The organism is Stutzerimonas sp. KH-1, assembly GCF_054483855.1.
Window position 1 is genome coordinate 2,382,719 of sequence record NZ_CM137011.1, and the last position, 223,914, is coordinate 2,606,632.

The 223,914-nt window shown below is 63.0% G+C and carries 223 protein-coding genes, 1 other RNA gene and 1 riboswitch (1 of these 225 running past the window's edge); of the genes, 104 read left to right on the top strand and 120 right to left on the bottom strand.

The features are described from left to right. Positions 1-131 precede the first annotated feature (131 nt). Complete coding sequence (locus ACX1DW_RS11505) at positions 132-686, top strand: NUDIX hydrolase (RefSeq protein WP_125868348.1); 555 nt, start codon at positions 132-134, stop codon at positions 684-686. A gap of 59 nt (positions 687-745) precedes the next feature. Then, on the top strand, positions 746-1,249 hold the full coding sequence (locus ACX1DW_RS11510; RefSeq protein ID WP_200600024.1) for a L,D-transpeptidase family protein: 504 nt from the start codon (positions 746-748) through the stop codon (positions 1,247-1,249). Between the two features lie 45 nt (positions 1,250-1,294). On the opposite strand, the gene ACX1DW_RS11515 is transcribed toward ACX1DW_RS11510, so the two are convergent. The 7 genes from ACX1DW_RS11515 to ACX1DW_RS11545 form a co-directional block, all read right to left on the bottom strand. Further along, positions 1,295-1,612, bottom strand: a complete 318-nt coding sequence (locus tag ACX1DW_RS11515; RefSeq protein WP_102840667.1) for a YqfO family protein — start codon at positions 1,610-1,612, stop codon at positions 1,295-1,297. 197 nt (positions 1,613-1,809) lie between these two features. Further along, positions 1,810-5,706 (bottom strand): phosphoribosylformylglycinamidine synthase, encoded by a 3,897-nt coding sequence (purL, locus tag ACX1DW_RS11520; RefSeq protein WP_200600026.1) that lies wholly within the window; start codon positions 5,704-5,706, stop codon positions 1,810-1,812. Positions 5,707-5,908: 202 nt separating this feature from the next. Next, positions 5,909-7,243, bottom strand: coding sequence for a cytochrome D1 domain-containing protein (locus tag ACX1DW_RS11525; protein WP_200600028.1), 1,335 nt, complete (start codon positions 7,241-7,243; stop codon positions 5,909-5,911). A gap of 132 nt (positions 7,244-7,375) precedes the next feature. Continuing rightward, the gene (locus ACX1DW_RS11530; RefSeq protein ID WP_102840664.1) at positions 7,376-8,143 is read right to left on the bottom strand and encodes an amino acid ABC transporter ATP-binding protein; all 768 of its coding nucleotides are present in this window, start codon (positions 8,141-8,143) and stop codon (positions 7,376-7,378) included. A gap of 9 nt (positions 8,144-8,152) precedes the next feature. Further along, positions 8,153-9,250 carry an amino acid ABC transporter permease gene (locus ACX1DW_RS11535; RefSeq protein ID WP_200600030.1) on the bottom strand — a complete coding sequence of 366 codons (1,098 nt, stop codon included), beginning with the start codon at positions 9,248-9,250 and terminating at the stop codon, positions 8,153-8,155. A 4-nt stretch (positions 9,251-9,254) separates the two neighbouring features. Then, positions 9,255-10,439 carry an amino acid ABC transporter permease gene (locus tag ACX1DW_RS11540; protein WP_200600032.1) on the bottom strand — a complete coding sequence of 395 codons (1,185 nt, stop codon included), beginning with the start codon at positions 10,437-10,439 and terminating at the stop codon, positions 9,255-9,257. A 92-nt stretch (positions 10,440-10,531) separates the two neighbouring features. Then, positions 10,532-11,560 carry an amino acid ABC transporter substrate-binding protein gene (locus tag ACX1DW_RS11545; RefSeq protein WP_102840661.1) on the bottom strand — a complete coding sequence of 343 codons (1,029 nt, stop codon included), beginning with the start codon at positions 11,558-11,560 and terminating at the stop codon, positions 10,532-10,534. A gap of 338 nt (positions 11,561-11,898) precedes the next feature. Here ACX1DW_RS11545 and ACX1DW_RS11550 point away from each other — a divergent pair, with 338 nt between their 5' ends. From ACX1DW_RS11550 to ACX1DW_RS11560, 3 genes are all read left to right on the top strand, one after another. Next, positions 11,899-12,555 (top strand): alpha/beta hydrolase, encoded by a 657-nt coding sequence (locus ACX1DW_RS11550; protein ID WP_200600034.1) that lies wholly within the window; start codon positions 11,899-11,901, stop codon positions 12,553-12,555. A 178-nt stretch (positions 12,556-12,733) separates the two neighbouring features. After that, positions 12,734-14,164: an ATP-dependent RNA helicase RhlB gene (gene rhlB / locus ACX1DW_RS11555; protein WP_200600036.1), complete on the top strand. Its 1,431-nt coding sequence runs from the start codon at positions 12,734-12,736 to the stop codon at positions 14,162-14,164. 123 nt (positions 14,165-14,287) lie between these two features. Further along, positions 14,288-14,452, top strand: coding sequence for a hypothetical protein (locus ACX1DW_RS11560; RefSeq protein ID WP_013982033.1), 165 nt, complete (start codon positions 14,288-14,290; stop codon positions 14,450-14,452). Positions 14,453-14,456: 4 nt separating this feature from the next. Here ACX1DW_RS11560 and moaE read toward each other — a convergent pair whose 3' ends face one another. From moaE to dmeF, 5 genes are all read right to left on the bottom strand, one after another. Then, positions 14,457-14,915, bottom strand: coding sequence for a molybdopterin synthase catalytic subunit MoaE (gene moaE / locus ACX1DW_RS11565; protein WP_200600038.1), 459 nt, complete (start codon positions 14,913-14,915; stop codon positions 14,457-14,459). A gap of 2 nt (positions 14,916-14,917) precedes the next feature. Then, positions 14,918-15,166, bottom strand: coding sequence for a MoaD/ThiS family protein (locus tag ACX1DW_RS11570; RefSeq protein WP_102840657.1), 249 nt, complete (start codon positions 15,164-15,166; stop codon positions 14,918-14,920). Then, positions 15,163-15,633 (bottom strand): cyclic pyranopterin monophosphate synthase MoaC, encoded by a 471-nt coding sequence (gene moaC / locus ACX1DW_RS11575; protein WP_125868340.1) that lies wholly within the window; start codon positions 15,631-15,633, stop codon positions 15,163-15,165. Before moaC ends, ACX1DW_RS11570 begins: the two co-directional genes overlap by 4 nt. A 97-nt stretch (positions 15,634-15,730) precedes the next feature. Continuing rightward, positions 15,731-17,119, bottom strand: a complete 1,389-nt coding sequence (locus tag ACX1DW_RS11580; RefSeq protein ID WP_125912171.1) for a PhoH family protein — start codon at positions 17,117-17,119, stop codon at positions 15,731-15,733. A gap of 258 nt (positions 17,120-17,377) precedes the next feature. Continuing rightward, complete coding sequence (gene dmeF, locus ACX1DW_RS11585) at positions 17,378-18,352, bottom strand: CDF family Co(II)/Ni(II) efflux transporter DmeF (RefSeq protein ID WP_200600048.1); 975 nt, start codon at positions 18,350-18,352, stop codon at positions 17,378-17,380. Between the two features lie 133 nt (positions 18,353-18,485). Here dmeF and yaaA point away from each other — a divergent pair, with 133 nt between their 5' ends. From yaaA to ACX1DW_RS11600, 3 genes are all read left to right on the top strand, one after another. Next, complete coding sequence (yaaA, locus tag ACX1DW_RS11590) at positions 18,486-19,265, top strand: peroxide stress protein YaaA (RefSeq protein WP_200600050.1); 780 nt, start codon at positions 18,486-18,488, stop codon at positions 19,263-19,265. Between the two features lie 756 nt (positions 19,266-20,021). Beyond that, entirely contained in the window at positions 20,022-21,467 is a 1,446-nt protein-coding gene (locus ACX1DW_RS11595) for a mannose-1-phosphate guanylyltransferase/mannose-6-phosphate isomerase (protein ID WP_133456094.1), read from the top strand. 322 nt (positions 21,468-21,789) lie between these two features. Then, positions 21,790-22,011, top strand: coding sequence for a hypothetical protein (locus tag ACX1DW_RS11600; protein WP_110777896.1), 222 nt, complete (start codon positions 21,790-21,792; stop codon positions 22,009-22,011). A gap of 79 nt (positions 22,012-22,090) precedes the next feature. Here the strand turns inward: ACX1DW_RS11600 and ACX1DW_RS11605 are convergent, their stop codons facing one another. From ACX1DW_RS11605 to purU, 3 genes are read right to left on the bottom strand one after another with little or no spacing between them, the layout of a single operon-like run. Further along, complete coding sequence (locus tag ACX1DW_RS11605; protein WP_200600052.1) at positions 22,091-23,557, bottom strand: helicase HerA-like domain-containing protein; 1,467 nt, start codon at positions 23,555-23,557, stop codon at positions 22,091-22,093. Positions 23,558-23,599: 42 nt separating this feature from the next. Further along, on the bottom strand, positions 23,600-23,773 hold the full coding sequence (locus ACX1DW_RS11610; protein ID WP_166082497.1) for a hypothetical protein: 174 nt from the start codon (positions 23,771-23,773) through the stop codon (positions 23,600-23,602). 12 nt (positions 23,774-23,785) lie between these two features. After that, the gene (purU, locus tag ACX1DW_RS11615; RefSeq protein WP_063544647.1) at positions 23,786-24,637 is read right to left on the bottom strand and encodes a formyltetrahydrofolate deformylase; all 852 of its coding nucleotides are present in this window, start codon (positions 24,635-24,637) and stop codon (positions 23,786-23,788) included. A gap of 339 nt (positions 24,638-24,976) precedes the next feature. On the opposite strand from purU, the gene mvaT reads away from it, so the two are divergent. Next, a complete protein-coding gene (gene mvaT, locus ACX1DW_RS11620; RefSeq protein ID WP_063544645.1) occupies positions 24,977-25,357 on the top strand; it encodes a histone-like nucleoid-structuring protein MvaT in 381 nt (126 codons plus the stop codon). 119 nt (positions 25,358-25,476) lie between these two features. Here mvaT and sbcB read toward each other — a convergent pair whose 3' ends face one another. After that, a complete protein-coding gene (gene sbcB / locus ACX1DW_RS11625) occupies positions 25,477-26,913 on the bottom strand; it encodes an exodeoxyribonuclease I (RefSeq protein ID WP_200600054.1) in 1,437 nt (478 codons plus the stop codon). A 277-nt stretch (positions 26,914-27,190) separates the two neighbouring features. Between sbcB and ACX1DW_RS11630 the strand changes: the two genes are divergently transcribed. The 6 genes from ACX1DW_RS11630 to ACX1DW_RS11655 are packed head-to-tail and all read left to right on the top strand — an operon-like array spanning position 27,191 to position 33,880. Continuing rightward, a complete protein-coding gene (locus ACX1DW_RS11630; protein ID WP_325166774.1) occupies positions 27,191-27,850 on the top strand; it encodes an RDD family protein in 660 nt (219 codons plus the stop codon). Further along, on the top strand, positions 27,847-28,830 hold the full coding sequence (locus ACX1DW_RS11635; RefSeq protein ID WP_458991610.1) for a stage II sporulation protein M: 984 nt from the start codon (positions 27,847-27,849) through the stop codon (positions 28,828-28,830). Before ACX1DW_RS11630 ends, ACX1DW_RS11635 begins: the two co-directional genes overlap by 4 nt. Further along, positions 28,817-30,370 (top strand): DUF4129 domain-containing protein, encoded by a 1,554-nt coding sequence (locus tag ACX1DW_RS11640; protein WP_458991611.1) that lies wholly within the window; start codon positions 28,817-28,819, stop codon positions 30,368-30,370. The genes ACX1DW_RS11635 and ACX1DW_RS11640 overlap by 14 nt, the downstream gene beginning before the upstream one ends. Continuing rightward, positions 30,367-31,542 (top strand): DUF4350 domain-containing protein, encoded by a 1,176-nt coding sequence (locus ACX1DW_RS11645; RefSeq protein WP_458991612.1) that lies wholly within the window; start codon positions 30,367-30,369, stop codon positions 31,540-31,542. The genes ACX1DW_RS11640 and ACX1DW_RS11645 overlap by 4 nt, the downstream gene beginning before the upstream one ends. Then, positions 31,539-32,552, top strand: a complete 1,014-nt coding sequence (locus tag ACX1DW_RS11650; protein WP_458991613.1) for an AAA family ATPase — start codon at positions 31,539-31,541, stop codon at positions 32,550-32,552. Before ACX1DW_RS11645 ends, ACX1DW_RS11650 begins: the two co-directional genes overlap by 4 nt. Next, positions 32,549-33,880 carry a DUF58 domain-containing protein gene (locus ACX1DW_RS11655; protein ID WP_458991614.1) on the top strand — a complete coding sequence of 444 codons (1,332 nt, stop codon included), beginning with the start codon at positions 32,549-32,551 and terminating at the stop codon, positions 33,878-33,880. Before ACX1DW_RS11650 ends, ACX1DW_RS11655 begins: the two co-directional genes overlap by 4 nt. Positions 33,881-33,885: 5 nt before the next feature. Here the strand turns inward: ACX1DW_RS11655 and ACX1DW_RS11660 are convergent, their stop codons facing one another. Genes ACX1DW_RS11660 through ACX1DW_RS11670 form a run of 3 tightly spaced genes read right to left on the bottom strand, consistent with a single transcriptional unit; the run spans position 33,886 to position 35,189 of the window. Then, entirely contained in the window at positions 33,886-34,314 is a 429-nt protein-coding gene (locus ACX1DW_RS11660; RefSeq protein WP_063544773.1) for a PilZ domain-containing protein, read from the bottom strand. A gap of 44 nt (positions 34,315-34,358) precedes the next feature. Beyond that, entirely contained in the window at positions 34,359-34,781 is a 423-nt protein-coding gene (locus ACX1DW_RS11665) for a DUF4124 domain-containing protein (RefSeq protein ID WP_102840645.1), read from the bottom strand. 30 nt (positions 34,782-34,811) lie between these two features. After that, complete coding sequence (locus ACX1DW_RS11670) at positions 34,812-35,189, bottom strand: tetratricopeptide repeat protein (RefSeq protein ID WP_063544627.1); 378 nt, start codon at positions 35,187-35,189, stop codon at positions 34,812-34,814. Between the two features lie 151 nt (positions 35,190-35,340). On the opposite strand from ACX1DW_RS11670, the gene pyk reads away from it, so the two are divergent. Then, complete coding sequence (gene pyk, locus ACX1DW_RS11675) at positions 35,341-36,789, top strand: pyruvate kinase (protein WP_156244396.1); 1,449 nt, start codon at positions 35,341-35,343, stop codon at positions 36,787-36,789. Positions 36,790-36,840: 51 nt separating this feature from the next. Here pyk and ACX1DW_RS11680 read toward each other — a convergent pair whose 3' ends face one another. Together ACX1DW_RS11680 and ACX1DW_RS11685 are read right to left on the bottom strand one after the other, a co-directional pair. Beyond that, a complete protein-coding gene (locus ACX1DW_RS11680) occupies positions 36,841-37,788 on the bottom strand; it encodes an iron-sulfur-binding ferredoxin reductase (protein ID WP_458993404.1) in 948 nt (315 codons plus the stop codon). Continuing rightward, positions 37,781-38,911: a GGDEF domain-containing protein gene (locus ACX1DW_RS11685; protein ID WP_200600061.1), complete on the bottom strand. Its 1,131-nt coding sequence runs from the start codon at positions 38,909-38,911 to the stop codon at positions 37,781-37,783. The genes ACX1DW_RS11680 and ACX1DW_RS11685 overlap by 8 nt, the downstream gene beginning before the upstream one ends. 195 nt (positions 38,912-39,106) lie before the next feature. On the opposite strand from ACX1DW_RS11685, the gene ACX1DW_RS11690 reads away from it, so the two are divergent. Further along, positions 39,107-40,630: a fumarate hydratase gene (locus ACX1DW_RS11690; protein WP_133456106.1), complete on the top strand. Its 1,524-nt coding sequence runs from the start codon at positions 39,107-39,109 to the stop codon at positions 40,628-40,630. A gap of 71 nt (positions 40,631-40,701) precedes the next feature. Here the strand turns inward: ACX1DW_RS11690 and ACX1DW_RS11695 are convergent, their stop codons facing one another. The 4 genes from ACX1DW_RS11695 to ACX1DW_RS11710 all read right to left on the bottom strand — a co-directional run bounded on the left by ACX1DW_RS11695 (position 40,702) and on the right by ACX1DW_RS11710 (position 43,953). Next, positions 40,702-40,923 carry a VF530 family protein gene (locus tag ACX1DW_RS11695; RefSeq protein WP_048328676.1) on the bottom strand — a complete coding sequence of 74 codons (222 nt, stop codon included), beginning with the start codon at positions 40,921-40,923 and terminating at the stop codon, positions 40,702-40,704. An 83-nt stretch (positions 40,924-41,006) separates the two neighbouring features. After that, positions 41,007-41,588 carry a DJ-1/PfpI family protein gene (locus ACX1DW_RS11700; RefSeq protein WP_014596005.1) on the bottom strand — a complete coding sequence of 194 codons (582 nt, stop codon included), beginning with the start codon at positions 41,586-41,588 and terminating at the stop codon, positions 41,007-41,009. A 53-nt stretch (positions 41,589-41,641) separates the two neighbouring features. After that, a complete protein-coding gene (locus tag ACX1DW_RS11705; protein ID WP_041755405.1) occupies positions 41,642-42,799 on the bottom strand; it encodes a phospholipase D-like domain-containing protein in 1,158 nt (385 codons plus the stop codon). A gap of 260 nt (positions 42,800-43,059) precedes the next feature. Further along, positions 43,060-43,953: an acyl-CoA dehydrogenase middle domain-containing protein gene (locus tag ACX1DW_RS11710; RefSeq protein ID WP_200600063.1), complete on the bottom strand. Its 894-nt coding sequence runs from the start codon at positions 43,951-43,953 to the stop codon at positions 43,060-43,062. A gap of 166 nt (positions 43,954-44,119) precedes the next feature. On the opposite strand from ACX1DW_RS11710, the gene olsB reads away from it, so the two are divergent. The 3 genes from olsB to ACX1DW_RS11725 are packed head-to-tail and all read left to right on the top strand — an operon-like array spanning position 44,120 to position 46,247. Continuing rightward, complete coding sequence (gene olsB / locus ACX1DW_RS11715; protein ID WP_048328673.1) at positions 44,120-44,863, top strand: L-ornithine N(alpha)-acyltransferase; 744 nt, start codon at positions 44,120-44,122, stop codon at positions 44,861-44,863. A gap of 1 nt (position 44,864) precedes the next feature. Further along, positions 44,865-45,638: a lysophospholipid acyltransferase family protein gene (locus ACX1DW_RS11720; protein WP_200600065.1), complete on the top strand. Its 774-nt coding sequence runs from the start codon at positions 44,865-44,867 to the stop codon at positions 45,636-45,638. Positions 45,639-45,677: 39 nt separating this feature from the next. Continuing rightward, complete coding sequence (locus tag ACX1DW_RS11725; RefSeq protein ID WP_200600067.1) at positions 45,678-46,247, top strand: acyl carrier protein phosphodiesterase; 570 nt, start codon at positions 45,678-45,680, stop codon at positions 46,245-46,247. A 12-nt stretch (positions 46,248-46,259) separates the two neighbouring features. Here ACX1DW_RS11725 and ACX1DW_RS11730 read toward each other — a convergent pair whose 3' ends face one another. Next, entirely contained in the window at positions 46,260-47,036 is a 777-nt protein-coding gene (locus ACX1DW_RS11730) for a class II aldolase/adducin family protein (protein ID WP_110777915.1), read from the bottom strand. A 105-nt stretch (positions 47,037-47,141) separates the two neighbouring features. Next, the gene (locus ACX1DW_RS11735; protein ID WP_102840636.1) at positions 47,142-47,594 is read right to left on the bottom strand and encodes a flavodoxin; all 453 of its coding nucleotides are present in this window, start codon (positions 47,592-47,594) and stop codon (positions 47,142-47,144) included. A 205-nt stretch (positions 47,595-47,799) separates the two neighbouring features. Between ACX1DW_RS11735 and ACX1DW_RS11740 the strand changes: the two genes are divergently transcribed. The 6 genes from ACX1DW_RS11740 to cysZ all read left to right on the top strand — a co-directional run bounded on the left by ACX1DW_RS11740 (position 47,800) and on the right by cysZ (position 51,264). After that, positions 47,800-48,426 carry a hypothetical protein gene (locus ACX1DW_RS11740; RefSeq protein ID WP_063544601.1) on the top strand — a complete coding sequence of 209 codons (627 nt, stop codon included), beginning with the start codon at positions 47,800-47,802 and terminating at the stop codon, positions 48,424-48,426. Between the two features lie 67 nt (positions 48,427-48,493). Next, complete coding sequence (gene folM / locus ACX1DW_RS11745) at positions 48,494-49,198, top strand: dihydromonapterin reductase (RefSeq protein ID WP_458991615.1); 705 nt, start codon at positions 48,494-48,496, stop codon at positions 49,196-49,198. 17 nt (positions 49,199-49,215) lie between these two features. After that, positions 49,216-49,590, top strand: coding sequence for a dihydroneopterin triphosphate 2'-epimerase (gene folX / locus ACX1DW_RS11750; protein WP_003285881.1), 375 nt, complete (start codon positions 49,216-49,218; stop codon positions 49,588-49,590). A gap of 76 nt (positions 49,591-49,666) precedes the next feature. Further along, a complete protein-coding gene (locus ACX1DW_RS11755; protein ID WP_063544771.1) occupies positions 49,667-49,960 on the top strand; it encodes a DUF1244 domain-containing protein in 294 nt (97 codons plus the stop codon). Next, complete coding sequence (locus ACX1DW_RS11760; protein WP_458991616.1) at positions 49,957-50,295, top strand: HopJ type III effector protein; 339 nt, start codon at positions 49,957-49,959, stop codon at positions 50,293-50,295. Before ACX1DW_RS11755 ends, ACX1DW_RS11760 begins: the two co-directional genes overlap by 4 nt. A 213-nt stretch (positions 50,296-50,508) precedes the next feature. Beyond that, positions 50,509-51,264, top strand: coding sequence for a sulfate transporter CysZ (cysZ, locus tag ACX1DW_RS11765; RefSeq protein WP_063544595.1), 756 nt, complete (start codon positions 50,509-50,511; stop codon positions 51,262-51,264). 174 nt (positions 51,265-51,438) lie between these two features. On the opposite strand, the gene ACX1DW_RS11770 is transcribed toward cysZ, so the two are convergent. The 4 genes from ACX1DW_RS11770 to ACX1DW_RS11785 all read right to left on the bottom strand — a co-directional run bounded on the left by ACX1DW_RS11770 (position 51,439) and on the right by ACX1DW_RS11785 (position 54,434). Further along, positions 51,439-52,548 (bottom strand): NADH:flavin oxidoreductase, encoded by a 1,110-nt coding sequence (locus ACX1DW_RS11770; protein WP_458991617.1) that lies wholly within the window; start codon positions 52,546-52,548, stop codon positions 51,439-51,441. Positions 52,549-52,563: 15 nt separating this feature from the next. Further along, a complete protein-coding gene (locus tag ACX1DW_RS11775; protein WP_270052576.1) occupies positions 52,564-53,208 on the bottom strand; it encodes a TetR/AcrR family transcriptional regulator in 645 nt (214 codons plus the stop codon). 143 nt (positions 53,209-53,351) lie between these two features. Then, positions 53,352-53,834 carry a glutathione peroxidase gene (locus tag ACX1DW_RS11780; RefSeq protein WP_063544589.1) on the bottom strand — a complete coding sequence of 161 codons (483 nt, stop codon included), beginning with the start codon at positions 53,832-53,834 and terminating at the stop codon, positions 53,352-53,354. Between the two features lie 114 nt (positions 53,835-53,948). Further along, complete coding sequence (locus ACX1DW_RS11785) at positions 53,949-54,434, bottom strand: FKBP-type peptidyl-prolyl cis-trans isomerase (RefSeq protein ID WP_063544587.1); 486 nt, start codon at positions 54,432-54,434, stop codon at positions 53,949-53,951. A gap of 239 nt (positions 54,435-54,673) precedes the next feature. Here ACX1DW_RS11785 and ACX1DW_RS11790 point away from each other — a divergent pair, with 239 nt between their 5' ends. The 3 genes from ACX1DW_RS11790 (at position 54,674) to ACX1DW_RS11800 (ending at position 59,161) form a co-directional block, all read left to right on the top strand. Next, on the top strand, positions 54,674-55,861 hold the full coding sequence (locus ACX1DW_RS11790) for an acetate kinase (protein WP_458991618.1): 1,188 nt from the start codon (positions 54,674-54,676) through the stop codon (positions 55,859-55,861). 163 nt (positions 55,862-56,024) lie between these two features. Further along, on the top strand, positions 56,025-58,121 hold the full coding sequence (gene pta / locus ACX1DW_RS11795; protein WP_458991619.1) for a phosphate acetyltransferase: 2,097 nt from the start codon (positions 56,025-56,027) through the stop codon (positions 58,119-58,121). A 131-nt stretch (positions 58,122-58,252) separates the two neighbouring features. Then, positions 58,253-59,161 carry an acyltransferase gene (locus ACX1DW_RS11800; RefSeq protein ID WP_458991620.1) on the top strand — a complete coding sequence of 303 codons (909 nt, stop codon included), beginning with the start codon at positions 58,253-58,255 and terminating at the stop codon, positions 59,159-59,161. 7 nt (positions 59,162-59,168) lie between these two features. Here ACX1DW_RS11800 and ACX1DW_RS11805 read toward each other — a convergent pair whose 3' ends face one another. The 4 genes from ACX1DW_RS11805 to ACX1DW_RS11820 all read right to left on the bottom strand — a co-directional run bounded on the left by ACX1DW_RS11805 (position 59,169) and on the right by ACX1DW_RS11820 (position 66,793). After that, on the bottom strand, positions 59,169-61,298 hold the full coding sequence (locus ACX1DW_RS11805) for a two-component system response regulator (RefSeq protein ID WP_063544579.1): 2,130 nt from the start codon (positions 61,296-61,298) through the stop codon (positions 59,169-59,171). 125 nt (positions 61,299-61,423) lie between these two features. After that, on the bottom strand, positions 61,424-65,140 hold the full coding sequence (locus ACX1DW_RS11810; protein WP_458991621.1) for a CHASE domain-containing protein: 3,717 nt from the start codon (positions 65,138-65,140) through the stop codon (positions 61,424-61,426). Between the two features lie 214 nt (positions 65,141-65,354). Beyond that, a complete protein-coding gene (locus ACX1DW_RS11815; protein ID WP_063544575.1) occupies positions 65,355-66,008 on the bottom strand; it encodes an OmpA family protein in 654 nt (217 codons plus the stop codon). Positions 66,009-66,148: 140 nt separating this feature from the next. Next, on the bottom strand, positions 66,149-66,793 hold the full coding sequence (locus ACX1DW_RS11820) for an MBL fold metallo-hydrolase (RefSeq protein ID WP_200600089.1): 645 nt from the start codon (positions 66,791-66,793) through the stop codon (positions 66,149-66,151). A 179-nt stretch (positions 66,794-66,972) separates the two neighbouring features. Here ACX1DW_RS11820 and ACX1DW_RS11825 point away from each other — a divergent pair, with 179 nt between their 5' ends. Continuing rightward, complete coding sequence (locus tag ACX1DW_RS11825) at positions 66,973-67,425, top strand: PAS domain-containing protein (protein ID WP_458991622.1); 453 nt, start codon at positions 66,973-66,975, stop codon at positions 67,423-67,425. Further along, positions 67,371-69,008: an ATP-binding protein gene (locus tag ACX1DW_RS11830; protein WP_458991623.1), complete on the top strand. Its 1,638-nt coding sequence runs from the start codon at positions 67,371-67,373 to the stop codon at positions 69,006-69,008. The genes ACX1DW_RS11825 and ACX1DW_RS11830 overlap by 55 nt, the downstream gene beginning before the upstream one ends. Before the next feature lie 24 nt (positions 69,009-69,032). Here the strand turns inward: ACX1DW_RS11830 and ACX1DW_RS11835 are convergent, their stop codons facing one another. Further along, positions 69,033-70,697 carry a fatty acid--CoA ligase gene (locus ACX1DW_RS11835; RefSeq protein ID WP_200600092.1) on the bottom strand — a complete coding sequence of 555 codons (1,665 nt, stop codon included), beginning with the start codon at positions 70,695-70,697 and terminating at the stop codon, positions 69,033-69,035. Positions 70,698-70,802: 105 nt separating this feature from the next. Continuing rightward, positions 70,803-71,432, bottom strand: a complete 630-nt coding sequence (locus ACX1DW_RS11840) for a LysE family translocator (RefSeq protein WP_079328469.1) — start codon at positions 71,430-71,432, stop codon at positions 70,803-70,805. Positions 71,433-71,503: 71 nt separating this feature from the next. Between ACX1DW_RS11840 and ACX1DW_RS11845 the strand changes: the two genes are divergently transcribed. The 4 genes from ACX1DW_RS11845 to ACX1DW_RS11860 all read left to right on the top strand — a co-directional run bounded on the left by ACX1DW_RS11845 (position 71,504) and on the right by ACX1DW_RS11860 (position 74,910). After that, entirely contained in the window at positions 71,504-72,463 is a 960-nt protein-coding gene (locus ACX1DW_RS11845) for a 2-hydroxyacid dehydrogenase (RefSeq protein WP_458991624.1), read from the top strand. Positions 72,464-72,534: 71 nt separating this feature from the next. Further along, positions 72,535-73,533, top strand: coding sequence for a methyltransferase (locus ACX1DW_RS11850; RefSeq protein ID WP_458991625.1), 999 nt, complete (start codon positions 72,535-72,537; stop codon positions 73,531-73,533). A gap of 54 nt (positions 73,534-73,587) precedes the next feature. Further along, positions 73,588-73,705, top strand: a riboswitch (yybP-ykoY riboswitch). A gap of 89 nt (positions 73,706-73,794) precedes the next feature. Further along, positions 73,795-74,382 carry a TMEM165/GDT1 family protein gene (locus ACX1DW_RS11855; protein WP_458991626.1) on the top strand — a complete coding sequence of 196 codons (588 nt, stop codon included), beginning with the start codon at positions 73,795-73,797 and terminating at the stop codon, positions 74,380-74,382. A gap of 84 nt (positions 74,383-74,466) precedes the next feature. Next, positions 74,467-74,910, top strand: coding sequence for an ester cyclase (locus ACX1DW_RS11860; protein ID WP_102840618.1), 444 nt, complete (start codon positions 74,467-74,469; stop codon positions 74,908-74,910). A gap of 26 nt (positions 74,911-74,936) precedes the next feature. On the opposite strand, the gene ACX1DW_RS11865 is transcribed toward ACX1DW_RS11860, so the two are convergent. Continuing rightward, positions 74,937-75,755 (bottom strand): M48 family metallopeptidase, encoded by an 819-nt coding sequence (locus tag ACX1DW_RS11865; protein ID WP_063544559.1) that lies wholly within the window; start codon positions 75,753-75,755, stop codon positions 74,937-74,939. A 131-nt stretch (positions 75,756-75,886) separates the two neighbouring features. Between ACX1DW_RS11865 and ACX1DW_RS11870 the strand changes: the two genes are divergently transcribed. Continuing rightward, positions 75,887-78,016, top strand: a complete 2,130-nt coding sequence (locus ACX1DW_RS11870; RefSeq protein ID WP_458991627.1) for a methyl-accepting chemotaxis protein — start codon at positions 75,887-75,889, stop codon at positions 78,014-78,016. Positions 78,017-78,055: 39 nt separating this feature from the next. On the opposite strand, the gene ACX1DW_RS11875 is transcribed toward ACX1DW_RS11870, so the two are convergent. Genes ACX1DW_RS11875 through ACX1DW_RS11885 form a run of 3 tightly spaced genes read right to left on the bottom strand, consistent with a single transcriptional unit; the run spans position 78,056 to position 79,127 of the window. Continuing rightward, positions 78,056-78,673 carry an SOS response-associated peptidase gene (locus tag ACX1DW_RS11875; RefSeq protein ID WP_102840616.1) on the bottom strand — a complete coding sequence of 206 codons (618 nt, stop codon included), beginning with the start codon at positions 78,671-78,673 and terminating at the stop codon, positions 78,056-78,058. Between the two features lie 11 nt (positions 78,674-78,684). Next, positions 78,685-78,945, bottom strand: a complete 261-nt coding sequence (locus ACX1DW_RS11880; RefSeq protein WP_125870885.1) for a putative signal transducing protein — start codon at positions 78,943-78,945, stop codon at positions 78,685-78,687. Further along, positions 78,945-79,127 (bottom strand): CPXCG motif-containing cysteine-rich protein, encoded by a 183-nt coding sequence (locus ACX1DW_RS11885; RefSeq protein ID WP_458991628.1) that lies wholly within the window; start codon positions 79,125-79,127, stop codon positions 78,945-78,947. The genes ACX1DW_RS11880 and ACX1DW_RS11885 overlap by 1 nt, the downstream gene beginning before the upstream one ends. A gap of 239 nt (positions 79,128-79,366) precedes the next feature. Between ACX1DW_RS11885 and ACX1DW_RS11890 the strand changes: the two genes are divergently transcribed. Then, positions 79,367-80,533, top strand: coding sequence for a 1-acyl-sn-glycerol-3-phosphate acyltransferase (locus tag ACX1DW_RS11890; protein WP_133456127.1), 1,167 nt, complete (start codon positions 79,367-79,369; stop codon positions 80,531-80,533). 54 nt (positions 80,534-80,587) lie between these two features. Here the strand turns inward: ACX1DW_RS11890 and ACX1DW_RS11895 are convergent, their stop codons facing one another. Continuing rightward, on the bottom strand, positions 80,588-80,863 hold the full coding sequence (locus tag ACX1DW_RS11895) for a hypothetical protein (RefSeq protein ID WP_200600104.1): 276 nt from the start codon (positions 80,861-80,863) through the stop codon (positions 80,588-80,590). A 355-nt stretch (positions 80,864-81,218) separates the two neighbouring features. On the opposite strand from ACX1DW_RS11895, the gene ACX1DW_RS11900 reads away from it, so the two are divergent. Continuing rightward, on the top strand, positions 81,219-82,568 hold the full coding sequence (locus tag ACX1DW_RS11900) for a DUF1329 domain-containing protein (RefSeq protein WP_125868301.1): 1,350 nt from the start codon (positions 81,219-81,221) through the stop codon (positions 82,566-82,568). Between the two features lie 126 nt (positions 82,569-82,694). Here the strand turns inward: ACX1DW_RS11900 and ACX1DW_RS11905 are convergent, their stop codons facing one another. Continuing rightward, positions 82,695-83,279 carry a YajG family lipoprotein gene (locus ACX1DW_RS11905; protein ID WP_063544543.1) on the bottom strand — a complete coding sequence of 195 codons (585 nt, stop codon included), beginning with the start codon at positions 83,277-83,279 and terminating at the stop codon, positions 82,695-82,697. Positions 83,280-83,453: 174 nt separating this feature from the next. On the opposite strand from ACX1DW_RS11905, the gene ACX1DW_RS11910 reads away from it, so the two are divergent. Next, positions 83,454-83,645 (top strand): hypothetical protein, encoded by a 192-nt coding sequence (locus ACX1DW_RS11910; RefSeq protein WP_044316279.1) that lies wholly within the window; start codon positions 83,454-83,456, stop codon positions 83,643-83,645. Between the two features lie 75 nt (positions 83,646-83,720). On the opposite strand, the gene mqo is transcribed toward ACX1DW_RS11910, so the two are convergent. Both mqo and ACX1DW_RS11920 read right to left on the bottom strand, forming a co-directional pair. After that, complete coding sequence (gene mqo / locus ACX1DW_RS11915) at positions 83,721-85,211, bottom strand: malate dehydrogenase (quinone) (RefSeq protein WP_458991629.1); 1,491 nt, start codon at positions 85,209-85,211, stop codon at positions 83,721-83,723. Positions 85,212-85,558: 347 nt separating this feature from the next. Continuing rightward, positions 85,559-85,846 carry a PA4642 family protein gene (locus ACX1DW_RS11920; protein WP_044316277.1) on the bottom strand — a complete coding sequence of 96 codons (288 nt, stop codon included), beginning with the start codon at positions 85,844-85,846 and terminating at the stop codon, positions 85,559-85,561. Positions 85,847-86,039: 193 nt separating this feature from the next. Between ACX1DW_RS11920 and dauA the strand changes: the two genes are divergently transcribed. Then, positions 86,040-87,770, top strand: a complete 1,731-nt coding sequence (dauA, locus tag ACX1DW_RS11925) for a C4-dicarboxylic acid transporter DauA (RefSeq protein WP_102840612.1) — start codon at positions 86,040-86,042, stop codon at positions 87,768-87,770. Positions 87,771-87,811: 41 nt separating this feature from the next. Here the strand turns inward: dauA and ACX1DW_RS11930 are convergent, their stop codons facing one another. Then, positions 87,812-88,723, bottom strand: coding sequence for an SDR family oxidoreductase (locus tag ACX1DW_RS11930; RefSeq protein WP_102840611.1), 912 nt, complete (start codon positions 88,721-88,723; stop codon positions 87,812-87,814). Between the two features lie 728 nt (positions 88,724-89,451). Here ACX1DW_RS11930 and ACX1DW_RS11935 point away from each other — a divergent pair. The 10 genes from ACX1DW_RS11935 (at position 89,452) to ACX1DW_RS11980 (ending at position 96,211) form a co-directional block, all read left to right on the top strand. Continuing rightward, entirely contained in the window at positions 89,452-90,039 is a 588-nt protein-coding gene (locus ACX1DW_RS11935; protein ID WP_102840610.1) for an LOG family protein, read from the top strand. Between the two features lie 381 nt (positions 90,040-90,420). After that, entirely contained in the window at positions 90,421-90,891 is a 471-nt protein-coding gene (locus tag ACX1DW_RS11940; RefSeq protein ID WP_110777944.1) for a DUF2726 domain-containing protein, read from the top strand. 121 nt (positions 90,892-91,012) lie between these two features. Next, the gene (locus ACX1DW_RS11945) at positions 91,013-91,498 is read left to right on the top strand and encodes an SgcJ/EcaC family oxidoreductase (protein ID WP_458991630.1); all 486 of its coding nucleotides are present in this window, start codon (positions 91,013-91,015) and stop codon (positions 91,496-91,498) included. Positions 91,499-91,634: 136 nt separating this feature from the next. Beyond that, on the top strand, positions 91,635-92,657 hold the full coding sequence (locus tag ACX1DW_RS11950; protein ID WP_200600108.1) for a DUF5924 family protein: 1,023 nt from the start codon (positions 91,635-91,637) through the stop codon (positions 92,655-92,657). A gap of 58 nt (positions 92,658-92,715) precedes the next feature. After that, entirely contained in the window at positions 92,716-93,234 is a 519-nt protein-coding gene (locus ACX1DW_RS11955; protein ID WP_110779018.1) for an MgtC/SapB family protein, read from the top strand. Between the two features lie 29 nt (positions 93,235-93,263). Beyond that, the gene (locus ACX1DW_RS11960; RefSeq protein WP_200600111.1) at positions 93,264-94,604 is read left to right on the top strand and encodes a PQQ-dependent sugar dehydrogenase; all 1,341 of its coding nucleotides are present in this window, start codon (positions 93,264-93,266) and stop codon (positions 94,602-94,604) included. Positions 94,605-94,661: 57 nt separating this feature from the next. Further along, positions 94,662-95,003 (top strand): osmotically-inducible lipoprotein OsmE, encoded by a 342-nt coding sequence (gene osmE / locus ACX1DW_RS11965; protein ID WP_014595977.1) that lies wholly within the window; start codon positions 94,662-94,664, stop codon positions 95,001-95,003. Positions 95,004-95,054: 51 nt separating this feature from the next. After that, the gene (locus ACX1DW_RS11970) at positions 95,055-95,453 is read left to right on the top strand and encodes a Rho termination factor N-terminal domain-containing protein (RefSeq protein WP_013981970.1); all 399 of its coding nucleotides are present in this window, start codon (positions 95,055-95,057) and stop codon (positions 95,451-95,453) included. Continuing rightward, positions 95,453-95,602 (top strand): hypothetical protein, encoded by a 150-nt coding sequence (locus tag ACX1DW_RS11975; protein WP_013981969.1) that lies wholly within the window; start codon positions 95,453-95,455, stop codon positions 95,600-95,602. The genes ACX1DW_RS11970 and ACX1DW_RS11975 overlap by 1 nt, the downstream gene beginning before the upstream one ends. A 75-nt stretch (positions 95,603-95,677) precedes the next feature. Then, complete coding sequence (locus ACX1DW_RS11980) at positions 95,678-96,211, top strand: ferritin-like domain-containing protein (protein WP_011912275.1); 534 nt, start codon at positions 95,678-95,680, stop codon at positions 96,209-96,211. Between the two features lie 91 nt (positions 96,212-96,302). On the opposite strand, the gene lpxC is transcribed toward ACX1DW_RS11980, so the two are convergent. From lpxC to rsmI, 18 genes are all read right to left on the bottom strand, one after another. After that, positions 96,303-97,214, bottom strand: coding sequence for a UDP-3-O-acyl-N-acetylglucosamine deacetylase (lpxC, locus tag ACX1DW_RS11985; RefSeq protein ID WP_013981967.1), 912 nt, complete (start codon positions 97,212-97,214; stop codon positions 96,303-96,305). 115 nt (positions 97,215-97,329) lie between these two features. Continuing rightward, the gene (gene ftsZ, locus ACX1DW_RS11990; protein WP_063544521.1) at positions 97,330-98,511 is read right to left on the bottom strand and encodes a cell division protein FtsZ; all 1,182 of its coding nucleotides are present in this window, start codon (positions 98,509-98,511) and stop codon (positions 97,330-97,332) included. Between the two features lie 48 nt (positions 98,512-98,559). Further along, positions 98,560-99,807, bottom strand: a complete 1,248-nt coding sequence (gene ftsA, locus ACX1DW_RS11995; RefSeq protein ID WP_063544519.1) for a cell division protein FtsA — start codon at positions 99,805-99,807, stop codon at positions 98,560-98,562. A 12-nt stretch (positions 99,808-99,819) separates the two neighbouring features. Continuing rightward, complete coding sequence (locus tag ACX1DW_RS12000; RefSeq protein WP_102840602.1) at positions 99,820-100,677, bottom strand: cell division protein FtsQ/DivIB; 858 nt, start codon at positions 100,675-100,677, stop codon at positions 99,820-99,822. Between the two features lie 3 nt (positions 100,678-100,680). Then, positions 100,681-101,625, bottom strand: a complete 945-nt coding sequence (locus tag ACX1DW_RS12005) for a D-alanine--D-alanine ligase (protein ID WP_458991631.1) — start codon at positions 101,623-101,625, stop codon at positions 100,681-100,683. Continuing rightward, on the bottom strand, positions 101,622-103,079 hold the full coding sequence (murC, locus tag ACX1DW_RS12010; protein WP_253747555.1) for a UDP-N-acetylmuramate--L-alanine ligase: 1,458 nt from the start codon (positions 103,077-103,079) through the stop codon (positions 101,622-101,624). The genes ACX1DW_RS12005 and murC overlap by 4 nt, the downstream gene beginning before the upstream one ends. After that, positions 103,072-104,142, bottom strand: coding sequence for an undecaprenyldiphospho-muramoylpentapeptide beta-N-acetylglucosaminyltransferase (murG, locus tag ACX1DW_RS12015; RefSeq protein ID WP_267932289.1), 1,071 nt, complete (start codon positions 104,140-104,142; stop codon positions 103,072-103,074). The genes murC and murG overlap by 8 nt, the downstream gene beginning before the upstream one ends. Continuing rightward, on the bottom strand, positions 104,132-105,355 hold the full coding sequence (gene ftsW, locus ACX1DW_RS12020; RefSeq protein ID WP_063544509.1) for a putative lipid II flippase FtsW: 1,224 nt from the start codon (positions 105,353-105,355) through the stop codon (positions 104,132-104,134). Before ftsW ends, murG begins: the two co-directional genes overlap by 11 nt. Next, entirely contained in the window at positions 105,355-106,698 is a 1,344-nt protein-coding gene (gene murD, locus ACX1DW_RS12025; protein WP_458991632.1) for a UDP-N-acetylmuramoyl-L-alanine--D-glutamate ligase, read from the bottom strand. The genes ftsW and murD overlap by 1 nt, the downstream gene beginning before the upstream one ends. A 6-nt stretch (positions 106,699-106,704) precedes the next feature. Beyond that, positions 106,705-107,787, bottom strand: coding sequence for a phospho-N-acetylmuramoyl-pentapeptide-transferase (mraY, locus tag ACX1DW_RS12030; protein WP_063544505.1), 1,083 nt, complete (start codon positions 107,785-107,787; stop codon positions 106,705-106,707). Position 107,788: 1 nt separating this feature from the next. Beyond that, positions 107,789-109,165 (bottom strand): UDP-N-acetylmuramoyl-tripeptide--D-alanyl-D-alanine ligase, encoded by a 1,377-nt coding sequence (locus tag ACX1DW_RS12035; protein ID WP_458991633.1) that lies wholly within the window; start codon positions 109,163-109,165, stop codon positions 107,789-107,791. Beyond that, positions 109,158-110,621, bottom strand: coding sequence for a UDP-N-acetylmuramoyl-L-alanyl-D-glutamate--2,6-diaminopimelate ligase (locus ACX1DW_RS12040; protein ID WP_458991634.1), 1,464 nt, complete (start codon positions 110,619-110,621; stop codon positions 109,158-109,160). Before ACX1DW_RS12040 ends, ACX1DW_RS12035 begins: the two co-directional genes overlap by 8 nt. Further along, entirely contained in the window at positions 110,621-112,348 is a 1,728-nt protein-coding gene (locus ACX1DW_RS12045) for a peptidoglycan D,D-transpeptidase FtsI family protein (RefSeq protein ID WP_458993405.1), read from the bottom strand. The genes ACX1DW_RS12040 and ACX1DW_RS12045 overlap by 1 nt, the downstream gene beginning before the upstream one ends. Continuing rightward, entirely contained in the window at positions 112,348-112,629 is a 282-nt protein-coding gene (gene ftsL / locus ACX1DW_RS12050) for a cell division protein FtsL (protein ID WP_202634168.1), read from the bottom strand. Before ftsL ends, ACX1DW_RS12045 begins: the two co-directional genes overlap by 1 nt. A 5-nt stretch (positions 112,630-112,634) precedes the next feature. Then, entirely contained in the window at positions 112,635-113,582 is a 948-nt protein-coding gene (gene rsmH / locus ACX1DW_RS12055) for a 16S rRNA (cytosine(1402)-N(4))-methyltransferase RsmH (RefSeq protein WP_458991635.1), read from the bottom strand. Continuing rightward, positions 113,579-114,034, bottom strand: coding sequence for a division/cell wall cluster transcriptional repressor MraZ (gene mraZ / locus ACX1DW_RS12060; RefSeq protein ID WP_063544493.1), 456 nt, complete (start codon positions 114,032-114,034; stop codon positions 113,579-113,581). The genes rsmH and mraZ overlap by 4 nt, the downstream gene beginning before the upstream one ends. Positions 114,035-114,334: 300 nt before the next feature. Then, positions 114,335-114,694: RNase P RNA component class A (rnpB, locus tag ACX1DW_RS12065), an RNA gene on the bottom strand. Positions 114,695-114,767: 73 nt separating this feature from the next. Continuing rightward, complete coding sequence (gene rsmI / locus ACX1DW_RS12070; protein ID WP_110777967.1) at positions 114,768-115,631, bottom strand: 16S rRNA (cytidine(1402)-2'-O)-methyltransferase; 864 nt, start codon at positions 115,629-115,631, stop codon at positions 114,768-114,770. A 123-nt stretch (positions 115,632-115,754) separates the two neighbouring features. Here rsmI and ACX1DW_RS12075 point away from each other — a divergent pair, with 123 nt between their 5' ends. From ACX1DW_RS12075 to ACX1DW_RS12090, 4 genes are all read left to right on the top strand, one after another. Further along, entirely contained in the window at positions 115,755-117,566 is a 1,812-nt protein-coding gene (locus tag ACX1DW_RS12075; protein ID WP_458991636.1) for a penicillin-binding protein activator, read from the top strand. Then, positions 117,563-117,925 carry a YraN family protein gene (locus tag ACX1DW_RS12080; protein WP_063544487.1) on the top strand — a complete coding sequence of 121 codons (363 nt, stop codon included), beginning with the start codon at positions 117,563-117,565 and terminating at the stop codon, positions 117,923-117,925. The genes ACX1DW_RS12075 and ACX1DW_RS12080 overlap by 4 nt, the downstream gene beginning before the upstream one ends. 101 nt (positions 117,926-118,026) lie before the next feature. Further along, positions 118,027-118,620, top strand: a complete 594-nt coding sequence (locus ACX1DW_RS12085; RefSeq protein WP_063544485.1) for a phosphoheptose isomerase — start codon at positions 118,027-118,029, stop codon at positions 118,618-118,620. Further along, positions 118,617-119,195, top strand: coding sequence for a BON domain-containing protein (locus tag ACX1DW_RS12090; protein WP_156244360.1), 579 nt, complete (start codon positions 118,617-118,619; stop codon positions 119,193-119,195). Before ACX1DW_RS12085 ends, ACX1DW_RS12090 begins: the two co-directional genes overlap by 4 nt. Before the next feature lie 47 nt (positions 119,196-119,242). Here the strand turns inward: ACX1DW_RS12090 and ACX1DW_RS12095 are convergent, their stop codons facing one another. The 7 genes from ACX1DW_RS12095 to rplM form a co-directional block, all read right to left on the bottom strand. Then, positions 119,243-119,647 carry a ClpXP protease specificity-enhancing factor gene (locus ACX1DW_RS12095; RefSeq protein WP_458991637.1) on the bottom strand — a complete coding sequence of 135 codons (405 nt, stop codon included), beginning with the start codon at positions 119,645-119,647 and terminating at the stop codon, positions 119,243-119,245. A 14-nt stretch (positions 119,648-119,661) separates the two neighbouring features. Continuing rightward, positions 119,662-120,279 (bottom strand): glutathione S-transferase N-terminal domain-containing protein, encoded by a 618-nt coding sequence (locus ACX1DW_RS12100; RefSeq protein WP_152480906.1) that lies wholly within the window; start codon positions 120,277-120,279, stop codon positions 119,662-119,664. A gap of 88 nt (positions 120,280-120,367) precedes the next feature. Continuing rightward, positions 120,368-121,147: a cytochrome c1 gene (locus ACX1DW_RS12105; RefSeq protein ID WP_102840591.1), complete on the bottom strand. Its 780-nt coding sequence runs from the start codon at positions 121,145-121,147 to the stop codon at positions 120,368-120,370. After that, a complete protein-coding gene (locus tag ACX1DW_RS12110; RefSeq protein ID WP_200594676.1) occupies positions 121,147-122,358 on the bottom strand; it encodes a cytochrome b in 1,212 nt (403 codons plus the stop codon). Before ACX1DW_RS12110 ends, ACX1DW_RS12105 begins: the two co-directional genes overlap by 1 nt. After that, the gene (gene petA, locus ACX1DW_RS12115; protein ID WP_063544473.1) at positions 122,358-122,951 is read right to left on the bottom strand and encodes a ubiquinol-cytochrome c reductase iron-sulfur subunit; all 594 of its coding nucleotides are present in this window, start codon (positions 122,949-122,951) and stop codon (positions 122,358-122,360) included. The genes ACX1DW_RS12110 and petA overlap by 1 nt, the downstream gene beginning before the upstream one ends. A gap of 255 nt (positions 122,952-123,206) precedes the next feature. After that, on the bottom strand, positions 123,207-123,599 hold the full coding sequence (gene rpsI, locus ACX1DW_RS12120; RefSeq protein ID WP_458991638.1) for a 30S ribosomal protein S9: 393 nt from the start codon (positions 123,597-123,599) through the stop codon (positions 123,207-123,209). Positions 123,600-123,613: 14 nt separating this feature from the next. Continuing rightward, positions 123,614-124,042 (bottom strand): 50S ribosomal protein L13, encoded by a 429-nt coding sequence (rplM, locus tag ACX1DW_RS12125; RefSeq protein WP_063544471.1) that lies wholly within the window; start codon positions 124,040-124,042, stop codon positions 123,614-123,616. Positions 124,043-124,484: 442 nt separating this feature from the next. Between rplM and ACX1DW_RS12130 the strand changes: the two genes are divergently transcribed. Beyond that, positions 124,485-125,522, top strand: coding sequence for an NADP(H)-dependent aldo-keto reductase (locus ACX1DW_RS12130; protein ID WP_458991639.1), 1,038 nt, complete (start codon positions 124,485-124,487; stop codon positions 125,520-125,522). Positions 125,523-125,560: 38 nt separating this feature from the next. After that, a complete protein-coding gene (locus tag ACX1DW_RS12135; RefSeq protein WP_102840589.1) occupies positions 125,561-126,241 on the top strand; it encodes an energy-coupling factor ABC transporter permease in 681 nt (226 codons plus the stop codon). Between the two features lie 22 nt (positions 126,242-126,263). Here ACX1DW_RS12135 and yacG read toward each other — a convergent pair whose 3' ends face one another. The 5 genes from yacG to pilB form a co-directional block, all read right to left on the bottom strand. Next, entirely contained in the window at positions 126,264-126,461 is a 198-nt protein-coding gene (gene yacG / locus ACX1DW_RS12140; protein WP_102840588.1) for a DNA gyrase inhibitor YacG, read from the bottom strand. Continuing rightward, a complete protein-coding gene (coaE, locus tag ACX1DW_RS12145) occupies positions 126,458-127,066 on the bottom strand; it encodes a dephospho-CoA kinase (protein ID WP_253747536.1) in 609 nt (202 codons plus the stop codon). The genes yacG and coaE overlap by 4 nt, the downstream gene beginning before the upstream one ends. Positions 127,067-127,198: 132 nt before the next feature. Continuing rightward, on the bottom strand, positions 127,199-128,068 hold the full coding sequence (locus ACX1DW_RS12150; RefSeq protein ID WP_458991640.1) for a prepilin peptidase: 870 nt from the start codon (positions 128,066-128,068) through the stop codon (positions 127,199-127,201). A gap of 2 nt (positions 128,069-128,070) precedes the next feature. After that, complete coding sequence (locus ACX1DW_RS12155; protein ID WP_458991641.1) at positions 128,071-129,288, bottom strand: type II secretion system F family protein; 1,218 nt, start codon at positions 129,286-129,288, stop codon at positions 128,071-128,073. Position 129,289: 1 nt separating this feature from the next. Beyond that, complete coding sequence (pilB, locus tag ACX1DW_RS12160) at positions 129,290-130,993, bottom strand: type IV-A pilus assembly ATPase PilB (protein WP_458991642.1); 1,704 nt, start codon at positions 130,991-130,993, stop codon at positions 129,290-129,292. Positions 130,994-131,324: 331 nt separating this feature from the next. Between pilB and ACX1DW_RS12165 the strand changes: the two genes are divergently transcribed. The 4 genes from ACX1DW_RS12165 to tfpZ all read left to right on the top strand — a co-directional run bounded on the left by ACX1DW_RS12165 (position 131,325) and on the right by tfpZ (position 134,399). After that, positions 131,325-131,741: a pilin gene (locus tag ACX1DW_RS12165; protein ID WP_458993406.1), complete on the top strand. Its 417-nt coding sequence runs from the start codon at positions 131,325-131,327 to the stop codon at positions 131,739-131,741. Between the two features lie 68 nt (positions 131,742-131,809). Continuing rightward, on the top strand, positions 131,810-132,235 hold the full coding sequence (locus tag ACX1DW_RS12170; RefSeq protein ID WP_458991643.1) for a pilin: 426 nt from the start codon (positions 131,810-131,812) through the stop codon (positions 132,233-132,235). Positions 132,236-132,260: 25 nt separating this feature from the next. After that, complete coding sequence (locus tag ACX1DW_RS12175) at positions 132,261-133,652, top strand: O-antigen ligase family protein (RefSeq protein WP_458991644.1); 1,392 nt, start codon at positions 132,261-132,263, stop codon at positions 133,650-133,652. A gap of 9 nt (positions 133,653-133,661) precedes the next feature. Further along, positions 133,662-134,399 carry a TfpX/TfpZ family type IV pilin accessory protein gene (gene tfpZ / locus ACX1DW_RS12180; RefSeq protein ID WP_200594695.1) on the top strand — a complete coding sequence of 246 codons (738 nt, stop codon included), beginning with the start codon at positions 133,662-133,664 and terminating at the stop codon, positions 134,397-134,399. A 124-nt stretch (positions 134,400-134,523) separates the two neighbouring features. Here the strand turns inward: tfpZ and cysN are convergent, their stop codons facing one another. From cysN to ACX1DW_RS12195, 3 genes are all read right to left on the bottom strand, one after another. Beyond that, positions 134,524-136,422, bottom strand: a complete 1,899-nt coding sequence (cysN, locus tag ACX1DW_RS12185; protein ID WP_458991645.1) for a sulfate adenylyltransferase subunit CysN — start codon at positions 136,420-136,422, stop codon at positions 134,524-134,526. Positions 136,423-136,434: 12 nt separating this feature from the next. After that, positions 136,435-137,352, bottom strand: a complete 918-nt coding sequence (gene cysD / locus ACX1DW_RS12190) for a sulfate adenylyltransferase subunit CysD (RefSeq protein WP_102840580.1) — start codon at positions 137,350-137,352, stop codon at positions 136,435-136,437. A 192-nt stretch (positions 137,353-137,544) separates the two neighbouring features. Continuing rightward, on the bottom strand, positions 137,545-138,303 hold the full coding sequence (locus ACX1DW_RS12195; RefSeq protein ID WP_458991646.1) for a Nif3-like dinuclear metal center hexameric protein: 759 nt from the start codon (positions 138,301-138,303) through the stop codon (positions 137,545-137,547). Positions 138,304-138,458: 155 nt separating this feature from the next. On the opposite strand from ACX1DW_RS12195, the gene algW reads away from it, so the two are divergent. Then, positions 138,459-139,616 (top strand): Do family serine endopeptidase AlgW, encoded by a 1,158-nt coding sequence (gene algW, locus ACX1DW_RS12200; RefSeq protein WP_063544441.1) that lies wholly within the window; start codon positions 138,459-138,461, stop codon positions 139,614-139,616. Between the two features lie 58 nt (positions 139,617-139,674). Here the strand turns inward: algW and hisC are convergent, their stop codons facing one another. The 11 genes from hisC to ACX1DW_RS12255 all read right to left on the bottom strand — a co-directional run bounded on the left by hisC (position 139,675) and on the right by ACX1DW_RS12255 (position 148,299). Further along, positions 139,675-140,721: a histidinol-phosphate transaminase gene (gene hisC, locus ACX1DW_RS12205; protein WP_200600145.1), complete on the bottom strand. Its 1,047-nt coding sequence runs from the start codon at positions 140,719-140,721 to the stop codon at positions 139,675-139,677. A 147-nt stretch (positions 140,722-140,868) separates the two neighbouring features. Next, positions 140,869-142,179 (bottom strand): histidinol dehydrogenase, encoded by a 1,311-nt coding sequence (hisD, locus tag ACX1DW_RS12210; RefSeq protein ID WP_102840577.1) that lies wholly within the window; start codon positions 142,177-142,179, stop codon positions 140,869-140,871. Positions 142,180-142,348: 169 nt separating this feature from the next. Beyond that, on the bottom strand, positions 142,349-142,981 hold the full coding sequence (gene hisG, locus ACX1DW_RS12215) for an ATP phosphoribosyltransferase (protein WP_079328445.1): 633 nt from the start codon (positions 142,979-142,981) through the stop codon (positions 142,349-142,351). Between the two features lie 81 nt (positions 142,982-143,062). Further along, positions 143,063-144,328: a UDP-N-acetylglucosamine 1-carboxyvinyltransferase gene (murA, locus tag ACX1DW_RS12220; RefSeq protein WP_063544432.1), complete on the bottom strand. Its 1,266-nt coding sequence runs from the start codon at positions 144,326-144,328 to the stop codon at positions 143,063-143,065. Between the two features lie 103 nt (positions 144,329-144,431). Next, complete coding sequence (locus tag ACX1DW_RS12225) at positions 144,432-144,671, bottom strand: BolA family protein (RefSeq protein WP_011912231.1); 240 nt, start codon at positions 144,669-144,671, stop codon at positions 144,432-144,434. Between the two features lie 91 nt (positions 144,672-144,762). After that, positions 144,763-145,254, bottom strand: coding sequence for a phosphate-starvation-inducible protein PsiE (locus tag ACX1DW_RS12230; RefSeq protein WP_102840576.1), 492 nt, complete (start codon positions 145,252-145,254; stop codon positions 144,763-144,765). A 15-nt stretch (positions 145,255-145,269) separates the two neighbouring features. Further along, positions 145,270-145,584, bottom strand: a complete 315-nt coding sequence (locus ACX1DW_RS12235; RefSeq protein ID WP_102840575.1) for an STAS domain-containing protein — start codon at positions 145,582-145,584, stop codon at positions 145,270-145,272. Next, on the bottom strand, positions 145,577-146,224 hold the full coding sequence (locus tag ACX1DW_RS12240) for an MlaC/ttg2D family ABC transporter substrate-binding protein (protein ID WP_200600147.1): 648 nt from the start codon (positions 146,222-146,224) through the stop codon (positions 145,577-145,579). Before ACX1DW_RS12240 ends, ACX1DW_RS12235 begins: the two co-directional genes overlap by 8 nt. Positions 146,225-146,235: 11 nt before the next feature. Beyond that, entirely contained in the window at positions 146,236-146,694 is a 459-nt protein-coding gene (mlaD, locus tag ACX1DW_RS12245; RefSeq protein WP_063544424.1) for an outer membrane lipid asymmetry maintenance protein MlaD, read from the bottom strand. Continuing rightward, positions 146,694-147,491 (bottom strand): lipid asymmetry maintenance ABC transporter permease subunit MlaE, encoded by a 798-nt coding sequence (gene mlaE, locus ACX1DW_RS12250; protein WP_102840572.1) that lies wholly within the window; start codon positions 147,489-147,491, stop codon positions 146,694-146,696. The genes mlaD and mlaE overlap by 1 nt, the downstream gene beginning before the upstream one ends. After that, a complete protein-coding gene (locus tag ACX1DW_RS12255) occupies positions 147,484-148,299 on the bottom strand; it encodes an ATP-binding cassette domain-containing protein (RefSeq protein ID WP_063544419.1) in 816 nt (271 codons plus the stop codon). The genes mlaE and ACX1DW_RS12255 overlap by 8 nt, the downstream gene beginning before the upstream one ends. A gap of 279 nt (positions 148,300-148,578) precedes the next feature. Between ACX1DW_RS12255 and ACX1DW_RS12260 the strand changes: the two genes are divergently transcribed. The 10 genes from ACX1DW_RS12260 to ACX1DW_RS12305 all read left to right on the top strand — a co-directional run bounded on the left by ACX1DW_RS12260 (position 148,579) and on the right by ACX1DW_RS12305 (position 155,586). After that, positions 148,579-149,553, top strand: coding sequence for a KpsF/GutQ family sugar-phosphate isomerase (locus ACX1DW_RS12260; RefSeq protein WP_063544417.1), 975 nt, complete (start codon positions 148,579-148,581; stop codon positions 149,551-149,553). Further along, the gene (locus ACX1DW_RS12265) at positions 149,553-150,077 is read left to right on the top strand and encodes a KdsC family phosphatase (RefSeq protein WP_063544415.1); all 525 of its coding nucleotides are present in this window, start codon (positions 149,553-149,555) and stop codon (positions 150,075-150,077) included. The genes ACX1DW_RS12260 and ACX1DW_RS12265 overlap by 1 nt, the downstream gene beginning before the upstream one ends. A gap of 8 nt (positions 150,078-150,085) precedes the next feature. Continuing rightward, positions 150,086-150,658 (top strand): LPS export ABC transporter periplasmic protein LptC, encoded by a 573-nt coding sequence (gene lptC / locus ACX1DW_RS12270; protein WP_063544413.1) that lies wholly within the window; start codon positions 150,086-150,088, stop codon positions 150,656-150,658. Beyond that, positions 150,645-151,190 carry a lipopolysaccharide transport periplasmic protein LptA gene (gene lptA / locus ACX1DW_RS12275; RefSeq protein WP_063544412.1) on the top strand — a complete coding sequence of 182 codons (546 nt, stop codon included), beginning with the start codon at positions 150,645-150,647 and terminating at the stop codon, positions 151,188-151,190. Before lptC ends, lptA begins: the two co-directional genes overlap by 14 nt. Then, entirely contained in the window at positions 151,190-151,915 is a 726-nt protein-coding gene (gene lptB / locus ACX1DW_RS12280) for an LPS export ABC transporter ATP-binding protein (RefSeq protein ID WP_063544410.1), read from the top strand. The genes lptA and lptB overlap by 1 nt, the downstream gene beginning before the upstream one ends. A 147-nt stretch (positions 151,916-152,062) precedes the next feature. Beyond that, positions 152,063-153,571 carry an RNA polymerase factor sigma-54 gene (locus tag ACX1DW_RS12285; RefSeq protein ID WP_200600148.1) on the top strand — a complete coding sequence of 503 codons (1,509 nt, stop codon included), beginning with the start codon at positions 152,063-152,065 and terminating at the stop codon, positions 153,569-153,571. A gap of 73 nt (positions 153,572-153,644) precedes the next feature. After that, on the top strand, positions 153,645-153,953 hold the full coding sequence (gene hpf, locus ACX1DW_RS12290; RefSeq protein ID WP_063544406.1) for a ribosome hibernation-promoting factor, HPF/YfiA family: 309 nt from the start codon (positions 153,645-153,647) through the stop codon (positions 153,951-153,953). A 9-nt stretch (positions 153,954-153,962) separates the two neighbouring features. Beyond that, entirely contained in the window at positions 153,963-154,427 is a 465-nt protein-coding gene (gene ptsN / locus ACX1DW_RS12295; protein ID WP_063544404.1) for a PTS IIA-like nitrogen regulatory protein PtsN, read from the top strand. A gap of 15 nt (positions 154,428-154,442) precedes the next feature. Beyond that, positions 154,443-155,300 carry an RNase adapter RapZ gene (gene rapZ / locus ACX1DW_RS12300; RefSeq protein WP_200600149.1) on the top strand — a complete coding sequence of 286 codons (858 nt, stop codon included), beginning with the start codon at positions 154,443-154,445 and terminating at the stop codon, positions 155,298-155,300. Between the two features lie 13 nt (positions 155,301-155,313). Continuing rightward, positions 155,314-155,586: an HPr family phosphocarrier protein gene (locus ACX1DW_RS12305; protein ID WP_063544400.1), complete on the top strand. Its 273-nt coding sequence runs from the start codon at positions 155,314-155,316 to the stop codon at positions 155,584-155,586. Between the two features lie 47 nt (positions 155,587-155,633). Here ACX1DW_RS12305 and pmbA read toward each other — a convergent pair whose 3' ends face one another. After that, positions 155,634-156,980, bottom strand: coding sequence for a metalloprotease PmbA (gene pmbA, locus ACX1DW_RS12310; RefSeq protein WP_161611496.1), 1,347 nt, complete (start codon positions 156,978-156,980; stop codon positions 155,634-155,636). A 113-nt stretch (positions 156,981-157,093) separates the two neighbouring features. On the opposite strand from pmbA, the gene yjgA reads away from it, so the two are divergent. Beyond that, the gene (gene yjgA, locus ACX1DW_RS12315) at positions 157,094-157,615 is read left to right on the top strand and encodes a ribosome biogenesis factor YjgA (RefSeq protein ID WP_125868261.1); all 522 of its coding nucleotides are present in this window, start codon (positions 157,094-157,096) and stop codon (positions 157,613-157,615) included. A gap of 42 nt (positions 157,616-157,657) precedes the next feature. On the opposite strand, the gene tldD is transcribed toward yjgA, so the two are convergent. From tldD to mreB, 9 genes are all read right to left on the bottom strand, one after another. Then, positions 157,658-159,100, bottom strand: coding sequence for a metalloprotease TldD (gene tldD, locus ACX1DW_RS12320; protein ID WP_200600150.1), 1,443 nt, complete (start codon positions 159,098-159,100; stop codon positions 157,658-157,660). A 2-nt stretch (positions 159,101-159,102) separates the two neighbouring features. Further along, the gene (locus tag ACX1DW_RS12325; protein WP_200600151.1) at positions 159,103-159,948 is read right to left on the bottom strand and encodes a carbon-nitrogen hydrolase family protein; all 846 of its coding nucleotides are present in this window, start codon (positions 159,946-159,948) and stop codon (positions 159,103-159,105) included. Between the two features lie 43 nt (positions 159,949-159,991). Next, a complete protein-coding gene (locus tag ACX1DW_RS12330) occupies positions 159,992-163,798 on the bottom strand; it encodes a YhdP family protein (RefSeq protein ID WP_200600152.1) in 3,807 nt (1,268 codons plus the stop codon). A 49-nt stretch (positions 163,799-163,847) separates the two neighbouring features. Then, on the bottom strand, positions 163,848-165,305 hold the full coding sequence (rng, locus tag ACX1DW_RS12335; RefSeq protein WP_063544389.1) for a ribonuclease G: 1,458 nt from the start codon (positions 165,303-165,305) through the stop codon (positions 163,848-163,850). Positions 165,306-165,391: 86 nt separating this feature from the next. Then, positions 165,392-165,982: a Maf family protein gene (locus ACX1DW_RS12340; RefSeq protein WP_102840564.1), complete on the bottom strand. Its 591-nt coding sequence runs from the start codon at positions 165,980-165,982 to the stop codon at positions 165,392-165,394. A 94-nt stretch (positions 165,983-166,076) separates the two neighbouring features. Next, positions 166,077-167,213: a PEGA domain-containing protein gene (locus ACX1DW_RS12345; protein WP_200601095.1), complete on the bottom strand. Its 1,137-nt coding sequence runs from the start codon at positions 167,211-167,213 to the stop codon at positions 166,077-166,079. Between the two features lie 191 nt (positions 167,214-167,404). After that, entirely contained in the window at positions 167,405-167,893 is a 489-nt protein-coding gene (mreD, locus tag ACX1DW_RS12350) for a rod shape-determining protein MreD (RefSeq protein WP_063544382.1), read from the bottom strand. Next, the gene (mreC, locus tag ACX1DW_RS12355) at positions 167,890-168,873 is read right to left on the bottom strand and encodes a rod shape-determining protein MreC (RefSeq protein ID WP_234464384.1); all 984 of its coding nucleotides are present in this window, start codon (positions 168,871-168,873) and stop codon (positions 167,890-167,892) included. The genes mreD and mreC overlap by 4 nt, the downstream gene beginning before the upstream one ends. Positions 168,874-168,997: 124 nt before the next feature. Beyond that, positions 168,998-170,035, bottom strand: coding sequence for a rod shape-determining protein MreB (mreB, locus tag ACX1DW_RS12360; RefSeq protein ID WP_003292433.1), 1,038 nt, complete (start codon positions 170,033-170,035; stop codon positions 168,998-169,000). Positions 170,036-170,353: 318 nt separating this feature from the next. On the opposite strand from mreB, the gene gatC reads away from it, so the two are divergent. From gatC to ACX1DW_RS12390, 6 genes are all read left to right on the top strand, one after another. Further along, positions 170,354-170,641, top strand: coding sequence for an Asp-tRNA(Asn)/Glu-tRNA(Gln) amidotransferase subunit GatC (gene gatC, locus ACX1DW_RS12365; protein ID WP_063544381.1), 288 nt, complete (start codon positions 170,354-170,356; stop codon positions 170,639-170,641). Positions 170,642-170,655: 14 nt separating this feature from the next. Beyond that, entirely contained in the window at positions 170,656-172,107 is a 1,452-nt protein-coding gene (gatA, locus tag ACX1DW_RS12370) for an Asp-tRNA(Asn)/Glu-tRNA(Gln) amidotransferase subunit GatA (protein ID WP_200600153.1), read from the top strand. Positions 172,108-172,118: 11 nt separating this feature from the next. Then, on the top strand, positions 172,119-173,564 hold the full coding sequence (gatB, locus tag ACX1DW_RS12375) for an Asp-tRNA(Asn)/Glu-tRNA(Gln) amidotransferase subunit GatB (protein WP_125868257.1): 1,446 nt from the start codon (positions 172,119-172,121) through the stop codon (positions 173,562-173,564). A gap of 123 nt (positions 173,565-173,687) precedes the next feature. Further along, a complete protein-coding gene (locus tag ACX1DW_RS12380; protein ID WP_200600157.1) occupies positions 173,688-174,089 on the top strand; it encodes a septal ring lytic transglycosylase RlpA family protein in 402 nt (133 codons plus the stop codon). A gap of 63 nt (positions 174,090-174,152) precedes the next feature. Beyond that, entirely contained in the window at positions 174,153-175,238 is a 1,086-nt protein-coding gene (locus tag ACX1DW_RS12385) for a calcium/sodium antiporter (RefSeq protein WP_200600159.1), read from the top strand. Positions 175,239-175,275: 37 nt separating this feature from the next. Then, entirely contained in the window at positions 175,276-176,361 is a 1,086-nt protein-coding gene (locus ACX1DW_RS12390; RefSeq protein WP_133456171.1) for a calcium/sodium antiporter, read from the top strand. Between the two features lie 43 nt (positions 176,362-176,404). Here ACX1DW_RS12390 and ACX1DW_RS12395 read toward each other — a convergent pair whose 3' ends face one another. From ACX1DW_RS12395 to ACX1DW_RS12420, 6 genes are all read right to left on the bottom strand, one after another. Beyond that, positions 176,405-176,830: a bactofilin family protein gene (locus tag ACX1DW_RS12395; protein ID WP_200600161.1), complete on the bottom strand. Its 426-nt coding sequence runs from the start codon at positions 176,828-176,830 to the stop codon at positions 176,405-176,407. Between the two features lie 16 nt (positions 176,831-176,846). After that, on the bottom strand, positions 176,847-177,203 hold the full coding sequence (locus ACX1DW_RS12400) for a hypothetical protein (protein WP_200600163.1): 357 nt from the start codon (positions 177,201-177,203) through the stop codon (positions 176,847-176,849). Next, positions 177,184-178,167: a M23 family metallopeptidase gene (locus ACX1DW_RS12405; RefSeq protein ID WP_458991647.1), complete on the bottom strand. Its 984-nt coding sequence runs from the start codon at positions 178,165-178,167 to the stop codon at positions 177,184-177,186. The genes ACX1DW_RS12400 and ACX1DW_RS12405 overlap by 20 nt, the downstream gene beginning before the upstream one ends. Before the next feature lie 197 nt (positions 178,168-178,364). Continuing rightward, positions 178,365-179,306, bottom strand: a complete 942-nt coding sequence (locus tag ACX1DW_RS12410) for an AEC family transporter (RefSeq protein WP_063544359.1) — start codon at positions 179,304-179,306, stop codon at positions 178,365-178,367. A 128-nt stretch (positions 179,307-179,434) separates the two neighbouring features. Next, on the bottom strand, positions 179,435-179,995 hold the full coding sequence (locus ACX1DW_RS12415) for a response regulator transcription factor (RefSeq protein ID WP_014821408.1): 561 nt from the start codon (positions 179,993-179,995) through the stop codon (positions 179,435-179,437). 33 nt (positions 179,996-180,028) lie between these two features. After that, positions 180,029-181,282 carry an ATP-binding protein gene (locus ACX1DW_RS12420; RefSeq protein ID WP_110778015.1) on the bottom strand — a complete coding sequence of 418 codons (1,254 nt, stop codon included), beginning with the start codon at positions 181,280-181,282 and terminating at the stop codon, positions 180,029-180,031. 150 nt (positions 181,283-181,432) lie between these two features. Between ACX1DW_RS12420 and ACX1DW_RS12425 the strand changes: the two genes are divergently transcribed. From ACX1DW_RS12425 to ACX1DW_RS12450, 6 genes are all read left to right on the top strand, one after another. After that, positions 181,433-182,137 carry an SIMPL domain-containing protein gene (locus ACX1DW_RS12425; RefSeq protein ID WP_161611484.1) on the top strand — a complete coding sequence of 235 codons (705 nt, stop codon included), beginning with the start codon at positions 181,433-181,435 and terminating at the stop codon, positions 182,135-182,137. 178 nt (positions 182,138-182,315) lie between these two features. Continuing rightward, the gene (locus ACX1DW_RS12430) at positions 182,316-184,520 is read left to right on the top strand and encodes a TonB-dependent receptor domain-containing protein (protein WP_458991648.1); all 2,205 of its coding nucleotides are present in this window, start codon (positions 182,316-182,318) and stop codon (positions 184,518-184,520) included. A 157-nt stretch (positions 184,521-184,677) separates the two neighbouring features. Further along, positions 184,678-185,271, top strand: a complete 594-nt coding sequence (locus tag ACX1DW_RS12435) for a PepSY-associated TM helix domain-containing protein (RefSeq protein WP_458991649.1) — start codon at positions 184,678-184,680, stop codon at positions 185,269-185,271. A 9-nt stretch (positions 185,272-185,280) separates the two neighbouring features. Further along, a complete protein-coding gene (locus ACX1DW_RS12440) occupies positions 185,281-185,790 on the top strand; it encodes a DUF2271 domain-containing protein (protein ID WP_110778019.1) in 510 nt (169 codons plus the stop codon). Positions 185,791-185,804: 14 nt separating this feature from the next. After that, positions 185,805-186,677: a DUF4198 domain-containing protein gene (locus ACX1DW_RS12445; RefSeq protein WP_458991650.1), complete on the top strand. Its 873-nt coding sequence runs from the start codon at positions 185,805-185,807 to the stop codon at positions 186,675-186,677. A 69-nt stretch (positions 186,678-186,746) separates the two neighbouring features. Then, on the top strand, positions 186,747-188,300 hold the full coding sequence (locus ACX1DW_RS12450) for a sulfite reductase subunit alpha (protein WP_458991651.1): 1,554 nt from the start codon (positions 186,747-186,749) through the stop codon (positions 188,298-188,300). Positions 188,301-188,358: 58 nt separating this feature from the next. Here the strand turns inward: ACX1DW_RS12450 and ACX1DW_RS12455 are convergent, their stop codons facing one another. Beyond that, complete coding sequence (locus tag ACX1DW_RS12455) at positions 188,359-190,620, bottom strand: TonB-dependent receptor (protein WP_458991652.1); 2,262 nt, start codon at positions 190,618-190,620, stop codon at positions 188,359-188,361. 139 nt (positions 190,621-190,759) lie between these two features. Between ACX1DW_RS12455 and ACX1DW_RS12460 the strand changes: the two genes are divergently transcribed. Beyond that, positions 190,760-191,440 (top strand): Fe2+-dependent dioxygenase, encoded by a 681-nt coding sequence (locus tag ACX1DW_RS12460; RefSeq protein ID WP_156244324.1) that lies wholly within the window; start codon positions 190,760-190,762, stop codon positions 191,438-191,440. Beyond that, a complete protein-coding gene (locus tag ACX1DW_RS12465; protein ID WP_208217573.1) occupies positions 191,440-192,198 on the top strand; it encodes a tetratricopeptide repeat protein in 759 nt (252 codons plus the stop codon). Before ACX1DW_RS12460 ends, ACX1DW_RS12465 begins: the two co-directional genes overlap by 1 nt. A gap of 59 nt (positions 192,199-192,257) precedes the next feature. Here ACX1DW_RS12465 and ACX1DW_RS12470 read toward each other — a convergent pair whose 3' ends face one another. Then, a complete protein-coding gene (locus ACX1DW_RS12470; RefSeq protein ID WP_102840544.1) occupies positions 192,258-193,421 on the bottom strand; it encodes a type III PLP-dependent enzyme in 1,164 nt (387 codons plus the stop codon). A gap of 406 nt (positions 193,422-193,827) precedes the next feature. Here ACX1DW_RS12470 and ACX1DW_RS12475 point away from each other — a divergent pair, with 406 nt between their 5' ends. Together ACX1DW_RS12475 and ACX1DW_RS12480 are read left to right on the top strand one after the other, a co-directional pair. Continuing rightward, positions 193,828-195,411 (top strand): peptide chain release factor 3, encoded by a 1,584-nt coding sequence (locus ACX1DW_RS12475; protein WP_063544343.1) that lies wholly within the window; start codon positions 193,828-193,830, stop codon positions 195,409-195,411. A gap of 67 nt (positions 195,412-195,478) precedes the next feature. Next, positions 195,479-195,787, top strand: coding sequence for a hypothetical protein (locus ACX1DW_RS12480; RefSeq protein ID WP_156244320.1), 309 nt, complete (start codon positions 195,479-195,481; stop codon positions 195,785-195,787). On the opposite strand, the gene ACX1DW_RS12485 is transcribed toward ACX1DW_RS12480, so the two are convergent. The 4 genes from ACX1DW_RS12485 to ptsP all read right to left on the bottom strand — a co-directional run bounded on the left by ACX1DW_RS12485 (position 195,769) and on the right by ptsP (position 201,759). Continuing rightward, a complete protein-coding gene (locus ACX1DW_RS12485; RefSeq protein WP_208217572.1) occupies positions 195,769-196,104 on the bottom strand; it encodes a TraR/DksA family transcriptional regulator in 336 nt (111 codons plus the stop codon). The genes ACX1DW_RS12480 and ACX1DW_RS12485 overlap by 19 nt on opposite strands. 80 nt (positions 196,105-196,184) lie before the next feature. Continuing rightward, positions 196,185-197,924 carry a PTS fructose-like transporter subunit IIB gene (locus tag ACX1DW_RS12490; protein WP_458991653.1) on the bottom strand — a complete coding sequence of 580 codons (1,740 nt, stop codon included), beginning with the start codon at positions 197,922-197,924 and terminating at the stop codon, positions 196,185-196,187. A gap of 17 nt (positions 197,925-197,941) precedes the next feature. Next, positions 197,942-198,877, bottom strand: a complete 936-nt coding sequence (gene pfkB / locus ACX1DW_RS12495; RefSeq protein WP_200600168.1) for a 1-phosphofructokinase — start codon at positions 198,875-198,877, stop codon at positions 197,942-197,944. Beyond that, positions 198,877-201,759 (bottom strand): phosphoenolpyruvate--protein phosphotransferase, encoded by a 2,883-nt coding sequence (gene ptsP, locus ACX1DW_RS12500; protein ID WP_458991654.1) that lies wholly within the window; start codon positions 201,757-201,759, stop codon positions 198,877-198,879. The genes pfkB and ptsP overlap by 1 nt, the downstream gene beginning before the upstream one ends. A 179-nt stretch (positions 201,760-201,938) precedes the next feature. On the opposite strand from ptsP, the gene cra reads away from it, so the two are divergent. From cra to ACX1DW_RS12530, 6 genes are all read left to right on the top strand, one after another. Next, on the top strand, positions 201,939-202,928 hold the full coding sequence (gene cra / locus ACX1DW_RS12505) for a catabolite repressor/activator (RefSeq protein ID WP_181091297.1): 990 nt from the start codon (positions 201,939-201,941) through the stop codon (positions 202,926-202,928). Positions 202,929-202,994: 66 nt separating this feature from the next. Continuing rightward, positions 202,995-203,300, top strand: coding sequence for a nucleotide pyrophosphohydrolase (locus ACX1DW_RS12510; RefSeq protein ID WP_013981886.1), 306 nt, complete (start codon positions 202,995-202,997; stop codon positions 203,298-203,300). Continuing rightward, entirely contained in the window at positions 203,297-204,046 is a 750-nt protein-coding gene (locus ACX1DW_RS12515) for a methyltransferase domain-containing protein (protein WP_181091295.1), read from the top strand. The genes ACX1DW_RS12510 and ACX1DW_RS12515 overlap by 4 nt, the downstream gene beginning before the upstream one ends. Before the next feature lie 18 nt (positions 204,047-204,064). Continuing rightward, on the top strand, positions 204,065-204,673 hold the full coding sequence (locus ACX1DW_RS12520; RefSeq protein ID WP_095460645.1) for a DUF4136 domain-containing protein: 609 nt from the start codon (positions 204,065-204,067) through the stop codon (positions 204,671-204,673). A gap of 73 nt (positions 204,674-204,746) precedes the next feature. Further along, a complete protein-coding gene (locus ACX1DW_RS12525) occupies positions 204,747-205,304 on the top strand; it encodes a DUF4136 domain-containing protein (protein ID WP_011912172.1) in 558 nt (185 codons plus the stop codon). Between the two features lie 85 nt (positions 205,305-205,389). Continuing rightward, a complete protein-coding gene (locus ACX1DW_RS12530; protein ID WP_458991655.1) occupies positions 205,390-205,839 on the top strand; it encodes a DMT family transporter in 450 nt (149 codons plus the stop codon). An 18-nt stretch (positions 205,840-205,857) separates the two neighbouring features. On the opposite strand, the gene ACX1DW_RS12535 is transcribed toward ACX1DW_RS12530, so the two are convergent. Then, positions 205,858-206,790 carry an SdiA-regulated domain-containing protein gene (locus tag ACX1DW_RS12535; RefSeq protein ID WP_458991656.1) on the bottom strand — a complete coding sequence of 311 codons (933 nt, stop codon included), beginning with the start codon at positions 206,788-206,790 and terminating at the stop codon, positions 205,858-205,860. 230 nt (positions 206,791-207,020) lie between these two features. On the opposite strand from ACX1DW_RS12535, the gene ACX1DW_RS12540 reads away from it, so the two are divergent. The 3 genes from ACX1DW_RS12540 to ACX1DW_RS12550 all read left to right on the top strand — a co-directional run bounded on the left by ACX1DW_RS12540 (position 207,021) and on the right by ACX1DW_RS12550 (position 209,224). Next, complete coding sequence (locus tag ACX1DW_RS12540) at positions 207,021-207,314, top strand: hypothetical protein (RefSeq protein WP_125919653.1); 294 nt, start codon at positions 207,021-207,023, stop codon at positions 207,312-207,314. Positions 207,315-207,389: 75 nt separating this feature from the next. After that, the gene (locus ACX1DW_RS12545; protein ID WP_200600173.1) at positions 207,390-208,763 is read left to right on the top strand and encodes an MATE family efflux transporter; all 1,374 of its coding nucleotides are present in this window, start codon (positions 207,390-207,392) and stop codon (positions 208,761-208,763) included. A gap of 2 nt (positions 208,764-208,765) precedes the next feature. Beyond that, positions 208,766-209,224 carry a DUF2214 family protein gene (locus ACX1DW_RS12550; RefSeq protein ID WP_125856270.1) on the top strand — a complete coding sequence of 153 codons (459 nt, stop codon included), beginning with the start codon at positions 208,766-208,768 and terminating at the stop codon, positions 209,222-209,224. A gap of 13 nt (positions 209,225-209,237) precedes the next feature. On the opposite strand, the gene speA is transcribed toward ACX1DW_RS12550, so the two are convergent. The 3 genes from speA to thiO form a co-directional block, all read right to left on the bottom strand. Next, positions 209,238-211,151, bottom strand: a complete 1,914-nt coding sequence (gene speA / locus ACX1DW_RS12555) for an arginine decarboxylase (protein ID WP_458991657.1) — start codon at positions 211,149-211,151, stop codon at positions 209,238-209,240. 122 nt (positions 211,152-211,273) lie between these two features. Continuing rightward, a complete protein-coding gene (locus ACX1DW_RS12560) occupies positions 211,274-211,645 on the bottom strand; it encodes a translation initiation factor Sui1 (protein WP_200600177.1) in 372 nt (123 codons plus the stop codon). A 148-nt stretch (positions 211,646-211,793) separates the two neighbouring features. Beyond that, a complete protein-coding gene (gene thiO, locus ACX1DW_RS12565; RefSeq protein WP_200600179.1) occupies positions 211,794-212,891 on the bottom strand; it encodes a glycine oxidase ThiO in 1,098 nt (365 codons plus the stop codon). Between the two features lie 152 nt (positions 212,892-213,043). On the opposite strand from thiO, the gene ACX1DW_RS12570 reads away from it, so the two are divergent. From ACX1DW_RS12570 to ACX1DW_RS12600, 7 genes are all read left to right on the top strand, one after another. Further along, positions 213,044-213,541, top strand: a complete 498-nt coding sequence (locus ACX1DW_RS12570) for a GspH/FimT family pseudopilin (RefSeq protein ID WP_200600186.1) — start codon at positions 213,044-213,046, stop codon at positions 213,539-213,541. 153 nt (positions 213,542-213,694) lie between these two features. Next, positions 213,695-214,186, top strand: coding sequence for a GspH/FimT family pseudopilin (locus ACX1DW_RS12575; RefSeq protein ID WP_458991658.1), 492 nt, complete (start codon positions 213,695-213,697; stop codon positions 214,184-214,186). Positions 214,187-214,194: 8 nt separating this feature from the next. Next, positions 214,195-214,746 carry a type IV pilus modification protein PilV gene (pilV, locus tag ACX1DW_RS12580; RefSeq protein ID WP_200600190.1) on the top strand — a complete coding sequence of 184 codons (552 nt, stop codon included), beginning with the start codon at positions 214,195-214,197 and terminating at the stop codon, positions 214,744-214,746. Continuing rightward, positions 214,743-215,594, top strand: coding sequence for a PilW family protein (locus ACX1DW_RS12585; protein WP_200600192.1), 852 nt, complete (start codon positions 214,743-214,745; stop codon positions 215,592-215,594). Before pilV ends, ACX1DW_RS12585 begins: the two co-directional genes overlap by 4 nt. Next, positions 215,591-216,196, top strand: coding sequence for a PilX N-terminal domain-containing pilus assembly protein (locus tag ACX1DW_RS12590; RefSeq protein WP_200600194.1), 606 nt, complete (start codon positions 215,591-215,593; stop codon positions 216,194-216,196). Before ACX1DW_RS12585 ends, ACX1DW_RS12590 begins: the two co-directional genes overlap by 4 nt. 11 nt (positions 216,197-216,207) lie before the next feature. Next, a complete protein-coding gene (locus tag ACX1DW_RS12595) occupies positions 216,208-219,909 on the top strand; it encodes a pilus assembly protein (protein ID WP_234464347.1) in 3,702 nt (1,233 codons plus the stop codon). Between the two features lie 31 nt (positions 219,910-219,940). After that, the gene (locus tag ACX1DW_RS12600; protein WP_200600196.1) at positions 219,941-220,357 is read left to right on the top strand and encodes a type IV pilin protein; all 417 of its coding nucleotides are present in this window, start codon (positions 219,941-219,943) and stop codon (positions 220,355-220,357) included. Positions 220,358-220,524: 167 nt separating this feature from the next. On the opposite strand, the gene ispH is transcribed toward ACX1DW_RS12600, so the two are convergent. The 4 genes from ispH to ileS form a co-directional block, all read right to left on the bottom strand. Beyond that, positions 220,525-221,469 carry a 4-hydroxy-3-methylbut-2-enyl diphosphate reductase gene (gene ispH, locus ACX1DW_RS12605; protein ID WP_200600198.1) on the bottom strand — a complete coding sequence of 315 codons (945 nt, stop codon included), beginning with the start codon at positions 221,467-221,469 and terminating at the stop codon, positions 220,525-220,527. A gap of 118 nt (positions 221,470-221,587) precedes the next feature. After that, on the bottom strand, positions 221,588-222,025 hold the full coding sequence (locus ACX1DW_RS12610; RefSeq protein ID WP_458991659.1) for an FKBP-type peptidyl-prolyl cis-trans isomerase: 438 nt from the start codon (positions 222,023-222,025) through the stop codon (positions 221,588-221,590). Further along, positions 222,018-222,521, bottom strand: coding sequence for a signal peptidase II (gene lspA, locus ACX1DW_RS12615; RefSeq protein WP_014595905.1), 504 nt, complete (start codon positions 222,519-222,521; stop codon positions 222,018-222,020). The genes ACX1DW_RS12610 and lspA overlap by 8 nt, the downstream gene beginning before the upstream one ends. Before the next feature lie 111 nt (positions 222,522-222,632). Next, positions 222,633-223,914, bottom strand: the 3' portion of a protein-coding gene (ileS, locus tag ACX1DW_RS12620) for an isoleucine--tRNA ligase (RefSeq protein WP_200600203.1). Its footprint extends 1,550 nt past the window's final position; only the last 1,282 of its 2,832 coding nucleotides appear in the window; its start codon lies off the right edge, out of view; the stop codon is at positions 222,633-222,635.

The following is a 223,914-nucleotide window of genomic DNA, read 5'->3' on the forward strand; positions in this document are numbered from 1 at the left end:
GCGCAACGGCCCAAGACCTCGGAAAAGCCATGGTGCCGGACGAACAGGCTCATGGGTCACGGAGGTTCGTGGTTCCTTGCCGAATTACCGCGGACGGCCCAAGATTTGCCGTAATCGACAGGAATTCGTCCATGAAGTACTGCAACCAGTGTGGCAACCCGGTCCTGATCCGCGTCCCGGACGGTGACAACCGACCGCGCTTCGTCTGCGATAGTTGTCAGACCGTGCACTACCAGAATCCACGTATCGTTGCCGGTTGCGTGCCGATCTGGGACGACCAGGTGCTGCTCTGCCGGCGCGCGATCGAACCGAGACGCGGCTACTGGACACTGCCGGCTGGCTTCATGGAAAACGGCGAAACGATGCAGCAGGCTGCTGCGCGCGAAACGCTCGAGGAAGCCTGCGCAAGAGTCAGGGACCTGCAGCTGTACACCCTGTTCGATCTGCCACATATCAATCAGGTCTACATGTTCTTTCGCGCGCAGCTGGTCGATCTGGACTTCTGTGCCGGGGACGAGAGTCTCGAGGTGAAACTCTTTCATCAGCAGGACATCCCTTGGTCCGAGCTGGCTTTTCCGACCATTGGCCGTACCCTAGAATGCTTCTTCACCGACCGGGTGCAGCAGACCTTCCCGGTACGTAACGAAGCCGTCTCCGGCCTCAGGCAGCGCGACCGGGCAAGTTGATGTTCGGTACGGCATGACGGCAATACAGGTCTGATGCAGTTTTCCATGGGAAAGTTTCGATGCGCTGGCTGTTCACCCTGCTCTGCCTAGCCTTCACCGCGATGTCCTACGCCACCACGACACCCGGCCTGGGCGGCTCGTCCATTGACAAGGTGCTGGTGGTCAAATCGGAACGCCAACTTCATCTGGTCAGCGCCGGCCAGACGCTCAAGAGCTATCGCGTCTCGCTGGGCAAGCAGCCACGCGGCGCGAAGCTGCGTGAAGGCGACATGCGTACGCCCGAGGGTTTCTACTGGATCGACTGGCGCAAGACCAGCGACAAATACAACCTGTCGATGCACATCTCCTACCCCAACGCCCGCGACCTGGCACGTGCGCAGGAGGAAGGGGTGCCGCCGGGCAGCATGATCATGCTGCATGGCACGCCACTCGACGAAGAGTATCCCGAGTGGTTCTTCCATACCCTCGACTGGACCGAAGGCTGTATCGCCCTGAGCAACAGCGACATGCGAGAAATCTGGTCGCTGGTCAAGGACGGCACGCTGATCGAGATACGGCCCTGACCGCCCAGGCACCATCCAATAACGGCGGGGGCGCTCACCCCCTGATCAGAACTGCATATCGGATAGACGCCACACATCGAACGCTGGCGTTTCGTAGGGGTGAGCCTTCTTCATCGCCTTGACGCTGTCGTGAATCAGCTCGTCGGCGACCACCATCTCGACCTTCCATTCGGCCACGTGCTGCACTTGTCCGGTCTGGCCCAGAAAAGGCTGGCTACCCTCCAGCGGCCGATACTGCCCCTGCCCCAGCGTTTGCCAGCAGCAGCTGTCATAACTACCGATTCGACCGCCACCTACTGTGAACACTGCTTTCTTGACCGCTTCCAGATGGCTTTCCGGAACATAGAAACACAGCTTGTACATCGACCTCTCCGTGCGCATGAAGCCTGGCGCGTGGCCAGACGAGATAGATGGCAGTTTGCCAGCCACGCACCGCACAAAAGGTGCTGCGCGTCATAGCTCAGACGCCGAGCAGCACCCACGGTTCATAGACATTGGTCCAAATGAAAAGCCCGCTGATCGCGATCAGCGGGCTTGCAGGGCTCGGGTCGAAAGCGTGATCAGTCAACCCAGACACGCGCATTGCGGAACATGCGCATCCAGCCGCCGTCCTCCTGCCATTCGTCCGGACGCCAGGAGTTGGTTACGGCGCGGAACACCCGCTCGGGGTGCGGCATCATGATGGTTACACGACCATCACGACTGCTCAGACCCGTTATGCCCCGCGGCGAGCCGCTCGGGTTGGCAGGATAGCGCTCGGTGACCTTGCCATGGTTGTCGACGTAGCGCAGCGCCACGGTACCGGAGAGATCAGCCTGCAACATGGCCTCCTCGCTTTCGAACTCCGCATGGCCTTCGCCATGAGCGATGGCGATCGGCAGGCGGGAGCCGGCCATGCCCTGCAGGAAGATCGACGGCGAGTCCTGAATCTGGACCATTGCCACGCGCGCTTCGAATTGCTCCGAGCGGTTGCGCACGAAGTGCGGCCAGTACTCGGTTCCCGGGATCAGCTCGTGCAGGTTGCTCATCATCTGGCAGCCGTTGCACACACCCAGGGCGAAGCTGTCCTTGCGTTCGAAGAAGGCTTGGAAGCCGTCGCGCGCGCGCGCATTGAACAGGACCGACTTGGCCCAGCCCTCGCCGGCACCCAGCACGTCGCCGTAGGAGAAACCGCCGCAGGCGACCAGGCCCTTGAACGCCTCGAGGCTGACGCGACCGGAGAGAACATCACTCATGTGCACGTCGACCGCGGCAAACCCGGCCCGGTCGAACGCCGCTGCCATCTCTACCTGACCGTTGACGCCCTGCTCGCGCAGCACCGCCACCTGCGGGCGCACACCACGCTTGATGTAGGGCGCGGCGATGTCCTGGTTGACGTCGAAGCCGAGCTTGACGCTGAGGCCGGGATTGTCCTCCTCCAACAGCGCGTCGAACTCCTGGTCGGCGCACTCGGCGTTGTCCCGCAGGCGCTGGATCTGGTAGCTGGTCTCGGCCCACTGGCGCTGCAGCAGGCGACGGTCGCCGCTGAACACCTCGTTGCCGGCCAGCCTGATGGAGACATAGCCATTGTTGGCGGGCTGCCCGATGACCGCGACGCAGTCGCCGAGGCCGGCTGCGCTGAACTGCGAGAGCACGATCTCGGTGTCATCCTGGCGTACCTGAATGACCGCACCCAGCTCTTCGTTGAAGAGCACGGCTGGCACGTCGTCGGCATCATCCAGCAGACCATCGAGATTCAGATTCAGACCACAGTGACCGGCGAACGCCATTTCCAGCATGGTAGTCAGCAGGCCTCCGTCGGAGCGGTCATGATAGGCCTGCAGCAGCCCATCGGCATTGAGCCCCTGAATGACGGCAAAGAATGCGCGCAGGTCTTCGGCATCGTCGAGATCCGGCACCTGCCGCCCGAGCTTGCCGTAGACCTGGGCGAGAATCGATCCACCCAGACGGTTCTGCCCGCGACCGAGGTCGATCAGGATCAGGTCGGTGGCCCCCTTGTCCAGGCGCAGCTGTGGCGTCAACGTACGGCGGACGTCGCTGACCGGAGCAAAGCCAGACACGATGAGGGAAAGCGGCGAGGTCACGCTCTTCTCGGCGCCATCATCCGACCAGCGCGTCTTCATCGACATCGAGTCCTTGCCCACCGGAATGGTAATACCCAGCTGCGGGCAGAGTTCCATACCAACGGCACGCACGGTGTCGTACAGGCGTGCATCCTCCCCCGGATGCCCGGCTGCGGCCATCCAGTTGGCCGACAGCTTGATGTCGGAGATCTTCTCGATGGAAGCGGCAGCCAGGTTGGTCAGCGTCTCACCGATGGCCATGCGCCCGGAGGCCGGAGCGTCGAGCAGTGCCAGCGGGGTGCGCTCGCCCATTGCCATCGCCTCGCCGCAATTGACGTCGAAGCTGGCGGCGGTTACCGCACAGTCCGCCACGGGCACCTGCCATGGACCGACCATCTGGTCGCGGACCACCTGGCCGGTGATGCTGCGGTCACCGATGGTGATCAGAAAGCTCTTGCTGGCCACCGCAGGATGGCGCAGCACGCGGCCCACGGCTTCGTCCAGATAGACCGCCGCGGCATTGAAGTCATCGCCCAGTTCGGCTTCGCGGCTGGCGCTGCGGTGCATGCGTGGCGCCTTGCCGAGCAGCACGTTGAGCGGCATGTCCACCGGCTTGTTGCCGAAATGGCTGTCGGCGACGGTCAGATGCGCTTCCTCGGTGGCCTCGCCGACCACCGCGAACGGGCAACGCTCGCGCTCGCAGATGGCCTTGAAACGTTCGAAATCGGCCGCATCGACCGAAAGCACGTAGCGCTCCTGGGATTCGTTGCACCAGATTTCCAGCGGCGCCATGCCCGGCTCGTCGTTGGGAATGTTGCGCAGCTCGAAACGGCCGCCACGACCGCCATCGTTGACCAGCTCGGGGAAGGCGTTGGACAGACCGCCGGCGCCCACGTCGTGAATGAACTTGATCGGGTTCTGCTCGCCCATCTGCCAGCAGCGATCGATGACTTCCTGGCAGCGACGCTCCATTTCCGGGTTGTCGCGCTGTACCGAGGCGAAGTCCAGATCAGCCGAGCTGGTACCGGTGGCCATCGACGATGCCGCGCCGCCACCCAGGCCGATCAGCATGGCCGGGCCGCCGAGGACGATCAGCTTGGCGCCGACCGAAATCTCGCCCTTCTGCACATGCTCTTCGCGAATGTTGCCCATGCCACCGGCAAGCATGATCGGCTTGTGGTAGCCGCGCACTTCCTCGCCATGCGGGGTGCTGATTGCCTGCTCGAAGGTACGGAAATAGCCGGTCAGCGCCGGCCGACCGAATTCGTTGTTGAACGCGGCGCCGCCCAGCGGACCCTCGATCATGATGTCCAGCGGGGTGACGATGCGCTCGGGCTTGCCGTAGGGCTTTTCCCAGGGCTGCTCAAAACCTGGGATGTTCAGGTTGGATACGGTGAAACCGGTAAGGCCGGCCTTCGGCTTGGCGCCGCGGCCAGTGGCACCCTCGTCGCGAATCTCGCCGCCCGAGCCGGTGGAAGCCCCGGGGAACGGCGCGATGGCGGTCGGGTGGTTGTGGGTTTCCACCTTCATCAGGATATGCACCGGCTCCTGGCTGGCCGCGTACTCGCGCGTCTCAGGATTCGGATAGAAGCGCCCGGCGACGTTGCCGACGATGACCGCGGCGTTGTCCTTGTACGCCGACAGCACGCCCTCGTTGTGCAGCTGGTAGGTGTTCTTGATCATGCCGAACAGGGACTTTTCCTGGCTCTCGCCATCGATGTCCCAACTGGCATTGAAGATCTTGTGCCGGCAGTGCTCGGAGTTCGCCTGGGCGAACATCATCAGCTCGATATCGTGCGGGTTGCGTCCCAGTCCGGTGAAGGCCTGCACCAGATAGTCGATTTCGTCCTCGGCCAGGGCCAGGCCCAGTTCGACGTTGGCCTTCTCCAGCGCGGCGCGGCCGCCGCCGAGTACATCCACCGCCGTCAGCGGCTTCGGCTCGGCATGGCTGAACAGGTTGGCGGCCTCCTCGAAGCGGCCCAGCACCAGCTGGGTCATGCGGTCGTGCAGCGCGGCAGCGACAAGCTTGGCGTCGCCGTCGGAGATTTCACCCTGCACGTAGTAGGCGATCCCCCGCTCCAGCCGCTGGATCTTCTCCAAGCCGCAATTGTGGGCGATGTCGCTGGCCTTGCTCGACCAGGGCGAGATGGTGCCGAAACGCGGCACCACCAGGAACAGCCGACCGGCGGGCTCCTGTACCGGCACGCTGGGTCCGTACTTCAGCAGGCGGGTCAGTACGTGCTGCTCATCCGCATCAAGCGTGCCGGAAACCTCGGCGAAATGGGCGAACTCGGCGTACAACCCGCTGACGGCAGGGACCTTCTCGGTCAGTTGTGCCAGGAGCTTGCCATGACGGAAGGCGGAAAGAGCGGGAGCGCCGCGCAGGATCAACATCGTCGGAACAGCCTCGGAGGGGGAGCAGTCGGGGCGCGTATTCTAGCTCATGACGATGGGCAAGGGGCAGCGACCCGCTGCAAGTCCGGAGCCTTGCTGACAGCTGGCCCCGACGACCAGCGCAAGGCCGCAACCTGCCCCGCGAGCCCATACCCGGCCCGCCAGGACCGATTGACGGAATCGACCGAGAGCCGGCCGCTGGCTAGCGCGCGCCACCCTGAAGCCCGGCCCTCCTCCAGACGCCGTATTGGCCGACCGGCTGTTTCATCGGCAGGCGTTTCACCTCGGCCAGGGTGTGGCTATCGAGCGCGATCAGCGCTCCCTCGTCGCGCTGCAGGCTGACCAGGACATGGCGGCCATCTCGTGAGAATTCGACATGAGCCAGTGTCGCCTCCGGCTCGGCCAGGAATTCTCGCGCCACTTCCAGCGTCTCCCGGTCGATCGCCTGCAGCACCTGCCGAGAGTCGGCCGGCATCGTCGAAACGACCAACAGATACCGGCTGTTCTCGTGAGCCGTGAGCAAGCGCCCAGGCCCCTTCAGAGCGATACGTCGTACCAGCGCGCGTTGCTCCGGATCGATCACCGCCATTTCGGGCGACACCTGACCGGTGCTGGACATCAGCAACCTGCCGTCGCGCCGCCAGGCGACACTCGACGCCATGTCTGGGTGCCCTTGCATGGGCAACCGGCCGATCCGCCGACGCGCATCCAGATGAACGACCTCCACCTCGCCCTGGGACGACACGCCGAACAGCTCGGCCTGCTCCGGGTTGAAGAAGAAGTCATCCAACGGCCCATCCAGCTCGATCCGCCGGGGGTTGAGATAACCGGAAACGAACGTCCCCTCCCGGTACTGGAAGTCATGCACCAGACCGATCGCCATGTCCTCGGCGCCAGGGTCATAGCTGACCTCCCACAGCTCGGCGATGTCCTTCATCGCAACGATGAACGACCGACGCGCCGGCAGACCGTAGACCGCCGACACCCGCGAGCTGCGCTCGCCCTTGTGGTCGAGGGTCGGCAGGACCCTGAGCAGGTTGAGTTCTCCATCGAGCAGCACCAACGCATGGGGCCGCAGATTAGCCACGGCAATGTGGTCGCCGGCAGGCGAAATGGCGATATTGCTGCTGTCCAGACCCGCACGCACTTCGGCGACGACCGTCAGCGTCCACAGATCGTACTTGGTCACCCAGCCATCGCGGGATACGAAAAACACAAAGCGCCCGTCGCGAGTGAAACAGGGGCTGCCATGCACTCCCCGCGTGACAAAGCGGTGGATGGTCTCGAGCTTTTCGCCATCGAGGATAGTGACATGCGAGCCGCCGGCCTCGACCACGAGGATCAGCCCCAATGGATCGGCTTCATAAGCGGGCGAATCAGTTGCCTCGGCCTCAGGCGGCACATGACGGGAAAGCGCGATGTCCGCCGGTGTCCAGAGCGCCTCTGCCTGTGCCGAGGCGACCAGCGCGCACGCCAGCAGCCAGGCGACTGCTAGCTGTAGCGAACGAATGACACCACAGGTTCTGCGCTTCGACATGCCGACGCCCCCGAAGCGATGGGATGCGACGATTACAGGCTATCGCCGGACGTCCGCCCATGACCGATGTCAACCGGAGATCAGGCGGGATGCCGAAACAGGGCGACTGTTTCGCTCGGAGGCCTGCAGTTCTCAATGCAGTATCTGACTGAGGAACAGCTTGGTCCTGTCGTTCACCGGGTTGGTGAAGAACACCTCCGGCTCGGCCTGTTCGACGATTTCGCCCTTGTCCATGAAGATCACCCGGTCGGCCACGGTGCGGGCGAAGCCCATTTCATGCGTCACGCAGAGCATGGTCATGCCGCTTTCGGCGAGACCGATCATAGTGTCCAGCACTTCCTTGACCATCTCCGGGTCGAGCGCCGAAGTCGGCTCGTCGAACAGCATGATCTTCGGCTTCATGCACAGCGCCCGGGCGATCGCCACCCGCTGCTGCTGGCCGCCGGAGAGCTGACCGGGAAACTTGTTGGCCTGCTCGGGAATGCGCACGCGCTCGAGATAATGCATGGCGATCTCCTCGGCCTGCCGGCGCGGCAGCTTGCGCACCCACATCGGCGCCAAGGTGCAGTTCTGCAGCACGGTCAGGTGCGGAAACAGATTGAAGTGCTGGAAGACCATACCGACTTCACTGCGAATCGCCTCGATCTGCTTGAGATCGCTGGTCAGCTCCACACCATTGATGACGATGCGCCCCTGCTGATGCTCCTCCAGGCGGTTCAGACAGCGGATGGTGGTGGACTTGCCCGACCCGGACGGCCCGCACAACACGATGCGCTCGCCCTGCCGCACGGACAGGTTGATGTCCTTGAGCACATGGAACTGCCCGAACCACTTGTGCACGCCCTGCATGCGGATGACCGGCTCGCTTGCCTGCCCGGCCTGCGCGATTGAATCATTCATATCTCACTCCTAACGCTTGTGGCCGGTGTCCAGCTTGCGCTCCAGGCGCATGGAATAGCGGGACATGCCGAAACAGAACATCCAGTACACCAGCGCGGCGAACACGTAGCCTTCGGTGGACATACCCAGCCAGGCCGGGTCCGCCGTAGCGCGCTTGATGCTGTTGAGGAAGTCGAACAGGCCGATGATGATCACCAGGCTGGTGTCCTTGAACAGGGCGATAAAGGTATTGACGATGCCCGGAATCACCAGCTTCAGCGCCTGCGGCAGAATCACCAGCAGCGTGCTGCGCCAGTAGCCCAGACCCATGGCGGCCGCCGCCTCGTACTGCCCTTTGGGGATCGCCTGCAGGCCGCCGCGTACCACTTCGGCGATGTAGGCGGCCTCGAAGAACACCACCATCAGCATCGCCCGCAACAGCTTGTCGAGGTTCATGCCTTCGGGAAGGAACAGCGGCAGCATCACCGACGACATGAACAGCACGGTGATCAGCGGTACGCCGCGCCAGAACTCGATGAAGGTCACGCAGAGCACCCGGATGGCCGGCATGTCCGAGCGTCGCCCGAGCGCCAGCAGGATGCCCAAAGGCAAGGCGCCGGCAATGCCTACCGCGGCGATCACCACGGTCAGCATCAGCCCACCCCACTGACTGGTCGGCACCGTCTGCAACCCGAGGAATCCGCCATGCAGCAGCCAGTAGGCCAGCAGCGGATAGACCAGCAGGTAACCGATGCCGTAGCGCAGCTTGTGCGGCATCTGCCGCAGAAACAGTGGCGCCGCGCCGATGACCGCCAACCATGCCGCCGCATCGACCCGCCAGCGCAGCTCCGTGGGGTAGAAGCCGTACATGAACTGACCGAAGCGGACCTGCACGAACACCCAGCAGGCACCTTCGCGGCTGCAATCGGCGCGCGTGTCGCCGGTCCAGTCAGCCTTGAAAATCGCCCATTCGAGCACCGGCGGCACGATCAGCCACAGCAGATACAGACCGACCAGCGTCAGCAATGTGTTGAGCCAGCTGGAGAACAGATTGGCCCGCAACCAGCCGAACGCACCGATGCTGATGGTCGGTGGCGGCAGGTCGGGCTTGAAGGTATGAATGGTCATGCGCTCACCGCTCGATCAGCGCAATGCGCTTGTTGTACCAGTTCATCAGCAGCGAAATGCTGATGCTGATGGCCAGATAGACGCTCATGGTGATGGCCATGGTTTCGATGGCCTGCCCGGTCTGGTTGAGCACCGTGCCGGCGAACAGCGAGACCATGTCCGGATAGCCGATTGCCGCTGCGAGCGATGAGTTCTTCGCCAGGTTCAGGTACTGACTGGTCAAGGGCGGCACGATGACCCGCAGCGCCTGCGGCACGATGACCAGCCGCAGCACCTGTCCCGGACGCAGGCCGAGGGACGCGGCGGCCTCGGTCTGGCCATGGCTGACCGATTGGATACCCGCGCGCACGGTCTCGCCGATGAATGCAGCGGTATAGACCGAAAGCGCCACCACGATCGACACCAGCTCCGGTATCACCACCCAACCACCACGGATATTGAAGCGCTGCAGCTCCGGCACTTCCCAGCTGAACGGTGCCCCGGCAACGAGCGTCACCAACCAGGGTATGGCGATGAACAGCCCGAGGCTGGTCCAGAACACCGGAAACATGCGGCCCGTGGCATGGCGTCGGGCGCGGGCCCAACGGCTGAGCATGACCACCGAGGCCAACGCCACCAACAGCGCCAGCCAGAACGCCCAGAAACCCTCGGCGGCGCTGGGTGCCGGCATCTGCACGCCACGATTGTTGACGAACACCGCATCCCACAGGCTCAGGCTGTTGCGCGGCCCCGGCAGCGGGCTGATTACGGCGAAATAGACGAAGAAGATCAGCAGCAGCGGCGGGATATTGCGAAAGATCTCGATGTAAAGCGTCGCCAGCTGGCGGATCAGCCAGTTGCTGGAGAGCCGCCCCACGCCGAGGATGAAGCCCATGATCGTGGCCAGGACGATCCCGATCACGCTGACCAGCAGGGTGTTGAGCAGCCCGACCCAGAATACGCGACCGTAGCTGTCGCTCTCGCTGTAGTCGATCAGGTGCTGGGAAATGCCGAAGCCGGCAGCGTTGTCGAGAAAGCCGAAGCCGGAGGTGATGCCGCGATGGGCGAGATTGGTCTGGGTATTATGGAAAAGGTACCAACCGAATGCCACCACGGCGATGACGGCCAGAATCTGAAATAGCCAGGCCCGCGCTCGCGGATCATGCAGAAGCGATCCGCCCGCCGGGCGGGGATTGTCGATGGTTCGCATCGAATGTCCTCATACCGCATCACCGGCGCGTTGTGCGCACCGGTGATACTTCTCCCTCTGGTAACGGAGCCGGTATAGCCGGCCCCGCTCGCTCAACGTACCGGCGGGGCGTACTGCACGCCGCCGTTGTTCCACAGGGCATTGAGGCCGCGTTCGATCTTCAGCTCGCTGCCGGCACCGACGTTGCGATCGAAGATCTCGCCATAGTTACCGACCTGCTTGATGATCTGTACCGCCCAGTCCTTCGGAAGCTTCAGGTCCTTGCCATATTCACCTTCGGCACCCAGCAGGCGGGCAACGTCCGGATTCTTGGTGCTTTTGGCCTTCTCCTCGACGTTTGCCGAGGTGACACCCAGTTCCTCGGCATTGAGCATGGCGAACAGCGTCCAGCGCACGATATCGAACCACTCCTCATCGCCCTGGCGAACCGCCGGGCCAAGGGGCTCCTTGGATATCACCTCAGGCAATACGACATAGTCATCAGGCTTCGCCAGCTTGATGCGCTGGGCATAGAGCTGGGACTGGTCAGAGGTGAGCACGTCGCAGCGCCCGGACTCCAGCGACTTGGCGCTTTCATCGGAGGTGTCGTAGGTGATGGGGGTGTAGTTGTGGCCGTTGGCGCGGAAATAGTCGGAGAGATTCAGCTCCGTGGTGGTGCCGGCCTGAATGCAGACAGTCGCGCCATCAAGCTCCTTGGCACTCTTGACGCCGAGTTCCTTGTTTACCAGGAAGCCCTGCCCGTCGTAGTAGGTCACGCCAGTAAAATTCAACCCCATCGCTGCATCGCGCGAGCTCGTCCAGGTGGTGTTGCGCGACAGCATGTCCACCTCGCCCGACTGCAGCGCGGTGAAGCGCTCCTTGGCGGTCAGTGGGCTGTACTTGACCTTGCTCGCGTCGCCGAACACCGCGGCGGCGACTGCTCGACAGACATCAACATCGAGCCCCTGGTACTGGCCCTTGGCGTCGGCGAACGAAAACCCTGGCAGGCCATCGCTGATGCCGCACTGCACGAATCCCTTCTTCTGCACCGCATCGAGGGTCGCCCCTGCCTGCGCCAACCCGCTCATACCCAGCAGTGACGCAGCGCCCAGCGCAGCCAGTGTGGATTTCACCCTAATCATCGAAACCTCCAGTTTGCTTTCTTATTCTCGGGTTCGGGCCATGAACCACTTCGATGTACCGACGGGCCAAACGAAGCGGTGCCAGCCTGACCTGAGTCTAGTCGCCCATGGATGAACGGCAACGTTGTTTGTCATTGCCTCGACTCGCCCCTGCAGGCCGATCCCTTAAGAGCAGGCAGCACAAAGCAAGCGGCGTACCAGATCGCCGGGAACGCGCGCCGACGTACCACCTCGGGTTCTAACGTCACGCCGTAGCGGGTAACCTCGCGCTATTTCCTCACTGGCGGCGGACAGAGCGCCCCAAGAAGAGGCAACCGTACCCAGACCGGAGCCGATCCATGACTACCCCGCTGATTCTCGAGCCGTCCAACAGCGCCGACGCCTGTGTCATCTGGCTGCACGGCCTGGGCGCCGACCGTTACGACTTCCTGCCGGTTGCCGAAGCCCTGCAACAACGGCTGCTTAGCACGCGCTTCGTCCTGCCACAGGCGCCGACGCGTCCGGTGACCATCAACGGTGGTTGGAGCATGCCAAGCTGGTACGACATCCTTGCCATGAGCCCGGCCCGCGCGATCAACCGTGACCAGCTGGAAGCTTCAGCACAACAGGTCATCTCGTTGCTCGAGGCGCAACGCGATGCCGGGATCGATCCGGCACGCATCTTCCTGGCCGGCTTCTCCCAGGGCGGTGCGGTCGTCCTGCACACAGCGTTTCTACGCTGGCAGGGACCGCTGGGCGGCGTCATCGCGCTTTCGACCTACGCGCCCACCTTTACCGAGCCGTCGGCATTCGCCCCTGCCGCACTGCAGTATCCGGTACTGTGCCTGCACGGCAGCCGCGACGATGTCGTGCCTATGGCGATGGGCCGCGCCGCCTTTCAGACCCTGCAGGACGCAGGCGTCACCGCGGCGTGGCACGACTATCCGATGGGCCATGAAGTGCTGCCGGAGGAAATTCGCGACATCGGCGCCTGGCTCGCTGAACGTCTTGGCTGACCAGGCGCATCAGAGGAAGCTGGACGTGCGACTATCCGTGGCAGCGCGCCGCTTCACACCTGCCATCGTCCGACCGCCTACCACGTCGGCCGCCCGTGCCAGGCGGGAGGCTTCGCCACATTTGCGTCTTGCATTACACTGACGCGCGATTCTTTCCCATTTCGACGACGAGAAGACCGTGCTCAAAGCACTCAAGAAAATCTTTGGCAAGGCCCCGGACGAGCGGGCCGCCACAACGACTGGTGCCGCATCTGCCAGCCACGAACGGCAAACCGACCCCGTGACCCAGCAGGTCGCGACGAACGAAGCCCAACCCAAGCCGCAGGCCACCCAGCGCACCGCTGAAAAGCCACGCCGCCAGCGCAGCAGCAAACCGCCCAAACCCGCCGCCCCGGCCTGGAAGCTGGAAGACTTCGTGGTCGAACCGGCCGAAGGCAAGACCCGCTTCCATGACTTCAAGCTCGCACCAGAGCTGATGCACGCCATTCACGACCTGGGCTTCCCTTATTGCACGCCGATCCAGGCTCAGGTGCTCGGCTACACACTCGCAGGAAGGGACGCCATCGGTCGCGCCCAGACCGGCACGGGCAAGACCGCCGCATTTCTGATTTCCACCATTACCCAGTTGCTCGAGACGCCGCCACCGAAAGACCGCTACATGGGCGAGCCACGCGCACTGATCATCGCTCCGACTCGCGAACTGGTGGTGCAGATCGCCAACGATGCGCTGGACCTGACCAAGTACACCGACCTCAACGTGATGAGCTTTGTCGGCGGCATGGATTTCGACAAGCAGCTCAAACAGCTGGAATCGCGTTACTGCGACATCCTCGTTGCCACCCCCGGCCGCCTACTGGATTTCAACCAGCGCGGTGAGGTGCACCTGGACATGGTCGAGGTGATGGTCCTCGACGAGGCCGACCGCATGCTCGACATGGGCTTCATCCCGCAGGTCCGCCAGATCATCCGGCAGACCCCGCCCAAGAGCGAACGTCAGACCCTGCTGTTCTCCGCCACCTTCACCGATGACGTGATGAACCTGGCACAGCAATGGACCACCAACCCCGCCGTGGTCGAGATCGAACCGGAGAACGTCGCCAGCGATACCGTCGAGCAGCACGTCTACGCCGTAGCCGGCAGCGACAAGTACAAGCTGCTGTACAACCTGATTACCCAGAACGACTGGACGCGGGTGATGGTATTCGCCAACCGCAAGGACGAAGTGCGACGCATCGAGGAACGCCTGACCAAGGATGGCATCAGTGCAGCGCAGATGTCCGGCGACGTCCCGCAGCACAAGCGCATCCGCACGCTGGAGGGCTTTCGCGAGGGCAAGATTCGCGTGCTGGTGGCCACCGACGTCGCCGGTCGCGGCATTCACGTCGATGGCATCAGCCATGTGATCAACTTCACCCTGCCGGAAGACCCGGACGATTACGTGCACCGCATCGGTCGGACCGGCCGCGCCGGCACCAGCGGCACCTCCATCAGCTTCGCTGGCGAGGACGACGCCTTCGCTCTGCCGCCCATCGAAGCACTGATCGGCCGCAAGATCCAGTGCGAGATGCCGCCGGCGGAACTGCTTGCGCCCGTCCCCCGCTCGCGCTGAACACCTTGCTGCCCGGAGCCTGCCCAGGCGGGCCGGTCGACTGGTACCGATGACCTGGGTCAGGCCGCTTCTGACTCGAAGCGACTAAAGTAGTACCCAGGTATCGAATCAGGAGGATCACCGATGGACAGCATGCACTGGTTATTGACCCTCATCGTCGTCGGTTTTGTCCTGCTCTGCGTGGGCTTCAACTACCGGGACAAACAATGGGGCGTCGGACTGCTGAGCCTCGGCATCCTCACCATGTTCTCGACGCTGGCCTTCAAGATGTACATCACCTTCTACTGAAGGCTCAGCTCTTCTCGTTCCAGCGCTCGGCCGCCAACTGATCGCTGGCACGGCCCTCTACCCAGCGTGGCCCGGCCGCGGTGCTTTCCTTCTTCCAGAATGGCGCCCGGGTTTTCAGGTAGTCCATGACGAAACGACAGGCGTCGAAGGCAGCGTCGCGATGGGCACTGGCCGCACCGACGAACACGATCGGCTCGCCAGGCTCCAGCGATCCAACGCGGTGCAGCACATCCAGGCGCAGCAACGGCCAGCGCTGTTCGGCCTCCTGCACGATCTTTTCCAGCGCTTTTTCCGTCATGCCGGGCGCATGCTCGAGAAACATGCCGGCCACATCCTGCCCGTCATTGAAGTCCCGCACGTAGCCGACGAAGCCGGCGACCGCGCCGATTCCCAGATTGGCGGCATGCAGCGCGTTCAGCTCCGCGCCGGGATCGAACGAGCCCTGTTGAACACGAACCGCCACGCTCAACCTCCGGTCACGGTAGGAAAGAAGGCCACCTCGTCGCCATCGACAACGGCCTCCTCTAGGCCACACAGCTCCTGATTGCGCGCGCACATCAGGTTCTGCTCGCCGAGCACTTCCCAGACGCCGCCGCGCGCCAACAAATGTCGGCGGACGTCATCCACGCTGCCGAGCGACTCATCCCATTGGATGCGCTCGCCATCGCTGCCGAGGGTTTCCCGATATCGGGCGAAGAACTGAATCGAAATCATGCCTGCACCTGCCAATGTCCGCTCTTGCCGCCGAGTTTTTCCAACAACCGCACCCCTTCGATCACCATGCCGCGGTCCACGGCCTTGCACATGTCATAGATGGTCAATGCGGCAACGCTGGCAGCGGTCAGCGCCTCCATCTCCACGCCCGTCTGGCCCGCCAGTTTGCAGGCCGCGCGGATCAGCACGCTGTCCTCGCCATCGGCCTGCAGTTCGACCTTGATGCTGGTCAGCAGCAGCGGGTGACAGAGCGGAATCAGTTCATGGGTTTTCTTCGCCGCCTGGATGCCGGCGATACGTGCCACAGCGAACACGTCGCCCTTGGGATGGCCACCCTGCTGAATCATCTGCAGGGTCTGCGGCAGCATGCGCACGCGTGCCTCCGCTACGGCCTCGCGCGCCGTCACGGCCTTGTCGGTGACGTCGACCATGCTAGCGCGGCCTTGCGAATCGAGATGGGTGAGCATTTGGCGCTCCTGAGCTGAAAATCAGGAGTCTACCCCAGCCGCCGGCGATGGACCCGCCTCGTAAGAGGTACTCCGGGCATCGCCAGCCTCGAGCCCTCTACATGTGCGCTTCGGCGTATTCGGCCAGCACCGAGCGCGGCACGCCCTGCAAGGTGATATGCACGCCGTGGGAGAAGTCCTTGAAGCGTTCGGTGAGGTAAGTCAACCCGGAACTGGTAGCGGACAGATAGGGCGTATCGATCTGCGCCAGGTTGCCCAGACACACCACCTTCGAACCGTTGCCGGCACGGGTGATGATGGTCTTCATCTGGTGGGGCGTCAGATTCTGGCACTCGTCGATCAGGATCAGGCTTTGCTGGAAGCTGCGCCCGCGGATGTAGTTCAGCGATTTGAACTGCAGCGGCACCTTCTGCAGGATGTAATCGATGCTGCCGTGGGTGTTCTCGTCATCCATGTGGAGCGCCTCGAGGTTGTCGGTGATCGCCCCCAACCAGGGTTCCATCTTCTCGGCCTCGGTGCCGGGCAAGAAGCCGATGTCCTCGTCCAACCCCTGTACGCTACGGGTGGCGATGATGCGCCGGTAGCGCTTGCTGACCACGGTCTGCTCGATGGCTGCAGCCAAGGCCAGAATGGTCTTGCCCGAGCCGGCGGCACCGGACAGGTTGACCAGATGAATATCCGGATCGAGCAGCGCGAACAATGCCAGCGCCTGATGAATGTCACGCGGGCGTAGGCCCCAGGCTTCCTGATGCAGCAGCGGCTCCTGGTGCAGGTCGAGCAGCAGCAGCTCATCGGCCTTGATGCCCTTGATCCAACCCACGAAGCCCTGTTCGTCGATGATGAACTCGTTGATATGGACGGCCGGTAGATTGTCGGTCAGCTGCACCCGATGCCAGGTACGTCCGTGCCCCTGATGGGTTTCCACCTTGCTCACGCGATCCCAGAACGAGCCGGTAACGCTGTGATAGCCCGGCGAAAGCTGTCCGACATCGTCGACCAGCTGGTCGGTATGGTAATCCTCCGCCGCCACGCCGCAGGCCCGCGCCTTCAGGCGCATGTTGATATCCTTCGTGACGAGTACCACCGGCACCCCGGGCCGCTGTTTGCTCAGCTCGACCACCTGATTGATGATCTTGTTGTCGTTCAGGTCCTCTGGCAGCGCGCTGGATTCACCGCGCTTGCTCATCAGAATCGAAAGGCTGCCGCACGGCCCGCTTTTGCCACGCTGGATCGGCACACCGAGTTCGACTTCCTCGGGCGTGGCATCGCCCAACAGCCTGTCGATCAGACGAATCGCCTGGCGGCACTCGGCGGCCACGCTGTGCTTACCGGTCTTGAGCTGATCGAGCTCCTCCAGCACGGTCATGGGTATCGCGACCTGGTGCTCCTGGAAATTCAGCAAGGCATTGGGATCGTGGATCAGAACGTTCGTGTCAAGGACGTAGAGCGTGGGCTGGGTCGCGCGGGATCTGCCGTAGTCATCCATACCGATCACCTTCTTCTAGGATCAGAAGCGAAGCGGATACGCGCTCCGCCGCAGAGTGACCGCCGTGCGACTGAGGTGAGCGGACGAGGGAAGCCAGTGGATTCGGGGCTACCCAGGAGCCGCCACCTGTGTTGCAGGGTTCGGCGGTCTGGATTCGGTAATACCGTAAAACTTATGACAGACAAAAGACTTTTCCGTTGAATGTCGGTTTTTTTCACGAATCGACCGCAGGTGCTTGGCTCACTCCGTTTCCACGCGTTAATGTCGACGATCAAGGTGCGCGCTTTCGCCGCAGCGATTCACCTCGGCGGTGATGTGCACCAGCTGGGTAAAGGGCTGCAGCGCGGCCTTGTAGCGATCGGCGGTATGTCCCTGATGCGTGACCACGCTGAGGATGCAGCTGTACTGCGAACGCCCTACACGCCACAGGTGCAGGTCGGTCACTTCGGTATCGGGCACCCGTTCCAACGCTTCGCGAACCTGCTCGACGAGTGGGTCATCCATCTCCCGATCCAGCAACGCCATCGCCGTATCCCGCAACAAACCACGCGCCCATACGAGAATCACCACGGCACCGACGATGCCCATGGCCGGATCGAGCCAGCCCCAGCCAAACAACTTACCCCCCAGCAAGGCGACGATGGCCGCCACCGACGTCAGGGCATCGGTTAGCACATGGATGAAGGCGGCATGACGGTTGAGGTCCTTGCCTGACGCTCGATGTGCATGCGCATGGCCCTGCTCGTTATGGCTATGGCCGTGACCGTGATCGTGATCGTGCTGATCACGCAACAGCCAGGCCGATAGCAGATTCACCAACAGGCCGATCACCGCAACCAGCAACGCCTCATCGAAGCCGATCGCCGCGGGCGACCAGAATCGCTGCAGCGACTCGCCGATCATGAACAGCGCCACGACTACCAGCAGAAGCGCACTGGCGAAGCCGGCCAGCACCTCGATCTTCCAGGTGCCAAAAGCGAAGCGCTGGTCCGTCGCGTAGCGTCGCGCCAGTAGATAGGCAAGCGCAGACAGACCGATCGCGACCATGTGCGAAGCCATGTGCCAGCCGTCCGCCAGCAATGCCATCGAGTTGAACCAGTAACCGGCGACTATCTCCACCACCATGGTCAGCCCGGTAAGCAGCACCACGCCCCAGGTCTGACGCTCCGCGCGGCGTTCCAGAGGACGGTAGTCGTGTGGCGGCTGCCATTGCGCGTGATTGCAATCAGTCATACGAATTCCCGAATCGATGGCCACAGCTTGCACCTTGTCATGCAGGCAAGGTCAACAGCGCGTCTATGGCATCCATAGCTGGAGCCGCTCCGGTCACCACCCTACAATCGCGCCATCAGAAAGGAGACCGTACATGCTGATGGTGATTTCCCCAGCCAAGACACTCGATTACGAAACACCACCGATAACCAAACGTTTCACCCTACCGCAGCACCTCGACCATTCGCAGCAACTGATCGAATTGCTTCGAGACTATTCGCCAGCGCAGATCAGCGAACTCATGCACCTCTCGGACAAGCTCGCTGCGCTCAATGTGGCCCGTTACGGCAGCTGGACCGCCGAGTTCACGCCGGACAACGCTAAACAGGCCTTGCTGGCCTTCAAGGGCGACGTCTACACCGGGCTCAATGTCGACGATTTCACTGACGACGATCTGCTGTTCGCCCAGCAGCATCTACGCATGCTTTCGGGGCTCTACGGGCTGCTGCGTCCACTCGACCTGATGCAGCCCTATCGACTGGAAATGGGCACCAAGCTCGTCAACCCGCGCGGCAAGGACCTATACGCGTTCTGGGGAGAGCGAATCAGCGACTGGCTGAACGAAGCCCTTCGCGAACAGGGCGACGATGTTCTACTCAACCTGGCGTCCAATGAGTATTTCAGTTCAGTCAAGCGCAAGGCGCTGAATGCGCGAGTCATCGATGTCGATTTCAAGGACATGAAGAATGGCCAGTACAAGATCATCTCGTTCTATGCCAAGAAGGCGCGCGGCCTGATGGCACGCTGGGTGATCAAGGAACGCATTGCCAAGCCCGAACAGCTCTCGGCGTTCGATTACGAGGGCTATCGCTTCAGCGCGGACGATTCCTCGGCCAACCATCTGGTATTCCTGCGCGATACCGACCAGCAGTAACCGTAGCCGCGGCGCCAACCCGCCGGTTGGCGCCGCACGGGCAGCACGAACTCATCCCGCCGCGCCTGACAGCGCACCGAAGCCCGCCGTGGTCTCACCCTTAAGCAGCCATCGTCCGCTGAAACCGTTCGAAAAATCTCACCGATCAACGGCAGTCCACGCGGGAACTATCGCGCATGGCCGGCAATCATAAGCGCGTACCGACAATTCCAGGTGGAAAGGGACGTCGCACATGAACGTGCATTGGGTCACCAATCATGCAATTCGCTCCGCTTCCGGTCGCATGACGGCTGCGACAGGAGCGAAACCTCGGGCAGCCAGACTGCCGGACATCAGGCCAACGGCCGAGGCGTCGACCAGTGCCAACGCGGCATTCGGACAGACATACGCCGAGCAAGGCACGAACAGAGGGTTACGGCCATGCAACAGCACCGCTCCTTGCCGACCAGCAGACATCACGCATCGCTCACGACGATGGCGCTCTTTGTCGTGCCGTCGGCCATCGGAGATTCGCCGTGCCGACATTTCTGACCGGCAATCAACCACAGCGCCATCGGGCCTGAGCGGTCCTGGCGCAACCAACGCCGGCCATTGAGACCTGACAGCAGATTCCACTCCCGAGGCAGTGCTTCGGGACCGAGCGGCTATCGCTCCGAGCGATCGGCGATTCCCTCGATGAACAACCCGGGCGCAGCCAGATGGCCGGCGTCGACGAACAAGTAGAACGACCTTCGAAACGATTCAGGAGAGAGCACTATGATCCCGGTTATTCTTTCAGGTGGCAGCGGTTCCCGACTGTGGCCCCTTTCCCGCAAGTCGTTCCCCAAGCAGTTCCTGGCCCTGACCGGTGAACAGACATTGTTTCAGCAAACCGTCGAGCGCCTGGCCTTCGACGGCATGCAGCAGCCTCTGCTGGTGTGCAACAAGGACCATCGCTTCATCGTCAAGGAGCAGCTGGCGGCGCGCAAACTGGGCGTCCAGGGCCTTCTGCTCGAGCCGTTCGGCCGCAACACGGCGCCGGCCATCGGCATCGCCGCGATGAAGCTGATCGAGGAAGGCCGCGACGAGCTGCTGCTGGTCCTGCCGGCCGATCATGTGATCGAAGACCAGAAGGCTTTCCAGCGCTCCCTGGCACTGGCGACCAACGCCGCCGAGAACGGTGAGATGGTGCTCTTCGGCGTTCCACCGACCCGTCCCGAAACGGGCTATGGCTACATCCGTGGCAGCCAGGACGCCAATGCGGGCCTGCCAGAAGGCATCAAGCGCGTCGCCCAGTTCGTCGAGAAGCCCGATGAGGCACGTGCCCAGAGCTATCTGGAATCCGGCGACTACTACTGGAACAGCGGCATGTTCCTGTTTCGCGCCAGCGTCTTCCTGGATGAATTGAAAAAGCACGACCCGGACATCTACGACACCTGCTGGGTAGCGCTCGAGCGCAGCGTGAAGAACGGCGATGAAGTGCTGATCGACCCAGCGACCTTCGCCTGCTGCCCGGACAACTCCATTGACTATGCCGTGATGGAAAAGACTCAACTGGCCTGCGTGGTACCGATGTCTGCGGGCTGGAGCGATGTCGGCTCCTGGTCCTCGATCTGGGACGTGCATGAGAAGGACGAGAACGGCAATGTGCTCAAAGGCGATGTGATCGCCGAAGACACGCGCAATTGCCTGGTTCACGGCAACGGCAAACTGGTCACCGTGCTGGGTCTGGAAGATGTCGTCGTGGTGGAAACCAAGGACGCCATGATGGTCGCTCACAAGGACAAGGTGCAGGACGTCAAGAAACTGGTGAGCAAGCTCGATGCCCAGGACCGCAGCGAAACCAAGAATCACTGTGCTGTCTACCGGCCGTGGGGCTGGTACGACTCGGTGGATATGGGCGGTCGCTTCCAGGTCAAGCGTATCTGCGTTAATCCCGGCGCCAGCTTGTCACTGCAGATGCATCACCACCGGGCAGAGCACTGGATCGTGGTTTCCGGTACAGCGCAGGTTACATGTAACGAGAAGACCTTCCTGCTCACCGAAAACCAGTCGACTTATATTCCGATCACCTCGGTACATCGCCTGGCCAACCCTGGCAAGATTCCGCTGGAGATCATCGAAGTCCAGTCCGGCAGCTATCTGGGTGAAGACGACATCGAGCGTTTCGATGATGTTTATGGTCGCGCGGAGCAGAGCAACGAAGCCAAAGTGGCCCGTTGAGCACTTCAACCGATAGTGAAAAGCCCGCGCACATCGCGGGCTTTTCTTTTTCCATGCCCCCTGGCCCGCCTTGCTCGAAAGCAGGCATACTTTCACTCGCTTGGCGCGGATGCTGATTTCCGTACGGACAGCGATGTACGTTCACGCCTATTTTTTCTGAGCTACGCCTCGCTTCTCCGGCTTGCGCCCATTCTGCGCAAACCTTTTCAATTGAACCACGTCATAACAATCACGGTTACCGGGAAAACTCCGGCAAACTTCAGTTACAACTAGGCAATTCCAGGCAACTTACAAGCAATCGCTTCAATACAGGATCTCTTACGTGACGAAAGACGAACTGCGCGCCGAACTCGAACGCCAGGCACAGCGCTTTACGAAAGTCTACGGAGGCGAGATTACGACCTATGCCGCCGAACGCGAGCCTGAGCGTAAACCCTGGCGGAAAAAACCTTCGCTTAGAGATCAGGTGTTTCAACAGGAACTCGAGAAGCTCGAACAGGAAAAACGTGCCGGATTCGAGAGTTCGGCTGCACCACAAGCCTGAACGCTAACCAAACGACAGTCGAAGCACCGCGCACCGCAATAAGGATGCTGCATCGATAGCTCAGCAGTAATTCTTTAATTCAGCGCTTACCGCCCAGTAGCGAGCCCAGCAGCCCCCTGGCCAGTTGTCGGCCCAGTTGGCCAGCCGCCTGACTCAGGGCACTTTTCACGACTCGCCCGGCCAGCTCACCCAGATCGATGTCGTCACGCCCCCTGCCCTGCTTCGGCTTTTGCGCCTGCGGCTCGCTGGCCTGCCTGGCGCGAGCACCCAATATTTCGTATGCGGATATCCGATCGACAGGCTTGTCGTAATGACCTCGCAGGGCAGAGCCGGCGATCAGCGCCGCACGCTCCGCATCACTCAATGGCCCGATGCGTGATTGCGGCGGCGCGATCGCCACTCGCTGCACCATGGCCGGCATACCCTTTTCCTCCAGCCCACCGACCAGCGCCTCGCCAATCCCCAACTCCGTCAAGACCTCCAGCGTCTCGAAATCCGGATTGGCGCGAAAACCGTCAGCCACTGAGCGCAACGCCTTCTGCTCTCTGACGGTGAAAGCGCGGAGCCCGTGCTGGATGCGCAGCCCCAGCTGCGCCAGCACCTGATCAGGGAGATCGCTCGGCGATTGCGTTACGAAATACACGCCAACCCCCTTGGAGCGGATCAGCCGGACCACCTGGACCAGACGTTCCTGCAGTGCCTTCGGCGTATCGCCGAAGAGCAGGTGCGCCTCATCGAAGAACAGCGCAAGCAGCGGCCGGTCGGCATCACCGCGCTCCGGTAGCTGTTCGAACAGTTCGGCCAGCAGCCAGAGCAGAAAGGTCGCATACACCTTTGGCGCCTCATGCACCAGCACACTGGCATCGAGCAAATGGATGGGGCCACGCCCATCAGCGGCAGGCCGCAGCAGATCCTCAAGCTGCAGCGCGGGCTCGCCGAACAGCGCCTCGGCGCCCTGCTGCTCCAGCGTCGCCAAACGCCGTAGCAACGCCTGGGAAGATGCTCCGGTGAACAACGCACTGTCTTCGCCGAGCAGCTCGGGTTCTGCCTTGAGATGGGCGAGCAGCGCCTTGAGGTCTTTCAAATCCAGCAGCAGCAAGCCTTGCTGATCCGCCACCTTGAACGCCGCATACAGCGCCGACTGTTGACTGTCTGTCAGCTGCAGGAGATTACCGAGCAGCAGCGGGCCCATTTCGCTCAGAGTCGTTCTCAGCGGATGGCCGCTGCGACCATGCACATCCCACAGGGTGACGGGATAGGCCCGCGGCTGGTGCTGCAGCCACGGCATGCTGGCGATGCGTTCGGCGATCTTGCCCTGCGGCGCGCCTGCAGCACCGAGACCGCAGAGGTCGCCCTTGATGTCAGGGGCAAAAACCGCAACGCCGGCATCGCTGAATTGCTCGGCCAGGCGCTGCAGGGTTACGGTCTTGCCAGTGCCGGTCGCGCCAGCGATCAGGCCATGCCGATTGGCCAGTCGCAGGGACTGAGTGCTGGGCTCGCCGGTTACCTCGGCGCCGAGTACCAACCGATCGTTCGAAGCCTTCATCAACCCTCTCCTTCTCGTTCCCCGCACACTGCCACAGCCGCATCAATGCTCGTCGACGGGCTCCCGATCGGCTTGCAGCTCGGCCCAGAGCGCCTCGGCTTCCGGAAAGTCGGTGCCCAGCTCGGACGACAGCGCCTCGGGATCGTATCGCTGGGTACAGCCACCACCAATGATAGGCGGTGCCTTGGCAGCGGCGCGCTCGAACGGATCGGCCATCGTCATCCCCTGTCAGTTGAATACCAACGTCTTGTTGCTGTGCACCAGCACGCGATCCTCAAGGTGATAGCGCAGGCCGCGCGACAGCACCATCTTCTCCACGTCCTTGCCGAGCCGAACCATGTCCTCGATGCTGTCGCGATGACTGACCCGCACCACGTCCTGCTCGATGATCGGGCCGGCGTCCAGCTCCTCCGTGACATAGTGACAGGTGGCGCCTATCAGTTTCACGCCGCGCAAGGATGCCTGGTGATAAGGCTTCGCACCGACGAAAGACGGCAGGAAGCTGTGATGGATATTGATGACCCGCTGGGCGAACTCGTCGCACAGCTCTGCCGGCAGGATCTGCATGTAGCGCGCCAGCACGATCGCGTCGGCACGCTGCTCGCGCACCAGTCTGGTCACCTCGGCGAACGCCTCCTGCTTGTTCATCGGATCGACCGGAACATGGAAATACGGAATGCCATGCCACTCGACCATGCTGCGCAGGTCATCGTGGTTCGAAATCACGCAGGGAATATCGCAATCGAGTTCGCCGCTGTGCCAGCGATGCAGCAGATCCGCCAGACAATGGGACTCGCGGCTCGCCATCAACACGACCCGCTTGCGCTGCTCGGAGTCGGTGATGCGCCACTCCATGGAAAACTCACGGGCAATCGGTGCAAAGGCGTGACGAAATCCGTCCAGGTCGAAGGGTAGCGAGTCCGCGCGGATCTCGTGGCGCATGAAAAACCAGCCACTCTGATGATCGGAGTGATGGTTGGCCTCGGTGATCCAGCCGTTGTAGGTAGCGAGAAAGTTGCTGACCTTGGCGACAATGCCAACGCCATCTGGACAGGCAATGACCAGCCTGAAAGTGCGCATTAACGGTTACTCCGGCTCAAAGGAAACGCGGCATTCTAGCCCAGCTGACAAAAGCACAGCCATCGCATTAACGGCAACGTTTCCGTCAACTAGCAGCATCGAGCGCGGAGGTGCATCGCCCGGAAGATTGGCATCCGGCAGTACCCCGCCTGAAAACACCAAGAAAGTTGTCCATTTAAACAGGCATACATTCATTAACCCGTTGTTTCGACGCATGTCCGTACGTGAAATATCCCTTCAAATAGTAATCCCGCTTTTTTAACCGGCTATATTTACTTGCGCATACGGCAGGACTATGATTGCCAACACTTGCGTTCAAGCCTATCTCAAGGAAGCCACATGTCACTGATCAACGAGTATCGCGCCACTGAAGAGGCTATCAAGGAACTTCAGGAGCGACTGAAGTCCCTTTCCGAAGATGACAAGCTGAAAAAGGAACTGGAGTTCGAGGGTAAGCTGCGCGAACTCATGGGCGAATATCAGAAGTCACTGCGAGACATCATCGCCCTGCTCGATCCGGATGCCTCGCGCAGCAGCAAGAGTCCGCGCGCTGCAAAGACGCCTACCACCAGCAAGCGCGCTCGCCGCGTGAAGCAGTACAAGAATCCGCATAGCGGCGAAGTAATTGAAACCAAAGGCGGCAACCACAAGACGCTGAAAGAATGGAAAGCCCAGTGGGGTTCCGACACCGTTGAAAGCTGGGCCACTCTTCTGGGCTAAGCAATAACGGTTAATAGAAACGCCGTTTCTCGATGCGCTTATCGAGGAACGGCGTTTTTCATTTCAGGCCTTGCCAGTACTGCGTTGCAGCAGGACAGTCGGAACGACATCTGACGACGTCAGAGGCGCAATCCATAACGCTCGCCCAGCCCTCGGCCATACTCGAGCCATTGTTGCAGCAGTTGTTGCTGCGCCACGGTGATAGTGGGCATCAGCCGCGCAATTTCAGTTTCAAACTGCGCCAGGGTATTCGGCCCGCCATGTGCCGCATCGCTCAGTCGCTGCTGACAGAACGACCTCCACTGCGATTGCTCCTGCACGGATAATCCTTCGGGAAAGTTGCGTGCGCGATAGCGAAACAGCAACGCCTCCAACCGCACATCTTCGAAGCGGCACGGGTGCCTGGCCAATTCGGCTGGCCTGAGCCCACGTATCTGCTCGCACAGGCGCCGGTCTCGCTCGCCGAGAAAGCCGTCATACAGCTGCTGCTCCGGATCGTCGCTGCCACCAAAGCCTTCCTCGGCATAGATCTCGGCCAGCTTATCGACCCAGACGTGCCGTCGCTCGCGCAACAGCGCCGCCCGCTCATGACACAGCGACAGGTCCAGAGCCAGACGCCGGACATCCTCGTCGCGCAGCACCTTGAGTGGCGCCAGCACCGGACACTTGTTGATGTGCACCAGTTTCAACGGCACCGGCAGCTCACCCTCGCCAAGCTGCTCGCGACGCGTGTAGAGGCGCTGCCGCAACGTCTGTGCACTTTCCTGCCAGAGCGGCTCCACTTCGGCCTGCAGATCGCAGACGATCAGCGCATTGCGATTGCGCGGATGCCAGGCCAACGGCAGAACTATCGACAGGAAGTGGCGGCCTGCGGCGAAGCGCCCCGAGACATGCACAAGCGGCTCGAGCAGGGTGATCTGATCCAGCACTGCCTGTTTGCGGCGCAAATTGAAAAGGTACTCATACAGACGTGGCTGGCGCTGGCGAATGAGCCTGGCCAGCGCGATGGTCGCGCGCACATCGGACAGCGCGTCATGGGCGTTCAGATGTTCCAGCCCGTTGGCAACGCTCAAGCGCTCGAGCTTGAGCGTCACTCGCCCTTCTTCCTCCGGCCACACCAGCCCTTCGGGACGTAGCGCATAAGCCGTGCGCACCAGATCGATCAGGTCCCAGCGGCTATTGCCGCCCTGCCATTCACGCGCGTAAGGATCATAGAAGTTTCGATAGAGGCTGTAGCGTGTGACCTCGTCATCGAAGCGCAGGCTGTTGTAGCCAGCGACACAGGTACCCGGGGTAGCCAGCTCCTCATGCAGACGGCGAACGAACTCCGCTTCGCTTAGCCCTTGCTGCTGCAATGTTGCCGGCGTGATTCCGGTGACCAGGCACGCCGCCGGATGGGGCAGGATGTCGTCACTGAGACGGCAATAAAGATTCAGCGGCTCGCCAACTTCCTCGAGTGCTTCGTTGGTGCGAATACCCGCCACCTGCATCGGTCGGTCGCGGCTGGGCGATATCCCTGTGGTTTCGAAGTCGTACCAGAAAATGCTTGGAGTCACGGGAGGGTCCTTCTCGATCGGCGCGCAGCAGTCTAACAGCCCTCACGCCTGCAACGCGCCAGCGGCCGCTGGCGCAGCGACGACACCCGCGACGACAACTCTGCGAACGACATCCGACATCGACGCAGGCATTTGGCCATAATCGCGCCTCACGCACCGTCTCGTAGATTGCCGCCGGCACGCTTGGCGCATAGCATCGCCCTAGCCTGCACCTGGACGACCTTATCTCTTGCTCCCGACTCTCGCTCGATCACCGCTGCTGGACAATCGCGTGCGCGTGGAAACGCCAGAAGGCGTTGACCTGCTGTTGCGGCCCGCAGGTCTCGTTCCTCGCGCGCTGGCCTTCGCCGTGGATCTGGCGATTCGCGGCGCGATACTGCTCGCGCTGTTTATCAGCCTGGGCCTGCTGGGCAAGTTCGGGATGGGGCTCGGCGCGCTGCTGCTATTTCTGGTGCAGTGGTGGTACATGGTGCTCTTCGAGGTGCTGAACCAGGGGCGCACACCCGGCAAGCACTGGCTGGGCCTGCGCGTCGTGCACGACGACGGCACGCCGGTGGGCTGGGCCTCTTCGCTGACGCGCAATCTGTTGCGTTTCGTCGACCTGCTGCCGTTCGGCTATTTCCTCGGGGCTCTCAGCTGCCTCGGACATCCGGCATTCAAGCGCCTTGGTGATATCGCAGCCGGCACGTTGGTCGTCTATCAGGAAAAGCCTGCCGAACGTCCTGCGCTTGCGCCGGCCGAACCGGTGGCGCCACCGGTCGTCCTCAGCCTTGACGAGCAACGTGCACTCATTTCCTTCGCCGAACGCCAGGCCAGCCTGTCCCCGGACCGTCGCCGCGAACTCGCCGCGATCCTCGCCGAGCCGCTCGCAACGACGCCTGAGGACGCCGAGCGAACTATCCAGGGAATTGCCCGCGCGCTGATGGGGGCAACGTGAAACAGGCCGAATTCGAACGTCAGCATCAGCAGCTTTGGCTGGCATTGACCACGCAGCTCGATCTGCTCGAACGGGGCCGGCCGCTGGACGAGCCTTCGCTGGACGCGTTCCCTTCCGCCTACCGTCAGCTTTGCCAGCATCTGGCGTTGGCCGAATCGCGTGGCTACAGCGGCCAGCTGATCGATCAGCTGCATCAGCTGGCCCTGCGTGGTCACCAGCAGCTCTACCGGCACCACAGTACCCTGCTTGGCCGGCTGCTGGGCTTCATCACTGGCGGCTTCGCCCGGTCGGTCCGCGAACAATGGCGTTACCTGCTGGCGGCCAGCCTGCTGTTCTACGGCAGCCTGCTCGCCATGGCTGCACTGGTCTACGCCTTCCCTGATCTCGTCTACAGCATCCTGCCACCCGACCAGGTCGCGCAGATGGAGCAGATGTACGATCCGGACGCCAGCCGCTTAGGGCGCTTTGCCGAACGAGGTGCCGGCGACGATTGGCTGATGTTCGGCTACTACGTGATGAACAACATCGGCATCGCCTTCCAGACCTTCGCCAGTGGCCTGCTGTTCGGCCTTGGCACGCTGTTCTTCCTGCTGTTCAACGGCCTGACCATCGGCGCCGTGGCAGGCCACCTGAGCGGTATCGGCTATCACCTGCCGTTCTGGTCCTTCGTTATCGGCCACGGTGCATTCGAACTGACCGCCATCACCCTCGCTGGCGCGGCGGGCCTGCGACTGGGCGTGGCGCTGCTGGCGCCGGGTCGAATGACACGCGGCGATGCCCTGCGCCAGTCGGCCCGGCAGGCTATTCGCCTGGTCGCTGGAGCTATCGTGCTCTTGCTGATCGCTGCCTTCGTCGAGGCGTACTGGTCGTCCATGACGCTGAGTTCACCGACGATCAAGTTCATCGTCGGCGCATTGCTCTGGCTGTTCGTCGCCGCTTATTTCTCCTTCGCCGGACGCAGCCGTCATGCAGCTGACTGAAGCCAACGTCGCGATCCGCCCTCGCACCCCATGGGAAGCGATCGACCTCGGCACGCAGCTCGCCAGGCGCCATGCGCCTCTGTTGATGGCGAGCTGGGCCGCCGTCACGCTGCCTGTCTTCGCCGTGCTCAGCCTGCTGCTGTGGCAGCACCCGAGCCTGGCACTGCTGCTGTTCTGGTGGCTGAAGCCGCTGTACGAACGACTGCCGCTGTTCATCCTTTCCAGGGCGCTGTTCGGCGAAACACCCAGCCTCGGAGAGAGCCTGAAAGCGGTCCCCGGGTTGTGGCGCCCACAATGGTTCAGCAGCCTCACCTGGCGTCGGTTGAGCATGACGCGAAGCTTCGACCTGCCGGTTCAGCAACTCGAAGGGCTCGACGGCAGTGCCCGCAGACAGCGACTGGTGACGCTCGGTCGACGCGGCGGGCGCGCCGCAAGCTGGCTGACCGTGGTCGGAGTGCACTTGGAGGGCGCCCTCTGGCTCGGCCTGCTGGGCCTGCTCTACCTCATGCTGCCCGCCCAGCTGGTGCAGAGCTGGAACTGGGAGGATCTGCTCGGACTCAGCGCGCAATGGCTCTGGCTGGAGCATCTATCCAACCTGCTCTATGCGCTGCTGTTGATCATCTGGGAACCGGTCTACGTTGCCTGCGGATTCACCCTCTACCTCAATCGCCGCACCCATCTGGAGGCGTGGGACATCGAGCTGACTTTTCGCAAGCTGCGCCAGCGCCTGCTCGGTACTCTGCCCCTGCTTGCGCTCGCCTGCAGTCTTTTGCTCGTCCCGGCCGAGCGCACCGCCTGGGCAGCCGCCGAAACCGCTACGGACAGCGCTTCGCCCGGCCCGGGCAGCGGCAGGCTGCTCAATCAACCTCTGACCAGCGAGGCCTCGCGCCAGCGCATCGGCGAGCTGTTGGATCAGCCGCCCTTCCAGCACCGCGAAACGGTTACCCGCTGGCGTCTGGGCGATGCCGACCAGGCGGAAGAAACCGGCACGCTGGCACGCCTGATCGAAAACCTGCTGAAAGGCGGCTCCTTCTGGCGCAGCCTCGAACATCTGGCGCAGGTGCTGGAGGTGCTGCTGTGGAGCGCGCTGGTGATTCTGATCGCGCTGCTGTGCTGGCGCTATCGCGACTGGCTGCGCACCTTCGCAGGCCGGAGTCGAATGCCGACCCGAGCGCACAACCCGAGCCCAACGCAGATGTTCGGCCTGGGCGTCGCCCCGGAAAGCCTGCCGAGCGATGTCGCTGGCGAGGCTGAGCGACTCTGGAGCGAAAACCCCAGAGCCGCGCTCGCACTACTCTACCGCGGCCTGCTCAGCATCCTGCTGCATGAGTTCCGGCTGCCGCTCAAGACTGCGCACACGGAAGGCGAAGTATTGGCCGCCGTGCACCGACTGGCTCAGCCGCAGCTGGTGCGGTTCGCCGAGTGCGTCACCCAGCACTGGCAGCGCCAGGCCTATGGACATCAGGATGCGGACGAGACCGTACGCGACAGACTCTGCGCCGAGTGGCGTGCCCTGTTTTCGACGGCGAGGCCGACATGAGCCGGCTTGGTTCGCGCCTGCTGATCGGGGCCTTCGTAGTGCTCGTCGCGCTCGCGGCCAGCTGGCTGTTTGCCAAGCTGCAGCCCTATGAGGAGGTGGTCGAACACGGCCCGTCTCCTGAAGCACAGCGCAATACCTATCTCGCCGCCGAACTGTTCCTGCGCTCTCTCGACCTGCAGGTGACTCAGCTCGAGAGTTCGGCGGGCCTCGAGACCCTGCCGAGCAGTGGTCAGACCCTGCTGTTACTCGGCGACCGGCGCAACCTGACGCCGCGACAAACCGATCGCTTGCTGGAGTGGGCCGCAGCTGGCGGTCACCTGGTCGTGGTCGCCGAGCGAATCTGGGATGAGCAGGCGGGCAAGAGCGGCGATCTGCTGCTCGACCGCCTGAACATCCAGCAGTACCAGGCCGAGGATCTGGACGACGAAAGCGCACGCGCTTCCGTCCAGGGTACGGCCGACGATCATCCTCAGCTGACCAAGCTCTATCTGGAAAACGAGACTGCGCCGGCCTACCTGGCCTTCGATACCGACTTCCACCTGTACGACGCCGACAATCGCGCCCACGCCTGGGCCAACAGCGCCGGCGCTACCCACATGCTGCAGCTGCAGCATGGCGATGGGCTGATCACCGCACTGACCGACAGCTGGCTCTGGCAGAACCGCAACATCGGCAAGTACGACCATGCCTGGCTGCTCTGGTACCTGACCCAGGACAGCACAGTGACACTGGTGCACCGCAGCGAGCATGACGGATTGTTCACGCAGTTGCGCCGCTACTTCCCGGAGCTGCTGGTCATTCTCGGCCTGCTCATCCTGCTCGGGGCCTGGCACGTCGGCCAGCGCTTCGGCCCGCTGCAACCGCCGGCCAATAACGCCCGCCGCCAGCTGCAGGAGCACCTGCGCGGTACCGCAGAATTCCTGCTTCGTCACGGTCGCCAACATGGCCTGCTGCAGCGCCTGCAGCACGACATCCGGCGCAGAGCCAATCTTCACCATCCCGGCTTTGACCGGCTTACCGAGCCTGCACAGCGCTCCGTGCTCGCGCGCCTCAGCAACATGCCGGTCGCCAGCATCGAGGCGGCCATGCAACCACGGCCGGCGCAACGGATGTCAGCGGTTGAATTCACCCGGCAGGTGACCCACCTGCAAACCCTCAGGAATGCGCTATGAGCGAATACACCCCCGAATCCAGCAGTCCCGCCCTGAACAGCAATCCAAGCAGTCAGCGCATACGAGCCAGTCAGCTGGCCCAGGCCCTGCGCGACGAGCTGCACAAGGCGGTGATCGGCCAGGACGAGGTCATCGACGGTGTGCTGACCGCCTTGATCGCTGGTGGTCATGTACTGATCGAGGGCGTGCCCGGTTTGGGCAAGACGCTGTTGGTACGCGCTCTGGCGCACTGCTTCGGTGGCGGATTCTCGCGCATTCAGTTCACGCCAGACCTGATGCCCAGCGACATCACTGGCCACGCCGTGTACGACCTGCAGAGCGAGCAGTTCAAGCTGCGCAAGGGGCCGGTGTTCGCCCATCTGCTGCTGGCAGACGAAATCAACCGCGCGCCCGCCAAGACCCAGGCAGCATTGCTCGAGGTGATGCAGGAGCGTCAGGTGACTCTCGAAGGCAAGGCGCTGGCCGTACCCCAACCCTTCCTGGTCATGGCCACGGAGAACCCCATCGAGCAGGAAGGCACCTACCCGTTGCCCGAAGCCGAACTCGACCGCTTCATGCTGATGTTGCGCATGGACTATCCGCAGGCCGAGGAAGAACTGGAGCTGGTGCGTCAGGTCACCCGTTCGGCACGTGCCGACATGCTTGATGTCAGCGCCCTGCGCCAGCTGGTACAGCCGCGCGATGTGCTGGCACTGCAGAAAATCGCCAGTGAGCTGCCACTGGACGATCAGGTACTGGACTATGCCGTACGCCTGGTGCGCAGTACCCGCAGCTGGCCAGGACTGACGCTGGGGGCCGGGCCGCGCGCATCGATCGCACTGGTTCGCGGCGCACGCGCACGGGCGCTGCTGCGCGGCGGCGAGTTCGTGACGCCGGACGACGTCAAGGCCTGTGCAACGGCCGTGCTGCGCCATCGCGTACGACTCTCCGCCGAGCTGGACATCGAGGGAGTCGCCGTCGATCAGGTTCTGCAGCAGCTGCTCGACCAGGTGGCGGCACCGCGCGCATGACACCGTCTCGCCGTCTCCTCGCTGCGCTGGGCGCATTGGCACTGCTGGCTTTGCCGCTTGGCGTCTGCGCCGCGCTCGATGTAGCGCTGGCCGACAGCTGGCACAGCGCATGGTGGGGGGCGTTGCTGGCTCTCTTCGGGTTTGCTTTGTTCGATGCCCTCGCCCTGCGGCGTTTGCCCGTTCCGGCCGTACAACGGCAGCTGGCGGGCAATCTGCCGCTCGGACACTGGAGCGACGTGCAGCTGGTGGTTCGCAACCACCACACCCGCGCGCTGCAGATCGAGCTGTTCGATCATGTCCCGAATGGCATGCGTTTCGAACAGCTGCCACAAGGACTGCGCCTGCCACCTGGGCAGCACTGCCTGCTTCACTACCGCCTTCGCCCGCTTCAACGCGGCCATTTTCAGTTCGAGCGCTACGATATCCGGCTGACCAGCCCTTTGTGTCTTTGGCGCCGCCGCCATCGCGTGGAGCGGGTCGACGAGACGCGGGTCTACCCTGACTTCGCCCAGCTGCAGGGCGCCGGCATGCAGGCCATCGACCTCTGGCTGAACCGCCTTGGTGTACGCCCGCAACCCCGCCGCGGCCTGGGGCTGGAGTTTCACCAATTGCGCGAGTTTCGCGAGGGCGACACGCTGCGCCAGATCGACTGGAAGGCCACTGCCCGCACCCGGACGCCGATCGCCCGCGAATACCAGGACGAACGCGACCAGCAGATCATGCTGATGCTCGACTGCGGTCGCCGGATGCGCAGCCAGGATGACGAGCTGACCCATTTCGACCACGCGCTCAATGCCAGCCTGCTGCTGGCCTATGCCGCCCTGCGTCAGGGCGATGCCGTCGGGCTCTGCACCTTTGCCAGCGACAGCCCCCGGCACATCGCGCCAGCCAAGGGCCAGCAGCAGCTGCGGGTGCTGCTCAACGCGGTCTACGATCTGCAGGCCACTCAGCGCCCCGCCGACTACAGCGAGGCGGTAGAACGGCTGCTTGCCCGCCAGCAGCGGCGGGCGCTAGTCATCGTGCTGAGCAATCTGCGTGATGAGGATGACGCCGGCCTGCACGCAGCGCTGACACGCCTATCGCGCCGACATCAGGTACTGATGGTGAGCCTCAGGGAGGAGATATTGGACCGGCTTCGCCTGCGCCCGGTACAGACCCTTGAAGATGCCCTGGACTACTGCGGCGCGCAGGACTACCTGTGTATCCGCGAGAATCTGCACAAGCGTCTGCATGTCCGGGGAGTGCCTGTACTCGATGCACGCCCCGGCGATCTGGGGCCGGAGCTGGTCGGGCGCTACCTGGCCTGGAAGAAAGCCGGATCGCTGTGACCGCGCTACAAGCCGTGACAGCAATCCTTGTCCGTAAAGCGGTTGGACGACGGGCTCGGATGATGCGCCATGGGTACGTGCGGCATCGGCTGAAAACTGAAGTAATGGTGCAAGGCCAGGATCATGTCGCGGATTTCTATCGGTGGCTCAATCAGCGAAAAGCCGGTGTCGTAGCTGCCCGGCGTGACATCCTCGTGGCTCCAGAGACTGAGCGCACTGAAATCCACATGACGCAGCTGCCCGGCCTTCCCGGGAATCTTCAGGCGCATTTCGAAACGCACGCCGAGCATCATCGGATAGGGGCTGATCAGCATGAGGCCGCCTTCGGACAGGTTGCCGATGAAACCCAAGGGCCTGTCGGTGAAACGGTTGAATACGTTGAGGTAGTACGGCAACTGTTGCCGCTGAATACGACGCTGGTTCGCCATGTTCATGTCGTCGAAGCCTTCTACCTTAGCCTTGTGCGAGTCCTTTCGGCTCAGCTGCATACCTGGCTGATTCGCGCCGCCAGGTGCTGTCGAGCCGCCTCTAGTTCACTGTCACTGTAGTAGACGCGCTCTCCGGCTGCATCGTTACGGAAAAAGCGTCCGCCGAGCTGCAACTGCGATAAACGGTTGCGCAAGCTCTGACATTCCTGCTCCTGCGCCGCCCGGGTCTGGCTGGCCTGCTCTCGTGCCGCCTGCTGTTCCTGCCGGCGCGCATCAAAGAAGCGCTCGCTGCGCGCTTCGCGCTCACGGGTCTGATCGTCGCGCTCGACAACCTGTGGCCGCACCTCGATCTGCTCGGCTCCGGCAGCAGGTCGCTGGCCGAAGTGGACACGCCCCTCGGCGTCCGTCCAACGGTAGATCTGCGCTGATGCAAGGGTCGGCAACAGCAGGGTAATCAGCAATAGAGTTCGCATGGTCCCTCACATGAACAGTTCGCTACGGCATCAAGGTTTCGCCGGGTGAATTGCCGGCTGCGCCTCGGCATCATAGTGGCCAAGCTGTCGCAGCGTCTCCAGTCGGGCGCGGGCACGATAGGCATATTCGCTCGCAGGGAAGCGCTCGATGATGAAGCGGTAGGTTTGCGCGGCATCGACGAACAGGCTCTGGCGCTCCAGGCATTGGCCGCGCAACAGCGAAATCTCCGGCTGCACCTGGCTACGCGGCTTGCTGCTACGCTCGGCCTGCGACAGCGACTGCATCACCCGCTCGCAATTGTCCGCTTCGTAATGCCGGTATGCCTCATCCAGATGGCGATCAGACGCATGACGGGCGCTGCAGCCAACGGTGAGCAGGGTCAGGAAAAGGATCATCAGGGTGCGCATGGGGTTCCTCCGTTTTGCCGCTGTATCGACCGCGCCGGAAAAACCTGCAGACAGCCCGTCAAATGCGCCGAAAGAGTAGTGGCTGACGAGCGATGACTACAACGGACGAGCATAGTAGCCTCGCTGCCAGCCAGAAAAAGGAGCCATTTGAATGATTCAGCGTCGCACCAAGATCGTCGCCACCCTGGGCCCGGCCAGCAGCTCACCGGAAGTGCTGGAGAAGATGATCATCGCCGGGCTGGATGTCGCCCGTCTGAACTTCTCACACGGCAGCCCCGACGAGCACCGTGCCCGGGCCGAACTGGTCCGCGAGATCGCCGCCCGTCATGGCCGCTTTGTCGCACTGCTGGGCGACTTGCAGGGCCCGAAGATCCGCATCGCCAAGTTCACCGACAAACGCATCGAGCTGAAGGAAGGCGACCAGTTCCGCTTCTCCGTCACCCACCCGCGCGACGCCGGCACCCAGGAAGTGGTCGGCATCGACTACCCGGACCTGGTCAAGGATTGCGGCGTCGGTGACGAACTGCTGCTGGACGACGGGCGCGTGGTGATGCGCGTGGACAACGCCACGGCCGATGAACTGCACTGCACCGTGCTGATCGGCGGCCCGCTGTCGGACAACAAGGGGATCAACCGTCGTGGCGGCGGTCTGACCGCGCCGGCGCTGACCGCCAAGGACAAGGCCGACATCAAACTGGCCGCCGACCTCAAGCTGGACTACCTGGCGGTTTCCTTCCCGCGCGATGCCGCCGACATGGACCTGGCGCGCCGCCTGCGCGACGAAGCCGGCTCCAGCGCCTGGCTGATCGCCAAGATCGAACGAGCCGAAGCCGTGGCCGATGACGAGGCGCTGGACGGCCTGATCCGCGCCAGCGACGGTGTAATGGTGGCGCGCGGCGACCTCGGCGTGGAAATCGGCGATGCCGAGCTGGTGGGTATCCAGAAAAAGATCATTCTGCACGCGCGCCGTCACAACAAGGTGGTGATCACCGCGACCCAGATGATGGAGTCGATGATTCACAGCCCGATGCCGACCCGCGCCGAGGTATCCGATGTAGCCAACGCAGTACTCGACTACACCGACGCGGTGATGCTCTCGGCGGAAAGCGCCGCTGGCGAATACCCGATCGAAGCGATCAAGGCCATGGCGCGCGTCTGCTGCGGTGCGGAAAAGCACCCGACCAGCACCAAGTCCGGTCACCGCCTCGGCCAGCAGTTCGAGCGCTGCGACGAAAGCGCGGCGCTGGCGGCGATGTACACCGCCAACCACTTCCCCGGCGTCAAGGCGATCATTGCGCTGACCGAAAGTGGCTACACGCCGTTGATCATGTCGCGCATCCGCTCCTCGGTGCCGATCTTCGCCTTCTCGCCGCATCGCGAGACCCAAGCGCGCGTCGCCCTGTTCCGCGGCGTGCAGACCGTGCCGTTCGACCCGGCCGCGCTGCCGGCAGACAAGGTCAGCCAGATGGCCGTGGAGGAACTGCTCAAGCGCAACATCGTGCAGCCGGGCGACTGGGTGATCCTGACCAAGGGCGACAGCTACCACGACAGCACCGGCGGCACCAACACCATGAAGATCCTGCGCGTCGGCGATCAGTAATCGCTCCAGCGCAGCAGTAGAAAGGCCGGCATTTGCCGGCCTTTCTGTTTTTCAGGGAACGTCGCCCCGATTGGCCCTGATGAAGGCATCGCCGAATATCTGTCCGCGCGGCAGGCCGGCGAGGTACAGGCGCCTGGCACAGGCCTCGACGAACGACGGACTGCCACAGACCAGCGCGACATCCCGGCGCGAAGTGGGCCGCAGCGTATCCAACATACGGTCTCGCCCATCCGCCCCAATCCATTCCAGCTGCAGGTTGTCATGCGTCTGCGCGAGCGCCTGCAGCGGCTCCTTCAGGTAATGCCCGTCGCGACAGGTATGCAGCAACCTGATCGGGCCCCGGTGGCCTTGGCGCAGGCTCTCGCGCAGCAGGCCCCAGAGAGGTCCGAGGCCGGTTCCGGCCGCCAGCAGCAGCAACGGCCGCTCGGCCCACTCCCGTTCGTAGTGCAGAGCGCCCCCGTGCAATTCACCCAGCCGCAGCAGGTCGCCGGGACGCAGCTGCCGCGCGAAGTCAGAGAAAGCGCCGGGCCGGCTGCAGTCGATATGAAACTCCAGCCACGGGTCATCGTCGGGAAGACTGGCCAGCGAATACGGCCGAGCCACGCCCGTAGCCGTCCATAGCAGCAGGTGCTGACCGGCTCGATAGCGCAGCGGCCGCTCCGGCAGCACACGCAGGCGCAGCACACTGCTACCCAGCCATTCAAGGCTTTCCACGCGCGCCGCCAACCCATCGCGGTGGGGATCGAAGACCTCCAGGCTCAGATCGCCTTCGACCCGGCACTGGCATGCGAGCCGCCAGTCGGCATGACGTTGCTCGGGACGCAACAGGTCCGGCTGCAGGTCATGCGGCTCGCCCTCAAGACAGCGCACCAGGCAGGCGTGACAGCTTCCGGCCCGGCAACCGGAGGGTACCGGCACGCCGCCCTGGATCAGGGCATCGAGCAGATTGCTTGCAGCTGCCACCTGCCAACGCCTCCCGGCACAGCAGAGTTCAGGCATTGCAGACATCCCACGCCGCCTCGCAGCGGTTACGCCCGGCGCGCTTGGCGCGGTAGAGCGCCTCGTCGGCACGTTGCAGCGCGGCATCCAGGTTATCCCCGGCATTCAGCAGGGTCAGCCCGATGGACAGGCTGAGGTGCCCCGACGCGATGTCGGCATCCTCCGGCTCGGCATTGGCGAACGCTTCGCGCAAGCGCTCGCAGCAGGCGCGGAACTGCTCGGCGTCGGTTTCCGGCAGCAACAGCACGAACTCCTCGCCGCCATAACGGGCCAGCACGTCGTCATCACGCAGACAGGTCCGCGCCACCTTGGCGAACGTCTGCAGCACGCGATCACCTGTGGCGTGGCCGTGGATGTCGTTGATTCGTTTGAAGTGGTCAAGGTCGATCAAGGCCAGCCCGGACTGGTGTCCCCTGCGCAGGCGGCTCAGGTCGCCCTCGGCAATCCGCAGGAAGCGGCGACGGTTGTAGAGGCCGGTCAGCTCGTCGGTGGAGGCCAGATCCTCCAGTTGCCGCATCATGCCGCGCAGGGTGTCCTGATGCGCCTGCAGGGCGAATCGCCTTTGCCGCATGCGCTGCCGCAGGCGGTACACATGCCCCGTGAGCAGGCACATCCAGATCAGCGTGACCAGCAGCACGCAGGCCTGCAACAGAAACACCGTGGCATCCACCGTCCGCTGCAGGTAGTAGTCCATTGCGGCAAGCCCGATGAAGCTGAGAAAAGCCAACGTCGCGTAGCGAACGAAAACCTTCGGCGGCAGGAACACGGCGAACATCAGGACCAGCAGATACAGCACCAGGAGCGAACCGCGGGCGCTGCCCAGGTTGAACAGGAAGTAAGTCAGCCACACCAGCGCAACCAGCACCTGGGGCTCGGTCAGGCTGGGGTCCTTGAAGCGCAGATTGATGCCGCGATAAAAAACCCAGAAGAAGGCCAGTTGACTCAGCACGATCAGCGCCGAATGCACGACCGCACTGGAAATGGTCGCCTGGTAGAAGCCGCCCGCCACCGCGACCCATGTCAGCAGCAGCGCAAGTCCATAAGTCACCGAAGCCATCGCGAATCGCCGCGTCACCAACTGCTGCAGCGTCCGCTCATCGGTCTCGTCACGTACCGGGCTCATAGGGATCCATCCCGCTGTGGCAATTTGCCGCACTCTACGCCTACCGAAAACAAAAACCTAGCCGGCATTCCCATCGCTCCTGGTCCGTCCGTGTACCGCGCAGCCCGACGCGTTATACTGCCGCGCATTTTTTCGCGGCGCGTCGACTGCCACTCCCGACGCGCCTCTTACCGCCCCGCCATGAGGACGCGCTGCATGACCGTGATCAAGCAAGACGACCTGATTCAAAGCGTCGCCGACGCTTTGCAGTTCATTTCTTACTACCATCCCGTGGATTTCATTCAGGCAATGCACGAAGCCTACCTGCGTGAAGAATCCCCGGCCGCGCGCGACGCCATGGCGCAGATCCTGATCAACTCGCGCATGTGCGCCACCGGCCATCGTCCGATTTGCCAGGACACCGGCATCGTCACCGTCTTCATCCGCGTCGGCATGGACGTGCGCTGGGACGGCGCCACCATGAGCGTCGACGACATGATCAACGAGGGCGTACGCCGCGCCTACAACCTGCCGGAAAACGTCCTGCGTGCTTCGATCCTGGCCGACCCGGCAGGTTCCCGCAAGAACACCAAGGACAATACCCCGGCCGTCATCCATTACTCCATCGTCCCGGGTGACAAAGTCGAGGTGGATGTGGCCGCCAAGGGCGGTGGCTCGGAGAACAAGTCGAAGATGGCCATGCTCAACCCGTCCGACTCCATCGTCGACTGGGTGCTGAAGACCGTTCCGACCATGGGCGCCGGCTGGTGCCCGCCGGGCATGCTCGGCATCGGCATCGGCGGCACCGCGGAGAAGGCCGCGGTGATGGCCAAGGAAGTGCTGATGGAATCCATCGACATCCATGAGCTGAAAGCCCGTGGCCCGCAGAACCGCATCGAAGAGCTGCGTCTGGAGCTGTTCGAGAAGGTCAACCAGCTGGGCATCGGCGCCCAGGGCCTGGGCGGCCTGACCACCGTGCTCGACGTCAAGATCATGGATTACCCGACCCATGCCGCATCCTTGCCGGTATGCATGATCCCCAACTGCGCCGCCACCCGTCATGCGCACTTCGTACTCGACGGCTCCGGCCCGGCCAGCCTGGAAGCGCCGTCGCTGGACGCCTACCCGGAAATCGTCTGGGAAGCCGGCCCGAGCGCACGCCGCGTCAACCTCGACACCATCACCCCGGAAGAGGTGCAGAGCTGGAAGCCGGGCGAGACTATCCTGCTCAACGGCAAGATGCTCACCGGTCGCGACGCCGCGCACAAGCGCATGGTCGACATGCTGAACAAGGGCGAAGAGCTGCCGGTAGACCTCAAGGGCCGCTTCATCTACTACGTCGGCCCGGTCGATCCGGTCGGTGACGAAGTGGTTGGCCCGGCTGGCCCGACTACCGCGACGCGCATGGACAAGTTCACCCGTCAGATTCTCGAGAGCACTGGCCTCTTGGGCATGATCGGCAAGTCCGAGCGCGGCCCGATCGCCATCGAGGCGATCAAGGACAACAAGGCCGTCTACCTGATGGCCGTTGGCGGCGCCGCCTATCTGGTGGCGCAGGCGATCAAGAAGTCCAAGGTGCTGGCGTTCGCCGAACTGGGCATGGAAGCGATCTACGAGTTCGAAGTGAAGGACATGCCGGTCACCGTTGCGGTCGACACCAACGGCGAGTCCGTGCACATCACCGGTCCGGCGATCTGGCAGAAGAAGATCGCCGACAGCCTGGCGGTCGAAGTGCAGTAATCGCCTCAGCGAAAAACAAAAGCCCGGCCTCAGTGCCGGGCTTTTTCGTTGTCAGCGTCAGACCGGATCGATCAACCCCGGCGGCGCAACTGGACGAACAGCGCTTCCACCTTCTGCCGCGCCCAGGGCGTCTTGCGCAGGAATTTCAGGCTCGACTTGATGCTCGGCTCGCTCTTGAAGCAGCGGATGTCGACGCGCTGGGCCAAGCCGTCCCAGCCGTAGTGGGCGTGCAGCTCGGTGAGTATGGCTTCCAGGGTGACGCCATGAAGGGGATCGTTGGGAGTTGCAGACACGGATGGCGCTCTTGCTGAAGCGGCACGAGCCGCGGGGTGGTCATGCGTGCCGCCGGCAAATGCGGGACGGCACGCAGGGCATCCTACAGCTTTATCTCGGTGCCGAGCAGCTTGAGAAAGCCGGCCAGCCAGGCCGGATGCGCCGGCCAGGCCGGGGCGCTGACCAGATTGCCTTCGGTGTGCGCCTGGTCCACCGGGATATCGACGTAGTCGCCGCCGGCCAGCTTCACCTCCGGTGCGCAGGCTGGGTAGGCGCTGCACGCGCGGCCCTTCAACACACCGGCAGCGGCCAGCAGCTGTGCGCCATGACAGACGGCGGCGATCGGCTTGCCGGCTTCGTCGAAGGCCCGCACCAGCGCCAGCACCTGCTCGTTCAGGCGCAGATACTCCGGCGCACGGCCGCCGGGGATCACCAGGGCGTCGTAGTCCTCGGCACGCACCGCGGTGAAATCGAAGTTCAGCGCAAAGTTGTGGCCCGGCTTCTCACTGTAGGTCTGGTCGCCCTCGAAATCATGGATCGCGGTGCGTACGGTATCCCCGGCCTTCTTGTCCGGGCACACCGCATGCACGCGATGGCCGACCATCTGCAGTGCCTGGAACGGCACCATGGTTTCGTAATCCTCGGCGTAATCACCCACCAGCATCAAAATGTTCTTTGCTGCCATTGCATCGTCCTCTTTCGCGCGGGTTTGGAGCATCGCTCCGGTACGCAACGGCCTCAGCCATTGCGGTTGAAAATGTTCACCAGCAGGCGGTCCATTGCGCCCCACATGCGCTGATAGAGCCGCACGTGCAGCGGCCTGGCGTACCAGCCGGCCAGGTCGATCTCCCTGCTGTGCTGGAAGTCACGCTCGAAACTCTGCTGGACCTGCGCACTGAAGGCGGCATCGATGGCTTCGAGATTGGCCTCCAGATTCCAGCGCAGATTCCAGTAGTCGAAGTTGCACGAGCCGACGCTGACCCAGTCATCGACCAGCACCATTTTCAGGTGCGAGAAGTGTGGCTGATATTCGTAGATCCGCACGCCGGCACGCAGCAGACGCGGGTAGAAGCGCTGGCCGGCATAGCGAACCGGCGGGTGGTCGGTGTTGCGACTGGTGAGCAGCAGACGCACGTCGACGCCACGGCGTGCCGCGCGGATCAGCGCACGGCGTACCTTACCGGTGGGCAGGAAATAGGGCGTCGCCAGCCAGATACGATTCTGCGCGCGGCGCAGGTTGCGCAGCAGGCTGAGCAGGATATCGCGGTGTTGACGCGCCGCGGCATAGGCGACGCGGCCCAGGCCCAGCCCTTCAGGCACATGCGGGATGCGCGGTGCCCGGCTCGGCAGCGGCAATTGCCAGATCCGTCGCTTCAGGCAGTGCACCCATTGGCTGTCGAACAGCGCCTGCCAGTCCTGCAACAGCGGGCCGAACATCTCGACCATCACCTCGTGCCAGTGCACCGCAGGCTTGCGCGGGTTCCAGAAATCATCGGTGATGCCGGTGCCGCCGACGAAGCCGACGCAGCCGTCCACCAGCAACAGCTTGCGATGATCGCGGTGCAGATTGCGCAGCTTCAGGCGCAGCGACAGCGGGTTGTACAGCCGCAGCTCGACTCCGGCCGCGGTCATCCTATCGCGATTGGCCTGGCTCATCTTCAGGCAACCGAAGCCGTCGAACAGGCAGCGCACACGTACGCCCCGCTCCGCCGCGCGCAGCAGCGGCTCGAGCATGCGCTCCAGACAATAGCCGTCCTCCACCAGATAGAGCTCGAGATCTATGCGCCGCTCGGCGCGCTCGATCGCTTCGATCATGGCGGGAAAGAACTGCGGCCCGTCGACCAGCAGACGGAAGCGGTTGTCGCTGCGCCAGGGGAATACCGCACCAGCCAGCATCACCTGGGAACACCCGGGCTGAACGCGCCAGCAGTCCAGCGAAACGACTTGGCAGACCAACAACGATACGACATGAAATCCCTTTTTCCGGCGGGCATCCCGAAGCAAAACGGAAGTGCTACATCGATCCGCGCAAGACGGACGCAGCGCGGTAGCTTACCCGCCCGTCTCGGCAAGGCAATGGCCGGCATGACCGACGCCGGCGCAATGCGGTGACTCCTATAGGCTCGCACCGAGCGGGCAGAGTTCCCGAACTGGACCTACCCCAGCCCGAGCGCGCTACAGGCTTGTTCCAGGCGTCGTGCCTGGGCACCGCGTGCAAGCGTCAGGACAGCTCGATCGCGTTGCCACAGCGCGGCCCAATGCCCTCCCGCATGCGCCATGACCGAATCCAAATCGGGTTGCAGCGCAGCGAACTGCTCGAGCTGTGCAGCCAGCAACAGATGCGTGGCGGGCTCTTTAGCCGGCAAGCGGACCACTTCCGCTGCGCCGCCGAGAATCGCTAACAGGCGAAGCTGCAGGCCGAGCGGCCACTGCTCGCGCAGCGCTACGCCATAAAGCCAGGCACTCAGCGCTGCCAGCACGTGCAAATCCTCATGGGTGCGGAAGGGTTTGACGTAGTCGCTCCAGCCATCACCGGCCAGCCGCGTCGCCGGCGCACCGTCGAGCTGCAGGCGGGCGTGCGGGATGTCGGGAACGATCGGCAGGCTCGGCCCTGGCTTCAGCACCACGCCCGCAGCGACTGGTTCGACCAAGAACAGACCGAGGCACGGTGCCTCGTCGACGCGCTCCTCGCGGGCCGACACCAGCAACCACTGCACCGCATCGCCGGCCGTGACGAAGTCCTTGCTGCCGCTCAGCTGCACGCCGTCCCAGCGCGTGGACATGTCCGCCGGCCGCAATGTGCGTCGCTCCGTGGCGCACAGCGCTCCCAGCCCTGCCGGCGCCTCGGGCCACAGCGCCCGCAGCGCTGCCTGATAGCCAGCAAGAAAGGCCAGCCCCGGCGTCGCCGCCAGGCGCCCGCCGAGTACCGCCAGCCCCAGCGAATCTGCGTCGCCAGCCGCGCCGCACAGCGCTTCATACCAGCCACGTAGCCCGGCGCTTGCCGCGACGGGCTGCAGCGGCCCGATCAATCCTGCCCAAGACATGCTCATCTCCAAGGTTTCACGCCGTCATCCAACCATCATCCGTTCGTCACAGCGGCGACATGCCTGGTCCCTAGCCTGATCCAGCCAGACCAGGCGAGCCCAACGATAACAACCAGACGCTCGCGATGCATCGCCAACCCGCCACTGCCACGGCGGACAAGGAGACAGAGCAATGAATGCCATCGTCGACCGCAGCACACGCCAGCTTCAAGCCGAACGCCTGCAAGGCGCAGAGGCCCTGCGCGAAGCCCAGGCCCTGCGCTACCGCGTATTCAGCAGCGAGTTCGAAGCTCGGCTGCAGGGCGCCGAACTGGGCCTGGACATGGACGATTTCGATAGCCACTGCCGGCATATCGGCGTGCGTGACCTGGCCAGCGGCGAACTGGTCGCCACCACCCGCCTGCTGGATCACCTTACCGCTCGCCAGCTGGGCCGCTTCTACAGCGAAGGCGAGTTCGCCCTGCATGGCCTGGCCCAGCTGGACGAGCCGGTACTGGAGATCGGCCGCACCTGCGTGGCGCCGGCCTATCGCAACGGCGCGACCATCGCCGTGCTCTGGAGCGAGCTGGCCGAGGAGCTCAATCGGGGCGGTTACCGCTACCTGATGGGCTGCGCCAGCATCCCTATGCGCGACGGCGGCATCCAGGCCCACGCCATCATGCAGCGACTGCGCGACAGCCACCTCAGCACCGAGCTGCTGCATGCCGAGCCGCGTACACCCCTGCCCGCGCAAGAGCTGCCGGACAACGTTACCGCCCAGCTGCCGCCGCTGCTCAAGGCTTACATGCGCCTGGGCGCGAAGATCTGCGGCGAGCCCTGCTGGGATCAGGAGTTCCAGGTGGCCGACGTGTTCATCCTGCTCAAGCGCGAGGAGCTCTGCCCGCGCTATGCGCGCCATTTCAAGGCAGCGGTGTAGGATGGCGCGGCTGCGCCGGTACTGGCGCCTGCTGCGGGTCGCCGGGGTGGTGCTGAGCGGTCTGATCGTGGCCGGTGCACTGGGTATTGCCGAACGCTGCGCGATACCCGTCTCGGCCCTGCGCAAGCAGCGGCTGACCCAGTGGTTCCTCACCCGGCTGGCGGCCGCCCTGCCCTTTCGCCTACGCGTCACGGGCGAGCTACCAACTCAGCCGATGCTGTGGGTCGCCAATCATGTCTCCTGGTGCGATATCCCGCTGCTGGGCATGCTCGCACCGCTATCCTTTCTGGCCAAAGCCGAGGTCCGTGCCTGGCCGGCCCTCGGCTGGCTCGCTCAGGCCGCCGGCACGCTGTTCATCCGCCGCGGCGGCGGCGACGCGGCGCTGGTCAATCGGCAACTGGCCACGCAGCTGGTACAAGGGCGCCATCTACTGATTTTCCCCGAAGGCACCTCGACCGATGGAACCGACGTGCGAACCTTCCACCCCAGGCTGTTCGCCTGCGCGCTCGAGGCCGGCTGTGCCGTCCAGCCGGTCGCCATTCGCTATTGGCGCAACGGCAAGCCCGACACCGTCGCCCCCTTCGTCGGCGACGACGAATTGCCCGCCCATCTGCGCCGCTTGCTGACGAGCGATATCTGCGACGTGGAAATCCAGCTGTTGCCGCCGATCGATGTGATGGCGCTCGATCGCAAGGCCGTTGCGATGAACGCGCAGCAAGCGATCGCCAACGCGCTGCTAGTCGAGCCCCGCGCGCAGATCAGCAAGGCCGCCTGAGGCGTACGGAAAAACAGGTGGCTGCGCTAAGCTTCGCCCATGAACTATCTTGCACACCTTCACCTCGGTGGCCCGCGGCCGGGCGACCTGCTCGGCAGCCTCTACGGCGACTTCGTCAAGGGGCCGCTACAGGGTCGCTGGCCGGCCGAGATCGAAGCCGGCATCCGCCTGCATCGCCAGATCGACGCCTTCACCGACAGTCATCCGCTGGTGCTGCAGGCCAAAAGCCGCTTTCCCAGCGAACGGCGCCGCTACGCCGGCATCCTGGTCGATCTGTTTTTCGATCATTGCCTGGCGGCCAACTGGGCGGACTACTCCACAGAACCGCTGGAACGCTTTACCCAGCGCGTCTACGGCGTGCTGGCCGCCGAACCCGAACTGCCAGGCAAGCTCGCGGTGATCGCGCCGCACATGGCGGCGCACGACTGGCTGGGCAGTTATCGCGAATTCGGTGTACTGGAACGGGTGCTGGCGAACATGAGCCGGCGCCTGAGTCGACCGGATGGCCTCGCCGGCGGGCTGATCGAGCTGGAGCAGCTATACGAGCCGCTGCTCCAGGACTTCCGTGACTTCTATCCAGCCCTTCAGCATTTCGCCCGAACGGCCTGAGCCACTGCTGCCTCAGGCACCGTAGCCGGGGCTTTGCATATCCAGCTTGCGCAACAGGGCCGGCCAGGCCAGCGCACCGCCCATGCCCGAGCGGGAACGGGTCACCCCGGCTGCCATGGCCTTGGCGCCGGCCAGGATCTGCTCCGGAATGGCGATCAGTTCGCTGCCACCAGATTGCGCCATGACCTGAATTTCGCAGGCGCGCTGGAAGATGAACATCATCAGAAAGGTGTCGGCGATGCTGCCACCGCAGGTCATCAGGCCGTGGTTGTGCAACAGCATGAAGCCGGTCTCGCCCAGATCGGCCTGCAGCCGCGCCTTTTCGTCGTGGTTCAGCGCAACGCCCTCGTAGCCATGCGTCGACAGGCTGGCCAGTACGAACAGCGATTGCTGGCTGATGGGCAGCAGGCCCTGGCGCTGTGCCGACACCGCGACCCCGGCGGAGGTATGGGTATGCATCACGCAGGCGACGTCGTGGCGTACCTCATGCACCGCACTGTGGATGGTGTAGCCGGCGGGATTGATCTCGTACGGACTGTCCATCACCTTGTTGCCGGCCAGGTCGACCTTGACCAGGCTCGAAGCGGTGATTTCGTGGAACATCAACCCGTACGGGTTGATCAGGAAGTGCTCGGTGTCGGGAATCTTCGCCGAGATATGGGTAAAGATCAGGTCATCCCAGCCGTGCAGCGCCACCAGGCGGTAGCAGGCGGCGAGATCGACCCGCGCCTGCCATTCGGCGGGGCTGACCTGGGACTGAAGCGAAGGCAGGCTGTGCAGCGCAGTCATCGATGGCACCTCTTGTTATTGTCATGAAGGTGCCATCGATTCTAGCCAGCCGCCGACAGCGCGGCAGTTGCCTTTGCAGCCAGGCCGCTGACCCGGCGAGCCAGGTCAGCCACGCAGGGCAGCGGCGAACGCCTCCAGCCAGGGCTCGGCATCGCTTTCCGGGGTGACCGTCTCGCTGGCATCGAGACGCAGCATCTCCACCACCTCCCGCACGCCCAGCTCGGCGTACAGCTCGCGAATCAATTCGCCACCGCCACAAAAGGTATCGCCGTAGCTGGCATCACCCAGCGCAATGACACCACCGGGCAGGCCGCTCCAGGCAGGAAACTGATCCCGAATGGCTGAATACAACGGAATGAAGCTGTCCGGCAGTTCACCCATGCCAGTGGTCGAGGTTACGACCAGCAAGGCATCGGGCGCGAAGTCGATGATCTGCTGCAGCTGGGCACGAGGGTCGTGCCAGGTTTCGAAGCCAGCGGCCTTGAGCTGGTGTTCGGCGTGGCGAGCGACATCTTCGGCAGTGCCGTAGACGCTCGCGGAAAGGATGGCGACTTTCATGTGCAGCTCCGAGACGAATCGAGCCGCGCATTATGCCGCATTCGCCATGCGCGAGCGGCGCTGGCACGAGCGGCATGCCCATCGCTGAAGTTGAACTAAAATGAAAAACGCCAGTCATAGCGCCGATTGCCACAATGCAGCCAGCTGCTGCACCCGCATGCAGCGACGCTGGACGGGAGAGGCATTGCCCTCCGAGGTTATCCGCATGGCGGAACAGACGATTCTCAGCAAAGACGAACTGACCTTCATCCGCAAGTTGATGCAACGCAATGGCGAGGCCAGTGGCGAACGCCCGACAGGCTTCCGGATCGACGGTGGTACGCACTCCAACGAGCTGCTCATGCAACTGGCGGCCCGCGCCAACCTGTCGTTGCAAGCCGAGTTCGAAGATTTCTGCATGTCGTTTCCCGTGCAGCTCGAGGAGGACGAACTTCACAGCCTCAATCTGCAGCTGGCGCCTCCGGTGATCTACGAACGCGGCCCGACGACGCGCGCCTGGCGTCTGCACCTGGACGAACCGCTACCTTTGCTGGAGAACGACGGTGGCAAAAGCTCGCTCAGCGTACATGAGCTTTCTCCCCACGGCCTGCTGGTGGAGTCCGGCAAACATCGTAGGCCACCCAAGCATTTTCACCTGCGCCTGGCCCTGCCGGACGACGCACCGTTGGAGATCGATGCCCATCGCGTACGCGAGCTGACCGGAGGACTGGCCGCCTACGAGGTGGAATTCCCACAGGAACGGGACGCTGAGCGCATCCGCTCGTTCCTCTATCGTCAGCACCAGCGGCTACACCCCCGCCTGCAGCCTGAGCCGCCGACCGATCTGGTGTAAGCTGCCACGCCTGTAGCGGCCGCTGGCAAAGACCAGCGGCCCATTCATGATCCGGCAGTGGACTCTCATGCATCAGGCACCGATTCTAATCACCGGAGCCAGCCAGCGAATCGGCCTGCATTGCGCCGAGCGGCTGCTGGATGACGGCTTCCCGATCATCGTCACCTATCGTCGCGAGCGCGACAGCATCACTCGTCTGCGTGCCCGCGGTGCGCTGGCGCTGCAGGCGGACTTCAGCACCGAAGCCGGCATCCAAGACTTCATCGCAGCCATCCGGCAACAGATCTCCAGCCTGCGGGCCATCATCCACAACGCCTCCGAGTGGCGCGCGGATACCCCTGGGCAGGAAGCCGAGGCGTTTCGCCAGCTGTTCCAGGTGCATATGCTCGCGCCTTACCTGATCAACCTGCACTGCGCCGAGCTGCTGCGCCATGGCGGCCCAGCGGATATCGTGCACATCGGTGATGACGTCACCCGCAAGGGCAGCAAGAAGCACATCGCCTACGCTGCGAGCAAGGCCGGCCTGGACAACCTGACGCTATCCTTCGCCGCCAGCCTGGCGCCGCAGATCAAGGTCAACGGCATTGCACCGGCGCTGATCCAGTTCAATCCGGACGACGACGAGGACTATCGCCGCAAGGCGCTGGCCAAGTCCGCACTGGGCATCGAGCCCGGCGCCGAGGTGATCTACCAGAGCCTGCGCTATCTGCTCGACAACCCCTACGTCACCGGCACCACACTGACCGTCAATGGCGGTCGCCATCTGATCTGACACGACAAGGAGACGACATGCCCAGACTGGAACCCGCGATGGCGCGCATCCGCGTCAAGGACCTGCGGCTGCGCACCTACATCGGCATCAAGGAAGAAGAAATCCTCAATCGCCAGGACGTGCTGATCAACCTGACCATGCTCTACCCTGCCGCCGAAGCGGTACGCGAGAACGATATCGAGCAGGCACTGAACTACCGCACCATCACCAAGGCGATCATCCAGCACGTCGAGGACAACCGATTCGCCCTGTTGGAGCGGCTGACTCAGGAGATCCTCGATCTGGTGATGCGTTATCCGCAGGTCCGTTACGCCGAAGTCGAGGTCGACAAACCCCACGCGCTGCGCTTCGCCGAGTCGGTATCGATCACCCTGGCAGCCCATCGGGATTGACCCTGCGCAAGGCTGGTTCGCTCAACGACGCGAGGTTATGATCCGGCCGACCTCAGCCAACGCCGAGACCCGAGAGATGAACGAGCAAGAACGCACCGAACTGGAAGCTGCCGCTTTCCGCCGCCTGGTCCAGCACCTGCGCACCCGCCCCGACGTCCAGAACATCGAACTGATGAACCTGGCTGGTTTCTGCCGCAACTGCCTGTCGAAGTGGTACAAGGCCGCCGCGGACGACCTGGAAGTCGAAGTGAGCATCGACCAGGCCCGCGAAGAGGTATACGGCATGCCTTACAGTGAATGGAAAAAACGTTATCAGAAGGAAGCGAGCGCCGAGCAGCAGGCCGCTTTCGACAAGGCACAGAAACCATGAACGACCTCAAGGACTTCCGCGCCAGCCTGCGCAATCGCAACCACGCGTTCAGTGAAACGCTCGCCTTTATCGAGGCCGCCTACGACTACCAGCCCACTCGTTTCGTCAACGGAGCCATCGAGAACGCTGCTGGCGAGAACGAAGGTTCCTGCAAGACACTTGGTCTGGCGGTACTGGAAGGTTTCAGCACCGAAGAGGCCTTGCTCGCATTCGGCGAACACTACCAGGCGGTGCTGGCCAACCCGAACGGCAGCGACCACCGCAACATTCGCGCTCTGATGGAAACCGGGTTGCCAGGCGCGCGCTTCGACAGCGTGCCGCTCAAGCGCAAGTAGACGCCGTGCGTTGCGAGCCGGTTCGCCCGACTCGACTGAAATAAAAAGGGTCATCCAAGCACTTGGGGAAGGCTTAAGGAGCGGATGACCCGAAAAGCGATGGGCGCCACCTTACCCATTACGCAGCGCTGCGGATAATTCAGTTTTCGCATCTCGCCCATAGTCATGGGCTATCCCGCCTTCCCGTCGCGACAACGCCTCACAGGAGATGCCATGCCCGTATCCGCTCTTTCCGGCCCGCAGTACCTGCGCGAAGGCCTGCGGCTGGTGCTCAGCCCGGGGCTGCGGCTGTTCGTGATCCTGCCGCTGACGGTCAACGTGCTGCTGTTCTTCGGCCTGATCTGGCTGGCCGTGGGCCAGTTCAGCGGCTGGGTCGACACCTTCATGCCGAGTCTGCCGAGCTGGTTGGCGTTTCTCGAATATCTGCTCTGGCCGCTGTTCGTTGCACTGGTGGTGCTGATGGTGTTCTTCACCTTCACCATGCTGGCCAACATCATCGCCGCGCCGTTCAACGGCTTTCTCGCTGAAAAGGTCGAGGTGGTGGTACGCGGGGAAGATGCCGCCCCGCCGTTCAGCTGGACCGAGCTGCTCGCCATGCTACCGCGCACCATCGGCCGTGAACTGCGCAAACTGGCCTACTTCGCACCGCGTGCGCTGGCCCTGCTGGTGCTCTCGTTCATCCCGGTGCTGAACCTCGCAGCCGCACCGTTATGGCTGCTGTTCGGTGTGTGGATGATGGCGGTGCAGTACATCGACTATCCGGCGGACAACAACAAGCTGAGCTGGGCGGACATGATGACCTGGCTGCGCCAGCGCCGCTGGCAGAGCCTGAGTTTTGGCGCGGTGACCTATGCGGCCTTGCTGGTGCCGGTGCTGAACCTGCTGATCATGCCCGCGGCGGTGGCGGGGGCGACGCTGTTCTGGGTGCGGGAAGGCGGGCCGAATAGACAGTTGGACCGACCCGCATAGACGTCAGGCGTCGCGCTCGGCGGTAACGGTTCCAGCGCCGCAAGGTGTGAGAGTTCGAGTCTCTCCGTCCGCACCACGTCACCATGCTGACAGCTCAGCACGAAGGCCTGGCTAGACCGGATGCTGCCGGGTAAGGGGGATCGGCAGCCAGATCACCCTGGCTGCCGCCCTCACTCACGCCAGCGTCTTCAACGCTTCCCGACTGAACGGCAGAATCTCCCCCATCCGCCCTTCACGCACCTTTACCGCCCATTCCGGATCGCAGATCAGGGCACGTCCTACAGCGACCAGATCGAACTCGGCCTTGTTCAGCCGCTCCAGCAATCCCTCGATGTTGGCCGGCTGCGCCACCTTGTCGGTCTTGACCATGAACTGCAGGAATTCGCCATCCAGGCCGACGCTACCCACGGTGATGGTCGGCTTGCCGGTCAGCTGGCGGGTCCAGCCGGCCAAGTTGAGCTCGGAGCCTTCGAACTCCGGCTCCCAGAAACGCCGCGTCGAGCAATGGAAGATGTCCACGCCGGCCGCCGACAAAGGTGCCAGGAACTCGCCGAGTTCGTCGGGCGACTGCACCAGGCGTGCCGTGTAGTCCTGCTGCTTCCACTGCGAGAAGCGGAAGATGATCGGGAAATCGGGGCCGACCGCTGCACGTACGGCCTGCACCAGCTCGATGGCGAAGCGCGAGCGGTTGGCCAGGCTGCCGCCGTACTCATCGGAACGCTGGTTGCTGCCTTCCCAGAAGAACTGGTCGATCAGATAGCCGTGAGCGCCGTGAATCTCGACGCCGTCCATGCCGATCGCCTGCGCATCGCGGGCAGCCTTGGCGAAGGCCTCGATCACATCCTGAATGTCCTGCTTGGTCATGCCATGCACGACGACCTGCCCGTCCTTCTGCTTTTCCATCGGCCCATAACCCGGCACTTCCGGCTCCGGCTCGGTGCCCTTGCGGCGCACGTTGCCTACGTGCCAGAGCTGCGGGACGATCTTGCCGCCAGCGGCATGCACCGCTTCGACCACAGCCTTCCAGCCAGCCAGAGCATCCTCACCGTAGAAGCGCGGCACATGGGGATAGCCGTTCGCCGCGGCATGACCGACTGTGGTGCCTTCGGTGATGATCAGCCCGACCCCGGAGGCGGCACGCCGGCGGTAGTACTCCACCACGTCGGCAGTGGGCACGCCGTTGGGTGAGAACGAACGGGTCATCGGCGCCATGACCACACGGGTCGGCAAACGAAGGGCGCCCAATTCGAAGGGCTCAAACAGGGCTTGTACGCTAGCGGTCATCGATACGACTCCTTTTTATTCATCTGGGCAAGGCAACCGGGCGCTCGCGCCCGGTGAATGAGGTGCGACCGGCGCCAGCAGGCGCTCGAGCTGCTGGAGGAAAACCTGCAGCGGTGCGACGCTGTTGCTCACTTTCATGCGTAGCAGCGCGCCTTCCCAGGCGTTGCTGATGAACTCGGCAACGACCTGGCTATTGCTGTCCGGCGCAAGCGCGCCCGTGCTGCGCGCCTGCTCCAGGCAGTGCGCGAGCAGCTCGACGGAGCGCGTCAGGATCTCGCTGAGCCGGGTGGCGATAGGCGGACAGAGTTCGGCCATCTCGAAGCTCAGGCTACCGATGAAGCAGTGATATTCGGGCTTTTCCTGGCGGGCGAAATGCGCAACGAGGTCGGCGTAGTAATCGAGGATGCGCTGCGCGGGCGGCAATACGGCGTTGCTCAGCGCCAGCCGATAGCGCTCCAGCCGCGGAGCATAGATGTACTCCAGCGCCTGCAGGGCGAAGTCTTCCTTGCTGGCGAAGTAATGGTAGAACGAGCCCTTGGGAATCCCCGCGGCCTGGACGATTTCCTGGACCCCGGTACCGTGGTAGCCGCGGCGGGTCATCACCTGGGCGCCCTTGGAGAGGATAAGGTCGCGCTTGTCGTTGCGTGCTGGATTGCTCATGCGCCGAGAATATGACCGGTCGTCTCGCCGGCACAGCATCATCCATGGCGCTTATTCAGCCGCAACCATGGCAGCGATGGCATAACACGCAGAGCGGGAAGAAAGATGCGCGACCGCAATCGCGGCCGCGCGATCTGGCGGGATCAGCTCAGGGCGCTTTCGATTGCCTGGATCAGGGCAGGATCGTCCGGCGTGGTGCGCGGCGAGAAGCGCGCCAGTACTCGGCCATCCTTGCCGACGAGGAACTTCTCGAAGTTCCAGCTGATGTCCCCGGGAAAATCGGCGCCCTCACCTGCCAGCAGCCGATACAGCGGATGACGCTGCGGTCCGTTGACTTCGAGCTTGCCGCTCAGGGGGAAGCTGACGCCGTAGTTCAGCGTGCAGAACGAGCGGATCTCATCGTCGCTACCTGGCTCCTGCGCAGCGAACTGATTGCACGGCACGCCCAGCACACTGAAGCCGCGCGCGGCGTACTGCTGCTGCAACCGCTCGAGGCCGGCGTATTGCGGCGTCAGGCCACACTGCGAGGCGACATTGACCACCAACGTGATCCGATCGCCGAATTGCGCCAGCGGCAATTCCTCGCCACCCAGGCCTGGCAACACCAATTGATGGAATGCGCTCATGACATTTCTCCTGACAAAAAAACGCCCCGGCACACGACCGGAGCGCTCTCTTTTTCGATCGGCACGGCAGCCATTCCTGCCGCCGTGCGTGCGGTCGCCGTTAGGGCAGCCGGATCAGTGGTGGTGACCACCCTCGCCATGGATGTGACCGTGGGCCACTTCTTCCTCGCTGGCGTCACGCACGCTGACGACCTTGACGTCGAAGTTCAGGCGCTGGCCGGCCAGTGGGTGGTTGCCGTCGACGATCACGTCGTCGCCTTCGACGTCGCGAATGGTGACGATCTGCATGCCGCCATCGGGACCCGAGGCGTGGAACTGCATACCGACTTCGAGTTCGTCGACGCCTTCGAACATGGCGCGATTCAGCGTAGCGACCAGCTCCGGGCTGTACTCGCCGTAAGCGTCCTGCGGCTCGATGGCGACCTGAATCTGGTCACCGCCCTGCTTGCCCTCAAGCGCCTTTTCCAGGCCGGGGATGATGTTGCCTGCGCCGTGCAGGTAGACCAGCGGCGCGCCGCCGGCCGAGCTGTCGATCACCTCACCGGCGTCGTTGGTGAGTGTGTAGTCGATGGAGACAGCCTTGTTAGCGGCAATCAGCATGGGGCAGAACCTTTGCTTTAGAGAATGGATGTCGAAGTTTAACCATCCACCACGCCGATTGCGAACCGGCCTTGGATGAACGGACCAATCGCCACTCGTCGCAAGCGGTCACGATGTAGTCCCATCGAACGTGGGACTACAACCTTTGGATGGCATCGCTTTCATGGCCGATGTGCAAGAATCCGTGAAAAGTATCTTTGGCACCCATTTCAATAACATTAGAGATCCAAGGAGCACCGATGTCGGCTCGTAACATCCTGGTGATTAACTGTGGCAGCTCGTCGATCAAGTTCGCCCTGGTCAACGAAGCGCAAGCGACCTTCCCACTACAAGGCCTGGCCGAATGCATCGGCAGCCCGGAGGCCGTCATCCACTTCGAGAGCGCCGCTGGCAAGGAAAGCGTCAAGGTGCCCAATGCCGATCATCAGGCTGCTCTGGCCCAGATCCTGCCGCGCGTGGAAGACGCCGCCGGTGGCCACCTGGACGGCATCGGCCACCGTGTCGTGCACGGCGGCGAGAAGTTCTTCGCCTCGTCGCTGCTCACCGATGAAACCCTCGCCGGCATCGAAGCCAACATCCAGCTGGCACCGCTGCACAACCCGGCCAACCTGAGCGGTATCCACGCCGCCATCAATCTTTTCCCCGAACTGCCACAGGTCGGCGTGTTCGACACCGCCTTCCACCAGACCATGCCCGAGCACGCCTACCGTTATGCCGTGCCGGATGTGCTCTACAAGGAGCACGGCGTACGCCGCTACGGCTTCCACGGCACCAGCCATCGCTACGTCAGCAAGCGCGCCGCGGAGCTCGCCGGCCTGCCGGTCGAGAACAGCAGCTGGCTGGTCGCTCACCTGGGCAACGGCTGCTCGACCTGCGCCGTGGTCAATGGCGAAAGCCGCGACACCAGCATGGGCCTGACCCCGCTCGAAGGCCTGGTGATGGGCACCCGCAGCGGCGACGTCGATCCGAGCCTGCACAACTTCCTGAACAAGACTCTGGGCTGGGATCTGGCCAAGATCGACAACATGCTCAACAAGGAGAGCGGCCTGAAGGGACTGTCCGGCCTGTCCAACGACATGCGCACCCTGGCCGAAGCGCGCCAGGCCGGCCATCCGGGCGCCGTGCTGGCCTTCGAGGTGTTCTGCTATCGCCTGGCCAAGTCGCTGGCCGCCATGTCCTGCGCCCTGCCGCAGCTGGACGGTCTGGTCTTCACCGGCGGCATCGGCGAGAACTCCTCGGCCGTACGCGAGCGCACCCTGGAGCACCTCAAGCTGTTCGGCTTCAAGCTCGATGCCGAAGCCAACGCCCGCTGCACTCGCGGTGTCGCCGGCGAAATCCAGGCTCAGGGCAGCCCGCGCGTCATGGTCGTGCCGACCAACGAGGAGCGCCAGATCGCCCTCGATACGCTGGCCCTGCTGGACGCCTGAGCGCAGCAGGCGAGCAGCGATAGCGAAACCCGACAGGCCATGCCGTCGGGTTTCCGCTCTTGAGCGCCGCGGCAATCCGGCAGTTTCCGCCCCCGGGCGAGTCGCCTAGCCTAGCCGCCGCCCGGCACCCGTTACCCGAGCACCCTGTCTACTAGGAGATGCCATGCACACACTCTTCCTTGCCCCTACCGGTTTCGGCGGCGGCCTCAACTCCATCAGCCTCGGCCTGATCCGCGCGCTGGAAAGCGCCGGGCTGAAGGTCGGTTTCTTCAAGCCGATCGCCCAACCCTTCCCGGTCGACCAGGGCCGCGAGCGCTCCTGCATCCTCGTCGAGCGCACGCTGAACCTGACCTCTCCCGAACCGCTGCCGCTGGAACAGGTGGAGCGCCAGCTCGCCGATGGCGAGATCGACCTGTTGCTCGAGGACGTGGTCAGCCGCTTCCAGCAAGTCGCTGTGGGCAAGGACGTGGTCATCGTCGAAGGCATGGTGCCGACCCGCGAGTCCAACTACACCCAGCGCATCAACACCCAGCTGGCCAAGAGCCTGGACGCCGAGGTCATCCTCATCGCGGCCCAGGGCAGCGACAGCCTCAAGCGTCTGGCCGAGCGCATCGAGATCCAGGCCCAGCTGTACGGCGGCGCCAAGGATCCCAAGGTGCTCGGCGTGATCCTCAACAAGGTCAAGACCGAGGAAGGCCTGCCGGCTTTCGTCGACAGCCTCAAGCAGCACCTGCCGCTGCTGGGCAGCGCCGAGTTCCAGCTGCTCGGCGCCATCCCGTTCTCCGAGGAACTCAACGCCCTGCGCACCCGTGACATCGCCGAACTGCTCGGCGCCCAGGTGCTCAACGCCGGCGAGGCCGACCAGCGCCGCGTGAACAAGATCGTGCTCTGCGCCCGCGCCGTGCCCAACACCGTGCAACTGCTGCGCTCCGGCGTGCTGGTGGTGACCCCGGGCGACCGCGACGACATCATCCTCGCCGCCAGCCTGGCCTCGCTCAATGGCGAGAAGCTCGCCGGACTGCTGCTGTGCAGCGACTTCGCGCCGGACCCGCGCATCCTCGAGCTGTGCAAGGCCGCGCTGGACGGCGGCCTGCCGGTGATGACCGTCGAGACCAACTCCTACGACACGGCGAACAACCTGTTCGGCCTGAACAAGGAAACCCCGGCGGACGACATCGAACGCGCCACCCGCGTGACCGACTTCATCGCCAAGCACCTGCACCCGGAATTTCTCCACACCCGCTGCAGCGTGCCGCGTGGTGAGCTGCGCATGTCGCCGGCGGCGTTCCGCTATCAGCTGGTCAAGCGCGCGCAGGATGCCAACAAGCGCATCGTTCTGCCGGAAGGCAACGAGCCGCGCACCATCCGCGCCGCCGCCATCTGCCAGGAGCGCGGCATTGCCCGCTGCGTGCTGCTGGCCAAGCCGGAGGAAGTCCAGCAGGTCGCCCGCGAGCAGGGCATCACCTTGCCGGCCAGCCTGGAAATCCTCGATCCGGACAGCATCGCCAACCGCTACGTCGAGCCGATGTGCGAGATGCGCAAGGCCAAGGGCCTGACGCCCGACGATGCCCGCGAGCAGCTGAAGGACACCGTGGTTCTCGGCACCATGATGCTGGCGCTGGACGAAGTGGACGGCCTGGTTTCCGGTGCCGTGCATACCACCGCCAACACCATCCGCCCGGCCCTGCAGCTGATCAAGACCGCACCGGGCTACAGCCTGGTGTCCTCGGTGTTCTTCATGCTGCTGCCGGACCAGGTACTGGTCTACGGCGACTGCGCGGTGAATCCGAACCCGAGCGCTACCGAGCTGGCCGAGATCGCCCTGCAGAGCGCCGAATCCGCCGTGGCGCTGGGCGTCAACCCGCGTGTGGCGATGATCAGCTACTCCACCGGCAGCTCCGGCAGCGGTGCGGAAGTCGAGAAGGTCGCCGAAGCCACCCGCATCGCCCAGGAGCGCGCACCGGAGCTGCCGATCGACGGCCCGCTGCAGTACGACGCCGCCTCCGTGCTCAGCGTCGGCCGGCAGAAGGCACCGAACAGCAAGGTGGCCGGCCAGGCCACGGTGTTCATCTTCCCCGACCTGAACACCGGCAACACCACCTACAAGGCCGTTCAGCGCAACGCCAACTGCCTCAGCGTCGGCCCGATGCTGCAGGGCCTGGCCAAGCCGGTGAATGACCTGTCGCGCGGCGCCCTGGTGGACGACATCGTCTTCACCATCGCCCTGACCGCACTGCAGGCCGCCAACCAGAAGGCCTGATCGGCCTCGACGATCGCTGTCGCCGCGCCCTGGGGCCGGCGGCAGCAATCGCTTTTCGCTCTCGATAGTTGCAGTTCAGCGCATAATCGCTACTCTTGGCGCCTCGAATCAGCCGTATCGATGAGAATTCCATGCTGAATTTCCTCCCCGCGCCACTGCGAGGCGCCCTCGCCGCGCTGTTGCTGGCGCTCAATACCCTGTTCTGGTGCTGGCCGCTGTTCGCCCTGTCACTGCTCAAGTTGGCGCTTCCCATTCCAGCGGTACAACGCACACTGCGCTTCGGCATGCACTGGATCGCCGAGTCCTGGATCGCGATGAACAGCTTCTGGATGGACCTGGTCCGTCCAATCCGCTGGGACGTGCAGGGGCTGGATCAGGTCGATATGCATCACTCCTACCTGGTGACCAGCAATCACCAGAGCTGGGCGGACATCCTGGTGCTGCAGTACCAGCTCAACCGGCGCATGCCGTTCCTCAAGTTCTTCCTCAAGCAGGAGCTGATCTGGGTGCCAGTGATCGGCCTGTGCTGGTGGGCGCTGGAGTTTCCGTTCATGAAGCGCTTCAGCAAGGAATACCTGGCCAAGCACCCGGAAAAGCGCGGCGAGGACCTGGCCACCACGCGGCGGGCCTGCGAGCGCTACCGGACCAACCCGGTGTCGGTGTTCAACTTTCTCGAAGGCACGCGCTTTACCGATGACAAACACGGCGAGCAGGCGTCCCCTTACCGCCACCTGCTCAAGCCCCGGGCCGGCGGCATCGCCTTCGTCATCGACGCCATGGGCGAGCAACTGACGGCTCTGATCAACGTCACCATCCACTACCCGCACGGTCGACCGAGCTTCTGGGATCTGCTCGCCGGCAACATTCCCGAGGTGGTCCTGCGGCTCAAGGCGCAGCCGATCCCTGGCGAGTTCCTGCGCAGAAACTATGATCAGGACGAGGCCTATCGACTGAGCTTCCAGCAGTGGGTCAACGAACTATGGAGCGAAAAGGACGCCGAGCTGGCGCAACTGCACGAGCAGTTTGCGCCGCGCCGCTGAGGCAGCTCTAGCGGCTCGGCGGCTGCCAGACGGGCTGCGCCGCAAAGGCGCGCGCCTGCTCAGCGGTAACCGCAGGGGACACGAGGAAGCCCTGCATGACATCGCAGCCGTTTTCCACCAGCCAATCGCGCTGAGCGAGCGTTTCCACGCCCTCCGCCACCACTTCCAGCCCCAGGTTGCGACCCAGGTCGATGATAGTGCTGACGACCGCCGCATCGCGCGGCGAGTCCAGCATATTGGCGATGAACAGCCGATCGATCTTCAGCGTGTCCAGTTCGAAATGCCGCAGATAGGCCAGTGACGAATAACCGGTACCGAAATCGTCGATTGCCACGCGCACCCCGAGCTTGCGCAGCTGCCGCAGCTTTTCGCAGCTTTGCTCGAGATCCTGCATCAACGTGCCTTCGGTGACTTCCAGCTCCAGCTGAGCCGGGTTCAGCTGGTATTCATCAAGCAGCCGTCGCAGTGAATCGAACAGCCCGGCCCGGCTGAACTGCACCGGACTGACGTTCAGGCTGAGGATCAGGTCGGTGCCGAGGGCTGGCAGCCAGCGCACGTACTCGTTCATCCCTTCGCGCAGCACCCAGTCGCCTACCCGCTCGATCAGCCGGGTTTCTTCCAGCAATGGGATGAACACGCCGGGCTGGTTCTCGCCGGCCTCGCCCTGCGGCCAGCGCAACAGGCCTTCGAAACCGCGCAGGGCTCCGCTGTCGAGCATCACCTGCGGCTGGTAGAGCAGCTCGAAATCGTTGCGGTCGGTGGCGCTGCGCAGGTTCTCCTCCATCATCAGCCGCGCATGCGCCCGCTCGTTCATATCGCTGGAGAAAAAGCGATACTGCCGCCGACCGGCGCGTTTGGCCTCGTACATCGCCATATCGGCCGAGCGCAGCAATTGGTCGACACTGACTCCGCAGTCGGGAAAGTGCGCGATGCCGATGCTGGCGCCCAGGGTTACCTCGGTGCCATCGATCTTGTGCCGCACCGAGATCAGTTCGATGAGTTTTTCCGCGACCCGCGCGGCGTCCTCCGGCTGGTCTAGGGAATCGAGCAGCGCGGTGAACTCGTCGCCCCCCATGCGCGCGATGATGTCGTACGGGCGCATGCAGGTTTCCAGCAGGCGCGCCACCTTGCAGAGGATTTCATCACCGGCGTCGTGGCCGAGCGAATCGTTGATGCGCTTGAAGCCGTCCAGATCGATGTAGAGGATTGCCATGCGCTTGCCGTTGCGATCGACCCGCGCCAGCGACGATTCCAGCGCCTGATGGAACCCGCGGCGATTGAGCAGTCCGGTGAGCGAGTCGGTGACCGCCTGGGTTTCCAGCTGCGTGTGCAGGTTGCGCACCACTGACATATCCAGGGCGATCACCACCATCGAGCGCTGCTGGCGCGGCAGCGGCGAGCTCGATAGCGCCACCGGCAGCGGCGTTCCGTTGGCGGTATGCAGCTGCGCTTCGTGCAGGCGGAAGGTCGAGCCACTGCGCCAGTAACGATAGAAGTCCGACTCGTGCCAGTCCGCGGGCATATCCGGTGCGGCCAGGTGTGACAGCAAGGGTGTGCCCTGCAGGTCTTCGACGCGGGTGTGCAGCATGCCGGCGATCGCCGGGTTGGCAAAGCTGATGATGCCGTCCTCGGCAACCACCAGAATGCCTTCGGCGGCGTTGCTCAGCACCGACGCGTTGAACGCGCGGGCACTGTCGAGTTGCTGGGTGAGCAACTGCAGATCGCGCCGGTTGTGCTCGTGGGCCAACAGCGTGTTGATCTTGTGCTTGAGCACCTGCGGGTCAAACGGTTTGAGGATGAAATCCACCGCGCCGGTGGCATAGCCGCGCAACACCGAATCACGGGTATGCGCGATGGCCGAGACGAAGATGATCGGCGTATAGCGGGTATGCGGACTGCCGCGCATCAAGCGGGCAACCTCGAAGCCATCCATGCCAGGCATCTGCACATCCAGCAGGACCAGCTCCACGTCGAGTTCCAACAAGGCCTTGAGCGCCGCCTCGCCGGAGTTGACCGTATGCACCTGCCAGTCACCGTCGCCCAGCAGCGCCTCCATCGCCACCAGATTGGCCTCGCGATCATCCACCACCAGCAGCGTACGGCTGCGCGGTCTGGCCTTGAGCTGCGCCTGACTCATCGCCAACCTCCGGGCCGACACTGCAGGACCGTCAGCGGTGAACACCCGCCGACGGGAGCATGCACCACGTATACCGATGACTGCGCCACCAGCTTGAAATCACGTTGTTCAGCCTGTCCCACTCGCTACTCCTTCTCCGCATCGGTCGCGCCCTGCTCCAGGCCCAGCCTCCGCCGCACCAATTCCAGCAACGCCGTATCCTCGACCGGTTTGGCCAGCACATCATCCACACCCGCCAGAAGAACAGAGTCCTTCGTCCGCGCCGCCTCGGGGCCGGTCAGCGCCACGATCGGCACTTGGCAATCGAGCTCATGCTTGAGTCGTCGAGCCACTTCCGGACCTTCCACCCCCGGCTGATCCATGTCCAGCAGTACCAGATCGAAGGCATCCTCCTGGAAACGCGCAATGGCCTCTTTGGCGCTGGTTGCCGGGACTACCTGCAGCCCCAGCGCGTCGAGCTGGGCCGTCAGCGAATAGATCAGACGCACGTCTTCATCCATCAACAGCACCCTTCGCCCAGGCGCCGCCAACTGCAGCGCAACCACCGGGCTCGGTGCTGCAGAATCGGATTGTGGGCGCAGCACCTGACCCATGCTCTCGAGCGCTTCGGTCTTGGACAACGCGGTCGCCGAATACCGATGCAGCCGCTTGAGGTCGGCGTCAGAAAGCGGCTCGCGACTGTTCAGCAGCACGGTCACGCCACGCAACGAGCGCACCTGGTCGAGCGCGTCCAGCAAATCCAGACCATTGCCGTCGGCCAGTTCGTTGTCGACCACCAGCACCGGGAAGACCTGCTCGGCATAGGCCAACCTTGCCCCGCCGGCAGTAACGGCGAGCGTGACGCGGTAGCCGAGCCGCTCGAAGTAGTTGCGAATCAGCTCGCGGCGCTGCGAATCGGCCTCCACCAGCAACAGCCGTAACGGGTTGTGCTCATGCCGCGCCAGCTCGGAGAAGATGCGTTCGAGTTCAGCCTGCGCGACCGGCTTAACCAGGTAGCGAGTCCCATCGTCACGCCAGTCGTTGGGCTGCGGCACACAGGAAATGATCAGCACCGGCAACCCCTGGTGTCGCTCGTCGTTGCGTAGCTCGCGATGGACCTGCCAACCGCTCATGTCCGGCAGCAGGATATCCAGAATCACTGCGGCGAAATGCTCTCGCTGCAGAGCCTCCAGGCCCTGCTGCCCGGTATTGCAGATCAGACTGGTGAAACCATGACTCTGCCCCACCTCGGCCACGACGGATGCGAAGTCGGCGTCGTCCTCGATGATCAAAAGCCCCGGACCACGTCCACGACGCTGCGGCTGGCGCGGTAGCTCGGCCTGCGCCGGTGCAGCCGACGCACCAATCGGCAAGCGCACGGTGAAGATGGCTCCGTGGCCCAGTTCGCTCTGCACGCTGACTTCGCCGCCCAGCACCTCCACCAGCTGGCGGGTGATCGCCAAGCCCAGGCCAGTGCCGCCGTAGTGGCGGCTGATCGAGCCATCGATCTGCTGGAACGCCTGGAAAATGCGCTCCTGCTGATCCGCGGCGATGCCGATGCCGGTGTCGAGGACCTCGATCTGCAGTTGCCGATCGGCCTCATGAGCGACACTCGGGCAGCTCACCCGCAGCTCTACCTCGCCCTGCTCGGTGAACTTGAGCGCATTGGTCAGCAGGTTGTGCAACACCTGCCGCAGCCGCGCCCGGTCGGAGCTCAGGCTGGACGGCACGTCGGGATCGACGCTGACCTTGAACAGCAGGCCGTTCTGCTCGGCCATCGGCCGCAGTGCCGACTCCAGTTCACTCAGCAGCTCGCGCAGATTGAACGGCTCCAGCTTGAGCTGCATGCGTCCAGACTCGATCTTGGCCAGATCCAGCACATCGTTGATCAGCTGCAGCAGTTCATGACCGGCACGGTGAATGATGTCGGCATGGCGCACCTGTTTGTCGTTGAGATTGCCCGAGCCGTTCTGCCGCAGCTGGTCGCTGAGAATGAGGATGCTGTTGAGCGGGGTACGCAGCTCATGGGACATATTGGCGAGGAACTCGGACTTGTAGCGATTGGCCACTGCCAGCTGGTCCGCCTGCTCGCGTAGCCGGCGCTCGGCGGCCTTGCGATGGCTGATGTCGATGATCACCGCCTGCACCAGCTGCTCGTCGCCGCTGCGCAGCGGTGACAAACCGATCTCCACCGGCAACGCACTGCCATCGCGATGGCGTCCGAACAGCTCGCGATTGCCGCCCATGCGCCGCGGCTCCGGATGCTCGGCGTAACCCTGGCGCAAGCCTCGATGGGCTTCGCGAAGGACTTCCGGCAGCAGCAGCTCGACCGGTTGCCCGAGCAGCTCCTGGCGGGTGTAGCCGAACAACAGCTCCGTCTGGCGATTGACCATGACGATTTCGCCGTGCTCATCGACCAGCACGAACGCGTTGGGCGATGCCTCTACAACGTTACGAAAACGTTCTTCATCACGCTTGCGCGCCTGCAGGTCGAGCAGGTTGAGTACGTAGTACAGGGTCTCGTCGTGACTGAAGCTGGTCAGGCTGACCGCCAACGGGATCGGCCGACCATCGTCGCGCTGACCCTGCAACTCGAGCTGACTCGTTTCGCGCAACTGTCGCAGGATCTGCTCGCCGAGCACGCCCGGCACGTAGCGACTCACCCGTTCGCCGGCCAACAGTTCGGCCGTGCTGCCGAGCAGCAGCCCGGCACTCTGATTGGCCAGCTCGATGCGCCCACTGGCATTGCACAGCAGCGTCGCGACGGGAAGCTGCTCGATGAGCTGGCGAAAGCGCGCTTCCCGTTCCTGCAGCTGCAGACTGAGCGCCTGGCTGCTGCGCAACGCACGTTCGCGCAGATACAAGTAACCGCCGACCAGCAACGAGAACAGAGCCGCCGCGGTGAGGGCCGCCGCCAGGCTGAAGGCCCGGTTGTTGTCGCGCAATACCGCCTCGTACTCCGGCGTGCTGGCGACCTGCAATTGCCAGCTGCGGCCATACATGTAGATGTTGCGCACCCGCTGGAAGGCCGCATCGTTGCTGACCGGGGCTCGGCCAGCCAGCAACGGCTCGTCCGGATTAGCGGCGTCGAACAGTTGCAGCTGCAGCATTCGGCTGCGCGAACCGAGGATGCCTTCCATCAGATCGGTGAGGCGAAACGCACCGTGCAAGGTCCCAACGAAGGCTCGCTGGCGCTCCTCTTCCGTAGTTACCGGAGCGGCCGCAGCGTAGAGCGGAAGGAACAGCAGGACGCCGACCTGGATGTTCTGCTCGGTTTCCTGCTTCAAGCGCAACGGTCCGGTAAGCACCGGGTTACCACTGTTGCGCGTATTGATGATGGCTTCCCTACGGGTGGCCTCGCTGAACAGATCGAAGCCCAGCACCCGTCGGTTTCGCCAGTCGGTGGGATGGATGTAGTCGACGACCACGTACTCGGCTCGCTCACCGGTCGGGTACATGCGGAAGCGTTCACGCCCGCTGGCGCGAATCTGCTCGATCATGTCGTTGATGGTTTCCGGCGTGGCATGCCGGGCCAGCGCCACCGCCTGAATGCCGGGATAGAAGTCCTGCAACTGCAGCTGATCGGCAGCCCGCGCCCAGTCGTCCACCGTCACCAGATCGCTGCCCGCGACGACGCCGGCCAGGCCGCGCAGCACCATCTCGTAAGCGCGCATGCGCTCGCGCAGCGTGTGCTCGATGTCATCGACCGCGAAAGTGAAGCGCTGCTCCTGCTCGACCTTGCTGCGTTGCTCCTGGACATGCCACTGCCAGCCAATCCATCCACCCAGCCCCGCCATCAGGGTCAGAGCGACCAGTAATGGCAGCCAGGACCTGCGGGAATGGAGAGCGGGACGATCATCCATTCGACCTCCTCTGTGCCACTACTGGCGCGCTATCGAATGTCAGATTCGCATAGCGCAGAGAGGTTCCATGGTTGCGAGCACGAACGGATTGATGGCGTCTGAATAACGACGGCATCGGCACCATTGCGATGCCGATGCCTATGAGGCGTTCCGTAAGCAGGCCCTGCAAACTCCGGCTGACGGGGACTCAACCAACCGGCCGCCGGGACGGCGATTACAGCGGACGGAGATTGATCTCGACGCGGCGATTCTGCGCGCGACCAGCAGCAGTGTCGTTGCTCGCGATCGGCTGGCTCGGGCCGGCGCCGTAGGACGAAATGCGCGCAGGGGCGACGCCATTGGCGATCAGGTAGGACGCGACGCTCTGCGCGCGGCGGTTGGACAGGTCCTGGTTCAGCTGCAGCGAGCCGGTGCTGTCGGTATGGCCGACGATATCGACACCGTTCTTGTTGAACTCCTTGAAGACCTGCACCAGGGAGTTCAGGGTGGGGTAGAAGCTGCTGGAAATGTCCGCGGAGTTGCTGGCAAAGGTGATATTGCCCGGCATGATGAGGGTCAGGTTGTCGCCGTTGCGCTGCACCTGAACACCGGTGCCCTGCAGCGTCTGGCGCAGCTTGGCTTCCTGGGTATCGACGTAGTAACCGTAGCCACCGCCCGCCGCACCACCCACCGCGGCGCCGATCAGCGCGCCCTTGGTACGGTCCTTCTTGCTCGAAGTCGCCGCGCCGATGACCGCACCGCTGACCGCACCGATGCCGCCGTAGATGCCTGCCTTACCTGCCTGCTGCTCGCCGGTATAGGGATTGGTGGTGCAACCAGCCAGCAGGACGACACCCGCTGCGAGAGCGGTGATGTTCAGCTTTTTCATAGGTACTTCCTTCTCTCGACAGTTACCAGGGCGATCCCGTGCTCTTGCGAGCCCAGCCCTGAGTGCGGCGCTAGATTAACACCGACCATGACCAGCGATTGGAACCGTGCAGCAGAACCCGCGCAACGCCCCCTGCCTGCTCAGCCACGGACGAAAGGATTTTCGCGCATCTCGTCGCCCAGCCGGGTGTCCGGACCGTGGCCCGTCACCACCGTGGCCTCCTCATCAAGCGTGTAGAGCCGCTGCCTGATGGAGCGCTCGATCGCAGCGTAGTCGCCGCCCCACAGATCGGTCCGCCCGATACCGCGGCGGAACAGGGTGTCACCGGCAATCAGCAGCTTGGCGTCGGCGAACCAAAAGCTCATCGAGCCCGGCGTATGCCCGGGTGTATGCAACGCCACGCCGCAACCGCAGGCCAGCTCCTCGTCATCGGCCAGCCACCGATCGGGCGCCGGCACCGGCGTATAGGGCACGCCGAACAGGCGGCACTGCATCTCCAGGTTGTCCCAGAGAAACTGATCGGCCTTGTGCAGATGCAGCGTGGCGCCGGTGCGCTCCTTCATCTTGCCGGATGCAAGAAAGTGATCCAGATGCGCATGGGTGTGGATGATGCTGACCACCTTCAGACCATGGGCCTCCAGCCGCGTCATGATGAGTTCTGGGTCGCCACCCGGGTCGACCACGATGGCTTTCTTGCTCAGCGGGTCGCCGATGATGGTGCAGTTGCACTGCAAGGGACCGACGGGAAAGGTTTCGCGGATCAGCGTTGTTTGGGTGGCCGCCATGACGTCCTCGATTGGGCTGTTTCACTGCGCCGACGGCGCGGGACGAACAGATTGCCGCCTGCGCGGGTGGCAGGCAATCCTACGCGCCGCCCACGATGGCCGGGCAATTTTCCGGCCCCGATGGAGTCATTAAAAAGGCATGCGCATTAGGCGCACCCCAACCGAGGGAACTGATCGTTATGCATGACCTGCAGGCAATCATCGACGGCCTGCCCGGCATTTATCTGATCGTGGCGGCGGATGCCGAATACACCATGGTTGCCAGCAGTGACGAGCGCTTGCGCGTCACCATGACTCGCCGGGAAGACGTGATCGGCAAGCCGCTGTTCGAGGTATTCAGCGACCATGAGCCGGAGAAGCCGAGCTCCGGCGCAGCGACGCTGCGCCGCTCCCTGGAGGACGTCATCGCCACCGGCCAGACCCAGCGCCTGAGCCAGGTGCGTTATGCCATCCGACGCCCCGAAGCCAGTGGCGGCGGGTTCGAGGAGCGCTTCTGGAACGTGGTCAACGCGCCGGTGAAGGACGACCGCGGGCGGGTGCGTTATGTCATCCATCGGGTCGAGGACGTACCGCCCAGTTGCATGCCCAGGAGCTGGCTCGTGCACAACTGCAGGAAAGCGACGAACGCCTGAATGCCGCATTGCTGGTATCAGGCACCGGAACCTTCTACTGGCAACTCGCGAGCCAGCGAATCGACATGGATGCCGCCATGCTGCGGCTGGTGGGTATGGAAGGCTTCGGCGAGATCTACCTGAGCGACCTGCTCGAGCGCGTGCATCACCAGGATCGCGAACGCTTGGTGCTGCTGGGCGAACGCTGCGCCAGGAGTGGTGAGGATTTCGAAATGCACTTCCGCGTGCTGCTGGGCCAGGGCGAGCGCTGGCTGTTCGGGCGGGCGATGAACGTGCGTGACCAGGCCGGGCGGCCATCCTACCTGGTCGGCGCATGCATCGATGTCACCGAGCACAAGCGCACCGAACTGGCCCTGCAGCGCCTGAACGACACGCTGGAAAGCCGAGTCGATGAGGCCATTGCGGCCCGCGCAGCCGCCGAATCGGCACTGCACCAGGCGCAGAAGATGGAGGCGGTAGGCCAGCTCACCAGCGGCCTCGCCCATGACTTCAACAACCTGCTGGGTGGCATCGTCGGCGCGCTCGGCCTGCTCGGCCGACGCCTGGATCAGGGCCGCCACGATGACCTGCACCGCCATCTCGCCAGTGCGCTGAGCTCTGCCGACCGCGCGGCGGCGCTGACCCACCGATTGCTGGCATTCTCCCGGCGCCAGCCGTTGCATCTTCGCCCGACCGATGCCAACTCGCTGGTCGATGACATGCGCGAATTGCTGCAGCGAACCATCGGCCCGCTGGTGACCTTCGACCTGGCATTGGCGCACGACCTCTGGCTGACCCAGTGCGACGCCAATCAGTTGGAGAATGTACTGTTGAACTTGACGCTCAATGCGCGTGATGCCATGCCCGACGGCGGCCGCCTGGGCATAAGGACCGCTAACCAGACACTCGATGGATCAGCTGCCGCGCGCCTGGGCATGACTGCAGGCGACTACGTGGTGTTGAGCGTGGAAGACACGGGCAGCGGTATCGCCCCGGAAAAGCTGCCCTACGTTTTCGACCCCTTCTTCACCACCAAGCCGCTGGGCGCCGGTACCGGGCTCGGCCTATCGATGGTCTACGGTTTCGCCCGCCAATCGGGTGGCAGCGCTCAGATCGACAGTACACCCGGACAGGGCACCTCGGTCTGCCTGTATCTGCCGCGCTACAGTGGCGCGCTGAGCGAGCAGACGGAGCAGACGGCTCCGCGGCAGCTGCCGAGCGGCATAGCCGGCCGGCGGGTGCTGGTGGTGGATGACGAGGACAATATCCGCACGCTGGTCTGCGAGGTGCTGGAGGAAATGGGTCACCGGACGTTGCAGGCGGCCAATGGCGTCACCGCCCTCGACCTGCTGGCGGAGACCGGTTCGATAGACCTGCTGATTACCGATATCGGTCTGCCTGGCGGCTTGAACGGCCACCAGTTCGCCGAGCAGGCGCGCCGGCAGCTACCCGACCTGAAGGTGCTGATGATCACTGGTTACGCCGAGCAGGCGCAGTTCGCGGAGCAACCCTCGGCGCCAGCGCAGGAGGTGCTTGGCAAACCCTTCACGCTGGATGCCTTGCAGACGCGGGTGCAGACGCTGCTGGAGTCCACCCCCGCCTAGCCGAACGCCTCAGCGCGAGGCCTGTTACGCACTCTCCTCCTGCCAGCGGGCGATTTCGCTGCGGATGCGCTTCTTGTCCAGCTTGCCGACGCTGGTCTTGGGAATCTCGCTCACCACGGCGATCTGCTGGGGAATCGCCCACTTGTTGATATGGCCTTCGGTGACCGCCGGTTCGAGGAAGGCGCGCAGCTGCTCGGCATTCAACTCGCGGCCTTCGGCCAGCACCACCAGCGCAAACGGCCGTTCGCCCCAGCGCTCGTCCGGCACACCGACCACAGCCACGTCACGCACCGCCTCGTGGCGGCTGATCAACCCCTCGAGCGTCAGTGAAGACAACCACTCCCCGCCAGTCTTGATCACGTCCTTGATGCGGTCGCGGATCTCGATATTGGCCATCTCGTCGATCACCGCGACGTCACCGGTATGCAGCCAGCCGCCGGCCCAGAGCTCCTCGCTCTTCTCCGGCTCGTTGTAGTAGCCCTGGGTCAGCCACGGCGCCCGCAGTACCAGCTCGCCCTGAGAGGCGCCATCCGCCGGCAGGAAACTGCCATCGGCGGCCTGGATCGCCGCATCGACCAGCACCACCGGCACGCCGGCCTTGAGGTGGAAGGTGCTGCGCGTGTCCTCGTCGGCCTCGAGCAACTCGTCGTTGATGTGCGCTCCTGAGATCAGCGGGCAGGTCTCGGACATGCCGTAGGCCGCGATCAGGTTCATGCCGCGGGCCTTGGCCTGGTCGTACAGGCCCCGGGTCAGCGCGCTGCCGCCGATAGTGATCTTCCAGCCCTTGAAGTCGGTGCCCTGGGCCGCCTTGGCGTTGAGCAGCATCTGCACGATGGTCGGCACGCAATGGGAAAAGGTCACCTGCTCGCGATGCCAGAGATCGATCAGGTACTCGGGGTCGTAGCGGCCCGGATAGACCTGTTTGAGGCCGAGCATGGTGGCAACGTAGGGCAGCCCCCAGGCATGCACGTGGAACATCGGTGTGATCGGCATGTAGACGTCGTCCGAGCCCATCAGCCGCGGATTTTCCCGACAGCCGACGGTCACCGCCGCGGCCAGGGTGTGCAGCACCAACTGGCGATGGGTGAAGTACACGCCCTTGGGGTTACCGGTGGTGCCGGTGGTGTAGAAGGTCGTGGCGACCGAGTCCTCGTCGAAGTCGGGGAATTCGTAGCTCGGCGCGGCGGCGGCCAGCAGGCTTTCGTATTCGCCGACGCAGTCTGGCAGGCCAACGTCGTGCGCGTCGCCATCGGTGAGCAGCAGTGTCTTCTGCACGGTGGTCAGCTGCCCGGCGATCGCCTGGTACAGCGGCACGAACTCGCTGTTGACCAGCACGAAGCGGTCGTCGGCGTGGTTCATGGTGTAGAGGATCTGATCCGGTGACAGCCGCACGTTGATGGTGTGCACCACCGCGCCGATCATCGGGATGGCGAACATGCATTCGAGGTAGCGATGGCTGTCCCAGTCCATCACCGCCACCGTATCGCCCGGCTTGACCCCGGCCGCAGTCAGCACGTTGGCCAGCCGCGCGACCCGTTCGTTGAGGGTGCGGTAGTCGTAACGCAGCTGGTCGCGGTAGACGATTTCCCGGCTGCGCTCGTAGCGCACGCCGGACAGCAGCAGGCGCTTGATCAGCAGGGGGTACTGGTAGGCGTTCGCCGCGGGCTTGATGACACGGGTCTGCAGCATGGGGGCATCCTGTTCTTGTTGGACTTGTACGCTGCACTCTAGAGCGTCGCCCCCCAGGCAAAATCAGTCCAAAGGATTATTTTCCCCACACCTCGTTTCAGCGTGTTAACCGATTTCGCTCAGGGCCAGGCGAGCGCCAAGGCCAATCAGCACTGCCCCCGTCAGCCGATCGAACCAGTGCCCCATGCGCGCAAAGCCAGCACGCACGCGGCCTCGGCTGAACAGCCAGGCCACCAGCAGAAACCACAGCGCAGTCGCACCGGCGAGGTAGAGACCGTAGCCGGCCTGCACCAGCAGCGGTGTATCGGGGCTGATCACGACGGTGAATAGCGAGAGGAAGAACAGCGTGGCCTTGGGGTTCAGGCCATTGGTGACGAAGCCGATCACGAACGCCCGCCACGCGCTTCGCGCCACCGGTGCGTTCGCCCCGTCGATCGCCTCCAGGCTCATCGGCCGAGCCCGCAGCGCTCGCCAGCCGAGGTACACCAGATAAGCGGCCGCCAGCCACTTGAAGAGGTTGAACAGCACAATCGACTGCGAGACGATCAGGCCGATGCCGAGCAGGGAGTAGGCGACATGGACGAATATTCCGCAGCCGACTCCCAGCGCCGTCCAGCTACCCGCACGCCGGCCCTGCGCCACGCTTTCGCGCACCACCACCGCGAAATCCGGGCCGGGGCTCGCCACCGCGAGCAGATGCACCAGCGCCACGGTCATAAACTCCATCCAGTACACAATCCGCTCTCCACGCTTAAGCCGGGCTAGACATTGTCGTCCAGCCCCGGCGACTTCGAAAGGTACAGTTGATGCCCATTCGCGCCGTTTTCCTCGACCTCTCCCCGCTCGATCAGGGCGATCTCGATCTCGTCCCGCTGCGCAGCGCCTTCGACGAGCTGGTCTGCCATGAACTGAGTTCGCCGGAACAGATCGTCGAGCGTCTGCGCGGCGCCCAGGTGGCCATCGTCAACAAGGTGGCGCTTGATGCAGAGACGCTCGCCGCCTGCCCGGAACTCAAGCTGATCCTCGTCTCGGCCACCGGCGTCAACAACATCGACCTGCAGGCCGCCCGCGAACGCGGCATCGTCGTCAGCAATTGCCAGGCCTACGGCACCCCAACCGTCGCCCAGCACACCCTGATGCTGCTGCTGGCCCTGGCCACGCGGCTGCCCGACTACCAGGCCGCCGTCGCCCGCGGACGCTGGCAGGAAAGCGGACAGTTCTGCCTGCTCGACTTCCCGATCGTCGAGCTGGACGGCAAGACCCTCGGCCTGCTCGGGCATGGCGAGCTGGGCAGTGCCGTGGCGAAGCTGGCCGAAGCTCTGGGCATGCGCGTGCTGGTCGGCAACCTGCCGGGACGGCCGAAGCGCCCGGATCGCCTCGACCTGGACGAGCTGCTGCCACAGGTCGATGCACTGACCCTGCACTGCCCGCTGACCGAACAGACGCGCAATCTCATCGGTGCCCGCGAGCTGCAGCTGATGAAGCCGACCGCCTTCCTGATCAACGCCGCCCGTGGCGGCCTGGTGGACGAACAGGCACTGGCCGATGCGCTGCGCCGCGGCCACCTGGGTGGCGCCGCCACCGACGTGCTGACCAGCGAGCCGCCACGCGATGACAACCCGCTGCTCGCCCCGGACCTGCCGCGTCTGATCATCACGCCGCACAGCGCCTGGGGCAGCCGCGAGGCTCGCCAGCGCATCGTCGCTCAGCTGGCCGAGAACGCCACGGCGTTCTTCGCCGGCAGCCCACTCCGCCAGGTCAACTGAGCCGGGCAACTGCGGCTTGCGAGAGAGGCCGCCGAGCCCCTAAGCTCCCGGCCTTTTTCAGGGAGACGCCAATGGACCCGCGAAGCGAAGTGCTGCTGCGTCAAGCCGAGCTGTTCGGCGGCCGGGTATTGCTCGCCGGCCTGCCGGCCGACGATCTGCTGGGGCAGCTGACAGGCGCTACCGCCTGGAGCTGGCACGCCGGCGAACAGCAGCAGCTGGACAAGCGCTTCGGCGGGCGCTGCAGCTTCGGCGTTGCCCCGCCGCAGGGGGCGTTCGACACGGCCGTGCTGTTCTTGCCGAAGTCCCGCGAGCTGACCGACTACCTGTTGCAGGCCCTGGCGGCACGTTTGCCCGGCCGACCGCTGTACCTGGTGGGCGAGAAGCGCGGCGGCATCGAGCGTGCCGCCAAGCAGCTGGCCTGCTTCGGCCGCGCGCGCAAACTCGACAGTGCCCGCCATTGTCAGCTCTGGCAGGTCGAGGTCGAGCAGGCGCCCGCCGCGCCGGATCTCGATGCGCTGGCCAGCCGTTTTACCCTGCAACTGGCTGACGGGCCGCTCGAGGTGGTCAGCCTGCCCGGCGTGTTCAGCCATGGCCGCCTGGATCTGGGCAGCGCCCTGTTGCTCGAGCACCTCGACGACCTGCCCGGCGGCCGACTGCTGGATTTCGGCTGCGGTGCCGGCATTCTCGGTGCCACGCTGAAACGCCGTTATCCGCAAAGCGAGCTGGTGCTGCTGGACGTCGACGCCTTCGCCGTCGAGAGCAGTCGCCGGACGCTCGCAGCCAACGGGCTCGAAGCTGAAGTCATTGCCGGCGATGGCATCGACGCCGCGCCTCGGCAACTGACTGCGATCGTCAGTAACCCGCCGTTCCATCAGGGCGTGCACACCAGCTACCGGGCCAGCGAGACGCTGATCGAACGCGCCGCCGAGCACTTGGTCAGCGATGGCGAGCTGCGGCTGGTAGCCAACGCGTTCCTCAGGTATCCCCCCCTGATCGAGCAGCATCTTGGCCCCTGCCACACGCTCGCCGAGCGCGACGGCTTCCGTATCTACCGCGCCGTGCGGCCCTGATGCCCGCGACCGGCGGTTGCACCGAACGGCCGGTTGCGGCAAACTCGCCGCCGTCCTTGGGGGAGTAGTCTCCGACGAGCGCCCTGCTCGTCCGGCATGCGTCAACATACTTGGTCCACAGACCATGGCGCATGCGACCGGCCAGCGCGTAACGATACGCCAGGTCAGGTTTGACAAGACCCATGACATGTACACCTGACCCGGGCGGGCAGGCTGCGCATGTCATGGTGAATCTGTCGACCCGCCCTAAAGGAATGCCGCTTGGAATCGTTTTTCGTCCCCACCCTGATCGTTGCGCTCGCCGAAATCGGCGACAAGACGCAGTTGCTCGCACTGCTGCTGGCGGCGCGTTATCGGCGCCCCTGGCCGATCATCTGGGGCATCGTCGTCGCCACCTTGGCCAACCATGCCGCCGCCGGTGCGGTCGGCAGCTGGGTATCGAGCCTGCTCTCGCCGGTGGCGCTGAGCTGGATCCTGGTGGCCAGCTTCGCTGCGGTCGCGCTATGGACGCTGGTGCCGGACAAACTCGATGACGACGACGCCAAGCTGGGCCGCCCCTACGGCCCGTTTATCGCGACAACAATCGCCTTCTTCATTGCCGAGATGGGCGACAAGACCCAGGTCGCGACCGTGATGCTCGCCGCGCAGTATCCGGAATTCGTGCTGGTCATCCTCGGCACCACGGTCGGCATGCTGCTGGCCAACGTACCGGTGGTACTGGCCAGCCACTTCGCCGCCGACCGGCTGCCGCTGACGCTGATCCGCCGGGTCGCCGCCGCCGGCTTTGCCGCGCTGGCGCTGTACGCCGGCTATCAGGCGCTGACCATGAGCACGATTGTCTCAGGCTGATACCCAGCGCAAATCTGCGCAACCGGGGAGCTGATAGAGTGCGCTACCGCAGCGCATATCAGCGCCCCGAGGAGATCAGGCTGCATGTCAGCGGATGGACGCAAGAAACGAGTCTGCAACCATATCGATCTGAGCTGGAACAAGGGCCGCCTGGCCCTTTCCGAACAGATGCAGAGCAAGTATTTCGCCTACAAGGGCTCATTCATTGGCCAGCCGCTGAACAGCGCAGGCTTCGCCGAGCTCGTGCGCAATGTGCGTAGCGCCATGCCGGACCTGGAAGTGGTGGTGGACGAGTGCATCTGCGAGGGCCACAAGGTGGTCACCTCGAGCACGGTGATGGGAACACTGGCGACGCCGCTGTTCGGCTATTCGGCCACCGACAAGATCCTCGCCATCGCCGCCATGAGCGTCTGGACGCTCAATCCGGCCGGCGATATCGAGGAAATTCACACACTGATCGATCTCGAGGGCGTGCACCAGCAGCTGGGTATCGAAACACCTCTCTCGACGCTGCTGTCGCCGACCTGAGCGGTCGGCGAGCAGCGTCGCCTCGGTCAGCGGCCGCTGCGGGCCTGCTCGTAGAGCGGCATCACTTTCGGAATATTGGCACGCAGCGCCGCGGTGCGAGTCGCCGAGGAAGGGTGGGTGCTCATGAACTCAGGCGGAGCCGAACCACCGGCCGAGGCCATCTTTTCCCACAGCGTGATCGCCGCGTTCGGGTTGTAACCGGCACGAGCGGCCAGTTCCAGACCGATCAGATCCGCTTCGTTCTCGTTGCCGCGGCTGTTGGGCAGCGTCATCAGGTATTCGACGCCCATGTTCGCCAGCTGCAGGCCACCCGTACCGACACCCATAGCCGAACCCAACTGAGTCGCCATCTGCACGCCGTAGGCCTTGGACATGGCTTCGCGGCCGTGCTCACGCAATGCGTGGGCGATCTCGTGCCCCATCACCGCCGCGATCTCGTCATCGGTGAGCTTCAGCTTCTCGATCAGGCCGGTGTAGAAGATGATCTTGCCGCCCGGGCCGCAGTTGGCGTTGAGCTCCGGACTGTCAATGACGTTGACCTGCCAATCCCATTGCGTGGCATCGGGACGGAACACTCCGACCTTGGCGATCAGCCGCTGGGCAATGCCGTTGACCCGCTTGGCGATTGCACTGTTCTTCTCCAGCACACCCTTGCTCGACGCCGCACTGAGCGTCTCCTGGTAGGACTGGGCATACATCTGGTTGACCTGCTCGGTCGACAGCATGCTGAACATGTACTGCTTGCGGTCGACGCCTACGGCGCCGCCGCTGGTGGTGTTGACGGCCTGACAGCCCGCCAGCACGACAGCAGCGGCCAACAGCGACAATCTGTGCGGCTTGAACATCGAGTTTCTCCGGAAAACCTGCGCCGTATCCTAGAGCGGGCCCACCTGTCAGGCAACCGAACGTGCCCGCTGCAGTTGTCGGAAATCCGGCCGATAGCCTGCCTATCCGCTGCGCAATTGGAGTTCCGCACATGTTCCGATCCATCCAGACCGCCTTTGCCGCGCTGGCCGGCACCTGCACCCTGGCCGTGATCGCCGCACTTCTGCTATATGCAATGGTTTCCGGCATGCGCAGCCAGGCGCTGGTCGAGGAGCGGACCCGCTCGCTGATCGACGGCATGGTCGAGCAGCGCGTCACCGCCCTCGCCCAGACCCAGGTCAGCCGGATCCAGGCGCAACTGCAGGCGCCTCTGCAGATCGCCACGAGCCTCGCGCGGGTGCACACGCTTACCGCGCTGACCGGCGACGACGGCATGCCGATGGCCAACCTCCGGCGCGAGGAACTGATCAACCTCGCGCGCCAGACGCTGATCGAGAATCCCGAGCTGACCAGCACCTATATCGCCTGGGAGCCCAACGGCGTGGATGCCAACGACCTGATGTATCGCGGCGACGAGCCGGGCATGGTCGACGGTCGCTTCGCCAGCTGGGTATACCGCGACGGCAGCGGCAAGCTGTTGGTCGACCGCCTCACCGATATCGAAGACACCCGACTGCTGGATACAGGCGTACGTGCCGGCGAGTACTACCTGTGCCCGCGCGAGCAACTCAAACCGTGCGTCGGCGATCCCGCCCCCTATGAGATGAATGGCAAAACGTCGCTACTGTCTTCGTTCAACGCGCCGATCATCGTCGACGGCAAATTCCATGGCATCGTCGGCGCGGACATCAGTGTCGACTTCATCCAGCAACTGCTGAGCAATGCCAATGCGCAGCTCTATGGCGGTGTCGGGCAGATCGCGCTGATCTCGAACAACGGCCGCCTGGCCGCCTACAGCAGCGACAAGAACCTGATCGGCAAGCCGGCAGCACAGATCCTCGACGCCGAGGAGCAGGCGCTCGTCCAGCGCCTGCCGGCCGGCCAGACCCATTATCAGATCGACCAGGCGAATGGCCACGTCGCATTGTTCCTGCCTTTCTCCTTTGAAGGCACCGACGCCCGCTGGGTACTGATGCTGCAGCTACCGATTGCCGAAGTCATGAAGGACCTGGAACAGCTCATGGCGGCGCTCGGCGAGGAAAGCCGCAGCAGCCTGGCCACCATGCTGATCATCGGCATGCTGATCGGCCTTGCCGGCCTGCTGGCAATCTGGCTGGTCAGCCGGCGCATCACCCGTCCGCTGCGCGAGATGGTGGTGATGCTGGACAACATCGGCCAGGGCGAAGGCGACCTGACCCAGCGCCTGAACATCAACAGTCGCAACGAGCTAGGCCAGATTGCCGCCGGCTTCAACGCCTTCCTGGCACGCCTGCAGGGCATGATCGGCGAGGTGGTCGGCTCGGTGCAGAAGGTCAGCGACGCTTCCGAGCACACCGCCGACATCGCTATCCGTACCGACAAGGGGGTGCAGACGCAACTGGCGGAAATCGAGCTGGTGGCCACCGCTGTGCACGAAATGACCGCAACGGCTCAGGACGTGGCGCGCAACGCGACCCAGGCGGCCGAAGCGGCGGGCAATGCTGACCGCGCCGCGAATCAGGGCCGGCATATCGTCCAGGACACCGGCTCGACCATCGCCGAACTGGCCGACGAGATCGGCCGTGCAGTGGAGGTGGTGCAGACGCTGGCTCGCGACAGCGAAAATATCGACGCTATTCTGGTCACCATTCGCAGCATCGCCGAGCAGACCAATCTGCTGGCCTTGAACGCCGCGATCGAGGCGGCGCGTGCTGGCGAGCAGGGCCGCGGCTTCGCCGTCGTGGCCGACGAAGTCCGCAACCTCGCGCAGAAGACGCAGCAGGCGACCGGCGAGATTCAGCAGATGATCCAGCAGCTGCAGAACGGCACCCGGGACGTGGTGCAGGTGATGGAGCAGAGTCAGAACCGCACCCAGCGCAGCGTCGAGCAGGCCGATGCGGCTGCCGAAGCGCTGCAGGCAATCACCCAGGCGGTCTCGCTGATCAACGACATGAACAACCAGATCGCCAGCGCCGCCGAGGAACAGAGCGCCGTGGCCGAGGACATCAACCGCAACGTCACCAACATCGGTCAGGTCGCACAGGAGGTCGCCGGTGGCGCCGAGGAAGCCAGCCAGGCCAGCGCCGGCCTGACGCGTCTGGCCGAGCAGCAGCGCCGCCTGATCAATCAGTTCAGGGTCTGACCGGAGCTGTCGGCAGGACCGGGCAGCCAGGCGGATGTCTCAAGCGGGGGTGAGGCATTCTGGAGAATCGAGGCGCGGGTCGTTGACCAGCGTCGCCAGCGGCCGCTCGCGCAGCGTCGGGGCTGGTTGCAGCAACAATTGCTGAAGCGTTTCGGGAGGGGTGGCGGGATCGAGCCACGCCGCCTGCCCCGCCTCGTCGAGGATCAGCGGCCGGCGCAGCGTGGCCGCCGGCTGGGTCACGACAGCAGCACTGAGATAGGTGTGCCCCTGCACCGGATAGGCTTCCCAGAGCGCGGCGAAATAGGCGAGCGAGCCTTCGCAGGTCATCCAGTAGGGGCGCTTGCGCGCCGAGCCGCGCCATTCGTAGAAGCCGTTGGCTGGCAGCAACCCGCGGCGCAGGCGAAACGCCTCGCGGAACATCGGCTGCTCGCTGATGGTTTCCGCCCGCGCCTGGGCCGGCGTGCGCGTCAGATCGGTAAGCCAGGCCGGCGTCAGCCCCCAGCGCACGCGGCTGAGCTGCAACTGCGTATCGACCTGGCGCAACAGCAGCACCGAAGCGCCAGGCGCGAGGCTCCAGTGCGGTTGCTGATCGGAGGGGAAGCCAGGCAAGGCAGCGAAGTCCTGGCTCCAGCGGAAAAGGGCATAGCGACCGCACATAAAAAGACTCGTCAGCAGATCAGTTCGCCGGGGTAACTCTCCGGTTCATCGCCCGGCAACGGCTCGGCGCCATTGTACGCAGCGATCAGCTGACGTGCCCGCTCGGCATCCTCATCCGCGACCATGAGCCCGAGCAGCCCGGCCGCCGGCAGTTCGCCCATGGCGCCGATCAGATGACTGCCTGCCAGGAATGCGTCGATACCCTCGGCAACCAACATGCCGCTGAGCATTTCCGCCTCCAGCAGATCGCGCGGCTCGTAGATACGCCGCATCATTCATCCTCCCCACGGGTTTCCAGCTGCCACTGCTCGCCGTCCGTATGCAGATCGAAGACGATCGGCCGGCAGCACACGGCGCAGTCCTCGATGTACTGCTGATCGCCCGCGCTGAGATCGAGAACGGCCTCGATCGGCTCGCCGCAATAGGGGCAATGAAAGAGCTGTGTTTCCAGCATCGGTCCTCCGCGTGACTTGTCGCTATAATCGCCGTCTTTAAAGGTCGCTGATTCGAACCTTTAAGAAGACCGACTCGGTGTGTCCCGCAATTGGGCACCCTGGGCCGCAAGCAGGGTTTCACAGGCATGCGGCGAAACGGCCGTTTACTCGATGAGTATGAGCCAGCCGGCTCCGGTCCGTTCCGCGAATTGCCTGCGCACCCGTTGCAGGCCCGTTCCTCGTTTCCTTTACAGAGAGCATGATGGACGAATTCGAAGCCATCCGACCCTACGCCGACGCCGAAGTACCGCTGGTCATGGCGCGCCTGTTCGCCGATCGCGAGTTTCTCGACATTCTGGCGCACTTCCGTTTCCCGCGGCTGGCCGACAGCCTGGGCTGGCTGATCAAGCCGGTCATCTCGCAGCGGTTACGCAAACAGTTCGCCAGCATCCATACGGTGGATGCCCTGCAGCACAAGATCGAGGCCTATATCGACCGCACCATCGAGCGTGCCACGGACGGCGTCACCTTCTCCGGGCTCGAGCAGCTGCAGAAAGGCCGAGCCTATCTGTTCCTGGCCAATCACCGCGACATCGTCATGGACCCGGCCTTCGTCAACTATGCGGTCTATCAGGCCGGCATCCGCACTCCGCGTATCGCCATCGGCGACAACCTGCTGCAGCGCCCCTTCGTCAGCGACCTGATGCGCCTGAACAAGAGCTTCATCGTGCGCCGCTCGATCACCGGCCGCCGCGAGAAGCTGGCCGCCTACCAGGTGCTTTCGGCATACATCAACCACTCGATCCGCAACGACGGCGAGTCGGTCTGGATCGCTCAGGCCGAAGGCCGCGCCAAGGACGGTGACGACCGCACCGACTCGGCCATTCTCAAGATGCTGCACATGAGTCGCAAGGACGAAGCCTTCGCCGAAGCACTGGCGGCGCTGCGCCCGGTGCCGGTGTCGATCAGCTACGAATACGACCCCTGCGACCAGGCCAAGGCCCGCGAGCTGTACATCCGCGCCACCACCGGGACCTACAGCAAGGCGCCAGGCGAGGATGACGCGAGCATCGCCCTGGGTATCACCGGCTATAAAGGCCGGGTGCACATCGCCTTCGGCACGCCAATGGAAAGCGTGCCCGAGGACGCCAAGCAGATGGCCCTGGTGGTGGATCGGCAGATTCTCGGCAGCTACCGGCTGTTCCCGGTGCACTACCTCGCGTACCGCCTGTGGGACGACCGTGACCCGGAACTCCAGGTGCCCAGCGCCGCCGAGCTGTTCAGTCGCGAAGAAGTGGAGCGCGCCGAAGCCGAATGGAGCAAGCGTCTCGCTGCCTGCCCGAGCGTGCAGCAGCCGTACCTGATCCAGCAGTACGCGACACCGGTGCGCAACCAGTATCGCCTGCTGGCGGGCATGGAGCCCTGAGCGGTTGACGCGGCACGCCGTGCATCGCCAGCAGGCCCGCTCTGAGTGCGACGCTCAGAGCATCCGCGAGGCCATGGAGAGGCCGAGGGCGAGCGCCAGAGCGCCCGCACCGAAGCGGTAGAAGACCTGATTGATCCGAGCGGTAGAAGCCGCGCGGGCCGGCAGCGTAGAGGAGCCGACCACGGCCTGAGTCGCCCGAGAACTGGCCCGTGCGATCCGCCACTGGGTCGCGGCCAATAGCCACCCGCCGCAAAGGGCGCACACCAGAGCTAGCGCATTGAGAAGCAACGCCGGAGCCAGGATCAGCTCGGACTGCGCGTAAAACATCATTGGAATTCCTCGGATTGCACTTCGTCTGGCCGATGCCAGGCAGCCGCCCAGTGTACTTGTGCCGAGCCGCTTCGCCACATAAGTCCGACGGGATGGCTAATCTTCGAACCATTATCACTCCAGATTATGGCGTCATGTTCACCGGTCGGCCTTGACTTATGACCGGCCCCACCTTCACCCTCGGCATACCTCGAAACGGCGAAATAGAGCGTGTGCGGGGGTGGACGGCGACAGCCATTGGCATCACCCGGAGTCGCTGCCGGCACGCATCGCTACGCCGATCACTTGGTGGCGGCTTTGGCTGCGCCACGGGGAATAAGTATTCAGAAAACAGGACGAAATAATGAAAACAACAATGTTCACAACCGGAGCGTTAACCCTTTCGCTGCTGGCCAGTAGCGCCATGGCTGCGGTATCCGAGTCCGAGGCGGCGCGCCTGGGCAACGAGCTGACCCCGGTCGGTGCAGAGAAGGCAGGCAATGCGGCAGGCACCATTCCGGCCTGGACCGGTGGTCTGGCACAGGACGCCGCGCCGGTCACGCCCGATGGCTTCGTCGGCGATCCCTACGCCAGCGACAAGCCGAAGTTCACCATCACCGCGCAGAACTACGAGCAGTACAAGGACAACCTGACGCCCGGGCAGATCGCGATGCTCAAGCGCTACCCGAACAGCTACCGTCTGCCGGTCTATGAGACCCGCCGCAGCGCCGCGATGCCGCAGCACGTCTACGACGCCGCCGCTCGCAACGCCACGCAGACCAAACTGGTCCGCGGCGGCAACGGCCTGGAGAACTTCGACAAGGCGATTGCCTTCCCGATTCCCCAGGACGGCCTGGAAGTGGCCTGGAACCACATCACCCGCTATCGCGGCGGCTCCGCGCGCCGGGTCGTGGCACAAGCCACGCCGCAGGTCAACGGCAGCTTCAGCCTGGTCAAGTTCGTCGATGAGGTGGTCTACACCGATACCCTCACCGACTACAACCCAGAGAAGCATGGCAACGTGCTGTTCTACTTCAAGCAGCAGGTCACCGAGCCCTCCCGCCTCGCCGGCAACGTGCTGTTGGTGCACGAAACCCTGGACCAGGTGAAGGAGCCGCGCATGGCCTGGATCTACAATGCCGGCCAGCGCCGTGTGCGCCGCGCCCCGCAGGTCGCCTATGACGGCCCGGGCACTGCTGCGGACGGCCTGCGCACTTCCGACAACCTGGACATGTTCAACGGCGCGCCGGACCGCTACGACTGGAAACTGATCGGCAAGAAGGAGCTGTACATCCCCTACAACTCCTATCGCCTGGACTCGCCCGAGCTGAAGTACGAAGACATCGTCAAGGCCGGCCATATCAACCAGGATCTGACCCGCTACGAGCTGCACCGCGTATGGGAAGTGGAAGCGACCCTCAAGGCGGGCGAGCGCCATATCTATGCCAAGCGCCACTTCTTCATCGACGAGGACACCTGGCAGGCCGCGGTCGTCGATCACTACGATGGTCGCAACCAGCTCTGGCGCGTCGCCGAGGCGCACAGCCTGCATTTCTACAACGTACAGGTCCCGCTGTACTCCATGGAGACCCTCTACGATCTCATCTCGGGCCGCTATCTGGTCATGGGCATGAAGAACGAAGAGAAGAACCCCTACACCTATAACTACAAGGCCAACTCCAACCAGTACACTCCGGCCGCTCTGCGCAACTCCGGCGTACGCTGATACAGCCTGGTCGCCACTGACGCCCCGCCTCGTGCGGGGCGTCGTCGTTATTACCCATGCAAAAGAAAACCCCGCCGCGGACAGCCGCGGCGGGGTTCGGAGAGGCTTGCGGTATTGCGCGCAGGCTTACTCAGCCAGCAGACGACCGATGTTGTCGTCGCGGAACACCCGGGTCAGCGCGTCGCTCAAGACGTCACTGACCAGCTTGGTGTTGGTCTGCTCGTTGGGCGCCATGCCGAAGCGCTGATTCAACGAGGCCCCATAACGGCCGTTGTAGCGCTTGCCGGCATTCTGCACCTCGACCTTCAGCGTCGCGCCGATGTTGGCCTCGGTGACGTACAGCCCCTCCTTCGGCGACTGATACTTCAGCTCGGCCAAGGTCAGCGTCAGCTGCGGCGCGTTATAGGCGTTCGGCGATGGCGTGAAACCGAGCAGTCGCACAGCGGCTTCGGTCTGGGCCTGCAGCTTGGGGATGACCTTGGCACTCGGCACGATCACCGCGCTGGTTTCCGGATACAGGCCGCCACGAGTGCCGAGGGTCGGCGATGGGCGCGCATCGACCACCCGTACGACCACGGGCTGCCCCTGGCCAACGGGATTGATGGTGCCGTTGAGTTTGGGGTTCGGGTCGAGCTGCTGCGGGCTGTGGGCACAACCGACCAGACTCATTCCAAGAACGGTGACAAGACCGAACAACAGGCGTTGCAGCATGCTGTTTTCTCCAGGGTTAGGGGCGATGAATGCGGCGCAGTATACCCACCGGCACGACGCGCCGACAGTGATGCGATTCAGACCGGCGGCGCCACTGCCGCGTTCCTTTTCACGCTGTTGTCACACGGCTTTGCGATAACGGCGACATGCCAATCATCATGAGTGCAGACCATCATGCGCCAGCTCATTTCCCTGTTGCGCCGCCGCCCGCCTCGCCATTTCGCCCTGCTGGATGAACATGGCCGCTGCCGCATGCTGCTCAGCAGCGTCTGCAAGCCTGAGGGCGTCGCCTGGGTCGAGGTCGAGGAAGCTCGCCTGAGCTGGATTGGCCAGCCGCTTCCCGCCGAGAGCCTGCGCGCGGCGTGATGCGCAGGTAAACCCGGAGGCACAAAAAAGCCCCGTACGTTCGGTACGGGGCTTTTTTCGCTTCAGCGCAGCTGGTCAGTAGGTCAGGCCGAGGCGCTTGTCCGCCATCTGGCTGATCTCACGATAGGCTGCCGCGTCGTTCTGCAGCGTGGCTTCGCGTGCCGGGAACATTTCCTGCAGCTTGCTCGACCAGGCCTGCGAGCGGTACTGCTCGGGGAAGCAGCGCTCGAGCAGATCGAGCATGATGGACACAGTCACCGAAGCACCCGGCGATGCGCCGAGCAGCGCGGCGATGGTGCCGTCCTTCGCTGCGACCAGTTCGGTGCCGAACTGCAGAATGCCGCCCTTCTTCGGGTCCTTCTTGATGATCTGCACGCGCTGGCCGGCAATCTCCAGGCGCCAGTCTTCGGCCTTGGCCTCGGGATAGAAGCCGCGCAGCGTTTCCAGGCGATCCTCCATGGACTGCATCACTTCCTTGATCAGGTAGCGGGTCAGGTCCATGTTGTCGCGCGCCACGGCCATCATCGGGCCAATGTTGCTCGGACGAATCGACAGCGGCAGGTCCATGAACGAACCGCGCTTGAGGAACTTGGTGGTAAAGCCGGCATAGGGTCCGAACAGCAGGGACTTCTTGCCGGCGACGACGCGGGTATCGAGGTGCGGCACCGACATCGGCGGCGCGCCGACCGCGGCCAGGCTGTAGACCTTGGCCTGGTGCTGCTTGACGATTTCCTGGTTGTCGCAGCGCAGCCACTGGCCGCTGACCGGGAAGCCGCCGAAGCCCTTGCCTTCCTCGATACCGGACATCTGCAGCAGCGGCAGCGCAGCGCCGCCAGCACCCAGGAAAACGAAGCCGGCCTGCACCTGGCGCGAGTCGCCGGTGCGGGTGTTCTTGATGTCGACCTTCCAGCCGCTGGCCGTGCGATCGAGGCCAGTGACCTTCTGGTTGTAGGACACCTTGACGCCACCGCTGCGCGACAGATAGCCAAGCAGTTGGCTGGTCACCGCACCGAAGTTGACGTCGGTGCCGTTCATGGCGCGCGTCGCGGCGATCGGCTCGCTCGGATCGCGGCCCGGCATCATCAGCGGCATCCACTCGGCCAGAGTCGCGCGATCCTCGCTGTATTCCATGTCCGCGAAGGCGTGATGGGTCTTCAGCGCATCGAAGCGACGCTTGAGATAGTCGATGTTCTTGCTGCCGCGCACGAAGCTCAGGTGCGGCACGGCATTGATGAAATCACGCGGGGAGCCGAAGCCTTCACGGTCGGCGAGGTAGGCCCAGAACTGCTTGGAGACCTCGAACTGCGTGTTGATCAGCACGGCCTTCTTGATGTCGATCGCGCCGTCTTTGCTGTCGGGGGTGTAGTTCAGCTCGCAAAGTCCGGCGTGACCGGTACCCGCGTTGTTCCACGGGTTGGAGCTTTCGATGGCTCCGGACTCCTGCAGCTCGACGATTTCCAGCTTGATATTGGGATCGAGTTCCTTGAGCAGTACCGCCAGGGTCGCGCTCATGATGCCGGCTCCCACCAGCACCATATCCACTGCTTCGCTATCGTGTTGCGTCATCAACGCGTTCTCCAGAATCACAGCATTAAACTGTCGAGACCGCAGTACGCGGCCCCGTAAAACCCACCAGCCAGACGGTCAGGCACGGAGCATGTGCCTGGACCGCTGCTCGGGAACATGTGCCCGAGAACAGGCAGCCACAGGCTGCCTGCCAGCTGTCGGAAGGGCGGCTTTTGGCCTCCTTCCTCTCGCTGCCGTCCCTCCGGAGCGGGCCTTACCCAATGCTCAACGGCTGACGCGGCGAGAAAAAACGATTGCGAATCTGTTGCCGAGCCTGATCGTCGTCGCGCTTCGTGTGGCGCACACAGGCGATCCGATGCGTTCGATACGAAACAGCGACCGGCGGTTCAGTCGCGCATGGCTTCGATCAGCTCGATATAGGGCCTGGCCTGACGCTGGTCGGCAACCAGGTCGATAAAGCTCTGCCCTTTGGCATCCCGGGCGTCCAGGTCATAGCCGGCAGCCACGAAGAAGCCGAGGAAGCGTTCGAAGTCATCGATGCGCAGGCCACGATAGGCCTTGATCAGCTTGTGCAGCGAAGGGGGCGTATCGTCAGCCGGCTCAGGCTGAAGAAACAGCTTGATCGAATCGTCCGCGATCTCGTCGCCAATCACCTGTTTCTTGTCTTTACGCATGCCGCCTCCGGTCCACGGGGTCTCACGGGGGCGGCAGTTTACTCCTCGCAGCCGGCTCACTCAACGCGCCAGACCTGCTTGCGACCAAGGTCGTACATCGCCTGGCCACCATCGCGAGCGATTGTTCGTCACAAATAACAAGTGGTATCTGGCGCCTATAATGGCGCCCTCGCCTACAAGGAGCGTTCCGCACATGAAGTTCCCCCCTCTGTTTGCGGCATGGCGGCAGGCCCTGAGCCTGGGATACGGAGCCCGCGCGTTGCGCGGAGACATCAGTGCCGGCTTGACCGTCGGCATCATCGCCATCCCGCTGGCCATGGCGCTGGCGATCGCAGTCGGCGTGGCACCCCAGCACGGCCTGTACACGGTGCTGGTGGCTGCTCCGCTGATCGCACTGACCGGGGGCTCGCGCTTCAACGTTTCAGGGCCGACGGCGGCGTTCGTGGTGATCCTGTTGCCGATCACCCAGCAGTTCGGCCTTGGCGGGCTGCTGCTGTGCACCATGCTTGCCGGCCTGATCCTGATCACCCTCGGCCTGCTGCGCGCCGGCCGCCTGATCGCCTTCATCCCCTACCCCGTTACCCTCGGCTTTACCGCGGGCATCGGTATCGTCATCGCTACCTTGCAGATCAAAGACCTGTTCGGCCTGATCCTCACCGAGCAGCCGCAGCATTACGTCGAGCAGGTCGGCCTGGTGCTGCGCTCACTGCCCGACGCACATATGGGCGATGCGCTGGTGGCGGCGATCTGTCTGGCGCTGTTGATCATCTGGCCGCGCTGGGTGCCGAAGGTGCCCGGTCATCTGGTGGCGCTGACCGTCGGCGCGCTGGCAGGTTTGCTGCTGGAATCGTCCGGATTGTCAGTGGCGACCCTTGGCGAACGGTTCAGCTATACCCTGGACGGCGTCACCCACCCCGGCATTCCGCCATTCCTGCCTGATTTCGCCTGGCCCTGGCTGCTGCCCGGAGCGGACGGCCAGCCCCTGGAACTGAGCTACGAACTGTTCCGTGAACTGCTGGCGCCAGCCTTCGCCATCGCCATGCTCGGCGCCATCGAATCGCTGCTCTGCGCCGTAGTGGCCGACGGCATGACCGGCAGCAACCACGAGCCCAACGGCGAGCTGATCGGTCAAGGCCTCGGCAATCTGGTTGCGCCACTGTTCGGCGGCATCACCGCGACCGCAGCCATCGCCCGCAGCGCGACCAATGTCAGAGCCGGCGCGTTTTCGCCGCTGGCCTCGATTATCCACGCCGGCGTGGTACTGGTGGCGATCCTCTGGCTGGCGCCGCTGTTCAGCTACCTGCCGATGGCAGCGCTGGCAGCGCTGCTGGTGATGGTGGCCTGGAACATGAGCGAGGCGCCGCACGTGATGCATGTGCTGCGCATCGCGCCGCGCAGCGACGTGCTGGTGTTGCTGACCTGCCTGATTCTCACGGTACTGTTCGACATGGTGCTGGCCGTGGGTGTCGGCCTGCTGCTGGCGGCGGGGCTGTTCATCAAGCGCATGAGCGAGCTGACCGACACCACCACGCTCTCCCGCGAGCAGCGTCGCGTGCTTCAGGACATGCCCGAACATGTCGCCACCTATGCCATTCGCGGCCCGCTGTTCTTTGGCGCTGCGGAAAAGGCGCTGGGCGCGCTGCGGCGCTTCAATCCCGAGGTCAAGGTGGTGATCGTCGACATCAGCGCCGTGCCGATGCTGGACATGACCGCGTTGGCCGCATTGGAAAACGTGCTGGTGGATTACCGCAGGCTGGGCGTCACCCTCATCCTCAGCGGCAGCAGTGCGCAGGTCCGGCTGAAGCTGCGCCGTGCCGGCATCCATCGCCTGCAGGGGCATCTGCTGTACGTGCGCAATCTCAGTCAGGCGCGGGAAAAAGCGCTGCGCCTGTTGCGACCGGAGCCAGACGCGGCCCCGGCCTGACGATCCGCCGGCAGCCCGGCGGACGCTCATACGGAGGACGGTCAGCCGGCATACTTCTGCAGGTTGGCCATCATCTCCTTCAGCGCTTCGATGTTGTCGGCCGGATGCGCCGCGTTCTCGAAATTGCAGATCTGCTGCCATTGCGCCGCGACGTCCTCGGCATCGAACCCGGCCTTCGGATCGAAGCCCACACCAAGGCTGCGCTCCCAACGTACCTTGCCCATCCAGCCGCCACCCACTTCGAACAGGCCGCCGGTGTCCTGACACTGTTCGCTGCCCAGGTAGACGACCAGCGGGCTGACCAGCTCCGGCTTCAGCTGCTCGAACACCTGGGGCGGGATCAGCCCCTCGGTCATCCGGGTACCACCGGTAGGCGCAATGGCATTGACCAGCACGTTGTTCTTGCGTCCTTCCAGCGCCAGGGTACGGGTCAGGCCGTACAGACCGAGTTTGGCCATGCCGTAGTTGGACTGACCGAAGTTACCGTAGATGCCGGAGGTCGAGGCGGTGAAGATCACCCGGCCATAGCCCTGCTCACGCATGTGCGACCAGGCGGCACGGGTCACCTTGTAGGAGCCCTCGACGTGCACGCGATAGACCAGATCCCAGTCGGCGTCATCCATCTTGTGGAAGGTCTTGTCACGCAGGATGCCCGCATTGTTGACCACCACGTCGATACGACCGTAGGTGTCGAGAGCCTGCTGAACGATGCGATCGCCGTCGGTGACCGAGTCATGATTGGCGACAGCCTGGCCACCGGCCTGGCGAATCTCCTCGACCACCCGATCGGCCGCGGAACTGTTCGCGCCCTCGCCCTGGGTACTGCCGCCCAGGTCGTTGACCACCACCCTGGCGCCATGGCGGGCGAACAGCAGCGCATGGGCGCGCCCCAGCCCACCGCCGGCCCCGGTCACGATCACGACCTTGTCTTCGAAGCGGATGGCATCAGTCATATGCGAACTCCCTCAGCGGTTTCTTGTTGGATGAGATGCGAGGACCGGAGTGTTCAACAGGCCTTGGCGCCGTCACAAGCAATCCGCCAGAAATGAATGCCGCGGCATAAGGGCTGGGGATGACCCGTCCTGATCAGTCATGGACCTGAGCGGATTTCACCCAGCATCGTCTCGGCCACGCCGTTAGCCGCCTGCGGCTTTGTTTACCCAAACAACTCACAGAGTTTTCCACAGCTTTCGTGGATAACCGGGGGCGATCCAACCGCGGGATATCATGGCCCTCGACTTTGACAAAACTCTCGTCAAGCCTTCTGCAATGCGGCCTGCAGTCGCACAGCACATGGTTGGGCAAAAAACGTACTAGCCGCCCCATGCCTTGCTGCGCTTCGCTTGCAGCCAGCCTTCCCAAGGTTATCCACAGAGTCACGCACATAATTCGGGGACAACCGCAGCATAGACATGGCGCTATCGCCGTAATGGCCAAAAACTAAGAGCAACGCCGGCGCATGGGTCGTAGCATGAGTCCGTCAACGAAGCGAGGAGGACCCACCATGTTCAGCCACAGCCTGTTCGAGCGTCTGTTCGCCAATTACGCTTCGGCTGCCGCAGGGTGCTGAGCGACCGCTAAGTGTCATTTCCTGGCGCTCGATCCAAGACGTCGGTCTCCCTTGGCCCGCGGGGCATGGCGGCGTAACCTTCGCTGCCAGCCCCAACCAGCGGAGTAGCCGATGTCCCTTCGTTCCATCTGTGTTTTCTGCGGCGCCAGCCGCGGTACCAATCCCGTCTATGAACAAGCCGCCCAGGAGCTCGGCCGCACCCTGGCCGCCAACGGTATCCGCCTCGTCTACGGCGGCGGTGCCGTCGGCCTGATGGGGGTGGTCGCGGATGCCACCATGGCGGCCGGTGGCGAGGTCATCGGCATTATTCCGCAGAGCCTGAAGGACGCCGAAGTCGGCCACACTGGCCTAACCCGATTGGAAGTCGTCGACGGCATGCATGCGCGCAAGGCACGCATGGCCGAACTGGCGGACGCCTTTATCGCCCTGCCCGGCGGGCTGGGAACACTGGAAGAATTGTTCGAGGTCTGGACCTGGGGCCAGCTTGGCTACCATCCCAAGCCGCTTGGCCTGCTGGATGTACATCACTTCTACAGCAAGCTCAGCCACTTCCTCGATCACTTGGTGGAAGAGGGCTTCGTCCGCAGTCCACACCGCGAGATGCTGCAGCGCAGCGACGATCCACAGGCTCTCATCCAGCTGCTCGAGGCGTGGCAGCCTCCAGCGCACAGTCGCTGGGCAAAGGCTGCTCCCCGCTGAGCGGATACGGCTGATCAAAATCCAACCAGCGCGCTGCAGGCCAGGGCACCACTGGTCTGCAGCGCAGCGCCCCCATGTTATCCACATGAGCATCCACAATAGCCGTGGATAAATCTCTGCTAGCGTCCATCGTCCTAGCCCGCGGCAGCCTCAAAGCCCTCGCGCAAGCGCTTGAGGCAATACTGCTCAAATCCTGAACAGTTCGCCCGAACGCTTGTCCGGCAGGCATTACAGAAGACAACTCAGCGGTTATCCACAGCATCGCGCACAGCTATCGTGGATAAGCCAGACGAACCAATTCCATACTCAGCACTCAACTGGACGACATGCGCCGTGGCTTGCCGGCGCCGATCAGAAAACCAACCTTCGCTGGAGGCACCTATGAGCTGGCTCGCCCTGACGCTGGTGGCGTTCCTCTGTTTCGTGCTGGTGTTCTTCGTCAAGAATCGCCAGCTCAACCATCCGGCACTGCAGTATCCCTATCGCCTGAAGGACCCGGTGTTCTCTCCGGCAGAACGTGAACTATTCGAGATGCTGCAACGCACCGTCGGCCAGACGTACCTGATTCTGCCCAAGGTCGGCGTCGCCGAGGTCGTCGAGGTGACCGCCATAGCCCGGCGAGCTTACTGGTATCGGGCCACCAACCGCATCGCAGCGGCACGTTTCGACTTCCTGCTGTGCGACAGCCAGACACTCCAGCCCGTCTGTGCGGTCGATCTGGACGATACCGACGATGAATTCAGGGAGCGGTTATGCAGTACCGTCGGCCTGCCGCGAGTTCGTTTGCCAGCGGACAAGACCAGCTCCTACACCGCGGTGCACGAGGCGATCATGGCCGCCATCGAAGCCTGAGCGACCACTGGCGGGAATGACTCGGGAACCGGACGGTCACAACCGTGCGCGGCGTCGCTCACGCCGCGCCGTATCACAGCGGATTCATTCCGCGTTTCGCCCACCGTCCACGAGTCATGCCATGAAATACGCATTCCCCCTACTTCTCTCGCTTGCCGCATTCCCGGCGCTGGCGAATGACCAGGCTTGTCAGGCCACCGACGAAAAGCAGATTGCCGCGCTGTTCGACCGCTGGAATGCAGATGTGCAATCCGGCGATCCGCAGCGGGTAGTCGAAAACTACGCTCAGAACTCGATGCTGCTGCCAACGGTATCCAACACGCCGCGGGAAACGCCGGAAGCCAAACGGGATTACTTCAAGCACTTCCTGGCATTGAAGCCCAAGGGCGAGATCGTCTCGCGGATGATCATGATCGATTGCAACACTGCGCTGGACACAGGGTTGTACAGCTTCAGACTGGGTGACGGCAATACGGTCCCGGCGCGCTATACCTTTACCTACAAATGGGTCGATGAGGCTGGCGAGTGGTTGATTACCAGCCACCATTCCTCAGCCATGCCACAAAAGGCGGAGGCCGCACAGCAGGCCCCCACCACCGCCCACTGAGTGCACCCTGGTCGGCCGGCGCTGTCCGGCCGAACCACTTGATGGAGGCCAGGGGTATCGAGTCAGTAGCGCGTATGCAGCACTCCCGACATGCCTGATACTTCAGGCAGGCACGTCGCTTTAGAACGAGTCACTCATGCGCCTCAGAGCCTTGCTGTCAAACCTGTTCGACCTGGCAAGCCGGCTGATCCGGCGCTACCCAGGCACCTTCGCGCTGTTCGGGTTCATTTCCGGAGTCGCCAGTTTCGTGCTGGTCGAACGGCATGCCGGGCTGGCCAAGGTTATCGCGTTCATCATGCTGATCAGCTGGCTCTGGCTGGTGCTGGAGTCCAGTCTGCGACGCAGCCTGCAACGCTGGTTCGGCTGGCAGGTGCCGCCCCCTCTGTTGCGCTATGCGACGCAGATGGTGCACCAGGAAAGCCTGTTCTTCATCATTCCGTTCTTCGCCATCACCACCACCTGGAACAGCGGCCAGGCGCTGTTCACCGGCTTGCTCGGGGCGGCGGCACTGGTCTCGCTGATCGATCCGCTTTATTACCGATGGCTCGCCCCGAGGCGCTGGGTGTATCTCGGCTTCCATGCGCTGACGCTCTTCGCGGTGCTGCTCACGGCCTTGCCGATCATCTTCCACCTGTCGACGCCGCAGAGCTACCAACTGGCGCTTGCGGTGGCGGTGCTCCTGGCGCTACCCAGCCTCAGCGGGCTTTTTCCTCGTTGGCGCTGGCGCAACGTGCCGGGCGTCCTGCTGCTGGCGGTAGCGGTCGGCGCAGCCGGATGGCTGGGGCGCACCTGGGTCCCGCCGGCAACGCTCTGGCTGACCGATGTCGCCGTGACCATGAGCCTCGATGATCGCCAACGCAAGCCCGGCAAAGGCCTGCGAGAGGTCAGTACCACCGAACTGAGCATCAACGGCCTGTACGCCTACACCGCGATCAACGCGCCACGGGGTCTGAAGGAGCGCATCTATCACGAATGGACGCACAACGGCCGTCGCGTTGACCGGATCGCTCTAGACATCAGCGGCGGCCGTGAGGCCGGCTATCGGGCATGGACACACAAGCGCAACTTTCCCGCGCAGCCCGCGGGCCGCTGGCGCGTTCGCGTCGTCACCGAAGCCGGCCAGATGATCGGCATGCTGCGCTTCCGTGTCACCGAGTAGCGAACCCCCGGCCACTGCCGCGACTCCATATCAGGACCAGCGTGGCATGGAGAAGGACATGGAATGGTGGGCGATCGTCTCCAGTACCGTAACCGCGGAGTTTTCCGATATCACCGACCTGGGGGATGCGACACGGGTCAGCAGCCGCCTGCTGATCGCCTCCTTGCTGGGGGGCCTGCTCGGCTACGAAAGGGAACTCAAGCGCAAGGCCGCCGGCTTGCGTACACACATGCTGGTTGCCCTGGGTGCCGCGCTGTTCGTGCTGGTGCCAGTCCAGGTCGGCATGTCGCCGGAAGACATCTCCCGCGTCATTCAGGGGCTTGTCACCGGCATTGGCTTTCTCGGCGCAGGCACCATCCTCAAGGGCAATTCGGCCGAGGATGTGAAGGGGCTGACTACCGCTGCCGGTATCTGGCTGACTGCAGCGATCGGCGTCGCCGTCGGCCTGGGACACGAGGCCACGGCGGTGCTGAGCACCCTGCTGGCGCTCGCGATTTTCGTGCTGATGCCACGCCTGGAACGGCACTCCGCCCGACGCGCAGCACGCAAGCGACGCGAGGCCAATCGCGCGCCCTGACCGGCCATCGTTCAACCGAGGATCACTCAATGCTGTTCCATACACGGATCGTCACGCTGCTTCTCAGCGCCCTCCTCCTTGGCGGCTGCAGCGAAACCGCCAAGCTGCCGGTGGAAAGCGGTTATGGCCCGACACCGGCTCTGCCCGAGCCGAACAAGACGCTGCTGCCCACGGTTCATATCGCCCCGGCCAAGGGCTGGCCATCCGGCGCCAAGCCGCAGGCCGCGCCCGGTCTGCGCGTCGAAGCATTCGCCACGGAGCTGGACCATCCACGCTGGCTGTACGTGCTTCCCAATGGGGATGTGCTGGTGGCCGAAAGCGACGCCCCACCGAAGCAGGAGAGCCAGGGCCTGCGTGGCTGGATCGCCAAGAAGATCATGGCGCGCGCCGGCTCGGGTGGACCAAGCGCCAATCGCATCACCCTGCTGCGAGACAGCGACGGTGACGGCGTGCCGGAAGTGCGCACCACCTTCCTCGAAAACCTAAATTCGCCGTTTGGCATGGCGCTGATCGGCGACAGCTTCTATGTGGCCAACACCGATGCCCTGCTGCGCTACCCCTACGAACAGGGTGCTCACCGCATCACAGCGCCCGCGCAAAAGGTAGTGGACCTGCCCGCGGGCCCGATCAACCATCACTGGACCAAGAACGTCATCGCCAGCCGGGACGGCTCGCGGCTGTACGTCACCAGCGGCTCCAACAGCAATGTGGCGGAGAACGGCATGGCCGCCGAGGTCAACCGCGCCGCGATACTGGAAGTCGACCCACAGGCTGGCACGCTGCGGATGTTCGCCTCCGGCCTGCGCAACCCCAACGGCCTGGCCTGGCACCCTGAAACCGGCGCTCTCTGGACCACCGTCAACGAGCGTGACGAGATCGGCAGTGATCTGGTTCCGGACTACATGACCTCGGTCCAGGACGGCGGCTTCTATGGCTGGCCCTACAGCTACTTCGGCCAGCATGTCGATGTTCGGGTCAAACCGCAGCGACCGGATCTGGTCGAACGCGCCATCGTCCCGGACTACGCGCTCGGCGCGCATACCGCCTCCCTCGGGCTCGCCTTCTACGAGGGCAGGCTGCTGCCATCACGCTACCTGCACGGCGCATTCGTTGGACAGCACGGCTCATGGAACCGCAGGCCCCGTAGCGGCTACAAGGTGGTGTTCATTCCCTTTCGCGATGGTAAGCCGGCCGGGCAGGCAGAAGACGTGCTGAGCGGCTTCGTCAACGCCGCGGGCGAAGCCATGGGCCGGCCCGTCGGCGTCGCGGTGGACCGGCACGGCGCGCTGCTGGTTGCCGATGACGTGGGTGACGTCATCTGGCGCGTCACTCCAGACGACCGCCGAGCCGCCGATGCGTCGCCACGTTGAACCTTGCGAGGCGCCCGATGGCCATAAAAGCATGACCGTCCGGCCTGAGGCTCTCACATGTTCAAGCGCACCCTTTTCTTCATCGCTCCGCTGGCTCTGTTGATCGGCTGCTCCGGCAACGTGCAGAACCCCGTCGACCGAATCACCTATCGCGACGAGCCGCTGGTACGGGACGTGGAAACCGGCATGACGCAGGCGCGCGTGCTCAGCATCGGCGGTGAGCCGTCCCGGGCTACGGCACGCACCGTGGTACCGGGCCTGTGTCACGACTACATCCTCAACCGGGACGGCAAGCAGCAGCCCTATTACGTCAGTTTCGACAGTGCCGGCCGGGTGGATGGCCAGGGTTTCCTGACCTGCAAGCAGCTCGAGGAAAACCAGCGCAACCTGCGTCGCTGAGGCTCGCATTCACGTCCAAGCACAGTGGTAGATGCCAGAGGAGGTTTCACCATGCCCCGTGGAGACAAATCCAAGTACACCGACAAGCAGCAGCGCAAGGCTGAGCACATCGAGGAAAGCTACGAGGAGCGTGGCGTCTCGGAGAAAGAGGCCGAAGCACGTGCCTGGGCCACGGTCAACAAGCAGTCCGGTGGCGGTGAACGCAAGGGCGGTTCCGGCAAGGGCAAGAGCGAAACGGCCAAGCGCGCCGACCGCAAGGATTCGGCCCATCGCGCCGCAGATGCGCGCAAGGGCAAATCGCCCAACAAGGGCTCGGCACGCGGCTCAGGTTCGTCCAGCACCAGCCTTGCCGACATGACCCGCGACCAGCTGATGGAAAAGGCTCGCGAGCGCGACATTCGTGGCCGCTCGAAGATGCGCAAGGACGAGTTGCTGAAGGCGCTAAGCTGATGATCTCAATCGAGACCAGCCAACAGCCTCCAGTGCCGGCACCGGGCAATCCCAAGCGCGAGGACCCAGACGAGCCGGTGCCCATCGACGAGCCCGGCCCTGGCCAGTCCGAACCGGAGCGTCCGCCACCGGAACAGGTGGCGGGCTAAACTTTTCGCCAGCATCCCGATCTCAATTGGCGAACCGTGAAGCACTGCACAGGGTGCATAGACCAGGAGATGGCGATGAGTTACGTACAACTGAGCGACAAACAGAGCCTGCGCGAACGGGCCCGTCAACACGTCGAGAATGGCGCGGTCACCGAGAGCTATTCGGCCGACCGCGAGGTGGTGATCAACCTGCTGAACGAGGCGCTGGCCACCGAGCTGGTCTGTTACCTGCGCTACAAGCGTCACTACTACATGGCGACCGGACTGAAATCCAGCGTCGCCGCCGCCGAGTTCCTCGAGCACGCCAATGAGGAGCAGGAGCACGCCGATCGCCTGGCCGAGCGGATCGTTCAGCTGGGTGGCGAGCCCGACTTCAATCCTGACAGCCTCACCGAACGCGCCCATGCGCAGTACGCCGAGGGCAATGGCCTGCGCGACATGGTCTTCGAGAACCTGGTGGCCGAACGCATTGCCATCGACAGCTATCGCGAGATCGTCCAGTACATCGGCGACAAGGACCCTACCACTCGGCGCATCTTCGAAGACATCCTGGCGCAGGAAGAGGAGCATGCCGACGACTTGGCCGGCCTGCTGGACGGCATGAACTGAACCGCGATCCGCCGGCTCGCATGCCAGCTGCGTTACAGAATAAAAAAAGGCCACCCGAGGGTGGCCTTGAATTTAGGAAGAGAGGTACAGCTTAGCCGGCTGCCACCGGACGCATGTAGGAGATCGGTGCGGTCTGCGGGTCATCGAAGGTCACCAGTTCCCACGCATCCTTCTGTGCCATCAGGGTGCGCAGCAAACGGTTATTCAACGCGTGACCGGATTTATAGCCGCGGAATTCGCCGATCAGGCTGGTGCCCAGCAAGTACAGATCACCGATGGCATCGAGAATCTTGTGCTTCACGAACTCGTCCTCGTAGCGCAGGCCGTCTTCGTTGAGCACACTGGTTTCGTCCACCACGATGGCGTTCTCGACGCTGCCGCCCAGAGCCAGGTTGTGCGAGCGGAGGAACTCGATGTCACGCATGAACCCGAAGGTACGTGCACGGCTGACTTCCTTGACGAAGGAAGTGCTCGAGAAGTCCACACTGGCGGTCTGGGTGCGACCCTTGAATACCGGGTGATCGAAATCGATCTCGAAGCTCACCTTGAAGCCGTCGAAAGGTAGGAAGGTCGCGCGCTTGTCGCCCTCCTCGACCGTCACTTCACGCTTGATGCGGATGAACTTCTTGTGGGCGTCCTGCTCCTGCAGGCCGGCGGATTGAATCAGGAATACGAAAGGCCCAGCGCTGCCGTCCATGATCGGCACTTCCGACGCGGAGAGTTCGACGTAGGCGTTGTCGATCCCCAGGCCGGCCATTGCCGAAAGCAGATGCTCCACTGTGTCGACCTTGACGTCACCGTTGACCAGCGTTGTGGACATGGTGGTTTCGCCAACATTCTCGGCCCGCGCGGGAATCTCCACAGGCGGGTTGAGGTCGGTGCGACAGAACACGATCCCGGTGTCCACCGGTGCCGGTTTCAGGGTGAGATAAACCTTCTCTCCCGAATGCAAGCCGACGCCGGTGGCGCGAATGATGTTCTTCAGGGTGCGTTGTCTGATCATGGCCTTTTGCTTCGCTGTAGCACTAGTTGCGAATAGTTTTCAACAATTGGCGGCGATAATAGCAGATGCCAACTTTGCTGAACACCAATCACAACAATACTCCTGATAACTTCAATCAATCGGCCTGACGACGCAGGAACGCCGGAATATCCAAATAATCCAGATCCTCCTGTGGGTTCAGTTTGGCCGCGGTGGCCGCCGCATGAGCCTGGTTGCGCATGACCGTCGGGCGCTCCAGATCGCGGTAGTTCACGGCAGCCTGCTCCTGCTGACGCGGGGCCGGCGCCGAGGCGGCAACGGTCTGCACCGTGTTGTCGATGACCTTCACCGGCTTTTCGTTACGCGGACCCAGGCCGGTGGCGACCACGGTGACATGCAGCTCGTCGGCCATGTCCGGATCGATCACGGCGCCAACCTTGACGGTGGCTTCATCGGAAGCGAAGGCCTCGATGATCTCACCCACTGCGGCGTATTCGCCGAGCGACAGGTCCAGACCAGCGGTGATATTGACCAGAATGCCACGTGCGCCCTGCAGGTTGACGTCTTCCAGCAGCGGGTTGCGAATGGCCGCTTCGGTCGCTTCACGCGCGCGGTTCGGGCCGGTGGAGCAACCGGTGCCCATCATGGCCATGCCCATTTCGCCCATGACGGTCTTCACGTCGGCGAAGTCGACGTTCATCAGGCCCGGACGCTGCATGATGTCGGAAATGCCACGTACCGCGCCGGTGAGCACGTCGTCAGCCTTGGCGAAAGCAGCCAGCAGGCTCGCGTCCTTGCCGAGGATAGTCAGCAACTTCTCGTTGGGAATGGTGATCAGCGAGTCGACGCACTCGGACAGCGCACGGATGCCCTCGTCGGCAACCTGCATGCGACGGCGGCCTTCGAACGGGAACGGACGGGTGACCACAGCGACGGTCAGGATGCCCATTTCCTTGGCGACCGAGGCGATGATCGGCGCAGCACCGGTACCGGTACCGCCACCCATGCCGGTGGTGATGAACACCATGTCCGCACCTTCCAGTACTTCGGCGATGCGCTCACGATCTTCCATCGCGGCCTGGCGGCCGATGTCTGGGTTGGTGCCAGCGCCCAGGCCCTTGGTGATGGCCGAGCCGAGCTGCAGCACGGTACGCGCTTCGATTTTCTTCAGCGCCTGCGCATCGGTGTTGGCACAGATGAATTCGACGCCTTCGACGTTGTTGCGAACCATGTGGTTCACGGCATTGCCGCCACCACCACCAACGCCGATGACCTTGATGACTGCACTTTGCGGGGTATGATCTACGAGTTCGAACATTTCCCTCTCTCCTTCCAGCTTTCTAGTTTTGGTTTTACAGCGCACTGCTTAAAAATTGCCCTGGATCCAGCCTTTGAGCCGGTCCAGAACAGACGCCTTTGATTCGTCGGCGAAATTGCCGAGCCCAGGCACGGGAACGCCGTCGGCCTGCTTGTGCAGTCCGTACAGCAGCAGGCCCACGCCCGTCGAATAGATTGGATTGCGTACTACGTCGGTCAGTCCCTTGACGCTGTGCGGCACGCCCAGGCGCACCGGCATGTGAAAGATTTCCTCGGCCAGGTCGACGGCTCCTTCCATCTTCGCTGTACCGCCAGTGAGAACGATCCCGGCCGGGACCAGATCCTCGTATCCGCTACGCCGCAGCTCGGCCTGGATCAGGGTGAAGAGCTCGTCGTAACGCGGCTCGACCACCTCTGCCAGGGCCTGCCGCGAAAGTTCACGCGGAGGGCGGTCGCCGACGCTGGGAACCTTGATGGTCTCACCCGCACCGGCCAGCTTGGCCAAGGCGCAAGCATAACGAATCTTGATCTCCTCGGCATACTGGGTCGGCGTACGCAACGCCATGGCGATGTCGTTGGTGACCTGGTCGCCAGCGATCGGGATGACGGCCGTATGGCGAATCGCACCCTCGGTGAAGATGCAGATGTCGGTGGTGCCCCCCCCGATATCGACCAGGCAGACGCCCAGTTCCTTCTCGTCATCTGTCAGCACGGCATGGGCCGAGGCCAGCTGCTCAAGAATGATGTCGTCCACTTCCAGGCCACAGCGGCGTACGCACTTCTCGACATTCTGCGCAGCGTTCACCGCGCAGGTGACCACATGGACCTTGGCTTCCAGGCGCACACCGGACATGCCCAGCGGCTCGCGCACTCCCTCCTGGTTGTCGATCACGTAGTCCTGCGGCAGCGTGTGCAGCACGCGCTGGTCGGCGGGGATCGCCACCGCTTGCGCCGCATCGAGCACGCGCTCCAGATCGGCACTGCTGACTTCGCGGTCGCGAATTGCCACGATCCCGTGGGAATTCAGGCTGCGGATATGGTTGCCGGCCAGACCGACGAATGCCGAATGGATACGGCAGCCGGCCATCAGCTGAGCTTCTTCGATGGCGCGCTGGATCGACTGCACGGTGGATTCGATGTTGACCACCACGCCCTTCTTCAAACCGCGCGAAGGATGGGTACCGATCCCCACGATTTCCAATTCGCCATCGGCGGTCACCTCACCCACCAGCGCCACCACCTTGGAGGTGCCGATGTCCAGGCCGACGATCATCTTGCCGCTTTGCACGCTCGACATGTGTTTCATTCCTCAATTCTTCGCAGCGACGGTCGCATCCGTCGCGGTCGGGATCGGCTCATGCCAGGCAACGGCCAGGCCGTTCGCATAGCGCAGATCGATCCGTGCGATCTTCTCGCTTTCCTGCTCCAGCGCCTTTTGATAGATGGCAGTGAAGCGACGCATTTTTTCTACAACCTGGTCCCGCCCTAGCAACAACTCGATGCCCTGGTTGGTGGTCAGGAACCAGCTTCCACGTTCACGCAGCTCGAGACGGGAAATGGAGAATCCCAGCGGGCGCAGCATCTGGCTGAGCATCTGGTATTGCTGCATGACCCGCTGTTGGGCCCGCTTCGGACCATACAAATGTGGCAAGTGTTCATATCGGCTCAGGTCATCCGGCGAGAAAGCCTGTCCTTTATTGTTAAGCAATGCTTCGCCTCCCCAACGGGCAATCGGCAACTGCTCATCCAGACGCACCATCACCTGATCCGGCCATACACGGCGAACCTCGACATGGGCGATCCAGGGCATCTGTTCGAGTTGGTGACGCATGCCGTTCAGATCAACCTTGAAGAAGCTCTGCTCGACGAAAGGTGCGATCCGCTGCTGGACCGCCTCACGGCTGACGTAGCCCAACTCGCCCTGCACGCTGACCTTGGCGATTGGCCGATCGGCATAGGGCAGCAAGCGCTCGCCCAGCTCGTACAAGCCGACCGCCAGACCGACCAGCAGCACGGGCCAGGCGAAGCGCTTCAGCCCGGCAAGGCTGGGCCTGGGCAGGCGCTGCGACAGCGGCTGTGGTGTCACCAGGCGACTCGCACCCCGTTGCACGGGCTTGCGCGAGGCACGTCCGTTGGCGGGTTGCGAATGGCGCAGCGTGGTGATCATGGCTTAGTTCCCCGCCTCAAGGCTGTCATCGAGAATGCTCAGCACCAGTTGCTGGAAATCCAGACCGGCGGCACGCGCCGCCATTGGCACCAGGCTGTGGTCGGTCATGCCCGGAACGGTATTCACTTCCAGCAGCCAGAAATTGCCCTCGGCGTCCTGCATCACGTCCACCCGCGCCCAGCCGCGGATACCCACCGCCTCGCAGGCGCGCGCCGAGAGGACCTTGAGCTCCTCTTCACGGGCCGCGTCCAGCCCGCAAGGGATCCGGTACTGGGTATCGGAGGCCAGGTACTTGGCGTCATAGTCGTAGAACGTGTGAGGCGTGCCCAGGCCAATCGGTGGCAACACCTGACCGTGCAGCACCGCCACGGTGAATTCGGGACCCTGGATCCACTGCTCGACCAGCACCTGCGCGTCATAGGTGCTCGCGGCGCGCCAGGCGGCGACCAGCTCGGCGACATCGCCAACCTTGGCCATGCCGATGCTCGACCCCTCATGGGCCGGCTTGACGATCAGCGGAAAGCCCAGGGTCTCGGCCGCAGTCCGGCAATCGGCTTCGCTGGTCAGCACCGCATGCTGCGGCGTCGGCAGGCCGAGGCTTTGCCAGACCTGCTTGGTACGCAATTTGTCCATGGCCAGCGCCGAGGCGAGAATGCCGCTGCCGGTGTACGGAATCCCGGCACATTCCAGCAGGCCCTGCATGCTGCCATCCTCACCGCCACGGCCGTGCAGGACGATGAACGCGCGGTCGATCCGCTCACTGCTCAGCCGCTGCAGCAGGTCATCGCCAGCATCGATGCCGAAGGCATCCACGCCCGCCGCCCGCAGGGCTTCGAGCACAGCAGCGCCGGACTTGAGGGAGACCTCGCGCTCGGCGCTCTTGCCGCCGAAGAGCACGGCGACGCGGCCGAATTCCTTGGGGTCGCGCATCGATTGCAAAGCCATCATTTGCTTTTCCTTGCGGCGTCTTCGCCACCGAACAGGGGACTCTTGAGAAGTTGCGGAGCCAGCCCGCCGATATCACCGGCGCCCTGGCAAAGCAGGATGTCGCCGGCACGCAGCAGCGGCTTGACCAGCGGCGCCAGATCTACACCGCGCTCGACGTAGATCGGATCGAGCTGACCACGCTGGCGGATGCTGTGGCACAGCTGGCGGCTGTCGGCGCCGGGGATGGGCTCTTCACCGGCCGGGTAGACTTCCATCAGCAGCAGCACATTGGATTCGCCGAGCACCTGCACGAAGTCATCGTAGAGGTCGCGGGTGCGGCTGTAGCGATGCGGCTGATACACCATTACCAGGCGCCGCTCCGGCCAGCCGCCACGCACCGCCTTGATCACCGCGGCGACCTCACGCGGGTGGTGACCATAGTCGTCCACCAGCATCACGCTGCCACCCTCGACCGGCAGCTCGCCATAAACCTGGAAGCGACGGCCGACACCAGCGAACTCAGCCAGGCCCTGGACGATGGCCTCGTCGTCGATGCCCTCGTCTGTGGCAATGGCAATGGTGGCCAGGGCGTTGAGCACGTTGTGGTTGCCGGGCATGTGCACCGACACGTCGAGCGGCTCGCAGCCGTCGCGCAGCACGGTGAAATAGGTGCGCATGCCTTCCTGGCGAACGTTGATGGCACGCACGTCGGCGTCTTCGCCGAAGCCGTAGGTGGTGATCGGACGGCCGATCTGCGGGATGATCTCGCGCACCACCGGATCGTCGACGCAGAGCACCGCCAAACCGTAGAACGGCAGGTTGTGCAGGAACTCCACGAAGGTCTTCTTCAGCTTGCCGAAGTCGCCGCCATAGGTGCTCATGTGGTCGGCGTCGATGTTGGTTACCACCGCCACCATCGGCTGCAGGTGCAGGAAGCTGGCGTCGCTTTCGTCCGCTTCGGCGATCAGGTAGCGGCTGCTGCCCAGCTGGGCGTTGGTGCCGGCCGCGGTCAAGCGGCCGCCAATGACGAAGGTCGGATCGAGCCCGCCTGCTGCGAACACCGAAGCCAGCAAGCTGGTGGTGGTGGTCTTGCCATGGGTACCGGCGACGGCGATGCCATGCCGATAGCGCATCAGCTCGGCGAGCATCTCGGCGCGCGGCACGACCGGGATGCGTTGCTCCAGGGCCAGAGCCACTTCCGGATTGGCCGAATTGATTGCACTGGACACCACCAGCACATCGGCACCGGCGACATTGCCGGCCTGGTGGCCGATGAAGATCTGTGCGCCGAAGCTCTGCAGGCGCTCGGTACTGGCCGACTCCTTGAGGTCCGAGCCGGACACCTCGTAGCCGAGGTTGAGCAGTACTTCGGCGATGCCGCACATGCCGACCCCGCCAATGCCGACGAAGTGGATGCGGCGGATACGGCGCATACGGCGAACTTCGGCTTTCACCGCGGCGGGAGACTTAGCCATGGGCCACCTCCAGACAGATATCAACCACGCGGCGGGTGGCATCGGGCCGGGCCAGACGGCGCGCGGTGGCCCCCATGGCCTTGAGTTTTTCCGGCTGCATCATTACCTCGGTCAGCTGAGCGGCGAGCGCGACCGCGTCAGTCTTGGCTTGTGGCAGAAGGACGGCAGCGCCCTCCTTCGCCAGATATTCGGCATTGCGCGTCTGGTGGTCGTCGATCGCATGCGGCAGCGGCACCAGGAAGGACGGCAGCCCGGCGGCGGCCAGCTCGCACACGGTGAGCGCACCGGCGCGGCAGATCACCAGATCGGCCCAGGCGTACGCCCGCGCCATGTCCTTGATGAAGGGCGCAACCTCGGCCTCGACACCCGCCTCGGCGTAGCGCTGCTTGGTGATTTCGGCGTGCTGCTTGCCGGCCTGATGGAACACCTCCGGCCGCAGTTCCACGGAGACCTGCGCCAGCGCGGCGGGCAACAGTTTGTTCAGCGGCTCGGCACCCAGGCTGCCGCCCAGCACCAGCAGGCGCGGCCGGCGCTGAGCCAGGCTGTCGCGCGGGGTTTCCAGGAACAGCTCCTCGCGCACCGGATTGCCGGTGGTGCGGCGCTTGGCGCTGGCCTTGAAGGTGTCCGGGAAGGCCTCGCAGACACGGCTGGAAAGCGGTACGAGGCTACGATTGGCCGTACCGGCGACGGCGTTCTGCTCGTGGATCACCAGCGGCACGCCAGCCAGCTTGGCGGCCAGCCCGCCGGGACCGGTTACGTAGCCACCCAGGCCCAGCACACACACCGGGCGCAGCTCACGGATGATGCGACGCGCCTGGAACAGCGAACGGACCAGCTGCAGCGGCGCCTTGATCAGCGACGCAAGGCCCTTACCGCGCAATCCGCTGACCTGAATCAGATGCAGCGGCAGCCCAGCGGCGGGGACCAGTTCATTCTCGATGCCACGAGGCGTGCCGAGCCAATGCACGGCATAGCCACGCGCCTGGAACTCGCGCGCGCAGGCCAGCGCCGGGAACACGTGGCCACCGGTACCGCCGGCCATGATCAGCACGTTAGCGGCCATGGGCGACCTCCTTGGCCGGAGGCTCGGCGAAGTCGGACTCGTCGAACTCGGTGTCCTCGCTGCCCAGCACGGTGCGGCTTTCCCACTCGATGCGCAGCAGCAGCGCCATGCTCGCGCAAGTCACCACCAACGAGCTGCCGCCATAGCTGAGGAACGGCAGCGTCAGGCCCTTGGTCGGCAACAGACCGACATTCACCCCGACGTTGATCAGGAACTGGCCCAGCCAGAGGAACGCCAGGCCCCACGCCACATAGGCGGCGAAGAACTGCCGGGCCTTCTCTGCCCAGAGGCCGATGTAGAGAGCACGCACGCCGACGAAGGCAAACAGGGCGATGGTCGCCAGCGCACCGATCATGCCCAGCTCTTCGGCCAGTACCGAGAACACGAAGTCGGTGTGCGCTTCGGGCAGGTAGAACTGCTTCTGCACGCTGTTGCCCAGACCGACGCCGAACCATTCGCCACGTCCGAAGGCGATCAACGCCTGGGTCAGCTGATAGCCGGCGCCATACTGATCCGCCCAAGGGTCGGTGAAGGTGATCAGACGCTGCAGGCGGTACTCCTGAGTCTGCACCAGCACCACCACCGCACCGACCGCTGCGATCACCAGCAGACTGAAGCGGATCATGCCGACCCCGCCGAGGAACAGCATGGCCACCGCAGCGCCCATCATCACCACTGTCGCGCCGAAGTCGGGCTCCAGTAGCAACAGGAACGCCATTGGCAGCAGCACCAGGAACGGCTTGGCGAAGCCCCAGAGGCTTTCGCGGACTTCCTCCTGGCGGCGCACCAGATAACCGGCCAGATAGATCACCACGAACACCTTGGCCAGTTCGGAAGGCTGTACGTTGAACGCGCCGAAACCAATCCAGCGCATCGAGCCATTCACCTCGCGGCCGATGCCCGGCAGCAGAACCAGAATCAGCAGCCCGAACGCTGCCAGCAACAGCATCCAGTCAAGGCGCTGCCAGGCGGACAACGGCACCAGCAGGACGGCAACCGCTGCGCCAAGGCCCAGCAGCACATAGATCAGGTGACGGATCATGTGGTACAGCGGGTTGCCGGAGTTGACTGCGGCCACCTCCGACGACGCCGAGGTGATCATCACCAGGCCAAGCCCCAGCAGCGCCAGGCAGCCAGCCAACATAGGGAAATCCAGATCCACGCCGCGGCGGCCGAACAAAGGCGAAGGTGCATGACGCAGGAAGGCGAGCATCAGTCGAGCACCTCCACCGCAGCGGCGAACAGGCGACCGCGCTCTTCGAAGTTCTTGAACATGTCCAGGCTGGCGCAGGCAGGCGAAAGCAGTACAGCATCCCCCGCCTCTGCATGTTCGGCGGCGCGCTGCACCGCCTCTTCCAGGCTGGCTACATGCACCAGAGGTGCTGCATCGCCCAGCGCCTCGGCCAGACGCGATGCGTCGCGACCGAGCAGAACCACGGCGCGGCAATAACGCGAGACAGGGGTACGCAGCCCGGAGAAGTCGGCGCCCTTGCCGTCACCGCCGGCGATCAGCACCAGCTTGCCGTCAATATCCGCGCCCAGTCCTTCGATTGCAGCCAGTGCAGCACCCACGTTGGTGGCTTTGGAATCATCGTAATAACTGACGGCCTGATGCTCGCCGACCCATTGACAACGGTGCGGCAAACCGGCGAAACGCCTCAGCGTCTCGAGCATCGGCTCGAATGGCAGACCTACGGCATGCCCGAGAGCGAGGGCCGCCAGCGCATTCGACTGGTTGTGCGCGCCACGGATCTTCAGCTCGCGAACCGGCATCAGCGCTTCGAACTGGAACGCCAGGTACTTCTCGCCGCGCTCCTCGAACAGCCCGAAGCCCTTGAAGTCAGGCTTGCCGAGACCGAAAGTCCAGGTCGGAACATCTTCTCCCACCAGCGGCCGGCTGAGGCGGTCGTCGCGATTGACCACCACCTGGCGTGCACCACGGAAGATGCGGTGCTTGGCCTGGTGATAAGCCGGCAGCCCGCTGTAACGGTCCATGTGGTCTTCGCTGATATTCAGACAAGTGGCCACTTCGGCATTGAGCTGCTCGGTGGTCTCCAGCTGGAAGCTGGACAACTCCAGTACGTACAGCTCGACATCGTCGGCCAGCAGATCTAGCGCTGGCGTGCCGAGGTTGCCGCCAACCGCCACCTTGCGCCCGGCCGCAGCGGCCATCTCGCCGACCAGCGTGGTTACAGTGCTCTTGGCATTGGAGCCGGTGATCGCGACGATCGGCGCCTTGGCTTCACGGGCGAACAGCTCGATATCTCCAGACAGCTTGACCCCGCGGGCCGCCGCCGCCTGCAGCGCGGGAGTGCTGACCGGCAGGCCGGGGCTCACCAGCAGCTCGCTGGCGGTGCAGAGGAAGTCCACATCCAGCTCGCCGCAGCGCACCTGCACGTCCGGGTACTCCGCCTGCAACGAGGCCAGCTCCGGCGGATTCGCACGGGTATCGACGACGGCAAACGGCAGCCCGCGGCGCGCCAGATGGCGAACCAGGGACATGCCGCTTTTGCCGAGGCCGACAACGATGCGGAACTGGTCGGAAGCGATGAGCACGTTCGGTTACCTCAGTTTCAGGGTGGCGAGGCCAACCAGCACCAGGATCACGGTGATGATCCAGAAGCGCACGATTACCCGGGGCTCAGGCCAGCCCTTGAGTTCGAAATGGTGGTGGATCGGCGCCATGCGGAACACACGCTTGCCGGTGAGTTTGAAGCTGGCGACCTGGATCATCACCGAGAGGGTCTCCATGACGAACACGCCGCCCATGATGAAGAGCACCACTTCCTGGCGCACGATCACGGCGATGGTGCCCAGCGCCGCACCCAGGGCCAGCGCGCCGACGTCGCCCATGAAGACCTGCGCCGGATAGGTGTTGAACCAGAGAAAGCCGAGGCCGGCTCCGATCAGCGCACCGCAGAACACGATCAGCTCGCCTGCGCCGGGAATGTAGGGAATGAGCAGGTATTCGGCGAAATTCACGTTACCGGAGAGGTAGCAGAAGATGCCCAGACCGCCGCCGACCATAACGGTGGGCATGATCGCCAGGCCGTCCAGGCCGTCGGTGAGGTTGACCGCATTGCTCGAACCGACGATGACGAAATAGGTGAGCACCACGAAACCGATCCCGAGCGGGATCTCGATATTCTTCAGCAGCGGCAGGATCAGCGTGGTTTCGATCGGCGTTTGCGCCGTCATATATAGGAAGATGGCGGCACCGAGGCCGAAGACCGATTGCCAGAAGTATTTCCAGCGGCTGGGCAGGCCGCGGGAGTTCTTCTCGATCACCTTGCGATAGTCATCGACCCACCCGATCGCGCCGAAGAGCAGGGTCACCGCCAGCACCACCCAGACATAGCGGTTGGCCAGATCCGCCCAGAGCAGCGTGGAGATGCCGATGGCGCTGAGAATCAGCGCGCCGCCCATGGTAGGCGTGCCGGATTTCGACAGGTGCGACTGCGGCCCGTCGGTGCGCACCGCCTGGCCGATCTGGCGCAGCTGCAGGGTGCGGATCAGCCAGGGGCCCATCCACAGCGAAAGTACCAGCGCGGTGAGGACGCCGAGGATTCCACGCAGCGACAGGTACTGGAAGACCGCGAAGCCCTTGTGGAACTGTTGCAAATACTCGGCGAGCAGCAGCAGCATTTCAGTGTTTCTCCATGGATGGCCCGGCGAGCGCATCGACGACTTTGTCCATCGCCGCGCTACGTGAACCCTTGATCAGAATGGTGGTACCGCTGCCCTGTTCGGCACGCAGACTCTCGATGAGGCTGGTCTGGTCGGCGAAATGGCGGGCGCCCGGGCCGAAGGCGGCAACCGCATGCGCCATCAGTGGCCCGACGGCGAAAAGCGTGTCGACCTTGCCCGATGCATAGGCGCCCACGTCACGATGGCTCTGCTCGGCCCACTCGCCCAGCTCACCCATGTCGCCCAACACCAGAACGGTGCGTCCGGCGAAACTGGCGAGCACGTCGATGGCGGCGCAGATCGATGCGGGGTTGGCGTTGTAGCTGTCGTCGATCAGACGCACGCCGTTGTCCAGCATCTGCGCCACGGCGCGCCCCTTGACCGGCTGCAGGCTCTGCAGGCCGGCGACGATGGACTCGGCGGTGATGCCCATGGCAAAGGCGGCAGCGGACGCAGCCAGGGCATTCGCCACGTTATGGCGACCCAGCAGGTTGAGCTGCAAGCGCAGATTGCCCAGCGGGCCGGTCAGTACGAAGTTCGGGCAACCGCGCTGGTCGTAGGCGATCGAACCGGCAGAGAAGTCGGCGAGCGGATTGTCCAGACCGAACGACACGATTCGCTTGCCGGCCACGCGCTCGGCCCAGATCGGGTAGGCCTTGTCGTCACGGTTCAGCACGGCGCAGCCCGTTGCGCTCAGCCCATCGAGGATTTCGCCCTTGGCCTCGACGATCTTCTCCGGCCCGCCGAACTCGCCGACATGGGCGCTGCCGGCGTTGGTGATCAGGCTGACATCCGGACGCACCAGCTTGACGGTGTAGGCGATGTCGCCCACGCGCGAGGCACCAAGTTCGATGACCGCGCTGCGGTGCACGGCGTCCAGCTCCAGCAGTGTCAGCGGCGCACCGAGGTCGTTGTTCAGATTGCCGCGGGTGGCGAGCACAGCATGCTGTCCATGAGCGCTGCGCAGGATGCTGGCGAGCATTTCCTTTACGCTGGTCTTGCCACTGGAGCCGGTGATAGCGGCGACCGGCCCCTTGAAGGCGTCGCGGTTGAGCGCGCCCAGGCGGCCCAACGCCAAACGGGTGTCGGCGACCACCAGCTGTGGCAGCGGCGCGCCTTCCACTTCGCGCGCGACCAGTGCAGCCACCGCGCCCTTGGCTGCCACTTCAGCCAGGTAGGCATGGCCATCGAAGCGCGGACCGGTCAGCGCAATGAACAGCTGTCCCGGCTGGATCGCCCGGCTGTCGGTGCTGACAGCCGAGAAGCTGGCATCGCCGCCCACCAGACGGCCCGACAAGGGGCCCTGCAGCTCGCTCAGGCGCATGGCTTCAAGCATGGGGCTTCTCCCAGGTGGCCAGTGCCGCAACGGCTTCCTCGATATCGGAGAACGGCAGTCGTTCGCCGCGAATTTCCTGGTAGTCCTCGTGCCCCTTGCCCGCGAGCACTACCACGTCGTCGGCATTCGCGGCCGCGATAAGGCTGGCAATCGCCTGGGCGCGACCGTGCACGAAGGTCACCGTGTCAGGATTGACGAAGCCACTGCGGATATCGTCGAGAATTCGCTCCGGCGCCTCGTTGCGCGGGTTGTCATCGGTAACCACGATGCCATCGGCCAGTCGCTCGGCGACCTCGGCCATCAGCGGGCGCTTGCCGCTGTCACGGTCACCACCGCAGCCGAACAAGCAGAGCAACCGGCCACGCGCATGCGGGCGCAACGCAGTGAGCACCTTTTCCAGCGCATCCGGAGTATGCGCATAGTCGACCACGACCAGCGGATGATCACCGCCACCCAGACGTTGCATGCGTCCGGTCGGCCCTTCCAGTTCGGGCAGCACGTTCAGGATTTCGTCCAGCGGGTAATCCATGCCCAACAAGGCGCCAACGGCGGCCAGCACGTTGCTGACGTTGAAGCGCCCCAGCAGCGGGCTGCGCAGCGAGCGCTCGCCTTGCGGCGTGATCAGGCGCGCGTGGATACCGTCGTCGTCAAGCCGGGCCTCGGCACAGAACAGATACGCCGACGGGTCTTCCAGGCTATAGGTGATCAGGCGAGACTCATGCTCCCGACCCGCCAGCTCACGACCGAAACCGTCATCAATATTGACCACCCGGCAGCGCAGGCAGGGGAAGTCGAACAGACGTGCCTTGGCGGCACCATAGGCGTCCATGGTGCCGTGATAGTCCAGGTGATCGCGGGACAGATTGGTGAACACCGCGACGTCGAAGTCCAGCGCGGCAACCCGCCCCTGATCCAGGCCATGCGAGGACACCTCCATCGCCACCGCCTTGGCACCTTCCTGCTTCAGGCTGGCCAGCGTCGCCTGCACGCCGATCGCATCTGGCGTCGTATGCCGTCCCTGCTCAAGCTGGCCATGAAAACCGTTGCCCAGCGTACCGATGATGCCGCATGGCTCGCCGAGCCGGTCCAACGCCTGCGCGATCAGCTGGCTGACGCTGGTCTTGCCGTTGGTTCCGGTGACGCCGACCAGGTGCAGATTGCGACTCGGCTCGCCATAGAACCGCCCGGCAATTGCCGAAAGCTGGTTGCTCAGGTGCAGAACCGGAACCATCACGGCAGCACCGGCCAATGGTTCGGCGAGCCCCTCGCTTTCATAGGCAACCGCGGCTGCGCCTCGGGCTATCGCATCCGCGACGTGGTTGCGTCCGTCTTGCTGCAAGCCCGGAACCGCCAGGAACAGATCGCCGCCGCGCACCTTGCGACTGTCCAGCGTGAGCTCGCGGATCAATACATCGCTGCCGGCCTGCGGCAGAAAATGACTCAACGGCATTGGCATCAGCTGCGCCCTCCCTTGCCTTCAGAGGTCTCTGCGGTCTGCAGCTCGGCTGGCGGCGGCAGATTGTCCGGCGCTACGTTCATCAGCCGCAGCGCACGGGCCATCACCTTGCCGAACACCGGCGCTGCGACCAGACCGCCGTAGTACTGCCCCTTGCTCGGCTCGTCCACGACCACTACCGCGGCGATACGCGGATTGGAAAGCGGCGCGACGCCAGCGAAGAACGAGCGATAGGCGTCCTTGGTGTAGCCACCTGTGCCGGAAATCTTCTTCGCGGTACCGCTCTTGCCACCCACGTGATAGCCCGGCACCTTGGCGCGCGCGCCGCCACCGCCTTCTTCTTCGACGACTGCGCGCAGCATCTGCAGTACCGTGGCGGAAATCTGCTTGTCGATCACCTGCACGCCGTCCTGCGTCTGATCCAGCCGCAGCAGGGAGAGCGGGACATTGACGCCCTGATTGCCGAGTACGGCATAGGCATGCGCCAACTGAACCGCGGTAACAGACAGGCCATAGCCATATGCGAGCGAGGCGGTCTCGGCATCCCGCCACTTGCGATGATTGGGCAGATTGCCGACGCGCTCGCCCGGGAAGCCGAGCCCGGTATCCTGGCCGAAGCCAGCCTGCTGCATCACGGCATAGACCGGTTCAGCGCCAATATCCAGGGCGATCTTGCTGATCCCGACGTTGCTCGACTTCATCAGGATGCCGGTCAACGAGAGCATGCCACCGCGCGATACGTCGCGGATCGTGTAGCGACCAATGCGCATCCAGCCCGGCAAGGTGTTGACCACCGAATCCGGCTGGTACTTGCCGGTGCCCAAGGCAGCAGCAATGCTGAACGGCTTGACGGTCGAGCCAGGCTCGAACACGTCGATCATGGCGCGGTTGCGCATGGCCGCCGGCTGCAGATTGCGACGGTTGTTCGGGTTGTAGGTGGGCTGGTTGGCCATGGCGAGGATCTCGCCGGTCTTGACGTCGACCATCACCAGACTGGCGGCCTTGGCGCCATACTCGTGCACCACATTGCGCAGCTCGCTGTGAGCCAGATACTGCAGACGCAGATCGATCGAAAGCGCCATGGCTTTGCCGGCCTTGGCGTTCTTCACCACTTGCACGTCCTTGATAAGACGGCCACGACGGTCCTTCAACACTTGGCGCTTGCCCGGTACGCCCGCGAGCCACTCGTCATAAGCGAGCTCCATGCCCTCGCGGCCGCGATCATCGATATCGGTGAAGCCCACCACATGGGCGGCCACTTCGCCGGCTGGATAGAACCGACGAAACTCCTCTTGCGAGTAAACGCCTGAAATCTTCAGATCCAGCACGTCCTGCCCCTGCTCAGGAGTGAGCCCGCGCACCAGATAGATGAACTCGCGCGAGGCCTGCGACTGAAGTCGCTCGCTGAGAGATGCTGCGTCCTGCCCCAGTGCCTTGGCCAGTTCCGGCCAACGCGCGCGAGCAGCCTGCAACTCCTTTGGATTGCCCCAAAGCGTGGTAACCGGCGTGCTCACCGCAAGCGGCTCGCCGTTGCGATCAGTGATCAGCCCGCGGTGGGCGGGAATCGGGATGTGGCGAACACTGCGTGCATCGCCTTGCCCTTGCAGGAAAGCCTGGTCCATGACCTGCAGATCGACGATACGCCAGGCGATCACACCGACCAGCAGCGCCAGCAGCGTCAATACGATGCGAAAGCGCCATGGATAAAGTGCGCCCTTGATGGTCATCATGGCTTCACCAGCCTGACGTCGGCCGCCGCGGGAATATGCATGCGCAGCTGCTCGGTCGCCAGCGTCTCGATGCGGCTGTGAGCAGTCCAGGTGCTCTGCTCGAGAATCAGGCGCCCCCACTCTGCCTGCGCCTTGTCACGCACGCTGAGCTCGCCGTAGAGCTCGTTGAGCAGCTGACGATTCCAGTGCGCGCAGTAAGCCACCGCAATCGCCGACAGCAGGACACTGACGAACAGCACCAGCATCAGCAGACTGCCGTTGGGCATGGATCGCAGCATGCGACTCACCGCAGCTTCTCCGCGACACGCATTACCGCGCTGCGCGAGCGCGGATTGGCCTGAACCTCCGGCTCGGAGGCGTACTGCGGCTTGCCTATCAGTTTCAGTCGGGGCTCGAAGGCCTTGGGAATGATCGGCAGATCGCGCGGGAGCTTGTCCGCTTCGCCTTTGGCGTGGCGCCGCATGAACTGCTTGACGATGCGGTCTTCCAGCGAGTGGAAACTGATGACAACCAGACGGCCGCCCACAGCCAATGCATCTAGCGCAGCATCAAGGCCGCGCTCCAGATCGCCCAGCTCGTTGTTGATATGAATGCGCAAACCCTGGAAGGCACGCGTTGCGGGGTTCTTGCCTTTCTCCCAGGCGGGATTGGCGTCGGTCAGCACCTTGGCGAGATCAGCAGTACGCTCGAAGGGCGCCACCACACGGCGCTGCACCACGGCTCGCGCCATGCGCTTGGCGAAGCGTTCCTCGCCATAATCCTTGAACACGCGAGCGATCTCGTCCTCATCAGCCCGGGCAATCCACTCGGCCGCACTGACACCGCGCGCCGGGTCCATCCGCATGTCCAGCGGGCCATCATTGAGAAAGCTGAAGCCTCGCTCAGGGTCATCCAGCTGCGGCGAGGAAACCCCGAGATCCAGCAGCACACCGCTGACAGTCCCGTTCCAGCCGCGTTGCGCGACCTCCTCTCCCAGTTCGGCAAAACTCCTCTGCACAACGACAAAGCGGCCGTCCTCGGCCGCCAGCTCTTGCCCCGTAGCAATGGCTAATGGGTCCTTGTCGAACCCTAGCAAGAGGCCATCAGGCCCAAGCTGCTGAAGCAGTAACCGGCTGTGCCCGCCGCGACCGAAGGTTCCGTCGACATAGCGGCCATCCGGACGCACGTTCAGCGCCGCGACGGCTTCGTCGAGCAACACGGTGATATGTCGCAGGCTGCTGATCTGGCTCACAGGATAAGGTCACGTAGTTCTTCCGGCAGGCCGCCGGGTTGTTTGATGGCCGCCAGGTCCGCGTCGGATATCGCGTTCCAGTCGTCCTCGTTCCACAGTTGAAACTTGTTGAGCTGCCCTACGAGCATCGCTCGCTTGTCCAGCCTGGCGTATTCGCGCAGACGCGGCGGTACCAGCACACGACCGCTGCCATCCATTTCCAGATCGACAGCATTACCAATCAGCAAGCGCTGCAGTCGCCGTGCCTCCTCACGTAACGAGGGCAGCTCGCGCAGCTTCGCCTCGATCAACTCCCACTCAGGCAACGGGTAGATACAAAGGCAGCGGTCCACGGCATCGATCGTGATGATCAGCTGGCCATCGCCACGGGAATTCAGCTCGTCACGATACCGGCTGGGCATGGCTAGCCGGCCTTTGGCGTCGAGACTGATGGCGTTAGCTCCGCGAAACACGCTTGCGCTTCCCCTGAATTAGCTATCCGTGCCCATATCTACCCACTTTCTGCCACTTCCTACCACTTGTGCGCACTATAGAAACGCCGTAGCCCCACCGTCAAGGCGAGCCAGACGGGAAAAACCCTTACGGAGCGGCAATTTAGCGATGCTTAGGGAAGACGCGACTGAAATCGGAGGCGAGAGTGGAAATCTAGTTCCAGCACGACGGGGAGTTACTCAACAAAGTTAAAGTGCTTTGTTAAGAGAAAGAATCTTTCGGAATTAAAAACGCGCGTCACGAAAGTGAGATAGCGAAAGGAGGAGAGTCGATCTGTAAGCCGGGTTCTGTCGAGGACAGCCATTCCTCTACGACAGCCATCACTGACTGCCTCTAGCAACCTACCCGGATCCAGCGCGGGCCACGCCAATGGATCCCTATTTGGTCTTGCTCCAAGTGGGGTTTACCTAGCCACGGACTGTTACCAGCCGTGCGGTGCGCTCTTACCGCACCTTTTCACCCTTACCGGCGCCGAGGCGCTTAGGCGGTTATTTTCTGTGGCACTTTCCGTAGGCTCACGCCTCCCAGGCGTTACCTGGCACTTTGCCCTATGGAGCCCGGACTTTCCTCCCTCCCTTCTTGCCGGAACAAAAAGAGACAGCGACTGTCCGATCGACTCTCCGGGCGTCAGGGTATCGTCGCAGCCCCCGCGCTGCAAGCGCAGCGGCGACAGCTACCTGCCCGAAGCGTCGATCACTTGCGCTCCAAGGCCGCCTGATAGAGGAGGTTCTTGCGCACCCCAGTGATTTCCGCGGCGATCGCCGCGGCCCGCTTCAATGGCATTTCGGCGAGAAGAAGATCCAGAATGCGCAACGCATCGGCGCTGACAGCTTCCTCGCCCTGCGGCGCCTGCCAGCCCTCGACCAACAGTACGCATTCACCACGCTGCTGATTGCTGTCGGCCTCGACCCAGCTACGCAGCTGCCCCAGCGGCAACCCCTTCAGCGTCTCGAATGTCTTCGTCAACTCCCGCCCGAGCACAGCAGGGCGGGCCTCGCCGAACACGGCTTCGAAATCGCAGAGCGACTCGAGAATGCGATGCGGAGCCTCGTAGAAGATCAAGGTCCGGGGTTCCTCTTTAAGCGCCTCCAGGCGCGCACGACGCGCGACAGCCTTGGCCGGCAGGAACCCCTCGAAAACGAAGCGATCCGAAGGCAATCCCGCGGCCGAAAGCGCCGCAACCAGTGCACACGCCCCGGGAACCGGAACCACAGCAACGCCGGCCGCACGAGCCTGACGCACCAGGTGATAACCCGGGTCAGAAATCAGCGGCGTACCCGCATCCGATATCAACGCTACGTCTTCACCCGCCCGCAGCCGCCCGATGAAGCGTCCCCCTTCATCGCGCTCGTTATGCTCGTGGCAAGCAGCCAGCGGCGTCTGGATCCCGAAGTGCGCCAGCAAGCGCGACGAATGCCGAGTATCTTCCGCAGCAATCAACGCCACTTCACGCAACACTCGCAACGCACGAGCACTGATGTCCTCCAGATTGCCGATCGGTGTGGCTACGACATAAAGCGTACCCATCCCGGAATTCATACCATCGCTGGCAGTCACAGGGCTTACCTCTGTCACGGAAATGCGCATTGTAGCCCGATTCGCCGCCGCAACATCGCGACCGCTTCGGTGCTTGGGTACAATCCGCCAACACCCGCCAGCGCACCCAGGAACGACATACCAATGGCCTGCTTACGCCCCTTTTTCTTCCTCTTTCTCGCCGCCGTCCTTGCGGCATGCTCGAGCACTCCCTCCTCCACGCTAGGCGAACTACCGCGCACTCCGCAGGCGACCACTCAGCAATTGCTGAGCAAAGCAGACCAGAGCGATCCCGAACTGGCTGCCCAACTGCGCCTGGCGGCGGCGGATCAGAGCCTGCGGCAGGGTAATGCCGCCCAGGCTCGCAGCATCCTTGAACAGGTTCAGCTGGAAACCCTCAAGCCCGCGCTACAGATATTCGCCCTCACGCTTCAGGCAGAGCTTGCCTTGGCCGCCGGCGAGCCAGAGAAGGCCGAGCAGGCTTTCCAACACCCCGCCTTCGAGCGCCTTGCCGAGCTTCCCGTCGAGCAGCAGGTACGCAGCCAACTGGCACGCGCCCAGGCTCTGGAGGCTAACGGCAAACCAATAGCAGCTGCTCGCGAGCGAGTCTTCACCGCACCACTGCTGAGCGGCAAGCAGGCCCAGGCGAACCATGAAACCATCTGGAAGCTGGTATCCGCCCTGCCCGAGACTCAGCTGCAAAGCGCTGCGAGCACCGACACCGACCTAGCAGGTTGGCAGACTCTCGCGTTATCGCTGAAGCGTGCCGGCACGGTCGCTCAACAACAGCGAGCAATCGACGACTGGGTTGCACAGAATCCGCAGCATCCGGCTGCACGACAGCTACCAGAGCCCTTGCAGAAGCTGCGCGAACTGGCAGACCAGCCACTGACCCACGTGGCACTACTGCTGCCAATGGACGGCCAGCTGGCTAGCGTCGCCCGCGCGCTGCGCGATGGCTTCCTCGCAGCACACCTGCACGCCCAGCAGGCCGGCCAGGAACTGCGTATCGAGCTGTACGACAGCACCCGCATCAGCTCCATCGACGACTTTTACCGTCAGGCTCAGGCAGCCGGGGTGCAACTTGTGGTCGGACCCCTTGAGAAGGATCTGGTACGCCAACTCGCCGAACGAGACCAGCTACCGATCACCACGCTGGCACTCAACTACAGCGATGCCGGACAACAAACGCCGCCCCAGCTGTTCCAATTCGGCCTCGCTGCGGAAGACGAAGCCCGCGAAGTGGCCCGACGGGCCTGGGCCGACGGACATCGCCGGGCTATCGCACTGGCACCGCGCGGCGAGTGGGGCAATCGCATCCTAGAGGCATTCCGCCACAGCTGGCAGGAGGCCGGAGGGACTCTGGTCGCGGCCGAACCACTGGCCGAGCCGGTCCAACTGGCCAATCAGATCGCCGACCTGCTGCAGCTGCGCAATAGCGAAGAGCGCGCACGCCGCGTCGCGGGCACACTGGATGCGTCGGCCGCCAGCCGACCCACCCGTCGCCAGGACGTGGACTTCATTTTCCTCGCGGCCACCCCGCAACAGGCGCAGCAGGTAAGGCCCACGCTGATCTTCCAGTACGCCGGCGACCTGCCGATCTATGCGACATCCCACCTGCATTCGGCCAGTCAGAATCGCACCCAGTATCTTGACCTCGAGGGCATCCGTTTCGCCGAAACACCCTGGCTGCTGGACGAGCAGCTGCCGTTACGCCAGGAGGTCGAGCAAAAGTGGCCGCAGGCAGGCGGTAGCCTGGGCAGGCTGTACGCCATGGGAGCCGATGCATATCTGCTTGCACCTCGGCTGAACCAGCTATTGGCCCTGCCCGATACGCAGCTCGACGGGCTTTCCGGCATGCTGCAACTGAATGGCGATCAACGCATAGAGCGGCAGTTACCGTGGGCTCAGTTTCGCGACGGCAAGGTCGAGCGCCTGGATAACCAGCCACTATGAGCGATGCCCAGAGCAGCGGACGCTCTGCCGAAACACTCGCATTGCGGCACCTCTGCAACAGCGGGCTTCGCCTGCTCGCGCGCAACTGGTCCTGCCGCAGCGGCGAGCTTGATCTGGTCATGCTCGACGGCGATACAGTAGTATTTGTCGAGGTCCGCTACAGGCGGCATGCCGCCTGGGGTGGCGCCCTGGAAAGCGTCGACGCGCGCAAGCAGCAGAAGCTGATCAAGACCGCCCAGCTGTTTCTGCAAAACGAAAGCCGCTGGGCCCGCAATCCCTGCCGTTTCGACGTGATCGCCATCGCACCAGCAGGCCAGACACAGGACCTGAACTGGATCCGTAACGCCTTTGATAGCTGAGCGGCAATAACGCAGTTTCGCCACATCTAGCCGATCAGCTCCGAGAACCGCAAGCGCGTCGCCCGCAATCGCTGGGCACGCACACTGAAGGTCAACCACCGATGGACATGCAAACCCGAATCCGCCAGCTCTTCCAGGCCAGCATCGACACCAAGAAGCAGGCAATGGATGTGCTCGCACCCAGCATCGAGCAAGCCGGCCAAGTCATGGTCAACGCCCTGCTGAGCGAAGGCAAGATACTCACCTGCGGCAACGGCGGCTCGGCCGGCGATGCGCAACATTTTTCGTCCGAGCTACTGAACCGCTTCGAGCGTGAGCGCCCAAGCCTGCCGGCAATCGCACTCACGACCGACAGCTCGACGATTACCTCGATCGCCAACGATTACAGCTATAACGAAGTCTTTTCCAAGCAAATCCGCGCACTGGGGCAACCAGGCGACGTACTGCTCGCCATCTCCACCAGCGGCAATTCCGCCAACGTCATCCAGGCCATCCAGGCCGCCCATGACCGGGAGATGACCGTCGTTGCGCTAACCGGCCGAGACGGGGGCGGCATGGCCTCGCTGCTGTTGCCAGAGGACGTCGAAATTCGCGTGCCAGCCAAAGTCACGGCGCGCATCCAGGAAGTCCATCTGCTAGCTATCCATTGCCTCTGCGATCTGATCGACAATCAACTGTTCGGGAGTGAGGAATGAACCTGTTTCGCCTATGCGCCATCACGCTAGGGCTGTGCCTGACCATCAGCGGTTGCAGCTCGGTGTTGACCGCCACCCGTGACGAGCCGATAGCCGACGACCGTGGCACCCGTACAATCGGCAGCAAGATCGACGACTCACTGATCGAAACCAAGGCCTCGGTAAACATCGCCAAGGCGCACCCGGATCTGGACCAGGCGTCCCACATCGTCGTCGCCAGCTACAACGGCGTGGTCTTGCTGGCAGGGCAAACCCCACGAGCAGAACTGAAGCAAATGGCTGAGCAGGCTGCCAGCCAGGTACAGCGGGTCAAGCGCGTTCACAACGAACTGCAGGTCCTGCAGCCCTCATCCGCACTGGCCCGCAGCAACGACTCATGGCTCACGACCAAGATCAAGGCGCAGATGCTTGCCGACAATAGCGTGCCCGGCGCCCGGATCAAGGTCATCACCGAGAACGGCATCGTTTACCTGCTTGGCCTGGTGACCCGCCAGGAAGGCAATCGCGCCACCAATCTTGTACAAGGCGTCTCGGGCGTTCAGCGGATCGTCAAGCTGTTCGAATACATCGATTGATCAGCCTTACGCCCGGACGGCAAATGCCGACCGGGCTTCCCCATCGCTTATTTGACGACCTTCAAGCTAGGTCGCGGGCCAGGGCGAGGAGCGCAACCTTCGCCAGCAGCGCCCTCCCCAGCCCCGCCATCATCAGGCGGGGTTGGCTCGATCTCGAAGACCATTCCCTGCCCGTTCTCCCTGGCGTAGATAGCCATCACCGCGGCAGACGGCACATTGAGCGAATGGGCCACGCCACCGAAGCGCCCTTCGAAGGTGATCACCTCGTTATCCATGTGCAGATGCCGCACGGCACTTGGCGCAACGTTCAGGACAATCTGTCCGTCGCTGGCAAAGCCGGGGGGCACCCGAACCCCTGGATAATCGACGTTGACCAGAAGGTGTGGCGTACAGTCGTTGTCGACGATCCACTCGTAGAGCGCTCTTACCAGATAGGGTCGGCTCGAATTCATGACGGCATCCTCTCTCAGCGCATGTTGCGCTCGGCGGCGGAAAGACTGGCCTGAAAGGCCTCGCGAGCAAAATTGCGCTCCATGTAATCGAGCAGCGGCTTGGCCGCTCGCGGCAAATCAACCCCGAGTCTGGGCAAACGCCAGAGGATAGGCAACAGGCAGCAGTCGACCAGACTGAGCTCGTCGCTCATGAAGTAAGGCATTTCGGCAAAGACCGGAGAGACCCCCGTCAGGCTTTCGCGCAGCTCCTTGCGAGCCTGCGCACGCTGCGACTCGGGTACACGGACATCGAGAATGCGGTCGACCAGGCTGCACCAGTCTCGCTGGATGCGATGCACCAGCAATCGGGTATTGGCTCTGGCGACGGGATAAACCGGCAGCAGCGGCGGATGCGGATAACGCTCCTCCAGATACTCCAGGATGACCCCCGGCTCATACAGAGCGAGATCCCGGTCGACGAGGGTCGGGACACTGGCGTAGGGATTCACCTCAACCAGCTTTTCAGGGCACTGACCGGGCTTGACGTCAAGAATCTCAACGCCGACACCCTTTTCGGCAAGTACGAGACGAACTCGGTGGCAGTAATGGTCGGCGGGATCGGAGTAGCAGCTCAACCGGTTGGTTGCAGCCATAGGTCCTTCCTCACTCAATTATCTGGAGGCAGAAAAAACACGCGCGCCCATAGGGCGCGCGCAGGATACAGCGATAGCAGCAAAGCGCTTAGTGAATGTCTTTCCAGTACTCGCGCTTGAGCAGGTAGGCAAACACGAAGAACACCGCCAGGAACAACAGTACGTAGGTACCGATGCGCTGGCTCTCCAGCTTGACCGGATTGGCCGAATAGGCCAGGAAGGTCACCAGGTTCTTGATCTTCTCGTCGTACTCGGCTTCGGTAAGCGAACCGGTACCAGGCTCCACAACCATCTGATCACAAGCTTCTTCGGTAATCGGCGTACCAGTCAGGGGGTCGAACTGCTTGCGACCATCCTCGACAACCTGCACCTGCTTGCAGCCCACTACACGACGCCCTTGTAGCGGAGCCAGCACGTGCGGCATACCCACGTTGGGGAACACCGTGTTGTTGACGCCATAAGGCCGCGCCGGATCTTCATAGAAGCTGCGCATGTAGGAGTACAGCCAGTCGTTGCCACGCACACGGGCCACCAGGGTCAGGTCCGGCGGAGCAGCACCAAACCAGACCTTGGCATCTTCAGGCTTCATGCCGATCTTCATGTGATCGCCAAACTTGGCATCGGTGAAGACGATGTTCTCCATCATCACTTCTTCTGGGATGCCAAGATCGGTGGCCACGCGCTCATAGCGTTGATACTGGGCGCTGTGACAGCCCATGCAGTAGTTTGCGAATGTCTTCAAACCATCTTGCATGGCAGCCTTGTCGGTCAGGTCGATTTCGACCTTGTCCAGATGAACCGACGGGCCCGCCGCGAAGGTGAAGGCCGGCAGAATTGCAAGAATCAATGCAGCAAATTGCTTTTTCATCAGCCATCCACCCTTTGCGGAACCACTTTGGTCTTCTCGAGCTTGGTGTAGAACGGCATCAGGATGAAGTATCCAAAGTAGATAGCAGTACAGATCCGCGACACCAGAGTACGCTCAGGCGTCGGAGCGAGAACGCCCAGCACACCGAGAATGATGAAGGAGATGCAGAACGCCAGCAGCGCGATCTTGCTCATCCAGCCCTTGTACTTCATGGACTTGACCGGACTACGGTCGAGCCAAGGCAGAACGAACAGAACAGCGATGGCCGCGCCCATGGCGATGACACCGAGCAGCTTGTCCGGTACCGCGCGCAGAATCGCGTAGAACGGCGTGAAATACCAGACTGGCGCGATGTGTTCCGGAGTCTTGAACGCATTGGCCACTTCGAAGTTCGGCTTCTCCAGGAAGTAACCGCCCATCTCCGGGAAGAAGAACACGACAGCGCAGAAGACGAACAGGAACACCACCACACCAACGATGTCTTTCACGGTGTAGTACGGGTGGAACGGAATACCGTCGAGCGGCACACCGGCCTCGTCCTTGGCCTTCTTGATGTCCACGCCCATCGGGTTGTTCGAACCGACTTCGTGCAACGCCAGAATGTGCAACACCACCAGACCCAGAATCACGATTGGCAGGGCGATCACATGCAAGGCGAAGAAGCGGTTCAGCGTGATACCGGAGATCAGGTAATCACCGCGGATCCACTGAGTCAGATCGTCGCCGATGACGGGAATGGCACCGAACAGCGAAATGATCACCTGGGCACCCCAGTAGGACATCTGACCCCACGGCAGCAGATAGCCCATGAAGGCCTCAGCCATCAGCGCCAGGTAGATCATCATGCCGAAGATCCATACCAGCTCGCGCGGCTTCTGGTAGGAACCATAGAGCAGACCACGGAACATGTGCAGATAGACCACGACGAAGAACGCCGAAGCACCGGTCGAATGCAGGTAGCGGATGATCCAACCGTACTCGACATCACGCATGATGTATTCGACGGAGGCAAAGGCGCCCTCGGCCGACGGCTCGAAGCTCATGGTCAGCCAGATACCAGTCAGGATCTGATTGACCAGCACCAGCAGCGCCAGCGAACCGAAGAAGTACAAGACGTTGAAGTTCTTGGGGGCGTAGTACTTAGAAAGATGGTCTTCCCACATCTTGGTGGCGGGGAAGCGGGCGTCGACCCATTCCATGAACTTGCTCATCAGGCGTTCTCCTGGTCCACACCGATGATGATCACATTATCGGTCTCGTACGAGTGCGGGGGCACCGGCAGGTTCAAGGGAGCTGGCTGCGCCTTATAGACGCGCCCGGCCATATCGTACTTCGAGCCGTGACAAGGGCAGAAATAGCCGCCCAACCAATCGGCACCGAGATCGGCTGCAGCCACCTCGGGGCGGAAAGACGGTGCACAACCCAGGTGGGTACAAAGCCCCACAACAACCAGAAGCTCCGGTTTGATGGCGCGGTTCTTCGGATCAACGTATGCGGGCTGATCAGAAGCCTTGGACTCGGGATCGGCTACCTGTGGGGCAACCTTTTCCAGATTCGCAAGAATCTCCTCGGTTCGACGCACGATAAATACCGGCTGACCGCGCCACTCGGCGACCATCTGCTGCCCCGGCTCGATCTTGCTGATATTTACCCTTACCGGCGCACCGGCAGCCTTGGCCTTGGCACTAGGGAACCACGATCCCACGAACGGGACCGCAGCACCTACCGCTCCTGCAGCACCCACCACCGAAGTGGCGGCCACAAGGAAGCGACGCCGGCCTGCATTCACGCCGTCATTGCTCATTCAGTCGTCTCCCATCAGCTTCTTATGGCCTGCTCAGGAGCAGGCATGTACCACGTAAAATTGGGCCGCGAAAAATTCGCCAAATGGTAAAGAAAAGGCCTCCTTATGACAAGGTAATAGCCTGTCACAATGCCTCTGCAACGCAGCCAAATCAGGGCTTTCGGCGCGCGACACGCTGTCGCACCAGCAGTGAAAGGGCAAAAAAAAACGCCCAACTCCTGAAGGAGACTGGGCGCTTCTTTTGAACAGCGCGAATTAGCGCTTGGAGTACTGCGGACGCTTGCGCGCTTTGCGCAGACCGACCTTCTTACGCTCCACCTCACGGGCATCGCGAGTAACGAAGCCAGCCTTGCGCAGCGGGCTGCGGAGGCCTTCGTCGTAAGAGATCAGGGCACGAGTGATACCGTGACGGATCGCGCCCGCCTGACCACTTACACCACCGCCAAGCACGGTGACATAGATATCGAACTTCTCGACAGTCTCGGTCAGCTCCAGCGGCTGACGAACAACCATGCGCGCAGTTTCGCGACCAAAGAAGTTGTCCAGCTCACGATTGTTGATGGAGATCTTGCCAGTACCCGGGCGCAGAAAAACGCGCGCGGTTGCAGTCTTGCGACGGCCAGTGCCGTAATTTTGAGTCGCCGACATAATGAACTATTCCGTTAAATCTTCAGTTCTTGGGGCTGCTGAGCGGTGTGCGGGTGGTTAGCACCCTTGTAAACCTTCAGCTTACGATACATGTCGCGACCCAGCGGATTCTTCGGCAGCATGCCTTTTACCGCAGTCTCGATCACACGCTCAGGCGCCCTAGCGATCAGCTTCTCGAAGTTGATCGACTTGATGCCACCCGGGAAACCGGAGTGAGAGTAGTACATCTTGTCGGTGGTCTTGGCACCAGTGACACGCACTTGCTCAGCATTGATAACGACGATGTAATCGCCAGTATCGACGTGAGGGGTGTATTCCGCCTTGTGCTTGCCGCGCAGACGGCTAGCGATTTCGGTTGCCAGACGACCCAGGGTCTGGCCGGCAGCGTCGACGACGAACCAGTCGCGCTTGACGGTTTCCGGTTTAGCAGTAAATGTCTTCATTCGTTATAGCCTCAGGGGCCGCCCTGAAAATAAGACGGCGAATCTTACTGAATGGTGCTCGCCCTGGCAAGGCCAAGGCAGCCGGAAACAGACGCTGTCGGGGGCTCGGGTCAGCGCGTCCGCCACGGCAATGGTTCGGTGGGCTAGGCATCCCCCACCTCGGTGTTGCGTCGACAGGCTAGGCATCCCCGGCGACAGGCTGCGGAATTATCCTGATAACCGGAAAAATAGCAACCGACTTTTACCTGAAGCACCGCCGCGTGCTCACAGGAATCCATTTCTACTTTACAGCCAAGACCAGGCGCTACGCCGAGGGAGCTGCCCGGCTCACCTGGAGCAGCTCAGCCCTTGAAATGACGCCACTGTCGCCGGCACAACATACGCAACACCGCGTGATCTCCGATAAGCTTCCGGAACGAGCACGTTCCTCACGAGGCAACCCATGCAGCGACGCCCACTTGGCCGCACTGACTTGAAGGTGAGCTCGCTCTGCCTAGGCACCATGACCTGGGGAGAGCAGAATACCGAGGCCGATGCCTATGCACAGCTCGACCGGGCGCAGGCAGCCGGAATCAACTTTCTGGACACCGCCGAAATGTATCCGGTGCCGCCACGACCCGATACCAGTGGACGCACCGAGTGCTATATCGGCAACTACTTCAGGAATCGGGGAAACCGGGCCGACTGGATCATCGCCAGCAAGATCGCCGGCCCGGGAAACGGCATCAGCCACATCCGTGACGGCCACCTGAAATTCAATCGCGATCATATCCGCACCGCGCTGGACAACAGCTTACGCCGGCCTCGGACAGACTGGATCGACCTGTACCAACTGCATTGGCCGGAGCGCAACACCAACTTTTTCGGCCAGCTGGGTTACCAGCATCAAGAGTCAGACTTCACACCGCTCGAAGAAGTACTGGACGCGCTTGACCAGGAAGTGAAAGCAGGCAGGATTCGCCACGTAGGGCTGTCCAACGAAACCCCCTGGGGAGCGATGAAATACTTGCAACTGGCCGAGGCGCGCGGCTTGCCTCGCGCAGTTTCGATTCAAAACCCTTACAACCTGCTGAACCGCAGCTATGAGATAGGGCTGGCAGAGATCAGCATTCGCGAGCACTGCGGCCTGCTTGCCTATTCCCCCCTCGCTTTCGGCATGCTGAGCGGCAAGTACGAACATGGCGCGCAACCAGCAGATGCACGTATCACTCGCTATCAGCGCTTTGCCCGTTACAGCAACCCTCAAGCCCGAACCGCCTGCTCGAAATATGTCGCACTGGCGCGCGAGTATGGACTGGATCCAGCCCAGATGGCGCTCGCCTTCGTTACGGCGCAACCTTTCGTAACCAGCAACATCATCGGCGCGACTTCGCTCGAGCAGCTCGACTCAAACCTTCGCAGCTCGACGATCCGGCTACCGGACGAAGTGATAGAGCACATCGAAGCCATCCATGTCGAACAACCCAATCCAGCCCCCTGAACCGCAGCGGACTCGATACGAAGCAAAGGATCACCTGGATGATTGCCGCCCACCTGCTCGCCCCATCAAGCCTGCTCACCGGCTGGCTGATCTATGCATGCGCCCTCCTCTGGGCTGCATGGCGCGCACCTTGGGTCGAATTGTTTAGCGACACACGCCGGCAGCACCTGCTGTTCGGCGCAATGCTCGCCATATTTCTACTCTGGTTGGTTCGGCGCGATTTCGATTCCGGGCTTTCATTTCATTTCATAGGCCTGACCGCCGTAACCCTGCTGCTGGATTGGCCACTGGCAATCATCGCCGCCTTGGCCGCACAGCTTGGCCTTGCGCTTACCGGACACCAACACCTTGCCGCGCTAGGAATCAACGGCGTGCTGCTGGTGCTGATCCCGGTAGCGGTAACCGTGATATGCGCACGGCTGGTCGAGCGGGCGCAGCCGCGCAATCTTTTCGTTTACATCTTCTTCGCAGGGTTCTTTCCGGCCGCGCTAGCGGCGCTGGCATGCATCCTGGCCTCGCTAGGCATACTTCTGCTCGACGGGCGCTTCCCGATGCCGCCCTGGCTGGAAGACTTTGCCGGCTACATCTGGCTGGTGATGTTCCCCGAGGCCTTTATCAACGGCACCGCCGTGACCGCACTTGTCGTCTTCTATCCCGACTGGCTGGAAAGCTTCAACCAGAGCCGCTACCTGCAGGCGCCCTGGAAGGACGAGAAATAACGAGGAGTACGCCATGCAAAGGTCAATGCTGGCGCCCAGGCAGATCGCCCGAGAACAGCTCATCTTCCAGTTCATTACCCGCAATGGCATGCTCCTCCGAAGCCCAAGCCCCCAGATCAATTAGCTTGCAACGCTCGGAACAGAAGGGCCTATAGGGGCTCTGCTCACCCCACTCCACCGGCGCCTTGCAGGTAGGACACTCAACCACGGTCGCAGTCATTCCCGACCTCCTCTCAACTGCAGATAAAAATGATGCAGGCGCTCAACCTCGGAGCGGAGCCAGCTAAGATCGCGATCATTCACTAGCACGTCATCAGCGTGCCGTAAACGCTCCTCACGCGCAGCCTGTACCTTCAGGATGGCACGCACCTGCTCTTCGCTTGCCTGATCACGCGCGACGGTACGCGCGATCTGCAGCACCTCCGGCACATCCACGACCAATACGCGATCGACGGTGCGGTACTGCCCTGACTCAATCAGCAGAGGCGAAACCATGATGGCATAGGGTGAATCTGCCCGAGCGAGGTGGTCGGCTATCTCGCTGCGTATCAACGGGTGCAGAAGCCGCTCAAGCCACTGCCGCTCTGCCGGATCGGCAAATATCCGCTCACGCAACGCGGCGCGATTCAACTCACCGGTGGGTAACAGAACGCCGTCGCCGAAGTGCTGGGCGATTTGCCGCAAAGCCGGCCGCCCAGGCTCAACGACCCAGCGCGCGGCCTGATCGGCATCGACCATATGCACACCGAGACTGGCAAACTGCTCGGCCACCGCGCTCTTGCCGCTGCCGATACCACCAGTCAATCCGAGAATCCAAGGCTTCATCGTCAGTTATACCCGAGCGAGAACAGGACGCGCAGTAGTAACCACTCGATGGGTGAAGTGCAAGCCTTGAACAGATGTGCATGCTGCGGCAAGCGGCGGGAGATCCCGCCACCCACAAACCGCGGAGTCAAATCAGAAGCGGGCGAATTGCAGATAGCTCTCGGTGATCCTTTCACCCCAGAGAAGCGTGATCCACCCAGCGATCGCGAGATAAGGGCCAAAGGGAATGGGCGTGCCGCTTTCTGCACGCTGGACCTTCAAAAGAATGGAACCCAGCACCGCTCCGACCACTGACGACAACAGGATGGTAAGCGGCAACACCTGCCAGCCACCCCAGGCCCCAAGCATCGCCAACAGCTTGAAGTCGCCGTAGCCCATGCCCTCTTTGCCGGTGGCGAGCTTGAAAAGCCAGTACACCGACCAAAGACTCAGATAACCCGTCACCGCCCCCCACAGCGCACTCTCCAGCGAAGTGAACAAGCCGAAGTGGTTAACCATCAACCCCAGCCACAACAACGGCAGTACGAGCGAGTCAGGCAACAATTGATGATCGACATCGATCATGCTCATCGCCAACAGACCCCAGGTCAGCAAAAGCATCATGGCGGCCTGCCAGGAAAAGCCGAAATGCCATGCCACATATCCGGAGAGCGCACCGCATGCCAGCTCCACCAACGGGTAACGACAACTGATCGGCGCCTGGCAGGATGAACACTTACCACGCAACAACAGCCAACTGATCAGCGGAACGTTTTCCCATGCGCGGATTCGATGAGCGCAATGCGGACAGCGCGAATTCGGTAGCAACAGGTTGAATCGTTCACCGACCGGTTCGCATGGCAGCTCAAGAAATTCTCTCGCCTGCGCCCGCCATTCGCGCTGCATCATCACCGGCAACCGGTAAATGAGGACGTTTAGGAAACTGCCAACCAGCAGACCGAGCACTGCTGCAGACAAAACAAAGGCCAGCACATGGCTGGCCAGGTAATCGATCAGAATCATGCTTAAACGACGGAACCCAGTTGGAAGATCGGGAGATACATGGCAATGATCAAGCCACCGACCAGAACCCCCAAGACCGCCATGATCATGGGCTCCATCAGACTTGTCAGACCATCAACCATGTTGTCGACCTCATCCTCGTAAAAGGTCGCCACCTTGGCCAGCATCTCGTCAAGCGAGCCGGACTCCTCGCCAATCGCCGCCATCTGTACCGCCATGGTTGGAAAGGTACCGGTTGTGCGCATGGAGAAGTTCAGCTGCATACCGGACGATACGTCGGTTTTGACTTTCATCGTTGCATTGCGGAACACCACATTACCGGTCGCTCCGGCAACCGAATCCAGAGCGTCCACCAAAGGCACACCCGCAGCGAATGTCGTGGACAAGGTCCGAGCGAATCGTGCCACTGCCGATTTGTAAAGAATCTCGCCGACGATCGGCACCTTCAGCAACAAGCGATCGAACCAGTCGCGAAACCGCTCTGATTTACCATGGGCGGTCTTGAATGCAAAGGCAGCGAGGAACAACCCTAGCAGGACCAAGTGCCACCAGGCCTGCAGGGTTTCGGACAGACCAATGACCATGAGCGTAAACGCTGGAAGCTCCGCGCCGAAGTTGGCAAAAACTTCCTGAAACTGAGGAACGACCTTGATCAACAAGATCGCGGAAACGATGATCGCGACGAGTACAACGGCGACCGGATAATTCATCGCCTTCTTGATCTTCGCCTTGAGAGCCTCGGTTTTTTCCTTGTAGGTTGCAACGCGATCGAGCAATGTCTCCAAGGAACCAGACTGCTCACCCGAGTCCACCAGGTTGCAGTACAGATCGTCAAAGTACTGCGGCTTCTTGCGCAACGCAGTGGCGAAGCTGTTGCCCGCCGCGACTTCCTGCTTGAGGTCATCGACCAGCTTACGCATGTTCGGGTTATCGAACCCCTCGCCAATAATGTCGAATGACTGCAGCAGCGGCACACCCGCCTTCATCATGGTCGCCATCTGGCGAGTGAACAAGGCGATATCCATCGGCTTGATCTTCTTGCCCGCACTGAACAGCGACACCGACTTCTTGCGCACCTTCTGAGGGTTTACGCCCTGCTTACGCAGCTGCGCCTTGACCATCGCAGGGCTCACCCCACTTAGCTCGCCCTTGATCTTCGCACCCTGCTTGTTGGTGCCTTCCCAGGTGAACACACTGGTTTTAATCGCTTTCTGCGCCATGCTAATCCTTGGTCACCCGGTTGACTTCTTCCAGGCTGGTAACGCCCTGCATGGCCTTCAACAAAGCCGAGGTGCGCAGGTCATTAAAGCCATCTTTTCGCATCTGGGTGGAAATATCGATTGAATTACCGTCTTCCATGATAATCCTGGCCAACGCCGGCGTGTTTTTAACCACTTCATAAATACCGACACGACCTTTGTAACCGCCTTTGCAATTGTCGCAACCAACCGGACCATAGATTTTGAAGGTTCCAATCCTGTCGGCAGGAAAGCCCTCTTCCAGCAGAGCCTCACGCGGCAGATCGATCTCTTTCTTGCAACTGTTACACAGCTTGCGCGCCAGTCGTTGAGCAATGATCAGGTTCACGGATGTGGCGATATTGAACGCCGCCACCCCCATGTTACGAAGGCGCGTAAGGGTTTCTGCAGCGCTGTTGGTATGCAGTGTCGACATGACCATATGCCCGGTCTGTGCGGCCTTGATGGCGATTTCGGCGGTTTCCAAGTCCCGAATCTCGCCCACCATGATGATATCGGGGTCCTGCCGCAGAAATGCGCGCAGCGCCTGGGAGAAGTCCATCCCCTGACGGGGATTAACGTTGACCTGATTGATACCCTCCAGATTGATTTCCACCGGATCCTCGGCAGTGGAAATATTTACATCGACCGTATTGAGGATATTTAGACCAGTATAGAGGGAAACCGTTTTGCCCGAGCCTGTAGGGCCGGTAACCAGGATCATGCCCTGCGGCTGCTGAAGCGCCTGCATATAAAGAGCTTTCTGCTCTTCCTCATAGCCCAGCGCATCGATCCCCATCTGTGCGCTGGACGGGTCGAGGATTCGCATCACGATCTTCTCGCCCCAGAGCGTGGGCAAAGTATTGACGCGAAAATCGATCGCCTTGGACTTGGACAGTTTCATCTTGATCCGACCGTCCTGAGGCTTGCGACGCTCGGATATATCCAGCCCTGCCATCACCTTCAGGCGCGCCGATATACGAGGCGCCAACTGGATCGGCGGGCGGGCGATTTCGTGCAGGATCCCGTCGGTGCGAAACCGGACTCGGTAGGCTCTCTCATAGGGCTCAAAATGCAAGTCGGAGGAACCACCACGAATGGCATCGAGCAACATCTTGTTAACGAAGCGCACGACCGGGGCATCATCCGCAGCCTCCCCTGCATCATCCGCCCGATCGTCGTCGCTAACGGTCTCGACATCCAGCCCATCGAGATCGACCTCTCCCAGATCCTCCAGGCCGGTCGCACCGCTATCGTAGAGCCTGTCGATCGCCTCACCGAGCTTGTCGTCCTCGACCAGAATCGGCTCGATCGAAAGCCCGGTGCTGAACTGGATGTCGGCAATCGACTGATGGTTGGCAGGGTCGGAAACTGCGATATACAGCTTGGTGCCGCGCTTGGAGAGCGGGAGTACCCGGTGCTGCTTGGCCAGCTTCTCGCTCACCAGTTCCTTGGGCAGCGACTCCTTGTCCAGCGCAGCAAGATCCAGCAGCGCAACACCGAACTGCTCGGAGGCGAGCTCGGCAATGACACGACCCTTGGCCAACCGGTTCTGGACGACGTAAGTGACAAAGGGCGTCTTGCCGCGAATGGCCTGAGCCTGGGCCTGCTGCGCCGTCTTCTCGTCCAGCACACCAGCCGCAACCATCTGCCGCGCCAGACCGGAAAGGGAAGTATTCTCACTCATAAGGGTCTCGCCTTGTTCTGAGCCCGCCTTATAGCCTAGTTACCAAGCCGTGCAAACACACACCGTCTAAAGTGACGAAATACGTCACTTAATGTCACCCCTACGAACACATAGCAGACGCAGTTAAAGCTAGGAATAGCCGTCCTAATAGCCCAATGCCGCGGTTGCTTGGTCTGCTGCTCTGCCAGGGCCTCCTTTATCGCTGAAAACTTGCGGCATGTCACAGGCTATCGACTTCCAGAACACTCTCGGGAAAGCTGGCACACAAACTGCTCTATCGCTAACAGGCGGTTGCCTAACACTCAAGGAGAAACAACAGATGAGAACTCAAATGCAAAAGGGCTTTACCCTGATCGAACTGATGATCGTGGTTGCGATCATCGGTATTCTGGCTGCCATTGCGCTGCCGGCTTATCAGGACTACACCGTACGCTCCAACGCTGCCGCTGCACTGGCAGAAATCACCCCCGGCAAGATTGGTTTTGAGCAGGCGGTTAACGAAGGTAAAACCCCGTCGACCACTGCAACCGATCCGGGCTACATCGGCGTTGGCGCTACAACTTCTTACTGTGGCGTAGCGGTCACTTTCACCCAGGCAACCGGTGTTGGTTCCATCGCTTGTACAACTACTGGCGGCAACGCTGGCAAGTTCAATAGCAAACAAATCACGCTTAATCGTACCGCCGAGGGTGCGTGGTCTTGCGCCAGCACCTTGGACGCCAAGTACAAGCCAGGCAAGTGCTCCTAATCCAGCCTGTTGAAAAAAGAGCGGCTTAGGCCGCTCTTTTTTTTCCTGCCTTTTACTTGGAGAAAAACATGAAGCCCGTAAAAAGATCGTGCCGCGGCTTTTCTCTGATTGAGCTGATGATAGCGCTATCGATAATCGGCGCTCTTGCGGCCATTGCTTTTCCCGCCTACCAGAACTACACCGTGCGTTCGACAGCCGCTGCCGCCCTAGCCGAAATCACGCCAGCTAAGGCCGCGTTCGAGCATGCCATCAACGAAAGTCGCACCCCCTCACTGGTTTCCGGTTTGCCGGGATTTATCGGTATCGGCGCAAGCACAAACTATTGCACGGTGACGCTAATAGCAACGGCGACGGGATCGATCACCTGCACCGCACGGAACGGACTGCCAGGGCGGTTCAATGGCAAAATCATTACCCTTAACCGCACGGCGGAGGGCTTGTGGAGCTGCACCAGTGACCTGGACAGCCAATATAAGCCGGGGAAATGCCTCTAAAGCAGCGACCAACGAACTACGCTAGATGCTCTTCTTGAAAAATAAAGAAATGTTGATTGCGGCTTTTTTTGTGCTTGTTTTTTCGAGCACCAGCCTCATTTATTGGCTACCTGATTACAGCTGGCTGGAACAGCAAAGAATTACCCAGCTGATGCTTCTAGTCGCTGCCTCAGCGGCGCTTCAGCTGGGCTATTGGCGCCGCCCTGGCGCCTTTGTCCTCCCCAGCAATGCGGTGTTGTTGGCGTTTATCTTGGGCTTGACTTCGGCGCTGCTATCTCAGCATCCGCAATGGGCATTGAAAGAATGGGCAAAATATGCGACCAGCTTCGCGTTAATTATTTATCTCGGCAATGCTCTTCGCCAAACAACCGCTCAGCAAGTGGTGCTCTTCATCCTTGTGGTCACATCAGCCCTGCTGGCAGTACAGTTTTTCGCCTTTTACATAGCCTCGTTCTTTACTGGGACACGTGACGTCAACCCTTACTTGATGTATCCAGGATTCGATAACCCTCGCTTTTATGGCCAGTTTCAAATAATACTTATCCCCATTTTGCATGGCCTTTCATTCCAACAGGGCTGGCACAAAAAGCTGTTTAACCAGAACGTCATCCATTTAACTCTTCTATTGCAGTGGTGCATCGCCTGGGCGTTAGCTGGGCGTGGTGTTTTGCTGGGACTCTGCATAGCAAGTGTGGTCATCCTGTTTGTCACCGGCGTTCGCTACAAGGCGTTGCTCTTGCAGGCTGTAGCGTTCGCCTTGGCCGGCTTAGCACTCTATTTTCTACTTTTCTTTTGCTTTCCGGAGTGGGCGGGGCTAGCCAGAGATATACCTTCAAGCGTGAGGTTTGACCTTTCCAAACGAGATGTTCTGTGGCAAGGCGCATGGCAGATGATCCAGGTCAACCCGTTTCTTGGTGTAGGGCCCCTGCATTACTCGGCTGTATGGAACCATATCGGCGCACATCCGCATCAAGCTACATTGCAGTTCCTTGCTGAGTGGGGCACTCCGGCAACGTTACTATTTCTGTTCAGCATAATGACCGGCATGCTGCGAGGAATGAAAAAGATTCGCAACAAAACGGATGTACTTGACGCGGCTTTATGGATGGCTCTGCTGGCTTCGTTGACGCTGGCTCAGGTCGATGGTGTATTCGCTATGCCTTATACCGAAGGCTGGCTGACAGTTATTGCCGGGCTGGCTCTGGCGCGCTGGGGAAGCCCTAAAGGCACCGCCACCATAATCAGCCCGATACGGCAGAGAATGTTCTCCATACTTTTGCTGCTGGCAATGACCATCATTGGGCGCATCTTGATTGTGGACGTTCCCTCGCTGCATGAAACATCCATGAGATTCTATATAGAACACAATATAGGCAGCCCTCCCAGGTTCTGGGACCAGGGCTGGATTCCGATGTGAGGGGTATACATGTCTAATCCACGTATCAGAGCTTTTACTATTCACTTGCTGATCTCTGCTGGCCTGGCGCTTGCGATTCTGTACTTGGTCTTCTTTATTTGGCATCCCAGTCCGCTACACACTGCTGTAGGCGTGACCAAGATATTCCTTATGCTCATAGCAATTGATGTAGCTCTTGGCCCCTGTCTTACTCTGATGGTTTACAAGCAAGGCAAAAAGACCTTGGCCATGGACCTCTCCATAATCTGTACTCTACAACTTGGCGCGTTGTTGTATGGGTTGCACGCTGTGGCCGATGGTCGACCTGCATGGCTGGTTTTCGCTGATGAGCGTTTCCAATTGGTGCGCGCTAATGAGATTGATGGGCGCAAGCTGGGTGAAGCGGAAATGGAATATCGAAGCCCTCCATGGATGGGGCCGAGGTGGGTTTCTGTACTGGAGCCTGAAAGCGCCGAAGAAAAAAGCAACTTGCTTTTTGAGTCTGTTTTCGCCGGGGTCGAAATTTCACAACATCCTGAGCTTTATCAATCGCTGAGCATTGCCGAATCTGCCATGAAAGAAGCAGGAAAACCGTTAGCATTGCTTGAGAAATACAACACCCGCGAGGCGGTCGCGGCCATCCTTGAAATCTACCCGAACGCAGGCGCTTGGCTGCCCTTGAAAGCCAATCAGAAAGACATGGTGGTGTTACTGAAAGAAAACAGTGGCGAGGTTATAGCTATCGTCGATGCTCAACCATGGAACTAAAAACCGAGACGCAGGGGCTCGAAGTCTCTTAGGTCGGGCCAAATCGAAGCGACACAGCGCCAATCGCTCTGATGCCACAAAGAAAGCGCCCTGCATTAGCAGGGCGCTTTCTTGTCACCTTAGCCTAGATCGCTTCCCGCTGACGTAGCAGGTCAATCACCTTCTTTACCCCCTCTGTAACACCAACAGATTCGCTATCGACCACCAGATCAGCGTTAATCGGTACATCGTAGGGGAACGACTCCCCCGGAATGTTATCCCCACCGGCCGCATACAATCCCTGCGGATCGCGCTGGCGGCAGGCCTGCGGGGAGGCCTGGACGTAGACGGTGATCAGACGTTCATCGCCGATCAACGCCTTGGCCTGTTCGCGACCTTCGGCGTCAGGGGCGACGAACGCGGCCAGGGTGATCAACCCCGCCTCGTTGAACTGACGTGCGACGTGGGCGGCGCGGCGCCAGTTTTCGGTGCGGCCGGCGCGATCCTGCGGCAGGCCTTTGTTCAGGTCGTGGCGCAGGTTCTGGCCGTCGAGCACGTAAACCGCGCGACCCATATCGAACAGCTTGCGCTCCACCGCATAGGCCAGGGTGCTCTTGCCTGCGCCGGAAAGCCCAGTGAACAGCACGGTCGCCGGTTGTTGGCCGAAGCGAGTTGCGCGTTCTTCGGTAGACACGTGGGCCAGCGCGCCGTGATGACCGCTCGAACCCTGGGCAACCGGGTCGGCGATGATCATGCCGGCGCCAACGGTGCCATTGGTGAGGCGATCGATGACGATGAAGGCGCCAGTGGTGCGGTTCTGCTCGTAGCCATCCAGAGCGATCGGCGCGTCCAGGCTGACCTTGACCTTGCCGATCTCGTTGAGCTGCAGGCTGCTCGCCGCGCCCTTCTCCAGCGTGTTCACATCCACCGTGTGAGTGATGCTGGCAATCGAGCCCGGCACATAGCTGGTGGCGCGCTTGATGTCATACTTCTTGCCCGGCAGCATCGGCTCTTCGCCCATCCACACCAGCATTGCCTCGAAACCATCGGCAATACGCGGGCGGCTATCGGCATGTACCAGCATGTCACCGCGTGACACGTCGATCTCGTCTTCCAGAGTCAGAGTAATGGCTTCGCCTGGCGTGGCCTGCTCCAGTTCGCCGTCGAAGGTAACGATGGATTTCACTCGACTGGTCTTGCCGGAGGGCAGCACGGCGATCTCGTCACCCTTGCGTACGATGCCGCTGGCCAGGGTGCCGGCGAAACCACGGAAGTTCAGGTTCGGGCGGTTGACGTACTGCACAGGGAAACGCAGATCATCGAAGTTACGGTCGCCAGCAATCTCGACACTCTCGAGAATCTCCATCAGCGACTGCCCCTGGTACCAGGGTGCGCGCTCGCTGCGATTGACCACGTTGTCGCCCTTGAGCGCGGACATCGGCACGAAGTGCAGCGACGATGGTTTGAGCTCGATGCGCTCGGCAAACGCCAGGTAGTCGGCCTTGATCTTCTCGAAGACGTCCTGATCGAAGTTCATCAGGTCCATCTTGTTGATGGCAACGACGATGTGCTTGATGCCCAGCAGCGAGGTGATGAAGCTGTGGCGCTTGGTCTGAGTCTGCACGCCATAGCGGGCATCGACCAGGATGATCGCCAGGTCGCAGGTGGACGCGCCGGTGGCCATGTTGCGGGTGTACTGCTCGTGGCCGGGGGTATCGGCAATGATGAACTTACGCTTCGCCGTGGAGAAATAACGGTAGGCCACATCGATGGTGATGCCCTGCTCACGCTCGGCCTGCAGGCCATCGACCAGCAACGCCAGATCGACGTCCTCGCCAGTGGTACCGACCTTCTTCGAATCGCGAGCAATGGCCTCCAGATGATCCTCATAGATCATCTTCGAGTCATGCAGCAGGCGGCCGATCAACGTGCTCTTGCCGTCGTCGACGTTGCCGCAGGTGAGGAAACGCAGGAGCTCCTTGCGCTCGTGCTGCGCCAGGTACGCGAGGATGTCCTGGCCGATCAAATCTGACTGATGAGACATGGTGCGCGATCCTTAGAAGTAACCCTGGCGTTTCTTTTCTTCCATCGACCCGGTGGCATCGTGGTCAATGACGCGGCCCTGACGCTCGGATGTCCGGGTCAGCAGCATTTCCTGAATGATCTCCGGCAAAGTGGTGGCGGTGGATTCCACCGCGCCGGTCAGCGGATAGCAACCGAGGGTACGGAAGCGCACCATCTTCTTGTGGATACCGGCCTTCTGCTCGGGTGTCAGGTGGTCGAGGATGCGCTCATCGTCGATCATCACCAACGTGCCGTTAAGCTCCACCACTTCCCGCTCGGCCGCGAAATACAGCGGCACGATCGGAATCTGCTCCAGGTAGATGTACTGCCAGATATCCAGCTCGGTCCAGTTGGAGAGCGGGAACACGCGGATCGACTCGCCTTTCTTGACCTTGCCGTTATAGAGGTTCCATAGCTCGGGACGCTGGTTCTTCGGATCCCAGCGGTGCTTGCTGTCTCGGAAGGAATAGACGCGCTCCTTGGCCCGGGACTTCTCTTCGTCGCGGCGGGCGCCACCGAAGGCCGCATCGAAGCCGTACTTGTCCAGCGCCTGCTTGAGTCCTTCGGTTTTCATCACGTCGGTGTGCTTCGCACTGCCGTAGGTGAAGGGATTCATGTCCTGCGCCACACCCTCGGGGTTGATGTGGGTGATCAACTCAAGGCCCATTTCCTCGACCATCCGGGAGCGGAAGGCGTACATCTCCTGAAATTTCCAGCGTGTGTCGACGTGCAGCACCGGAAATGGCAGCTTGCCCGGAAAGAAGGCTTTGCGCGCCAGATGCAGCATCACGGCCGAATCCTTGCCGATGGAATAGAGCATCACCGGGTTACCGAACTCGGCGGCGACCTCGCGGATGATGTGGATGCTTTCCGCCTCCAGCTGTTTCAGATGCGTCAGTTTGTCGACCATGGCTACTCACGATTTGGCAGGTGGACGGCCGGCCGGCCGTTGATTGGGCGCAACTCTAACACGGCCTTAAATTCTAATCAGGCCGCCTTTTAGATCTAAAAGCTATAGATTTATATCGAGCAGGAGTACGAAGCGGCCGCATCAGGCCGCCGACTCGACGAGCGCCAACAAGACCTCGTCAGCCAGATAAGCTCACGCCGGATTGGGGCAGTCGATGAAGCGATGCTCGATTCCGAACTGCCGCGCCAGGTAATCGCCGAGCGCCTGAACCCCGTACCGCTCGGTGGCATGGTGCCCCGCCGCGAAGAAGCTCAAACCGTTTTCCCGGGCGATGTGCGCGGTAGGCTCGGAGATTTCGCCCGTGATGTAGGCGTCCACGCCGGTGGCGACGGCCTTGTCGATATAACCCTGGGCACCACCGGTGCACCAGGCAACGCGACGGATCGGACCCCGGCCTTCGACCATCAATGGCTGGCGCCCGAGCGCTTGCTGTATGCGGTGCATCAATTCGGCCGGCGCCAGCGGCTGCTCCAGCGACCCGACCAACCCGACCGAACGCGGATTCTCCGGCTCCAGTCCACCTTCGATGCATAGCCCCAGCAACCTGCCCAGCTGGACGTTATTGCCGACCTCGGGGTGCACATCGAGTGGCAGATGATAGGCGAGCAAGGAAATGTCGTGGCCCAGCAATGTCTTCAAACGACGCTGCTTCATTCCGACGATGCGCGCATCCTCGTTCTTCCAGAAGTAGCCGTGGTGCACCAGCACCAGGTCGGCATCAGCCTCGACCGCAGCATCGAGCAGTGCCTGGCTGGCCGTCACACCACTGACGATGCGGGCGACCCGAGGACGCCCTTCGACCTGAAGACCGTTGGGACAGTAATCGGCAATCCTTCCGGCCTCCAGATAGCGGTCCGCCTCCTGGACCAGCGTGCTAAGCGAAACAGTCACATCGACCTCTCCTTCGCTGCAGCGAGCCCGCGGCAATGACCAGTGCGCTGCTGCAAATCATGAATGCGAAGCTGCATTTCAGTTCGAGCTTCGTATAATGCCGCCACCTTAAGGCGCGCTCCCCGCGCCCGCAACTCTGTCCGGATTCCCGCGCGATGTTCAATGCCCTGCGTTTCCTAGGCTGGCCGCTGCTGGTCGGCATACTCGTAGCACTGCTGATCATCCAGCGCTACCCGCAGCTGGTGGGGATCACCGAACCGGATATTGGTCTCCAGCAGGCGCCCCTAATAGCCGCCGGCTCCCAGCAGGGACCCTATTCGTACGCCAATGCCGTAGCTTCGGCGGCACCGGCCGTTGCCAATCTCTATACCACCAAGGTCATCGAGAAGACGGAGCAGCAACCGCCTTTGGCCAAAGACCCGCTGTTCCAGCGCTTTTTCAACGACAACCTGCCACGGCAGCGGCGCATGGAGTCGAGCCTCGGCTCGGCAGTCATCATGAGCCCCGAGGGCTACCTGCTGACCAACAATCACGTTACAGCCAATGCCGAGCAGATCGTCGTGGCGCTCAAGGATGGCCGCGAGACCCTGGCCAGGGTGATCGGCAGTGATCCGGAAACCGACCTCGCGGTCCTCAAGATCGACCTGGCCGAGCTTCCGGCGATAACCCTTGGCCACTCCGATCGCATCCGCGTCGGTGATGTCACGCTGGCAATCGGCAACCCATTCGGGGTCGGCCAGACCGTGACCATGGGCATCATCAGCGCCACCGGACGCAACCAGCTGGGCCTCAATACCTACGAAGACTTCATCCAGACCGACGCCGCGATCAATCGTGGCAACTCGGGCGGCGCACTGGTCGATGCCGGCGGCAACCTCATCGGTATCAACACCGCGATCATTTCCGAGTCCGGCGGCTCACAGGGCATCGGCTTCGCCATCCCGGTGAAGCTTGCGCTGGAGGTGATGAAATCGATCATCGAGCATGGCCAGGTGATTCGCGGCTGGCTCGGAGTGGAGGTGCAATCGCTGACCCAGGAGCTGGCCGAGTCTTTCGGCCAGGAGGGCCGCCCGGGCATCGTCGTAGCCGGTGTCTACCGCGACGGCCCTGCCGAACGAGCCGGCCTGCAGCCTGGCGATCTGATTCTCAGCATCGATGGCGTGCAGTCGGCCGACGGTCGCAGCTCGATGAATCAGGTTGCCCGCGCGCGGCCGGGTGAGAAGATCGACATCGATATCCTACGCAACGGCAAACCATTGACCCTCACCGCGGAAGTGGGCGTCCGCCCACCGGTGAACGCCGCCCCTCGGTAGCAACGCACTCAGCGAACCCGCCCGGGTTCGCTAGGCCTGCACTCTTAGCCGAGCGCCTCTAGCCGAGCGCCTCGAGTAACGCCTGATTCTGCTCGGGCGTGCCGATGGTAATGCGCAGAAACTGCTCGATACGCGACTGCTTGAAGTGACGCACGATCACGCCCTGCTCGCGCAGTCCGGCGGCGATGGTCGCCGCGTCGCGTTGCGGGTGGCGCGCAAAAATGAAGTTCGCCGCCGAAGGCAGAACCTCGAAGCCGCGCGCCTGCAACGCCGCGGTCACCTTTTCCCGGCTGTCGATAACCTGCCGGCAGGTCCGCTCGAAGTATTCGCGATCCTCGAAGGCAGCGGCCGCTCCGGCAATAGCGATGCGATCCAGTGGATAAGAGTTGAAGCTGTTCTTGATGCGTTCCAGCGCCTCGATCAGCTCCGGATGGCCGACCGCCAGACCAACCCGCAACCCGGCCAACGAGCGCGACTTGGAGAGCGTCTGGGTCACCAGCAGGTTCGGGTAACGATCGACCAGGGCAATTGCCGACTCGCCGCCAAAATCGACATAGGCCTCGTCGACCAACACGACGGACTCGGTATTGGCCTGCAACAGCCGCTCGATCGCGTCGAGCGGCAACAGGCAGCCGGTCGGCGCGTTCGGGTTGGGGAAGATGATGCCGCCGTTCGGTCGCTGGTAATCGGCGACGTCGATCTGGAATTGCTGGTTCAACGCGATAGTTTCGTAGGCGATGCCGTACAGCCCGCAGTAGACCGGATAGAAGCTGTAGCTGATATCAGGAAACAGCAACGGACGGCCATGCTGGAACAGCCCATGAAACGCGTGCGCCAGCACTTCGTCGGAACCATTACCGACGAATACCTGGGTCGGCTGCACATTGTAGTAGTCGGCTACAGCCTGCTTGAGGCGCTCACCATTGGGGTCCGGATACAGGCGCAGGCCATCGTTGATTTCCGCCTGCATCGCAGCGATCGCCCGCGGCGACGGGCCGTAGGGGTTCTCGTTGGTGTTGAGCTTGACCAGCTTGTTCAGCTTGGGTTGCTCGCCTGGCACATAGGGCACCAGGTCCTTGACGAAGGGGCTCCAGAACTTGCTCATCCGCCCTTCTCTCCTCGAATGTGGTCGGTTTGCCGTAGGGTGGAAAACCGCGAAGCGTTTCCCACTTGCCACGTTGGCCAGCGGTGGGCAAGCAAAGCGTTGTCCACCCTACGATCTGACTTGTCGCTTGCAGCTTGAAGCTTGCCGCTAGCCTTTGATCCGGTACTCGGCGCTGCGCGCATGCGCAGTCAGCGATTCGCCGCGCGCCAGGACCGACGCCACCTTGCCCAAGGTCGAGGCCCCCTCGGCCGAGCAGTTGATGATCGACGAGCGCTTCTGGAAGTCGTATACGCCCAGCGGCGAAGAGAAACGTGCAGTCCCGGAGGTCGGCAGCACGTGGTTGGGGCCGGCGCAATAGTCGCCCAGCGCCTCGGCGGTGTAGCGTCCCATGAAGATCGCTCCGGCATGGCGAATCTGCGGCAGCCACTGCTCCGGATCGGCGACCGAAAGCTCCAGATGTTCAGGGGCGATGCGGTTGGCCACCTCGATGGCCTGCTGCATGTCGGCCACCTGGATCAGCGCGCCGCGACCTTCGATGGAGGTGCGGGCGATGTCGGCACGCTCCAGCGTCGGCAGCAGGCGGGCGATGCTCTCGGCGACGCGATCGAGGAACGCGGCATCCGGGCTGACCAGGATCGATTGCGCATCCTCATCGTGCTCGGCCTGGGAGAACAGATCCATGGCGATCCAGTCCGGATCGGTCTGGCCATCACAGACCACGAGGATTTCCGATGGCCCGGCAATCATGTCGATGCCAACCTTGCCGAACACGTGACGCTTAGCGGTAGCGACGTAGATGTTGCCCGGCCCAACGATCTTGTCCACCGGCGGCACGCTCTCGGTGCCGTAGGCCAACGCCGCGACGGCTTGCGCCCCGCCGATGGTGAAGACCCGGTCGACACCGGCAATGCAGGCCGCAGCCAACACCAGCTCGTTGACCTCGCCACGCGGCGTCGGCACCACCATGACCACCTCCGGCACGCCGGCGACCTTGGCCGGAATGGCGTTCATCAGCACCGAAGACGGATAGGAAGCCTTGCCGCCCGGCACGTAGAGGCCGGCGCGATCCAGCGGCGTGACCTTCTGACCGAGCACAGTGCCGTCGGCCTCGGTGTAGGTCCAGGAGTCCTGTTTCTGCCGCTCGTGATAGCTGCGCACGCGCTCGGCAGCGATTTCCAGCGCCTCGCGCTGCTCCCGGGTGATGCGCTCGAGCGCCTGTTCCAGACGCGCGCGCGGCAGGATCAGATCGGCCATGGAGGCGACTTCCAGCGCGTCGAAACGCTGGGTCAGCTCGACGACCGCTGCATCGCCGCGCTCGCGCACGGCCTTGATGATCTCCAGCACCCGCGCGTTAACGCCGTCGTCGGAGACGCTTTCCCAGCTCAGCAGATGGTCCAGATGACGAGCGAAGTCGGCATCGGCAGCGTTGAGTCGGCGAATGGCGGAGGGAGCGGTCATAGCGGGCCTCTTGGTTGGCTAGGCATCGGAAGCAGCCGGCTTCGTTGCAACCGCACGAAGCGCAGGCCGGGCTCTCAGGCGCCGCTAGAATATCAAGCCCACCGTGCGGGCACCTGAGAATTTCAGCTATGGCACGAATAGGCAGGCGCGGCCGCAGCCGCGTGAGATATCAATGCTGATGTTGCTCAACGGCCGCGTGCAGCGTATCGATCAGCGCCTGGATGCGCGCGTGCTGCATCTTCATCGAAGCCTTGTTCACCACCAGACGCGAGCTGATGGTGGCGATCAGTTCCTGGGGCTCCAGGCCATTGGCACGCAGCGTGTTGCCGGTGTCGACCACGTCGATGATCTTGTCGGCCAGCCCCACCAGTGGCGCGAGCTCCATGGAGCCGTACAGCTTGATGATGTCGACCTGACGACCCTGCTCGGCGTAATAGCGCTTGGCCACGTTGACGAACTTGGTCGCCACACGCAGACGCCCCTTTGGCTCCGGCGCGCCGACCTTGCCGGCGGTCATCAACTTGCAGTTGGCGATCTTCAGGTCGAGCGGCTCGTACAGCCCCTGGCCACCGTACTCCATCAGCACGTCCTTGCCGGCGACGCCAAGGTCGGCCGCACCATGCTCGACATAGGTCGGCACGTCGGTGGCACGGACGATGAGCAGACGCACGTCATCCTGGGTGGTCGGGATGATCAGCTTGCGGCTCTTGTCCGGATTCTCGGTAGGCTCGATGCCCGCGGCAGCGAGCAGTGGCAGCGTGTCATCGAGAATGCGGCCTTTGGACAGGGCGATGGTGAGCATGGAGCGTTTTCCTTGAACGGCAACGGCCAACCTTGAGCGGCGACCATGTGACCAACTGCGATCTCGCGTAGCAGATCGCTATCAGCCGGGAACGCGGCGAATCTTCGCCCCGAGCAACTGCAGCTTCTCCTCGATGCACTCGTAGCCACGGTCGATGTGGTAGATGCGATCGATCAGCGTATCGCCTTCGGCCACCAGACCGGCGATCACCAGGCTCGCCGAAGCGCGCAGGTCGGTCGCCATGACCGGAGCACCCTTGAGATGATCGACGCCGGTGACGATGGCAGTGTTGCCCTCGACGAGGATCTGCGCACCCATGCGATTCATCTCGTAGACGTGCATGAAGCGGTTCTCGAAGACCGTTTCGATGACCGTACCGGTGCCCTCGGCGATGGCATTGAGCGCGATGAACTGCGCCTGCATGTCGGTGGGAAACGCCGGGTACGGCGCGGTGCGGACGTTGACCGCCTTCGGCCGCTTGCCCTTCATGTCCAGTTCGATCCAGTCGCTGCCGGTATCGATGTGCGCGCCCGCCTCGACCAGCTTGTGCAGCACGGCTTCGAGCAGCGTCGCGTCGGTATCCTTCAGGCGCACGCGACCGCCAGTGGCTGCAGCGGCGACCAGATAGGTGCCGGTCTCGATACGGTCGGGCATCACGCTGTAACGACCACCACCGAGGCGCTTGACGCCGTCGATGGTGATGGTGTCGGTGCCGGCACCGGAGACCTTGGCGCCCATGGCATTGAGGAAGTTGGCCAAATCGACCACCTCCGGCTCACGCGCGGCGTTTTCCAGCACGCTGCGACCGTTGGCCAGCGCCGCGGCCATCATGATGTTCTCGGTACCGGTCACACTGACCGTATCGAAGAAGAAGTGTGCGCCGCGCAGGCCACCGGCCGGGGCCTTGGCCTTGATGTAGCCGCCTTCGACGTCGATCTGCGCGCCCATGGCCTCGAGACCGCGGATGTGCAGGTCGACTGGCCGCGAACCGATGGCACAACCACCGGGCAGCGCGACCTCAGCCTCGCCGAAACGCGCGACCATGGGGCCGAGCACGAGGATCGAGGCGCGCATGGTCTTCACCAGCTCGTACGGCGCGACCAGGGTCTTGATGCTGCTGGCGTCGACTTCGACACTGAGCTTCTCGTCGATGACAGGCTGCACGCCCATACGACCGAACAGCTCGATCATCGTGGTGATGTCGTGCAGGTGCGGGAGGTTGCACACCGTAACCGGAGTATCGGCCAGCAAGGTGGCGGCCAGAATCGGCAGAGCGGAGTTCTTTGCACCGGAAATGCGAATCTCGCCATCGAGGCGAATGCCGCCGGTAATGATCAGTTTGTCCATGGAGATTCCCGTAAGCCGCAGGCTCGAAGCACTGTCGAAGGGGGCGGCGCGGTCATCGAGACGCGCTCTGCCTGGAATGATTGGTTGCGCGGGCCTAAGCCGATCAGGCGCGCGCGGCCCAGTCTGTGCGACTGAAGAACTTCATGGTGACGGCGTGGATGCTGCCGTCGGCGATCCATGGGTTGAGGTGAGCGTAGATCTGTTGCTGACGCTTCACCGGGCTCAGGGCGGCCAGCTCATCACTGATCACGTTGAGCTGGAAGTTGCAGCCTTCGCCTTCCACTTCCACCTGGGCTCCCGGAATCTTCGCTTCCAGGAAATTCTTCACTTCTAGGGCCTGCATGTTCTACCTCGATCGGGCGCAGGACGCGCACGGGCCGGCCATCATACAAAAAAGCCCGAAGGCTGCGAACCCCGAACCTCGCGCGCAGATCTCAATCCAGCGTTTCGGCCCCCTGATCGCGCTCGCGCCGCTGCCGCGACAGCCCGCTGTCGCTCTGCACGGCCGGGAAGCGCGAGGAGGCAAAGCGCACCACCAGGATCGCCAGCGCCAGCAGCAGGATCGCGCCGGACACATAGACCACGCCCATGTCCGGACGGTGGTGATGGGAAATATCGGAAATCAGCAGGCGGGTCAGTGCGGTGATCGCCACATAGATAAGGAAGCGCACCGGCATGTGGTTGGTCTTGAAATAGATCCCGACCATCGCGCCCAGCTCGAGATAGATGAACAGCAGCAGGATGTCATCTATCGATATGTGGCCCTTCTCGACCATGCCGAGAAAGGCCATGACCGCAGCCCAAGCCGTCACTGCGCCGATGGCAAACAGCGCCAGGTAGTGGAAGCTCTCGACCAGCAAATTGCCAAGCGATTCAGCGAGCCCATGCACGCCATCGCGCAGGTTTTCCGCCCAGCGCAGTTTCATACGGCTGTCTCCTTGTCAGACCGGGGAAGCGTCCAGCGGCAGGATATCCATAAGGCCGGACACCCTGGCGATCTTCTGCATGTCGTCCGGCAAACCAGTGACACGCAGCTCGACGCCAGCCGCCCTGGCATCGCGCATGAAAGCCAGAAGCAGCGACAGCCCGACACTACTGGAGCGCTCCACGGCGGAGCAATCGAGCGTCAGCGGCGAGCGGCCGCCAGCGATCAGCGACCGGCCGGCTTCACGCAAGGCCGGTCCACTGCGGTAATCCAACACGCCGCGCAGGCGCAGTTCGGCCTCGCCAGAGCGCTCGATCTGCGCCTCACTCATCACCAGCCGCCTGCTGCCCGGCTTCGGTTTCCTTCGCCCGCGCCACCACTTCGGCCCAGCCATCGATGGTCTTGTCCAGATCGCCGCCGTTCTTCTGCATCGAGTCGGCGAACTGGTCACGGAACAGCTTGCCTATGTTGATGCCATTGATGATCACGTTGCGCACGCGCCACTCGCCATCGTTGACCATGGTGTAGGACACCGGATAGATCTCGCCCTGCCGCCCCACCACTTCCATGCCGACACTGGTGCGCTTGGGGTCCTGCTTGCCGCTGGGCGGCAGCACGCGAATCTGCTGGTTGTTGTACTCGAGCAAGGCATTGCCATAGAACTGCATCAGGCTGCGCTTGAAGTTTTCCTGAAAACGCTTCATTTGCTCGGGCGAGGCATTGCGCGAGTACTTGACGGTCATGATGCTGCGAGAGATGCCGTCCGCATCGACTACCGGACCGAGAATCTCATTGAGCGAATCGTAGAACGCCGACGGATCGTTACGGTACTGCTCCTTGTTGGCCTTCAGGTCGGCCAGCAGTTCGTCGGTGGTCTTCTGGATCACCTGATGCGCGCTCAGCGCGGCATGGGAGAACATGGGCAATACGGCCAGCAGAACCAGCAGGCCGCAACGCAGGGCAGTCATCATTCGCTTCTCCTTTACTCTTTATTAACCGAATTGAGCAGGAACTTGCCGATCAGGTCCTCGAGCACCAGCGACGACTGGGTGTCCTGGATGGTATCTCCGTCCTTCAGCACCTCTTCCTCCCCGCCCACGCTGATGCCGACATACTTCTCTCCGAGCAGGCCGGCCGTCAGGATCGAGGCCGTGGAATCGGCCGGCAGGATGTTCACATCCTCCTGGATTTCCAGGGTCACCCGTCCGGTATAGCTGTCGCGGTCCAGATCGATCGCGGTGACCTTGCCGATGGTTACGCCAGCCATGGTCACCTTTGATCGGACCGTCAATCCGGCGATATTGTCGAAATAGGCATACAGCTTATAGGTATCGGTGTCGGCCACGCTCAGCCCGCTGACGCGCAGCGACAGCAGCAGCAGGGCCAGCAGGCCGGCGAGCAGGAACAGGCCGACGCCCATCTCCAGAGTGCGGATACGCATCAGAAATCTCCAAACATCAATGCGGTCAAAATGAAGTCGAGCCCAAGCACCGCCAGCGAGGCGTAGACCACGGTTCGGGTCGTGGCGCGACTGATCCCTTCGGAAGTCGGCTCGCAGTCGTAGCCCTGGAAGACAGCGATCCAGGTCACGACGAAGGCGAATACGACGCTCTTGATCACGCCGTTGAGCACATCCGAATGAAAGTCGACACTGTTCTGCATGTTGGCCCAGAACGAGCCTTCGTATACGCCGAGCCAGTCAACGGCGACCATCGCTCCGCCCCAGATGCCGACCACATTGAAGATCAGCGTCAACAACGGCAGGGAAATGAAACCCGCCCACAGGCGCGGCGCGATGATGTATTTCAGCGGGTCGACACCGATCATCTCCAGGCTCGACAACTGCTCGGTTGACTTCATGTTGCCGATCTCGGCCGCCAAGGCCGATCCGGCGCGACCGGCGAACAGCAATGCAGTCACTACCGGCCCCAGCTCACGCAGCAGCGTCAACGCGACCATCTGCCCGACAGCCTGCTCGGAGCCGTAGCTGCTGAGGATGTTGTACCCCTGCAGCGCCAGCACCATACCGATGAAGATACCGGACACCACCACGATAGCCAGCGACAGCACCCCCACCGAATAGAGCTGCTTGACCAGCAGGGAAAATCCGTTGCGCAGCCCGCTGCGACCGAACAGGGCGTGCATGAGAAAAAGCGTCGAGCGCCCCAACGCCGCCACGACATCAAGACCGGCACGCCCGAGCAGAGCAATCCGATCCAACAGCGAACGCTTACGCATCACCACCTCCCAGCAGATCATCAGCGTAGGCCGGCGCAGGGAAATGGAATGGAACCGGGCCATCTGCCGAACCTTTCATGAACTGCCGGATACGCGGATTATCCGATTCCATCAGCTCCGCCGGCGTACCCTGCCCCAGGACCTGGGCATCACCCACGACATAGATGTAATCGGCGATGGAGGCAGTCTCTGCCAAGTCGTGCGACACCACGATACTGGTTATTCCCAGCGCATCGTTGAGCAGCCTGATCAGGCGCACCAAGACCCCCATCGCGATCGGGTCCTGTCCGGCGAAAGGCTCGTCATACATCAGAATCTGCGGATCGAGGGCAATCGCCCGCGCCAGCGCAACACGTCGCTTCATGCCGCCGGACAGCTCGTCCGGCATCAGCTCGATGGCGCCACGCAAGCCGACGGCCTGCAGCTTCATCAGCACGATGTCGCGAATCATTTCGTCCGGCAGCCGGGTATGAACGCGCAGCGGGAATGCGACGTTCTCGAACACATCGAGATCGGTGAACAGCGCACCGCTCTGGAACAGCACGCCCATCTGCTTGCGCATGTCGAACAGCTCGCTGCGCGAGAGGCTCGGCAGGTTCTGCCCGGTCACCCAGACCTCACCGCGCGAAGGCATCAGCTGGGCGGCGATCAGCCGCAGCAGCGTCGTCTTTCCGCATCCCGACGGCCCCATGATGGCCGTTACCTTCCCTCGCGGAATGGCGATATCGACGTTATTGAAGATACTCCGCTCGCCGCGCATGAAGGTTACTCCCTTCAGCTCGACCGCGTAGTCGTTGCAGGCGCTCATCTGGTCTCCTTGCATGCAGTCTGCGAAACAGACGGCTCCCGATGACGCCGGGATACTTTCTGCCCTGACCGTTTTCGGCGGCGCACTATAGCACCGCGCCCGAAAGCGCCCAACCGAGGAGCGCTTCCAGCAATGACCTGGTGGCGACTCGTTCAGCTTCGGTTCAGCCAACAATGATCGAATCGACCGAACTTCGCCGAGCAGCACCGACATTTTCGATGAGCCACAGACGGTTTCTCGCTATAATCCACGCCTTTTAATCGGACGACCCCGCCAGCCATGAGCCAGAGCAGCCAACTGATCGAAACCGCGCAACGCACCATTCGCCTGGAAATCGAGGCAGTAGAGCAGCTGAACGCACGGATCGATGCCTCTTTTGTCAAGGCATGCGACCTGATCCTTGCGTGCAAGGGCCGGGTCGTCGTGGTTGGCATGGGCAAATCCGGCCACATCGGCCGCAAGATCGCAGCCACCCTGGCTAGCACCGGCACCGCCGCATTCTTCGTGCATCCCGCCGAGGCAAGCCATGGCGACATGGGCATGATTACCCAGGACGATGTCGTTCTTGCCCTGTCCAACTCCGGCACCACCAGCGAGATCGTCACGCTGCTGCCACTGATCAAGCGCCTTGGCATTACCCTGATCAGCATGACCGGCAACCCCAACTCGGTATTGGCCAAGGCCGCCGCGGTGAACCTGGATGCCAGCGTGGCCATCGAGGCCTGCCCGCTGAACCTCGCACCGACCTCCTCCACCACCGCCAGCCTGGTGCTCGGCGATGCCCTGGCAATCGCCCTGCTCGAGGCCCGCGGCTTCACCGCCGAGGACTTCGCCTTCTCCCACCCCGGCGGCGCACTGGGCCGGCGCCTGCTACTCAAGGTCGAGCATGTGATGCACACCGGCGGTCGCCTGCCCAAAGTTCAACGCGGTACCTCACTGCGCGACGCACTGCTGGAGATGACTCAGAAGGGGCTGGGCATGACGGTGATCGTCGAGGCCGATGGCCGCCTGGCCGGCATTTTTACCGACGGCGACTTGCGCCGCGCGCTGGACAAGGGCGTGGACGTGCGCGAGACGCGTATCGATGAAGTCATGACCGTCCACGGCAAGACCGCCAATGCCGAGATGCTGGCAGCCGAGGCATTGAAGATCATGGAAGACCACAAGATCAGCTCGCTCGTGGTGATCGATGAGCAGGAGCTACCCATCGGCGCGCTGAACATGCATGACCTGCTGCGTGCGGGGGTCATGTAATGCACGAACATCTTCTGCAGCGCGCACGCGACATCCGCCTGGCCATTTTCGATGTGGATGGCGTGCTGACCGATGGCCGCCTGTACTTTCTCACCGACGGCAGCGAATTCAAGACTTTCAATACGCTGGACGGCCACGGCATCAAGATGCTGATCAACTCGGGCGTACGCACCGCCATCATCAGTGGCCGCAAGACGCCTGTGGTGGAGCGACGAGCACAGAACCTGGGCATCCAGCACCTGTATCAGGGTCGCGAAGACAAGCTGGTGGTGCTTGACGAGCTGCTGGCCGAACTCGGGCTGAACTACTCTGAAGTGGCCTATCTGGGCGACGACCTGCCCGACCTGCCGGTGATTCGCCGGGTTGGCCTCGGCATGGCTGTGGCCAGCGCCGACAGCTTCGTCCGCGAGCATGCCCACGGCGTTACCCAGGCCCGCGGTGGCGAGGGTGCGGCGCGTGAGTTCTGCGAACTGATCATGCGCGCGCAGGGCACTCTGGCCGCCGCGCAAAACGCATATCTGTAGAGGTCTGCATGCTTCGCAAAATGCGCTTCGCTGTCCTGCTTACACTGATCGCCGCCCTGCTGGTGGCGGTCGGCTACTGGAACATCCGCCCGGAAAGTTTCATGCAGGAGCCATCCGTCGCCAGCGGCGCAACGCCTGATGTCGACTTCTACGTGATCAATTCCCGCACGGTGCAATATCAGCCCGACGGCAAGCGTAACTACGAACTGACCGCAGACAAGCTCGAGCACATCAAGGCGAGCGACATCAGTCTGCTGACCAAGCCGGATCTGCTGTCCTATCGCGGCACCGAACTGCCGTGGCACGTGCGTAGTGAGCGCGGCGAAGTATCGGCCGAAGGCGACGAAGTGCTGCTGATCGATCAGGTCAAGGTCGAGCGCACCGATGCCAAGGGCCGCCCGACGATCCTTACCACCAGCCGCCTGACGGTGTGGCCGGAGAAGGATTATGCCGAGACAAAGCAAGCCGTTAGAATCGAGGCCGCCAATGGCGTGACCACGGCAACCGGCATGAAAGCGTACATGGATGACGGCAGGATGCTCCTGCTGTCCAACGTAAGAGGCCAGCATGAGCTGCGTTAAGACTCTCCCCCTCCTGCTCGGTTTGAGCGCATTCTGGCTAGGCGCCAGCGCGTGGGCGCTTCCCGAGGACCGTGAACAGCCAATCCGCGTTCAAGCCGACACCGCCGAGCTGGACGACCGACAGGGCGTGGCGGTCTACCGCGGCGACGTGGTCATCACCCAGGGCACGATGAAGATCACCGGCGACACGGTGACCATCACTCAGGACGAGAACGGCGACGTCGAAGTCTTCACCTCCATCGGCAAACCGGCCTACTACGAGCAGAAGCCTGCGGCGGACAAGGAAATCGTCAAAGCCTACGGCCTGACCATCCAGTACTTCGCCGCCAACGAGCGGATCGTGCTCATCGATCAGGCCAAGGTCGTTCAGGAAGGCAACACCTTCGAAGGCGAGAAGATCGTCTATGACACCCGTCGCCAGATCGTCAATGCTGGCCGCGCCACCAACGCCGATGTGACCACGCCGCGCCCACGTGTGGACATGGTCATCCAGCCGCGCAAGAACGGGCAGGCAGCGGAGCAGGCGGAGTAATGGCCGTCCTCAAAGCCCAGCATCTGGCCAAGAGCTACAAGAGCCGCCAGGTCGTCCGTGATGTCAGCCTGTCCATCGAAAGTGGGCAGATCGTCGGCCTGCTCGGCCCCAACGGGGCTGGCAAGACCACCTGCTTCTACATGATCGTCGGCCTGGTGAATGCCGACCAGGGTCGAGTACTGATCGATCAGAACGACGTGACCCATCTGCCGATGCACGGTCGCGCGCGCGCCGGGATCGGCTATCTGCCGCAGGAGGCCTCGATCTTCCGCAAGCTCTCGGTCGCCGACAACATCATGGCGATTCTCGAGACCCGCAAGGATCTGGACCGTAGCGGCCGCCAGCAGGCGCTGGAAGGCCTGCTGCAGGAGTTCCACATCAACCATATCCGCAACAGCCTCGGCATGAGCCTGTCCGGCGGCGAGCGTCGCCGCGTGGAGATCGCCCGTGCGCTGGCTACTGCGCCCAAATTCATCCTCCTCGACGAACCCTTCGCTGGCGTCGATCCGATATCGGTGGGCGACATCAAACAGATCATCCACCACCTCAAGGCCAAGGGCATCGGCGTACTGATCACCGACCACAATGTCCGTGAAACCCTGGACATCTGCGAAACCGCCTACATCGTCAACGATGGCCAGCTGATCGCCGAGGGCGACGCCCAAACAATCCTGAGCAACCAACTGGTCAAGGAAGTCTATCTGGGCCACGAATTCCGTCTGTAGAGCCGTTTTTTTTGCGCAGCTCGGCAAATCGGCCCTAGGCAAAGGCTTCCTCGGCAGGCATATAATTTGCTTTCTGTTGGCGCCTGGCGCGCCACATGTCGGAACGGGCGCGGTTGCGCCGGCATAAAAGGTTTGAAGTCCTCTGCCATGAAACCATCGCTAGTCCTGAAGATGGGCCAGCAGCTGACGATGACACCGCAGCTGCAACAGGCCATACGCCTCCTCCAGCTATCCACCCTCGATCTGCAACAGGAGATCCAGGAAGCGCTGGATTCGAATCCCATGCTCGAGCGCGAGGAAGACGGCGACGACTTCGACAGCTCCGACCCGATGGCCGAAGCTGCTGACCGCCCAGCTGAGGCCACCAGCGAGAAAAGCGCCACACAGGACAGCACCTACGACGAGCCATCGCACGGCAGCGAAAGCCTCGATGACGCTGACTGGGGTGAACGCATTCCCAGCGAGCTGCCGGTCGACACCGCCTGGGAGGACATCTACCAGACCAGCGCCAGCAGCCTGCCCAGCAACGATGATGACGAGTGGGACTTCACCAGCCGCACGTCATCTGGCGTCAGCCTGCAGAGCCACCTGCTCTGGCAACTCAATCTCGCGCCGATGAGCGATACCGATCGACTGATCGCCACCACGCTGATCGACTGCATCAACGATCAGGGCTATCTCGAAGAGTCGCTCGAGGAAATCACCGACTCGTTCGACCCAGAACTGGAGATCGAACTCGACGAAGTCGAAGTCGTGCTGCACCGCATCCAGCAGTTCGAACCCGCCGGGATCGGCGCGCGCGATCTGCGCGAATGCCTGCTGCTGCAACTGCGTCAGCTGCCCGAGCGCACCCCCTGGTTGAGCGAAGCGCAGCGTTTGGCCAGCGATTACCTGGATGTCCTCGGCAGCCGCGACTACAACCTGCTGATGCGCCGGATGAAGCTCAAGGAGGACGAGCTACGCCAGGTGATCGAGCTGATCCAGACGCTCAACCCGCGCCCGGGTTCTCAGATCGAAGCGAGCGAGCCGGAATATGTGGTGCCTGACGTGATCGTCCGCAAGCACAACGACCGTTGGCTGGTAGAGCTGAACCAGGACGCCATGCCACGCCTGCGCGTCAATGCGCAGTACGCCAGCTTCGTCAAACGTGCCGATTCCAGTGCCGACAACACCTTCATGCGCAACCAGCTGCAGGAAGCACGCTGGTTCATCAAGAGCCTGCTCAGCCGCAATGAAACGCTGATGAAGGTCGCCACGCAGATCGTCGAGCACCAGCGTGCATTTCTCGAGCATGGTGACGAGGCCATGAAACCGCTGGTGCTGCACGACATCGCCGAAGCGGTGGGCATGCACGAGTCGACCATTTCGCGCGTGACGACCCAGAAATACATGCACACACCGCGCGGCATCTACGAACTCAAGTACTTCTTCTCCAGCCACGTCAGCACGGCAGAAGGCGGGGAATGCTCGTCCACCGCGATCCGCGCGATCATCAAGAAGCTGGTGGCGGCGGAAAACCAGAAAAAGCCGTTGAGCGACAGCAAGATCGCTGGTTTACTGGAAGCGCAGGGCATTCAGGTAGCCCGCCGCACAGTCGCCAAATACCGGGAGTCGCTCGGTATCGCGCCATCCAGCGAGCGCAAACGATTACTGTGATCGGCCAAGGCCGAAACGTCCCGGCGGCAGGGCTTCGGACCTGCTCTTCGCACAAGGCAAAGGAGATAGCAGTATGCAAGTCAATATCAGCGGTGTTCATCTGGAAGTAACCAATGCCCTGCGTGACTACATCGAGGAGAAGTTCGATCGGCTTGCCCGTCATTTCGACCGCATCATCAGCGTCCAGGTGATCCTGCAGGTCGAGAAGCTCAAGCAGAAAGCCGAAGCGACGCTGCATGTCGCTGGCCGCGAAGTGGTCGCCAACTCGGAACACGAAGACATGTATGCTGCCGTCGACCTGCTGGTCGACAAGCTCGATCGCCAGCTGATCAAGCACAAGGAAAAGCAGCTCGACCATACCCAGGGCGCCATCTCCCGCTGACTCCCAGACATGATCCGACTCGAAAACATCCTGACCCCCGGACGTTCCCTGGTGAACGTCCCGGGCGGTAGCAAGAAACGCGTCCTGGAACAGATCGCCAAGGTCATCGCCCAGGACCTCACAGACCTCGACTCCCAGACCATATTCGAAAGCCTGATTGCCCGCGAGAAGCTGGGATCGACCGGATTTGGCAACGGCATCGCCATCCCTCACTGCCGCATGGTCGGCTGTAACGCCCCGCTGAGTGCCGTGCTGCGGCTCGAAACGCCGGTGGACTTCGACGCCATCGACGGCGCGCCGGTAGACCTGCTGTTCGTCTTGCTGGTACCGGAAGCGGCCACCGACGAGCACCTCGAGCTGCTGCGCCAGATCGCCAGCATGCTTGACCGTGAAGAGGTGCGCCAGCGACTGCGCCAGGCGCCGACCAATGAGAGCCTCTATCAGGTCGTCGTCGACGTCCAGAATGGCGCCTAGCGGAGTGGGGGCCAGATGCGGCTGATCATCGTCAGTGGCCGTTCGGGCTCGGGCAAGAGCACCGCGCTGAACGTGCTCGAAGACAACGGTTTCTACTGCATCGACAACCTGCCGGCGGGCCTGCTTCCCGAGCTTGCCGAGCGCGCGCTGCTGCACACCGAGCTGCTGCATCCGCAGGTCGCCGTTTCCATCGATGCGCGCAACCTGCCCAGTCAACTGAAGCGTTTTCCGGAGCTGCTCGAAGAGGTTCGCGCCAGGCATATCCAGTGCGACGTGCTGTATCTGGACGCGGACGACGAAACCCTGCTCAAGCGGTTCTCGGAAACCCGCCGACGTCATCCGCTGACCAACGAGAACCGCTCCCTCGCCGAGGCTATCCGCGACGAGGAGCTGCTATTGGCAGCCATCATCGACCATGCCGACCTGAAGATCGACACCACGCACCTGAATCTCTATCAGCTGCGCGACGTCCTGAAGCTGCGCCTGCTGAACAGACCCGAACCCGGCACCGCATTCCTCATCGAGTCGTTCGGTTTCAAGCGCGGCATGCCGGTCGACGCCGACCTGGTGTTCGATGTGCGCTGCCTGCCCAACCCCTACTGGAAAGCCGAGCTGCGCGACTTCTCCGGGCTCGATCAACCGGTCATCGACTATCTGACCGCCCAGCCCGACGTAGAGGAGATGTTTCAGGACATCCATGCCTACCTGAGCAAATGGCTGCCCCGCTTCGCCGCCAGCAACCGCGCATACGTAACCATCGCCATCGGCTGTACCGGCGGCCATCATCGCTCGGTTTATCTGGCTGAGCGCCTGGGCCAAGCGCTCAGGGAGCCGCTGAAGAATCTGCAGGTCCGTCACCGGGACCTCGCCTAGGAATACCTGCCCCATGCCTGCCCGCGAAGTCACCATCATCAACAAGCTCGGTCTGCATGCGCGCGCGGCGGCCAAGTTCGTCGGCGTTGCCAACCGCTATCCGTGTGCCGTCCGTGTCGGCCGCTGCCCGGCCACGCTGGTGGACGGCAAGAGCATCATGGCGGTCATGATGCTTGCCGCCAGCAAGGGCTCGACTCTGCACCTGCACACCGAAGGCGAGCAGGAGCACGAAGCCCTGGCAGCCCTGGTCGCACTGATTGACGATTATTTCGAAGAAGGCGAATAAGGCCTCGAGCGGCCGGCGCGGATGATGACCACGCCGGCTGGGCGAGGCTACTTGCCCGCCACCGTCATCCGCTCGATCAGCACCGAGCCGGTGCGCACATTGCCACGCGTCTCGATATCACAACCTACCGCGACGATCTGACGGAACATGTCACGCAGGTTGCCGGCGATAGTCACTTCCTGCACCGGGAACTGAATCTCGCCATTCTCGACCCAGTAGCCGCCTGCACCGCGCGAGTAATCCCCGGTCACAAGATTCAGCCCCTGCCCCATCAGTTCCGTTACCAGCAGCCCGCGCCCCATCTGACGGATCAGTGCCGCCTGATCCTCGTCGCCGTGACTGACGAACAGGTTGTGCACGCCGCCGGCGTTGGCCGTGCTCGGCATGCCAAGCTTGCGTCCCGAGTAGGTCGATAGCACGTAGGACAGGAGGCGCCCCCCCTCAACGAAGGGTTTGGCATAGGTCGCCAAGCCATCGCCATCATAACCGGCACTCCCCAGCGCCCGCGGGATGTGAGGGCGCTCGTCCAGGCTCAGCCACTCGGGGAACAGCGTCTGCCCCAGCGCGCCCTCCAGGTACGATGCCTTGCGGTAGAGGTTGCCACCGGAAATCGCTGCGATGAAATGGCTGAACAGCCCAGTAGCCAGCTCCGGTGCGAACAGCACCGGCACCTCGCAGGTCGGGATCGGACGCGCGCCCAGCCGCCGAACTGCACGCTCAGCCGCTCGCTGACCGATGGTCAGCGGATCGATCAGCGCCTCGCCGATCCGGTTCACGTCATAGAAATAGTCCCGCTGCATCTGCCCGTCGCTTTCAGCGATCATCACGCAGCTCAGACTGTGCCGGCTGCTGCAATAACCGCCGATGAAGCCGTTGCTGTTGCCGTAGGCCCGACAGCCCTGATGGGTATTGAGGCTGGTGCCGTCGGCGTTGCGAATCCGCTGGTCGAAGGCGAAGGCCGCACCTTCACAGCTCAGCGCCTGCTCGATCGCCTGTTCGGGAGTGATCGCCCACGGGTGGTAGAGGTCGAGATCGGGAAGCTCGCGCGCCATCAGCGTGGCGTCGGCGAGGCCGGCGAATTCGTCCTCCGAGGCGTGCCTGGCAATGGCCAAGGCGGCAGCAACGGTTTCCCGGATGGCATCGTCGCCGCTGCCGGTTGTGCTCGCCGTGCCTTTGCTCTGGCCGACATAGAGCGTAATGCCGAAGCCCTGGTCGCGATTGTACTCGACCGTTTCCACCTCGCCTTGACGCACCGTGGTGGACAGGCCCTGCTCCATCGAGACCGAAACCTCACTGGCGCTGGCGCCCTGCCGACGCGCCTCTTCGATGATGCGCTCGACCTTATCGCGCAAGCCGGGCAGCGCATGCGGTCCGATGCCCTCTACTTCACTCATAAGCTCTCCCAAAACCAGTGCAATCGATTCAAGTAGCAGCCCGACATCAGCTACGCTGAGCCGGCTGCCGGGGCTGCTGTTATCATGGCGGCATTTCCTAGTGGACCATCCCCATGTCTGAACACTCCGACGTCGACGGCTTCGACGAAAAAAGCAAATCCCAGGTCAAGCGCGAACTGCTGGCGCTGCAGGAACTCGGCGAGCGTCTGACCACGCTCAAGCCCGATCTCATTGCTCGCCTGCCGCTCAGCGACGCACTGCAAAAGGCACTCGCCGACGCGCCCAAACACAAGGCACACATCGCACGCAAACGGCATATCCAATACATCGGCAAACTGATGCGTGACCAGGACGTCGACGCGATCCTGGCCCTGGTCGACCAGCTCGACGCCTCGACCCGCCAGTACAACGAACGGTTCCATGCGCTGGAACGTTGGCGTGACCGCCTGATCGCTGGCGACGACAGCACCCTGGAAGCCTTCGTCGCCGAGTATCCGGAGACCGACCGCCAGCACCTGCGCGGACTGATCCGCCATGCGCAGCATGAAGCGGCACGCAACAAGCCGCCGGCAGCGAGCCGGAAAATCTTCAAATACATCCGTGACCTGGACGAGACCAAGCGTGGCCTGCGCTGACGTCAGCTCCAGGCCGCCGGTCACGATCCGACGCGCGCCTGCTCAAGCGCCCGTCCCTCCCACGGTGATCTCGTCGATCTTCAGCGTCGGCTGACCGACGCCCACCGGCACCGACTGGCCGTCCTTGCCGCAGGTGCCGACACCGCTATCCAGCGCCAAGTCGTTGCCTACCATCGACACCCGATTCATCACTTCAGGGCCGTTGCCGATCAGCGTCGCGCCCTTCACCGGCGCGGTGATCTTGCCATCCTCGATCAGATAGGCCTCGCTGGTGGAGAAGACGAACTTGCCACTGGTGATGTCGACCTGGCCGCCGCCGAGGCTGGCGCAGTAGATACCCTTTTTCACCGAGCGGATGATTTCCTGCGGATCGCTCTCGCCGGCCAGCATGTAGGTGTTGGTCATGCGCGGCATCGGCAGGTGCGCGTAGGACTCGCGGCGGCCGTTGCCGGTTGGCGCGACGCCCATCAGCCGGGCGTTTAGCTTGTCCTGGATATAGCCCTTGAGAATGCCGTTCTCGATCAGTGTGGTGCACTGCGTCGGCGTGCCTTCGTCATCGACGCTGAGCGAACCTCGGCGATCCGCCAGGGTTCCGTCATCGACGATGGTGCACAGGCTGGACGCCACCTTCTGCCCGATCCGACCGCTGTAGGCCGAGCTGCCCTTGCGATTGAAATCACCCTCCAGCCCATGGCCGACCGCCTCGTGCAGCAGTACACCAGACCACCCGGGGCCGAGCACCACCGGCAGTGACCCAGCAGGCGCCGGCACTGCCTCGAGATTGACCAGCGCCTGCCGCAGCGCTTCGCGCGCATAGCCCATGGCGCGATCCTCGTCGAGGAAATACCGGTAGCCGGTACGTCCGCCGCCACCCTGCCCACCGCGCTCGCGACGGCCGTTCTGCTCGACGATCACGCTGACGTTGAAACGCACCAGCGGGCGGATATCCGAAGCCATGCCGCCATCCAGCGCGGCAACCAGAACATGCTCCCAGACACCCGCCAGGCTCACCGTGACCTGCTTGATCCGCGGATCGAGCGCTCGCGTCGCGACATCGATGCGCTTGAGCAGCTCCACCTTTTCGCCCCGGCTCAGACCGTCGAGCGGATTATCGCGGCCGTAGAGCGGCTCGAATGCTGCCCGGGACAGCACACCGACCTGCACCTGCTTGCCGCTGCGGGCAATCGACCGCGCGGCCTGGGCCGCCTGACGCAAGGCATCGGCCGTGATCGCGTTGCTGTAGGCGAACCCGGTCTTCTCACCGGAAAGCGCCCGAACGCCGACGCCCTGTTCGATGTGAAAACCGCCTTCCTTGACGATGCCATCTTCCAGTACCCAGGACTCGGATACCTGATCCTGAAAATACAGATCAGCAGCATCCACGCCAGGACCGGCGAGCTCGCCCAGCAGCGCTGGGAGATCGTCGATGGTCAGGCCACCCGGCGTCAGCAGACGCTCGGTTACGGGTAACAGCAGTTCACTCATATTCACTCCAGACAGTCCGTGATCAAGCACGGGACGGAAAAACGGCGGTGGCGCTGCACCGGCATGCGCTGGCGGATGGCCGCCTGCTCGGGCACATCTCGTTCGGCGAGCAGCGCTGTCTCAGCAGCCGCCTGCTCGCACAACAACCGACCCCAGGGGTCAACGATAGACGAATGCCCATAAGTGACGCGACCGCCGGCGTGCGTACCGACCTGAGCGGCAGCCAGTACGTAGCACTGCGTCTCTATGGCGCGGCAGCGGATCAGAGTCGTCCAGTGTGCCTCACCGGTCACGGTGGTGAAGGCAGAGGGCGCACTGATCAGTTCGGCCCCTGCGTCGCGCAGCGCCATGTACAACTCGGCAAAGCGCAAGTCGTAGCAGACGGTCATGCCCAGCCGTCCAACCGGCGTGTCGGCCACGACCAGCCGCTGCCCTGCCCCGTAGGTATCGGATTCGCGGTACTGCTGCCGACTGTCGGCCACATCGGCGTCGAACAGGTGCACCTTGTCATAACGCGCGACCCGCTGTCCGTGCTCGTCGATGAGCAGCGAACAGGCATTGGGCCGGTCCTGCGGACGGTCGTCGGGTGGCAGCGGCACGGTTCCAGCGACAATCCACAATCTGAGGTCGCGCGCGGTACGTTTCAACCAGGGCAGAACAGGCCCTTGGCCTTCCGCTTCGGCGCGCCCCAGCTGCTGTGGGTCACTGCAGCCCATGGCGGCGAAGTTCTCTGGCAGCACCGCCAAGCGGGCCCCGCCCGCGGCAGCCTGCTCGAGCAGGCGCCGGGCGGCAGCTAGATTGCCGGCGACATCGGCCTGGCTGGTCATCTGGATTACCGACAGCGACATGAATGCTCCCGTCGAATTGCGATGGCCGCGAGACACCGACCAGTCAATTGGGCTTCTCGAACGGCTTGTCGAAGCTGATCTTCGGCGATTGCCAAGGTCCCTTGACGTCATACTGTACGCTGGCGAAGCGCGCCACACGGTCGCCCAGCAACTTGTCGACAACGAAAAGTGCCCCGCCAATCGCCGGGGCGCCGACGATCAGCGCAGCCAGCGGCAGGTTGTTGCTGATCGGCAGCGTGACCAGCAGTTTCGCATCGATCTGGTCGCGAGCCATGTCCAGCGTGCCATCCAGCTCGAGGTTGGTCGACGGACCGCTGACGGTGATGGGCTCGCGGGTGTTGAACACGCCCTCCTTGGCCAGCAGCCGACCATCCAGCCGGTCATAACTGAGCCCCTTGCTGAACAGGTCGGAGAAATCCAGTCGCAGGCGACGCCCTATCGAATTGAAATTGAGCACGCCGAACACCCGTAGCGCCTGGGCGCTGCCGTCGACCTCGACGAACTGTCCCTTGCGCAGCCGGGGCTGCATACTGCCGGAATAGCGCGCCATGGCGAACCAGGCTGGCGAGCCGGGCCACTGCCCATCCACATCCAGGCGAAAACTGTCGCTGGTCACCGAGGGCGCAAAGCCCCAGGCAAGCAGTACGTCGGCGAGGTTGCGCCCTTCGAGGCGGCCCTTGTACCAGGTCTGCGCGCCGTCCCAACCGCCACTTCCGGTGATCTTCAGGCCCTTGAGGTCCAGAGCGATGTCGCGGAACTCGATTCCGGCGCTGACCGGCCGCAGCTTCAACGTCCAGGCGCCAAGCACATCGTCGCCCAGGGATATCCGTTTGATGGCGACATCCATCACCGGCAGGCTCTGCGGGTCGACATCGGCCAGCGGATCAGGCCGCTCCTTGGATGCTGCTTCGCCGGTTTGCGCCGGAGCCGGCAGACGCAGGTGCTGGAGATCAGCAACGATGGTGCCACCCTCGGCATCCGGCAGACGAACCGAGCCGCCGATGGTCGAGCTGCGAAGGCCAAGGTCCCAGGCATCGCTCAGTCGCCGCAGGTCCAAGCCAAGGTCGTCGATCCGGGTGCCAAAACCATCGAAACGACCGATCTCGACCTGCGCACGGCGCAGCAGTGAGCCAGTCGTCTGCTGCGCGTCCGCCTTGCCATGTTGCTCGAGCACAGCCTGCCAGGCTTTCAAGTCGAGTTCCGGCAGGCGGCCTCTGACGTAAAGCCCGGCACGGGCGGGAAGATTAGCCGCACCGGGGCCCAGACGCAGCTCACCGCGACCCTGCGCCCAGGCGCCCGGCGGCGCGGCAAACGCCAGCGCGGCGAGCGTCCCATGCTGGACGCCGTAGTGACGCTCGGCCCCTTGCAGAGACATCCGCAACGAGGTATCGCGGCGCTCGCCGGCAGACTTGCCGAACGGCGCTGGCAGATCGATGCGCAGCCCCTGTAGCGACGAGTCGATTTGCAGCTGACTATCCTCACCCGCCAGATCCAGACGCAACTGATAGGGCAGTTCACCGCTGGCGGGCAGCGATTGCCCGATAGCGAGCCACTCAACCAGACGCTGCAACCCCACGGTGCCCTGTGCCTCCAGGCGAGAGGCTGGCTTGCCGGGCGCGCCTGTCGCGACCGCCTTGCCCTTGACCGGAGCGCCGAACAGACGCGCCTGGATGGCCTCTGCGCTCAAGCCCCGTGCGGTGTCGTAGCGGAAATTTCCGCTGAGCTGCTCGAAGGCAAGCTCCGGCTCGGGAATCTTCAGTTTCGCATCGTCGCTGGCGAAATCCACGATGACCCGCGGAGTGCCCTTGCCCAGCGGGATCTGCAGGTCAAGCGTGCCGCTGAGCGCACCCTGCCCCTGCCAGCCGGCGAACAGCTCGGCAGTCCCGATCGGCGCCTCCTGCAGCAGCTTCAAGGCGTCCGCCAGGCTGCTGTTGACCTGTCCTTTCACCGCCAGCTGCGGCACGTTTCCGGCCCCGGCGCGAGGTATCTCCGCTGTCGCATCCCGCACCTGGCTGTCCAGGATCCGCCCTTCCGCGAGCCGGACACGCACCCCACTGTCTTCGATCAGCACCTCGCCGCGGCCCTGTTGCAGCAGGGGCCAGCCGGGCTGAAACGCCAGCTCCGCATCACGCACCTTGAAGTACAGGCTCAGGGCGCGCGCGCTATCGGAAGCGCCCTTGTTCAGTGCGCCCTGGTACTGGAAATAACCTTGCTCGACCGTACCGCTGCGGATCGCCTCCCTGAGCCAGCTGACCAGCGCCGGGCTCAACGCCGGCGAGCGTGTCGGCAGGTATTTCTCGGTGAAGCGCGCATCGCCTTCGCTCAAGCCGACCCGCAGGTCCATGTAATCCTCTGCCGCGGGGTCCCGAGCCAGTCGGATGAGAAAATCTCCGGCGATCTTGCCTTCCTCGCCGTCGATGCGCAGATAGGGCGCAGCCAGCGTGAAGGCCTGCTCATCCAGCGCCCAGGTCAGGCGCCCGCCGGCGTGTCGGTAGCGCCACGGCTCAGGATAAAGTGGCGCAAGCTGCAGGCTGAAGTCGTCGCTGTCCACACGCAACTCGCCGCCGCCCAGGTCACCAAGAATGCTGCCACTCGCGTTCCCCACCGCCGGTATCCAGTTCTGTGCAGCAATGCTGATGCGGTCCAGATTGGCAGCAAACTGCAAGCGCTGCGGCGACTCCATCTGCGGGTAGTAGTCGAGCTGCAGGTTGCGCAATGTTCCGTTGGGTTGCAGCGCCGTCAGCGTCTCGGCGGCAGTCGGCGGCAACGGCGCCAGTGCACGAACGAGCGTGGCGATCGGCGCGATAGCCAGCCGATCCGCCTGCAGGCGCCAGTGCTGCTTGGCCTGATCCTGCTGAAGCTGGATTCGCGCATCGCCCCAGCGCTCGCCGTCGAGATCGAATGCCAGCCGGTCCAGCAGCAGCCGGTAGCCCTGCTCGTTACGATCGATATACGCCTCGCCCCCCAGGTCCTCGAGCTGAACGGACTCACGATCGGCAAAGGACATGCTCAGCTGCGACGCGTTCAACCGTAAAGCAGCACGCTCCAGCGCCTGTTCGCGCCAGCTCACCCACAGCTCGCCACCCATCTTCAGCGTCTGCAGATGCCAGTCGGCGGTCAGCCGGCGTGGCAACCAGGCGGCCCAGTCGCTTTGTGGCAGGCTGAGGTAAACCTGCGCCTCGGCGTGCTGCCAGCGTTGCGGCTGCACCCGCCCCTGAATGTTCAAGGCCAGCGGCTGGCCATCTGGCAGAATGCTGCGCCCGTCCAAGCGGAGCCGCTCGCCGTCGACGCGCAAGCTCAGATCGGTATAGCTCAAGGTCAGCGGCGACTCACCGAATGGTTCCAGCGTGATCTGGCTGTTGCGCACCACCAACCCACGTACCCGCTGCAACGACTCGAGCATCTTCTGTGGCTCGGGCGGTTTCTGCTCGGTACGGGTCGGCAAGCCTTCCACCCGCCACTTGCCCTCGGCATCTTCAGCGACAGACAGCTGCACGCCGCTGAGTTCCAATCGGTTCAACCGCCATGCTCGGGCCCAGAGGCTGCCCGCCAGGTCCGGCACGATAGCGATACGGTCCAGGCGCATCGCGCTGTCCCCTTCACCGAGCAGCACGTCATGCGCCAGCAAACGCGGCGCGAAGCCCTCCCAGCGACCTTCGAGCCTGCCCAGCGTGATTGGCATGCCCAGCGCCGCCTGCGCTTTCTCCTGCACCTCGGCGCGGTATTCGGCGACCAAGGGCACCAGCTGCCGCCCCAGGCTGACGTAGAACGCGGCCAGAATCAGGCCGAACGCGATTATCCAGAACAGCTGGCGCGACAGTGTCAGGAGGAAGGCAGCGAGGCGGTTCATCTGGATGCGCTCCGGTCATCCTGGCCCTTGCGGCCCGGTCTACCTTTGTTCAGAGCAACACCACATCGTACTGTTCCTGGGAGTACATGCTTTCCACCTGGAACTTGATCGAGCGACCGATAAAGGCCTCCAGATCGGCGACATTGCCCGACTCCTCGTCGAGCAGACGATCGATCACCTTCTGATTGGCCAGCACCCGGTAGCCTTCGGCCTGATAGGCCCTCGCCTCCCGCAGGATCTCGCGGAAGATCTCGTAGCAGACGGTCTCCGGAGTCTTCAGCTTGCCACGCCCCTGACAGCACATGCAGGGTTCGCACAGCACCTGTTCGAGGCTTTCGCGGGTGCGCTTGCGGGTCATCTGCACCAGGCCAAGTTCGGTGATGCCGATGATGTTGGTCTTGGCGTGATCGCGCTCCAGCTGCTTTTCCAGCGTGCGCAGGACCTGGCGACGATGCTCCTCGTCCTCCATGTCGATGAAGTCGATGATGATGATGCCGCCCAGATTGCGCAGCCGGAGCTGGCGTGCGATGGCGGTGGCCGACTCGAGGTTGGTCTTGAAGATGGTTTCTTCCAGCGTCCGGTGGCCGACGAAGGCGCCGGTGTTGACGTCGATGGTGGTCATCGCCTCGGCCGGATCGATGATCAGGTAACCGCCGGACTTGAGCATGACCTTGCGCTCCAGCGCCTTCTGGATCTCGTCCTCGACGCCATAAAGGTCGAAGATTGGGCGCTCGCCTGGGTAATGCTCGAGACGATCGCCCAGCTCGGGCATCAGCTCGCCGACGAACTGCCTGACCTTCTGGAAATTTTCCCGCGAGTCGATGCGGATCTTTTCGATCCGCGGGTTGACCAGATCACGCAGCGTGCGCATGGCCAGAGAGAGGTCTTCGTAGATTACCGTCGGCGCTTCGACGGTCTTGATCTGGCTCGCTATCTGCTCCCACAGGCGGCGCAGATAGCGGATATCCATAAGGATCTCTTCGCTGCCGGCGCCTTCTGCCGCGGTACGCAGGATGAAACCGCCGGCCTCCTGAATGCCTTCGGCCGCCACGCATTCGGCTACGACCTGCTTGAGTCGCTCGCGCTCGGCTTCATCCTCGATACGCAGGGAGATCCCGACATGGCTGGTGCGCGGCATGTAGACCAGGTAGCGAGAAGGGATCGACAACTGCGTGGTCAGACGTGCGCCCTTGGTGCCAATAGGATCCTTGGTGACCTGCACCACCAGGCTCTGGCCCTCATGCACCAGTGCATTGATCGGCTCGACGGCGTTGCCTTCGCGGCTGGATATCTCCGAGGCATGAATGAACGCGGCGCGATCCAGCCCGATGTCGACGAAGGCCGCCTGCATACCCGGCAGCACCCGCACCACCTTGCCCTTGTAAATGTTGCCAACGATGCCGCGGCGCTGGGTGCGCTCGACGTGCACCTCCTGCAAGACACCGTTCTCCACCACCGCCACCCGCGACTCCATGGGGGTGATGTTCATCAGGATTTCTTCGCTCATTGTTGTTCTCGGCGGTGGCTTGATGTGCAGCGCTAGCTGATGGTTCCGGTCGATTCTAACCGGCCGGCGCGTCGAAGCCACAGGCTCTAGCGTGAGCCTTTGGTCCAACGTGGGAGAGCGAACACATCGAGCAGCTGCGTGGTTTCGCACAGCGGCAGGCCGACCACCGCCGAATAGCTGCCATGCAGCTGGCTGACGAAGGCAGCGCCCCAACCCTGGATGGCATAGCCACCCGCCTTGTCCAGCGGCTCGCCACTGTTCCAGTAGCGCTCGGCCTCCGCTTCATCGATGCTGCGAAAGGTCACTTCGCTGATGACCACACGCGCTTCGCAGGCCGAGCGACTGGCAAGCGCCACCGCGGTCATCACCCGATGGGTACGGCCCGAAAGTGCCGCCAGCATTGCCAGGCCTTCATTGCGATCGACCGGCTTGCCAAGGATGCGCTGATCGAGCACCACGCTGGTGTCGGCGCCCAGCACGCAGCCATCGCGCTCACCCAGCACTGCCAATCCGGCGAGGGCCTTGTCCCGCGCAACACGCTCGACATAGGCCTCGGGGGATTCGGTCGGTGAAGGCGTCTCGTCGACCGAGACGCTGATCAGGGAAAACGGAGCGCCTATCTGCGCGAGCAGTTCGCGACGGCGGGGTGATGCCGAGGCGAGAAACAGAGTGCCCATGGCAAGTCCTCAACGTGAATAAGCGACAGCGTCGCATATTCAGGGGGCGTCGAGAAAGGCGCGGAGGGCTTGGCGGCACACCGGCGAGGGGCTGTCAGAACCTGAAGTTGAGTACCTGATCGCCCTTCAGTGACAGGGTACGCTTTTGGGTGATACCGCCAGAGGTCACCTGGATGTCGTAGACACCGCTATCCAGCACCAGCGACACCGGCGTCGCGCCGTGGTCCTGGTCATTGATACGAACCCGGTCATCGTACTTGTTGCTGCGCACGATCAGGGAATGCGTCTGACTGTCGCATTGCTCGTAAGGCACATCGAGGATCGCGCAGGGCATCATCTTCTTCGCGGTGATGGTCGCCTCGATATTCATCCGTGCGTGAACGGTGCCGTCCAGGCTCATGCTTGCCTGCGCGAAGTCCGTACGTGTGCGATAGCGGTACCAGCCAGTATCCAACGCCAGCTCCGCCACCTGATCACGGATGTCCTCGGCCAGGACCCGCTGATAGTGGCCCAGCACCCACTGCGACATCTGACTGTCGCCGCGGAACTCGGCCAGACAGGCGGCCAGGCTCTTGCTCGCCGAGCAGCGGAACGAGACGTCCTGATCGAAGCGGATGGTCTTGTCCAGTTTGCGTGCAATCGCCTGGATGTTCTTGCTGTTGCGTTCGCGAGCCTCGGCGGCGAGCTGGGACTTGAGGCGCTCCGCATCACGGCTCGCCAGGGAGAGCTTCAGATGCTGGCTGCCCATATCCTTTTCCAGAGCCTCGACACGCTCACCAATAGCAGCCGCGGCATCGGCGCTACGCTTGTGCTCGTCGAGCAACTCGTCGAGTCGCTTGCGCTCGATGCCCTGTCCGAGGAAATCGTCAACTTCGGCCTGGATCAGCTTCTTGGTGTTCGCCAGCTGCAACTGGATCGCGGCCAGTTCGCTCTTCTGCGCACGCAAGGCCTCTTCGAGCTTCTGCTTCTCCAGCACAATGGCGTCGAGCTCGGCGAGCTTGCTGGCCAGCTGCTCGCTGCGGGAGGAATCGATGGTGCCGGGCGCCGCGGCGGGCGCATCGGAAGCCGCAGGTTGGGCCGGCCGGGGGGCCTGCGGTGCGCTGTCGGCCTGGGAGTAGTCGCTGCTCGCAATCAGCGCCAGCAGCAGCGAGGCGGCTGCGCTCGCTACAAGCACGGTGCGCACACCCCGCCCCCATCGCCGCGTGGAAAGAATCGAAACGCCAGCTTCCATACTCATCGCCCGTGCTGTTGTGCTTGTCGTTTGTCTGAAGCAGATCACAGTAATGGCTGAACGCCATGAGGGGCGCATGATTTCAGAATTGCCCCGGAGCAGCAAGGCATAGGCCGTGCCGCTCCGCGCAAATCCACACGAAACTCATGACTTTCGCTTTCTGCCGGCGCGGGAGTAGTCAAATAGCAGTATCAGTAGACAGCGAAGCGTTGCCGCAACCCTTGCAGTGCGACGAACAGCCACGGCCAGAGCAAGGCACTGATAGGCACCGGCACGAGGAACAGCAGCGTAGGAGGACGATTGCCCGTCAGCGTGTTGAGCCATAGCTGAACCAGCTGCGCGAGCCCCAGCACCACCAGCAGTACCATGCTCTGTTGCCACAGCGGGAACATGCGCAGGCGTTGCTGGAGACTCAACACCAGAAAGGCAATCAGGATCAGTGGCAAGGCACTCTGACCGAACAGCGTGCCCGCCAGCACGTCCTGAGCCAGGCCGAAGCAGAATGCAACGCCAAGCCCCCCGCGATGCGGAAGCGTCAGCGACCAGAAGGCGATTACCAGACCGAGCCACAATGGGCGAGCCAGCTCCGCGCTGCCCGGCATGGGAGCGATGCTGAGCAACAGCGCGATCGTCAGGCTGCACCAGATCACCCACCCATTGTTCGGCCGTCCACTGATCATTGCGCCTCCTCGACTGGCGAGGGCGCCGGAGCATCGACTGGCGAGGGCGCCGGAGCATCACCCACCGCCGGGGCATTACCGGCTGCCTGCTCCGCGGCAGGAGGAGCCGTCTCAGCGTCGGCAGCCGCTTCTCGGTCGGCATCCACCTGCGCCTGCGCAGCTGCGGCGGCGCGCTCCTCGGGCGTACGCGAGTCGCTGAAGACCAGCATCAGATAGCGGCTGCGGTTGAGCATCGCCGTAGGCACCGCACGAACGATCGCGAATGGCTGACCGGAGCCATGCACCACCTCGGTCACCTGAGCCACCGGATAGCCGCTGGGAAAGCGCTGACCGAGGCCGGAGCTGACCAGCAGGTCACCTTCCTTGATATCAGCGGTTTCCGCCACGTGACGAAGTTCCAGGTAGTCTGGATTGCCGGTACCCACGGCGATTGCACGCAACCCGTTGCGGTTGACCTGCACCGGAATACTGTGGGTCACATCGGTGAGCAGCAATACCCGCGCCGCATAGGGCAGCACTTCGACGACCTGCCCCATCAGCCCACTGGCATCGAGCACCGGCTGCCCCATGAAGACGCCGTCCCTTTCGCCCTTGTCGATCAGGATGCGATGGGTGAACGGGTTTGGGTCGAGCCCGATCAGTTCGGCGACGATGACCTTGTCATCCACCAGCGCCGCAGAATTAAGCAATTCGCGCAGGCGCACATTCTGCTCGGTCAGCATCGCCAGCTTCTGCAGGCGCCGCTGCATCAGCAACGCCTCGGCCTTGAGCTTCTCGTTCTCGGCCATCAGGCTGCTACTGCTGGCGATCTGTTCGGTTGCCCCTCTCCAGATACGCACCGGCATTTCGGCGACCCAGTAGAACGGGGTCAGCACCAGCGCCATCTGGCTGCGCACCATCTTCAGCGCATCGAAACGTGCATCCACCACCATCAGCGCGACGCAGAGCACGACGAACACCAGCAGGCGTCCACCGAGCAGAGGTCCCTTGGCAAATAGCGGCTTGATTGCGACTACCTCGCGGCTGAAGCTTCAGACTGAACGCGACAAGCCGAAAGCCGGCGTGACCGGATCTTTCGGCTTGTCATCAACGGCGCGCAGCGCCTCACTCGGTGGACAGCAGATCCATCGCGTGCCGATCCATCATCTCCAGCGCACGGCCGCCGCCGCGAGCGACGCAGGTCAGCGGCTCTTCAGCGACGATTACCGGCAGGCCGGTTTCCTGCGCCAGCAGCTTGTCCAGATCACGCAGCAAGGCACCGCCCCCGGTGAGTACCAGGCCACGCTCGGCGATATCGGAAGCCAGCTCCGGCGGCGACTGCTCCAGCGCGCTCTTGACCGCCTGGACGATGGTTGCCAGCGACTCCTGCAGCGCCTCGAGCACCTCGTTGGAGTTCAGCGTGAAACTGCGCGGTACGCCTTCGGCCAGGTTGCGACCACGCACATCGACCTCGCGCAGCTCGCCACCCGGGAATGCGGTACCGATTTCCTGCTTGATGCGCTCGGCGGTGGATTCGCCGATCAGGCTGCCGTAGTTACGGCGTACATAGGTGACGATGGACTCATCGAAACGATCGCCACCGACTCGCACGGATTCGGCATAGACCACGCCATTGAGGGAGATCAGTGCGATCTCGGTGGTGCCACCACCGATGTCCACGACCATCGAGCCACGCGCCTCGTCGACCGGCAGGCCGGCACCGATCGCCGCAGCCATCGGCTCCTCGATCAGAAAGACTTCCCGTGCACCGGCGCCCAGTGCAGATTCGCGAATCGCCCGGCGCTCGACCTGAGTCGACTTGCAAGGCACGCAGATCAGCACGCGCGGGCTGGGTTGCAGGAAGCTGTTCTCGTGCACCTTGTTGATGAAGTACTGCAGCATCTTCTCGCAGACACTGAAGTCGGCGATCACACCGTCCTTCATCGGACGGATCGCATTGATGTTGCCCGGGGTGCGGCCCAGCATGCGCTTGGCCTCGGTACCAACGGCGACGACGCTCTTCTGGTTACCGTGGCTGCGAATGGCAACTACAGAGGGTTCGTCGAGAACGATGCCGCGATCGCGCACATAAATAAGGGTATTGGCAGTGCCCAGGTCGATCGACAGATCACTGGAAAACATGCCACGCAGTTTCTTGAACATGGGAAAAGGGCCCTGGGGCAAACGCGTGGGGAAAAAAGTGCCGCAAACTCTAACAATGGTGCGAACTTAGGGCAAGGCGCGAGTCCGCCTGCATCGCGCCAGACGTGAGCCACTGCGCGCATCGTCTGCAAGCCAGGGCTAAAGCCGCAATCAGGCGCGTCTCGCCGCGCCCCGCGCTACCGGTCGACGCCCCGGGCATGTAAGATTGATGGCTTTTCCGGGCCTGAAAGCCCTTGCCGCGGCGCGCCCTGTGCCGCCATGCGCCCCGTCCAGTCGACGGAAGGCGCAGCCCGATTCGCTTTCCGCTGGAGATATCCGATGGCGCTTGAACGCACCGAGGTGGAAAAGATCGCTCATCTGGCCCGCCTGGGCCTGTCTGAAGCCGACCTGCCTCGCACCACCGAAACCCTCAACAACATTCTCGGCCTGATCGACCGCATGCAGGCAGTGGACACCACCGGCATCGAGCCGCTGGCCCACCCGCTGGAAACCACGCAGCGCCTGCGTGCCGACGAGGTCACCGAGCGCAACCAGCGCGACGCCTATCAGGCCATCGCCCCGGCGGTGGAAAACGGACTTTATCTGGTCCCGCGGGTGATCGAGTGATGAAGGACACCGACATGCACAACCTGACACTTGCCGAGATCGCCCGCAACCTCAGCGAAAAGCGCTTCTCGGCCGAAGAGCTGACGCGCACCCTGCTCAACCGCATCGAGCAGCTCGATCCGCAGCTGAACAGCTTCATCAGCGTCACCAGTGAGCTCGCCATCGCCCAGGCCCAGGCTGCCGATGCACGACGCGCCACCGGCGAGAGCGGCGCGCTGCTCGGTGCGCCGATCGGCCACAAGGACCTGTTCTGCACCCAGGGCATTCGCACCAGCTGCGGCTCGAAGATCCTCGACAGTTTCAAGGCGCCCTATGACGCCACCGTGGTGGAACGACTGGCAGCGGCCGGCACGGTCACCCTCGGCAAGCTGAACATGGACGAATTCGCCATGGGCTCGGCCAACGAGTCGAGCTATTACGGCCCGGTGAAGAACCCTTGGGACCTGACCCGGGTACCGGGCGGCTCTTCCGGCGGTTCCGCCGCGGCCATTGCGGCGCGCCTGCTGCCCGCCGCGACCGGCACCGACACCGGCGGCTCGATCCGCCAGCCGGCCGCGCTGACCAACCTCACCGGTCTCAAGCCGACCTATGGACGCGTCTCGCGCTGGGGCATGGTGGCCTACGCCTCGAGCCTCGACCAGGGCGGTCCGATGGCGCGCACCGCCGAAGACTGCGCGCTGCTGCTCTCGGCAATGGCCGGCTTCGACCCGAAAGACTCGACCAGCGTCGACCAGCCACTGGACGACTACCTCGCAACACTGAGCCAGCCGCTCGCCGGCCTGCGCATCGGCCTGCCGAAGGAATACTTCGGTGCCGGCCTCGACCCGAAGATCGCCGACGCGGTGATGGGGGTCGTCGAGGAACTGAAGAAGCTCGGCGCCACGGTCAAGGACATCAGCCTGCCGAACATGCAGCACGCGATCCCTTCCTATTACGTGATCGCGCCGGCCGAGGCCAGCTCCAATCTGTCGCGCTTCGACGGTGTGCGCTTCGGCTATCGCTGCGAGAACCCGGCCGACCTCACCGACCTCTACAAGCGCTCGCGCGCCGAAGGCTTCGGTGACGAGGTCAAGCGGCGCATCATGGTCGGCACCTATGCGCTGTCGGCCGGCTACTACGATGCCTACTACCTCAAGGCGCAGAAGATTCGCCGACTGGTCAAGAACGACTTCGTCAGCGCGTTCGATGAGGTCGATGTGATTCTCGGTCCGACCACGCCGAACCTTGCCTGGAAGCTGGGCGAGAAGAACGCCGATCCGGTTTCCGCCTATCTGGAAGACATCTACACCATCACCGCCAACCTGGCGGGCATCCCCGGACTGTCGATGCCGGCCGGCTTCATCGATGGCCTGCCGGTGGGCGTGCAGCTGTTGGCGCCGTACTTCCAGGAAGCGCGCCTGCTCAACGTGGCGCACCAGTATCAACAAGTCACCGATTGGCACATGCGCGCCCCGGCCGGATTCTGAGGAGATTGAAGATGCAATGGGAAACCGTGATCGGGCTGGAGATTCACGCACAGCTCGCGACCCAGTCGAAGATCTTTTCCGGCAGCGCCACCACCTTTGGCGCCGAGCCCAACACCCAGGCCAGCCTGGTCGACCTCGGCATGCCCGGCACCCTGCCGGTGCTCAATGCCGAAGCCGTGCGCATGGCCTGCAAGTTCGGCCTGGCCATCGACGCCGAGATCGCGCCGAAGAACGTCTTCGCGCGCAAGAACTACTTCTACCCTGATCTTCCCAAGGGCTACCAGACCAGCCAGATGGATCATCCCATCGTCGGCAAGGGCCACCTGGACATCACTCTGGAAGATGGCAGCACGCGGCGCATCGGTATCACCCGTGCACACCTGGAAGAGGACGCCGGCAAGAGCCTGCACGAAGACTTCCACGGCATGAGCGGTATCGACCTGAATCGCGCCGGCACGCCGCTGCTGGAGATCGTCTCCGAGCCGGACATCCGCAGCGCCAAGGAAGCGGTCGCCTACGTCAAGGCGATCCACGCGCTGGTGCGCTACCTGGGTATCTGCGACGGCAACATGGCCGAAGGTTCGCTGCGCTGCGATTGCAACGTCTCGGTACGGCCCAAGGGCCAGGCCGAGTTCGGCACCCGCGCCGAGATCAAGAACGTCAACTCCTTCCGCTTTATCGAGAAGGCGATCAACCACGAGGTGCAGCGGCAGATCGAACTGATCGAGGACGGCGGCAAGGTGGTGCAGGAAACCCGCCTGTACGACCCGAACAAGGACGAGACGCGCTCCATGCGCAGCAAGGAAGAAGCCAACGACTACCGCTACTTCCCCTGCCCCGACCTGCTGCCGGTGGTGATCGAGCAGAGCTTCCTCGACGAGGTGCGCGCCAGCCTGCCCGAGCTGCCGGTGCAGAAACGCGAACGCTTCGAGCGCGAGTTCGGCCTGTCGGCCTATGACGCCACGGTGCTGGCCGCCAGTCGCGAGATGGCCGACTACTTTGAACAGGTCAATGCCACCTGCGGTGATGCCAAGCTGGCCGCCAACTGGGTAATGGGCGAGCTGTCCAGCCTGCTCAACAAGGAAGGCCTGGAAATCGAGCAGTCGCCGGTAACCGCCGAGCAGCTGGGCGGCATGATCCTGCGCATCAAGGACAACACCATCAGCGGCAAGATTGCCAAGATGGTCTTCGAGGCCATGGCCGCCGGCGAAGGTTCGGCCGATGAGATCATCGAGAAGAAGGGCCTCAAGCAGGTCACCGACTCCGGCGCCATCGAAGCGATGCTCGACGAGGTGCTGGCGGCCAACGCCGAGCAGGTCGAACAGTACCGCGCCAGCGACGAAGCCAAGCGCGGCAAGATGTTCGGCTTCTTCGTCGGCCAGGCGATGAAGGCTTCCAAGGGCAAGGCCAACCCCGGCCAGGTGAACCAACTGCTGAAGAAGAAGCTCGAAGGCTAAGCTGAGCACGGCACTGCGCGGTCGAGCCGCGCAGTGCCCCATGATCGCTTCCGGCACCGCCAGTACTTCGCCATGCCTGCCGCGGGTTGTCGTCCAAGCGATTGCCCAACGGAAGGACATTTCATGCGAATGCCTCGCCTCGTAACCCTGCTGACACTGATTCTGCTGGCCGCGGGCTGTGCCGAACGCCAGCCAACGCAGCCACCGCAAGCACCAGCCACCAGCCAGGAGCGCTTCACCCAGAGCGGCAAGGCGTCCTATTACGCGCGCATGCACCACGGGCAGCGCACGGCCAATGGCGAAACGCACGACCAGAACGCACTGGTCGCAGCCCATCGCAGCCTGCCGTTCGGCACGCGCGTGCGGGTGACCAACCAGCAGAACGGCAAGCAAGTGATCGTACGCATCAACGACCGCGGACCATTTCGGCGTGGCCGCATCATCGATGTGTCCCGCGCCGCAGCTGCACAACTGGACATGCTGGAGCGTGGCGTGGTCCGCGTCCGCATCGAAACCCTCCCATGAACCAAGCCAATACCGAGACTGCATGACGCCTGCGAACGACCTCATTGCGACTGGAGCGGCAGCATGTCGCTGATCACCTTCGCCTACCTCATCGGCGGCCTGGTGCTGCTCGTCGTCGGCGCCGAAGCCCTGGTCCGCGGCGCCGCCCGGCTGGCCAGCCGCTTTGGCATTCCACCGCTGATCATCGGCCTGACCGTGGTCGCCTTCGGCACCAGTGCACCGGAAACGGCGGTCAGCGTGCAGGCCTCCCTGAGCGGCAGCGGCGACATCGCGGTGGGCAACGTGATCGGCAGCAATATCGCCAACATCCTGTTGATCCTCGGCCTCTCGGCGCTCATCGCACCGCTGCTGGTGTCTCGCCAGCTGATCCGCCTGGACGTGCCGGTGATGATCGGTGCCGGCCTGCTCTGCTACGCACTGGCCTGGAACGGCAGCATCAGTCGGCTGGATGGCGCCGTGCTGCTGGCCGCCCTGGTGGGCTATACGGTGTTTCTGGTCATCGCCAGTCAAAAGGAAAAAGCCGTGGCGGGGGTGGATGAGTTCGCCACCGAGTTCGGCCCCGGCGATAGCGACAAGCCCTTCGCCTGGGTGTGGCAGCTTCTACTGATCCTGCTCGGCCTCAGCCTGCTGGTCGGCGGTTCGAACCTACTCATCGAAGGGGCGGTCGATCTGGCGCGGGCATTGGGCCTGTCGGAACTGATCATCGGCCTGACCGTGGTCGCTGTCGGAACCTCGATGCCGGAGCTGGCCACCTCGGTGCTCGCGGTAATCAAGGGCGAGCGCGACATCGCGGTGGGCAACGTGGTCGGCAGCTGCATATTCAACCTGTTGCTGGTGCTCGGCGCTGGCGCCGCGGTATCGGCCGAGGGCCTGTCGATATCGCCGAACGCGCAATCGTTCGACTTCCCGGTGATGCTGGCGGTGTTCGTCGCCTGCCTGCCGATTTTCTTTTCCGGATATTGCATCCGCCGCTGGGAAGGCCTGCTGTTCTTCACCTATTACCTGGCCTACACCCTCTATCTGGTGATGTTCGCGACCGGCCTCGGCGCCATTGACCTGCTCCGCGATGCGATGCTCTGGTTCGCCTTCCCCTTGACGGCCGTGACGCTTTTGGTGATCTTCCTGCGCGCCTGGCAACGCCAGCGTTGACCTCTCGTTTCTTCAGCCTTTTGCGGAGCCCTCTATCGTGACCCTGATGACCTTTGTCTACCTCATTGCCGGCCTGGTGCTGCTCGTTGCCGGCGCCGAGGTGCTGGTTCGCGGCGCCGCCAAGCTCGCCGCCCAGTTCGGCATTTCGCCGCTGGTCATCGGCCTGACCGTGGTCGCCTTCGGCACCAGCGCCCCGGAAACCGCGGTAAGTGTGCAGGCTTCGCTCAACGGCAGCGGCGACATCGCCATCGGCAACGTGGTCGGCAGCAATATCGCCAACGTGCTGCTGATCCTCGGCATGACCGCACTGGTCGCCCCGCTGGTGGTGTCGCGCCAGCTGATCCGCCTCGACGTACCGATCATGATCGGCGCCAGCCTGGTCACCTTCGGCCTGGCCTGGGATGGCCAGCTCAGCCGCATCGACGGCGCCATCCTGTTCAGCGCCGTGGTGATCTACACCCTGTTCCTGGTGATCAGCAGCCGTCGCGAGAGCGCGGCCGCTGCCGATGACGAGTTCGCCAAGGAGTTCGGCCTCGACGAACCGGCCAAACCCCATGCCGGCCTGATCAATGCCGGCCTGGTGCTCGCTGGACTGGTACTGCTGGTCGTCGGCTCCAACTTCCTGGTCGAGGGTGCCGTCGCGCTGGCACGCGCGCTCGGCCTGTCGGAACTGGTCATCGGCCTCACCGTGATCGCGGTCGGCACTTCGCTGCCGGAACTGGCCACATCGATCATGGCGGCCTTCCGCGGCGAGCGTGATATCGCGGTGGGCAACATCGTCGGCAGCAACATCTTCAACCTGCTCTGCGTGCTAGGCCTGGCCTCGCTGGTTTCGCCGCAGGCGATCGGCGTGTCGTCCAACGCACTGGCATTCGACTTCCCGGTAATGATTGCGGTCGCCGTGGCCTGCCTGCCGATCTTCTTCGCCGGCTACTGCATCAAGCGCTGGGAAGGCGCGCTGTTCCTCGCCTACTACGTGGCGTACACGCTGTACCTGGTACTGACCAGTACCGGTCGACCATTCGCCGAGACCTTCGGCGATGCGATGATCGGCTATGCCCTGCCGCTGACCGCCATCACCCTGCTGGTCATCGCGGGCCGCGCCTGGAAAACCCAGCGCTAAGCGGCGAGGCGATGGGCGCGCAGATGATCCGCGCGCTCATCGCTCAGCCTTCACGCTGTTGCGGGCGCGGCAGCTCGAAGAGCTGCGCCGATTCTTCCTCGTCACCCATCCGACTCAGCGTTCCATCGACCACCGCGCCATTTTCCATGCTCAACTGGCGATAGCGAATGTTGCCCTGCACCCGAGCGTTGGAGTGCAGTTCAAGTAGATGCTCCACGGTCAGATCGCCGATGATGGTACCGTCGATCAGCGCATCATGGCTGCTGACATTACCCTCGATCCGCCCTTCGACACTGAGCGCGAGCAGACTGTGCGAGCCCGGCTTGTGACGGACATTGCCGCGTACTTCGCCACTCACCTTCAGGCCGTCTTCGAACGTCACGTCCCCCGCCACTGTGAGGTTGCCGGAGATCAGACTGGAAAACTGGTCGATGGTGACGCGAGCCACCGGTTTCTTCTTGCTGAACATCGCTTGCTCCAAAGGGTTAACGAACCTTCTTCTGCTGCCGGAAGAAGGCCAGCTCGGTGTGCAGGCGCTCGACCTGCGCTGACAGCGTGGCAATACGCTTTAGCAACTGCTCTTCGGTGGCCTGGGTTTCCTGGCGCTGCAATCGGCTGCGCTCGAGCGCAGCGTTGAGCGCTTCGCTCTGCTCCCGCAATTCAGCGATTCGCTGTGCATGGACCGCGTGCTCGTGGCCACGCAGATAAACCAGGGCACCGATCACGCATAGCAGTGCGAGCATGCACCAGCGACCGACGCCGCCGGCCGCCGCAGCCCGTGGCCGGTGCTCGGCGCGGACCAGCTCGCGAGTCGTGGGTCGTCTAATCGTCAGCCAGACCATCGCCGACGCGCTCCAGATCGTTCAAGGCCAGGAAGCGTTGCGGGTCGACGAAGCGCCCCTTGTGCAGCACTTCGAAATGCAGGTGCGGGCCGGTGGAGCGGCCGGTGGAGCCGACCGCTCCGATGCGTTGCGCCGGGGTGACCACCTCGCCCTGTTGCACGTCGAGCCGCGACAGATGCGCATAGCGACTCACCAAGCGGTTGCCATGATCGATTTCCACCAGCTTGCCATAGGCGCCGCGATAACCCGCGAAGCGCACCCGGCCGCCTGCCGCCGCGACGACGTCGGAACCGGACTTCAGGGCAAAGTCCACACCGGAATGGAACGCCAGCGTCTTGCGGAAGGGATCGATGCGATTGCCGAAGGCGGAGCCCAGGCGAGCTTCGCCTACCGGGCGGCGAGAGGGAATGGCCATCAACGCGGCGTTGCGCTCGGCCGCACGCTGCAACAGCGCATCGAGCATGATCCGCATGCAGCGCGCCGAGGCCTCAGTGTGCGCCAGGTCGGTCAGCGTCACGCCTGGAAGCTCTTGCATGGTTGCCGAGCAGCCGAGCGGGGGAAGCAGCACACCACCCTGCCCTGTATTGCGCGGTTGCTTCTCGCGTTCCGGCGCAAGCACCGGTAGCAGTGCAGGATCGAGCGCAGACAGCTGGGCCTGCAGCGTGCGCTGCTCGTCCATCAATCGCTGCAGGGCAAGCAGATCGGACTCCAGCGACTTCAGCCGCCCGACGACCTCGCCGACGCGGGCAATGGCGAACTGTCCTTCGTTGCCAAGCACAGCCTCATCCGCCACCTGCACGGCTGGCTGTGCCCCCAGCTCGAGTCCTACCCAGACGCCACTGGCGAATCCACCAGTACTCAGACTCAGCAGCAATGCGAGCCCAGGGGGCAGTAGTCGGCGTGGACTGACGATACGTATACCGTCCCGCGTCAACGAGCGGTTCGAAGGTTTGAAGAAGGACATGGCAGTTTCCGAAGCGCTGAACGGCCCCTGTCAGGCAAGCCGTTGATCGATCGGGACAATTTGACGCAAACGGGCTTTTTTTTCTGAGGCCTGATGACCGATTACGGCGTTCACTGCGCCAGCCACACGCGAAAAGCCGATATCCGTCACATTAGCGACGGACGGCAGCACCGTAGTGCAGGACGTCCGGCGCCATGCTAGATCCAGCCCAGCCAGCGCAGCAGGAACAATCCGAGGTTGATGCTCAGGGCCGCCATCAACGTGGTGATGACGATGATGGCCGCCGCCAGCTGATGATTGGAGTTGACCGCGCGCGCCATGACGAAGCTCGCGGCAGCGGTCGGGCTGGCGAAATAAAGAAACAGAATGCCCAGCTCGGCTCCGCGAAAGCCGAAGGCCCAGGCGCCGAGTGTCGCGACGGCCGGCAGCCAGACCATCTTCATCAGGCTCGAACTCAGCGCGCTGCCGCTGCTCTGGCGCAACACGTCCAGGGTCAGCGTCGCGCCGATGCAGATCAACGCAAGCGGAAGCGTCATCTGCGCGAAGTATTGCCCGGACGTCATCAGCCAGCCCGGCAACGCGACCTGCCAGTAGGCGAACGGTACCGCGGCCAGGACACCTATGATCAGGGGATTACGCAGGATGCTGAGCAGGATGTCCCTTGCTCCGACCCGCCCGCCCGGACTGTAGATGGCCAGCACCACCGCGGACAGGCTGTTGTAGACGAGGATCACCACTCCGGCCAGCACGCCGCCGAGGGAGAGCCCGTAGTCACCGTACAGGCTGCTGGCTAGCGCGAGCCCGACGATTCCATTGTTACCGCGGAACGCGCCCTGCACGTATACACCCCGGTCGGCTGCCGGGCAGCGCCAGAGGGCCCAGCTCCAGGCCAGGCCGAAGGTGACGATCGTGGCCCCGACGAAATAGAGCAGCAGTGCGGGCTGCAGCGCCGCGTTCAGATCGGCCTTGATGATGGAGATGAACAGCAGCGTCGGCATGGTGCCCCTGAACACCAGTGCCGAGGCGGTATGCACGAAAGCTGCGTCGATCCAGCCCAGGCGATTGAGCGCAACGCCGAGAAAGAGCATCGCGAACACCGGAGCGGTGACGCTCAGGGTCTGCAGAATGAGGGGGAGCATGAAGGCGCCTGCAACAACGAAAGCGCAAGCATAAAGCAAGCACACCGCGAGGGCTCGACCGGCGTATTCCCCCTATGCCTCCACCAACGGCCGGGCGGCCACGCCCGGCTCGCGCTATCGGCTCCGGCTCAGCGCCGAACCGGTCTTTTCTGCAGTTTGCGCTGCAGGGTCCGACGGTGCATGCCCAGCGCACGCGCGGTCGCGGAGATGTTGCCGTCGTGCTCACTGAGTACGCGCTGAATGTGCTCCCATTGCAGGCGGTCGACCGACATGGGGTTTTCCGGAACCAGGCTGTCCAGGTCGGCATGCTGGGAAAGCAGCGCGGCCAGCACATCGTCTGCGTCGGCTGGCTTGCACAGGTAGTTGCAGGCGCCGCGCTTGATCGCCTCCACCGCGGTGGCGATGCTGGAGTAGCCGGTAAGAATCAGCACACGCATTTCCGGGTCCAGCTCGAGTAGCTTGGGCAGCAGCACCAGGCCGGAATCGCCCTCCATTTTCAGGTCGAGCACCGCATAGTCGGGGATGTCCTGCTTGGCCAGGGCCAGCCCCTCCTCGGCCGAACCGGCGATGCTGACCTGCAGTCCGCGGCGGCTCATGGCGCGAGCCATTACCCGGGTGAAGGTGGGGTCATCATCCACCAACAGCAGATGAGGTTGTTCTTCGCCCTCTTGCTGCAATTCGTCGGTCATCTGTGCATTTCCTCGCATTGGACACGATCAGGATCAGGCGCGCACCGAACCATGCGGCAGGCGCAACTCGGTCAGTGTGCCACCTTCTTCGTGATTGTAGAGCTTCACTGTGCCGCCAGCGCGCGTCACGCTGGCCTGACTGAGAAACAGGCCAAGGCCGAAGCCCTTGCCCTTGGTGGTGATGAACGGCCGACCGATCTGTTCGGCGATGGCCAGGGGAACGCCTGCGCCATGGTCGCGGATGGTCAGCTTGATCCACTGCGCGTCCCAGTCCAGGCGGATATCCAGGTCCTCGGGGCTGGCGTCGGTGGCGTTGTTCAACAGGTTGAGCAGCGACTGGCTGAGGTCCGCCGGCGGCATCAGCTTCGGCGCACTGCCGAGGCCGACGCAGTGGAAGCGGAAAGTCGCCTCCGGACGCATCAGGTGCCAGCGCTGCAGGACCGAGTCGACCCATTCGCGCGCCGTCTGCTCGACGACTGCCTGACGACGGTCCGCCTCGGCTGCACGGACCAGCTGGCGCAGGCTTTCCTTACAGAGCTGAACCTGCGACTGCAACAGGCCGAGATCCTCGTTCAGCTGCGGATCCTTGTACTCCTGGCGCAATTCCTTGAGCAGCACGCTCATGGTCGCCAGCGGCGTACCCAGCTCGTGGGCGGCACCGGCAGCCTGCGTCGCCACGGCCAGCAGCTGCTGGTCACGCATGCTCTCTTCACGGCGCTGGGCTTGCTGCTGCTCCTGACGGCGCAGCTGCTCGGCCATGCGCGCGACGAAGAAGGTGATCAGCGCCGCTGCCAGAGCGAAGCTCAGCCACATGCCGTAGACCTGCAGCGTGGCGCGCTCGAACGGCGGCAGCGCCAGCGGGTCGTACCAGACCAGCATCAGCGTGTAGCCCAATAGCGCGAGGCCGGAGAGCACGATGGAATAGAGCCAGGGCAGCGTGGCGGCGGCGATGGTCAGCGGGACCAGGTAATAGGAGACGAAGGGGTTGGTCGAGCCACCGGAGTAGTACAGCAGGGCGCTGTGAATCAGCAGGTCGCAGCCCAGATGCACCGCATACTCGAGCTCGGTGACCGGCCACGGGCCACGCAGTCGCAGCGCCGTGCCCAGGCAGAGCACGGCCGAAACGGCAAGCGTGATCCCCAGGGCCAGCCAAGGCAGGCTCAGCAGCTGAGTGGCATAAGCGACGCCGACCGCACCGGATTGTGCAGCCAGTACGACGATGCGGATAAGGGTAAGAAGCCGAAGATTCTGCCGGCTGGCCGACAGCAGCGGGACGGATGCGTACATGGGCTCTCCAACGATTCGGCGGAGTATAACCAAGGCGCCTCCCGCCCAGCCGAAATGCGGCAACGCGCCGCATGGACGGCTGCACGCTTTCGCCAGCGCAGGTAGAGTCGACGCTATCGCACCGTTCGGGTGCTCCAGCGAGGAACCGTCATGTCCCATTACCCACTGCGCAGTGCCGCACTGCTGGCGCTGGTCGCAAGCTTTACCAGTCTGAACGCCACGGCCGAAGAGCCGCGCTACAACCAGGTTGCCCTGCGCGCAGAGGTCAGCAGCGAAGTCGCTCATGACCGCATGCACGTCACGCTGTACAGCGAGGCACAGCACAGCGATCCCGCCCAGCTCGCGGCACAGACGACCCGCACACTGAACCAGGCCATACAGACGGCTCGCCAGAACAAAGATGTGATCGTCAGCCAGGGCAGTCGCAACAGCTATCCGGTCTATGACGACAAGGGGCAGCAGATCACCGGCTGGCGCGAGCGTGCGGAGATTCGCCTGGAAAGCGGCGATTTCGCCAGCCTGTCGAAGCTGACCGCCGAATTGATGAAGAATCTGAAGATGGGCGGCATGCATTTCAGCGTGTCGGATCCGATCCGCAAGCAGAACGAGGATGCTCTGCTCAAGGACGCCGTAGCGGCTTTCCAGGCGCGCGCCCAACTCGCCACCGAAGCGCTCGGCGGCAGCGGTTACAAGCTGGTGAGCCTGAACCTCAACGGCGGCGGCTTCCAGCCGGTCATGCGTAGCAGCGCGATGAAGATGGACATGATGGAGTCGGCTCCAGTACCGGAGATCGAAGCCGGCACTCGCCAGGTCACGATCAACGCCGACGGCGTCATCGAAGTTCAGATGCCGTGACCGAAACTGACCATTCGGACCACTTTTTAATATCTTCTTACAAATGGCCAGCCCGCGTCGTTCAAGGGCTGGCGACCGATTCGAAACCACAAATGAGAAATCAATGCAGTAAAGCGTAAATTCTCGTTTACGAATGATTATCATGCGGGCGCCAACGAGACGGCTACAAGGAGCCCGTATGTCCATCCCCTTCGCACGTACCGCCCTGTCCTGCGCCCTGATCGGCTGCAGCTGGACGGCCCTGGCCCAGAACGCGCCCGTCACGCTCAACGACACGGTCGTCAGTGCCGCAGGCTTCGAACAGAAGATCACCGAAGCGCCGGCCAGCATCAGCGTCATCAGCCGTGAAGATCTGCAGCAGAAGCGCTACAACAACCTGGCGCAGGCCTTGGGCGACGTGGAAGGCATCGATATCGGCCAGAGCACCGGCAAAACCGGCGGGCTGAACATCAGCATTCGCGGCATGCCCAGCCAGTACACGCTGATCCTCATCGACGGCCGCCGGCAGAACGCCGCAGGCAATGTCACGCCGAACGGTTTCAACGAAACCTCCACCAGCTTCATGCCGCCGCTGTCCGCCATCGAACGCATCGAGGTGATTCGAGGGCCGATGTCGACGCTTTACGGCTCCGATGCCATGGGCGGGGTGATCAACATCATCACGCGCAAGGTGGGCAAGGAGTGGACCGGCTCGCTGACCCAGGATTACACCTATCAACAAGACCGCGACTTCGGCGACACCCGCAACACCAGCGTCTACGCCAGCGGCCCACTGATCGACGGCCTGCTCGGCCTGCAAGTCCGCGGCAGCCTGTTCGACCGCCAGGAGTCGGATCTGACCTATGGCAACGGTGTCGAGGTGAGCAAACGCGGCCCTTCTCCGGTCGACGGCCGCACCCATAATCTCGGAGCGCGCCTGACGCTCACGCCGCACGATGACCATGACCTGTCCCTGGATGTCGAACGTGGACGCCAGGTGTACAACAACGATGAGTGTCAGCTTGGCACCCTCGATGGTCTGAACAGGGCTTGTACCGCACCGGCTACCGCCGCGAACGGCTATGACGACGAACTTCGCTTCGAGCGCGAGCAGATCGCCCTGACCCACACCGGTCGCCTCGGTTTCGGCACGCTGGATTCCAGCCTGATGCACAACACCACCGAAACCATCGGCCGGACGATCCCCGGCACCATCGGCGCGCCCACCGCAGTACCCGGCGCGACCGGGGGCGATCCGCGCGAGCTGGAAACCACCAACCTGGTCTTCGACACCAAGCTGGTCGCGCCAATCGGCGAATCGCACATCGCCACCGTCGGTGGTCAGTGGTGGAAGGCGGAAATGACCGACGGCATCGCCCAGACCGAGTTCGAGCAGAAGACGTGGGCCCTGTTTGCCGAGGACGAGTGGCGCCTGCGCGATGATCTGGCACTGACCCTCGGCGCCCGCTATGACGACCACGAGTCCTTTGGCGGACATGTCAGTCCGCGCGCCTATCTGGTCTGGAACACCACTGACAGCTGGACCCTCAAGGGCGGCATCAGCAAAGGCTACAAGACGCCGGACCTGAACGACCTGCATGGCGGCATCAACGGTGTAACCGGCCAGGGCACCATCATCACCATCGGCAACCCCGACCTGGACCCCGAAACCACCACCAGCACCGAGTTCGGCGCCTATTTCGACAGCCTGACCGGCTTCAGCGCCAACGCCACGCTGTTCCATAACAAGTTCAAGGACAAGATCGCCAGCGGCGACCCGATCGTCAGTCCGTTGTGCGCAGGCAACACCAACGGCACCTGCTCGCAGCAGATCAATGTCGACGAAGCGGTGACCCGTGGCCTGGAGCTGGCCGGCAGCTGGCAGTTCGCGCCAGCCTGGAAGCTGAGCGCCAACTACACCTACACCGACAGCGAGCAGAAGAGCGGCGATAACAAGGGAGAGCCGCTGACCAACACGCCCGAGCACCTGGCCAATGCCAAACTCGACTGGCAGACCACCGACCGCTTGGGCCTGTGGCTGAAGAGCGAGTATCGCGGCGAGCGCGCGCGCTTCACCTCCAGCTACGAGAACCTCGCTAACGCCAACGGCAGCTATTCCACCAGTCAGTCGATCTACGACACGCTGGGCAAGAACGCCAAGGCCTACACCCTGTTTCACCTGGGCGGGTCGTATCGGGCTACGGAGAACCTGACGCTCAACGCAACGATCTACAACCTCTTCGACAAGGACTTCGTCGACGGCAAGGCCTACACCACCTACTCCAACGGCGGAAGCGCAAACGGCACGGCCTACGGCACCGACTACAGCCACTCAGGCGCAGCCACCACAGGCCTCGTGGAAGAAGGCCGCCGCCTCTGGCTGTCAGCCAACCTGACCTTCTGACCTGAAGGCGATACGACGAGCCGGGATCATCCCGGCTCTGTTGTTTCTCGTCCCACCGGAACGGAAAAGACGCGAATGTATGCTGTTTGTAAATCTTTAGCATTACCGCGTCAGTGGCCCTAGAATTCGCCCACGTTCCCGCACGACAAGGCCCCCCATGTATATCTGGCTCGGCACCCTGCGCCAATGGCACTGGATCAGCTCCGCGCTATGCCTGGTTGGCATGCTGCTGTTCGCGGTCACTGGCATCACGCTGAATCACGCCGGGCAGATCGAGAGCAAACCGCAGGTGCAAAGCCGCGCTGCGCAGCTTCCTGCCCCTCTGCTCACCACCCTGCAGGCCGAAGTGCCTGAGTCGGGCCTTCCCACCGAACTGCGCGAGTGGCTGGAGCAGACCCTGGAAATCCGCCTGACCGGACGTGAAGCCGAATGGAGCGATGGAGAGCTCTACGTCGCCCTGCCCCGCCCCGGTGGAGATGCCTGGCTGAGCCTGAGTACCGAAACCGGCGAACTGGAATACGAGTCGACCGACCGCGGCTGGATCGCCTACTTCAACGACCTGCACAAGGGCCGCCACACCGGCGAGGCCTGGAGCTGGTTCATCGACTTCTTCGCCGTGGCCTGTGTGGTGTTCAGCCTCACCGGTCTGCTGCTCCTGCAACGTCACGCCGGCAACCGGCCCAGCACCTGGCCCCTGGTAGGCCTGGGGCTGGTGATCCCGCTGCTGCTGGCGCTGCTCTTCATTCATTAAGGAACGCTCATGCGTAAACGCCTGTTGTTGCCCCTCGCCCTGCTCAGCGCCCCGCTGCACGCGGCGGATCTGCAGCTGGACGTGGAAATCCCGCGTTTGGATGTCGCCGAGTACCACCGCCCGTACGTGGCCATCTGGCTGGAACGCCCGGACCAGAGCCATGTCGCCAATCTGGCGGTGTGGTACGACACCAAGCTCAAGGACAAGGAAGGCGAAAAGTGGCTCAAGGATCTGCGCCAGTGGTGGCGCCGCAGCGGCCGCAGCCTGGAAATGCCGGTCGATGGCGTCAGCGGTGCCACCCGTGCCGTGGGCAGCCACAGCCTTAAGTTCTCCGACCAGCAGGCGCCGTTCAAAACGCTGGAGGTCGGCGAGTACCGCGTGGTGGTCGAAGCCGCTCGAGAGGTCGGCGGCCGCGAGCTGCTGCGCGTGCCGTTCAGCTGGCCGCCCCAGCAGAACGCCGAACACAAAGCCCAGGGCAAGAGCGAGCTGGGCGCCATCACCCTCAAGCTGACCCCATGAACAGGAAGCACGCCATGAAACCCGTCATCAAATGGACCACCCTGGCGCTCGCCATCTGCCTGCCGCTGTCGGCCCAGGCCCACCGCGCCTGGATGCTGCCGTCGGCCACCGTGCTCTCCGGCGAAGAGCCTTGGATCACCGTCGACGCTGCCGTTTCCAACGATCTGTTCTACTTCGAACACGTACCGATGCGCCTCAAGGGCATCGGCGAGGCAGCCCAGGCGCCGGCAGGCGGCCCGCCGGGCATGCGCCGGCCGGTGCCGGAACTGCAGATCATTGCGCCGGATGGTTCCAAGGTCGCGGCACAGAACGGCGCCATCGGCCGCTACCGCAGCACCTTCGATGTGCAGCTGAGCCAGAAAGGCACCTACAAGCTGGCCGTGGCCAACAATGGCCTGTTCGCCAGCTGGAAGGAAAACGGTCAGCCGCGCCGCTGGATGGGCACCGCGGAAAGCTTCGCCAAGGACGTCCCGGCGAAGGCCGAAGGGCTCAAGGTCAGCCAGACCAGCAACCGCATGGAAGTGTTCGTCACCTCCGGTGCGCCTTCCACCGACGCGCTCTCCCCGACCGGCCAGGGCCTGGAGCTCAAACCCGTCACCCACCCCAACGACCTGTTCGCCGGCGAGGCGGCCGAGTTCGTCTTCCTGCTCGATGGCAAGCCGGCCGCCGATGTCGAGATCAGCGTGATCCCGGGCGGCAACCGCTACCGCGACGAGCTCGGTGAGATGAAGGCGAAAACCGACAAGGACGGCAAGGTCAGCATCACCTGGCCGGAAGCAGGTATGTACTGGATGGAAGCCGAGCTGACCACCGACAACGGCGTCAGCAAGCCGGCAACCGAGCGCCGCGCCAGCTACAGCGCAACCCTGGAAGTGCTGGCGCCCTGACGCGCCGAAAGGCCCGCGCCGTGATGACGGCTCGGGCCTGCCTTATCCCCCTCATCGATGAGCCTTCCGTTGCACTCATCCTTCTTATCCCTCGTGCGCGCCTGGCCGCTGTACAGCTGTATCGTCGTCGCGAGCTGCCTGCTCTGGTGGCAACCGGCGCGGGAGGTCAGCGCGGCAGTGGTGATCGCGCTGTATCTCGCGCTTTCGCTGCACTGCTGGCGTGGGCGGCTGCGCCCGCGAGTGGCCGTAGATGGCCCGGCACAGCTGCTGGTCGCCTACGCCAGCCAGGGCGGCCAGGCACAGGGCTTCGCCGAACGCAGCGCAGCGCAGCTGCGCGACGCAGGCGTGCAGACGCTGCTGCTGCCACTCAATGCGCTGGACCCGAATGATTGGCCGGCCCCGCGCGTCCTGTTCGTCGTCAGCACCTATGGCGAAGGCGAGGCGCCGGACAATGCGGCCCGCTTCGAGCAGCGGCTCGCCGCCGCTGGCATCCAGGCGCGATCGCTGGAATACGCCGTACTGGCCCTCGGTGATCGCCAATACCGCCACTTCTGTGCCTTCGGCCAGCGTCTGGATGAACGAATGCGCCAATGCGGCGCCACGCCACTGTTCGATCGCCTGGAGGCTGACCAAGCCGATCCCGGCGTGCTGCGTCACTGGCAACAGCAGCTGGCCCATTTAAGCGGCAACAGCAATTTCAGTGACTGGCTGCCGGCACCCTATCAAATCTGGCGCCTGACCGGCCGGCATTGCCTCAACCCCGGCAGCTCCGGTGCGCCGGTACAACTGCTGACTCTTGCGCCGCCGAGCGAGCAGGCATCATGGCGCGCGGGCGATATCGTCGAGGTCGGCCCGCGCCACGCCCCCGCCCGCATTGAAGCCTTGCTGCACGATTCAGGCCTCGATCCGCACGAGTTTTTCGATGGCCAGAGCCTGGCCGCGCAGCTGTCCAGAAGGCGCCTGCCCACCACTGGCGACCTGCGCGGCCTCGACGCCGAGGCGTTGCTGGCCCTGCCGCTATTGCCGCATCGCGAATACTCGATCGCCTCGATACCGGCGGACGGCGCCGTGCAACTGGTGGTGCGTGAAGCCTCCCACGCCGACGGCACGCCCGGGCTCGGTTCCGGCTGGTTATGCCGCTACGCGGCCATTGGCGAAGAGATCGATCTGCGCATCCGCAGCAACCCCGCATTCCACGGCCCGGACGCCGCCACGCCACTCATCCTGATCGGCAACGGCACGGGCATCGCCGGACTGCGTGCGCACTTGCGCGAACGTGCCGCACATCAGGGCTCGCGCAACTGGCTGCTGTTCGGCGAGCGCAACGCGGCGCATGACTATCTATTCCAGGACGAATTAACGCAGTGGCATGAAAGCGGCCATCTGCAGCGGCTGGACCTGGCGTTCTCCCGCGACCAGCCGGAGAAGCGCTATGTGCAGCACGTCCTGCGGGATGGGGCCGACGACCTGCGCCACTGGGTCGATCAGGGCGCGGCGATCTATGTCTGTGGCAGCCTGGAAGGTATGGGCCAGGAAGTGCAGCAGATCCTGCTCGGCCTGCTCGGCCAGGCGCGACTGGAACAGCTGAGCGAACAGGGGCGCTATCGCCGCGACCTGTACTGACGCCCCTCAACGACAAAGGCCGCTTCGAAGAGCGGCCTTTGTCGTTTTCATAGCGGGATCAGAAGTGGAAGTTGGTGCTCAGCAATGCAGTACGACCGGCCGCAACATGGGCGTAGTGGCTGCCGTAGACCTGATCGAAATAGCGCTTGTCGGTCAGGTTCTGCACGTTCAGCTGCAGGTCCAGGTTCTTGCTGACGCGATAGGCGGCCATCGCATCGTAGCGCCAGTACTCAGGCACCTCGATGTTGTTGGCCGCATCGCCGAAGCGGGAGTCGACGTAAGTCGCACCGCCACCGATGGTCAGGTCCTGGGTCAGGTTGTAGGTGTTCCAGAAGCTGAAGCTGTGCTTCGGCGTGCTGGGTACCTCGTTACCGTCGTAAAGCCCTTCCACGTACACCGGCGCCGCGCGCGTACCGATGTTGGCGGCCCCGGACTTGACCAGCTCGGCGTCCAGATAGGTATAGCTGGCGAACACCTGCCAGTTACGGGTGATCTGGCCGGTGGCGCCCAGTTCCAGGCCGTCGACCTGGGTTTCACCGATGCTTTCCTGGAAGCCGCTGGCGTTGGTCACACGTGCATTGGTCTTCTCGGTGCGGAACAGCGCGGCAGTCAGGCCCAGACGCTCATCGAAGAAGTCCCACTTGGTGCCGATCTCGTAGTTGCGATTGCGCTCCGGATCGAGAACCTCGTTGTTCACGCTGAGTGCATCGGAGCCTTCGCCACCGGTCTCGCCGGACGGATTGCTGGAGGTCGACCAGGCCGCATAGATGCTGCCATTGGGCAACGGATTGAAGACCAGACCCAGCTGATAGTTCCAGAAGTGGCTCTTGTTTTCCGGACGGGTTATCACACCATCGGTGGATACGGCCTTCTGCTCCGTTTCGTAGTCGTCGTAGCGCAGGCCCATGTTCAGCGACCATTGCTCGTTGAACTTCAGCGTATCGAATACATAGGCCGCCAGCGTTTCGGTGTCGGTATCGGTCGTCGCGGTGCTGCGCGCAATGCTGCCGGTCCAGGCATCCTTGGGGCTCGGGTTGTACAGGCTGGTGCAGTCACCAGATGCCAGCGAGGCAGCCGAGCAACCCCGACCGTCGATCCCTTGTGTCACGACATATGGGCGGTTGTGCACGCCAACATCGTTGATCTCCACGCCCGTCACCAGGGTGTGCTCGATGCCGCCGGTATCGAAGCGCGCGGTCAGATCAGTCTGGTTGACCCAGCTCTGGGTATTGGAGTTGCGGCTCTTGGCTGCTCGCGAAACCAGCCCGTTGGGCACGTTGCCGCGCGAGTCGTCCGGGTTGGTGACGATGTAATCCAGTGTGGTACGGGCGATTCGCGTGGTGTTGGAGACGGTCAGGTTCTCGTTCAGGTCGTGCTCCAGGCGAATCGTGCCGGCATCCGTGGTGCTCTCGCGGAAGTCGCGGCTCTCCAGCCCGTAGAAGTTATCGCGATCCACGCTCACCGGCTCGCGGCGCGGATTGCTCGGTGTGGCCACAGTCAGCGGAATGCCGTAATCCGGCATGTCATCCGTTTCCAGGTGGTAGTAAGACAGCGTCGCCCGGGTCGGCGTATCGAAGCCGAAGGTGATGGTCGGCGCCACGCCCCAGCGGCTGACGTCAACGCCATCGCGGCCGGCAACGTTGGCCTCGTGCTTCATCAGGTTCAGGCGGCCGGCGACGTTGTCACCCAGCACGCGGTTGACGTCCAGCGTGTAGCGGCGGGTCTGGTCCGAGCCGAGGGTGACACTGGCGTCGCCGAAGTCGTACTGCTTGGCGGTCTTGCTGATCAGGGTCAGGCTGCCGCCTGTGGAGCCGGCACCGGTGTAGGCAGAACCCGGCCCCTTGCTCACCTCGATGCTCTCGACGTTGAAGATCTCGCGGGTCTGCGAACCCACGTCGCGCAGGCCATCGATAAAGGTGTCGCTCTCGGCGTTGAAGCCGCGAATGATCGGCCGGTCACCCGCCGGGTTGCCGCCCTCACCCGCACCGAAGGTAATGCCGGAGGTGGTACGCAACGCGTCGACCAGCGTGAGCGAGCCGGTGTCGCGGATCACCTGATCGGTGATCACGGTGACCGATTTTGGGGTCTCGCGCAGCGGCGCGGTGTACTTCTTCGAAGCGGAGGTATCGGCTTTGTAGCTTTGCTCCTGCTCGCCGATCACGGTCACTTCGTCGAGCGCAACTGGCGCCTCGCCGCGCGCAGCGGTGATATCCGGCGCGGACTGGGCGATGGAGGGGGCGGAGAAAGCGGTTAGGGCAACACCAATAGCCGAAGCCAACACGCGAGGTGGCTGGGCCAGTTCTAGAGACTGACGCGACATGTAATGCGGATCCTTGGAAAGTTGATGCAACTGCGAATTGCTATTATTATCAGGTAGCATTCTGATACATTCTGTCGCATTCTGAAACACCCAAATGCAAACTAATATCATTTGCTCTTTCCAACCCCTCCGGTGATCCATGCTGCTACGCATTGCCAATGTGTTTTCCCGAGAAGAAACCGACCGTATCCGCACCGCACTGGAACAGGCCGACTGGCGTGACGGCCGCGTCACCGCCGGCTACCAATCGGCCAGGGCGAAACACAATCTGCAGCTGGCGGAGGATGATCCCCTGGCGCGCGAAATCGCCGAGGCCATGCTGCAGCGTCTCTGGCAACATCCGCAGTTCATGTCCGCCGCGCTGCCGAGCAAGGTCTTCCCGCCCCTGTTCAACTGCTACACGGCCGGTGGCGAGTTCGGCTATCACATCGACAATGCGGTGCGGCAGGTGCGTAACAGCGCCGAACGCGTGCGCACCGACCTGTCCGCCACGCTGTTCTTCAGCGATCCCGACGAATACGACGGCGGCGAACTGGTGATTCAGGACACCTATGGCACGCAGCGGGTGAAGTTCGCTGCCGGCGACATGGTGCTCTACCCCAGCACCAGCCTGCACAAGGTCGAGCCGGTGACCCGCGGCGCACGGCTGGCCTCGTTCTTCTGGATTCAAAGCCTGGTTCGCGAGGATGCCCAGCGCACGCTGCTCTACGAGATGGACCAGGCCATCCAGCAACTGACCGCCGATGTGCCGGACCACCCATCCCTGGTGCAACTGACCGGCACCTACCACAACCTGCTGCGCCGCTGGGTCGAGGTCTGATGCCCCATCTTCTGCGCCGCGAGGAAGCCCTCGACACGACCCAGCTGGACGATCTCGCCGAGCAGCCGCAGCGTGCCGCGCGGCTGGTGCTGGCGGCTGCCGCGGCCGGCGAAGTCGAGGCCCAGGCGCTACTCGGCCAGATCCTGCTGGAAGGCTACGGCATCCAGGCCGACCCGACGCTGGCCCTGACCTGGTTCGACATCGCCGCCGAACGCGGACATGCCATGGCCTGCAACATGGCCGGTCGCTGCCACGAGCACGGCTGGGGTTGCACAGCCGATACGAAGCGCGCCGCCGACTACTACCGGCGCGCCGCCGATCTGGGGCTGGACTGGGGCATGTACAACCTGGCCAACCTGCTGGCCACCGGACGTGGCGTGGTAAAGGACCACACGACCGCCTACCGGCTCTATCGCCAGGCTGCCGAGCTTGGTCATGCCAAGTCGATGAACCTCACCGGCCGCTGCCTCGAAGACGGCTGCGGCGTGGCGCGGGATCTGGCCACGGCACATGCCTGGTATGCACGTTCGGCCGAAGCCGGCGACTTTCGCGGGCAGTTCAGCCATGCCGCCGTGCTAATCGCCGAGCGGCAATGGGACGCCGCCCGGCATTGGCTGAGTCTCGCGCTGGAGCTCGGCCACCTGAAGTTCATCGAAACCGCGCTGGCCAGCCTGCAGGCCGCCGCGCTGCCGCCGATCGCCGATATCGTCGAGGCCTACGCGCGGCGACGCGACGAGCTACGCGCCGGTCCACAGTGAACGAAGCGCGGAAACGAAAACGCCCCGCATGGCGGGGCGTTTCATTCGGCGACTACGGCTTAGATGTAGTAAGCCTTCAGCGGCGGGAAACCGTTGAATTCCACCGCGCTGTAGCTGGTGGTGTAGGCGCCGGTGGATAGCCAGTACAGGCGGTCACCGATGGCCAGGTTCAGCGGCAGGCCGTACTTGTAGTTCTCGTACATGATGTCGGCGCTGTCACAGGTCGGCCCGGCAATCACCACTTCCTCCACTTCGCCCTTCTTCTCGGCGTAGATCGGGAACTTGATGGACTCGTCCATGGTTTCGATCAGACCGCTGAACTTGCCCACATCGACATACACCCAGCGCTCGACCGCGGTACGCGACTTGCGCGCCACCAGCACCACTTCGCTGACCAGGATGCCAGCGTTGGCGATCAGCGAACGGCCCGGCTCAAGGATGATTTCCGGCAGGTCGTCGCCGAAGTCTTCCTTGAGGAAGCGGATGATCTCCTCGGCATAGGTTTCCAGGCTGTTGGTGCGGGTGATGTAGTTGGCCGGGAAGCCGCCACCCATGTTGATCATCTTCAGCTCGATGCCGTCTTCTTCCTTCAGGCGCTCGAAGATCACCTTGACCTTGGCGATAGCCGCGTCCCACACGGAGATGTCGCGCTGCTGCGAGCCGACGTGGAAGGAAATGCCGTAAGGCACCAGGCCCAGCTGGCGAGCGAGAATCAGCAGGTCCATGGCCATGTCGGTCTGGCAGCCGAACTTGCGCGACAGCGGCCAGTCGGCCGTGGTCGAGCCTTCGGTGAGGATGCGTACGTAGACCTTCGAGCCCGGCGCGGCCTTGGCGATGTTGCGCAGGTCGGCTTCGGAGTCGGTGGCGAACATGCGCACGCCCTTCTCGAAGAAGTAGCGGATGTCCTTGGACTTCTTGATGGTGTTGCCGTAGCTGATGCGCTCCGGGCCGACGCCGCGGGACATGACCTTGTCCAGCTCGTAGATCGAGGCGATGTCGAAGCTCGAGCCCTTGTCACGCAGCAGGTCGATGATCTCCACCGCCGGGTTGGCCTTGACCGCGTAATACACCTTGGCGAATTCGAAACCGGCGCGCAGGTCGTCGTAGGCCTTGCTGATGGTTTCGGTGTCGATCACCACGAACGGGGTTTCGTGCTGGTCGGCGAAAGCCTTCATCTTCTGGAAGGTGGCGCGAGGGAAATAGTCTTCGATCTTGACCGTCATGCGTGGGACTCCAAATACGGGAAACAAAAGTCGGATGAGGGGTGGAGGGCATCAGCCCTGACAAGAACGCCTGATCAGTTTCCCCACTTTGGTTCGCCTACTTCCCAAGGCATGTCGCCGAGTATCACGGTGGATCTCTCGTCGTCAGTACTTGAGCCGGATGGATCGTTGCCAGCATGGACGTTCGGGCGCGAACTTTAGGACCAAGGGGGGCATAGATCAATCAAAAAAACGTCCCGATTACGCATCCGTTTCGAGTTGTTGTCGATTCAAAACAAAGCGTCCTAGAAACTGCACAAAACCGCCGATTTCCGCTGCCGTGCGGGCCGCAGGGGAATCCATTTGCCGCTATAATCGCCGCCTTTTTTGACAGACCGACTACTCGTCGACGGGTTCCTTAATACCGATGACCACTCAGGCCGCCGAAGTCGCGAAGCGCCGTACCTTCGCCATCATCTCGCACCCCGATGCGGGCAAGACCACCATCACCGAAAAGCTGCTGCTGATGGGCAAGGCGATCGCCGTCGCCGGTACGGTGAAGTCGCGCAAATCCGACCGCCACGCCACCTCCGACTGGATGGAAATGGAGAAGCAGCGCGGCATCTCCATCACCACCTCGGTGATGCAGTTCCCCTACCGCGAGCACATGATCAACCTGCTCGACACCCCTGGCCACGAGGACTTCTCCGAAGACACCTACCGCACCCTGACCGCGGTGGACTCGGCGCTGATGGTGCTCGACGGCGGTAAAGGTGTGGAGCCGCGCACCATCGCGCTGATGGATGTGTGCCGCCTGCGGGACACACCCATCGTCAGCTTTATCAACAAGCTCGACCGCGACATCCGTGACCCGATCGAGCTGCTCGACGAGATCGAGGCGGTACTGAAGATCAAGGCCGCGCCGATCACCTGGCCGATCGGCTGCTACCGCGATTTCAAGGGCGTCTACCACCTGGCCGAGGACCGCATCATCGTCTTCGTGCCCGGCCATGGCCACGAACGCATCGAGACGCGGGTCATCGACAAGCTCGATTCCGACGAGGCCCGCGCGCACCTGGGCGACATGTACGACGATTTCGTCGAGCAGCTGGAGCTGGTCCAGGGCGCCTGCCACGAGTTCGACAAGGACGCCTTCCTCAAAGGCGAGATGACGCCGGTGTTCTTCGGCACCGCACTGGGCAACTTCGGCGTCGACCATGTGCTGGACGCCGTCGTCGACTGGGCACCGAAGCCGCTGGCGCGCGTCGCCAACGAGCGCACCGTGGAGCCGGTCGAGGAGAAATTCACAGGCTTCGTGTTCAAGATCCAGGCGAACATGGACCCCAAGCACCGCGACCGTATCGCCTTCATGCGCATCTGCTCGGGCAAGTACGAGAAGGGCATGAAGATGCGCCACGTGCGCATCAAGAAGGACCTGAAGATCGCCGACGCGCTGACCTTCTTCTCCAGCGAGCGGGAGATGCTGGAGGAAGCCTGGGCCGGCGACATCATCGGCCTCCACAACCACGGCACCATCCAGATCGGCGATACCTTCACCGAGGGCGAAGTGCTGGGCTTCACCGGCATCCCGCACTTCGCCCCGGAACTGTTCCGCCGCGTGCGCCTGAAGGACCCGCTCAAATCCAAGCAGCTGCGCCAGGGCCTGCAGGAACTGGCCGAGGAAGGCGCCACCCAGGTGTTCTTCCCCGAGCGCAACAACGACATCATCCTCGGCGCGGTGGGCGTGCTGCAGTTCGACGTCGTCGCCAGCCGCCTGAAGGAGGAATACAAGGTCGAGTGCGCGTATGAAGCGATCAACGTCTGGTCGGCGCGCTGGATCGAGTGCAGCGACGAGAAGAAGCTCAAGGAATTCAAGGACAAGGCCTACGAGAACCTCGCCGTCGACGGCGGCGGCCACCTGACCTACCTGGCGCCGACCCGGGTGAACCTGAGCCTGATGGAAGAGCGCTGGCCGGACGTAAAATTCCGTGCCACCCGCGAGCATCACTGAGAACCGCCACACAAGCCGAGGACACGCGCTGAGCTATGTTCAGCGCTTATCTCCCTGGAGCTATGCCATGCGTCGTCTGATGTTCCTGCTTGCTCTGCTAATCCCTGTCGCCCAGGCTGGGACGCTGATCAACAGCCCTTACTGGGTCGTAGCCCTCAGCTGCGACAACAACCAGCACTGCTATGCCGCCAGTAACGGCAGCTACACCGGCTCGCTGAACGGCGCGCGGCGCTTTGCTGATCAGACCCAGGCGACAAAGTTTCTGAACAGCCTGACCTCCAGCCTGCGAAGTAAATCCCCGCGTCTGGAGCAGCACGTTGAACAGCAGTGCGTCGAGCCGGACAGTAATCGCCCAGCTCAGGGTCGATCCTGCTGAGCGATGTCGGCACAAGCAACGCAATACTCGGCCGCCGGCATCGCCCGTAGGCGCGCCTCTTCAATCGGTTCACCGCAGCGCTGGCATTCGCCGTAACGGCCCTGTGCCAGGCGTTGGCGCGCCAGGCCAACGCGGCGCAACTCTTCTTCGGCCTCGATCAGCAGGCCGCGCAATACGTCGTCGTTCTGCCGCTCCTGGGCCTGCTCCGCCGAATCATGCTCGTGCTCGCGGGCCAGGTCGCGGCGCAGCGCCGCGGCACGCTGCAGGTAGTCGCTGCTCAGACGTTCGAGGGCTTGCTGGGGATCGAATCGGGACATGGCGTGGCTCCTTCTGCTGGTGACTAACAGTGTGAACCGCGCCATGCCCTTTGCACTGATGGCCGTCAACCTTCGACGAGTCAGGCCCTCGCCTCCACCAGCATGCCCTGTGCTTCGGGCCGCTTGATCAGCGCGTAGACCACCCCGGTCAGCAGACTCCCGGCCAGGATCGCGACCAGGTAGAGCAATGCATGGTTGATCGCGTTGGGGATCAGCAGCACGAAGAGGCCGCCATGGGGCGCCAGCAGCTTGGCACCGAACGCCATGGACAGCGCGCCGGTCAGTGCACCACCGGCGATGCTGGCCGGAATCACCCGCAGCGGGTCCTTGGCAGCGAAGGGAATCGCGCCCTCGGAGATGAAGCAGCAACCCAGCACTAGCGCGGCCTTGCCGGCTTCGCGCTCGGTCTGGGCGAACTTGCGGCGGGCGATCAGCGTGGCGATGCCCATGCCGATCGGCGGCACCATGCCGGCAGCCATGGTCGCGGCCATCGGCGCGTAGCTTTGCGAGGCGAGCAGCCCGACGGAGAAGGCATAGGCCGCCTTGTTCACCGGCCCGCCGAGATCGACGCACATCATGGTGCCCAGCAGCAGCCCGAGCAGGATGGCGTTGGAGGTGCCCATGGTGTCGAGGAATTCGGTGAGCCCGGCGAGCAGCTTCGCCACCGGCGTGCCGACGATGTAGATCATCACCAAGCCCGTCACCAGGCTGGCCAGCAGCGGAATGATCAGGATCGGCTTGAGCGATTCGATGCTGGCCGGCAGTGGAATCCAGCGACTCACCGCCTTGGCCGCATAGCCGGCGACGAAACCGGCGATGATGCCGCCAATGAAGCCTGCGCCGAGCGTACCGGCCAGCAAGCCGCCGATCATGCCGGGCGCCAGGCCCGGGCGGTCGGCAATGGAATAGGCGATGTAGCCGGCCAGTAGCGGCACCATCAGCTGGAAGGCGGTTTCGCCGCCGATCTTCATCAAGGCTGCGGCTAGCGTGCCCTCCTCCTTGAACGCCTCGATGCCGAAGACGAACGACAGGGCGATCAGCAGTCCGCCCGCCACCACCATCGGCAGCATGTAGGACACCCCGGTCAGCAGGTGCTTGTAGACACCGGTCTTCTCCGCTTTCTGTTCTCCCGTAGCGGCACTTGCCGTGACGCCACCGCCGAGCACGGCCGCTTCCTGCAGCGCGCGATCCAGCGTCGCCTCGGGTTGCTTCAGTGCGACACCGGTGCCGCAGCGGAACACGCGCTTGCCGGCGAAACGGTTGACATCCACCTCGATATCGGTCGCCAGCAGCACTGCGTCGGCTTCTTCGATGGCCTGGGGGTCGAGCAGGTTGCGCGCGCCCACCGAGCCACGCGTCTCCACCTGCAGGTCATAGCCCTTGCGCGCGGCCGCCTGCTGCAGCGCCTCGGCGGCCATGAAGGTGTGCGCCACGCCGGTCGGGCAGGCGGTGATGGCCACCAGCTTAGGTTTGCCGCCGGAAGGCGCGGCGTCGACTTCGTCGACCGGCTGCAGTTCGGTCGCGGTATCGGCGGCGCTGCGCAGGAAGCCTTCCGGGTCGAGCAGCGCCTCGGACGGGGTCGACTGCACGACACGCTTGCCGACGAAGCGTTGCAGCGACAATGGCCCGGTTTTCACCACCACGACCAAGTCGGCCTCGGCGATCTGTTCGGCCGTGAGCGGCGAGCCGATGGCCTTGGGATCGTGGACTTCCACGGCGGTCGACCAGCCCAGGCGATGGGCCGCGGCTTCGAGCAGGCGCGAGGTCAGCACGCTGGTGACCATTCCGTTGGGGCAGGCCGTGATGATGAGCAGATTCATTCCTTCACCTCTTGTAATTATTGGCTGAGCGGCTGCAGCCGCACGGCCGCTTCAAGCTCGGCCAGTTGCGCCCGATCAGTGATGCCGAAGCCGATTTGGCCGACGGCCTGAGCGGCAATCGCCGTGGCATGCGCCAGGGTGCGCTCGGCCGGCCAACCCGCCAGCAAGCCGTGGAGCATGCCGGCCAGCAGCGAATCCCCGGCGCCCACGGTGCTGACCACCCGCACCTTGGGCGGCTGGGCATGCCAGGCGGCTGCCGGCGAAAACCAGCTGACCCCCGCGGCGCCCTGGGACATCACGACATGTTCGATGCGGGCATTCAGGCGCCGAGCCTCGTCGGCCAGGGCCCGAGCGTCGGCCGGGTCGAGGCCGCGGGCCTGGGCCAGCTCCTCTTCGTTGGGCTTGATCAGCCAGGGTGACAGGGCCAGCCCTTCGCGCAGCGCCGCGCCGCTGGTGTCCAGCGCAACACGCGCACCAAGCAGCGCGAGCCGCTGCAGCAGCTCGACGAACCACGGCAGCTCGACGCCGCGCGGCAGGCTGCCGGCCACCACGACCAGCTCATGGCCAGGCACCAGGCGTTCGAGGCGGGCTAGCAGCTCGTCGCGCTGGGCGGCACCGACCTCCAGCCCCGGGCCATTGATATCGGTAATCCGCCCATCCGCCTCGGCCAGCTTGATGTTGCTGCGGGTCTCGCCCGCCACGCGGACGAATTCGTCGGCGAAGCCCCGCGCGGCGAACAGCTGCTCGAAAGGCTGCGCATTGGCTTCGCCGAGAAAGCCGGTCACGGTCAGCTGATGGCCGAGATCGGCCAGGACCTGGGCGACGTTGAGTCCCTTGCCAGCGGCATGCACCTGCAGGTTGTCGCTGCGATTGACTTCGCCCAGGTGCAGCGCGGGCAGCTGCACGGTGAGATCCAGCGCGGGATTGAGGGTGACGGTTAGTACGCGCGCCATCAGCAGTGCTCCCCGACGAAGGCGCGCACTTCATGGGCGCCGGGCAACATCAGGGCCTGCTGAGCCAGCCTCTGGCAGGCGGCGAAGTCCAGCTCGCGCACCCGCGCCTTGACCAGCGCGATGCTGCGCGCCGACACGCTCAACTCATCAACGCCCAGCCCCACCAGCATGGGTATCGCCAGCGCATCGGCGGCCAGCTCGCCGCAGACACCCACCCATTTGCCCTGCGCGTGGGCGGCTTCCACCGTCATGCCGATCAGGCGCAACACGGCCGGGTGCAGCCCATCGGCCTGGCCGGACAGCGTCGGGTGGCCGCGGTCGATGGCCAGCGTGTACTGGGTCAGATCGTTGGTGCCAATGCTGAAGAAATCGACTTCCTGCGCCAGCACCGGCGCGATCAGCGCGGCGGACGGGATCTCGATCATGATGCCCACCTGCAGGTCGGCCACCGGAAGCTCGACGCGCAGGCGATCGACCAGCGCCTTGGCGGTGCGCCATTCCTCGATATTGCCGACCATGGGAAACATGATCCGCAGCGGCCGGCCGTCGGCGGAGGCGAGCAAGGCACGCAACTGGGTTTCGAGGATGTCCGGGCGCTGCAGGCTCAGGCGAATGCCGCGCACACCGAGGAAGGGGTTCTCCTCGGGCGGCATCGGCCAGTACGGCAGCGGCTTATCGCCGCCGACATCGAGCGTGCGCACCACCAATGGCCGGCCTTCGAGGGCTTCCAGCACACGGCGGTATTCGGCTTCCTGGGTCGCCTGATCCGGCGCCTGAGCGTGGTTCATGAACACCAGCTCGGTGCGCAGCAGGCCGATACCCTCGGCACCGAGCGCCACCGCCTCGGGCGTCTCGCCAGCGGCGCCGATGTTGGCAGCGATCTCCACCGGATGGCCGTCACGGGTGATTGCCGGCTCCAGACGTCGCTCATGGGCCAGGCGCTTGCGTTCCTCCCGCGCGGCGCGCTCGCCCCGGGCCTGTTCGAGCTGCGTATCGCTCGGCGCCACCAGCAGCTCACCGCGCTCGCCATCGAGCAGCAGCAGGGTGTTGGGCGCCAGGCCGAGCACACCGGGCCCGGCGCCGACGATGGCCGGAATACCCAGCGCCCGGGCAATGATGGCGCTGTGCGAGGTGGCGCCGCCGCCGGCTGTGAGAATGCCGGCGACGCGCTGAGCATTGAGGGTGGCGACGTCCGACGGCGCCACCTCGTCCATCACCAGAATGTAAGGCTCATCCGGGGCCTGCTCGGCTTCGACACCGGCCAGGCAGGCCAGCACGCGGCGGCCCACGTCGCGCAGGTCGGCCGCGCGCTCGGCGAGCAGCTGGTCATGCAGCGCCTCCTGCTGCTGCGCCGCGCTTTCGATTTCCTCCATCCAGGCCGCTTCGGCGCTGAGGCCTTTGTGCAGGCGCACCTGCACCTCTTCGCGCAGGGCGGGATCCCTGAGCATGGCCTGGTGAGTGGTGAAGATGTCACGGATGCTGGCGACCTGGCTCTGCGCGATCAGCGTGCCGATTTCGGCGAACACCTCGTCCAGCGCCGCGTCGAGCCGCTGCAGCTCGACGGCGGGCGATTCGCCGCGCCGCGGATAGTCGATCGCCTGCGGCTTGCGCACCAGCACCGGGCCGATGGCGATGCCGGGCGAGGCGGCGATGCCGATGACCTGCTCGCCGGCCCGCAAGGCGGGCACATCCTGGGCGGCTTCATTCAGTTGCACGGTGGCAGCTGGCTGCTCCGCCGGTTCCCCGCCAACTGGCAGCGGCTCGATTTCCTCGCCCAGCCCTTCCTCCACCGCGCGCACCAACGCCGGCAAGGCATCGTCGGCGATCGAGGGCTCGGCGATGAACTCCAGCACCTGCCCACGATGCGAGCCCATCGCCAGCAGCTTGCTCAGGCTCTTGGCCGACACCCCCGCGCTCTGGCTGCCGGCCAGGCGCACGCGGATCTCGCCGGCAAAGGCCTGTGCGACCTCGGTCAGCACCTTGGCGGGCCGTGCGTGCAGGCCGTGGGCATTGGCCAGCGGCACGCGGGCGCTCGGCCAGTCCGCCGGCACGTCGCCACCCAGAGCTTCGAGCACTGTGCGACTGGAAGTCGCCTGGCTCAGCTCCGCGCCGCGCCCCTCGATCAGCAGGTTGCACAGGCGCTCGAGCATCGCCCGGTGCGCTTCGCCGAGGCTGGCCAGCACGAACAGGCCGTTGAGCGGCTGGCCATGGTGATCCAGCGACGCGGCTGGTGTGACGAACGCCAGCCCCGGTCGCTGCACCGACTGCTCGCTGCTCAGCCACCAGAGGCCCTCACCCAGCGGCAAGGCCTGGTCGAGCGCGAGCCCGGCATTGAAGCCGGAGACCACGCACTCGGCGCGCTTGAGCAGCTTGACGCCCTGCCAGGCCAGCTCATCGAAGTCCTCGGCGGCGACGCCCAGCCCGACTAGCTCGCCATCGAGCGCCAGTTCCTGTGGCGCCCCTTGCAGCAGCGCGATGATCGCCTCGGGGCTTTCGGCCTTCTGCAGCGCCTCGCTGAGATCGCCCTCGCCGAGGGCGCGGGTCAGCAGCTGCAGCAGACGCAAATGCTCGTCGGAACGCGCGGCGATGCCGATGGCGAGATGGACCTGCTGGCCGTTGCCCCAGTCGACGCCCTCCGGAAAATGCAGCAGCCGCACGCCCGTGGTGAACACCTGATCGCGGGTTTCCGGGGTGCCATGGGGAATCGCGATGCCCTGGCCGAGAAAGGTCGAGCCCTGGGCTTCGCGTGCGCGCAAGCCGTCGAGGTAACCGGGCGCCACCAGCCCGTCGGCAACCAGCACCTCGCCGAGCAGGGCCAGCGCGGCCGGTTTGTCCGCCGCGACCTGATGCATGTGGATGTGCTGCGCGTTCAACTCAAGCATGGAGAACTCCTGCGGGGCTCGCGATTGTTGTGGCCGACGGTGCGCCGGCATTGCCCGAATCCTGGGCTGGCGCTTCAGACCTGAGAGCTGCTGAAACGTTTCAGCCAAGGCTGGCACATTACGCAATATTGGGTAATTCTAGAAGCCCGAGTTCATACCACCCGTCTTTAGGCCCCCTGTTGAAACTGACCGACATCGCCCGCCTCGCCAACGTTTCGGTAACCACCGCCAGCTACGTGCTCAACGGCAAGGCCGCGCAGCGACGGATCAGCCCGGCCACGGTCGAGCGCGTGCTGGCGGTCGCCGAGCAGCAGGGTTTTCAGCTCGACCAGCAGGCCGCCGGGCTGCGCCGCGGGCAGTCCCGGACCCTCGGTTTCATCGTGCCGGACCTGGAAAACCCCAGCTATGCACGCCTGGCCAAGCTGCTCGAGCAGCGTGCGCGACAGCGCGGCTACCAGTTGCTGATCGCCGGGACCGACGATGAGCCGGACACCGAGCGCCAGGTCATCCAGGTGCTGCGCTCGCGACGCTGCGATGCGCTGATCGTCGCCAGCTGCCTGCCGGCGGACGATGCTGGGTACCGCAAGGTCCAGGCGACCGGCACGCCGGTGATCGCACTGGACCGTGCGCTGGATGCCGTGCACTTCTGTTCGGTGGTCAGCGACGACCGCGAAGCCGGCGCGCAGCTGACCCGCTCGCTGGACGTGCCGCCCGAGGCGCATGTCGCCCTGATCAGCGCGCGCCCGGCGCTGCGCATCAGCCAGCAGCGCGAGGAAGGTTTCCAGCAGGCACTGGCGCAGCACCGCGGGCCGGTCAGCATCCTGCGTGCCGAGCAGTTCAGCCGCGCCTGCGGCCGCGCGCAGATGCTCGCCCTGCTCGACCGCGTCGCGTTGCCCGATGCGCTGATCACCACCGCCTATGTGTTGCTGGAAGGCGTGTTCGACGCGCTGCGCGAGCGCGACCTGCTCTGGCCCGAACAGCTGCGGCTGGGCACCTTCGGTGATGCGCAGTTGCTGGATTTCCTGCCGATCCGGGTCAACGCGATTTCCCAGCAGCACGCGCAGATCGCCGAGCAGGTGCTGGAGCAGGCCATTCGCGCCATCGAACAGGGCGACTACCGCCCCGGCGTGATCGCCATCGAGCGCGAGCTGAAGGTCCGCCGCGGCTGACGCCCTCTTGCGGGCGCCGACGCACTGGCGGAAGCTTGTCGTCTTTCGAACAGCCCGCCTCCCCTGATGAACATCGAACAGATCACCCAGCGCCTGCATGCGATCCGCGATCGCAACGACTGGCAGCGCTTTCACAGCCCGAAGAACCTCGCCATGGCCGCCAGTGTGGAAATGGCCGAGCTGGTGGAAATCTTCCAGTGGCAGACCGAGGACGAGTCGCGCCAGCTATCGGCCGACAAGCTCGAGCACGCTGGCCAGGAGGTCGGCGACATCCTCATGTACCTGCTGCTGATGTGCAGCGAGCTGGGGATCGACATGGAACAGGCGCTGCTGGACAAGCTGGCCGACAACGAGCGGCGCTTCGTCCGATGAGCGACCGCCATTTCGACGAGCTGGCGACGCGTTTCGCCGAGAAGATCTACGGCGGCGCCAAGGGCGCGATCCGCCTGGCCGTGCTGCAGGCCGACCTGGCCGAGATCCTGCCGCCGCGCGCGCTGCGGGTGCTGGACATCGGCGCCGGGCTCGGCCATATGAGCCTCTGGCTGGCGCAGCAGGGCCATGCGGTCACCCTCGCCGAGCCCGCCGAACCGATGCTGCAAGGCGCCCGCCAGCAGTTCGCCGACGCCGGTCAGCAGGCCACCTTCATCCAGGCGCCCTGGCAGGAGGTGGAAGCGCATGTCGACGGCCGCTTCGACCTGGTCATCTGCCACGCCGTGCTGGAGTGGCTCGCCGAGCCCCAGGCGATCCTGCCGGTGCTGCACCGCCTGACCGCGGCCGATGGCTGGCTGTCGCTGGCCTTCTACAACCGCGATGCGCTGATCTACCGCAACCTGCTCAAGGGCCACTTCAAGAAGCTGCGCAGCCAGACCTATGCCGGCGAGCGGCAGAGCCTGACCCCGCAGCAACCGCTGGACCCACGCGAACTGGCAGCGCAACTCGCGCCGCACTGGCAGGTCGAATCCAGCAGTGGCGTGCGCGTTTTCCATGACTACATGCCCGCCGATTTCCAGGCCCGCACCGAGCCGGCCGACCTCATCGAGATGGAACTGGCCTACCGCCGCCATCCCACCTTCGCCGGCCTCGGGCGCTATCTGCACTGGTTGTGCCGGCCACGCTGAGCCGGCCGGGAGGTTTCCATGTCGACCCGCGCGTTTATGCCCTTGCTCTGCCTTACCCTCGCGGCCTGCCAGAGCCAGAACCCCTATACCGACGAATCGGCACCGATACCGCCCGCCCCTCCGGTGGAACAGATCCAGGCGCCCACCTACCCGGCCGCGCCCCGGGACTTCTCCAGCTACCAGCACTGGAGCTGGCGCAGCCCGCCAGCGGGTACGGCTTCGATCAGCGGTGAAGAACTGCAGGAAATGGTCGCCGGCGCCCTCGATCAACATGGACTGCGGCCGGCACCGGGCAATGCTCCGGGCGATGTACGGATCAGCGCCAGCGCCAGCAAGGAAACCCGAGTCCGCCAGACCTACGACAACTACGGCTACGGCCCGCATGTCGGCGTAGGCCGTTATGGCGGTGGCTACGGCACCGGGTATGGCGTCGGCACCAGCGTGCCCATCGTGCGCAACTACGAGGAGGAAGTCGTCTCGGTGCGCATCGAGATGTTCGATGCGGCCTCCGGGCAATCGGTCTGGAGCAATCGTGCCGAAGCGCGCCTGAGCGGCAGCCGGGCCAAGCAGCAAGATGCGGTGCGCCAGGCCGTCGAGCGGGCGCTGGCCGATTATCCGCCGCGCTGAGTGCGGCAAGTGGCTACGCGCCGAACGAAGGCGCCGGGCCTAGACTGAGCAGACCCTTCCCTGGAGAACGATCATGTTCCGCCGTCTGTTGCTGATTCCCCTACTCCTCGCCCTCGTCGCCTGCCAGGGCCCGCAGGTGCAGCGCGATTTCGATCCGACACGGGATTTCTCCGCCTATCGCGCCTGGAGCTGGAAGGAGCCGGCGCTGCAGTACCGGCCGGATGACCCGCGCATACAGAGCGACCTCACCGAGCAGCGCATCCGCGACGCCATTGCCGAGCAACTGGACCAGCGCGGCCTGCGGCCCGCCACGGCGAGTGCCGCGGCCGGCGTGCAAGTGCAGGCCTGGTACATCGTCGACCAGCGCACCCAGCAATACACGACCACTTCCGGCGCCTGGGGCAACCCCTGGTACGGTTACTGGGGCGGACCGATGTTCACCGATACCCGCACCATCGACTATCAGGTCGGCACCTTGCAGATCGATCTGTATGACGCCGCCGATGGCAAGCTGGTCTGGCGTGGCAGTGCCGAGCAGGTACTGCGCAGCCGCCAGGGCACGCCCGACGAGCGCGCCGGCAGCATGCGCGAGCTGGTGGCGCGGGTGCTGTCGCAATACCCACCGCACTGAGCCAAGCGCCTGAACCTGCCGCGGTGCTGGCGAGCGACTGCCGCGCTCGCCATACTGTCGCGCCGCTGATCCTTGGAGACCTGAAATGCCTGCTGTTGCCTGGTGGTTGCTCACCCTGCCGTTCATTGCCGGAGCCATGCTGCCCCTGCAGGCCGGAATCAACGGTCAGGTCGCGCGTCACCTCGGCAACGTCATGGGTGCGGCACTGCTTTCGTTTACCGTGGGCACACTGGCGCTGTCCGTCATCGTGGCGGTCCAGCGCGATATTCCGGCGCTGCAGACCCTCAAGGGCCTGCACTGGTGGCACTGGTGTGGCGGCCTGCTGGGCGCCTTCTTTATCGCCACGGCCGCCTTCGCCGCACCGCGCACCGGCGCGCTGCTGTTCATGGCATTGCTGCTGGCCGGCCAGCTGTTCGTCGCCCTGCTGCTGGACCACTTCGGCTGGGCCGGTTTCCGCCAGTCCTCAATCAGCCTCGGCAAGGTGTCCGGCCTGTTGCTGATCTTCGCTGGGGTCTGGCTGATCCAGCGCGGCTAGCAGGTGCGCGGCGGGGCATCACTCGTGTTCGAAGGCGTAGAACAGGTTCGGCTCGCTGACCAGGTAGAGATTGCCCTGCGCATCGAAAGTCATGCCCTCGGCCTGCGGCACGCTGCGCTCGAGCCCGGCGAAACCGCGCCATAGCGAGCGGAAGCTGACCAGCTCGCCCTCGGCATCCAGCTCCAGCATCATCTTCGCCTCGTCGCTGAGCAACACGAGGTGACCGGTCTGCTCGTCGAAATGCACCGACGACAGGTCGCTGGCCATGTCCAGCTTGTCGATCCAGGCCTGGCGGTCGATGATCTTGATGTCCATGTCGCCGGCCAGGCTGCGCTTGATGCCCTGGATCTCGTAGAGCTTGCGAGGTGAGTGCTCCTTGACCACGAACAGCCGATCACCGGCGCGGTCGTACCCGACGCCCTCGAAACCTGTATTGTCCTCGTCGTTCAGGGCCAGGGTGATGGAGCGGGCGTCGGTACGCTGCAGCGGTCCGGCAACCCTGGGAACCTGCACGATCACCAGCGACTGCTTGCGCTCCTCGGTCAACACCAGCAGGTCATCTCCCAGATAGGTCACGCCCTCTACGTCTTGGAACCCGCGCAGCGGATAGCGCGCGAGGAAGCCGCCATCCTTGTCCAACGCCAGCAGCTCTTCGGGGTTATTGACGACACCCCAGAGATGATCGCGGCGTTCGTCATAGGTCAGCCCGGAAAGATTGTCTTCCACCGTGGCCACCGGCAGCGCGTCGATCTTCACCCGGTATTCGGGTAGCCAGAGACTGTGCCTTTCCCAGCTGCTTTCATGCCAGGTGGTTTTCAGCGTATAGAACAGCCGCTCATCCAGATGAGTGGCGGTGACAACGTAGAGCAGGCCGAAAAAGACGCAGCCATAGGCCCAGGCCGGGCGCAGTGTCGTGATTCGTTCCAGGCGCGCTCTGGCAATGGCCAGCATCGTTGGTCTTCTCGTTCAGGGAATGGTAGGCAGGCTGCCTGGCGCTTGTTGCAGTTGCATGAAGGTCGGGAACGCATGATGCGCAAAGGACTCACAGCGACATTCCGACCGCCTCCCGCCCTGGTGGTTCCAGCGCAGCGGCGACCGTTCGGAACTCTCGGGCGCACTCGAGAGCCCAATGCCCAAGGCCGTGCTTGAGCACCGCAATCGAACGTTCAGGAGAGTGATACATGCGGGTAGAAGGATTCTTCGAGTGGCTGGGACAGGCGCTGGGCGCAGTCATTCGTTTCATCGTCGAGGCGTTGGGCGACTTCTTCGGCCTGTTTGCCAGGGCCGGACAGAATTTCCTCGAGGGGTTGTCGCGTACGCTGGGCATGGACCGCTCGCTGATCAGCCTGGTAGCGCTGGCGATCGGCCTGCTGTTGCTGGTTGCGGCGGTCCGCGCGTTCTTTCGCGGCTCGATCATCGGCGGGCTGATCTGGCTGTTCCTCGGGCTGTGGCTGCTGAGCTGGTTGATTCACTGACGCGCAGCCTAACGCTCGGGTTTTCCTCTTTCGTTGCATGCCACGTATAGTGCCGGGCCGTCCCGGAGGCCCGTAATGTCCAGCATGCTTGCCGCCTGGCGTCACACCCCCACCCACAGCAAGGTGTGGGCGCTGGCGGCGCCGATGATCCTGTCCAACCTTTCCGTTCCGCTGGTCGCACTGGTGGACAGCAGCGTGATCGGCCATCTGCCGCACGCTCACCAGCTGGGCGCGGTTGCCGTCGGCGGTAGCCTGTATACGCTGCTGGTGTGGGTGATGGGCTTCCTGCGCATGGGTACCACCGGCTTCGCCGCACAGGCAGCCGGCCGCCAGGATGGCGGCGCGCTGCGCCAGATATTGTTGCAGGGACTGTTGCTGGCCGCCGGCTTCGCCCTGCTGCTGAGCCTCGTCGGTGTGCCGCTCAAGGGCGCCGCGCTGCAGCTGATGCAACCCTCGGCGGAGCTGGACGACCTGACCCGCGACTATTTCCACACGCGCCTGTTCGGCCTGCCCGCGGCGCTGGCCAGCTATGCGCTGATCGGCTGGTTTCTCGGCACGCAGAACGCCCGCGCGCCGCTGGCCATTCTGCTGACGACGAACCTGATCAATGTCGTGCTGGACCTGTGGTTCGTGCTCGGCCTCGACTGGGGCGTGGCCGGCGCCGCACGCGCCTCGGTGATCGCCGAATGGAGCGGCGCGCTGCTTGGCCTGGCGCTCACCGGCAAGGCGCTGGCCCGCTATCCCGGTCGAGTTGATACCCGCGCGCTGCGCCGCTGGTTGAGCTGGCGACCGCTGATGGCGGTCAACCGCGATATCTTCCTGCGCTCGCTGGCGCTACAACTGGTGTTCTTCCTAGTGACAGTGCAGGGCACCCGCCTGGGTGATGCCACAGTCGCCGCCAACGCGCTGCTACTCAATGGCCTGCTGCTGACCGCGCACGCCCTCGACGGACTGGCCCATGCCGTGGAAGCCTTGAGCGGGCATGCCATCGGTGCCCGCGACCGCAACGCGCTGCAGCGGGTGATGGTGGTCGCCGGGGGCTGGTCACTGCTGGCCAGCGTCGCCTTCGGCCTGTTCTTCCTGCTTGGCGGCCAGCTGTTCATCCAGTTGCAGACCGACATCCCCGAGGTACGCCAGACCGCGCTGACCTACCTGCCCTATCTGGCGGCATTGCCGCTGATCGCGGTCTGGAGCTATCTGCTCGATGGGTTGTTCATCGGTGCCACCCGCGCGCGGGAGATGCGCAACAGCATGCTGCTGGCAGTGGCGCTGACGTTGCCGCTCGGCTGGCTGCTGCAGGGGCTGGGCAATCACGGCTTGTGGCTGGCCTTTCTCGCCTTCATGCTGACGCGTGGCATCTGCCTGGGCGTGCTCGCCTTGCGTCTGCAGCGCCGCGGTGCCTGGTTTACCATGAGCACGCCTGGCACCACCCATTCCGAAGGACGCTGAACATGGCCTATGCCATTGCCGCCTACTTGCACTTTCTGGCGATCTTCCTGCTCTTTTCCCTGTTGCTGCTGGAGCATCAGCTGTTCCGCCAGCCGCTGACGCTGGAGCGCGCGCGCAGCCTGTTCCGCATCGACATAGCCTTTGGCATCACGGCCGCGGCCGTGCTGGCGAGCGGCATCGCCCGGGCGGTCTTCTACGGCAAGGGACTGGACTACTACCTGAAGAACAGCTTCTTTCACGCCAAGGTCGGTTTGTTCGTGGTCGTCGCCGTCCTGTCCATCTACCCGACGCTGACCTTTCTGCGCTGGCGCCCCGCTCTCGCGGCAGGCCAGGCACCGACCATCTCGAGCGGCAGCGCCAGATGGGTCAAGCTGACCATCCGCCTGGAGCTGCTGCTGCTCGCGCTGATTCCCCTGCTGGCGGCGCTGATGGCACGGGGCTTCGGCGTCATGCCCGGCTGACGCCGGGCACCCTTCAGGGTGTCAGGTAGGACGAACGCGTCAGTCCCAGGCGCAGCGCGTCGATGTACTGCGTGCGTTCCTTGGCGCTCAACTTGGCCCCGGCCACCTTGTCGCGGTAGTAGGTCATCAGCTCCTCTGGCGACAGATGCACATAGCGCAGCATGCCCTCGATGGTGTCATGGGTCTCGATGCCGGCGTGGTAGTAGCTACCGTCCTCGCGCTGATAGACGTTCACCGAATCGGTATCGCCGAACAGGTTGTGCATGTCGCCGAGAATTTCCTGATAGGCACCCACCAGGAACACCCCGAGGAAATACTCCTCGCCAGGCGCGACCTCGTGCACCGGCATGCTGCTCTCGATGCTCTGCTCGTCGACGTAGTGCTTGATCTTGCCGTCCGAGTCGCAGGTCAGGTCCTGCAGCACGGCGCGCCGCACCGGCTCCTCGGTCAGCCGCTGCAGCGGCACGATCGGCAGAATCTGGTCGATCGCCCAGGTGTCCGGCAGGCTCTGGAACACCGAGAAATTGCAGATGTACTTGTCCGCCAGCTTGTCGTTGAGCTCGTCGAGCACTGCGCGGTGCGAGCGCTGACGAGCCTTGAGCTGGTTGTACAGGCGGCGGCAGATGGCGAAATAGCTCTGCTCGGCCAGCGCCTTCTGTGCCAGCGTCAGCTTGCCGGACGCGTACTGTGCGCTGGACTCGCTCATGTAATGGGTGGCGCGCCAGTAGGTCTCGGTGACCATTTCCGGGTCGGTCGGCCCGAGCAGATCGGCCAGCGACTGCACGATGTCCGGCAGCTCGTCGTAGTTGTCGATCTGCGGTATTTCGTCGTTGTGCCGCTCGACGTCAGTGACCTGCATGACCAGCACCGCATGATGTGCGGTCATGGCCCGCCCACTCTCGGAGAAGATGTTCGGATGCGGCAGGCCCTGCGCCTCGCAGAACTCCTTGAGCATGCCGACCACAGTACCGGCGTATTCGTCGATGTCGTAGTTGATCGAACTGGCATTGCGCGAGTGGGTGCCGTCGTAGTCGACTCCCAGGCCGCCGCCGACATCGATGTAATCCACCGGCAGCCCGAGTGCACGCAATTCTGCGTAATAGCGGATGGCTTCCCGGAAGCCCTGGCGGTAGTCGGCCAGGTTGGCGATCTGCGAGCCCATGTGGAAGTGCAACAGGCGAATACCCTGGTCCATCTCGACAGCGCGGAAGCGCTCGATCACCGAAAGCAGCTGCGCGGCGGACAGGCCGAACTTCGAGCGCTCGCCGCCGGTATCGGCCCACTTCGAAGATGCCAGCGACGACAGGCGCACACGCAGGCCGACCTGCGGGGTCAGCTTGAGCTCGTTGGCCTCCTCGATCACCAGGCCGACCTCGGACTCCTTCTCGATGACGATGAACACGTTGTGGCCGAGCTTTTGCCCCATCAGCGCCAGCCGAATGAACTCGCGGTCCTTGTAGCCGTTGCAGACGATGGTGCCGCCCTTCGGCGCCAGCGCCAGCACCGCCATCAGCTCTGGCTTGGAGCCCGCCTCCAGACCGATGGAGACGTTCTGCGTGGCGATGATGTTTTCCACCACCGCTTCCTGCTGATTGACCTTGATCGGGTACAACGCGGTGTACTTGCCGGCGTACTCCATGCGCTCGATGTTGGCGTCGAAGGCACCGGTCAGGCGCCGCACGCGGTCCTGCAGGATGCCGGGAAAGCGCACCAGCAGCGGCAGCGACAGCCCCGCCTCGCGCAATTGCTCGATCAGCCCGTTGAACTCGATCGGCTCGCCGCTGGGGCCCTGCGGGCGAACCTCGACGTTGCCCTGATCACTGATGGCGAAGTAACCGGCACCCCAGTGGCGAATGCCATAGATGCTGCGGCTATCGGCAGCGGTCCACTGGCTACCGTCGTCTTTACGTGTGCGTCGTACAGGCATCGAAGCCTCCCGGAAAAAATTGAACGTTTCGCCGCAAGCAGATGTGCCCGGCGAAGGCTATGCGGCTTCGACAGCCGATATGCGCAAAAAGGTGAAAATTGGTGAGGCTGTCACAGCGGCACTTAGCCGCCAGACTTCTTGGCCTTGAAGCCGCGTTTGCCGAGTTCGTCGACCAGCAACTGGACATGATCGCCCTGAATCTCGATGACGCCGTCTTTCAGCGCCCCGCCGGTACCGCAGCGGCGCTTCAGCGCGCTGGCCAGTTCCTTGAGTTCGCTTTCCGGCAGGGGCACGCCGCTGATGGTGGTCACCGTCTTGCCGCCTCGCCCCTTGCTCTCGCGACGTACCCGCGCGACACCGTCTCCCTCTGGCACGAGGTTTTGCTTGCACACGCAGCTGCCCAGAGGCTGACTGCAGTCGGGACAATGCCGACCGCTGTCGGTGGAATAGACCAGCCCACCCAGGCCGGCCAGGGAAGTGGTTTTCTTGGCCACGCAAACCTCGCTCGCGAATCTGGTCCTGTCTGACAGGACCGAACAGCCGGCTAATTTACCAGCATTGCGGCCCAGCTAGCAGACCGCCGCCCGGACAACGACCAGTGCCGGCCGGACGACCTGCGAGAAAAGTTCGAGCCTGCGCGACTCAGACGATACGTCCGGTTGGCGCATAAGGTGCCGGGTCCACGATCGGTTCGCGGCCGAGCATCAGATCCGCCAGAAGCTGGCAGGACGCCGGTGCCAGCACCAGCCCGTTGCGGAAGTGCCCGCAGTTCAGCCACAGCCCATCGAAACCGCTGACCTGCCCTATATAAGGCACACCGTCCGGCGAACCAGGACGCAGACCTGCCCAGTGCTTGACCACTTGCGCGTCGGCGAGCGCGGGCAGCAATTCGATTGCGGTCGCTCGCAGGCTTTCCAGCGCATCCTCGGTGGGCGTCTTGTCGAAACCGACATCTTCCAGCGTGCTGCCGACCAGAATATGGCCGTCGCGACGGGGAATCGCATAGCGCCGCTTGGCCAGCACCATGCTCGGCAGGAAGTCCTCCGCGCATTTGAAGAGAATCATCTGTCCCTTCATCGGCTTGACCGGAATCTCCAGTCCCAGCGTCGCCAGCAGCTGTGCACTCCAGGCGCCCGCCGCCACCACGACCTGCTCGGCACGCATATCGCCCTGCGCCGTCCTCACGCCCACGACCCGCGAGCCGTCCTGCAGAAAGCCCTCGACCGGGCAATGCTCGATCACATTCACATTGGGCAGCTGCCGCAGCGCCGCACGCAACGCCTGCAGCAGCCGCGGATTGCGAATGTTGGCGACTCCCTGCATATACACGGCCCGCTCATAACCCTCACCCAGCGAGGGCACTGCCTGGTGCACGGTCTCCATCGACACCGATTGCAACGGTCGGCCATAGCGCTCGGCCCAACTCAGCGCCTCGGCCTCGTCCTGCAGATCGAGCCAATAGAGACCCGTCACATGCACCTCGGGGTCCACCCCCGTCTCTCTCAGCAGCCGATCACCCAGTTGTGGGTAGAAGTCCTGCGACCAATGCGCAAGCGCCGTAACCGCCGGGCTGTAGCGCCACGGGTACAGAGGCGAAACGATCCCGCCGCCAGCCCAGGAGGCTTCGCTGCCGACATCGCCCGATTCCAGTAGCAGCACCGACTTGCCGGCCTCCGCCAGCCGATAGGCCGACAGCAGCCCAATAACACCCCCGCCGACAATGATCACTTCTTGATTCACGCATTTCTCCAACCATCTGGTTCACATTTCTGCCCGCCCTCGCTTGGTCGGACGGACAGGCTGCATTAAAAGAACGTCTGTGCGTCTCGCGTACGCGGTAGACAAACAGCAGCCAGGACGGCTGAGCATCATACGTGCAAAGGAACCGCACTATGGAGAACCGAAATCAAGGCTTCACGCTTATCGAGTTGATGGTCACTCTACTGGTATTGACTGTTGTCGCTGCGATAGCTATCCCCGCGTTCGGCAACTTGATTGAAAGAAGCCGCCAGGAAGCACTGAAAGATGAGATAGAGAACGTATTGCACAACGCTCGCACGCAAGCAGTTCTGCAGCGCCGCACGATAGAGATATGCGGAAGCGAAGACGGAGCGACATGTTCAGCGAACTGGAAACATGGCTGGCTTGTACGCACGACAGGGGGACAGATACTTCAGCTAACCCAACTTCCACATCACGACGAGCTCAGCTGGATTGGCTTTAGCGACAGCATTCGCTTTCGCGATAACGGGGCATCACCGGCCAGCAATGGTCGTTTCTATCAATGCTCAGGGGAGCAGATCGCGTGGCAGGTCGTCGTCAGCCGCCACGGGCGAATTCGCCAATCGTCAGAGGCAGAAAACATCAGTAAAGCCCATCTATGCCAGTGAGCCCGAACACAAACTCCAAGCAAACATCGACGCCATCACAGCCTGAACCGAGCGTCGACCGTTTATCCGTACAAACACACCAACGATCTCCATCATGCGGACAAGACACCAACACATTTGCATCATCCGCTCACGATTCTCTTGGAGTACATCATGTCACGCCGAACCGACATGCACGGATTCACCCTGGTCGAGCTGATGATCACCCTTACCTTGCTTGGCATTTTCGCAGCCATCGCGGTCCCTAGCTTCAATAGCCTGATACGTAATAACCAAGTGCAAAGCAAGGCAGAGGAACTGGTTATCTTTCTGCAGCACGCACGCGGTCAAGCGGTCCTTAACCGACAGGTATACGAAGTGCAGATCAAGAGCAATGCGCCCTGGGAAATCAGTAACGCGGGAAACGGGGAGGTCGAGCGAATCTTGGAGCATAACCCCGAACACGCGGAAATTCTCAGCTCAGCCCTCAGCGACGACAAGCTGGTCTACCGGGCCAACGGTACCGCTACACCGGCCAAGTTCACCATATGCCGCGATTCAGACCCGACCACGGGCTATCTGCTCGAAGTGCAAGCTAGCGGCGGCCTCGTTCTCTACCCACGAGGCAAAAAAGACGGAGCTGCCTTGGACAGCTGTACACCATGAGGACCCCAATGAAAACCGATAAAGGCTTCAGCCTAATAGAGGTGTTGGTGGCCCTGCTGCTAACCACCATCGGCATACTAGGCATGGTGGCTCTGCAGGGGCGCAGCATCCAATACACGCAGGACTCGGTGCAGCGCAACACAGCCATCGTTCTGGCAAGCGACTTGATCGAAATCGTGCGAGCCCACCCAAAAGAACTCTTCAATACCTCGCCTCCGCAGTTCCCTATGAACAGCGGATTAAAAGACGCCTCCGTGTTTTACAAAAACGCCGGTGATGACTTCACCGACCGCGAGAGCTGCGTCGCTAGCCCGACCCAAATTGCAAAAACTGCAAAAGAACTACGCGACTGCTGGGCAGACAAGGTTGAAGCATTGTTGCCAGGCGGCAGCGAGCTGTTCGATAGCGATGTATACATCTGCCGAAGCTCTACTCCAGGCGATTGCGATGGCAAGGGCTCAATGCTTGAAATCCGGCTGGCGTGGCAAGTCCGTGACGGCGAATGCCTCGACGGGGACAACTCCGATGTCTGCAGCTATACAATTCGAGTAGAACCATGAATCACATTAAGCATCAACTCGGCTTATCAATGGTAGAGCTCCTTATCGCATTGGCGATCAGCAGCTTTCTAATCCTCGGAATTACACAAGTCTATATCGACAACAAGCGTAACTATGTCTTCCAGCAGAATCAGGCCGGGAACGCCGAAAATAGTCGTTTCGCCGCTTTAATCATTAACGACTACTTGGGTAAGGCCGGCTATCGTCGGACGCCTTCAGCGCTGCTGGAGATCGTATTTCCCTCCCGGCCGGCTTCCGGTGGATGCCTCGCGTTCAACGCAGGACATGCCGCTACCGGACTGGATCCCAGTGAGGGAGTCGGAATTTGCATCCGCTATCAGCCACAGACTAGCGGGGAACTGGACTGTCAGGGCACGACCAGCCCTGTTGTATATGACGAAGCCTTCCCTTCTTCCCCGCCTGACGCAGGCGACCTTACCGTTCTGGCATTCAAGTACGAACCCAGCAGCGACGACCAGCTGCAGGATGGCCGCCTCCTGTGCAAAAGCCTCAACGCAACCAGCCCGCAGTATGGAGAGGTGCTCAGCGGCATCGCAGATCTGCGCTTGGACTTCGGTGTAGGAAAGACTGACATGCTCGAAAAGGAGGTCACCACCTTCATCCAGCAAGCAGACTGGACGCCCACCAGCGGAGCAATTCGTAGCGTCCGCTATGCCCTACTACTCGCAAGTCGCGCAGGACAGCGCGACAGCGATGATTCGAAGGTTCTTGCCGACTGGCTGCTAGAAGCCTCAACGAATGCGCAGACCCGACTGCAAGAGGCAGATAACAAGCGCATCTACCAAGTGGCAGGCGCCACGCAAACCATTAGGAATCTAATGCCATGATGCTCATTTCCCGCCAGTCTCAGGGCGGAGCGGTACTTCTTGTTTCGCTCGTGATGTTGCTGGTGCTGACTGTACTGGCCGTCAGCAGCATGCGAGGGGTGACGCTCGAATCCCGCATCACGGCAAACCGCGAACACGACATGAAAAGCCAGAACATTGCAGACGCGGCATTGCGCGAAGCCGAATTTCGTTTTTACGGTCCCGGCAACTTGTCCGAAAAGCTTGAAGCTAAAGCAGCGAACTGTTTGGCGGCTAACACCTTGAAGACCAATGGAATCAACAGTCCTTGCCTACTTGAGATCAAGACAGATCGCTTACTGGCATTCGTGGAGCAACCCCAACAGGCCGACGGGGATGATCTCTTGACCGCCTCGAACATTTGGATGCCGTACCGAGGTACGGACCCCACTGCCGACACGGAGGCCAACGCCTACTTCAATAGCATCCTGGCGGATGAAGCCGGCAATGCTGCTGTCAACGCCGAATACGGCGGACGCGGCCAGGGAAGTGGCACCTATTTCTACCTCAACAACGGCAAGACCGGTGATGCTCTGTATTTGCAGTCGACGCACGCCAATATTTACCTTGGTCTTAACAATTGAGAGCCGACATCATGCACCCGTTTCGCCTCTACGCTCACGTCAAGACTCTCTCCTACGCTGCCTTCGGCCTCGTCTTGCTAAGCGCTGCAGATGCACATGCCGCGGTATCTCAGAGCCCTTTGAGCCTCACCGTTGGCGTCCCGCCGAACATGGCACTTACGCTGGATGACTCAGGCAGTATGCGCTGGGCCTTCGCCCCCGATAACGTCAATGGCATACACGCGACGCGACGAGCGAAATCGAGCGATTTCAATCCACTTTATTTCAACCCAAGCATCAGCTACGACGCACCCATCGTTTTCGATACGAACGGTACAGAACAGCCACTTTCTACCAGCTATAGCGCCGCTTTACTTAACGGTTACAAAAGCACCCTTGGCAGTATTGATCTACGCAGCGACTACAAATTCACCTGGAGCTACGACCTACTCAGCTCACAGGCCAATACCTACGGCTATAGCAACACCTCTAACCGCTTGGGAGAGAATCCTGCGGGCGACTTCAGTGCGAGCGTAGTACGTAACACCAATGGCACATCTACAGTCACCAATGACGCTGGCATTCAGTTCGCAATTAACCGCACCAGTAGCTCTGCATGTAGCGCCACTGCGACTATTTCTGGCGTTAGCGTCACTGCTAATTGCAGTCGAACTGCAACCAACACCTACACCGCGACTCTAGCGCAGCGCGGTGTTCCAGCCTACTACTACACTTACGACTCTAGCCTTGCTAACAATTGCAGCAAAGCGAACGACGACTGCTATACGCTAAATTTCGTCAGCAGCGAACAACAACAGAACTTTGCCAACTGGTATTCCTTCTACCGTAATCGCGCTTTAGCTACCATTTCCGCTGCGGCACTGGCGTTCTATGATCTTTCACCTTCGGTTCGCCTGACTTGGCAAGGCCTTGGCAACTGCAAGAGTTTTACAGGTACCGATACGACGAACTGCTACAATAACTCTCTGAAAGATTACTCACCTACACACAAAGGGCAGCTTTACGCTTGGTTGCAAAACATTAACTTTAACCAAACCACCTACCTGCCAGCGGCGATGAAACGAGCAGGCGAATTTTACACCACTAGTACGCCGTGGCAGAAAACTCCAAACGGGACAGGTAACACCAGCCTAAATACCTATGCGTGCCGTGCCAGTTACCACATCCTGATGACTGACGGGCAATGGAACTCCACCACTACAATGCCCAGCAATTTCCGTCACGATGCTGCGACCTTCAACCTGCCTGACGGCCGTGCTTATAGCGAGCGCAAGCCCTATTACGACAGCACGAGTGAAACTCTGGCCGACCTGGCCATGCACTACTGGGCTACCGACCTTAACCCAGATCTGGACAATGACTTGCCGGCGTACACCCCCTTCAAAAGCGGCGATACGACAACTGACTACTGGGACGCCCGCAACGACCCGGCGACTTGGCAGCATATGACCAACTTCGTGATGGGGCTCGGCCTAACCGAATCACTGAACAGCGCAAATATTCCTTGGGCGGGCGGTACTTTCGCAGGACAGGGCTACACCAACCTGGTCGCTGGCACAGCAACCTGGCCGCCAGCTTCCAGCGGCAGCGCCAATAATGTCTACGACCTCTGGCATGCCGCCATCAACTCACGCGGCGAGTTCTTCAGTGTCGACAGCCCCGAAGCAATGGTTCAGGCCTTCGATGACATCCTCTCGCGCATCGCGGACCGCAAGTCCACGGCGGCGCGCCCCGCAATTAACTCAGGTCAAGTTAGTACAGACGAAAACGACAACGGCACTGTCAAGACGGTTTCTTACCAGACGTCCTATGCCAGCGACGATAATTGGTCTGGCGACGTCAAGCGCTTCGAAAAAGTCTGGAGCGCTCAAAACAACGCTTTTGAAACATCCGAAGTATGGAGCGCAAAAAGCCAGGTGCCAGGCTGGCAAAGCCGGATCATAAAAATGGCCGGAGACACGAACAGCGGTTTGGCGGACTTCACTTGGGACAACGCCGGCTCTGCCAGTACTGCCGGCACGTTAGCAAACTTGCTCAGCCGTGACCCGGAGAATAGTAATTTGCCGGACGCAAAGGGAGAGCAGCGCTTACAGTATCTCCGCGGCAACCGCACTGGCGAGGGTTCAACTTTCCGTCAACGCAGTAGTGTCCTAGGTGACTTTTATTCGTCCAGCCCCGCCGTCGTATCAGGCCCTCGCTACCTGGTGAACTTCACTAACAGCTTGGAAGGCAATACCGCGTATTCGACGTTTGCAACCAATATCGCCGGGCGAACGCCCCGCGTATATGTAGGCGGCAATGACGGCATGCTCCACGGATTTAACGCATTGACCGGAGTCGAAGAATTTGCCTTCGTCCCCAGCGCCGTTTTCCCTAAGCTGAACAAGCTGACCGGCACCAACTATAGTCATGAGTTTTATGTGGATGGCAGCCCGGTCGTGGCAGATGTCTATAACGGCACCGAATGGCGCACCATTCTGGTCGGCACATTGAAGGCAGGTGGCAAATCTATCTTTGCGTTGGATATCACGACACCGGGAAGTGAGGAGTTGCTGTGGGAATTCGACGATAGCAGCCTGCCTGATGATGCAGAAGTAAAGATGGGTTACAGCTTCTCCCAACCGACTATTGCGCGACTGCATACCGGAACATGGACCGTCGTGTTCGGCAATGGTTACGAAAGCCCCAACAATACCAACGGCAAGGCGGCTTTGTTCGTCGTCGATGCAATGGAGGGCACGCTCCTTAGTAGCCTGGAAGTCGAGGGTGTAGACGGGGTTGCGAATGGCCTTTCGACACCCAAACTTGCCGACTACAACGCTGACGGTGTAGCCGACTATGCCTACGCGGGAGATCTTCAGGGCAATCTTTGGCGTTTCGATCTGCTACGTAACGGTCGGAGCGATACGGCACCCTTCACCACCGAAGACGATAGCGAAAACGCCATTGATGATTTCGAGGTAGCCTTTGGCGGCGAACCACTGTTCAGCGCCGTAGCAAACACCGGCACCGAAAGTCGTCAGCCCATTACATCCGCACCGAGCCTGGTGCTACACCCCACCGGGTTCGGCTATCTGGTCGTATTCGGTACCGGCAAATTCTTCGAGACCGGCGACAAGGAAGGCGACAAGAGCTTCGCTCAAACGGTATACGGCATCTGGGACAAACAAACGCTGGGCGAGGAAGCAAGTGACCCGAATATCGCTCGCAGTAGCTTGCAGGAGCAGACAATCACCACCCAAACCACAGTCGAGGCCAACGGCACCACGCGCCAAGGTCTGGTCTTGAGCAATAACAACGTCAGCTGGCAGGGCAGCGATACCCAGGCGGCACAGAATGGCTGGTTTCTTAACCTGCGCCAGAGCCAGGGGGAAATGGTGGTGGAGAACATGTCGCAGCTAGGTCGCACGATCTTCTTCCAGTCGCTGATTCCGAATGATGACCCCTGCGGTGATGGCGCGAACAACTGGACCTACGCCATCAATCCCTTCACTGGCGGCAGAACCTCTCACAATGCCTTTGACTACATACCAACCACGGATATCGGGACGACCAACGTCTCCGCAGTCCGTCAGGATGGCGAGGGTGGAGGTACACTTTCCCAGGATTCCGACGGGACATACCAGTACAACACAGGCCAGGAGAGCATCAACGTCTACCCGGACCCCGCAAGCCTAGGCCGCCAGAGCTGGCGTCGTATCGAACAGGAATAATGGGATGAGTCCAGCATTAACGGAGCAGTCTATGAAACGTGCCGAGCGCGGTTTTACCCTGATTGAACTCATGATAGTGGTCGCCATCATCGGTATCCTCGCGGCGATTGCCTATCCGAGTTATGACGAGTACGTAAAACGCGGCAACCGTACCGAGGGCCAGGCGCTGCTGAACGATGCATCCGCTCGGCAGGAGCGTTATTTCGGCCAGAACAATGCCTACATCACTTCAGATGCCGATATAGCAAAGCTGGGATTGAGGAACGGTAATACGTCAGAAACAGGTAAATACACACTATCCGTGGGCACAACCAATGGGGACGGCGGCTATACGCTCACAGCCGAACAACAGTTTGGCGACACCAAATGCGGCAATCTAACCCTGAACGCCCTTGGCGCTAAAGACAGGACCGGCAGTGGGAAGACGGCCGCGGAGTGTTGGCGCTAAGCCAGCGGCGAGCCCTAACGGGCCTCGTAAAGTGCTGACGAAGCCTCGACCCGCTGGGCGAGGCTGTTTATCTAATCAGCTATGTTTCTTTCGGAGGACTTCCGTTAAGCGCGATACGACTATTCCGCAGCACTCTCAAAGACCCTTGCAGTATGGCTCACAGCAGATCATACAGGCTTCAACCGCAACTCCTTCGGCATGGAGAACGTCACGTTCTCCGGCCGCCCTTCCAATTCATTCATGTCAGTGGCGCCCCACTCCTTCAGCTGCTCGATTACCCCACGCACCAGCACCTCAGGTGCCGATGCGCCGGCAGTGATGCCGATGCGCTCGACGCTCTCGAACCACTCGCGCTTGAGGTCCTCGGCGCCGTCGATCAGATAGGCCGGGGTCTTCATGCGCTCTGCCAGCTCACGCAGACGGTTTGAGTTTGAGCTGTTGGGGCTGCCGACCACCAGTACCACGTCGCACTCATCAGCCAGTTGCTTTACCGCATCCTGGCGATTCTGCGTGGCGTAGCAGATGTCATCCTTGCGTGGGCCGCCGATGCTCGGGTACTTGCTGCGCAGCGCGTCGATGACGCGACTGGTGTCATCCATGGACAACGTGGTTTGGGTGACGAACGCCAAGGCCTCGGGGTTGCGCACCTGCAGCTGGGCAACATCCTCTTCATCCTCGACCAGATAGATCGCGCCGCCATTGCGCGCGTCGTACTGCCCCATGGTTCCTTCGACTTCAGGGTGGCCCTGGTGGCCGATGAGGATGCATTCGCGCCCTTCACGGCTGTACTTGGCCACTTCCAGATGCACCTTGGTCACCAGCGGACAGGTGGCGTCGAATACCTTCAGGCCGCGTTTCTCCGCCTCCTGCCGAACGGCCTGCGAAACGCCATGGGCGCTGAAGATGACGATGACGGTGTCCGGCACCTGATCCAGCTCTTCGACGAAGACCGCACCGCGGGCACGCAGGTCTTCCACTACGAACTTGTTGTGCACGACCTCATGACGCACATAGATCGGAGGACCGAAGACTTCCAGAGCGCGGTTGACGATTTCGATGGCGCGATCTACACCCGCGCAGAAGCCGCGAGGGTTGGCGAGTTTGATTTGCATGATGGGTCTCGGCACGCGAAGGCTTGATGACGGGGGAGTGTAACGCGATACGTGCGGGCATTCTCGGGTGCCCTTCGTCAGCCGGCGGCCGCGAACGCCCCCGCCGGCTGCGAGCCGGTTACACCGGCTTGACGTCGATGATTTCGACTTCGAACGTCAGGGTCTTGCCAGCCAGAGGATGGTTGAAGTCCACAGTGGCCTGATTGTCATCGAAGGCTTTCACGACCCCTGGCAGCTCGGTGCGCGCCGCGTCCTGAAAGCTCACCATCAAGCCTTCGGAGAGCTCCATCCCGGCGAACTGGCTGCGCGGCATGACCTGCACGTTCTGCGGGTTGATCTGGCCGAAGCCCTGCTCCGGAGCAATCTGCAGGGTGCGCTTGTCACCGGCCTTGAGCCCATAGAGCTGTTGCTCGAAACCCGGCAGCAAGTTGCCGTCACCCACCTTGAAGGTGGCCGGTTTCTTGTCGAACGTGCTGTCGACCAGCTCGCCCGTCTCCAGGCCGAGCGCAAAATGCAGGGTGACTTCCTTGTCCGGCCCAATGCGCTGTTCAGTCATGTGCGGATTCTCCGGTCTTGTTGCCCTTGAACATATCCAGCGCCAGCATCACGGCGCCTACGGTAATGGCGCTATCGGCGATGTTGAATGCCGGGAAGTACCAGCGGTTCTGCCAATGCACCAGGATGAAGTCGACCACGTGACCAAGCACCACGCGGTCATAGAGGTTGCCCAAAGCGCCCCCCAATACCAAAGCCAACGCAACGGCGAGCCAGGTTTCGCTGGCCTTCAGGCGCTTGAGCCAGACCACCAGCACGACGCTCACGCCAATGGCGATCGCCGCGAACAGCCAGCGCTGCCAGCCGCTGTGGTCGGCCAGAAAGCTAAACGCCGCACCGGTGTTGTAGGCCAGGGTCCAGGCGAAGTAGTCGGGGATGACCTCGACCTTCTGGTACAGGCTGAAATTGGCCTCAAACCAGTGCTTGGTGGCCTGATCGAGGGCGATGACCAATACGCTCAGCCAGAGCCAGGCAAGCTTGCCGAAACGCGCCGTCATGCAATGGCCTCCGCAGGAACACGACGCGGCAGAGCGCGCATCAGTCCAGCAGCAGTGAAGACCGCATCGTGATGGTGAGCTGAAGCCCAGCCTACGATCGGCTGCACGGACTCACGCATAGTGACGGACCTCACCGGCGCCTTCGATGTTTTCCACGCAGCGTCCACAGATTTCCGGGTGTTCGGCATGGCTGCCCACGTCGGGCAAATGGTGCCAGCAGCGGCCGCACTTGCTGTGCTCGGTCTTGCGGACCAGCAATTTGAGACCGGCCAACTCGCTGTCCACAGCCTCGGCGGGCGCCTGCGCCAATGGCGCGATATCTACCGCCGAAGTGATCAGAACGAAGCGCAGTTCACTACCAAGACGAGCCAGCTCGCCGGCCAGCGACTCCTCGGCATACAGGGTGACTTCGGCCTGCAGGTTACCGCCGATGGCCTTGGCGTTGCGCTGGTTCTCCAGCTCCTTGTTTACCGCCGCCTTGACCTCCATGACCTTGTCCCAGAACGGGCGACCCAGCTCGAAGCCGTCTGGCAGCTCGGCAAGCCCTTCGTACCAGGTATTGAGCATCACCGACTCGTTACGCTCGCCCGGCAGGTACTGCCAGATCTCTTCGGCGGTGAACGCCAGGATCGGTGCGATCCAGCGCACCAGCGCCTCGGCAATGTGGTACAGCGCCGTCTGGCAGGAACGCCGCGGCAGACTGTCGGCGCCGGTGGTGTACTGGCGGTCCTTGATGATGTCCAGATAGAAGCCGCCCAGCTCCTGCACGCAGAAGTTGTGCACCTTCTGGTAAACGTTCCAGAACCGGTAGGTGGTGTAAGCCTCCTCGATCTCGCGCTGCAGCAGCAGCGCACGGTCGATGGCCCAGCGATCCAGCGCAATCAGCTGATCATTCGGCACCATGTGCTGCGCCGGGTCGAAACCGTCGAGATTCGAGAGCAGGAAGCGCGCGGTGTTGCGGATGCGTCGATAGGCATCGGCGCTGCGCTGCAGGATCTGCTTGGAAACCGCCATCTCGCCGGAATAGTCGGTGGCCGAGACCCACAGACGCAGGATATCGGCGCCCATGCTGTCGGTGATCTCCTGCGGCGCGATGACGTTGCCGAGGGACTTGGACATCTTGCGGCCATTCTCGTCCACGGTGAAACCGTGGGTGAGCAGCCCCTTGTATGGCGCGTGCCCGTCGATGGCGGCGCCGGTCAGCAGCGAGGAATGGAACCAGCCGCGATGCTGATCGGAGCCTTCCAGATATAGATCGGCACGCGGCCCCTGCTCGTGGCCCATGGGGTGCGAGCCGCGCATCACGTGCCAGTGGGTGGTGCCGGAATCGAACCAGACGTCCAGGGTATCGGTGATCTTCTCGTACTGCGCCGCTTCGTCGCCGAGCAGCTCG

Bases quoted from the DNA above. Each gene is read 5' to 3' on its own strand.
- ACX1DW_RS11505 (WP_125868348.1), top strand. From the start codon at position 132: ATGAAGTACTGCAACCAGTGTGGCAACCCGGTCCTGATCCGCGTCCCG.
- ACX1DW_RS11510 (WP_200600024.1), top strand. From the start codon at position 746: ATGCGCTGGCTGTTCACCCTGCTCTGCCTAGCCTTCACCGCGATGTCC.
- ACX1DW_RS11515 (WP_102840667.1), bottom strand. From the start codon at position 1,612: ATGTACAAGCTGTGTTTCTATGTTCCGGAAAGCCATCTGGAAGCGGTC.
- purL (WP_200600026.1), bottom strand. From the start codon at position 5,706: ATGTTGATCCTGCGCGGCGCTCCCGCTCTTTCCGCCTTCCGTCATGGC.
- ACX1DW_RS11525 (WP_200600028.1), bottom strand. From the start codon at position 7,243: ATGTCGAAGCGCAGAACCTGTGGTGTCATTCGTTCGCTACAGCTAGCA.
- ACX1DW_RS11530 (WP_102840664.1), bottom strand. From the start codon at position 8,143: ATGAATGATTCAATCGCGCAGGCCGGGCAGGCAAGCGAGCCGGTCATC.
- ACX1DW_RS11535 (WP_200600030.1), bottom strand. From the start codon at position 9,250: ATGACCATTCATACCTTCAAGCCCGACCTGCCGCCACCGACCATCAGC.
- ACX1DW_RS11540 (WP_200600032.1), bottom strand. From the start codon at position 10,439: ATGCGAACCATCGACAATCCCCGCCCGGCGGGCGGATCGCTTCTGCAT.
- ACX1DW_RS11545 (WP_102840661.1), bottom strand. From the start codon at position 11,560: ATGATTAGGGTGAAATCCACACTGGCTGCGCTGGGCGCTGCGTCACTG.
- ACX1DW_RS11550 (WP_200600034.1), top strand. From the start codon at position 11,899: ATGACTACCCCGCTGATTCTCGAGCCGTCCAACAGCGCCGACGCCTGT.
- ACX1DW_RS11560 (WP_013982033.1), top strand. From the start codon at position 14,288: ATGGACAGCATGCACTGGTTATTGACCCTCATCGTCGTCGGTTTTGTC.
- ACX1DW_RS11570 (WP_102840657.1), bottom strand. From the start codon at position 15,166: ATGATTTCGATTCAGTTCTTCGCCCGATATCGGGAAACCCTCGGCAGC.
- moaC (WP_125868340.1), bottom strand. From the start codon at position 15,633: ATGCTCACCCATCTCGATTCGCAAGGCCGCGCTAGCATGGTCGACGTC.
- ACX1DW_RS11580 (WP_125912171.1), bottom strand. From the start codon at position 17,119: ATGGATGACTACGGCAGATCCCGCGCGACCCAGCCCACGCTCTACGTC.
- dmeF (WP_200600048.1), bottom strand. From the start codon at position 18,352: ATGACTGATTGCAATCACGCGCAATGGCAGCCGCCACACGACTACCGT.
- yaaA (WP_200600050.1), top strand. From the start codon at position 18,486: ATGCTGATGGTGATTTCCCCAGCCAAGACACTCGATTACGAAACACCA.
- ACX1DW_RS11595 (WP_133456094.1), top strand. From the start codon at position 20,022: ATGATCCCGGTTATTCTTTCAGGTGGCAGCGGTTCCCGACTGTGGCCC.
- ACX1DW_RS11605 (WP_200600052.1), bottom strand. From the start codon at position 23,557: ATGAAGGCTTCGAACGATCGGTTGGTACTCGGCGCCGAGGTAACCGGC.
- ACX1DW_RS11610 (WP_166082497.1), bottom strand. From the start codon at position 23,773: ATGGCCGATCCGTTCGAGCGCGCCGCTGCCAAGGCACCGCCTATCATT.
- purU (WP_063544647.1), bottom strand. From the start codon at position 24,637: ATGCGCACTTTCAGGCTGGTCATTGCCTGTCCAGATGGCGTTGGCATT.
- mvaT (WP_063544645.1), top strand. From the start codon at position 24,977: ATGTCACTGATCAACGAGTATCGCGCCACTGAAGAGGCTATCAAGGAA.
- ACX1DW_RS11640 (WP_458991611.1), top strand. From the start codon at position 28,817: ATGCAGCTGACTGAAGCCAACGTCGCGATCCGCCCTCGCACCCCATGG.
- ACX1DW_RS11645 (WP_458991612.1), top strand. From the start codon at position 30,367: ATGAGCCGGCTTGGTTCGCGCCTGCTGATCGGGGCCTTCGTAGTGCTC.
- ACX1DW_RS11650 (WP_458991613.1), top strand. From the start codon at position 31,539: ATGAGCGAATACACCCCCGAATCCAGCAGTCCCGCCCTGAACAGCAAT.
- ACX1DW_RS11655 (WP_458991614.1), top strand. From the start codon at position 32,549: ATGACACCGTCTCGCCGTCTCCTCGCTGCGCTGGGCGCATTGGCACTG.
- ACX1DW_RS11660 (WP_063544773.1), bottom strand. From the start codon at position 34,314: ATGAACATGGCGAACCAGCGTCGTATTCAGCGGCAACAGTTGCCGTAC.
- ACX1DW_RS11665 (WP_102840645.1), bottom strand. From the start codon at position 34,781: ATGCGAACTCTATTGCTGATTACCCTGCTGTTGCCGACCCTTGCATCA.
- ACX1DW_RS11670 (WP_063544627.1), bottom strand. From the start codon at position 35,189: ATGCGCACCCTGATGATCCTTTTCCTGACCCTGCTCACCGTTGGCTGC.
- pyk (WP_156244396.1), top strand. From the start codon at position 35,341: ATGATTCAGCGTCGCACCAAGATCGTCGCCACCCTGGGCCCGGCCAGC.
- ACX1DW_RS11680 (WP_458993404.1), bottom strand. From the start codon at position 37,788: ATGCCTGAACTCTGCTGTGCCGGGAGGCGTTGGCAGGTGGCAGCTGCA.
- ACX1DW_RS11685 (WP_200600061.1), bottom strand. From the start codon at position 38,911: ATGAGCCCGGTACGTGACGAGACCGATGAGCGGACGCTGCAGCAGTTG.
- ACX1DW_RS11690 (WP_133456106.1), top strand. From the start codon at position 39,107: ATGACCGTGATCAAGCAAGACGACCTGATTCAAAGCGTCGCCGACGCT.
- ACX1DW_RS11700 (WP_014596005.1), bottom strand. From the start codon at position 41,588: ATGGCAGCAAAGAACATTTTGATGCTGGTGGGTGATTACGCCGAGGAT.
- ACX1DW_RS11705 (WP_041755405.1), bottom strand. From the start codon at position 42,799: ATGCTGGCTGGTGCGGTATTCCCCTGGCGCAGCGACAACCGCTTCCGT.
- ACX1DW_RS11710 (WP_200600063.1), bottom strand. From the start codon at position 43,953: ATGAGCATGTCTTGGGCAGGATTGATCGGGCCGCTGCAGCCCGTCGCG.
- olsB (WP_048328673.1), top strand. From the start codon at position 44,120: ATGAATGCCATCGTCGACCGCAGCACACGCCAGCTTCAAGCCGAACGC.
- ACX1DW_RS11720 (WP_200600065.1), top strand. From the start codon at position 44,865: ATGGCGCGGCTGCGCCGGTACTGGCGCCTGCTGCGGGTCGCCGGGGTG.
- ACX1DW_RS11725 (WP_200600067.1), top strand. From the start codon at position 45,678: ATGAACTATCTTGCACACCTTCACCTCGGTGGCCCGCGGCCGGGCGAC.
- ACX1DW_RS11730 (WP_110777915.1), bottom strand. From the start codon at position 47,036: ATGACTGCGCTGCACAGCCTGCCTTCGCTTCAGTCCCAGGTCAGCCCC.
- ACX1DW_RS11735 (WP_102840636.1), bottom strand. From the start codon at position 47,594: ATGAAAGTCGCCATCCTTTCCGCGAGCGTCTACGGCACTGCCGAAGAT.
- ACX1DW_RS11740 (WP_063544601.1), top strand. From the start codon at position 47,800: ATGGCGGAACAGACGATTCTCAGCAAAGACGAACTGACCTTCATCCGC.
- folM (WP_458991615.1), top strand. From the start codon at position 48,494: ATGCATCAGGCACCGATTCTAATCACCGGAGCCAGCCAGCGAATCGGC.
- folX (WP_003285881.1), top strand. From the start codon at position 49,216: ATGCCCAGACTGGAACCCGCGATGGCGCGCATCCGCGTCAAGGACCTG.
- ACX1DW_RS11755 (WP_063544771.1), top strand. From the start codon at position 49,667: ATGAACGAGCAAGAACGCACCGAACTGGAAGCTGCCGCTTTCCGCCGC.
- ACX1DW_RS11760 (WP_458991616.1), top strand. From the start codon at position 49,957: ATGAACGACCTCAAGGACTTCCGCGCCAGCCTGCGCAATCGCAACCAC.
- cysZ (WP_063544595.1), top strand. From the start codon at position 50,509: ATGCCCGTATCCGCTCTTTCCGGCCCGCAGTACCTGCGCGAAGGCCTG.
- ACX1DW_RS11770 (WP_458991617.1), bottom strand. From the start codon at position 52,548: ATGACCGCTAGCGTACAAGCCCTGTTTGAGCCCTTCGAATTGGGCGCC.
- ACX1DW_RS11775 (WP_270052576.1), bottom strand. From the start codon at position 53,208: ATGAGCAATCCAGCACGCAACGACAAGCGCGACCTTATCCTCTCCAAG.
- ACX1DW_RS11780 (WP_063544589.1), bottom strand. From the start codon at position 53,834: ATGAGCGCATTCCATCAATTGGTGTTGCCAGGCCTGGGTGGCGAGGAA.
- ACX1DW_RS11785 (WP_063544587.1), bottom strand. From the start codon at position 54,434: ATGCTGATTGCCGCTAACAAGGCTGTCTCCATCGACTACACACTCACC.
- ACX1DW_RS11790 (WP_458991618.1), top strand. From the start codon at position 54,674: ATGTCGGCTCGTAACATCCTGGTGATTAACTGTGGCAGCTCGTCGATC.
- pta (WP_458991619.1), top strand. From the start codon at position 56,025: ATGCACACACTCTTCCTTGCCCCTACCGGTTTCGGCGGCGGCCTCAAC.
- ACX1DW_RS11800 (WP_458991620.1), top strand. From the start codon at position 58,253: ATGCTGAATTTCCTCCCCGCGCCACTGCGAGGCGCCCTCGCCGCGCTG.
- ACX1DW_RS11805 (WP_063544579.1), bottom strand. From the start codon at position 61,298: ATGAGTCAGGCGCAGCTCAAGGCCAGACCGCGCAGCCGTACGCTGCTG.
- ACX1DW_RS11810 (WP_458991621.1), bottom strand. From the start codon at position 65,140: ATGGATGATCGTCCCGCTCTCCATTCCCGCAGGTCCTGGCTGCCATTA.
- ACX1DW_RS11815 (WP_063544575.1), bottom strand. From the start codon at position 66,008: ATGAAAAAGCTGAACATCACCGCTCTCGCAGCGGGTGTCGTCCTGCTG.
- ACX1DW_RS11820 (WP_200600089.1), bottom strand. From the start codon at position 66,793: ATGGCGGCCACCCAAACAACGCTGATCCGCGAAACCTTTCCCGTCGGT.
- ACX1DW_RS11825 (WP_458991622.1), top strand. From the start codon at position 66,973: ATGCATGACCTGCAGGCAATCATCGACGGCCTGCCCGGCATTTATCTG.
- ACX1DW_RS11835 (WP_200600092.1), bottom strand. From the start codon at position 70,697: ATGCTGCAGACCCGTGTCATCAAGCCCGCGGCGAACGCCTACCAGTAC.
- ACX1DW_RS11845 (WP_458991624.1), top strand. From the start codon at position 71,504: ATGCCCATTCGCGCCGTTTTCCTCGACCTCTCCCCGCTCGATCAGGGC.
- ACX1DW_RS11850 (WP_458991625.1), top strand. From the start codon at position 72,535: ATGGACCCGCGAAGCGAAGTGCTGCTGCGTCAAGCCGAGCTGTTCGGC.
- ACX1DW_RS11860 (WP_102840618.1), top strand. From the start codon at position 74,467: ATGTCAGCGGATGGACGCAAGAAACGAGTCTGCAACCATATCGATCTG.
- ACX1DW_RS11865 (WP_063544559.1), bottom strand. From the start codon at position 75,755: ATGTTCAAGCCGCACAGATTGTCGCTGTTGGCCGCTGCTGTCGTGCTG.
- ACX1DW_RS11870 (WP_458991627.1), top strand. From the start codon at position 75,887: ATGTTCCGATCCATCCAGACCGCCTTTGCCGCGCTGGCCGGCACCTGC.
- ACX1DW_RS11875 (WP_102840616.1), bottom strand. From the start codon at position 78,673: ATGTGCGGTCGCTATGCCCTTTTCCGCTGGAGCCAGGACTTCGCTGCC.
- ACX1DW_RS11880 (WP_125870885.1), bottom strand. From the start codon at position 78,945: ATGCGGCGTATCTACGAGCCGCGCGATCTGCTGGAGGCGGAAATGCTC.
- ACX1DW_RS11885 (WP_458991628.1), bottom strand. From the start codon at position 79,127: ATGCTGGAAACACAGCTCTTTCATTGCCCCTATTGCGGCGAGCCGATC.
- ACX1DW_RS11890 (WP_133456127.1), top strand. From the start codon at position 79,367: ATGATGGACGAATTCGAAGCCATCCGACCCTACGCCGACGCCGAAGTA.
- ACX1DW_RS11895 (WP_200600104.1), bottom strand. From the start codon at position 80,863: ATGATGTTTTACGCGCAGTCCGAGCTGATCCTGGCTCCGGCGTTGCTT.
- ACX1DW_RS11900 (WP_125868301.1), top strand. From the start codon at position 81,219: ATGTTCACAACCGGAGCGTTAACCCTTTCGCTGCTGGCCAGTAGCGCC.
- ACX1DW_RS11905 (WP_063544543.1), bottom strand. From the start codon at position 83,279: ATGCTGCAACGCCTGTTGTTCGGTCTTGTCACCGTTCTTGGAATGAGT.
- ACX1DW_RS11910 (WP_044316279.1), top strand. From the start codon at position 83,454: ATGCGCCAGCTCATTTCCCTGTTGCGCCGCCGCCCGCCTCGCCATTTC.
- mqo (WP_458991629.1), bottom strand. From the start codon at position 85,211: ATGACGCAACACGATAGCGAAGCAGTGGATATGGTGCTGGTGGGAGCC.
- ACX1DW_RS11920 (WP_044316277.1), bottom strand. From the start codon at position 85,846: ATGCGTAAAGACAAGAAACAGGTGATTGGCGACGAGATCGCGGACGAT.
- dauA (WP_102840612.1), top strand. From the start codon at position 86,040: ATGAAGTTCCCCCCTCTGTTTGCGGCATGGCGGCAGGCCCTGAGCCTG.
- ACX1DW_RS11930 (WP_102840611.1), bottom strand. From the start codon at position 88,723: ATGACTGATGCCATCCGCTTCGAAGACAAGGTCGTGATCGTGACCGGG.
- ACX1DW_RS11935 (WP_102840610.1), top strand. From the start codon at position 89,452: ATGTCCCTTCGTTCCATCTGTGTTTTCTGCGGCGCCAGCCGCGGTACC.
- ACX1DW_RS11940 (WP_110777944.1), top strand. From the start codon at position 90,421: ATGAGCTGGCTCGCCCTGACGCTGGTGGCGTTCCTCTGTTTCGTGCTG.
- ACX1DW_RS11945 (WP_458991630.1), top strand. From the start codon at position 91,013: ATGAAATACGCATTCCCCCTACTTCTCTCGCTTGCCGCATTCCCGGCG.
- ACX1DW_RS11950 (WP_200600108.1), top strand. From the start codon at position 91,635: ATGCGCCTCAGAGCCTTGCTGTCAAACCTGTTCGACCTGGCAAGCCGG.
- ACX1DW_RS11955 (WP_110779018.1), top strand. From the start codon at position 92,716: ATGGAATGGTGGGCGATCGTCTCCAGTACCGTAACCGCGGAGTTTTCC.
- ACX1DW_RS11960 (WP_200600111.1), top strand. From the start codon at position 93,264: ATGCTGTTCCATACACGGATCGTCACGCTGCTTCTCAGCGCCCTCCTC.
- osmE (WP_014595977.1), top strand. From the start codon at position 94,662: ATGTTCAAGCGCACCCTTTTCTTCATCGCTCCGCTGGCTCTGTTGATC.
- ACX1DW_RS11970 (WP_013981970.1), top strand. From the start codon at position 95,055: ATGCCCCGTGGAGACAAATCCAAGTACACCGACAAGCAGCAGCGCAAG.
- ACX1DW_RS11975 (WP_013981969.1), top strand. From the start codon at position 95,453: ATGATCTCAATCGAGACCAGCCAACAGCCTCCAGTGCCGGCACCGGGC.
- ACX1DW_RS11980 (WP_011912275.1), top strand. From the start codon at position 95,678: ATGAGTTACGTACAACTGAGCGACAAACAGAGCCTGCGCGAACGGGCC.
- lpxC (WP_013981967.1), bottom strand. From the start codon at position 97,214: ATGATCAGACAACGCACCCTGAAGAACATCATTCGCGCCACCGGCGTC.
- ftsZ (WP_063544521.1), bottom strand. From the start codon at position 98,511: ATGTTCGAACTCGTAGATCATACCCCGCAAAGTGCAGTCATCAAGGTC.
- ftsA (WP_063544519.1), bottom strand. From the start codon at position 99,807: ATGTCGAGCGTGCAAAGCGGCAAGATGATCGTCGGCCTGGACATCGGC.
- ACX1DW_RS12000 (WP_102840602.1), bottom strand. From the start codon at position 100,677: ATGATCACCACGCTGCGCCATTCGCAACCCGCCAACGGACGTGCCTCG.
- ACX1DW_RS12005 (WP_458991631.1), bottom strand. From the start codon at position 101,625: ATGATGGCTTTGCAATCGATGCGCGACCCCAAGGAATTCGGCCGCGTC.
- murC (WP_253747555.1), bottom strand. From the start codon at position 103,079: ATGGCTAAGTCTCCCGCCGCGGTGAAAGCCGAAGTTCGCCGTATGCGC.
- murG (WP_267932289.1), bottom strand. From the start codon at position 104,142: ATGGCCGCTAACGTGCTGATCATGGCCGGCGGTACCGGTGGCCACGTG.
- ftsW (WP_063544509.1), bottom strand. From the start codon at position 105,355: ATGCTCGCCTTCCTGCGTCATGCACCTTCGCCTTTGTTCGGCCGCCGC.
- mraY (WP_063544505.1), bottom strand. From the start codon at position 107,787: ATGCTGCTGCTGCTCGCCGAGTATTTGCAACAGTTCCACAAGGGCTTC.
- ACX1DW_RS12035 (WP_458991633.1), bottom strand. From the start codon at position 109,165: ATGCTTGAAGCCATGCGCCTGAGCGAGCTGCAGGGCCCCTTGTCGGGC.
- ACX1DW_RS12040 (WP_458991634.1), bottom strand. From the start codon at position 110,621: ATGCCAATGCCGTTGAGTCATTTTCTGCCGCAGGCCGGCAGCGATGTA.
- ACX1DW_RS12045 (WP_458993405.1), bottom strand. From the start codon at position 112,348: ATGACCATCAAGGGCGCACTTTATCCATGGCGCTTTCGCATCGTATTG.
- ftsL (WP_202634168.1), bottom strand. From the start codon at position 112,629: ATGCTGCGATCCATGCCCAACGGCAGTCTGCTGATGCTGGTGCTGTTC.
- ACX1DW_RS12075 (WP_458991636.1), top strand. From the start codon at position 115,755: ATGGCCTGCTTACGCCCCTTTTTCTTCCTCTTTCTCGCCGCCGTCCTT.
- ACX1DW_RS12080 (WP_063544487.1), top strand. From the start codon at position 117,563: ATGAGCGATGCCCAGAGCAGCGGACGCTCTGCCGAAACACTCGCATTG.
- ACX1DW_RS12085 (WP_063544485.1), top strand. From the start codon at position 118,027: ATGGACATGCAAACCCGAATCCGCCAGCTCTTCCAGGCCAGCATCGAC.
- ACX1DW_RS12090 (WP_156244360.1), top strand. From the start codon at position 118,617: ATGAACCTGTTTCGCCTATGCGCCATCACGCTAGGGCTGTGCCTGACC.
- ACX1DW_RS12095 (WP_458991637.1), bottom strand. From the start codon at position 119,647: ATGAATTCGAGCCGACCCTATCTGGTAAGAGCGCTCTACGAGTGGATC.
- ACX1DW_RS12100 (WP_152480906.1), bottom strand. From the start codon at position 120,279: ATGGCTGCAACCAACCGGTTGAGCTGCTACTCCGATCCCGCCGACCAT.
- ACX1DW_RS12105 (WP_102840591.1), bottom strand. From the start codon at position 121,147: ATGAAAAAGCAATTTGCTGCATTGATTCTTGCAATTCTGCCGGCCTTC.
- ACX1DW_RS12110 (WP_200594676.1), bottom strand. From the start codon at position 122,358: ATGAGCAAGTTCATGGAATGGGTCGACGCCCGCTTCCCCGCCACCAAG.
- petA (WP_063544473.1), bottom strand. From the start codon at position 122,951: ATGAGCAATGACGGCGTGAATGCAGGCCGGCGTCGCTTCCTTGTGGCC.
- rpsI (WP_458991638.1), bottom strand. From the start codon at position 123,599: ATGTCGGCGACTCAAAATTACGGCACTGGCCGTCGCAAGACTGCAACC.
- rplM (WP_063544471.1), bottom strand. From the start codon at position 124,042: ATGAAGACATTTACTGCTAAACCGGAAACCGTCAAGCGCGACTGGTTC.
- ACX1DW_RS12130 (WP_458991639.1), top strand. From the start codon at position 124,485: ATGCAGCGACGCCCACTTGGCCGCACTGACTTGAAGGTGAGCTCGCTC.
- ACX1DW_RS12135 (WP_102840589.1), top strand. From the start codon at position 125,561: ATGATTGCCGCCCACCTGCTCGCCCCATCAAGCCTGCTCACCGGCTGG.
- yacG (WP_102840588.1), bottom strand. From the start codon at position 126,461: ATGACTGCGACCGTGGTTGAGTGTCCTACCTGCAAGGCGCCGGTGGAG.
- coaE (WP_253747536.1), bottom strand. From the start codon at position 127,066: ATGAAGCCTTGGATTCTCGGATTGACTGGTGGTATCGGCAGCGGCAAG.
- ACX1DW_RS12150 (WP_458991640.1), bottom strand. From the start codon at position 128,068: ATGATTCTGATCGATTACCTGGCCAGCCATGTGCTGGCCTTTGTTTTG.
- ACX1DW_RS12155 (WP_458991641.1), bottom strand. From the start codon at position 129,288: ATGGCGCAGAAAGCGATTAAAACCAGTGTGTTCACCTGGGAAGGCACC.
- pilB (WP_458991642.1), bottom strand. From the start codon at position 130,993: ATGAGTGAGAATACTTCCCTTTCCGGTCTGGCGCGGCAGATGGTTGCG.
- ACX1DW_RS12165 (WP_458993406.1), top strand. From the start codon at position 131,325: ATGCAAAAGGGCTTTACCCTGATCGAACTGATGATCGTGGTTGCGATC.
- ACX1DW_RS12170 (WP_458991643.1), top strand. From the start codon at position 131,810: ATGAAGCCCGTAAAAAGATCGTGCCGCGGCTTTTCTCTGATTGAGCTG.
- ACX1DW_RS12175 (WP_458991644.1), top strand. From the start codon at position 132,261: ATGCTCTTCTTGAAAAATAAAGAAATGTTGATTGCGGCTTTTTTTGTG.
- tfpZ (WP_200594695.1), top strand. From the start codon at position 133,662: ATGTCTAATCCACGTATCAGAGCTTTTACTATTCACTTGCTGATCTCT.
- cysN (WP_458991645.1), bottom strand. From the start codon at position 136,422: ATGTCTCATCAGTCAGATTTGATCGGCCAGGACATCCTCGCGTACCTG.
- cysD (WP_102840580.1), bottom strand. From the start codon at position 137,352: ATGGTCGACAAACTGACGCATCTGAAACAGCTGGAGGCGGAAAGCATC.
- algW (WP_063544441.1), top strand. From the start codon at position 138,459: ATGTTCAATGCCCTGCGTTTCCTAGGCTGGCCGCTGCTGGTCGGCATA.
- hisC (WP_200600145.1), bottom strand. From the start codon at position 140,721: ATGAGCAAGTTCTGGAGCCCCTTCGTCAAGGACCTGGTGCCCTATGTG.
- hisD (WP_102840577.1), bottom strand. From the start codon at position 142,179: ATGACCGCTCCCTCCGCCATTCGCCGACTCAACGCTGCCGATGCCGAC.
- hisG (WP_079328445.1), bottom strand. From the start codon at position 142,981: ATGCTCACCATCGCCCTGTCCAAAGGCCGCATTCTCGATGACACGCTG.
- murA (WP_063544432.1), bottom strand. From the start codon at position 144,328: ATGGACAAACTGATCATTACCGGCGGCATTCGCCTCGATGGCGAGATT.
- ACX1DW_RS12225 (WP_011912231.1), bottom strand. From the start codon at position 144,671: ATGCAGGCCCTAGAAGTGAAGAATTTCCTGGAAGCGAAGATTCCGGGA.
- ACX1DW_RS12230 (WP_102840576.1), bottom strand. From the start codon at position 145,254: ATGAAACTGCGCTGGGCGGAAAACCTGCGCGATGGCGTGCATGGGCTC.
- ACX1DW_RS12235 (WP_102840575.1), bottom strand. From the start codon at position 145,584: ATGAGTGAGGCGCAGATCGAGCGCTCTGGCGAGGCCGAACTGCGCCTG.
- ACX1DW_RS12240 (WP_200600147.1), bottom strand. From the start codon at position 146,224: ATGATGACTGCCCTGCGTTGCGGCCTGCTGGTTCTGCTGGCCGTATTG.
- mlaD (WP_063544424.1), bottom strand. From the start codon at position 146,694: ATGCGTATCCGCACTCTGGAGATGGGCGTCGGCCTGTTCCTGCTCGCC.
- mlaE (WP_102840572.1), bottom strand. From the start codon at position 147,491: ATGCGTAAGCGTTCGCTGTTGGATCGGATTGCTCTGCTCGGGCGTGCC.
- ACX1DW_RS12255 (WP_063544419.1), bottom strand. From the start codon at position 148,299: ATGAGCGCCTGCAACGACTACGCGGTCGAGCTGAAGGGAGTAACCTTC.
- ACX1DW_RS12260 (WP_063544417.1), top strand. From the start codon at position 148,579: ATGAGCCAGAGCAGCCAACTGATCGAAACCGCGCAACGCACCATTCGC.
- ACX1DW_RS12265 (WP_063544415.1), top strand. From the start codon at position 149,553: ATGCACGAACATCTTCTGCAGCGCGCACGCGACATCCGCCTGGCCATT.
- lptC (WP_063544413.1), top strand. From the start codon at position 150,086: ATGCTTCGCAAAATGCGCTTCGCTGTCCTGCTTACACTGATCGCCGCC.
- lptA (WP_063544412.1), top strand. From the start codon at position 150,645: ATGAGCTGCGTTAAGACTCTCCCCCTCCTGCTCGGTTTGAGCGCATTC.
- lptB (WP_063544410.1), top strand. From the start codon at position 151,190: ATGGCCGTCCTCAAAGCCCAGCATCTGGCCAAGAGCTACAAGAGCCGC.
- ACX1DW_RS12285 (WP_200600148.1), top strand. From the start codon at position 152,063: ATGAAACCATCGCTAGTCCTGAAGATGGGCCAGCAGCTGACGATGACA.
- hpf (WP_063544406.1), top strand. From the start codon at position 153,645: ATGCAAGTCAATATCAGCGGTGTTCATCTGGAAGTAACCAATGCCCTG.
- ptsN (WP_063544404.1), top strand. From the start codon at position 153,963: ATGATCCGACTCGAAAACATCCTGACCCCCGGACGTTCCCTGGTGAAC.
- rapZ (WP_200600149.1), top strand. From the start codon at position 154,443: ATGCGGCTGATCATCGTCAGTGGCCGTTCGGGCTCGGGCAAGAGCACC.
- ACX1DW_RS12305 (WP_063544400.1), top strand. From the start codon at position 155,314: ATGCCTGCCCGCGAAGTCACCATCATCAACAAGCTCGGTCTGCATGCG.
- pmbA (WP_161611496.1), bottom strand. From the start codon at position 156,980: ATGAGTGAAGTAGAGGGCATCGGACCGCATGCGCTGCCCGGCTTGCGC.
- yjgA (WP_125868261.1), top strand. From the start codon at position 157,094: ATGTCTGAACACTCCGACGTCGACGGCTTCGACGAAAAAAGCAAATCC.
- tldD (WP_200600150.1), bottom strand. From the start codon at position 159,100: ATGAGTGAACTGCTGTTACCCGTAACCGAGCGTCTGCTGACGCCGGGT.
- ACX1DW_RS12325 (WP_200600151.1), bottom strand. From the start codon at position 159,948: ATGTCGCTGTCGGTAATCCAGATGACCAGCCAGGCCGATGTCGCCGGC.
- ACX1DW_RS12330 (WP_200600152.1), bottom strand. From the start codon at position 163,798: ATGAACCGCCTCGCTGCCTTCCTCCTGACACTGTCGCGCCAGCTGTTC.
- rng (WP_063544389.1), bottom strand. From the start codon at position 165,305: ATGAGCGAAGAAATCCTGATGAACATCACCCCCATGGAGTCGCGGGTG.
- ACX1DW_RS12340 (WP_102840564.1), bottom strand. From the start codon at position 165,982: ATGGGCACTCTGTTTCTCGCCTCGGCATCACCCCGCCGTCGCGAACTG.
- ACX1DW_RS12345 (WP_200601095.1), bottom strand. From the start codon at position 167,213: ATGGAAGCTGGCGTTTCGATTCTTTCCACGCGGCGATGGGGGCGGGGT.
- mreD (WP_063544382.1), bottom strand. From the start codon at position 167,893: ATGATCAGTGGACGGCCGAACAATGGGTGGGTGATCTGGTGCAGCCTG.
- mreB (WP_003292433.1), bottom strand. From the start codon at position 170,035: ATGTTCAAGAAACTGCGTGGCATGTTTTCCAGTGATCTGTCGATCGAC.
- gatC (WP_063544381.1), top strand. From the start codon at position 170,354: ATGGCGCTTGAACGCACCGAGGTGGAAAAGATCGCTCATCTGGCCCGC.
- gatA (WP_200600153.1), top strand. From the start codon at position 170,656: ATGCACAACCTGACACTTGCCGAGATCGCCCGCAACCTCAGCGAAAAG.
- gatB (WP_125868257.1), top strand. From the start codon at position 172,119: ATGCAATGGGAAACCGTGATCGGGCTGGAGATTCACGCACAGCTCGCG.
- ACX1DW_RS12380 (WP_200600157.1), top strand. From the start codon at position 173,688: ATGCGAATGCCTCGCCTCGTAACCCTGCTGACACTGATTCTGCTGGCC.
- ACX1DW_RS12385 (WP_200600159.1), top strand. From the start codon at position 174,153: ATGTCGCTGATCACCTTCGCCTACCTCATCGGCGGCCTGGTGCTGCTC.
- ACX1DW_RS12395 (WP_200600161.1), bottom strand. From the start codon at position 176,830: ATGTTCAGCAAGAAGAAACCGGTGGCTCGCGTCACCATCGACCAGTTT.
- ACX1DW_RS12400 (WP_200600163.1), bottom strand. From the start codon at position 177,203: ATGGTCTGGCTGACGATTAGACGACCCACGACTCGCGAGCTGGTCCGC.
- ACX1DW_RS12405 (WP_458991647.1), bottom strand. From the start codon at position 178,167: ATGTCCTTCTTCAAACCTTCGAACCGCTCGTTGACGCGGGACGGTATA.
- ACX1DW_RS12410 (WP_063544359.1), bottom strand. From the start codon at position 179,306: ATGCTCCCCCTCATTCTGCAGACCCTGAGCGTCACCGCTCCGGTGTTC.
- ACX1DW_RS12415 (WP_014821408.1), bottom strand. From the start codon at position 179,995: ATGACCGACGAATTGCAGCAAGAGGGCGAAGAACAACCTCATCTGCTG.
- ACX1DW_RS12420 (WP_110778015.1), bottom strand. From the start codon at position 181,282: ATGTACGCATCCGTCCCGCTGCTGTCGGCCAGCCGGCAGAATCTTCGG.
- ACX1DW_RS12425 (WP_161611484.1), top strand. From the start codon at position 181,433: ATGTCCCATTACCCACTGCGCAGTGCCGCACTGCTGGCGCTGGTCGCA.
- ACX1DW_RS12430 (WP_458991648.1), top strand. From the start codon at position 182,316: ATGTCCATCCCCTTCGCACGTACCGCCCTGTCCTGCGCCCTGATCGGC.
- ACX1DW_RS12435 (WP_458991649.1), top strand. From the start codon at position 184,678: ATGTATATCTGGCTCGGCACCCTGCGCCAATGGCACTGGATCAGCTCC.
- ACX1DW_RS12440 (WP_110778019.1), top strand. From the start codon at position 185,281: ATGCGTAAACGCCTGTTGTTGCCCCTCGCCCTGCTCAGCGCCCCGCTG.
- ACX1DW_RS12445 (WP_458991650.1), top strand. From the start codon at position 185,805: ATGAAACCCGTCATCAAATGGACCACCCTGGCGCTCGCCATCTGCCTG.
- ACX1DW_RS12455 (WP_458991652.1), bottom strand. From the start codon at position 190,620: ATGTCGCGTCAGTCTCTAGAACTGGCCCAGCCACCTCGCGTGTTGGCT.
- ACX1DW_RS12460 (WP_156244324.1), top strand. From the start codon at position 190,760: ATGCTGCTACGCATTGCCAATGTGTTTTCCCGAGAAGAAACCGACCGT.
- ACX1DW_RS12465 (WP_208217573.1), top strand. From the start codon at position 191,440: ATGCCCCATCTTCTGCGCCGCGAGGAAGCCCTCGACACGACCCAGCTG.
- ACX1DW_RS12470 (WP_102840544.1), bottom strand. From the start codon at position 193,421: ATGACGGTCAAGATCGAAGACTATTTCCCTCGCGCCACCTTCCAGAAG.
- ACX1DW_RS12475 (WP_063544343.1), top strand. From the start codon at position 193,828: ATGACCACTCAGGCCGCCGAAGTCGCGAAGCGCCGTACCTTCGCCATC.
- ACX1DW_RS12480 (WP_156244320.1), top strand. From the start codon at position 195,479: ATGCGTCGTCTGATGTTCCTGCTTGCTCTGCTAATCCCTGTCGCCCAG.
- ACX1DW_RS12485 (WP_208217572.1), bottom strand. From the start codon at position 196,104: ATGTCCCGATTCGATCCCCAGCAAGCCCTCGAACGTCTGAGCAGCGAC.
- ACX1DW_RS12490 (WP_458991653.1), bottom strand. From the start codon at position 197,924: ATGAATCTGCTCATCATCACGGCCTGCCCCAACGGAATGGTCACCAGC.
- pfkB (WP_200600168.1), bottom strand. From the start codon at position 198,877: ATGGCGCGCGTACTAACCGTCACCCTCAATCCCGCGCTGGATCTCACC.
- ptsP (WP_458991654.1), bottom strand. From the start codon at position 201,759: ATGCTTGAGTTGAACGCGCAGCACATCCACATGCATCAGGTCGCGGCG.
- ACX1DW_RS12510 (WP_013981886.1), top strand. From the start codon at position 202,995: ATGAACATCGAACAGATCACCCAGCGCCTGCATGCGATCCGCGATCGC.
- ACX1DW_RS12515 (WP_181091295.1), top strand. From the start codon at position 203,297: ATGAGCGACCGCCATTTCGACGAGCTGGCGACGCGTTTCGCCGAGAAG.
- ACX1DW_RS12520 (WP_095460645.1), top strand. From the start codon at position 204,065: ATGTCGACCCGCGCGTTTATGCCCTTGCTCTGCCTTACCCTCGCGGCC.
- ACX1DW_RS12525 (WP_011912172.1), top strand. From the start codon at position 204,747: ATGTTCCGCCGTCTGTTGCTGATTCCCCTACTCCTCGCCCTCGTCGCC.
- ACX1DW_RS12530 (WP_458991655.1), top strand. From the start codon at position 205,390: ATGCCTGCTGTTGCCTGGTGGTTGCTCACCCTGCCGTTCATTGCCGGA.
- ACX1DW_RS12535 (WP_458991656.1), bottom strand. From the start codon at position 206,790: ATGCTGGCCATTGCCAGAGCGCGCCTGGAACGAATCACGACACTGCGC.
- ACX1DW_RS12540 (WP_125919653.1), top strand. From the start codon at position 207,021: ATGCGGGTAGAAGGATTCTTCGAGTGGCTGGGACAGGCGCTGGGCGCA.
- ACX1DW_RS12545 (WP_200600173.1), top strand. From the start codon at position 207,390: ATGTCCAGCATGCTTGCCGCCTGGCGTCACACCCCCACCCACAGCAAG.
- ACX1DW_RS12550 (WP_125856270.1), top strand. From the start codon at position 208,766: ATGGCCTATGCCATTGCCGCCTACTTGCACTTTCTGGCGATCTTCCTG.
- speA (WP_458991657.1), bottom strand. From the start codon at position 211,151: ATGCCTGTACGACGCACACGTAAAGACGACGGTAGCCAGTGGACCGCT.
- ACX1DW_RS12570 (WP_200600186.1), top strand. From the start codon at position 213,044: ATGGAGAACCGAAATCAAGGCTTCACGCTTATCGAGTTGATGGTCACT.
- ACX1DW_RS12575 (WP_458991658.1), top strand. From the start codon at position 213,695: ATGTCACGCCGAACCGACATGCACGGATTCACCCTGGTCGAGCTGATG.
- pilV (WP_200600190.1), top strand. From the start codon at position 214,195: ATGAAAACCGATAAAGGCTTCAGCCTAATAGAGGTGTTGGTGGCCCTG.
- ACX1DW_RS12585 (WP_200600192.1), top strand. From the start codon at position 214,743: ATGAATCACATTAAGCATCAACTCGGCTTATCAATGGTAGAGCTCCTT.
- ACX1DW_RS12590 (WP_200600194.1), top strand. From the start codon at position 215,591: ATGATGCTCATTTCCCGCCAGTCTCAGGGCGGAGCGGTACTTCTTGTT.
- ACX1DW_RS12595 (WP_234464347.1), top strand. From the start codon at position 216,208: ATGCACCCGTTTCGCCTCTACGCTCACGTCAAGACTCTCTCCTACGCT.
- ACX1DW_RS12600 (WP_200600196.1), top strand. From the start codon at position 219,941: ATGAAACGTGCCGAGCGCGGTTTTACCCTGATTGAACTCATGATAGTG.
- ispH (WP_200600198.1), bottom strand. From the start codon at position 221,469: ATGCAAATCAAACTCGCCAACCCTCGCGGCTTCTGCGCGGGTGTAGAT.
- ACX1DW_RS12610 (WP_458991659.1), bottom strand. From the start codon at position 222,025: ATGACTGAACAGCGCATTGGGCCGGACAAGGAAGTCACCCTGCATTTT.
- lspA (WP_014595905.1), bottom strand. From the start codon at position 222,521: ATGACGGCGCGTTTCGGCAAGCTTGCCTGGCTCTGGCTGAGCGTATTG.